General features: G+C 64.6%; 210 protein-coding genes, 5 tRNA genes, 1 pseudogene and 1 riboswitch (1 of these 217 cut by a window edge). Of the genes and pseudogenes, 119 read left to right on the top strand and 97 right to left on the bottom strand.

Annotated elements, in window-relative coordinates; all coding sequences use genetic code 11:
• The 6 genes from B3098_RS13320 to B3098_RS13295 form a co-directional block, all read left to right on the top strand.
• Window positions 1–324, top strand: partial view of a glutathione S-transferase N-terminal domain-containing protein gene (locus tag B3098_RS13320; protein WP_006388039.1) — the 3' portion only. Its footprint begins 288 nt before the window's first position; the window shows 324 of its 612 coding nt (coding positions 289–612); the start codon falls outside the window, past its left edge; its stop codon occupies window positions 322–324.
• A gap of 13 nt (window positions 325–337) precedes the next feature.
• The gene (locus B3098_RS13315) at window positions 338–790 is read left to right on the top strand and encodes a ClpXP protease specificity-enhancing factor (protein ID WP_175123921.1); all 453 of its coding nucleotides are present in this window, start codon (window positions 338–340) and stop codon (window positions 788–790) included.
• Between the two features lie 68 nt (window positions 791–858).
• Window positions 859–934: transfer RNA gene (locus B3098_RS13310), tRNA-Thr, on the top strand.
• A gap of 322 nt (window positions 935–1256) precedes the next feature.
• Window positions 1257–1826 (top strand): DUF3304 domain-containing protein, encoded by a 570-nt coding sequence (locus B3098_RS13305; RefSeq protein WP_286896858.1) that lies wholly within the window; start codon window positions 1257–1259, stop codon window positions 1824–1826.
• Between the two features lie 89 nt (window positions 1827–1915).
• On the top strand, window positions 1916–2986 hold the full coding sequence (locus tag B3098_RS13300; protein ID WP_286896857.1) for a T6SS phospholipase effector Tle1-like catalytic domain-containing protein: 1071 nt from the start codon (window positions 1916–1918) through the stop codon (window positions 2984–2986).
• The gene (locus B3098_RS13295) at window positions 2950–3729 is read left to right on the top strand and encodes a hypothetical protein (RefSeq protein WP_286896855.1); all 780 of its coding nucleotides are present in this window, start codon (window positions 2950–2952) and stop codon (window positions 3727–3729) included. Before B3098_RS13300 ends, B3098_RS13295 begins: the two co-directional genes overlap by 37 nt.
• Window positions 3730–3830: 101 nt before the next feature.
• Here B3098_RS13295 and B3098_RS13290 read toward each other — a convergent pair whose 3' ends face one another.
• On the bottom strand, window positions 3831–5219 hold the full coding sequence (locus B3098_RS13290) for a GntP family permease (protein WP_191576268.1): 1389 nt from the start codon (window positions 5217–5219) through the stop codon (window positions 3831–3833).
• Between the two features lie 173 nt (window positions 5220–5392).
• Between B3098_RS13290 and B3098_RS13285 the strand changes: the two genes are divergently transcribed.
• The 4 genes from B3098_RS13285 to B3098_RS13270 all read left to right on the top strand — a co-directional run bounded on the left by B3098_RS13285 (window position 5393) and on the right by B3098_RS13270 (window position 8365).
• A tRNA-Asn gene (locus tag B3098_RS13285) sits at window positions 5393–5468 on the top strand.
• A 162-nt stretch (window positions 5469–5630) separates the two neighbouring features.
• Window positions 5631–6542 (top strand): transcriptional regulator GcvA, encoded by a 912-nt coding sequence (gene gcvA, locus B3098_RS13280; protein WP_279971261.1) that lies wholly within the window; start codon window positions 5631–5633, stop codon window positions 6540–6542.
• A 118-nt stretch (window positions 6543–6660) separates the two neighbouring features.
• Entirely contained in the window at window positions 6661–7134 is a 474-nt protein-coding gene (locus B3098_RS13275; protein ID WP_175137053.1) for a RidA family protein, read from the top strand.
• A 34-nt stretch (window positions 7135–7168) separates the two neighbouring features.
• Window positions 7169–8365, top strand: coding sequence for an aminotransferase class V-fold PLP-dependent enzyme (locus tag B3098_RS13270; RefSeq protein ID WP_286896851.1), 1197 nt, complete (start codon window positions 7169–7171; stop codon window positions 8363–8365).
• Window positions 8366–8421: 56 nt separating this feature from the next.
• Here the strand turns inward: B3098_RS13270 and B3098_RS13265 are convergent, their stop codons facing one another.
• Window positions 8422–9330: a DMT family transporter gene (locus tag B3098_RS13265; protein WP_286896849.1), complete on the bottom strand. Its 909-nt coding sequence runs from the start codon at window positions 9328–9330 to the stop codon at window positions 8422–8424.
• A 171-nt stretch (window positions 9331–9501) separates the two neighbouring features.
• Between B3098_RS13265 and B3098_RS13260 the strand changes: the two genes are divergently transcribed.
• The 8 genes from B3098_RS13260 to B3098_RS13225 all read left to right on the top strand — a co-directional run bounded on the left by B3098_RS13260 (window position 9502) and on the right by B3098_RS13225 (window position 20279).
• Window positions 9502–10392, top strand: a complete 891-nt coding sequence (locus tag B3098_RS13260; protein WP_279971265.1) for a helix-turn-helix domain-containing protein — start codon at window positions 9502–9504, stop codon at window positions 10390–10392.
• Between the two features lie 97 nt (window positions 10393–10489).
• Complete coding sequence (locus B3098_RS13255) at window positions 10490–11935, top strand: DUF2868 domain-containing protein (RefSeq protein WP_286896846.1); 1446 nt, start codon at window positions 10490–10492, stop codon at window positions 11933–11935.
• Window positions 11928–13316 (top strand): GTPase/DUF3482 domain-containing protein, encoded by a 1389-nt coding sequence (locus B3098_RS13250; protein WP_286896844.1) that lies wholly within the window; start codon window positions 11928–11930, stop codon window positions 13314–13316. The genes B3098_RS13255 and B3098_RS13250 overlap by 8 nt, the downstream gene beginning before the upstream one ends.
• 355 nt (window positions 13317–13671) lie before the next feature.
• Window positions 13672–15279, top strand: a complete 1608-nt coding sequence (locus tag B3098_RS13245) for an ABC transporter substrate-binding protein (protein ID WP_175123932.1) — start codon at window positions 13672–13674, stop codon at window positions 15277–15279.
• Window positions 15280–15398: 119 nt separating this feature from the next.
• A complete protein-coding gene (locus B3098_RS13240; RefSeq protein WP_056565682.1) occupies window positions 15399–16370 on the top strand; it encodes an ABC transporter permease in 972 nt (323 codons plus the stop codon).
• Window positions 16371–16381: 11 nt separating this feature from the next.
• Entirely contained in the window at window positions 16382–17308 is a 927-nt protein-coding gene (locus B3098_RS13235; RefSeq protein ID WP_175137046.1) for an ABC transporter permease, read from the top strand.
• Window positions 17309–17315: 7 nt separating this feature from the next.
• Window positions 17316–19043: a dipeptide ABC transporter ATP-binding protein gene (locus tag B3098_RS13230; protein ID WP_286896840.1), complete on the top strand. Its 1728-nt coding sequence runs from the start codon at window positions 17316–17318 to the stop codon at window positions 19041–19043.
• Window positions 19044–19070: 27 nt separating this feature from the next.
• Entirely contained in the window at window positions 19071–20279 is a 1209-nt protein-coding gene (locus B3098_RS13225; RefSeq protein WP_286896837.1) for a metal-dependent hydrolase family protein, read from the top strand.
• A 3-nt stretch (window positions 20280–20282) separates the two neighbouring features.
• Here the strand turns inward: B3098_RS13225 and B3098_RS13220 are convergent, their stop codons facing one another.
• Together B3098_RS13220 and B3098_RS13215 are read right to left on the bottom strand one after the other, a co-directional pair.
• Window positions 20283–21734, bottom strand: coding sequence for a YdgA family protein (locus tag B3098_RS13220; protein WP_286896835.1), 1452 nt, complete (start codon window positions 21732–21734; stop codon window positions 20283–20285).
• Window positions 21735–21867: 133 nt separating this feature from the next.
• The gene (locus B3098_RS13215) at window positions 21868–23340 is read right to left on the bottom strand and encodes a YdgA family protein (protein WP_286896833.1); all 1473 of its coding nucleotides are present in this window, start codon (window positions 23338–23340) and stop codon (window positions 21868–21870) included.
• Window positions 23341–23644: 304 nt separating this feature from the next.
• On the opposite strand from B3098_RS13215, the gene B3098_RS13210 reads away from it, so the two are divergent.
• The 4 genes from B3098_RS13210 to B3098_RS13195 all read left to right on the top strand — a co-directional run bounded on the left by B3098_RS13210 (window position 23645) and on the right by B3098_RS13195 (window position 28287).
• A complete protein-coding gene (locus B3098_RS13210; protein ID WP_191576253.1) occupies window positions 23645–25183 on the top strand; it encodes a DEAD/DEAH box helicase in 1539 nt (512 codons plus the stop codon).
• 44 nt (window positions 25184–25227) lie between these two features.
• The gene (locus tag B3098_RS13205; protein ID WP_175123938.1) at window positions 25228–25857 is read left to right on the top strand and encodes a LysE family translocator; all 630 of its coding nucleotides are present in this window, start codon (window positions 25228–25230) and stop codon (window positions 25855–25857) included.
• 110 nt (window positions 25858–25967) lie between these two features.
• On the top strand, window positions 25968–27575 hold the full coding sequence (locus tag B3098_RS13200; protein ID WP_056565700.1) for a peptide chain release factor 3: 1608 nt from the start codon (window positions 25968–25970) through the stop codon (window positions 27573–27575).
• Window positions 27576–27612: 37 nt separating this feature from the next.
• Window positions 27613–28287: a hypothetical protein gene (locus B3098_RS13195; RefSeq protein ID WP_056565702.1), complete on the top strand. Its 675-nt coding sequence runs from the start codon at window positions 27613–27615 to the stop codon at window positions 28285–28287.
• A gap of 101 nt (window positions 28288–28388) precedes the next feature.
• On the opposite strand, the gene bfr is transcribed toward B3098_RS13195, so the two are convergent.
• Entirely contained in the window at window positions 28389–28865 is a 477-nt protein-coding gene (gene bfr / locus B3098_RS13190; RefSeq protein WP_056327755.1) for a bacterioferritin, read from the bottom strand.
• A gap of 376 nt (window positions 28866–29241) precedes the next feature.
• A complete protein-coding gene (locus tag B3098_RS13185) occupies window positions 29242–30153 on the bottom strand; it encodes a DMT family transporter (protein ID WP_286896825.1) in 912 nt (303 codons plus the stop codon).
• Window positions 30154–30287: 134 nt separating this feature from the next.
• On the opposite strand from B3098_RS13185, the gene B3098_RS13180 reads away from it, so the two are divergent.
• On the top strand, window positions 30288–31151 hold the full coding sequence (locus B3098_RS13180) for a LysR substrate-binding domain-containing protein (protein WP_279971282.1): 864 nt from the start codon (window positions 30288–30290) through the stop codon (window positions 31149–31151).
• Window positions 31152–31180: 29 nt separating this feature from the next.
• Here the strand turns inward: B3098_RS13180 and B3098_RS13175 are convergent, their stop codons facing one another.
• Window positions 31181–31459, bottom strand: coding sequence for a (2Fe-2S)-binding protein (locus B3098_RS13175; RefSeq protein ID WP_056327752.1), 279 nt, complete (start codon window positions 31457–31459; stop codon window positions 31181–31183).
• Window positions 31460–31579: 120 nt separating this feature from the next.
• Window positions 31580–33031, bottom strand: a complete 1452-nt coding sequence (rpoN, locus tag B3098_RS13170; RefSeq protein WP_286896818.1) for an RNA polymerase factor sigma-54 — start codon at window positions 33029–33031, stop codon at window positions 31580–31582.
• Here rpoN and B3098_RS13165 point away from each other — a divergent pair.
• Together B3098_RS13165 and leuA are read left to right on the top strand one after the other, a co-directional pair.
• Complete coding sequence (locus B3098_RS13165) at window positions 33030–33668, top strand: hypothetical protein (RefSeq protein WP_286896816.1); 639 nt, start codon at window positions 33030–33032, stop codon at window positions 33666–33668. The genes rpoN and B3098_RS13165 overlap by 2 nt on opposite strands.
• Before the next feature lie 444 nt (window positions 33669–34112).
• Complete coding sequence (leuA, locus tag B3098_RS13160; RefSeq protein ID WP_286896813.1) at window positions 34113–35822, top strand: 2-isopropylmalate synthase; 1710 nt, start codon at window positions 34113–34115, stop codon at window positions 35820–35822.
• 88 nt (window positions 35823–35910) lie between these two features.
• Here the strand turns inward: leuA and B3098_RS13155 are convergent, their stop codons facing one another.
• A complete protein-coding gene (locus B3098_RS13155; RefSeq protein WP_286896811.1) occupies window positions 35911–37239 on the bottom strand; it encodes an amidase in 1329 nt (442 codons plus the stop codon).
• A 319-nt stretch (window positions 37240–37558) separates the two neighbouring features.
• On the opposite strand from B3098_RS13155, the gene B3098_RS13150 reads away from it, so the two are divergent.
• The 6 genes from B3098_RS13150 to B3098_RS13125 all read left to right on the top strand — a co-directional run bounded on the left by B3098_RS13150 (window position 37559) and on the right by B3098_RS13125 (window position 43597).
• Window positions 37559–38572 carry a LacI family DNA-binding transcriptional regulator gene (locus tag B3098_RS13150; RefSeq protein ID WP_175123944.1) on the top strand — a complete coding sequence of 338 codons (1014 nt, stop codon included), beginning with the start codon at window positions 37559–37561 and terminating at the stop codon, window positions 38570–38572.
• A 37-nt stretch (window positions 38573–38609) separates the two neighbouring features.
• Entirely contained in the window at window positions 38610–39407 is a 798-nt protein-coding gene (locus B3098_RS13145) for a phosphodiesterase (RefSeq protein WP_286896808.1), read from the top strand.
• A 115-nt stretch (window positions 39408–39522) separates the two neighbouring features.
• Entirely contained in the window at window positions 39523–40578 is a 1056-nt protein-coding gene (locus B3098_RS13140; RefSeq protein ID WP_286896805.1) for an ABC transporter ATP-binding protein, read from the top strand.
• Window positions 40579–40612: 34 nt separating this feature from the next.
• Window positions 40613–41908, top strand: a complete 1296-nt coding sequence (locus B3098_RS13135) for an ABC transporter substrate-binding protein (RefSeq protein ID WP_175137035.1) — start codon at window positions 40613–40615, stop codon at window positions 41906–41908.
• A gap of 16 nt (window positions 41909–41924) precedes the next feature.
• Window positions 41925–42800: a carbohydrate ABC transporter permease gene (locus tag B3098_RS13130; protein ID WP_175137034.1), complete on the top strand. Its 876-nt coding sequence runs from the start codon at window positions 41925–41927 to the stop codon at window positions 42798–42800.
• The gene (locus B3098_RS13125; RefSeq protein ID WP_076518055.1) at window positions 42797–43597 is read left to right on the top strand and encodes a carbohydrate ABC transporter permease; all 801 of its coding nucleotides are present in this window, start codon (window positions 42797–42799) and stop codon (window positions 43595–43597) included. The genes B3098_RS13130 and B3098_RS13125 overlap by 4 nt, the downstream gene beginning before the upstream one ends.
• A gap of 78 nt (window positions 43598–43675) precedes the next feature.
• Here B3098_RS13125 and B3098_RS13120 read toward each other — a convergent pair whose 3' ends face one another.
• Window positions 43676–43993, bottom strand: coding sequence for a hypothetical protein (locus tag B3098_RS13120; RefSeq protein WP_191576244.1), 318 nt, complete (start codon window positions 43991–43993; stop codon window positions 43676–43678).
• 83 nt (window positions 43994–44076) lie between these two features.
• Window positions 44077–44424 carry a DUF1840 domain-containing protein gene (locus tag B3098_RS13115; protein ID WP_286896797.1) on the bottom strand — a complete coding sequence of 116 codons (348 nt, stop codon included), beginning with the start codon at window positions 44422–44424 and terminating at the stop codon, window positions 44077–44079.
• A gap of 270 nt (window positions 44425–44694) precedes the next feature.
• On the opposite strand from B3098_RS13115, the gene argS reads away from it, so the two are divergent.
• The 5 genes from argS (at window position 44695) to B3098_RS13090 (ending at window position 50135) form a co-directional block, all read left to right on the top strand.
• Window positions 44695–46380 (top strand): arginine--tRNA ligase, encoded by a 1686-nt coding sequence (gene argS / locus B3098_RS13110; protein WP_175137032.1) that lies wholly within the window; start codon window positions 44695–44697, stop codon window positions 46378–46380.
• Between the two features lie 9 nt (window positions 46381–46389).
• Window positions 46390–47106, top strand: coding sequence for an SPOR domain-containing protein (locus tag B3098_RS13105; RefSeq protein ID WP_239215037.1), 717 nt, complete (start codon window positions 46390–46392; stop codon window positions 47104–47106).
• A gap of 79 nt (window positions 47107–47185) precedes the next feature.
• Entirely contained in the window at window positions 47186–47818 is a 633-nt protein-coding gene (locus B3098_RS13100) for a thiol:disulfide interchange protein DsbA/DsbL (protein ID WP_056565750.1), read from the top strand.
• A gap of 161 nt (window positions 47819–47979) precedes the next feature.
• Window positions 47980–49191, top strand: a complete 1212-nt coding sequence (locus B3098_RS13095) for an ABC transporter substrate-binding protein (protein ID WP_279971298.1) — start codon at window positions 47980–47982, stop codon at window positions 49189–49191.
• Entirely contained in the window at window positions 49170–50135 is a 966-nt protein-coding gene (locus B3098_RS13090) for an alpha/beta fold hydrolase (protein ID WP_286896791.1), read from the top strand. Before B3098_RS13095 ends, B3098_RS13090 begins: the two co-directional genes overlap by 22 nt.
• Window positions 50136–50227: 92 nt before the next feature.
• Here the strand turns inward: B3098_RS13090 and metC (B3098_RS13085) are convergent, their stop codons facing one another.
• Together metC (B3098_RS13085) and B3098_RS13080 are read right to left on the bottom strand one after the other, a co-directional pair.
• Window positions 50228–51421 (bottom strand): cystathionine beta-lyase, encoded by a 1194-nt coding sequence (gene metC, locus B3098_RS13085; protein WP_175185539.1) that lies wholly within the window; start codon window positions 51419–51421, stop codon window positions 50228–50230.
• 58 nt (window positions 51422–51479) lie between these two features.
• Window positions 51480–52199, bottom strand: a complete 720-nt coding sequence (locus B3098_RS13080) for a nitroreductase (RefSeq protein WP_286896788.1) — start codon at window positions 52197–52199, stop codon at window positions 51480–51482.
• A gap of 183 nt (window positions 52200–52382) precedes the next feature.
• Here B3098_RS13080 and B3098_RS13075 point away from each other — a divergent pair, with 183 nt between their 5' ends.
• Window positions 52383–53009, top strand: coding sequence for a LysE family translocator (locus B3098_RS13075; protein WP_175123954.1), 627 nt, complete (start codon window positions 52383–52385; stop codon window positions 53007–53009).
• A gap of 63 nt (window positions 53010–53072) precedes the next feature.
• On the opposite strand, the gene B3098_RS13070 is transcribed toward B3098_RS13075, so the two are convergent.
• On the bottom strand, window positions 53073–54140 hold the full coding sequence (locus tag B3098_RS13070) for an MBL fold metallo-hydrolase (protein ID WP_286896786.1): 1068 nt from the start codon (window positions 54138–54140) through the stop codon (window positions 53073–53075).
• 73 nt (window positions 54141–54213) lie between these two features.
• Here B3098_RS13070 and B3098_RS13065 point away from each other — a divergent pair, with 73 nt between their 5' ends.
• Together B3098_RS13065 and B3098_RS13060 are read left to right on the top strand one after the other, a co-directional pair.
• Window positions 54214–54594 carry a MerR family transcriptional regulator gene (locus B3098_RS13065; RefSeq protein WP_175123956.1) on the top strand — a complete coding sequence of 127 codons (381 nt, stop codon included), beginning with the start codon at window positions 54214–54216 and terminating at the stop codon, window positions 54592–54594.
• A gap of 5 nt (window positions 54595–54599) precedes the next feature.
• Window positions 54600–54932: a YnfA family protein gene (locus B3098_RS13060; protein WP_175123957.1), complete on the top strand. Its 333-nt coding sequence runs from the start codon at window positions 54600–54602 to the stop codon at window positions 54930–54932.
• Window positions 54933–55088: 156 nt separating this feature from the next.
• Here the strand turns inward: B3098_RS13060 and B3098_RS13055 are convergent, their stop codons facing one another.
• Together B3098_RS13055 and B3098_RS13050 are read right to left on the bottom strand one after the other, a co-directional pair.
• Entirely contained in the window at window positions 55089–56060 is a 972-nt protein-coding gene (locus B3098_RS13055; RefSeq protein ID WP_286896783.1) for a Bug family tripartite tricarboxylate transporter substrate binding protein, read from the bottom strand.
• 57 nt (window positions 56061–56117) lie between these two features.
• Window positions 56118–57293, bottom strand: coding sequence for a M20 aminoacylase family protein (locus B3098_RS13050; protein ID WP_286896780.1), 1176 nt, complete (start codon window positions 57291–57293; stop codon window positions 56118–56120).
• A 249-nt stretch (window positions 57294–57542) separates the two neighbouring features.
• On the opposite strand from B3098_RS13050, the gene B3098_RS13045 reads away from it, so the two are divergent.
• Genes B3098_RS13045 through B3098_RS13035 form a run of 3 tightly spaced genes read left to right on the top strand, consistent with a single transcriptional unit; the run spans window position 57543 to window position 61865 of the window.
• A complete protein-coding gene (locus B3098_RS13045) occupies window positions 57543–58721 on the top strand; it encodes an isovaleryl-CoA dehydrogenase (RefSeq protein WP_056327730.1) in 1179 nt (392 codons plus the stop codon).
• 22 nt (window positions 58722–58743) lie between these two features.
• Window positions 58744–60648 carry a bifunctional isocitrate dehydrogenase kinase/phosphatase gene (aceK, locus tag B3098_RS13040; protein WP_286896773.1) on the top strand — a complete coding sequence of 635 codons (1905 nt, stop codon included), beginning with the start codon at window positions 58744–58746 and terminating at the stop codon, window positions 60646–60648.
• A 35-nt stretch (window positions 60649–60683) separates the two neighbouring features.
• Window positions 60684–61865, top strand: a complete 1182-nt coding sequence (locus B3098_RS13035; RefSeq protein ID WP_175137022.1) for an acetyl-CoA C-acetyltransferase — start codon at window positions 60684–60686, stop codon at window positions 61863–61865.
• A 38-nt stretch (window positions 61866–61903) separates the two neighbouring features.
• Here B3098_RS13035 and B3098_RS13030 read toward each other — a convergent pair whose 3' ends face one another.
• Window positions 61904–62065, bottom strand: coding sequence for a hypothetical protein (locus B3098_RS13030; protein WP_286896770.1), 162 nt, complete (start codon window positions 62063–62065; stop codon window positions 61904–61906).
• Window positions 62066–62095: 30 nt separating this feature from the next.
• Between B3098_RS13030 and B3098_RS13025 the strand changes: the two genes are divergently transcribed.
• The 3 genes from B3098_RS13025 to B3098_RS13015 all read left to right on the top strand — a co-directional run bounded on the left by B3098_RS13025 (window position 62096) and on the right by B3098_RS13015 (window position 67313).
• Window positions 62096–63703 carry a carboxyl transferase domain-containing protein gene (locus B3098_RS13025; protein ID WP_286896768.1) on the top strand — a complete coding sequence of 536 codons (1608 nt, stop codon included), beginning with the start codon at window positions 62096–62098 and terminating at the stop codon, window positions 63701–63703.
• Between the two features lie 74 nt (window positions 63704–63777).
• The gene (locus B3098_RS13020) at window positions 63778–65802 is read left to right on the top strand and encodes an acetyl/propionyl/methylcrotonyl-CoA carboxylase subunit alpha (protein ID WP_286896766.1); all 2025 of its coding nucleotides are present in this window, start codon (window positions 63778–63780) and stop codon (window positions 65800–65802) included.
• 275 nt (window positions 65803–66077) lie between these two features.
• A complete protein-coding gene (locus B3098_RS13015) occupies window positions 66078–67313 on the top strand; it encodes an MFS transporter (RefSeq protein ID WP_286896763.1) in 1236 nt (411 codons plus the stop codon).
• 59 nt (window positions 67314–67372) lie between these two features.
• Here B3098_RS13015 and B3098_RS13010 read toward each other — a convergent pair whose 3' ends face one another.
• From B3098_RS13010 to B3098_RS12990, 5 genes are all read right to left on the bottom strand, one after another.
• Window positions 67373–67654, bottom strand: coding sequence for a BrnA antitoxin family protein (locus B3098_RS13010; RefSeq protein WP_180099801.1), 282 nt, complete (start codon window positions 67652–67654; stop codon window positions 67373–67375).
• Window positions 67638–67958 (bottom strand): transcriptional regulator, encoded by a 321-nt coding sequence (locus B3098_RS13005; protein WP_286896757.1) that lies wholly within the window; start codon window positions 67956–67958, stop codon window positions 67638–67640. Before B3098_RS13005 ends, B3098_RS13010 begins: the two co-directional genes overlap by 17 nt.
• Window positions 67942–68139, bottom strand: a complete 198-nt coding sequence (locus B3098_RS13000; protein ID WP_286896754.1) for a hypothetical protein — start codon at window positions 68137–68139, stop codon at window positions 67942–67944. Before B3098_RS13000 ends, B3098_RS13005 begins: the two co-directional genes overlap by 17 nt.
• A gap of 212 nt (window positions 68140–68351) precedes the next feature.
• On the bottom strand, window positions 68352–68780 hold the full coding sequence (locus B3098_RS12995) for a bleomycin resistance protein (protein ID WP_286896752.1): 429 nt from the start codon (window positions 68778–68780) through the stop codon (window positions 68352–68354).
• 80 nt (window positions 68781–68860) lie between these two features.
• Window positions 68861–69937: a hypothetical protein gene (locus tag B3098_RS12990; protein ID WP_286896749.1), complete on the bottom strand. Its 1077-nt coding sequence runs from the start codon at window positions 69935–69937 to the stop codon at window positions 68861–68863.
• 277 nt (window positions 69938–70214) lie between these two features.
• On the opposite strand from B3098_RS12990, the gene B3098_RS12985 reads away from it, so the two are divergent.
• Window positions 70215–70589 carry a glutaredoxin family protein gene (locus B3098_RS12985; RefSeq protein ID WP_286896746.1) on the top strand — a complete coding sequence of 125 codons (375 nt, stop codon included), beginning with the start codon at window positions 70215–70217 and terminating at the stop codon, window positions 70587–70589.
• Window positions 70590–70658: 69 nt separating this feature from the next.
• On the opposite strand, the gene B3098_RS12980 is transcribed toward B3098_RS12985, so the two are convergent.
• Window positions 70659–72863: a TonB-dependent siderophore receptor gene (locus B3098_RS12980; RefSeq protein ID WP_286896744.1), complete on the bottom strand. Its 2205-nt coding sequence runs from the start codon at window positions 72861–72863 to the stop codon at window positions 70659–70661.
• A complete protein-coding gene (locus B3098_RS12975) occupies window positions 72853–73284 on the bottom strand; it encodes a sigma factor (protein WP_286896741.1) in 432 nt (143 codons plus the stop codon). Before B3098_RS12975 ends, B3098_RS12980 begins: the two co-directional genes overlap by 11 nt.
• 162 nt (window positions 73285–73446) lie before the next feature.
• On the opposite strand from B3098_RS12975, the gene B3098_RS12970 reads away from it, so the two are divergent.
• Window positions 73447–73896, top strand: a complete 450-nt coding sequence (locus B3098_RS12970) for a hypothetical protein (protein WP_286896738.1) — start codon at window positions 73447–73449, stop codon at window positions 73894–73896.
• 7 nt (window positions 73897–73903) lie between these two features.
• Here B3098_RS12970 and B3098_RS12965 read toward each other — a convergent pair whose 3' ends face one another.
• From B3098_RS12965 to B3098_RS12930, 8 genes are all read right to left on the bottom strand, one after another.
• Window positions 73904–74269 (bottom strand): carboxymuconolactone decarboxylase family protein, encoded by a 366-nt coding sequence (locus B3098_RS12965; protein WP_199778222.1) that lies wholly within the window; start codon window positions 74267–74269, stop codon window positions 73904–73906.
• 10 nt (window positions 74270–74279) lie between these two features.
• Window positions 74280–75908 (bottom strand): GMC family oxidoreductase, encoded by a 1629-nt coding sequence (locus B3098_RS12960; RefSeq protein ID WP_286896733.1) that lies wholly within the window; start codon window positions 75906–75908, stop codon window positions 74280–74282.
• A gap of 2 nt (window positions 75909–75910) precedes the next feature.
• On the bottom strand, window positions 75911–77602 hold the full coding sequence (locus B3098_RS12955; RefSeq protein ID WP_286896730.1) for a thiamine pyrophosphate-binding protein: 1692 nt from the start codon (window positions 77600–77602) through the stop codon (window positions 75911–75913).
• Window positions 77603–77621: 19 nt separating this feature from the next.
• The gene (locus B3098_RS12950) at window positions 77622–78659 is read right to left on the bottom strand and encodes a tripartite tricarboxylate transporter substrate-binding protein (RefSeq protein WP_105236864.1); all 1038 of its coding nucleotides are present in this window, start codon (window positions 78657–78659) and stop codon (window positions 77622–77624) included.
• 44 nt (window positions 78660–78703) lie between these two features.
• Window positions 78704–79357: a GntR family transcriptional regulator gene (locus B3098_RS12945; protein ID WP_191576220.1), complete on the bottom strand. Its 654-nt coding sequence runs from the start codon at window positions 79355–79357 to the stop codon at window positions 78704–78706.
• Window positions 79358–79478: 121 nt separating this feature from the next.
• On the bottom strand, window positions 79479–81449 hold the full coding sequence (locus tag B3098_RS12940) for a hypothetical protein (RefSeq protein ID WP_286896727.1): 1971 nt from the start codon (window positions 81447–81449) through the stop codon (window positions 79479–79481).
• A gap of 542 nt (window positions 81450–81991) precedes the next feature.
• Entirely contained in the window at window positions 81992–82552 is a 561-nt protein-coding gene (locus B3098_RS12935; RefSeq protein ID WP_286896726.1) for a cytochrome b, read from the bottom strand.
• 2 nt (window positions 82553–82554) lie between these two features.
• Complete coding sequence (locus B3098_RS12930) at window positions 82555–83589, bottom strand: catalase family peroxidase (protein WP_313065505.1); 1035 nt, start codon at window positions 83587–83589, stop codon at window positions 82555–82557.
• Window positions 83590–83976: 387 nt separating this feature from the next.
• Here B3098_RS12930 and B3098_RS12925 point away from each other — a divergent pair, with 387 nt between their 5' ends.
• The gene (locus tag B3098_RS12925) at window positions 83977–84492 is read left to right on the top strand and encodes a sigma-70 family RNA polymerase sigma factor (RefSeq protein ID WP_286897096.1); all 516 of its coding nucleotides are present in this window, start codon (window positions 83977–83979) and stop codon (window positions 84490–84492) included.
• A complete protein-coding gene (locus tag B3098_RS12920; protein ID WP_286896725.1) occupies window positions 84489–85226 on the top strand; it encodes an anti-sigma factor family protein in 738 nt (245 codons plus the stop codon). Before B3098_RS12925 ends, B3098_RS12920 begins: the two co-directional genes overlap by 4 nt.
• Before the next feature lie 100 nt (window positions 85227–85326).
• Here B3098_RS12920 and B3098_RS12915 read toward each other — a convergent pair whose 3' ends face one another.
• A complete protein-coding gene (locus tag B3098_RS12915) occupies window positions 85327–85659 on the bottom strand; it encodes a hypothetical protein (RefSeq protein WP_286896722.1) in 333 nt (110 codons plus the stop codon).
• A 516-nt stretch (window positions 85660–86175) separates the two neighbouring features.
• Here B3098_RS12915 and B3098_RS12910 point away from each other — a divergent pair.
• On the top strand, window positions 86176–87816 hold the full coding sequence (locus B3098_RS12910) for a TIGR04141 family sporadically distributed protein (protein ID WP_286896720.1): 1641 nt from the start codon (window positions 86176–86178) through the stop codon (window positions 87814–87816).
• Between the two features lie 45 nt (window positions 87817–87861).
• Here the strand turns inward: B3098_RS12910 and B3098_RS12905 are convergent, their stop codons facing one another.
• From B3098_RS12905 to B3098_RS12875, 7 genes are all read right to left on the bottom strand, one after another.
• Window positions 87862–88440: a hypothetical protein gene (locus B3098_RS12905; RefSeq protein ID WP_286896718.1), complete on the bottom strand. Its 579-nt coding sequence runs from the start codon at window positions 88438–88440 to the stop codon at window positions 87862–87864.
• Window positions 88441–88729: 289 nt separating this feature from the next.
• On the bottom strand, window positions 88730–89458 hold the full coding sequence (locus B3098_RS12900; protein ID WP_286896716.1) for a hypothetical protein: 729 nt from the start codon (window positions 89456–89458) through the stop codon (window positions 88730–88732).
• Between the two features lie 63 nt (window positions 89459–89521).
• Window positions 89522–89836, bottom strand: a complete 315-nt coding sequence (locus tag B3098_RS12895) for a helix-turn-helix domain-containing protein (RefSeq protein ID WP_286896714.1) — start codon at window positions 89834–89836, stop codon at window positions 89522–89524.
• On the bottom strand, window positions 89833–90171 hold the full coding sequence (locus tag B3098_RS12890) for a toxin (RefSeq protein ID WP_286896713.1): 339 nt from the start codon (window positions 90169–90171) through the stop codon (window positions 89833–89835). The genes B3098_RS12895 and B3098_RS12890 overlap by 4 nt, the downstream gene beginning before the upstream one ends.
• Window positions 90172–90441: 270 nt before the next feature.
• Window positions 90442–91062, bottom strand: coding sequence for a class I SAM-dependent DNA methyltransferase (locus B3098_RS12885; RefSeq protein WP_286896711.1), 621 nt, complete (start codon window positions 91060–91062; stop codon window positions 90442–90444).
• A gap of 49 nt (window positions 91063–91111) precedes the next feature.
• Entirely contained in the window at window positions 91112–91438 is a 327-nt protein-coding gene (locus B3098_RS12880; RefSeq protein ID WP_286896709.1) for a hypothetical protein, read from the bottom strand.
• A 122-nt stretch (window positions 91439–91560) separates the two neighbouring features.
• Window positions 91561–92754 (bottom strand): acetylornithine transaminase, encoded by a 1194-nt coding sequence (locus tag B3098_RS12875; RefSeq protein WP_286896707.1) that lies wholly within the window; start codon window positions 92752–92754, stop codon window positions 91561–91563.
• A gap of 228 nt (window positions 92755–92982) precedes the next feature.
• Here B3098_RS12875 and B3098_RS12870 point away from each other — a divergent pair, with 228 nt between their 5' ends.
• The 10 genes from B3098_RS12870 (at window position 92983) to B3098_RS12825 (ending at window position 99790) form a co-directional block, all read left to right on the top strand.
• Entirely contained in the window at window positions 92983–93948 is a 966-nt protein-coding gene (locus tag B3098_RS12870) for a Bug family tripartite tricarboxylate transporter substrate binding protein (protein WP_286896706.1), read from the top strand.
• 199 nt (window positions 93949–94147) lie between these two features.
• The gene (locus tag B3098_RS12865) at window positions 94148–94921 is read left to right on the top strand and encodes an SDR family oxidoreductase (protein ID WP_279971351.1); all 774 of its coding nucleotides are present in this window, start codon (window positions 94148–94150) and stop codon (window positions 94919–94921) included.
• Between the two features lie 22 nt (window positions 94922–94943).
• Window positions 94944–95207, top strand: coding sequence for a hypothetical protein (locus B3098_RS12860; protein ID WP_286896704.1), 264 nt, complete (start codon window positions 94944–94946; stop codon window positions 95205–95207).
• 127 nt (window positions 95208–95334) lie between these two features.
• Entirely contained in the window at window positions 95335–96243 is a 909-nt protein-coding gene (locus B3098_RS12855; RefSeq protein WP_286896703.1) for a LysR family transcriptional regulator, read from the top strand.
• 198 nt (window positions 96244–96441) lie between these two features.
• The gene (locus B3098_RS12850) at window positions 96442–97224 is read left to right on the top strand and encodes a transporter substrate-binding domain-containing protein (protein ID WP_286896702.1); all 783 of its coding nucleotides are present in this window, start codon (window positions 96442–96444) and stop codon (window positions 97222–97224) included.
• Window positions 97225–97241: 17 nt separating this feature from the next.
• Entirely contained in the window at window positions 97242–97910 is a 669-nt protein-coding gene (locus B3098_RS12845) for an amino acid ABC transporter permease (RefSeq protein ID WP_279971357.1), read from the top strand.
• Window positions 97907–98563, top strand: coding sequence for an amino acid ABC transporter permease (locus B3098_RS12840; protein WP_191578344.1), 657 nt, complete (start codon window positions 97907–97909; stop codon window positions 98561–98563). The genes B3098_RS12845 and B3098_RS12840 overlap by 4 nt, the downstream gene beginning before the upstream one ends.
• On the top strand, window positions 98544–99287 hold the full coding sequence (locus B3098_RS12835; protein WP_286896696.1) for an amino acid ABC transporter ATP-binding protein: 744 nt from the start codon (window positions 98544–98546) through the stop codon (window positions 99285–99287). The genes B3098_RS12840 and B3098_RS12835 overlap by 20 nt, the downstream gene beginning before the upstream one ends.
• A gap of 136 nt (window positions 99288–99423) precedes the next feature.
• Window positions 99424–99606 carry a CsbD family protein gene (locus B3098_RS12830; RefSeq protein WP_286896693.1) on the top strand — a complete coding sequence of 61 codons (183 nt, stop codon included), beginning with the start codon at window positions 99424–99426 and terminating at the stop codon, window positions 99604–99606.
• Between the two features lie 55 nt (window positions 99607–99661).
• Window positions 99662–99790, top strand: a complete 129-nt coding sequence (locus B3098_RS12825; RefSeq protein ID WP_279971362.1) for an entericidin A/B family lipoprotein — start codon at window positions 99662–99664, stop codon at window positions 99788–99790.
• A 57-nt stretch (window positions 99791–99847) separates the two neighbouring features.
• Here the strand turns inward: B3098_RS12825 and B3098_RS12820 are convergent, their stop codons facing one another.
• On the bottom strand, window positions 99848–100987 hold the full coding sequence (locus B3098_RS12820; protein ID WP_286896691.1) for a DSD1 family PLP-dependent enzyme: 1140 nt from the start codon (window positions 100985–100987) through the stop codon (window positions 99848–99850).
• 265 nt (window positions 100988–101252) lie between these two features.
• Between B3098_RS12820 and B3098_RS12815 the strand changes: the two genes are divergently transcribed.
• The 4 genes from B3098_RS12815 to gluQRS all read left to right on the top strand — a co-directional run bounded on the left by B3098_RS12815 (window position 101253) and on the right by gluQRS (window position 105993).
• Complete coding sequence (locus tag B3098_RS12815; protein ID WP_286896688.1) at window positions 101253–102212, top strand: TAXI family TRAP transporter solute-binding subunit; 960 nt, start codon at window positions 101253–101255, stop codon at window positions 102210–102212.
• A 104-nt stretch (window positions 102213–102316) separates the two neighbouring features.
• Window positions 102317–104341, top strand: coding sequence for a TRAP transporter permease (locus B3098_RS12810; RefSeq protein ID WP_175136991.1), 2025 nt, complete (start codon window positions 102317–102319; stop codon window positions 104339–104341).
• A 238-nt stretch (window positions 104342–104579) separates the two neighbouring features.
• Window positions 104580–105038, top strand: coding sequence for a DUF494 family protein (locus B3098_RS12805; RefSeq protein WP_056565848.1), 459 nt, complete (start codon window positions 104580–104582; stop codon window positions 105036–105038).
• Between the two features lie 76 nt (window positions 105039–105114).
• Complete coding sequence (gene gluQRS / locus B3098_RS12800) at window positions 105115–105993, top strand: tRNA glutamyl-Q(34) synthetase GluQRS (RefSeq protein ID WP_286896683.1); 879 nt, start codon at window positions 105115–105117, stop codon at window positions 105991–105993.
• A gap of 92 nt (window positions 105994–106085) precedes the next feature.
• On the opposite strand, the gene B3098_RS12795 is transcribed toward gluQRS, so the two are convergent.
• Window positions 106086–108710 carry a GDYXXLXY domain-containing protein gene (locus B3098_RS12795; RefSeq protein WP_286896681.1) on the bottom strand — a complete coding sequence of 875 codons (2625 nt, stop codon included), beginning with the start codon at window positions 108708–108710 and terminating at the stop codon, window positions 106086–106088.
• Window positions 108711–108772: 62 nt separating this feature from the next.
• Between B3098_RS12795 and B3098_RS12790 the strand changes: the two genes are divergently transcribed.
• The 5 genes from B3098_RS12790 (at window position 108773) to B3098_RS12770 (ending at window position 115021) form a co-directional block, all read left to right on the top strand.
• Window positions 108773–111412 carry a DNA topoisomerase III gene (locus B3098_RS12790; RefSeq protein WP_286896679.1) on the top strand — a complete coding sequence of 880 codons (2640 nt, stop codon included), beginning with the start codon at window positions 108773–108775 and terminating at the stop codon, window positions 111410–111412.
• A gap of 118 nt (window positions 111413–111530) precedes the next feature.
• On the top strand, window positions 111531–112589 hold the full coding sequence (locus B3098_RS12785) for an ABC transporter substrate-binding protein (RefSeq protein ID WP_239216321.1): 1059 nt from the start codon (window positions 111531–111533) through the stop codon (window positions 112587–112589).
• On the top strand, window positions 112589–113359 hold the full coding sequence (locus B3098_RS12780) for an ABC transporter ATP-binding protein (RefSeq protein WP_286896675.1): 771 nt from the start codon (window positions 112589–112591) through the stop codon (window positions 113357–113359). The genes B3098_RS12785 and B3098_RS12780 overlap by 1 nt, the downstream gene beginning before the upstream one ends.
• A 13-nt stretch (window positions 113360–113372) precedes the next feature.
• Complete coding sequence (locus B3098_RS12775; RefSeq protein ID WP_191578354.1) at window positions 113373–114227, top strand: ABC transporter permease; 855 nt, start codon at window positions 113373–113375, stop codon at window positions 114225–114227.
• A 14-nt stretch (window positions 114228–114241) separates the two neighbouring features.
• Window positions 114242–115021, top strand: coding sequence for an SDR family oxidoreductase (locus tag B3098_RS12770; RefSeq protein ID WP_175136986.1), 780 nt, complete (start codon window positions 114242–114244; stop codon window positions 115019–115021).
• A 55-nt stretch (window positions 115022–115076) separates the two neighbouring features.
• On the opposite strand, the gene ilvB is transcribed toward B3098_RS12770, so the two are convergent.
• Window positions 115077–116897 carry a biosynthetic-type acetolactate synthase large subunit gene (gene ilvB / locus B3098_RS12765; protein WP_286896670.1) on the bottom strand — a complete coding sequence of 607 codons (1821 nt, stop codon included), beginning with the start codon at window positions 116895–116897 and terminating at the stop codon, window positions 115077–115079.
• A 93-nt stretch (window positions 116898–116990) separates the two neighbouring features.
• On the opposite strand from ilvB, the gene B3098_RS12760 reads away from it, so the two are divergent.
• Window positions 116991–117473 carry an Lrp/AsnC family transcriptional regulator gene (locus B3098_RS12760; protein WP_218342436.1) on the top strand — a complete coding sequence of 161 codons (483 nt, stop codon included), beginning with the start codon at window positions 116991–116993 and terminating at the stop codon, window positions 117471–117473.
• 94 nt (window positions 117474–117567) lie between these two features.
• Here B3098_RS12760 and B3098_RS12755 read toward each other — a convergent pair whose 3' ends face one another.
• The gene (locus B3098_RS12755) at window positions 117568–118488 is read right to left on the bottom strand and encodes a bestrophin family protein (protein ID WP_175136983.1); all 921 of its coding nucleotides are present in this window, start codon (window positions 118486–118488) and stop codon (window positions 117568–117570) included.
• 107 nt (window positions 118489–118595) lie between these two features.
• On the opposite strand from B3098_RS12755, the gene B3098_RS12750 reads away from it, so the two are divergent.
• From B3098_RS12750 to B3098_RS12740, 3 genes are all read left to right on the top strand, one after another.
• A complete protein-coding gene (locus B3098_RS12750; RefSeq protein ID WP_218342437.1) occupies window positions 118596–119186 on the top strand; it encodes an SET domain-containing protein in 591 nt (196 codons plus the stop codon).
• Window positions 119187–119296: 110 nt separating this feature from the next.
• Window positions 119297–119447: riboswitch (FMN riboswitch) on the top strand.
• Window positions 119448–119560: 113 nt separating this feature from the next.
• On the top strand, window positions 119561–120280 hold the full coding sequence (gene ribB / locus B3098_RS12745) for a 3,4-dihydroxy-2-butanone-4-phosphate synthase (RefSeq protein ID WP_286896662.1): 720 nt from the start codon (window positions 119561–119563) through the stop codon (window positions 120278–120280).
• 255 nt (window positions 120281–120535) lie between these two features.
• Window positions 120536–121285, top strand: coding sequence for a TetR/AcrR family transcriptional regulator (locus B3098_RS12740; protein WP_349677752.1), 750 nt, complete (start codon window positions 120536–120538; stop codon window positions 121283–121285).
• Window positions 121286–121294: 9 nt separating this feature from the next.
• On the opposite strand, the gene B3098_RS12735 is transcribed toward B3098_RS12740, so the two are convergent.
• The 6 genes from B3098_RS12735 to B3098_RS12710 all read right to left on the bottom strand — a co-directional run bounded on the left by B3098_RS12735 (window position 121295) and on the right by B3098_RS12710 (window position 125782).
• Window positions 121295–121798: a nucleoside 2-deoxyribosyltransferase gene (locus B3098_RS12735; protein ID WP_175125832.1), complete on the bottom strand. Its 504-nt coding sequence runs from the start codon at window positions 121796–121798 to the stop codon at window positions 121295–121297.
• Window positions 121799–121803: 5 nt separating this feature from the next.
• On the bottom strand, window positions 121804–122373 hold the full coding sequence (locus B3098_RS12730; protein ID WP_279971382.1) for a flavin reductase family protein: 570 nt from the start codon (window positions 122371–122373) through the stop codon (window positions 121804–121806).
• Entirely contained in the window at window positions 122374–122832 is a 459-nt protein-coding gene (locus B3098_RS12725) for a nuclear transport factor 2 family protein (protein WP_175125834.1), read from the bottom strand.
• 63 nt (window positions 122833–122895) lie between these two features.
• Window positions 122896–123507 (bottom strand): NAD(P)-dependent oxidoreductase, encoded by a 612-nt coding sequence (locus B3098_RS12720; RefSeq protein ID WP_175136981.1) that lies wholly within the window; start codon window positions 123505–123507, stop codon window positions 122896–122898.
• Between the two features lie 259 nt (window positions 123508–123766).
• On the bottom strand, window positions 123767–124693 hold the full coding sequence (gene panE, locus B3098_RS12715) for a 2-dehydropantoate 2-reductase (RefSeq protein ID WP_286896657.1): 927 nt from the start codon (window positions 124691–124693) through the stop codon (window positions 123767–123769).
• 174 nt (window positions 124694–124867) lie between these two features.
• On the bottom strand, window positions 124868–125782 hold the full coding sequence (locus B3098_RS12710) for a DedA family protein/thiosulfate sulfurtransferase GlpE (RefSeq protein ID WP_286896655.1): 915 nt from the start codon (window positions 125780–125782) through the stop codon (window positions 124868–124870).
• Between the two features lie 462 nt (window positions 125783–126244).
• On the opposite strand from B3098_RS12710, the gene B3098_RS12705 reads away from it, so the two are divergent.
• The 5 genes from B3098_RS12705 (at window position 126245) to B3098_RS12685 (ending at window position 132224) form a co-directional block, all read left to right on the top strand.
• On the top strand, window positions 126245–127276 hold the full coding sequence (locus B3098_RS12705; RefSeq protein WP_175125838.1) for a BMP family protein: 1032 nt from the start codon (window positions 126245–126247) through the stop codon (window positions 127274–127276).
• Window positions 127273–128802, top strand: coding sequence for an ABC transporter ATP-binding protein (locus B3098_RS12700; protein ID WP_286896654.1), 1530 nt, complete (start codon window positions 127273–127275; stop codon window positions 128800–128802). Before B3098_RS12705 ends, B3098_RS12700 begins: the two co-directional genes overlap by 4 nt.
• Window positions 128803–128847: 45 nt before the next feature.
• Window positions 128848–129921 (top strand): ABC transporter permease, encoded by a 1074-nt coding sequence (locus B3098_RS12695; RefSeq protein WP_286896651.1) that lies wholly within the window; start codon window positions 128848–128850, stop codon window positions 129919–129921.
• A 10-nt stretch (window positions 129922–129931) separates the two neighbouring features.
• On the top strand, window positions 129932–130882 hold the full coding sequence (locus B3098_RS12690) for an ABC transporter permease (protein WP_056565907.1): 951 nt from the start codon (window positions 129932–129934) through the stop codon (window positions 130880–130882).
• A 61-nt stretch (window positions 130883–130943) separates the two neighbouring features.
• On the top strand, window positions 130944–132224 hold the full coding sequence (locus B3098_RS12685; RefSeq protein WP_286896646.1) for an amidohydrolase family protein: 1281 nt from the start codon (window positions 130944–130946) through the stop codon (window positions 132222–132224).
• Here the strand turns inward: B3098_RS12685 and B3098_RS12680 are convergent.
• From B3098_RS12680 to B3098_RS12640, 9 genes are read right to left on the bottom strand one after another with little or no spacing between them, the layout of a single operon-like run.
• Window positions 132199–132585, bottom strand: a complete 387-nt coding sequence (locus tag B3098_RS12680) for a RidA family protein (RefSeq protein WP_286896643.1) — start codon at window positions 132583–132585, stop codon at window positions 132199–132201. The two genes, B3098_RS12685 and B3098_RS12680, sit on opposite strands and share 26 nt — an antisense overlap.
• Window positions 132582–133745 carry an NAD(P)/FAD-dependent oxidoreductase gene (locus tag B3098_RS12675; RefSeq protein WP_286896639.1) on the bottom strand — a complete coding sequence of 388 codons (1164 nt, stop codon included), beginning with the start codon at window positions 133743–133745 and terminating at the stop codon, window positions 132582–132584. The genes B3098_RS12680 and B3098_RS12675 overlap by 4 nt, the downstream gene beginning before the upstream one ends.
• 12 nt (window positions 133746–133757) lie before the next feature.
• Entirely contained in the window at window positions 133758–135200 is a 1443-nt protein-coding gene (locus B3098_RS12670) for an NAD(P)/FAD-dependent oxidoreductase (protein ID WP_286896636.1), read from the bottom strand.
• Entirely contained in the window at window positions 135197–135505 is a 309-nt protein-coding gene (locus tag B3098_RS12665; RefSeq protein ID WP_286896634.1) for a (2Fe-2S)-binding protein, read from the bottom strand. The genes B3098_RS12670 and B3098_RS12665 overlap by 4 nt, the downstream gene beginning before the upstream one ends.
• The gene (locus tag B3098_RS12660; RefSeq protein WP_218342445.1) at window positions 135489–136646 is read right to left on the bottom strand and encodes an NAD(P)/FAD-dependent oxidoreductase; all 1158 of its coding nucleotides are present in this window, start codon (window positions 136644–136646) and stop codon (window positions 135489–135491) included. The genes B3098_RS12665 and B3098_RS12660 overlap by 17 nt, the downstream gene beginning before the upstream one ends.
• On the bottom strand, window positions 136646–137446 hold the full coding sequence (locus B3098_RS12655) for an ABC transporter permease (protein WP_105236818.1): 801 nt from the start codon (window positions 137444–137446) through the stop codon (window positions 136646–136648). The genes B3098_RS12660 and B3098_RS12655 overlap by 1 nt, the downstream gene beginning before the upstream one ends.
• Before the next feature lies 1 nt (window position 137447).
• Entirely contained in the window at window positions 137448–138314 is an 867-nt protein-coding gene (locus tag B3098_RS12650; protein ID WP_286896631.1) for an ABC transporter permease, read from the bottom strand.
• Complete coding sequence (locus B3098_RS12645; protein ID WP_191578371.1) at window positions 138311–139378, bottom strand: ABC transporter ATP-binding protein; 1068 nt, start codon at window positions 139376–139378, stop codon at window positions 138311–138313. Before B3098_RS12645 ends, B3098_RS12650 begins: the two co-directional genes overlap by 4 nt.
• Window positions 139379–139425: 47 nt before the next feature.
• Window positions 139426–140457 carry an ABC transporter substrate-binding protein gene (locus B3098_RS12640; RefSeq protein ID WP_056565933.1) on the bottom strand — a complete coding sequence of 344 codons (1032 nt, stop codon included), beginning with the start codon at window positions 140455–140457 and terminating at the stop codon, window positions 139426–139428.
• Window positions 140458–140642: 185 nt separating this feature from the next.
• Here B3098_RS12640 and B3098_RS12635 point away from each other — a divergent pair, with 185 nt between their 5' ends.
• Window positions 140643–141446, top strand: a complete 804-nt coding sequence (locus B3098_RS12635; protein ID WP_286896627.1) for a GntR family transcriptional regulator — start codon at window positions 140643–140645, stop codon at window positions 141444–141446.
• A gap of 13 nt (window positions 141447–141459) precedes the next feature.
• Here the strand turns inward: B3098_RS12635 and B3098_RS12630 are convergent, their stop codons facing one another.
• Genes B3098_RS12630 through B3098_RS12620 form a run of 3 tightly spaced genes read right to left on the bottom strand, consistent with a single transcriptional unit; the run spans window position 141460 to window position 146238 of the window.
• Window positions 141460–143184, bottom strand: coding sequence for a hydantoinase B/oxoprolinase family protein (locus B3098_RS12630; RefSeq protein ID WP_286896624.1), 1725 nt, complete (start codon window positions 143182–143184; stop codon window positions 141460–141462).
• Window positions 143171–145234: a hydantoinase/oxoprolinase family protein gene (locus tag B3098_RS12625; protein WP_286896621.1), complete on the bottom strand. Its 2064-nt coding sequence runs from the start codon at window positions 145232–145234 to the stop codon at window positions 143171–143173. Before B3098_RS12625 ends, B3098_RS12630 begins: the two co-directional genes overlap by 14 nt.
• A 23-nt stretch (window positions 145235–145257) precedes the next feature.
• A complete protein-coding gene (locus tag B3098_RS12620; protein WP_279971414.1) occupies window positions 145258–146238 on the bottom strand; it encodes a Bug family tripartite tricarboxylate transporter substrate binding protein in 981 nt (326 codons plus the stop codon).
• A gap of 159 nt (window positions 146239–146397) precedes the next feature.
• Here B3098_RS12620 and B3098_RS12615 point away from each other — a divergent pair, with 159 nt between their 5' ends.
• The gene (locus tag B3098_RS12615; RefSeq protein ID WP_286896618.1) at window positions 146398–147294 is read left to right on the top strand and encodes a LysR family transcriptional regulator; all 897 of its coding nucleotides are present in this window, start codon (window positions 146398–146400) and stop codon (window positions 147292–147294) included.
• 16 nt (window positions 147295–147310) lie between these two features.
• Here the strand turns inward: B3098_RS12615 and B3098_RS12610 are convergent, their stop codons facing one another.
• The 9 genes from B3098_RS12610 to B3098_RS12570 form a co-directional block, all read right to left on the bottom strand.
• Window positions 147311–148144, bottom strand: a complete 834-nt coding sequence (locus tag B3098_RS12610; RefSeq protein ID WP_286896616.1) for an AraC family transcriptional regulator — start codon at window positions 148142–148144, stop codon at window positions 147311–147313.
• Between the two features lie 448 nt (window positions 148145–148592).
• Window positions 148593–149528: a 2-hydroxyacid dehydrogenase gene (locus B3098_RS12605; protein ID WP_286896613.1), complete on the bottom strand. Its 936-nt coding sequence runs from the start codon at window positions 149526–149528 to the stop codon at window positions 148593–148595.
• A gap of 121 nt (window positions 149529–149649) precedes the next feature.
• Window positions 149650–150720 (bottom strand): ABC transporter substrate-binding protein, encoded by a 1071-nt coding sequence (locus B3098_RS12600; RefSeq protein ID WP_279971421.1) that lies wholly within the window; start codon window positions 150718–150720, stop codon window positions 149650–149652.
• Window positions 150717–151889, bottom strand: coding sequence for an NAD(P)/FAD-dependent oxidoreductase (locus B3098_RS12595; RefSeq protein WP_286897093.1), 1173 nt, complete (start codon window positions 151887–151889; stop codon window positions 150717–150719). Before B3098_RS12595 ends, B3098_RS12600 begins: the two co-directional genes overlap by 4 nt.
• The gene (locus B3098_RS12590) at window positions 151886–153268 is read right to left on the bottom strand and encodes an NAD(P)/FAD-dependent oxidoreductase (RefSeq protein ID WP_286896608.1); all 1383 of its coding nucleotides are present in this window, start codon (window positions 153266–153268) and stop codon (window positions 151886–151888) included. Before B3098_RS12590 ends, B3098_RS12595 begins: the two co-directional genes overlap by 4 nt.
• Complete coding sequence (locus B3098_RS12585; RefSeq protein ID WP_286896605.1) at window positions 153265–153633, bottom strand: (2Fe-2S)-binding protein; 369 nt, start codon at window positions 153631–153633, stop codon at window positions 153265–153267. The genes B3098_RS12590 and B3098_RS12585 overlap by 4 nt, the downstream gene beginning before the upstream one ends.
• Window positions 153634–153670: 37 nt before the next feature.
• Window positions 153671–154465, bottom strand: coding sequence for an ABC transporter permease (locus tag B3098_RS12580; protein ID WP_062839314.1), 795 nt, complete (start codon window positions 154463–154465; stop codon window positions 153671–153673).
• Window positions 154466–154484: 19 nt separating this feature from the next.
• Window positions 154485–155375 (bottom strand): ABC transporter permease, encoded by an 891-nt coding sequence (locus B3098_RS12575; RefSeq protein WP_286896601.1) that lies wholly within the window; start codon window positions 155373–155375, stop codon window positions 154485–154487.
• 1 nt (window position 155376) lies between these two features.
• Entirely contained in the window at window positions 155377–156447 is a 1071-nt protein-coding gene (locus tag B3098_RS12570; RefSeq protein ID WP_286896599.1) for an ABC transporter ATP-binding protein, read from the bottom strand.
• 210 nt (window positions 156448–156657) lie between these two features.
• Here B3098_RS12570 and B3098_RS12565 point away from each other — a divergent pair, with 210 nt between their 5' ends.
• Window positions 156658–157500: an IclR family transcriptional regulator gene (locus tag B3098_RS12565; protein ID WP_279971430.1), complete on the top strand. Its 843-nt coding sequence runs from the start codon at window positions 156658–156660 to the stop codon at window positions 157498–157500.
• An 80-nt stretch (window positions 157501–157580) separates the two neighbouring features.
• Here the strand turns inward: B3098_RS12565 and B3098_RS12560 are convergent, their stop codons facing one another.
• Window positions 157581–158744: an alpha-hydroxy acid oxidase gene (locus B3098_RS12560; RefSeq protein WP_105236807.1), complete on the bottom strand. Its 1164-nt coding sequence runs from the start codon at window positions 158742–158744 to the stop codon at window positions 157581–157583.
• 208 nt (window positions 158745–158952) lie between these two features.
• Entirely contained in the window at window positions 158953–159849 is an 897-nt protein-coding gene (locus B3098_RS12555) for a phytanoyl-CoA dioxygenase family protein (RefSeq protein WP_175124848.1), read from the bottom strand.
• A gap of 164 nt (window positions 159850–160013) precedes the next feature.
• Here B3098_RS12555 and B3098_RS12550 point away from each other — a divergent pair, with 164 nt between their 5' ends.
• A complete protein-coding gene (locus tag B3098_RS12550; RefSeq protein ID WP_279971435.1) occupies window positions 160014–160310 on the top strand; it encodes an acylphosphatase in 297 nt (98 codons plus the stop codon).
• A 72-nt stretch (window positions 160311–160382) separates the two neighbouring features.
• Here B3098_RS12550 and B3098_RS12545 read toward each other — a convergent pair whose 3' ends face one another.
• The 6 genes from B3098_RS12545 to B3098_RS12520 all read right to left on the bottom strand — a co-directional run bounded on the left by B3098_RS12545 (window position 160383) and on the right by B3098_RS12520 (window position 165649).
• The gene (locus B3098_RS12545; protein ID WP_175124847.1) at window positions 160383–161291 is read right to left on the bottom strand and encodes an EamA family transporter; all 909 of its coding nucleotides are present in this window, start codon (window positions 161289–161291) and stop codon (window positions 160383–160385) included.
• A 40-nt stretch (window positions 161292–161331) separates the two neighbouring features.
• Window positions 161332–162390, bottom strand: coding sequence for a threonine aldolase family protein (locus B3098_RS12540; protein WP_286896593.1), 1059 nt, complete (start codon window positions 162388–162390; stop codon window positions 161332–161334).
• A gap of 5 nt (window positions 162391–162395) precedes the next feature.
• Window positions 162396–163130, bottom strand: coding sequence for an amino acid ABC transporter ATP-binding protein (locus B3098_RS12535; protein WP_056565987.1), 735 nt, complete (start codon window positions 163128–163130; stop codon window positions 162396–162398).
• A gap of 64 nt (window positions 163131–163194) precedes the next feature.
• Window positions 163195–163884, bottom strand: a complete 690-nt coding sequence (locus B3098_RS12530) for an amino acid ABC transporter permease (protein WP_286896590.1) — start codon at window positions 163882–163884, stop codon at window positions 163195–163197.
• Between the two features lies 1 nt (window position 163885).
• The gene (locus B3098_RS12525) at window positions 163886–164650 is read right to left on the bottom strand and encodes an amino acid ABC transporter permease (RefSeq protein WP_175124845.1); all 765 of its coding nucleotides are present in this window, start codon (window positions 164648–164650) and stop codon (window positions 163886–163888) included.
• 87 nt (window positions 164651–164737) lie between these two features.
• Complete coding sequence (locus B3098_RS12520; protein WP_286896586.1) at window positions 164738–165649, bottom strand: amino acid ABC transporter substrate-binding protein; 912 nt, start codon at window positions 165647–165649, stop codon at window positions 164738–164740.
• A gap of 171 nt (window positions 165650–165820) precedes the next feature.
• On the opposite strand from B3098_RS12520, the gene B3098_RS12515 reads away from it, so the two are divergent.
• A complete protein-coding gene (locus B3098_RS12515) occupies window positions 165821–166753 on the top strand; it encodes a LysR substrate-binding domain-containing protein (protein WP_175136960.1) in 933 nt (310 codons plus the stop codon).
• Window positions 166754–166807: 54 nt separating this feature from the next.
• Here the strand turns inward: B3098_RS12515 and B3098_RS12510 are convergent, their stop codons facing one another.
• Window positions 166808–167089: a hypothetical protein gene (locus tag B3098_RS12510; protein ID WP_279971445.1), complete on the bottom strand. Its 282-nt coding sequence runs from the start codon at window positions 167087–167089 to the stop codon at window positions 166808–166810.
• Between the two features lie 384 nt (window positions 167090–167473).
• Between B3098_RS12510 and B3098_RS12505 the strand changes: the two genes are divergently transcribed.
• The 5 genes and pseudogenes from B3098_RS12505 (at window position 167474) to B3098_RS29040 (ending at window position 171430) form a co-directional block, all read left to right on the top strand.
• Window positions 167474–167821, top strand: a complete 348-nt coding sequence (locus tag B3098_RS12505) for a hypothetical protein (protein WP_286896583.1) — start codon at window positions 167474–167476, stop codon at window positions 167819–167821.
• A gap of 11 nt (window positions 167822–167832) precedes the next feature.
• A pseudogene (locus B3098_RS12500) lies at window positions 167833–169007 on the top strand (PDDEXK nuclease domain-containing protein).
• Complete coding sequence (locus tag B3098_RS12495) at window positions 169004–169354, top strand: DUF1829 domain-containing protein (RefSeq protein WP_286896580.1); 351 nt, start codon at window positions 169004–169006, stop codon at window positions 169352–169354. Before B3098_RS12500 ends, B3098_RS12495 begins: the two are co-directional and overlap by 4 nt.
• Window positions 169355–169364: 10 nt before the next feature.
• A complete protein-coding gene (locus B3098_RS29045) occupies window positions 169365–170366 on the top strand; it encodes a TOTE conflict system archaeo-eukaryotic primase domain-containing protein (RefSeq protein ID WP_349677750.1) in 1002 nt (333 codons plus the stop codon).
• Between the two features lie 107 nt (window positions 170367–170473).
• Window positions 170474–171430, top strand: coding sequence for a DEAD/DEAH box helicase (locus B3098_RS29040; protein WP_349677755.1), 957 nt, complete (start codon window positions 170474–170476; stop codon window positions 171428–171430).
• A gap of 315 nt (window positions 171431–171745) precedes the next feature.
• Here B3098_RS29040 and gyrB read toward each other — a convergent pair whose 3' ends face one another.
• The 3 genes from gyrB to dnaA form a co-directional block, all read right to left on the bottom strand.
• Window positions 171746–174193: a DNA topoisomerase (ATP-hydrolyzing) subunit B gene (gene gyrB / locus B3098_RS12485; RefSeq protein WP_286896578.1), complete on the bottom strand. Its 2448-nt coding sequence runs from the start codon at window positions 174191–174193 to the stop codon at window positions 171746–171748.
• Between the two features lie 96 nt (window positions 174194–174289).
• Window positions 174290–175399, bottom strand: coding sequence for a DNA polymerase III subunit beta (gene dnaN, locus B3098_RS12480; RefSeq protein WP_175124835.1), 1110 nt, complete (start codon window positions 175397–175399; stop codon window positions 174290–174292).
• 2 nt (window positions 175400–175401) lie between these two features.
• A complete protein-coding gene (gene dnaA, locus B3098_RS12475; protein ID WP_175136956.1) occupies window positions 175402–176862 on the bottom strand; it encodes a chromosomal replication initiator protein DnaA in 1461 nt (486 codons plus the stop codon).
• A gap of 437 nt (window positions 176863–177299) precedes the next feature.
• Between dnaA and rpmH the strand changes: the two genes are divergently transcribed.
• From rpmH to B3098_RS12450, 5 genes are all read left to right on the top strand, one after another.
• Window positions 177300–177434, top strand: a complete 135-nt coding sequence (gene rpmH, locus B3098_RS12470; protein ID WP_006228069.1) for a 50S ribosomal protein L34 — start codon at window positions 177300–177302, stop codon at window positions 177432–177434.
• Window positions 177435–177541: 107 nt separating this feature from the next.
• On the top strand, window positions 177542–177913 hold the full coding sequence (locus B3098_RS12465; protein WP_286897090.1) for a ribonuclease P protein component: 372 nt from the start codon (window positions 177542–177544) through the stop codon (window positions 177911–177913).
• Entirely contained in the window at window positions 177910–178182 is a 273-nt protein-coding gene (yidD, locus tag B3098_RS12460; protein WP_175124832.1) for a membrane protein insertion efficiency factor YidD, read from the top strand. Before B3098_RS12465 ends, yidD begins: the two co-directional genes overlap by 4 nt.
• A 48-nt stretch (window positions 178183–178230) precedes the next feature.
• Window positions 178231–179907, top strand: a complete 1677-nt coding sequence (gene yidC / locus B3098_RS12455) for a membrane protein insertase YidC (RefSeq protein WP_279971454.1) — start codon at window positions 178231–178233, stop codon at window positions 179905–179907.
• Window positions 179908–180190: 283 nt separating this feature from the next.
• Window positions 180191–181636 (top strand): catalase, encoded by a 1446-nt coding sequence (locus B3098_RS12450; RefSeq protein WP_175124830.1) that lies wholly within the window; start codon window positions 180191–180193, stop codon window positions 181634–181636.
• Window positions 181637–181773: 137 nt separating this feature from the next.
• Here B3098_RS12450 and B3098_RS12445 read toward each other — a convergent pair whose 3' ends face one another.
• The 10 genes from B3098_RS12445 to B3098_RS12400 all read right to left on the bottom strand — a co-directional run bounded on the left by B3098_RS12445 (window position 181774) and on the right by B3098_RS12400 (window position 192507).
• Window positions 181774–182652, bottom strand: coding sequence for an ABC transporter permease (locus B3098_RS12445; protein WP_286896562.1), 879 nt, complete (start codon window positions 182650–182652; stop codon window positions 181774–181776).
• An 11-nt stretch (window positions 182653–182663) separates the two neighbouring features.
• Window positions 182664–183494 carry an ABC transporter ATP-binding protein gene (locus B3098_RS12440; protein WP_286896561.1) on the bottom strand — a complete coding sequence of 277 codons (831 nt, stop codon included), beginning with the start codon at window positions 183492–183494 and terminating at the stop codon, window positions 182664–182666.
• 1 nt (window position 183495) lies between these two features.
• The gene (locus B3098_RS12435; protein WP_286896559.1) at window positions 183496–184539 is read right to left on the bottom strand and encodes an ABC transporter substrate-binding protein; all 1044 of its coding nucleotides are present in this window, start codon (window positions 184537–184539) and stop codon (window positions 183496–183498) included.
• A 43-nt stretch (window positions 184540–184582) separates the two neighbouring features.
• Window positions 184583–185485, bottom strand: a complete 903-nt coding sequence (locus tag B3098_RS12430; RefSeq protein WP_286896556.1) for a TauD/TfdA dioxygenase family protein — start codon at window positions 185483–185485, stop codon at window positions 184583–184585.
• Window positions 185486–185663: 178 nt separating this feature from the next.
• Window positions 185664–186863, bottom strand: coding sequence for a M20 aminoacylase family protein (locus B3098_RS12425; RefSeq protein WP_286896554.1), 1200 nt, complete (start codon window positions 186861–186863; stop codon window positions 185664–185666).
• Window positions 186864–186974: 111 nt separating this feature from the next.
• The gene (locus tag B3098_RS12420; RefSeq protein WP_279971464.1) at window positions 186975–187991 is read right to left on the bottom strand and encodes an ABC transporter ATP-binding protein; all 1017 of its coding nucleotides are present in this window, start codon (window positions 187989–187991) and stop codon (window positions 186975–186977) included.
• Window positions 187988–188998: an ABC transporter ATP-binding protein gene (locus B3098_RS12415; RefSeq protein ID WP_239215845.1), complete on the bottom strand. Its 1011-nt coding sequence runs from the start codon at window positions 188996–188998 to the stop codon at window positions 187988–187990. The genes B3098_RS12420 and B3098_RS12415 overlap by 4 nt, the downstream gene beginning before the upstream one ends.
• 11 nt (window positions 188999–189009) lie before the next feature.
• Window positions 189010–189930 carry an ABC transporter permease gene (locus B3098_RS12410; protein ID WP_191578403.1) on the bottom strand — a complete coding sequence of 307 codons (921 nt, stop codon included), beginning with the start codon at window positions 189928–189930 and terminating at the stop codon, window positions 189010–189012.
• Window positions 189927–190901, bottom strand: coding sequence for an ABC transporter permease (locus tag B3098_RS12405; protein ID WP_076518271.1), 975 nt, complete (start codon window positions 190899–190901; stop codon window positions 189927–189929). Before B3098_RS12405 ends, B3098_RS12410 begins: the two co-directional genes overlap by 4 nt.
• A gap of 19 nt (window positions 190902–190920) precedes the next feature.
• Window positions 190921–192507, bottom strand: a complete 1587-nt coding sequence (locus tag B3098_RS12400) for an ABC transporter substrate-binding protein (RefSeq protein WP_218342480.1) — start codon at window positions 192505–192507, stop codon at window positions 190921–190923.
• A 116-nt stretch (window positions 192508–192623) separates the two neighbouring features.
• Here B3098_RS12400 and mnmE point away from each other — a divergent pair, with 116 nt between their 5' ends.
• Together mnmE and B3098_RS12390 are read left to right on the top strand one after the other, a co-directional pair.
• Entirely contained in the window at window positions 192624–193976 is a 1353-nt protein-coding gene (gene mnmE / locus B3098_RS12395) for a tRNA uridine-5-carboxymethylaminomethyl(34) synthesis GTPase MnmE (RefSeq protein WP_286896549.1), read from the top strand.
• A 235-nt stretch (window positions 193977–194211) separates the two neighbouring features.
• Window positions 194212–195294 (top strand): beta family protein, encoded by a 1083-nt coding sequence (locus B3098_RS12390; protein WP_175136948.1) that lies wholly within the window; start codon window positions 194212–194214, stop codon window positions 195292–195294.
• On the opposite strand, the gene B3098_RS12385 is transcribed toward B3098_RS12390, so the two are convergent.
• Window positions 195289–195960, bottom strand: coding sequence for a sce7726 family protein (locus tag B3098_RS12385; protein ID WP_286896546.1), 672 nt, complete (start codon window positions 195958–195960; stop codon window positions 195289–195291). The genes B3098_RS12390 and B3098_RS12385 overlap by 6 nt on opposite strands.
• 352 nt (window positions 195961–196312) lie before the next feature.
• Between B3098_RS12385 and B3098_RS12380 the strand changes: the two genes are divergently transcribed.
• The gene (locus B3098_RS12380; protein WP_286896544.1) at window positions 196313–196786 is read left to right on the top strand and encodes a GNAT family N-acetyltransferase; all 474 of its coding nucleotides are present in this window, start codon (window positions 196313–196315) and stop codon (window positions 196784–196786) included.
• A 55-nt stretch (window positions 196787–196841) separates the two neighbouring features.
• Here the strand turns inward: B3098_RS12380 and B3098_RS12375 are convergent, their stop codons facing one another.
• Window positions 196842–198221 (bottom strand): ClcB-like voltage-gated chloride channel protein, encoded by a 1380-nt coding sequence (locus tag B3098_RS12375; protein ID WP_286896543.1) that lies wholly within the window; start codon window positions 198219–198221, stop codon window positions 196842–196844.
• A gap of 489 nt (window positions 198222–198710) precedes the next feature.
• On the opposite strand from B3098_RS12375, the gene B3098_RS12370 reads away from it, so the two are divergent.
• The 5 genes from B3098_RS12370 to B3098_RS12350 all read left to right on the top strand — a co-directional run bounded on the left by B3098_RS12370 (window position 198711) and on the right by B3098_RS12350 (window position 204054).
• On the top strand, window positions 198711–199388 hold the full coding sequence (locus B3098_RS12370; protein ID WP_056566075.1) for a response regulator: 678 nt from the start codon (window positions 198711–198713) through the stop codon (window positions 199386–199388).
• Complete coding sequence (locus tag B3098_RS12365) at window positions 199378–200862, top strand: sensor histidine kinase (RefSeq protein ID WP_414631277.1); 1485 nt, start codon at window positions 199378–199380, stop codon at window positions 200860–200862. Before B3098_RS12370 ends, B3098_RS12365 begins: the two co-directional genes overlap by 11 nt.
• Window positions 200863–201013: 151 nt before the next feature.
• On the top strand, window positions 201014–201979 hold the full coding sequence (locus B3098_RS12360) for a Bug family tripartite tricarboxylate transporter substrate binding protein (RefSeq protein ID WP_239215877.1): 966 nt from the start codon (window positions 201014–201016) through the stop codon (window positions 201977–201979).
• A gap of 114 nt (window positions 201980–202093) precedes the next feature.
• Window positions 202094–202531, top strand: a complete 438-nt coding sequence (locus B3098_RS12355) for a tripartite tricarboxylate transporter TctB family protein (RefSeq protein WP_286896540.1) — start codon at window positions 202094–202096, stop codon at window positions 202529–202531.
• Entirely contained in the window at window positions 202528–204054 is a 1527-nt protein-coding gene (locus B3098_RS12350) for a tripartite tricarboxylate transporter permease (RefSeq protein ID WP_239215837.1), read from the top strand. Before B3098_RS12355 ends, B3098_RS12350 begins: the two co-directional genes overlap by 4 nt.
• Before the next feature lie 154 nt (window positions 204055–204208).
• Here the strand turns inward: B3098_RS12350 and B3098_RS12345 are convergent, their stop codons facing one another.
• Window positions 204209–205375: a pyridoxal phosphate-dependent aminotransferase gene (locus B3098_RS12345; protein ID WP_286896537.1), complete on the bottom strand. Its 1167-nt coding sequence runs from the start codon at window positions 205373–205375 to the stop codon at window positions 204209–204211.
• Between the two features lie 111 nt (window positions 205376–205486).
• Between B3098_RS12345 and B3098_RS12340 the strand changes: the two genes are divergently transcribed.
• The 8 genes from B3098_RS12340 to B3098_RS12305 all read left to right on the top strand — a co-directional run bounded on the left by B3098_RS12340 (window position 205487) and on the right by B3098_RS12305 (window position 216503).
• Window positions 205487–206512, top strand: coding sequence for an AbrB family transcriptional regulator (locus B3098_RS12340; protein ID WP_286897085.1), 1026 nt, complete (start codon window positions 205487–205489; stop codon window positions 206510–206512).
• 233 nt (window positions 206513–206745) lie between these two features.
• A complete protein-coding gene (locus B3098_RS12335; protein ID WP_056566091.1) occupies window positions 206746–206952 on the top strand; it encodes a cold-shock protein in 207 nt (68 codons plus the stop codon).
• Between the two features lie 3357 nt (window positions 206953–210309).
• A complete protein-coding gene (mnmG, locus tag B3098_RS12330) occupies window positions 210310–212229 on the top strand; it encodes a tRNA uridine-5-carboxymethylaminomethyl(34) synthesis enzyme MnmG (RefSeq protein ID WP_175124864.1) in 1920 nt (639 codons plus the stop codon).
• Window positions 212226–212915 carry a 16S rRNA (guanine(527)-N(7))-methyltransferase RsmG gene (rsmG, locus tag B3098_RS12325; protein ID WP_286896532.1) on the top strand — a complete coding sequence of 230 codons (690 nt, stop codon included), beginning with the start codon at window positions 212226–212228 and terminating at the stop codon, window positions 212913–212915. The genes mnmG and rsmG overlap by 4 nt, the downstream gene beginning before the upstream one ends.
• Window positions 212912–213712 carry a ParA family protein gene (locus B3098_RS12320; protein ID WP_105241282.1) on the top strand — a complete coding sequence of 267 codons (801 nt, stop codon included), beginning with the start codon at window positions 212912–212914 and terminating at the stop codon, window positions 213710–213712. The genes rsmG and B3098_RS12320 overlap by 4 nt, the downstream gene beginning before the upstream one ends.
• Before the next feature lie 9 nt (window positions 213713–213721).
• Window positions 213722–214543 (top strand): GNAT family N-acetyltransferase, encoded by an 822-nt coding sequence (locus B3098_RS12315; protein ID WP_286896529.1) that lies wholly within the window; start codon window positions 213722–213724, stop codon window positions 214541–214543.
• A gap of 45 nt (window positions 214544–214588) precedes the next feature.
• Window positions 214589–215506: a ParB/RepB/Spo0J family partition protein gene (locus tag B3098_RS12310; protein ID WP_062839279.1), complete on the top strand. Its 918-nt coding sequence runs from the start codon at window positions 214589–214591 to the stop codon at window positions 215504–215506.
• Window positions 215499–216503 carry an asparaginase gene (locus B3098_RS12305; RefSeq protein ID WP_286896523.1) on the top strand — a complete coding sequence of 335 codons (1005 nt, stop codon included), beginning with the start codon at window positions 215499–215501 and terminating at the stop codon, window positions 216501–216503. The genes B3098_RS12310 and B3098_RS12305 overlap by 8 nt, the downstream gene beginning before the upstream one ends.
• Before the next feature lie 17 nt (window positions 216504–216520).
• Here the strand turns inward: B3098_RS12305 and B3098_RS12300 are convergent, their stop codons facing one another.
• The gene (locus B3098_RS12300) at window positions 216521–217396 is read right to left on the bottom strand and encodes a LysR substrate-binding domain-containing protein (protein ID WP_286896520.1); all 876 of its coding nucleotides are present in this window, start codon (window positions 217394–217396) and stop codon (window positions 216521–216523) included.
• Window positions 217397–217535: 139 nt separating this feature from the next.
• On the opposite strand from B3098_RS12300, the gene B3098_RS12295 reads away from it, so the two are divergent.
• From B3098_RS12295 to B3098_RS12250, 10 genes are all read left to right on the top strand, one after another.
• A complete protein-coding gene (locus tag B3098_RS12295) occupies window positions 217536–218123 on the top strand; it encodes a cysteine dioxygenase family protein (RefSeq protein WP_175124804.1) in 588 nt (195 codons plus the stop codon).
• 2 nt (window positions 218124–218125) lie between these two features.
• Window positions 218126–219319, top strand: a complete 1194-nt coding sequence (gene metC, locus B3098_RS12290) for a cystathionine beta-lyase (RefSeq protein WP_286896517.1) — start codon at window positions 218126–218128, stop codon at window positions 219317–219319.
• The gene (locus B3098_RS12285) at window positions 219319–220923 is read left to right on the top strand and encodes a rhodanese-like domain-containing protein (protein WP_286897082.1); all 1605 of its coding nucleotides are present in this window, start codon (window positions 219319–219321) and stop codon (window positions 220921–220923) included. The genes metC (B3098_RS12290) and B3098_RS12285 overlap by 1 nt, the downstream gene beginning before the upstream one ends.
• A 155-nt stretch (window positions 220924–221078) precedes the next feature.
• Window positions 221079–222080, top strand: a complete 1002-nt coding sequence (locus B3098_RS12280) for a Bug family tripartite tricarboxylate transporter substrate binding protein (protein WP_286896497.1) — start codon at window positions 221079–221081, stop codon at window positions 222078–222080.
• A 172-nt stretch (window positions 222081–222252) separates the two neighbouring features.
• Window positions 222253–223638 carry a glutamine synthetase family protein gene (locus B3098_RS12275; RefSeq protein ID WP_286896495.1) on the top strand — a complete coding sequence of 462 codons (1386 nt, stop codon included), beginning with the start codon at window positions 222253–222255 and terminating at the stop codon, window positions 223636–223638.
• A gap of 25 nt (window positions 223639–223663) precedes the next feature.
• On the top strand, window positions 223664–225070 hold the full coding sequence (locus B3098_RS12270; RefSeq protein WP_286896494.1) for an aldehyde dehydrogenase family protein: 1407 nt from the start codon (window positions 223664–223666) through the stop codon (window positions 225068–225070).
• A gap of 24 nt (window positions 225071–225094) precedes the next feature.
• A complete protein-coding gene (locus tag B3098_RS12265) occupies window positions 225095–226258 on the top strand; it encodes an iron-containing alcohol dehydrogenase (protein ID WP_286896491.1) in 1164 nt (387 codons plus the stop codon).
• A gap of 113 nt (window positions 226259–226371) precedes the next feature.
• Window positions 226372–226458: transfer RNA gene (locus B3098_RS12260), tRNA-Tyr, on the top strand.
• Between the two features lie 146 nt (window positions 226459–226604).
• Window positions 226605–226678 (top strand) — tRNA-Gly (locus B3098_RS12255).
• A 12-nt stretch (window positions 226679–226690) separates the two neighbouring features.
• A tRNA-Thr gene (locus tag B3098_RS12250) sits at window positions 226691–226765 on the top strand.
• The last annotated feature ends 75 nt before the right edge of the window (window positions 226766–226840 follow it).

Here is a 226840-nt window from a genome sequence, read left to right as displayed (position 1 = left end):
TTCGAGAAGGAACTGTTCGTTCACGTCTCGACGCTGGAAGACCGCAGCGCCAAGCCCGACGAAAAGAAGCTCGCCAACGCTCGCCAGAACATCCGCGACCGCCTGGCCCAGCTGGCCCCGATGCTGCTCAAGAACAAGTACATGCTGGGCGAGGAATTCTCCATGCTCGACGTGGCCGTTGCTCCGCTGCTCTGGCGCCTGGACCACTACGGCATCGAACTGCCCAAGAATGCGGCTCCGCTGCAAAAGTACGCCGAACGCATCTTCTCGCGCCCGGCCTACATCGAAGCGCTGACGCCTTCGGAAAAAGTGATGCGTCGTTAAGGCTGGCTGTGTAATGGGTGAAACTTCGACCAAACCGTATCTGATCCGCGCGCTGCACGAATGGTGCACCGATAACGGCTACACGCCGTACATCACCGTGCAGGTCGACGAGCACACCATGGTGCCCGTCGCCCACGTGCGCGACGGCCAGATCACGCTGAACGTGGGCACGCTGGCCACCAACCGCCTGGTGCTGGGCAACGAATTTATCGAATTCCAGGCCCGCTTCAGCGGCGTGACCGAAAACGTCTACGTCCCCGTGGGCGCCGTCAGCGCCATCTATGCGCGCGAAACCGGCGCCGGCATGGGCTTCGAGGTACAGCCCTACGAGCCGCCCGAGGCAGGCGCCCAAGGCGCCACGCCGAACCCCGCCGCCCCCGAGGGCTCGGACGCCAATCCCGCCTCCGGCGACGATGACGGCGACGACGACGAACCCAAGCGCCCGCGCCTGACCATCGTCAAATAACGACCCCACAAGAGGGGCTGCATTTTTTTCATTACAATGCAGTCCCTGCGCGTGCCCCGGCACGCATCGCCGGTGTAGCTCAGTTGGTAGAGCAGCTCACTTGTAATGAGAAGGTCGAGGGTTCGATTCCTTTCACCGGCACCAAAAATCTCCACCAGATTCATCTGGCGCAGTACACGAAACCCGCATCCAAACTGGCGATGCGGGTTTTTCTTGCCTGTGAGAATCGACCGTCAGATTGCGCCGGGAGACGGCACATTTGACCGCGTGCGGCGGACACTGCGGCCTGTGACTTTCATGCCACGGCAACCGCGCAATCGTTGAAGCCCGATTGACGCGGCTCCGGGACATCTGCGCCGGACTCCATGATCGTGGTCGGATCGGCCGCACAAATAATAGAAATCCTATTTACCGACCTTGAGCATGGCGTCTACAAGTGGGTCGCGGAAACACCCGTCCAGGGGCAATGCAATTCACCTCTCGTCAGAACCAACAACGCGTCGGCATGAAAGTTTTCCCTCTTGTTTTTCTTGCACTCGCCTTGCTCGTGGTCCAGCTGACTAGCTGTGACGGTCGGCGGGCCAAGCAGGACAACGTGGGCACGTCCATGACCGGAATCGATCATTTGCCGGATCACGTGAGCGTGCAGAACTTTTGGGTCAATGGCGCCAGCGGACATCAAGCAGGCACCGGTGGCCGCATCGTCTGCTGCACGACCTTGCCGCGGAAATGGCATCCCGATCTAACGGTGGTGGTGAGCTGGAATGTCACTAACTGGCGAGATTGTGGCGGACAAAGCTACGAACGACGCGTGGCAGTGGACCCCTACGAAAAGGTGGGGCATATGTTTGTTCACTTCCTGGCAGATGGAAGCGTTCGTGTCGTTTCAGCAAACGTAGGTCCTGGTTACCCTGGCAACGGCTACCCCGGACCGAATGACTTGATTCCTAACAAGGACCCCTGGGATGTCTACGGCAGCTATCGCGAACGCTGTTCGTGGGCAGGCGGCCCGGTCATGATGGAAAGAGCGCAGTGAATAAACTCCTTCGAGCCCATCCCGTCGGCCCTACGCCGAGTATCCAGCCGTCGTTTCCACAATGCCTTCCCGCCACGGAGAACTGCGAGGTGGACCTACAGATCGGCGTATTCTTTGACGGGACGGGCAACAACCAATACTGGGACGATGCGAACGAATGCGCGCCAGGCCTTGTTCCCGGGACAACCCAACTCATGGCGCGCAAAGACTCCAATGTGGCTCGGCTTTTTCGGGCCTATCCCGAAAAATTTACGGAGGGGAAACGTGCTGTCTACGTCCCTGGAGTTGGTACCCCCTTCGCGGAGATTGGAGAAGCCAACTATGCCGCTTTTGGACCGTCGAGCGGCCAGGGCGGTGATGGACGCATCAACTTTGGCTTGCTGAGCGTGCTGGATTTTATTCATCGTGCGATCAGCGGCAATAGATTTCGCTACGCAGACGAAGTCATCATGGCGCTATGCCGCAACGGCAAGCGCGTTTATTTCGAGCGCACAGACACCTATTCCCCTCTGGAGGGAGGCGTTCAGGATGTGCAGGCGCTGGATGCGGTGGGCATGCGTACCGAGGGGGGCTTGCTGTGCTTTGGAGACGGTGCTCGCCCGCACGCAGAGGCGTTTTACCGGCGTGAGGTCCAGGCGTTGGCAGACAGGATCGCCAGGACAGTCAAGCCCAAGCTGATCAGTATTTCGCTGGACGTCTTCGGATTTTCCCGAGGTGCTGCCCAGGCCCGCGTGTTCTGCAATTGGTTGCGCGCGCTGATGGACGGGGATCGCTTGTGCGGCGTACAGACGGAGATTCGGTTTGTCGGCCTGTTCGACACGGTGGCCTCAATCGGCATTCCGGCCAGCGCCGGTGGCGATGGGCATTTCGCTTGGGCCACGCCCGACGCACTAGCAGTGCCGGCCAACGTGCAATGCGTGCATTATGTGGCCATGCACGAGAATCGCACCCCGTTTCCGCTGGACAGCATACGCAGCCCCGATGGCAGCCTTGCACGCAGGCACAAGGAATACGCGGTGCCTGGTGTGCATTCCGATGTGGGAGGCGGCTATCTGCCCGGAAGTCAGGGGCGCGGTCCCAGCGGACGATACGACGACATGCTGTCGCAGATTCCGTTGAACTCATGTACGACGCCGCACGCATGGCGCAAGTTCCGCTGAACAAGAAGTTGGCGGAAGACATCGGCTATGACCCCTTCGCCATTCACCCGGATGTACGCAACGCCTACGACGCCTTCATGCAAGCGGTTCCAGCGGAAGCGACCGCCAGCCATTGGCTGATTTCCTACCTCGCGTGGCGTTATCAGGTGCGAAACGTCTTTTCAACCAAACTAACCTGGGTGGCCCGCGCGAAGAAAGCCTTCCCCCACGACTTTCAGGACTTGGAAGGCGCCAACCAGACGCTACTGAAGGACATCTCCGCCCTGGACGGGATGACCGAAGAGGAGAGTGAGTACCTCAAACGTGCGGCCATGGTGAGCCCGTTGGCGTATGGCGGCGATGCCGTGACGAAAACTTCGCGCCGATTGGTGCTGGCCGACGAAGCCGGGGACGTACTGGAGCGCATCAAGGCACATCCGACGTTGGCGACTCCCGAGAATCCGGAGCACTTGACGCCGCAAGCCTATTTGTTTGCCAACTACTTGCATGATTCCTACGCGGGCTTCCGTCCGCTCGATCAACCGCTTAGCCGCCTTGGCGGTGCAGATCCCGTGCCCGGCAAGTGGGAACTCCAAGGCTATCTGCGCTACCGTCGCATCTATCGAGGCACAGGCAAACCCGTGACCCAGGCGCCACCCACCGAACAACAGCGCCAGGAAGCGGAGCACCGCGAGTACGAAGCGACGAGGCGCGCGCTGCAGAACAGCATCGATATGAAGAAGCTGTTCAGTCTGCCACGGTGATCAATGCCGGGAACCGGGCAGATCGGCATTCTTTTACTACGCGCCCGCATAGGTAATGAGAAGGCGGCGCGCGCCCGCTGCGCCTCTGCCCCCGGCCCTCGTCATCCCAGCGCCGGCAACAAATTAAACAGCAGCACCATCACCAACCCCACCACCGACACGATCGACTGCACGACCGAGATCGTCTTCGTGGCTTCGCCCATCGTCATGCCGAACGATTCCTTCACCATCCAGAAACCGGCGTGATTCGCATAGTTGAAGAACAGCGAGCCGCAGCCAATCGACAGCGCTAGCAGCGGCAGGTTCAGGTTGGGGTCCGCGCCGGCAAGCGGCGCCAGCAGCCCAGCGGCGCCCACGATGCCGACGGTGGCCGAGCCAGTCGACACCGACAGCAGCATGGCGATCAGCCAGCCCAGGATCAGCGGCGGGAATGCAAATTGGTGCGTCAGGTGCACGATGGCGTCGCCCACCTTGGCGTTCGTCAGGACCTGTTGGAAGGCGCCGCCGCCGGCGATGATCAGCATGATGCCGGCAATGGGCTTCAAGCTTTGGCCCAGCGCGCCGCGCAGCTTTTCCGGGTCGCCGCCGCGCATGAAGACCAGTGTCACGGCCGCGAACAGCACGCCCAGCAGCATGGCGACGACGGGGTTGCCCAGAAAGCCAGCCACGTGCGTCACGCTGGAGTCCTTGGGCAGCAGCATTTCGGCCACGGCATGGACCAGCATCAGCAAGGCCGGCAGCAGTGCCGCCAGCACGCCCAGGCCGACGCTGGGCGCATTCTGGCCCGCGGGGCTGTCGGTGGAGGCGGTGAACTGTTCAAGCAGCGCCTCGTCCGGCCGCGTCGTCATACGCGGGGCGATGAACGCGCCATACAGCGGTCCGCCGAAGATCATGGCCGGCAGGGCCGCGATGAAGCCGTAGATCATGGTCGGGCCGACCGTGGTCTTGAGCGTGGCGATGGCCGTCAGCGGGCCGGGATGCGGCGGCACCATGCCGTGCATGGCGGCCAGGGCCGAAATCACCGGCACGCCGACGTAGACATAGGCCGAACCTTTGAAGCGCGCCTGGCTTTCCAGCTTGCGCGCCACGCTGAAGATCAGCGGCAGCATCACCACCAGACCCACTTCAAAGAACATGGGGATGCCGATCACGAAGGCCACCAGCGTCATGGCCCAGGGAATCAGGCGCGGGGAGGTGTGGCGCAGGATTGCATTGGCCAGGCGCTCGGTCGTGCCGGAGTCCGCGAGGATCTTGCCCAGCATCGCGCCCAGCGCGATCACCACGCCCACGGCGCCCAGCGTCTTGCCGGCGCCGTCGGTCAGGCTTTTGACGATGGCGCCCGGGGCCATGCCCGTTGCAAAGCCGACGCCGATCGACACGATCAAGAGCGCCAGCAGCGGATGCATGCGTATCCGCGAGACGATCAGTGCGACCAGGACCAGAACACTCACCAGCGCGGTGAGCAGCAATTGAATGTCGAACGAAGACATATGAGAACCCAGAAACATCGAGAGAGGTCGCGAGCCCTCTGCGCGCCATCATACGGGATCGGGTTGACGGCAAGCTTGAAAAAAAGGGCCGGTTTCGGCTGCCGAAACGCGCTTTTTCGGCCCCGCTTTGCATTCTTCCGTTTTTTTGTGCATAATTCGCCCCCTCTACCTGTTCCCCGATAGCTCAGTCGGTAGAGCGACGGACTGTTAATCCGCAGGTCGCTGGTTCGAGCCCAGCTCGGGGAGCCAAGAATTTGCAGTACCGCAGTACCCTTAAAAAAGCCCGCAACTTGTTTGCGGGCTTTTTGCATTGGGGCGCGGCGGCTTGCGCGGGATGGCGCACGAGTTGCCAACCCGCGCGCATCGCGTAGCATCACCCGGATCTGCCGCACCTTCCATCCCCGCACAACAATGCGTTCCTCGCGATCCCTGCCGCCTCTGGTCTCCCTGCGCGCCTTCGAGGCCGCCGCGCGGCGCTTGAGCTTTTCGCAGGCCGGAGAAGAGCTCTTCGTCACGCAGAGCGCGATCAGCCATCACATCCAGCGGCTGGAAAAGGAACTGGGCGTGGCGCTCTTTGAGCGGCGCACCCGCGCCGTTGCGCTGACCGACGCGGGCCAGGCCTATTACGCCCAAGTGCACGCGGCATTCGAGCTGCTGCGCCAGGGCACCGACGAACTGCGCGCACCAGAGCCCGCGCGCCATACGCTGCGGATCGGCTTGCTGGCGTCGTTCGCCACGCGCTGGCTGGCGACGCGCCTGCCCGCCTTTGCCGCCGCGCATCCCCACATCGATCTGCAGTTGCAGCCCGACATCGCGCTGGCGGATGTGGCGGGCGGCGAGGTCGACGCCGCGATCCGCTATGGTCGCGGTGGCTGGCCCGGCGTGCGCAGCACGTTGTTGATGACGGAACGCCTGTCGGTCGTGTGCGCGCCCGCGCTGGTGGCGGGCAGGAAGCGGCCGAAAACGCCTGCAGACCTGCTGCGCCACCCGCTGCTGGTCTCGCACGCGCGGCAGCAGTTCGAATGGGACGCCTGGGCCCGCCGGTACGGGCTGGATCTGGGCGCCGCGCGCACGGTGCGCCTGCACGACTACAACATCGTCGTCGAGGCCGCGCTTGCAGGGCAGGGCCTGGCGATGGGCCGGGAACGGCTGATCGGCGCGCACCTGGCGAGCGGCGCGCTGGTCGAGGCGCTGCCCGGTGCGGTGCTGGAAGATCCGCGCATCGGCTGGTGGTTCGTCACGCCGCGCGGCGCATTCAGCGAACCCGTCCAGGCGTTGCACGACTGGCTGGCGCAGACCGCGGCCCAATCCACGGGTGTCTGACACGTATTAGTTTTACTCATACGTACCTGGCAAGAATTGATTGGTCATGCCGCGCCGCGGCCGATAGCATCGGGGAAGCGTCAAGACGCGCTTTCCCTTTCTTCATAGGTGATCCGATATGACCCAAAGCATTTCCGCCCGCGTTGCCGAACTTGGCCTGGTCCTGGAAGCGGCCGCCGCGCCGGCCGCCAACTACGTGCCCTTCGTCCAGGAAGGCAACCTGCTCTATATCTCTGGCCAGATCTCGCGCAAGGACGGCAAGGCGGCCTATCTGGGCCAATTGGGCCATCAGGTGTCGGACGCCGACGGCGTCGAGGCGGCGCGGGCCAGCGCATTGGGCATCCTGTCGCAGATTGCCGCCGCCACGGGCGACCGCCTGGATCGCGTGGCGCGCGTCGTCAAGCTGGGCGTGTTCGTTGCCAGCGCGCCGGACTTCAATCGTCAGAGCGCCATCGCCAATGGCGCTTCGGACCTGATGGTCGAGGTGTTCGGCGACGCGGGCCGCCATGCCCGCAGCGCCGTCGGCGTCGCCGCCTTGCCGCAAGGCGTGTCGGTGGAAGTCGAGGCCGTGATCGCGCTGACCCCGGCCTGATGCCGGCCGACTGAAAGCCACAACAGGAATCGCCATGACCGCCCCCCTGACCCCGAGCGCCGTCCAGGCGCTGCGCGCCCTCGCGCCCGGCGCGCAAAGCACGGTGCACTTCAATCACGCCGGCGCGTCGCTGCCGTCAGAAGCCACGCTGCTGGCCATTCATGCGCATCTGAAGCGCGAAGCGGCGCAGGGGCCGATGGAAGCGGGCGTGGCGGCGCGCGACCTCATCGAAGCGGCCCGCACGCTGGCCGCGCAGCTCTTCAATGCGCAGATCGAGGAGATCGCGCTGACAGGCGGCAACTCGCCGGGTTGGGGCGCCGCGTTTGCGGCGCTGCCGGCGTGGCGGCCCGGTGATCGCATTCTGGTCGGCCGCCACGAATGGGGCGGCAACCTGGCCGCCATGCGCCTGATTGCGCAGCGCGCGGGCGCGACGCTGGAAACGATCCCGTCGGACGACAGCGGCTGCGTGGATGCAGAGGCGCTGGAAGCCATGCTGGACGACCGGGTGCGGCTGATCGCGCTGACCTGGTTGCCCGCCAACGGCGGCCTCATCAACCCCGCCGCCGCCATCGGACGCGTGGCGCGCAAGCATGGCATTCCGTACTTTGTGGACGGCGCGCAGGCGGTGGGTCAGTTTTCCATCGACGTGCGCGAGGTCGGCTGCGACGTGCTGAGCGGCGCCGGCCGCAAGGCCTTGCGCGGACCGCGCGGCACGGGCTTGCTGTACGTGCGGCGCGACTTCCTGGATCGGCTCACGCCCGCCTTCGTGGACACGCATTCCGCGCCGCTGGGCGCTGACGGCGAGCCCACGTTGCGCGCCGACGCCGCGCGTCTGGAATCCGCGGAGAACTCGCTGGCGCTGCGCTGCGGCCTTGCCAATGCCCTGCGCGAAGCACTGGATGTGGGCCTGGACACGATCCGCGCGACCATCGACGCCAACGCCCAGGCACTGCGCGCCGAACTGGCGGCCATTCCCGGCGTGTCGGTGCTGGACCAGGGCCGCGACAAATCCGGGCTGGTCGCCTTCAACCTCGCCGGACACGACGCGGCCGACGTGCAACGCGCGCTGGCCGCGCAGGGCATCACCATCGGCAGCAACGGCGTGCCCTACACCCCGCTGGACATGCAGGCCCGCGGCCTGGACCGGGTCGCACGCGCATCGGTGAGCTATCTGACGAGCGGCAACGAGGTCGACCGGCTGCTGGAAGCCTTGCGCAAGCTGGCCTCATAACGGGTACTGGATCGAGCCGCCCGCGCATGACTGCGCGGCGGCGCCTCCGGCCCGCATTACGCGATCCTGCCCGCCACGCCCGCCCGCTTCGAAAACGGCGACCATTTCGTGAACACGAGCAGGTTGCCCAGCATCACCAGCGCCAGGCCGGCGAACGCGTAGGGCGTCCAGCGGTAGCCTTCGACGACGGTCGATATGCTCAGCGCCAAGACCGGAAACAGCACCGTGCAGTAAGCGGCCCGCGCCGGCCCCATGCGGCCGACCAGCGTCAGATAGGCGGTAAAACCCACGACGGATCCCAACACCGCCAGATAGAGCAACGCGCCCACATAGGCCGGCGAGGAATCGAAGCCGAACGGCAGTCCGGCAACCACGCAGCCCGCCAGAAGAATCGCCGCGCCATAAAGCATGCTGTACGCATTGCCCGTCAGCGGCCGGATGCCGGCGCGCTGCTGCAGGGACGACAGCATGTTGCCCGTGGAAAAGCAGAGCGTGCCGAGCAGCGCAAAGCCCAGCCCCAGCAGCGTCTCGTGACTGGCCTCCTGGCCCGCCAGTTCCGGCCAGAACAGCAGTACCAGGCCGCAGAATCCCAGCGCGCCGGCCACCATGATGCGCGGCGAGATGCGGGTGCCGAACCAGATCCGCGCGTTAAGCGCGTTCCACAGCGTGGCAGCCGAAAACACGACTGACACCAGGCCGCTCGGAATCCATTGCGTGGCCGAATAGAAGCACAGGAAGTTCAGGCAGAACAGGCACAGGCCCTGACCCACGCACAGCCAGTGGCCGCGCCGGTCCAGCTTCTGCAGCTTGCGCATCGCGAGCAGCGTCACGAACAGCAGCAGCCCCGCCAGCGCGAAACGGTAGAAGATCGACACGGGAATGGCCACCACGCCAAGCTGCAGCTTGATGGCGATCCAGGTGGTGCCCCAGATCAGGACGGTGAGCAGATACAGGAAAAGATTCATGATGCGAGGGGCGCGGTCAAGCAGCCCTGAGAGCCGATTCGGACACCGGCGGCCACCTGGCGCACCGGGCGTCCAGTGTGCGCCCCCGAGCCACGCCGCAATTGCCGTTTCTTGCGCTTTTGTCCGGATCGGGCGCGTCACGCGCGCGCGAACGCAGTAGCATTCCTTCCCATGGGCAACACCGCTACGGCCCCGGCCGATTTCTCCGTATTCCGCACGCTGTCGCGCTCGACCGCGACGCTGCAGCGCGCCACGTCGCTGGGCGAGGGCATGGCGATCTCGCAGTGGTCGCGCACCGCCCGCGAAACGCTGGGCTACGAAACGCCCGGCCACCACACGCTGTCGCTATACCTGCACGGCGGCGACCGGTCGTTTCGCGTGGGCCAGGACTCGCTGCATGGCGGTGCGGGCAAATTCTGCGTGCTGCCCGCCGAGCACCATTCCCGCTGGAGCATGAACGACAACGTGCGCTTCCTGCACCTGTACATCGCTCCGCAGCGGCTGGCGCGCGAAGCCGTCATGCGGCTGGACTGCGAACCGCGCACCCTCGAACTGCGCGACCGCACCTACATCCAGGACGACTCGCTCATCGACGTCTGCCGCCGCCTGCTGGATGCGGACTGGAACGAACCCGCCGACCGGCTGGCCGCCAGCAGCGCGGCCGAGACCGTGCTGCACCATCTGCTGATGCAGGGCGTGGCGCGCAAAACGCCGCAACCGGCGCGCGGCGGCCTGGCGCCGGGCGTGCGCCGCCGCGTGATGGACTACGTGGACGCGCATCTGGCCGATCCGCTGACGCTCGACGAGCTGGCTGGCGTCGCCGCGCTGTCCACGTATCACTTCGCCCGCATGTTCCACGCCTCATTCGGCGAGCCGCCCCACGGTTGGGTACGGGGCAGGCGTCTGGCCCGCGCCCAACACCTGCTGGCGGCCGGCAAGGGCGACCTCGCCAGCATTGCGCAGGCCTGCGGCTTTGGCAGCGCCAGCCACCTGGCCCGCGTCTTCCGGGACGCCATCGGCGTCACGCCGGGCCAGTACCGCAGTGCGCACGCCCGTCACTGACACCGCCCATCCGGCATCATGCCGGCCGCAGCGCGCGGTCTACAATGGCGCATCGCCCTAGCGGCTCACCCGGCCACCTCCCGCCTGCTCCGACGCGATGCCGCTTCCGACCTCTCGCGATACTTCCCCCCTCATCGACAGCGCAGGTCAGCGCCCCTTGCGCGCGCACTGGCTGGCCGAACTCATCCGGTTGCGCGAAACGCACTGGGGGCCGCTCGAAGACGCGCAGGCGGTGCGCCAGGTGCGCCAACTCGATGCCGACCTGCCGTCGCGCATCCTGGCCCGCGCCGCGCTGCTGGCGCAACGCGAAAACCTCAATCCCCTCGTCGACGCCTGGCGCCGCAGCGCCACGGCCATGCTGGCCGCCCTGTTTGTGCTGGCGCTGGTTTCCGGCGCCGCGGCTGCCATGGGCGCGCTGGGCGATGGCACGCGGCCCGTCAACGTGCTGTGGGCCGTGGGTGCCCTGCTGGGGCTGCATGCGCTGACCTTCCTGCTGTGGCTGGCTAGCTTTCTGCTGCGGCCCGGGGCCGTAACCGGCTTTGGGCGGCTGTGGCTCTGGGCCACGCGCAAACTGGCGCGCGGACCCGATGGCGCGCTGGTGCCGCAGGCCTTCCTGAATATGCTGTCACGCGCCGGCGCCTTGCGCGGCCTGTTCGGCAGCATCAGCCATCTGCTGTGGCTGACCGCGCTGTGCGCCGCGCTCGTGACGCTGCTGGCCGTGCTGTCCACCGCCAGCTACCGCTTCATCTGGGCCACCACGTTGCTCGCGCCCGACACCTTCGTCTGGCTGACGCAGGTCATCGGCTGGCTGCCCGCGCATCTGGGCTTTCCCATGCCCGACGCCGAAACGATCCGCGCCAGCGACGGCACGCAGGTCCTGCCGGCCGGCGCGCAGGCGCAATGGTCGCTCTGGCTGATCGGTGTGCTCGTGGTCTACGGCATCGTGCCGCGCCTGATCGCTGGCGCGCTGTGCGTCGCCGCCACGCTGCGCGCGCTGCGTCGCGTGCGCATCGATCCCGCGCTGGCAGGTTTCTCGCCCCTGCGCGACCGGCTTGAACCGCCCGCGCTGTCCACCGGCATCGACCGCCCCGTCGATCCGCTGCACGAACCGCGGGTGCGTGCCCCGGCGCTGGACGGCCTGGGCGGGCAGCCCGTGCTGCTGGCGCTTGAGCTGCCCGCGGACCTGACCTGGCCGCCCGCGGATGTGCCCAGCACCATCCGCCAGGCCGGCAACCTGGATACGCGCGAAGAACGCAACCGCGTGCTCGATGCGCTGGCCCAATCGGCGGCCTCGCGTCTTTTGATTGCCTGCGACGCACGCCAGACGCCCGACCGGGGCACGCTGTCGCTGGTGGCGGACCTGTCGGCCCACGCGGGACAGACGCGCGTCTGGCTGATCACGCCGCGCGCCGGCGACGACACGTCTGCCGAAACCCGCGCCGGCCTCTGGCGCGACCGCCTGCTGGCGCTGGGCCTGCCCGCCGACGCCATCCTGCAGGCGCCCAGTGCACCGCTCACCTGGCTGGAGTCCGGTCATGGCTGACCCGCTCATCAAGATCGCCCTCGTCGGTCACACCAACACCGGCAAGACATCGCTCTTGCGCACGCTGACCCGCGACACGACGTTTGGTGAAGTGGCCGACCGCCCCGGCACCACGCGTCACGTCGAAGGCGCACGCCTGCGCCTGGGCGGGCGGCCCGTGCTGGAATGGTTCGACACGCCCGGCATGGAAGACAGCATCGCCCTGCTGGAATACCTGGAACGGCTGGACCGCCCCGGCGAAAGGCTGGACGGCCCGGCGCGCATCCGGCGTTTCCTGGACACGCCCGAAGCGCACGGCCGCTACGAACAGGAGGCGCGCGTCCTGACCAAGATGCTCGATTGCGATGCCGCGTTGTACGTCATCGACGCCCGCGATCCGGTGCTGGGCAAGCATCGCGATGAACTCGCCATCCTGGCCGCGTGCGGCCGGCCCCTGCTGCCGGTCCTCAACTTCGTCAACGCACCCGCGCACCGCGCCGACGAATGGCGCGATGCCATGGCACGACTGGGCCTGCACGCCGTGGTGGAGTTCGATACCGTCGCGCCGCCGCTTGATGGCGAACAGCAGTTGTACGCCAAACTCGGCGTGCTGCTGGATCGCCACGCCGGCGCGCTGGCCCGGCTGTCGGACAGCCTGGCCGCCCAGCGCCGCGAACGCCACGCCGCCGCCTACGAGCTGGTCGCGGACCTGCTCATCGACGTGGCTGCGCTGCACCTGTCGAGCCCAAGCGATGAAGCCGCGCTGGCCGCCGCGTCCAACCAGCTACGCGATCAGGTGCGCCAGCGCGAACAGACCTGCGTCAACGCGCTGCTCGCGCTGTACAACTTCCGCGCCACCGATTACACCGACGACGCGTTGCCCCTGCAAGGCGAACGCTGGGGCATGGATCTCTTTCATCCGCAGGCGCTCAAGGACATGGGCGTGCAGGTCGGCATGGGCGCGGCCGCAGGCGCCATGGCCGGCGCCGCCGTGGACCTGATGAGCGCGGGCCTGAGCCTGGGCACCGGCATGCTGATCGGCGCGGCCGCGGGCGGCTTGTGGCAAGGCGTCGAAAAGCTGGGCAAGCGCGTCGCGGGCAAGCTGCGCGGCTATCGCGAGATCAGCGTCGACGATGCCGTGCTGCGCCTGCTCGCCTTGCGCCAACGGCAGCTGATCGAGGCACTGGAGCGCCGTGGCCACGCGGCCCGCGATCCATTGCGCCTGGACCTTCCCGCCGATGATGCATGGCGCAAGGGCCCGTTGCCCGACGCGTTGAAGGAAGCGCGCAGCCGACCCGAATGGTCGGCCCTGGGTAAACACTATGAAGACAGCGACCGCCGCAAGCGCATGCTGCACGAATTGGCGAAAACCCTAGCATCCACGCCGCTCCCGGCCGAATGACCGGCGGCCCGCTTGCCCCGCAGGACGCACCATTCACGGCATCCGGCAAGCGCGTGATAACCCCAATCCAAAGCAATTGACGCTTAAACGAATGCGTCGATAAGATTCGATCTGCATCGGCGCGGGTCCGTCCCCGTCATGCCAATCACAAGGGGTCGGTCTATCGTGAAGTCGAAGTCCTGCGCAGTGATTACCGGCATCGCCAACCACGGCCTGCGCGCAGTTCGCGCCGCGCGCCGCCCGGCCCCCATCCTTCCATCGTCGTAAGCAGCAACGCCATGCCCCGGATCCCCTTGGGGCCGGGGCCCTGTCACTTCTGTCGCGCGATCCGCGCACCACACGGAGCATGAGGGCTATGCGTACTTTTCCCCACTTCAAGCAGGCGGCGCTGGCCGCTGCCGTGGCCGCCTCGCTGGCCTTCAGCGCCGGCGCAGCCGCCAAAACGCTGCACTGGTCGTATCAGGGCGACGCCACGTCGATGGATCCGATGGCCCTGAACGAGACCTTCACGCTGGGTTTCCAGGGCAACATCTACGAAACGCTGGCCGGCTACGACGGCAATCTGAAACTCACGCCGCTGCTCGCGGAAAGCTGGGAGAACCCCGAGCCCACCAAATGGGTCTTCAAGCTGCGCAAGGATGTGAAGTTCCATGACGGTTCGCCGTTCACCGCCGACGACGTGATCTTCTCGTGGAAGCGCAGCCTGACGCCCGGCTCGGACATGAAGGGCTACGGCGCCAAGGCCAGCGACATCAAGAAGGTGGACGACTACACCATCGAAGTCACCACCCCCACGCCCAACCCCATCCTGCCTCGCGAATGGGTGTTCCTGTACATCATGAGCAAGAACTGGGCGGAAAAGAACAAGACCACCGAGGCCACCAACGTCAAGGGCGACAACCAGGGCAACTACGCCAACCTGCACGCCAACGGCACCGGCCCGTTCATGCTGACCGAGCGCCAGCCCGACGTGAAGACGGTGCTCAAGCGCTACGGCGGCTACTGGAACAAGAACATCAAGACCAACATCGACGAGGTCGTCTTCCAGCCGATCACGCAGGAAGCCACGCGCGTGGCCGCGCTGATCTCCGGAGAGATGGACGTCGTGCAGCCCGTGCCGGTGCAGGACTGGAAGCGCCTGGAAGACGCCAAGGGCGTCAAGCCGCTGACCGCGCCCGAAGCCCGCGCCATCTTCATCGGCATGGACCAGGACCGCGACGAGCTGCTGTTCTCCGACGTGAAGGGCAAGAACCCGTTCAAGGATGTGCGCGTGCGCGAGGCCGTCGTGCTGGCCGTGGACACCAAGGCCATCAACGAGAAGATCATGCGCGGCGCGGCCAAGCCGCTGGGCTCGCTGATCGCCACGTCCATCAACGGCTACGACGAGTCGTTCGGCGCGCCGTACAAGCCGGATCCCGAACGCGCCAAGAAGCTCCTGGCCGAAGCCGGGTATCCCAAGGGCTTCACCGTGACGATGGACTGCCCGAACGACCGCTACGTCAACGACGAAAAGGTCTGCCAGGCCGTGGCCGGCATGCTGGCGCGCGTGGGCATCAAGATCAACCTGCTGGCGCAGACCAAGTCCAAGTACTTCGGCAAGATCCTGCTGCAGGCCGGCAACCAGACCAGCATGTACATGCTGGGTTGGACGCCCAGCTCCACCGATGCGCACAACACGCTGCTGAACCTGACCTCGTGCCGCGACGCCAAGACGGCCGCCGGCCAGTTCAACCTGGGCGGCTACTGCAACAAGAAAGTGGACGAGCTGACCAACAAGATCGGCGTCGAAACCGATCAGGCCAAGCGCAACGCGATGATCAAGGAAGCTTTCGGCATCGTGCGCAGCGACTTCGGCTACCTGCCGCTGCATCAACAACCCATGTCGTGGGGCGTGAAGGAAAACGTCACCGTCACCCAGCGCGCCGACGACGTGCTGGACCTGCGCGACGTCGTGCTGCCGTAAGCGGCGCGTGATGCAACCCCGGGCGGCGCACGCCGCCCGGACGCGCCCGGCCCAGCCCCCATTTCCGCGCGGCGCGCGGAACGCGGCCCGGCGCCGTCCGAACCAGAGGGCTTCCTGACATGCTTTCCTTTATTGCGCAGCGGCTGTTTCAGTCGGTGCTCGTGATGTTGACGGTGGCGCTGATTGCGTTCTCCATGTTCCGCTACGTGGGCGACCCGGTCGCCAGCATGGTGGGCCAGGACACGACGCCCGAACAGCGCGCCCAGTTGCGCGAACAGCTCGGCCTGGATGATCCCTTCGTCGTGCAGTACGCGCATTTCGTCATCAATGCAGTGCAGGGCGACTTCGGCATGTCGTACCGGCACCGCCGCCCGGTCAGCGACCTGCTCGAAGAGCGCATGCCGGCCACGCTGGAACTGTCGTTCGTGTCCGCCGTCATGGCGCTGGCGCTCGGCATTCCCATGGGCATCTACACCGCGCTCAAGCGCCACGGCGTGCTGTCCAAGGCCTTTATGGCGATTTCGCTGGCGGGCATCTCGCTGCCCACGTTCCTGATCGGCATCCTGCTCATTCTGTTCTTCGGCGTGCAGCTGCGATGGCTGCCCAGCTTCGGGCGCGGCGATGTCGTCAGCCTGGGATGGTGGACAACGGGCTTTCTCACCAAATCCGGATGGCTGGCGCTCATCATGCCCGCCATCACGCTGGCGCTCTTTCAGATGACGCTCATCATGCGTTTGGTGCGCGCTGAGATGCTGGAAGTGCTGCGTGCCGACTTCATCAAATTTGCTCGGGCGCGTGGGTTGCCAGAGCGGCTGATCAATTTCCGGCACGCACTCAAGAACACGATGGTGCCCGTCATCACGATCACGGGGCTGCAGTTGGGTTCCATCATCGCCTTCGCCATCATCACCGAGACGGTGTTTCAGTGGCCGGGCATGGGTCTCCTGTTCATCCAGGCCATCAGCATGGTGGACATCCCGGTCATGGCCGCGTATCTGGTTTTGATTGCCTTCATGTTCGTGGTGATCAACCTGGTCGTTGACCTGCTGTACTTCGCCGTGGACCCGCGTCTGCGCGTGCAGAGCAAATAAAGGAATAACGCATGATTGCTCGCATCGCTCCCTTCTTCACGCGCGCCGCCGACAGCGACCTGTGGCACAGCTTCAAACGCTCGCCCGGCGCCATCATCGCCGCGGTAGTCACGCTGGTCATCGTGCTGGGCGCGCTGTTCGCGCCGCTCGTGGCGCCGCACAATCCATTCGATCTCGCGTCCTTAAGCATCATGGACGCCAACACGCCTCCGGCCTGGGAAGAGGGCGGCAGCCCCGACTTCCTCTTGGGCACGGACGACCAGGGCCGCGACATCCTGTCGGCCGTCATGTACGGCTCGCGCGTGTCGCTGCTGGTCGGCTTTGCCTCGGTGCTGTTCTCGATGGTGCTCGGCGTGACGCTTGGCCTCATCAGCGGCTATGCGGGCGGGCGTGTCGACAGCTTCATCATGCGCATCGCCGACGTGCAGCTCTCGTTTCCGGCGATCCTGGTCGCGCTGCTGATCGACGGCGTGGCGCGCGGACTGTTGCCGCGCGACATGCACGACCAGCTTGCGCTCTACGTGCTGATCTTCGCCATCGGGATCTCCGGCTGGGTACAGTACGCGCGCACGGTGCGCGGCTCGACGCTGGTCGAACGCAACAAGGAATACGTGCAGGCGGCCAAGCTGATCGGCATCGGCCCCATCACGATCCTGCGCCGCCACATCCTGCCCAACGTCATGGGGCCGGTGCTGGTCATCGCCACCATTCATCTGGCAATCGCCATCATCACCGAGGCCACGCTGTCGTTCCTGGGCGTGGGCGTGCCGCCCACCGCGCCGTCGCTGGGCACGCTGATCCGCATCGGCAACAGTTATCTGTTTTCGGGCATGTGGTGGATCTCGATCTTCCCCGGCATCGCGCTGGTGGCGCTGGTGCTGTCAGTCAACCTGCTGGGCGACTGGCTGCGCGACGCGCTCAACCCCAAGCTGCGCTGAGGACGCCATGGCCCTGCTGAACATTGATGACATCCGGATCGAATTTCCCAGCCGCCGCGGCACGCTGGTGGCAGTGGACGGCGTTTCCCTGTCGCTGGAAAAAGGCGAGATCCTGGGCGTGGTGGGCGAATCCGGTGCGGGCAAGTCCACCATCGGCAACGCGGTCATTGGCCTGCTTGAAGCGCCGGGACGGCTGGCCGGCGGATCGGTGCTGCTGAACGGCGAACGCATCGACACGCTGACGCCCGCACAGAAACGCAAAGTGCGCGGCCGACGCATCGGCATGATCTTCCAGGATCCGTTGACCTCGCTCGACCCGCTGCAGACCGTCGAAAGCCAGCTGGTGGAAACGATGCTGGTGCATTTGGAGCTGACGCACGACGCCGCGAAGAAGCGCGCCGTGCAGCTGCTGGCGCAGGTCGGCATCGACCAGCCTGAGCTGCGCGTGCAGCAGTATCCCCACCAGTTCTCCGGCGGCATGCGGCAACGCGTGGTGATTGCGCTGGCGCTGTGCTGCGAGCCTGAAGTCATCATCGCCGACGAACCCACCACCGCGCTCGACGTTTCGATCCAGGCGCAGATCCTGGACCTGCTCAAGAAACTGTGCCGCGAAGAACAGGTCGGCATGATCATCATCACGCACGACATGGGCGTGATCGCGGATGTGACGGACCGCGTGGCGGTGCTGTATCGCGGCAAGCTGGTCGAGCAGGGCCCCACGGCCAAGATTCTTGGCGACCCCGACCACGCCTACACGCGCAGCCTGATCTCGGCCGTGCCGCGTCCGGACATCAAGCTCAAGCGCTTTCCGCTGGTGACCTATATCGAATCCGTGCGCACGCCTGCGCAGCCGCTGGACCTGGCCACGCACTGGCTGGGCCAGCGCCGCGACTTCGGCAAGCGAACGGAAGGCCCGCTGGTGCAGGTGCGCGACCTGTCCATGCGCTTTGTGCTCAAGAGCGCCTTCTTCAAGCGCAACCAGCGCACGCTGGACGCGGTCAAGCGCGTGAATCTGTCCATCGGCGAAGGCGAGGTCTTCGGTCTGGTCGGCGAATCCGGCTCGGGCAAGTCGACCGTGGCGCGGCTGATATCCGGGCTGTACACGCCCAGCGAGGGTTCGGTCACGTTCGGCGGCACCGATCTCACGGCGCTCAAGGGCGAGAAGGAACTCAACCCGTTCCGGCGGCAGATCCAGATGATCTTCCAGGATCCGTTCTCGTCGCTGAACCCGCGCATGCGCGTGCTGGACATCGTGGCCGAGCCCATCCGCTTCCACAAGCTTGCCGCCAGCGAAGCCGAGACGCGCCGCATCGTGGCCGACCTGCTGGACGTGGTGGGCCTCGCGGACCGCGCCGCGGAACGCTTTCCGCACGAGTTCTCCGGCGGTCAGCGGCAGCGCATCTGCATCGCACGGGCGCTGGCCACGCGGCCGCGTTTTCTGATCTGCGACGAGCCCACGTCGGCGCTGGACGTCTCCATCCAGGCACAGATCCTGAACCTGCTGAAAGACCTGCAGGAAGAGCTTGGCCTGACCATGCTGTTCATCAGCCACGACCTGCCGGTGATCCGGCAGATGTGCGATCGCGTCGGCGTGATGCGCCACGGCGAACTGCTGGAAGTCGCTGAGACCGAAACCCTGTTCGAACACCCGCAGCATCCCTACAGCCAACATCTGCTCGGTTTGATGCCTCGTCTGCAATCCATGTCCCGCGAAGGGCTGGACGTGGTGGGTTGAGACCGCGCGCCAACGGAGTCCACTGACATGAGCGAGTCACGGCAAACCCTCTTCATCGGCGGCAAGGTTTTCGACGGGGAGGGGCAGACACTGCCCAACCACGGCGTGCTGGTCGAGGGCGCACGCGTGGCCCGCGTGGCGCCTGCGGGCGAATTCTCAGGCTACGCGGGTGCAAGGGTGGACACCCCGGGCATGACGCTCATGCCCAGCCTGGCGGATTGCCACGTGCACCTGGTCTACACGGGCGGCGCCGACCCCAACGCCCAATTGAGCAAGCAGGGCCCCGCGCAGATCACGCTGACCGCGCTGGAGAACGCGCAGGCCAGCCTGCGCGGCGGCGTCACGGCGCTGCGCGACTGCGGCGGCAAGGACTATCTGGAATTCGGCGTGCGCGACGCCATCGCGCACGGCGTGTTTCCCGGTCCCACGATCAAGGCGTCGGGCCGCATCATCTGCATGACGGGCGGCCACGGCAACCGCATCGGCCGCGTGGCCGACGGATGCGAGGAAGTGGTCAAGGCCGTGCGCGAACAGGTCCACGCGGGCTGCGATCTGGTCAAGATCATGGCCACGGGCGGCGTCATGACGCCGGGCGTCAGCCCAATGGATGCGCACTACAGCTTCGACGAAATGAAGGCGGGCGTGCACGAGGCCAAGCGCTTTCGGAAAAGCACCGCCAGCCATGCGCAGGGCACGCAAGGCATCCTGAACGCGGTGCGCGCCGGCATCGATTCGATCGAGCACGGCATCTTCATGGACGACGACTGCCTGCGCGAAATGCTGGAAGCCGAAACGTACCTGGTGCCGACCATCGCCGCCGTGCGCAACATCATCGCCAACGCCGACAACGGCATTCCCGCCTACGCGGTGGAAAAGGCCCGCGCGGTGGAGCAGCGCCATCGCGAGTCGTTCCAGATGTACTACAAGGCCGGCGGGCGCATCGCGCTGGGCACCGACGCGGGCACGCCGTTCAACCTGCATGGCGAGAACGCCATGGAACTGGCCTACATGGTGGAGTTCGGCATGACGCCGGTGGACGCGTTGATCGCCGGCACGTCACGTGGCCATGATTTGATGGGCATGACCGATCACGGCGTGATTGCAGAGGGCAAGGTGGCCGACCTGCTGCTGGTGCAGGGCGACCCCGCCGAAGACATCATGAAGGCCGCCGACAAGCGTTTTCACGTCGCCGTGCTGCGCAACGGCGAACTTGCGGCGGGAGCTTTGCCGTTCTGACCCTCAGGGCGCCGGCGCGGCGCCTGGCGAATTGCGCATGAACATCTGGCCCAGGAACATCTCGACGGGGATGCGCTTGCCGTTGATGTCGACTTGACCATCGCGGTAGTCCGCCTCGAACTGGATCACGCCGTCCTCGATACGGGCCCAGGTCGTTGCGGCGATCAGGCCGCGCAGCCCTGCGGCTTCCCGCTCGGCCGCCGACCGGGCCGCCTCACGCGTGGCGCCCTTCAGTTCCGCCCGCGCCGCGATCACGTCGGCCAGGTTTTCCGGCGACAGCTTCAGCCGCACGCTCAGGTTGCGCACGACTTCCTTGGCGACGGCGATGGGGTCGTGTTTCCAGAATGACGGCGAATCCAGGCCGATATCCAGGCTGAGCGTCGATGTGCCATGCGCCGTATCGACCTGCAGCGTCGACAGCGTGAAGCTGGGACGGGCTAGAAGAAATTTCAACATTTGCGACGCAGCAAGCATCCCCTCGCCCGAAAGGGGATCGGCCTTTTTCGCGTTCAACGGCGTGCTTGTGGTGGCGTCCTGAAACGCCTTGAGCGCCGCCACGTCCATGTCCTTGCCGCTCGCCGCCATCCGCAGCTTGGCCACATGCAAGTGGCGCACGCTGATACTGCCGACATCGAGCGTCATTTTGCCGGCCATGCGCTCACGTGTCCCTTCCGAACCCAGCGTCAGCGCAATGTCCTTCAGGCCCAGCGGCAGCTTGTCCATATCGGACGCCCATTGCTTGACCGTCAACGTCGAGCTGCTCGTGGAGGACGCCGCGGTACCGGACAATTCATGCGACACCGCCAGATCATCCAGGGTCAGCGTGTTGGGATTGCCCCTGATCACTTCGGTCAGCGAGGCCTTGTTGACGGCGAGTGACACCGTGTCGTGCGTGCCGTCGCCGGCATGTTTGACCTGCATCTGCAAGCCCGAGAAGTCGAACGTGATCGGAGCGTCGGCATACTTCACCGGCGCCAGCGCCAGATCGCCGGAAAAGTCGCGGTCATACGCGATCAGGAAATTTGCCGTCACCGGCGCCGATCCTCCCGCCGCCGCGAACCAGGCGGCTGCGTCGGGCGTCTCGGTCATGTGCAGCCGGCCCGCCGCCATCACGGGCGCGATGTCGCCTGACGAAAGCCGCGAGGCGGGAAACGGACCGTGCTCGATCTTGCTCATGAACGCGAATGCCTTCTCGGCCGGCTTGCGGCCAGACTGCAACGTCACCTTCACTCCGAACCGCGCATCGGACGAAAACACGCCGCGTTCGAACGATTGCAGTTCGAGCGTCACGGGCACGCCCAGCTTTGCACTCAGGCGCTGCGCCTCTGCATTCAACGCCTGCACGTCCTGCGCCAGCCGGGCTTCGATCTGCTTGCCGGTGTACCACGCGGTGCCGACCCACGCCGCAGCCACCACCGCCACCACCACGCCACCCGCCACGATCCGCTTGTTCATGATGCCTCTGTCCGTTTGAGATACGCCGTGATTGCCGCAAGGGCCGATCATAAAGAAAAACGGGCTGTCGCAAGGACAGCCCGTCGCAGGCGACGCCGAGAAGATCGCGGCGTGCCAATCGTGTTGCGGCAGCTTAGCGCATGCCGCCCAGCACGCCACCCATCGCCATCATCAGGAACTGCTGCAGCGGCATCTTCTTGCCGTTGAAGTCGACCTGGCCGTCGGCGTAGTTCAGGTAGGAGACGATGTTGTTGTTTTCGATCTTGCCCAGGCCCATTGCCGTGGCCATGGTGCCGACCATTTCAACCTGGCCCTTGGCGGTCTGCGCGGCCTGTTCGGCCGCCACACCGCGCATTTGCGGTTCGATGGCCATCAGGTCCGCCAGGTTGCCCTTGGACAGCACGAGCTTGGCATCCAGCTTCTTCAGGGCCTGCAACGCCATGTCGGACGCGTCGCCTTCCAGCGCGGCGGGCTTGACCAGCGCCACGTCCAGGTTGAACGTCGACGTACCGTTGGCGGTGCGCACTTCCAGCGGCGCGACGGCCAGCGTCGGGTTGCCGGCCAGCAGTTGCTCGACGTTGGTCTGGATCGCAGCCTTTTCTTCGTCCGTGAATTGCGGCGTCTGCTCTTCGCCCTTGCTTTGCAGCATGCGGCGCGAGGCGGCCTCATAGATGTCGTTCAGCGACTTCAGCGCCTTGGAGTCCATGTTCTGCGCGTCGATGACCAGCTTCAGGCCGGCCATGTCCTTGGCCTGCACGTTGATCATGCCGAAGTCGACGGCCATCTTGGCGCCCATGGCCGCACCGTTCTCGGTCATGTCCACGGCGATCGACGTGTCCTTGAGCTGGACGGGCGGCTTTTCGCGCGACGTGATCGTCCAGTCCTTGAGCGTCACCTTCTGGCTGCCCACGTACATCTCATTGGCGGCCGGCTTCAGGTCGCTGGTCAGGGTGATGCCCTTGACCGCCATGGCGGTGATGTCGCTGGTGTCGGACGGGCCCGACAGCTCCAGGCTGTCGACGGCCACGTCGAAGATGCCGCGCTTGGTGGAAGTGGCGTAATCAAAATCGCCCTTCATGCCCGAGAACACAAGCTTGGTGGTGTCCTTGGCGACTTCGACCGGGGCCATGTTGAACGTGCCGGTGATGTCCTTGCCGTAGCTGACGCTGTAGTGGCCCGACAGCGGCACGGCGCCCTTGGCGGCGGCGAACCATTCGTTGACGGTGGGCGTCTCTTCCAGCGCGAAGTCGCTGGCCACCATGGCCGGCATGAACTTGCCCGACTTCAGGTTGGAGAACGGCAGGGGGCCGTGGCTCAGGTGCTCGATGAAGACCACGTCGCGCTCTTGCGCGGGCTTGCCTTCAGCGGCGGGCGTGGTGAACTTGATGCGGTAGCGGGACGTCGAGGTGAAGACGCCGCGGTCGAACGAGACCAGCTCGGCGACGGCATTGATGCCCCACTTGTCAGCGATCTTCTTGAGCTCGACGTTCGAGTCCTCGATGGCCTGCTTGACGAAGGCTTCGGCCTTTTGGCCCGTGTACCAAGCCGTGCCGGTCCAGACCGCGCCCAGCGCGACGACGATGCCAACCAATGCCGATTTCTTCATTGCATCCCTTTTATTTTGAATAGATGAAAGCCGACGGATTATAGGGAGGGCCGACTAGGGAAAACACTTATTTTGTTCTAATTTAATTCAAAATATTTCTGAATGATTCTATAAAGGCCTTTTAAGCGCTTGCTGCGCCGCCACATCAGCTACAATCCGTTCCGTGCGCCAAGCCAATCTGCGCACGTCCGCTCGGCCCTTCGCCGCCAAGCTTCGCCCTGATGGGCGCTTCCCCTTTTCTCCTTATTCGACCGCCTGGATTGGAGTCTCTCAAATAGAGCGACAGGCTGCCGCTGGAGCTGTTTTGACTACCACTTCCCCTTTCGCCGACCTCGGGCTGGCTGATTCGCTGTTGCGCGCCATTGCCGACACCGGCTACACCGCGCCCACGCCCATTCAAGCCCAGGCCATTCCGCAAGTGCTGAAAGGCGGCGACCTGCTCGCAGCCGCCCAGACCGGCACCGGCAAGACCGCCGGTTTTACCCTGCCGATCCTGCACCTGCTGTCGCAGAAAAAGCCCGAGGCCCGCAAGCCCGGCCGCCCGCGTTGCCTGATCCTGACCCCGACGCGTGAACTGACCGCGCAGGTCGCCGAATCGGTGCAAACCTATGGCAAGTACACCTCGCTGACGTCCATGGTGATGTTCGGCGGCGTCAATATCAACCCCCAGATCTCCGCGCTGCGCAAGCCGCTGGACATCCTGGTCGCCACGCCGGGCCGCCTGCTGGACCATTGCGGCCAGAAGACGGTGGACCTGTCGGGCGTCGAAATCCTGGTGCTGGACGAAGCCGATCGCATGCTGGACATGGGCTTCATCCGCGACATCCGCAAGATTCTCGCGCTGCTGCCCAAGCAACGCCAGAACCTGCTGTTCTCGGCCACGTTCTCCGACGAGATCCGCACCCTGGCGCGCGGCGTGCTGAACAATCCGGGCGAAGTCTCGGTCACCCCGCGCAACACCGCCACCGAGCTGGTCACGCAGACCGTGCACATCGTCGAGCAACACCACAAGCGCGACCTGATCAGCCACATCATCCGTGAAAGCGGCTGGCACCAAGTGCTGGTCTTCACGCGCACCAAGCACGGCGCCAACCGCCTGGCCGAAAAGCTCGTGAAGGACGGCCTGACCGCCGCCGCCATCCACGGCAACAAGAGCCAGTCGGCCCGCACGCGCGCGCTGGCCGGCTTCAAGGACAGCAGCGTGACCGTGCTGGTCGCCACCGACATCGCCGCCCGAGGCCTGGACATCGACCAGTTGCCGCAGGTCGTGAACTTCGAGCTGCCCAACGTGCCGGAAGACTACGTCCACCGCATCGGCCGCACGGGCCGCGCGGGCGCCACCGGCGCCGCGGTCTCGCTGGTCGACAACAGCGAAATCAAGCTGCTCAAGGACATCGAGCGCCTCATCAAGAAGACGATCGAACGCAAGCCCGTGGAAGGCTGGACGCCGCCCGCCACCAGCGCAGCCGCCTTCGAACGCCAGGAACGCGACGAAGACTCGCGCAGCATGCGCGGCGGTCCTCGTAATGGCGGCCGCGGCGGCAACGGCGGCTCGGGCCGCTCCTCGCGTCCTGCCCAAGGCCAGCCGCGCGCAGCGGCCGGTGGCCGTGCGCCCGCGCCGGCCCGCGCCGGCGAAGGCCGTGGCAACGGCGGTTCGCGCGATGGCAAGCCCGCCGACCGTCCGGCTCACGCCGGCCGCAACGAGGGCCGTCCGCAACAGAATCGCCGTCCCGAAGGGTCGTCGCGTCCGGCCGGCAATGCTGGTTCGGGCCGCCCGGCCGAAGGACGCGCCGGCCAAGGGCGCCCCAGCGGCGCGCCGCGTGCCGCGTTGCTGAGCAAGTAATATCTCCCGCAACCCCACACTGCGATCCAAGGACCCGCGCCATCATGCCCTTATCCACCTGGTTGACGTTCTTCCTGGCCTCCTGGGCCATTTCGTTCTCACCGGGCGCCGGCGCCATCTCGGCCATGTCGTCCGGCCTGAAATACGGCTTTGCGCGCGGCTACTGGAACACGGCAGGCCTGATCCTGGGCATCCTGTTCCAGTTCGTCGTGGTCGCCGTGGGGTTGGGCGCTGTGCTGGCGACGTCGGAAATGGCGTTCAACGTGGTCAAGTACCTGGGCGTCGCCTACCTGATCTACCTGGGCGTGCGCCAGATCCGCACGGATGCCGCGCCGGTCGCGGTGGATGCCGGCGATCCGCGTCAGGCGTCCATTCGTGACCTGGTCCTGCGCGGGTTCCTGATCAACACCATGAACCCCAAGGGCACCGTGTTCCTGCTGGCCGTGGTGCCGCAGTTCGTGGATCCGGCGCTGTCGCTGACGCCGCAGTACGCGGCCTTGGCGGCCACGCTGGCGTTCACCGACCTGGTGGCGATGGGCGTGTACACGCTGCTGGCGGCGCGCGTATTGCGCCTCTTGCGCGACGCCAAGCACATCCGCTGGATGAACCGCACCTTCGGGTCGCTCTTCATCCTGGCCGGCGTGTTCCTGGCAACCTTCCGCCGCCACAACTGAATAAAAAAGCGTGGGGCACGGGCCGGCAACGGCGCGTGCCCCACATGTTTTCGTGCATGACACCGGACCGCACCGGCCTGAAAAGCGGCGTTAAGTAGAATCCTCCGATCATGAGCATTTCCAACGAAGTCGCACGGCGCCGTACGTTCGCCATCATTTCCCACCCTGACGCGGGCAAGACCACGCTGACGGAAAAACTGCTGCTGTTCGCAGGCGCCATTCAGATCGCCGGCAGCGTCAAGGCGCGCAAGGCGTCGCGCCATGCCTCGTCCGACTGGATGGAAATCGAAAAGCAGCGCGGCATTTCCGTGGCGTCCTCGGTGATGCAGATGGAATACCGCGACTGCGTCATCAACCTGCTCGACACCCCGGGCCACCAGGACTTCTCCGAAGACACGTATCGCGTGCTGACGGCGGTGGACGCCGCGCTGATGGTGATTGACGCGGCCAACGGCGTCGAGCCGCAGACCATCCGCCTCCTGCAGGTCTGCCGCGCGCGCAACACGCCGATCATCACGTTCATCAACAAGATGGACCGCGAAGTGCGCGAGCCGCTGGAACTGCTGTCCGAAATCGAAGGCCACCTGGGCATGGACGCCGTGCCGTTCTCGTGGCCGGTGGGCATGGGCAAGTCGTTCGGCGGCGTGTTCGACATCCGCCGCGACCGCATGCGCGTGTTCCGTCCCGGCCAGGAGCGCCGTTCCGACAACGACGACTTCATCGAAGGCCTGACCAACCCCGAGATCGCCAAGCGCTTCGGCGGGGCGTTCGACCAGGCCAGCGGCGAGATCGAGCTCATCAACGAAGCCGCTCCCGCCTTCGACCGCGACCAGTTCCTGGCCGGCAAGCAGACGCCCGTGTTCTTCGGTTCGGCCATCAACAACTTCGGCGTGCAGGAAGTGCTGGACGCCTTGGTCGACCAGGCGCCGCCCCCGGGCGCACGCATGGCGCTGCAACGCGAAGTGAAGCCCGAAGAGCCCAAGTTCACCGGCGTGGTGTTCAAGGTGCAGGCCAACATGGACCCCGCCCACCGCGACCGCGTCGCCTTCGTGCGCGTGAGCTCCGGCCGCTTCGAGCGCGGCATGCGCCTGAAGGTCGCGCGCACCAACAAGGAAATGCGCCCCAACAACGTGGTGTCCTTCCTGTCGCAACGCCGCGAACTGCTGGACGAAGCCTATGCGGGCGACGTCATCGGCATTCCGAACCACGGCGTGCTGCAACTGGGCGACGTGCTGACCGAAGGCGAGACCCTGCAGTTCACCGGCCTGCCGTTCTTCGCGCCGGAACTGTTCCAGGCGGTCGAAGTGAAAGACCCGCTGCGCACGAAGCAATTGCGCACGGGCCTCACCCAATTGGGCGAGGAAGGGGCCATTCAGGTGTTCCGGCCCGAAGTCGCTGGCGGCTCGCTGCTGCTGGGCGCGGTCGGGCAGCTGCAGTTCGAAGTGGTCGCGCACCGCCTGAAGACCGAGTACGGCGTGGATGCCCGGATGCTGCCTTCGCGCTACACAATGGCACGTTGGATTACGTCTGAAAACCCCAAGGCGCTGCGCAAGTTCATGGATGCCAATGCCGCCCATATCGCCTATGATGTCGTCGATGCTGCGGCGTTTTTGATCGGTTCTCCCGCGCAGTTGCGCGTCGCCGAGGAACTGTATCCCGATGTGAAATTCCACGCCATGCGGGAGCACGGCGGCAAGGTTTTCGGAGACAAGGCGTAGACCCGTTCGGGTTCCGCACGGCAGATTGAGGGTAGCAATGTCTTGGCGTTTTTTATTCGCAACGCTCCTTATCGCGCTCGGCGCGTCGGCATGGGGCGGAATTCAACTGGGTGACTGGCTGGTGGCGCATGCGCCGGCGGCCGCGCCCGCTCCTGGGCAGGACGCAGCCGCGTCCCAGCAGCCCGTGCTGGACGCCAATGGCCGTCCGTATGTGGCGCAGCCGCCGCAGCCGCGCATCGACGGCACGTTGGGCGTGCCCGACAAGCCGTCCGATCGCGAATGGCAGGTCAACACGGTGTCGCTGTTCGACACCGTCAGCGATCCCGCCGTCCAGATCTCGCGTGAACGCATCAGCCCCGAACAGGCGCGCGAAATCGCCGCCTCGTCTCAGGTGCCGCTGCCGTCGGGCAATTCCGACGTCAGCACGATGGACCTGCTGGTGCCCGGCACGTCGACAGCCATCAACGGCGGCGTAGCCGCTGGCGGCAGCTACGGCACGCCGCAGATGGTGCAGGCGCCCCCGCCGCCGCCCAACACGGCGCCGGCAGCCGGCGCGCAAGGCTGGCAGGACGCGCTGCGGCGTGAACTGGCCCAATGCGCTACGCAAGGCTTCTTCGAACGCCCCTCATGTTCCTGGAACGCGCGCAACAAGTACTGCGCGCCGAACCGCGCCTGGGGCACGATGGCCGAATGCCCGGCCCGTCCGCAGTAAGACGTCTGCAATAAAGACGTCACCTCGACAACTCCACACGCAGTTTCACGGCAAGAAAAATGGCGCCCCGCGGGGCGCCATTTCTTTTGCTGCCAGCAGCCTTATTCAGGCACGGACATCTGGCTTTGCAGGTAGTTCTGGATGCCGACCTTGTCGATCAGGTCGATCTGGGTTTCCAGATAGTCGATGTGCTCTTCGGTGTCGTCCAGGATGTCCTGGAACAGATCGCGCGACACGTAGTCCCGCACCGATTCGCAATACGCAATGGCTTCCTTGACGGTCGCCTGAGCGGCCGTTTCCAGCTTCAGATCACAGGCCAGCAGTTCCGGCACGTCTTCGCCGATCAGCAGCTTGTGCAGGTCTTGCAGATTGGGCAGGCCGTCCAGCATGAAGATGCGGGCGATCAGACGATCGGCATGCTTCATTTCGCCGATGGATTCTTCGTACTCGTGCTTGCCCAGCTTGTCGAAGCCCCAATGGTTCAGCATGCGGGCATGCAGGAAATATTGGTTGATGGCCGTCAGTTCGTTGGTCAGTTGCTTGTTGAGAAACTGGATGACGGTTTTGTCGCCTTTCATGATGGACTCCTTGCAGTCAGGCGCGACGCGAGCGCATCGCGACAAAGGAGCGCACGATGCCGCGCGTACGCAACCCATGCAGACTACCATTGGCCGCAGGGCCGCGCCTAGCCTTGCTCTGCATTTGGTAAACGGCTTTAGGAGCGCAACAAGAAAGCGACAAGCTAATGAGAATGAGTATGTGTGTCTGAGGCCTTGCATGCGTGGCGACGCAACGGCGCGGACTGCAGACGCGAGTCGCGCTGAAATGGCTTCGCGATTGTCCCCATATATGTTGCGCGGCGGCCCCTGCGCCGCGTCATTCTGCGCTGCCAACGCGTCACGCCGGCTCGTTGCATATCAGCAACCGGATGAGGACGCGTTGACCGCCCTCAATTCACGCGGTGCGCCGCGTCGCAAGCCAGATGCCGAATGCGATGGGCACGATGCCCAGCAGGTCCAGCCACGAGACGGGCTCACGAAGCACCACCCAACCGAACAACAGGCCCAGCGGCGGCATCAGAAAATGCAGTGCGCTGGCCGAGGTGGCGCTGGCGCGGCCCAGGATCATGAACCACAGGTAATAACCGCCCATCGACACCGCGACGATCATGTAGGCCATGCTCCAGATCAGGCTGGACGTCAGACGCGCATCGCCGAGGTTTTCCGTGGCCAGGGCGAACGGCAGCAATGCCGCGGCGCCTGCCAGCGACTGTATGCCCGTCGACGTCCACAGACCGGAGGTGGGCTTGAGCATCTTGTAAAACAGGGTGCCGGCCACCAATGCAATCAGGCCCCCGGTCACAAGCAGCGTGCCGTGCAGGTCCTCCTGCATGCCGGTCAGCCGCGATCGCAACACCAGCGCCACGCCCGCCAACCCCAGGCACAGCCCCAGCAGTTTGCGCCAGCTCAGCCGCTCACCCAGCAACGGACCCGCCAGCACGCCGATGAGCAGCGGGTTGGTGCTGATGAGCACAGCGGTGAACGCGGACGACACGGTGGTCATGCCCGACCAGCTCAAGCCCAGGTACAGCGCGTTGTTGAGCGCCCCCAGCAGGACCAGCGCGGCCAGGTCGCGGCCCGAGGGCAGCTTCCAGCGACCGCTGGCCGCCGCCAGGCCCAGCATCAACGCGCCCGCGATCAGGAACCGGATCGTCAGCAGGGTCAGCGGCGGACAGTCGCGCACGGCGATCTTGGCCGCGGCAAACGCCGAACTCCATAGAAAGCAGAACGCGGCGATCGGCAGGAGGCTGATGCCCGGGCTGTCGGATGCGGGCAAGGCAGGGGCAGGGGTCGAAAGGGCCTTCATGGTTGATCCGGCTTCGTAGATCTGCAACCGCATGCGCGGCGGGATGGGAGGCATTCTGCGCGCCGGGCCATCCATTGACAAACTCTTTATTCGGATCGAAAGTATTTGAAATTCGAATGCTTGAAGGCGCCGTCATGCTAGATCTCGATCTCCTGCACAGCTTTGTCTCGGTCGTGGACGCTGGCGGCTTCACCGCCGCGGGCGAACGCGTGCACCGCAGCCAGTCCACCGTCAGCCAACAGATCCGCAAGCTGGAAGAGACGCTGGAATGCCCGCTCTTCCTGCGCGAAGGCCGGCAGGTCCAGCTGACCGAGGAAGGCGAGCGCCTGCTGGGCTATGCACGACGGATGCTGGCGTTATCCACCGAAGTCCGGGAGGCCGTCAGCGGCCGCAAGCGCGTGGACGTGATCCGCCTGGGCATTCCGGACGACTTTGCGGTGGACGCGTTGACTGCCGTCGTCGCCGCCTTCGCCAGAACGAGGCCGGCGGTGCAGCTGTCGGTGCGTTGTGACCTGACGGCGGTCCTGACGCGTAGCGTGGAGCGGGGGGATCTGGACGTGGCGCTGCTCAAGCGCGAACCCGGCGCGGGCACGGCGCTGGCCGCGTGGCCCGAGCGGCTGCACTGGATCGGCAGCGCATCGGTGCAGGCGCCGCTGACGCCGGAGGCGCCCGTACCGCTGGTGGCGTTTCCGCAGGGCTGCATCTACCGCAACCGTGCCATTCATGCGCTGGAGTCCGCCGGACGCCGCTGGCGCATCGCCTACGAAAGCCCGAACCTGTCGGGCGTGCAGGCCGCGCTGGCGGGCGGGTTGGGTATCGCGCTGCTGGAACGCCGCTGCATCGCGGACGGGCACCGGATCCTGGACGTGGGCCTGCCCGCCGTCCCGCCGTCCGAATTGGCGCTATGCGTGGCCGGCAACGCGCGCGAACCGGCACGTCAACTGGCGATGGATATCAGGGAATTTTGCGAGAAGGAAATGACGCGGCTCGCCGCATGAAGGCAGCGAGCCGGAATTGACACCAATGCTCAGGCGATGGCGACCAGCGGAATCGGGAAGCTGCTGTTGGCAGCCGGCGTGTCCGATTCGACGAGGGCGGGAGCATTGACCGGAACTGCGATGGAGCGCACGTCGCACACGCTGGAGCAGCGGCCGCCCGGCAGGTATTCGGCGGCGGTTGCCGCGCAGCAGCCGCAGCACGTGGCCACGCCCAGCTCGAACTGCAGGTCGGAAAGCGTCGTCGCGCCCGCGTCCACGCTGGCGCGGACTTGGCGTTCGGTGATGGCATTACATACGCAAATGTACATGCGAATGATTATCGAAAATTATTTAAGCCCTGGCAAGCCCTGTGAGCAAATAATTTTGCAACCGAAGTGTCACGCAAGCCATTGAAAATAGGGACAATTTGCCGAAGCTTGTCCCTATTTTCAACGCGCGGCGGCTTGCGCCTTGCGCAGCGCGGCCGGGGCAATCCGCAGCGCTTCGCGGTACTTTGCCACCGTCCGGCGGGCGATCACTATCCCCTGATCGGCCAGTTTTTGCATGATCTGGCTGTCCGACAACGGCTTGGCGCGGTTCTCGTCGGCCACCATCTGGCGGATGTAGGTCTGCACCGCCGTCGCCGACGTGGCGTCCCCGCCTTCAGTCGAAACGCCCGTGCCGAAGAAGCGCTTGAGCTCCAACGTGCCAAACGGAGTGAGCATGTACTTCTGCGTCGTGGCGCGTGAAATGGTCGATTCGTGCAAGCCGAGTTCGCCGGCAATGTCTTTCAGGATCAGCGGGCGCATGGCCGCCGGTCCCTGACTGAAAAATGCGGTCTGGCGTTCGACGATGGCCTGCGACACGCGCAGGATGGTGTCGAACCGCTGCTCCACGTTCCGGATCATCCATTTGGCCTGCTGCAATTGGGCTTGCAGCCCGGCGTGCGCCGATTCCTTCTGGTTGCCCAGCATCTGCGCATACAGGCCGTTGATCTGCAAGCGCGGCACCGCGGCGCTGTTGAGCGTGGCCTGCCAGCCACGGCGCGTCTTGCGCACGATGACGTCCGGCACCGCATACTCGGCCGCCGGCACGGTCCATGCCCGTCCGGGGCGGGGCTCCAGGCGCAGGATCAACGCATGCGCCGCGCGGAACGTGGGCTCGTCGCAACCCAGCGCCGCACACAGGCGCGCGGCGTTGCCGGTTGCCAGCAGCGGCAGGTGCTCGGCGCAGATCCGCCGCGCACAGGAGAGCACGGCGGGATCGGCCGCCTCGGGCAGCCGGCTGAGGTCGGGATTGCGCAACTGCAGGTGCAGGCACTCGGCCATGTCGCGCGCGCCGATGCCCACGGGATCGAACGACTGCAGCAGCGATAGCGCCGCGCGCAGCTCGTCCATGTCCGGCTCCATCTCGGCCGGGAGCCAGCCCAGGATCTCGTCCAGCGGCGATCCGAGATAGCCGTTTTCGTCCAGTTCGTCGATCAGCAGGGACGCCAGCGCGGCATCGCGCGGCGCCGCCCGGGTCAGGGCAAGCTGGCCCAGCAGGTGTTCGCGCAAGGTGTCCGGCCGCGCCGCCTCGGGCAGGCTGGTGTCGTCGTCGGGGTACACGCCGCCCGAGCCCGGCATCTCGTCGATGGGCGTCTCGCGCTCGGCCGCCGGCTCGTCGTCCTGCACCGAGGACTCGCGTTCGGACTCCGCGCGCGACTCCGCCTCGGCCGACGACGGCTCGTCCTCCCGGTCCAGCAGGGGATTTTCCGCCAGCACTTGCGAGATTTCCGCTTCAAGGTCGAGCGTCGACAACTGCAGCAACCGGATCGATTGCTGAAGTTGTGGGGTCAGCGTCAGGTGCTGGCCAGGCCGCAGTTCTAAAATTGGACGGGTCATAGGTACAATATTTTGCATGATGAATCTGACTTCGCCCGCAAGCGTTCGCCAGGACTGCCGACTGATCGGCCAGACCCTGCTCAAACTGGCGCTTCCCCGACTCGTTTTGCGCGCGATCGTCATCGCCGTCGCGATCGTTATCTGGTACCTGGTTGCCTCCTGGATACTCGATTTCGGCAAGCGCATGAACTACGACTTCCTGCACACGTTGGGCCAGCCCACTCAGGACATGGCGCAGCGGATCAATCCCTACCTCTGGTGGGTCGTTGCCGGCATCTGGACCCTGATCGTCTTCTTCTCGGTGCGCGCCTGGTTCTACGCCAGTCTGGCCTCGGGCGCCGCGACGCCGGTCGGCACGGATACGCTGGCCGAACTGGCGCCCAATCTGTCCGAAGAATCGCTAGGCGTGCTGCGCTGGACCTGGGGCGACCGGCAGGAACCCTTCACCGTCGGCGACCTGCGCCGCTCGCTGTCGGAATTGCGCCACAACCGCATTGGCAAGATCGACATGGTGGCCGAGCAGGCCCGGATTCTGGAAGCGGGCGCCAACCGTCCCGGCCGCGATCCGCGCGACGACGGCCGGCGTGACGACGTCCGCCGCGACGCGCCGCGCGAACCGCGCTATGTCGAACCCCGCATCGGCCCGGCCCGCTAGGCCGCATCCAGACTGCCAAAAGGCCGCCGCAAGGCGGCCTTACTGTTTCCAAAGGCCCATTCGTCAACTTTCGGAAAAGACCACGATCTGATCCGTCCCTTGCTCTTTCCGTTTGCGCTTCCTGAAAAAGTGTGTTTGACTAGCACCCCATGGCCGCTTACCGCACCCCCCTCGCGATTGCCACCGGACGCTCCGCCGCTCCGGTCGCCGGCCTGCGCGTTCAATCCTCCTTCATCGCGCTATCGCTATTGCTACCGATCGGTTGCCGGGCCTAGTGTCCCCGTGGTAGCTCGGCAGCCACGTTTGCCACACGCGATTTCCCCTTTTTATCTCTGAATCCTGCCGGCCATCCCGGCAAACCCTGGCACAAGACCGTCATCCGGTTGCGATGCCGACGAGCGCAAAACGCGCCGGGATTCACAAGAAACCGATCGAGGTGTAGTGATGATGCTTGCCAACCCCGCCACCAAATACGTCCCCTTCGCGCCCTTTGCCCGCGATTTCTCCGAACGCACCTGGCCCAGCCGCCGCATCACGAAGGCGCCGATCTGGATGAGCACGGACCTGCGCGACGGTAACCAGGCGCTGATCGAGCCGATGAGCGTGGAACGCAAGGTCCGCTTCTTCGAACAGCTCGTGAAGATCGGCTTCAAGGAAATCGAAGTCGGTTTCCCGTCCGCGTCGCAGACCGACTTCGACTTCGTGCGCAAGCTCATCGACGAGAAGCGCATCCCCGATGACGTGACCATCATCGTGCTGACCCAATCGCGCGAAGACCTGATCAGCCGCACCGTGGAAGCCGCCGCGGGCGCCAAGCAGGCCATCGTCCACATGTACAACGCTTGCGCACCGGCCTTCCGCAAGGTCGTGTTCAACATGTCCAAGGACGAGATCAAGAACATCGCCACGACCGGCACGCGCCTCATCAAGCAGTACACGTCGCAGCGTCCCGAAACCAAGTGGAGCTACGAGTACTCGCCCGAAGTCTTCAGCACGACCGAACCCGAATTCGCGCTGGAAGTCTCGAACGCCGTCGCCGATGTCTGGCAACCCACGCCGGACCACAAGATGGTGCTGAACCTGCCCGCCACCATCGAGGCGACCACGCCCAACCTGTACGCCGACCAGATCGAGTGGATGCACAAGAATCTGGCCCGCCGCGACAGCATCGTGCTCAGCGTCCATCCGCACAATGACCGCGGCACCGCCGTGGCCGCCGCCGAGTTTGCCGTGATGGCCGGCGCCGACCGCATCGAAGGCTGCCTCTTCGGCAGCGGCGAGCGCACCGGCAACGTCGACCTCGTCACGTTGGCGCTCAACCTCTACACGCAAGGCGTGCACCCCGGCCTGGACTTCTCGGACATCGACGAAGTGCGCCGTTGCGCCGAATACTGCAACCAGTTGCCGGTCCATCCGCGTCATCCGTACGCGGGCGACTTGGTCTTTACCGCGTTCTCGGGTTCGCACCAGGACGCGATCAAGAAGGGCTTTGCATTGCAAAAGGCCGACGCCGTCTGGGAAGTGCCGTACTTGCCCATCGACCCCGCCGACCTCGACCGCAGCTACGACGCCGTCATCCGCGTGAATAGCCAATCGGGCAAGGGCGGCGTGTCGTACCTGCTCGAGCAGGAACACGGCCTGGTGTTGCCGCGCCGCTTGCAGATCGAATTCAGCCGCGCCATCCAGCGCGTCACCGACGAGACCGGCCGCGAAGTCACCGCCGACGACGTGCACACGATCTTCAACCGCGAATACCTCGAGCAGAAGGCGCCGTGGAAGCTGATCCGCCATCGCATCGACGGCGATCCGTCGGCCGGCGAAGGCCAGCACTTCAGCATCGAAGCCGAACTTGAATTCAACGGCGAACGCCGCATCGTGAGCGGCAAGGGCGACGGCGCGATCTCCGCCTTCGTGGCCGCGCTGGATGTGCCCGTGCGCATCATGGACTACCACGAGCACGCCATCGGCACCGGCACCGGCACGCGCGCCGCGTCCTATGTCGAACTGCGCGTCGGCGAATCCGCCACGGGTTTTGGCGTGGGCATCGACCGCGACATCGTGACGGCCTCGTTCCAGGCCGTGCTGAGCGCCGTGAACCGCCACATCAATTCCGGCGCCGTCACCGCCGAACAGGAAGCCGCCGAAGCCGTGTGATCCACGACCAGGCTTGAAGCCCCCGACAACGGGGCACGAAATGAAGCCCGCCTTATCCGGCGGGCTTTTTCATTGCGGGTGATTGCAATCAGCCGCGCGGCCACATGTCGGACGCGCCGATATCCGGCGCATTCGCGGCCAGCAGCCGCGCATGAATCCATGCGCCGATGGCGAGCAGGCGGTGGTCCTCATATCGCGCGCCAACGAGCTGCAAGCCCACCGGCAGGCCCTGCGGTCCCGTCGCGAATGGCAGGTTCAGGCATGGCAGGCCGAACAGCGTCCAGGCCCGCGAGAATTGCGGATCGCCCGTACCCAGGTCGGCAAACGGCGCTTCGCCGCTGGCGCTGGGGGCAATCAGGACGTCGTATTGGTCGAACCATGTGTCGACCCGCGCGCGCGATTCGGCGGCGCGTTCCAGGTTCTTGATGTGCTGCTCCGCGCTGATCTGCGCGCCGGATTCCAGGATGGCCTGCAGCTTGGGACTGAGCTGCGCGGCATGTTCCACGCGTTCGTACGCCAGGGCCTGCGAGGCCTCGAACGCCATGATGTCCGAATGCAGCTGCACCAGCACGCAATGCTCCGGCGGCAGCGGCACTTCTTCGACCTTGGCGCCCGCGCGCGACAGGATCGCTGCGGCCTGCGCGAAGGCCTCTTTGGTTTCGGGCTGCGCATGGCGCCATTGCAGGCTGCGATACATGCCCACGCGCGGCGCGTCGTGATAGGACAGATCCAGCATGCGTGGATCGCGCATCAGGACAGACGAGAACAGCGCCACGTCTTCCACCGAGCGCGCGAATCCGCCCACCGTATCCAGCGATTCGGCCAGGCTTTTCACGCCGGCGCGGGAGATCCCGCCGAACGTGGGCTTGAAGCCGACCACGCCGCAATAGGACGCGGGCCGGATGATGGAACCCGCGGTCTGCGAACCCAGCGCAAAAGGCACCATGTCGTCGGCCACCGCGGCGGCCGAGCCGCTGGACGAGCCGCCGGGCGTGTAGGCCTCGTTGCGCGGATTGCGCGTGGGGCCGGCCTGGTAGGTGGCGAATTCGGTGGTGACAGTCTTGCCGATGACGATGGCGCCGGCGCCACGGCACAGCGCCACCGAGGCGGCGTCCAGTCCGGGGTGATGGCGGTCGTAGATGGGAGACCCGTAGCGGGTGGGCAGGTCGGCGGTATCGAACAGGTCTTTCACGCCGATGGGCAGGCCGTGCAGCGGACCGCGCAGCGCGCCGCGGTCGAGGGTTTCGGCGTGGTCGAGCGCAACCTGCTTCTGCAGGGCCGTCCAGGCATGGACGGTGTTGTCGCGCTGTTCGATGCGCGCGAAGCAGGCGCGCACCAATTGCACTGCGGTCAATTCACGCCGTTGCAGCTTGCGCGCGGCTTCGACCGCGCCCAGTCTGTTCAAGGCAGTAGACATGATTCTTTCCTCTTTGCCGGTGCCGCGACGAGCGCGGAAAAACATACTGCGCACCCGGTCCCCTTGACCGAGGGTATGCCCGGCGTGGCTGCCTGCCCGTGAAAGCAAGCGTCATGCCCGGCACACCGACCCCGCCGTTGTGCGTATTGCGTCAATTGGGAAAAACACCGAAAGAACGGGTTTTCCGCCGAATAACGCGCTGCGCCATGGCTTTGTGTTGTTGCGTTCGCACCAGCATAGCGCAAACCCGTGCAATACAAAGTTCATATTCCTCAAGTAAAGTGAAATCGTTTTCAGCAAACTTGCAGCGATTCCATCAATGGCTACGCGCCCGTCGCCCCGCTTTTCCATCATCGAAGTGGCTCGCAAGGCGGGGGTTTCGCCGGCGACGGTGTCGCGCGCGTTCAATCAGCCGGAGATCGTGCATCCCGACACGCTGGCGCACATCCGCAACATTGCCAAGCGCGCGGGCTTCCGGCCCAACCGCGTGGGCCGCAGCCTGCGTTCGGGCAGCACGCGCACCATCGGCTTGATCCTGCCCACGCTGTCCAATCCCGTGTTTGCCGAGTGCTTCGAAGGCGCCGAACGCCGCGCCCGTGAGTCGGGCTACAGCGTCATGCTGACCGCCACCGGCTACGACCCCGCGGTCGAATCGGCCGCCGTGCAGGGCCTGATCGATCATCAGGTCGACGGCCTGATCCTGACCGTGGCCGACGTCAGCAAGAGCGCCACGCTGGACGACCTGGACCGCAGCGGCATTCCTTACGTACTGGTCTACAACGAATCCAATGATCATCCGTTTGCTTCGGTCGACAATCGCGCCGCGGCAAGCGACATGGTGGCGCATCTGGCCGCGATGGGGCACAAGCGCATCGCGCTGGTGACCGGCCCGCTGACCGCCTCGGACCGCGCGCGCCGTCGCCTGATGGGCGCGCGCGCCAGCGCCAAGAAGCTGGGCCTCGATGCCATCCAGCACATTTCCATGAGTTCACATACCGGCAGCGACGTGGACGCGCTGAAGGCCGCGCTGCGCGGCAAGCAGGCGCCCACGGCGCTCTTCTGTTCCAACGACCTGCTGGCCACCGCCGTCATCGCCGACCTGGTGGGACTGGGGCTGTCGGTGCCCGCTGACATTTCCGTGTGCGGCTTTGACGGCATGCGCTTTGGCGCGTTGCTGACCCCACCGCTGACCACCGTCGCGCAACCCAGCGACGGCATCGGCCAGACCGCGTGCTCGAACCTGCTGGCGCAGATTCATGGCCAGCCACCGCAATCGAACCGCCTGCCGCATTGCATCGTCGTCGGCGGCACTGCTGCATCCGTGCGCCGCTAAGCCCGCTACCCACCATTCAGACAACTTCCAGACCGCCATGCTCATCGCACAAATCACCGACCTTCACATGCGCACCCCGGGAGACAAGGCCTACGGCATCATCGATCCGGCGGCGTTTCTGGCGCCGGCGGTGCGCGCCCTGAACGCGCTGACGCCGCGCCCCGACTGCGTGCTGATCACCGGCGACCTGACGGACCTGGGCAAGCCCATCGAATATCAGACGCTGCGCGAGCACCTGCAGGCGCTTGAGATTCCGTACTTCCTGCTGCCCGGCAACCACGACGACCGCGCCCAGTTGCGCGCCGCGTTTCCGGACCACGCGTATCTGCAGGACGGCGGACAATTCGTGCAGTACGCCATCGAAACCTATCCGCTGCGCCTGCTGGCGCTGGACACCGTGGTGCCGATGAAGAGCCATGGCGAACTCTGCCAGACGCGCCTGGAATGGCTGGCTGAACGCCTGGCCGAACAGCCCGGCCGGCCCACGCTGGTCCTGATGCACCACCCGCCATTCCTGACCGGCATTGAGCACATGGACGACATCGGCCTGCTGGCCGGCGCACCGGAACTGGAGCGCATCGTCGCCCGCTACCCCAACGTGGAGCGCGTGCTGTGCGGTCACCTGCATCGCACGATTTTCCAACGCTTTGGCGGCACGATCGCATCGACCTGTCCGGGCACCGCGCACCAGCTTGCGCTGGAACTCGGTCCGCGCCCGACACTGCAATACATCATGGAACCGCCCGGCTATCAGCTGCATTGGTGGCAGGGCGGCAACCTGGTCACGCATCACGCCGTCATTGGGGATTACCCCGGCCCGTATCCATTTGGTTGAAACCGGCGCGGGGAACCCGCGCATTGCCACATATCCGTCATGTTTGCGCTGCACAATGAAAAGGTTTTCATAACAGGCAACAATGCGGATCTAACAATTAGATCTTCGAGACAGCATGTCATCCATCGTTCTGGATAACCTCACCAAACAGTACGCCGGCGCGGCGGCGATCCAAGGCGTGAGCTTTACGGTTCCGGCCGGCAGCTTCACCGTTCTGCTGGGTCCGTCCGGTTGCGGCAAGTCGACGACGCTGCGCATGATCGCCGGCCTGGATACGCCCACGTCGGGCACCATCCGCATCGGCGACCGCGACGTCACGCAACTGCCGCCGGCCAAGCGCCGCATCTCGATGGTGTTCCAGTCGTATGCGCTGTTTCCGCACCTGTCGGTGCGCGAGAACATCCTGTTCGGCTTGAAGGTGCGCAAGGAGCCCGCCAAGGATTTCGACCGGCGCTTGAAGCGCGTGGCCGACCTGCTGGGCCTGTCCCACCTGCTGGACCGCAAGCCGTCGCAACTGTCCGGCGGCCAGCAGCAGCGCGTGGCCCTGGGCCGCGCCGTGATTTCCGAAGCGCCGGTCTGCCTGATGGACGAACCCCTTTCCAACCTGGACGCCCAACTGCGCCACGAAATGCGCCGCGAGATCCGCGCATTGCAGCAAAGCCTGGGCATCACCATGGTCTACGTCACCCATGATCAGACCGAAGCCATGAGCATGGCCGATCAGGTGGTGCTGCTGCGCGGCGGCCAGATCGAACAGCACGACACGCCTGATGGCCTGTATGCGCGTCCGGCGAGCGAGTTCGCGGCGCGCTTCATCGGCACGCCGCCCATGAATCTGATCAATCTGACGCAGCAAGCGGGCGCCACGATGATCGCCGGCACGCAGGGTCCCGCCATCGCAAATGCGCCCGCGGGCGCCGTGAAGCTGGGCGTGCGGCCTGAACACATTCGCATCGACGGCGACGGCATCGCGGCCACCGTCGAAAGCGTTGAGTACTTCGGCGCGGACTCCATCGTGGTGTGCCGCATCGGCGACACGGGCGGCGTGGCCGTCCGGGTGGGCGGCCACCTGCGCGCAAGCGCCGGCGAGTCGCTACGCCTGTCCTGGCCGGACGGGCAACAGCATTTCTTCGCCGCCGATTCGGCGGTGATCAACACCGACGGGCGCTAGAAAAAATAGCCCACACACAGGAAAGGAACATCCCATGCGACGCATCGTACTCAAGACCCTGGCCGCCAGCCTGGCCGCCGCCTGCCTGTCTCTGCCTGTGCAGGCGCAGAACAAGCCCGTCGAGGTCGAGTTCTACTACCCGGTCGCCGTCGGCGGCCCGATCACCAAGATCGTCGACGACATGGTGACGGATTTCCAGAAGGAAAATCCCAACATCAAGATCAAGCCGATCTACGCCGGTTCGTATCAGGACTCCATCGCCAAGGCGCTGACCGCGCTCAAGGGCGGCACCCCGCCGCAACTGGCCGTGCTGCTGTCCACCGACATGTTCACGCTGATCGACGAGGACGCCATCGTTTCGATCGACAGCCTGGCCAAGACCGACGCCGACAAGAAGTGGCTGGGTGGCTTCTATGACGCCTTCATGCAGAACAGCCGCACCGGCGGCCACACCTGGGGCGTGCCGTTCCAGCGTTCGACCATCGTCATGTACTACAACAAGGATCTCTTCAAGGCCGCCGGCCTGGATCCCGAAAAGCCGCCCAAGACCTGGGCCGAGCTGGTTGAGTACGGCAAGAAGCTGACCAAGCAGGACGCCTCGGGCAACACGACGCAGTGGGGCATCGAGATCCCGTCGGGCGGCGCGTTCGCGTACTGGCTGTTCCAAGCGCTGACCACACCCAACGGCGCGATCCTGATGAACGAAGCCGGCAACGAGGTCTACCTGGACAAGCCGGCGGTGGTCGAAGCCGCGCAGTTCTGGCGTGACCTGTCGGCCAAGCACAAGATCATGCCGACCGGCACGATCGATTGGGGCACCACGCCCAAGGACTTCCTGGAAAAGAAGGCGGCCATGGTGTGGACCACCACCGGCAACCTGACCAACATCCGCAAGAACGCGGACTTCCCGTTCGGCGTGGCGATGATGCCGCAGCAAAAGCGCGGCGGCAGCCCCACGGGCGGCGGCAACTTCTACATCTTCAAGAGCGGCACGCCGGAGCAGCAGGCCGCAGCGCTGAAGTTCGCGCAATGGGCCACCACGCCCGAGCGCGCGGCCGACTGGAGCATCGCCACGGGCTACGTGGCCGTGACGCCGGCCGCCTGGGAAACCGAGAAGATGAAGAAGTACGCGCAGGAAGTGCCGGCCGCCACGGTCGCGCGCGACCAGCTGGAAGTCAGCGTGGCGGAATTCTCGACGCATGAGAACCAGCGCGTCACCAAGACCCTGAACGACGCCCTGCAGGCGGCGCTGACGGGCTCGAAGACCCCGCAGCAGGCCCTGACCGACGCGCAGCGCGAGTCCGATCGCATACTGCGTTCCTACAAGTAAACCGACCGCACGCACGATGAGCCGCTCTTTGAATGCGCTTTATGGCTGGCTGCTTCTGCTGCCAGCCATCGTGCTGCTCGCCGCCTTCACGCATTACCCGGCGGTGGCGACGCTTTGGCACAGCTTTTTCTCCACCCCAAAGGGCGCGCGCCCGGCCCGCTTCGTCGGGCTGGACAACTACGCGGTCATGCGCGACGACCCCGTGTTCTGGCAGTCGCTGTGGAACAACCTGTGGTTTGCGCTGGGCACCATTCCCACCTCGATCGGCATCGCGCTGATCATGGCGCTATGGGTCAACCGCAATCTCACGGGGCGCGGGTTCCTGCGCATGGCGTACTTCACGCCGACCGTGCTGCCGATGGTGGCAGTCGCCAACATCTGGCTGTTCTTCTACACGCCGCAGTACGGGCTGATCGCGCAGGTGATGGGCTGGTTCGGCGCGCCGGGTCCCAACTGGCTGGGCAACCGCGAGACCGCGCTGCCCGCGCTGATGCTGGTGACCGTCTGGAAAGAGGCCGGCTTTTTCATGATCTTCTATCTGGCGGCGCTGCAGACCGTGTCGCCGTCGCTGCGTGAAGCGGCCATGCTGGAAGGCGCCTCGCGCTGGCAGTACTTCCGCCGCATCCTGTGGCCGCTGCTGATGCCCACCACGCTCTTCGTGCTGATCAATGCGCTGATCAACGCGTTCCGGCTGGTCGACCACGTGGTCGTCATGACACGCGGCGGGCCGGACAACGCGAGCACCTTGCTGCTCTATTACATCTACCAAGTGGGATTCAGCTTCTGGGATACGGCCTATGCCGCCACCCTGACCGTCGTGTTGCTGGTGGTGCTGGCGCTGACCGCGCTGATCAAGTTCCGCTGGCTGGACCGCAGGACGCACTACCAATGAAAGACAAGCTCGATACCCTGGGCGCGTGGGCGCTGGGCCTCTTGTGGATCCTGCCGCTGGCCTACGCGATGTGGGCGGCGTTCCATCCGCCGGCCTACGCCACCCGCTTCGATCTCTTCGCGCCGCTGACGCTGGATAACTTCGTCCGTGCCTGGAATGCAGCGCCGTTTCCGCGCTACTTCCTGAACACGTTCGTGCTGGTCACGATGGTGCTGGCCGCGCAGCTGGTGCTGTCGACGCTGGCGGGCTACGCGTTCGCGCGCTTCGAGTTCCGCGGCCGCGACTTCGTCTTCATGCTGGTGCTGTTGCAGCTGATGATCATGCCCGACGTGCTGCTGGTGGAAAACTACCGGTCGATGAGCCTCTTGGGCGTACGCGACACGGTGTTTGCAATCGGACTGCCGTACTTCGCCTCGGCCTTCGGCATCTTCCTGTTGCGCCAGACCTTCAAGACGGTTCCGCGCGAACTGGAAGAGGCGGCCCGCATGGAAGGCGCGAACGCGCTGCAGGTGCTCTGGAAGGTGTACGTGCCGCTGGCCAAGCCGATCTACGTGGCCTACGGGCTGGTGTCGGTCAGCCACCACTGGAACAACTTCCTGTGGCCGCTGATCATCACCAATTCGGTGGAATCCCGGCCGCTGACGGTGGGCCTGCAGGTCTTCTCGTCCACGGACCAGGGCATCGACTGGTCGGTCATCACTGCCGCGACGCTGATGTCGGCCGCGCCGCTGCTGATCGCGTTCCTGCTGTTCCAGCGCCAGTTCGTGCAGTCGTTCATGCGGGCGGGGATCCGCTAGAACCTGACAAGCTGCCGCGCCGCAACAAAAAACCCCGCCTCGGCGGGGTTCTTTGCGCATGGGGCCACGCGTCGGGGATCAATACCCGACGGTAAGCCCCGGCAGGTCCACCGTGATGCGCGGACGCTCCAGCGCCAGCGCCAGGTGCTCGGCGAACTCCCGGGCTTCCTTTTCGTCAGACGACAGCGTGTCGTAGCCCAGCGCGTCGGCCACGCCCAGCACCTTGTCCAGCAACAGGACCTTGCCGCTGGGCCGCAGCGGCTCGCAGCCCAGGGTTTCCCAGGCGCTGTCAAACCAGTCGCGCGCATCGGCCTGGCGTTGCGGGGAGGTTTCGACGTTCGCGGAAAGGTCCAGCGAACGCCGGGGGTCGAAAACGATGGTGATGTCGCTGCGCATGGAAATAAGGCTCCGTCAAAGGGCGTCAGGCCAACAGGGTAGGCAAAAAACGCCGGACAGATTGTCCGCCCGGCGACATAGTCCTACCAGCCCCGCGAGACTTCCCAGGTGACCTCGGCGCCCGCGGCCTGCGACTGGCGCATCATGACCAGCAGGGGAAAGGCGCGTTCCTTCAGACCCACCGCGCGCGCCATCGGCGCGACGGGCGCCTTGTCCTCGTCGTCCTCGTCCGGGCTTTCGTGGGCATGCTGGTACTCGTCGATCGCGCGTTCGATACCGCTGATGGCCGGTCCAAGCTGCTCCACGGTGAAGACGCCGCGCTCGGGGATCTTGTCGCCGACCGGCTTGCCGGCCGCCTGCAACAGGGCGCCCGCGTGGTCGGTCAGCATCAGGACTTCGGCCACGACCTTGGAGTGAAAAGTGATCAGCATATTCCGGTCTCCTACATTGATTACCTTAGCTCCGTACACTACCCCAACGCCCCCATGATGCCAACTGGCGCCCCCAAATCAACTATGATTCAGGGGTTTCCCGTGACAGCAGGCGCCGCGCCGGGCCCCAGATTTCCGGCACATGCGCGCCGGCTTGCCCGCCGCCGCCGGACAGAACCGCGAGCCAGCCTGCGGGCACGGCGCGGATCGCCGGCAGGCCGCAAGCGCCGTGCCGCCATCGTCACTCACTCAGAACCACGCCAGACGCCCATGCTCCTCGAGCAACAAAAACAGCTTATCTCCCTGATCCAGGCCGCCGTCGCGCAGAGCCTGCCCGACGCCCAGCCCAACGTGCTGCTGGAGCGCCCCAAGGTTGCCGCCCATGGCGACGTCGCCACCAACGTGGCCATGCAGCTGGCCAAGCCGGCCCGCCGCAATCCCCGCGAACTGGCCCAGGGCATCGTCGACGCCGTGATGGCCAATCCCGACGCCGCCGCGCTGGTCGAAAGTGCTGAAGTGGCCGGTCCCGGCTTCATCAACCTGCGCATCACGCCGGCTGCCCGCCAGGCCGTGATCGCCGCGGTGGCTGAGCAGGGTGATGCCTACGGCCGCGCCGCGCGCCTGGGCGAGAAGATTTTGGTCGAATTCGTGTCGGCCAACCCCACCGGTCCGCTGCACGTGGGCCATGCCCGCCAGGCCGCGCTGGGCGACGCGCTGTGCCGTCTGTACGACGCCGTGGGCTGGGACGTCACCCGCGAGTTCTATTACAACGACGCCGGCAACCAGATCCAGAACCTGGCGATCAGCGTGCAGGCCCGCGCCCGCGGCCTGACCACCGATTCCCCCGACTGGCCCGAAGACGGCTACAAGGGCGACTACATCGCCGACATCGCCCGCGACTTCCAGGACGGTAAGACCATCCAGGCGTCCGACGGCGAGCCCGTCACCGCCACCGGCAACATCGACAACCTGGACGACATCCGCGCCTTTGCCGTGGCCTACCTGCGCCGCGAACAAGACCTGGACCTGCAGGCCTTCGGCCTGGCGTTCGACAATTACTACCTGGAAAGCTCGCTCTACACGTCCGGCCGCGTCGAAGCGACGGTCAAGGCGCTGATCGCCGGCGGCCATACCTACGAGGAAGGCGGCGCGCTGTGGCTGCGCACTACCGAACTGGGCACGGGCGACGACAAAGATCGCGTCATGCGCAAAAGCGAGGGCGGCTACACCTATTTCGTGCCGGATGTCGCCTACCACAAGGCCAAGTGGGAACGCGGCTTCCATCGCGCCGTGAACATCCAGGGCAGCGACCACCACGGCACCGTGGCTCGCGTGCGCGCCGGCCTGCAGGCGCTGGAAGAGGGCATCCCGAAGGACTACCCGTCCTACGTGCTGCACAAGATGGTCAAGGTGATGCGCGGCGGCGAAGAGGTCAAGATCTCCAAGCGCGCCGGCAGCTACGTCACCATGCGCGACCTGATCGACTGGGTCGGCCGCGACGCCGTCCGCTACTTCCTGATCCAGCGCCGCGCCGACACGGAATTCGTGTTCGACGTGGATCTGGCCCTGTCCAAGAGCGACGAGAACCCCGTCTATTACATCCAGTACGCCCACGCGCGCATCTGCTCGGTCATCAACAACGCGGGCATGCCCGCCGCCGACGTGGCCCAGGCCGACGCCGCGCTGCTGACGGCGCCGACCGAATTCGCGCTGATGCAGCGCCTGGCCGAGTTCCCGCAAGTGGTGGCGCTGGCCGCCCAGGACCTGTCGCCGCACCACATCGCGTTCTGGCTGCGCGACTGCGCGTCGGACTTCCACGGCTGGTACAACGCCGAACGCGTGCTGGTCGACGACACCGCCGTGAAGCTGGCCCGCCTGCGCCTGGCCGCCACGACCCGCCAGGTGCTGGCCAACGGCCTTGCGCTGTTGGGCGTTTCCGCGCCCGAGCGGATGTAACATCGGTTCATGGCAACCAAGCGCAAATCCACCCGCCGTTCCTCCGGCGAAAGCGGCAGCACCCTGTACGGGGCGCTGGCCGGTCTGCTGATCGGGCTGATCGTCGCCGCCGTCGTCGCGTTCTATGTCACCAAGGCGCCCGTTCCCTTCGTGGACCGGGCCAGCCGCCAGGGCGATACGGGCAAACTGCCCGATCCGCGCTCGGCGCCGGACCCCAACGCCGGCCTGTATGGCCGCGACGGGGCTGCAGGCGCGCCGCCCACCGGTCCCACCGCCACCGCGCCGGCCCCGCTGCCGGGTGCGGGCGCGCCGTCCAAGGGCGATGAAACGCCCGCCAAGCTGGACGACCTGGGCGCGCTGATCGCCACGCTGCCCACCTCCCGGGCGCCGGCTGCTGCGCCGTCGGCGCCCCCCGCCACGGCGTCCGCGCCCACGCCCATCTCCAAGGCCGCCCCCACGGCGACGGCATCCGCCAAGCCGTCTGCACCCGCCGCCAACGGCACGTACTACCTGCAAGCCGGCGCCTTCCGCGGCGAAAACGACGCCGAATCGCTCAAGGCGCGCATCATCCTTTTGGGTCTGCCGGTCGCGGTACAGAAGGCGGAATTGAACGGCAAGCCCATCAACCGCGTCCGGGTCGGTCCGTTTGCCCGCCTGGACGACATGAACCGGGCGCGCGGACGCCTGGGCGAGAACAAGATCGAAACCGCCGTGGTGCGCCAATAGCGCCACGCGGCGGATCGTTTTGCATTGAACTAATCCGGCCCCGGGCCTGTCTGTAGCCTTTTATTCAGGAACCTCACCCATGCTGTCCCCCAAGCTCATCCGCATCCTGGCAGCCGCCGCGCTGACCGCCACGGCGTTCTTCAGCCCGGCCAGCCACGCGCAAGGCGCCCAGCAGTACGTGCCGATCAACCCGCCGCTGCCGTCGGACACCCCGGGCAAGGTCGAGGTCCTGGAATTCTTCGCCTACACCTGCCCGCACTGCGCCGCCATGGAACCCATGGTCGAAGACTGGGCCAAGACCGCGCCGTCCGACGTCGTCTTGAAGCAGGTTCCCATCGCCTTCAACGCCGGCATGAAGCCGCTGCAGCAGCTGTACTACACGCTGCTGGCCCTGGACCGTCCCGACCTGCACCCGAAGGTCTTCACGGCCATCCACGGCGAGCACAAGCGCCTGTTCGACAAGAAGGCCATGGGTGAGTGGATTGCCACCCAGGGCGTGGACCGCGCCAAGTTCGACTCGGTGTTCGATTCGTTCAGTGTGCAGACCCAGGTGCAGCGCGCCAACCAGCTGGCCGAGGCCTATCGCATCGAAGGCACCCCGTCGTTTGCCGTGGGCGGCAAGTTCATGACCTCGCCGGTGATGGCGGGCAACAGCTACGAAGGCGCGCTGAAAGAAGTCAACGCGCTGATTCCGATGGCGCGCGCGAAGTAATCCGCGCAATACCCGCATCGCAAACGCCCCGAGCCCTCCAGGCCGGGGCGTTTTTTTCAGCCTTAATTTTCAACCTTGATTCAGCCGCGCCGCCAAGACGCCGGGCTACACTTTCGCCATAAAAATCGCCGCACGCATGGCATCAAATGGGTGGAAGACAAATGAAGAAGCACTTCTCGCGCAGCAGCGCGGCGCTGGGCCTGTGCCTGTCGCTCGCAACGGGCCTGGCCCACGCCAGCGCCGCCGACGGCGTCAAGATCGGCGTCCTGACAGACATGGCGGGCGTCACTGCCGACGCCACCGGCAAGGGGTCGGTGGAAGCCGCCCGGCTGGCCATCGAGGAAATGGGCGGCACGGTGCTCGGCAAGCCGATCACGCTGGTTTCCGGCGATCACCAGCACCGCCCCGACATCGGCAGCAGCATGGTCCGCAAGTGGTACGACACGGAAGGCGTGGACGTCGTGGTGGACGTGCCCAACTCGTCCGTCGCGCTGGCCGTGCAGGGCATCGCGCGCGAAAAGAAAAAGCTGGTGCTGTTCTCCAGCCCCGGCACCACCGCGCTGACGCAGGCGCAGTGCTCGCCCTACGGCGTGCAATGGACCTACACCACCTACGCGCTGTCGCGCGGCACCGCCACCGCCGTCGTGAAAGAGGGCGGCAAGCGCTGGTTCATCCTGGCGTCCGATTACGCGTTCGGCAAACAGCTTGCCGCTGACACGGAAACGGTCGTCAAGGCCAACGGCGGCGAGATCGCCGGCACCGTCTTTCATCCGCTCAATGCGTCGGACTTCGCGTCCTTCCTGCTGCAGGCGCAGGGTTCCAAAGCGCAGATCATCGCAATCGCCAACGCAGGCGGCGACACCATCTCGGCCATCAAACAGGCCGCGGAATTCGGCATCGGCGGCACGCAGCAACTGGCGGCGATGCTGCTGCTGTTGACCGACGTGCACAGCCTGGGGCTGGCCGCCGCGCAAAAGACCTACCTGACCGTGCCGTCGTATTGGGACATGAACGACGGCACCCGCGCCTTCACCAAGAAGTTCGAGGCGCGCGTGGGCCGTCCGCCCACCTTCCTGCAAGCGGGCGTGTACAGTTCGGTGCGCCATTACCTGCAAGCCGTGAAGGCGGCTGATTCGGTCGATGCGGACGCGGTGATGGCCAAGATGAAGTCCATGCCCATCGACGATCCCTTCAGCCTGAACGCGCACATCCGCGCCGACGGCCTGGTGGTGCGCGACATGATGCTTGCGCAGGTCAAGACGCCCGAGCAGTCGAAGGCGCCCTGGGACTACTACAACATCGTGCGCACCATTCCCGGCGAATCGCTCGCGTGGCCGCTGTCCGACAGCCAATGTCCGCTGGTCAAGCCATGACGCAGGAACTGGCGCTGGCGGACTTCGGCAGCTTTTATGCGGGCGGGCGGCCCGTGCGGATCGAAGGGCAGCCCAAGCGTGATATCGCGTTCACGCAGACGGCGTCGCTGGCCTACGACCCCAACGGCCTCTATCACTTTGAGCAGGCCTACGTGCAGTACTTCATCCCGGCGCGCCTGGCGCATCCGCTGCCCATCGTGCTGCTGCACGGCGGCGGAATGACCGGCGCGATGTGGGAACAGACGCCCGACGGCCGGCCTGGCTGGATGCAGCATTTCCTGCGGCAAGGCCATGCGGTGTATGTGGTGGACAACGTCGAGCGCGGGCGCGCCGGTTGGGCGCCGTTCACGCAGGTCTGGCCCGAGCCGCCCATCATCCGCAACGCCGAGGAAAGCTGGTCGCTGTTCCGCTTCGGCCGTGCCGAGGATTTTGCTGCGCGGCAGGCGTTTGCGGGACAGCGCTTTCCGGTTGGGCATTTTGACGACTTCATCCGCCACGCCGTGCCGCGCTGGCTGGGCAACAACGATGCCGCGTTGCAGGGCTTTTGTGCCGTGCTGGACCGGATCGGGCCCTGCATCGTGCTGGCCCACAGCCACGGCGGCGAAGTGGCCTACCGGGCGCTGCACGCGCGGCCCGATCTGGTGCGCGGGGTGATCGGCATCGAGCCGTCCGGTTTTTCCACCGAGGTCATCGCGCACTGCGTGGCGGACAAGCCGTTTCTGTTCATTTATGGCGACTATCTGGACGCAACGCCACTCTGGAAAAAGCTCACGGCAACAGGCGCCGCCTACGCCGAAGACCTGGCCCGCCATGGCGGGCGGGTGCAGACGTGGCGGCTGGCGGATATGGGCATCGCGGGCAATTCGCACATGCCGATGATGGACGACAACAGCGACGATATCGCCGCGCGCATCGGCGCGTGGATCCGCGACACGGCGGGGTGATCGCGTTCGTCAATGCAACGCGGCGGCCTTGCAGCCGCCGCGTGTGGGTCTTGCGGGCGTAGTCGCACGCCTATTGTGCATTCACTGCGCGATCATTCCTTGACTGCCGCAGCCTGTTCAAACGCCTGCGTCAGATCCGCAATGATGTCCTCGGGCGACTCCAGCCCGATGTGCAGGCGCACGACCGGGTTCTCGCCTTCGCCCCAATAGCCGTGCTTGGACAGATCCTTCGGCGACACGAGCTGCACCAGGCTTTCATAGCCGCCCCACGAGAAGCCGATGCCAAAGAGCGTCAGCGCATCGACAAAGCGGCGCGCGGCGGCCGGGGACAGGGCCAGTTCGGCCGACAGCATGCCGTTCGACCCGGTGCAATCGCGTTTCCACAATTCGTGGCCGGGATCCTTGGGCCAGGCCGGATGGAACAAACGCACGGTCTCGGGACGGGAATCCAGGAACTCGCACACCTGCATCGCGTGGCGCGCATGCTGGGCCATGCGGATGGGCATGGTGCGCACGCCGCGCAGCGCCAGCCACGCGTCGTCGGCGCTGATGGAGTAACCCATCGCATACTGCGTGCGGTTCAGCTTGCGGGCGATGCCTTCGTCGTTGGTGACCACCGCGCCCAGCATCAGGTCCGAGTGTCCGCCCACGTATTTGGTGCCAGCAATGACCGAGACCTGCGCGCCCAGCGTCAGCGGCCGGTAGATGTAGCCGGAACCCCAGGTGTTGTCGGTGGCCAGCACCAGCCCGTGGCGCTGCGCGATGGCGGCCATGGCGCCCATGTCCAGCATCTCGAACAGCAGCGAGCCGGGCGATTCCACGTACAGCAGCTTGGTGTTGGGGCGCACCAGCGCATCGACATCCTCGCTGGCGGCAAAGTACGTGATCTCGATGTTCATGCGCTTGAGCACCGCATCGTCCAGCTCGCGCATCGGGCCGTACACGCTGTCGGAGATCAGCGCATGGTCGCCGGCCGAGCACAGCGCCATCATCACCATCGTCATGGCCGACAGACCCGAGGACGCCAGATAGCAATGCGTGCCGCCTTCCAGTTGCGTGAAGACCTCTTCCAGCGCGGCATGGGTGTCCATGCCCATGCGCCCGTACGTGGACGCGCGGCCGCCAGCCGCCTTGCTGCGCTGCGCGTTTTCCAGCGCGGCGATATTGGCAAAGCGCACCGTGCTGGCCCGCATGGGCGGAAGCGGCACCGGCGCCGTGCCGGTCTCGGGATTGAACGGGGCGGTGCCCGCGTGCTGGAGGACCGTATCGATGTGTTTGGTAGGCATCTTGTAGAGGTGCGTCAAAACCGGGAAAACCAAACCATATCAGGACGCGGCCGGAATTTCAGCCGATCCATTGAACCGTCTCGGACAAATCCGCGCGCCGGGTGCGATAGCTGTTGGCCGGATGCGCTGTGTCTTCGAAGCCGAACGAGATGCCGCACACCACGCGACGGCCGGGCGCGATGCCCAGCACTTCACGCAGCACCTCGGGGTACATCGCTAGCGATGCCTGCGCCACGGTTGCGACGCCGTTGGCCTGGGCGGCGAGCAGGAAGTTGGCGACATAGCCGCCGCAGTCCATCGCGCCGTACTCGCCCAGCGCTTCGTCGGTCGTGATGATCGCGACGTGCGGCGCGTCAAAGAGCGCGAAGTTGCGCATCTCCTGGCGCCGGTAGGCCTCGCGGTCGCCGCGCGGCACGCCGACGGCGCCGTACAGCTGGAAGCCGGATTCGCGGCGGCGGGCCAGGTATTCGTCGCGGTATTCGCGCGGGAACGGAAAGTCGGGCTTGAAGCCTTCAATCTGCGCGCGGCGCTCCAGCGCGTCGCGCAACCGCTTCGTGCCGTCGCCCTCGGTAATTGCCACCTGCCACGGCTGGCAATTGCACCAGGACGCCGTGCGCTGCGCCAGGGTCAGGATGCGTTCGATGGTGGCGCGGGGCACGGGCTGCGGCAGAAAGGCGCGGCAGCTGTGGCGGGAGAGCAGCCAGTCTTCGAGCGCGGCATCGGGTAGGGCGTCGTTGGCGTTATGGGTGTTATTGGCGTTCTGAGCGGCAACGGTCATGATCAGTCTGTCTCCTGTCGTGGTCGGCTTTGCCCTTATCATGCCACTTGCTGTCCGGCGCTGTCCGGGCGACGCTGACCTCGTGCCAATGGCGCAGTGGCTTCAACGCTACGCCGCTGACCAAACGGACGTGTCGCTTCCACCGCCCCGTCGCATCCGCTGCTCCGATACCGAAGAGACTCCATGCTGCCCCTCGACACCCTGATCGCATTCTTTGGCATTGCCGTGCTGCTGGCGCTGACGCCGGGGCCGGACAACCTATTTGTGCTGATGCAGTCCGCCATCTGGGGACGCAAGGCGGGCATGTTCGTGGTGCTGGGGTTGTGCACCGGCTTGCTTGGACACACGGCGGCGGTTGCGGTCGGCCTGGCCGCCGTTTTCGCCGCGTCGCCCGTGGCGTTTACGGTGCTCAAGCTGGCAGGCGCGGCCTATCTGGCGTACTTGGCTTGGCAGATCCTGCGCGCCCCCGTCGAATCTGAAGACGGCAAACGTCCCGAACCCATGCGGCCCGGCGCGTTATATCGCCGCGGCATCGTCATGAACCTCACCAATCCCAAGGTGCTGTTGTTCTTCTTCGCCTTCCTGCCGCAGTTCACGTCTCCACGGCTCGGGCCGGTCGGATTGCAGACCATGCAACTGGGCGCGGTGTTTATCGTGTCGACGCTGTTGGTGTTCGGGGCGATCGCGTTCTTCTCGGGTGCGTTCGGGGAATTGCTGCAGCGTTCGGTCACGGCCAAGCGCTGGTTGAACCGCATCGCCGCGCTGGTGTTCGTGGGGCTGGCGGTCAGGCTGGCAACGGCTTCGCGCTAGACGCCGCGCGCTGCCTCGGGGCACGCGCAGCGGGCACAGGTCACCCGCCGCCATCACCGCCAATCAAACCGCCTTGAACCGCACGATGCCATCGGCATCCTGCGCGCGCGTCAGCTTGCCTTCGAAATACAGCGCATGCAGATGCGCCAGCGCCTCGCCCATCGCGAACGTCAGCTGGTGCAGATCCAGCTTGCGCTTGAACAGCACCGGCACGATGTCGGATGTCGATTGCGGCTTCACGGCACAGGCTTCCAGCACCTCGGCCAGCCGATCCCGGTGATGCTCGTGCTGCTGCGTGATGCGCTCATGCAGCCCCTTGAACGGGCGGCCGTGCGACGGCAGCACCAGCGTGTCGCGGGGCAGGCCGTCATAGCCGTGCAGCGACCGCAGATACAACGGCAGGGGATTGGCGTCGGGTTCGTAATCGAACACGCTGACGTTGGTGGAAATGCGCGGCAGCACCATGTCGCCGGAAATCAGCACGCCCAGGTCAGGCGAGAACAGTGACGCGTGTTCCGGCGCATGGCCGTAGCCCACAATCACACGCCAATCGCGCCCGCCGATGCGCACCTGATCGCCGTCCATGATGCGCGTATAGCGCGACGGCACGGCAGGCACCAAGTTGGGGAAATAGCTGGCGCGCTGGCGGATCTGTTCCTGCGCGTCCGGGTCCGTCAGGCCGTGACGGGCGAAGTGTTCGACCGCCGATTGGCCGCCCGGCCCCGCGCCGGCATCCGTGCGGCGCGACGACCACAGCGACGCCACCATGTAGTCCGTCATCGTCATCCACAGCCGCGCGTTCCAGCGCTCGCACAGCCAGTAGGCCAGACCGATGTGGTCCGGATGCATGTGGGTGACCAGCACGCGCAGCACGGGCAGGCCGTCCAGTTCGTTCTTGAACACGTCTTCCCACAGCGTCTTCACTTCGTCGCGTGAAATGCCGCAGTCGACGACCGTCCAGCCATCCTGGCCGTCGATGTTGTCGCGCAGCAGCCAGAGGTTGATATGATCCAGCGCGAACGGCAGCGGCATCCGGATCCATTTGACGCCCTCCGCCACCGCATGCGCGCGGCCGGCCTCGGGCTGAAAATCGGCCCAGGGATACTGAAGCTTCTGTTCGTTGGGGTTCATTGCCTCTCGCTCCACGCTTGACGATCACGTCAAGTCATCATAATTTACGTTTACGTAAACTGCCACACGTCGCATGTCCCCGTCAACCTGGACCATCTCCGAGCTCGCCCGCGAGTTCGACGTCACGCCCCGCACGATCCGCTTCTACGAAGACCAGGGGATCGTCAGCCCGGCGCGCGAGGGCCGCAACCGCATCTTCGGACCGCGCGACCGCACGCGCCTGAAGCTGGCCCTGCGCGGCAAACGGCTGGGCCTGCAACTGTCCGAGATCCTGACGCTGATCGACATGTACGACGGACCCGGCGACACCGAGGTGCAGTTGCGCCAGTATCTGTCCGTGCTGGAACAGCATCGCGTCACGCTCGAGCAGCAGCGTCGCGACATCGACGATACCCTTCAGGAAATCAGCGAACAGGAACGCCAGTGCCGCGTCCTGTTGGCGCAGAAGCCGTAGTCCGCATGGCTGTTTTTCAAACCATCGGGCTTTTCGTCCTGACCGCCCTGGCCGAGATCATCGGCTGCTATCTGCCCTATCTGTGGCTGCGCAAGGGCCACTCCATCTGGCTGCTTGCGCCCGCCGCGCTGAGCCTGGCGCTGTTCGCGTGGCTGCTGACCCTGCACCCGACGGCATCGGGCCGCGTCTATGCCGCGTATGGCGGCGTCTACATCGGCATGGCGCTGCTTTGGCTGTGGGCGGTGGACGGCGTGCGGCCCAGCGCGAGCGACTGGATCGGCGTGGGCCTGTGCCTGGCCGGCATGCTGGTGATCATGTTCGGGCCGCGCGGGACGTGATCCGGCCTGCCGGACGGGCAAGAAAAAAAGCACGCGTTCCCGTGAAGGGCCGCGCGCTTTGCATTGGTGCCGGTCTTTTGACGCAGGTTGCGTCTCGGCGCATCTCGCGCGGCGGATTGACCGCCGCCACGCTGAGTTGCCACCACAAACCGCCGGTCACTCCGCCTTGATATTGCTTTCCTTGATGATGCGGGCGTTGTTCGTGAACTCGGCCTGCACCTGCTTGGCAAACGCCTCACCCGATGCCGTACCCGGCTGCAGGAACGACTTGGCCAGCAGCTCCTGGAACTCGGCGCTGGCCACGGCCTGGGTCAACGCGGCCTGCAAGGGCTGCGACACCGTCGGCGGCAGATTGGCCGGCGCGAAGATGCCGAAGTTCGAGTAGTACTGCGCCTGCGGCAGTTTCAGCTCGGCCATCGTCGGCACGTCGGGCCACGCGGCCAGACGCTGCGGCGCCATCACCGCCAGCGGCTTGAGCGCGCCGTTGGCAACGTGCGGCAGCACGACGTCGCTGTTGACCACCAGCAGTTCCACCACGCCGCCCAAGCCGTCGGTCAGCGCCTGGCTGTTGCCGCGATACGGCACGTGCAGCATCTTGGTGCCGGTCTGCGCGGTGACCGCCGCCATGCCGATATGCGCGACCGTGCCCTGACCCGGCGTGCCGTAGCGCACGCCTTCGGGATGCGACTTGGCGTATTCCACCAGCCCCGCAAAATCTTTCACCGGCAACGCCTTGGTCGCCACGATGGCCACCGGCGCGACGGCGACGCTGGCCACCGGCGTCAGGTCCTTCATCGGGTCATAGTTGGTCTTGGCCAGATGCGGAAAGATCGTCAGCGGGCTGGTCGAGGCCAGCAGCAGCGTGGTGCCGTCCGGCTGCGCGCGCGCCACGTAATCGGTGCCCACCGAGGCGCCCGCGCCCGGCTTGTTCTCAACGATGACCGTGATGTTGGCTTCCTTGCGCAGCGCATCGCCCAACCGGCGCGCGATCGCATCGGCGCTGCCGCCGGCCGTGTAGGGCACGACCACGGTAACGGGCTTGGCCGGCCAATTCTGCGCCATCGCGCCGTTTGCCATGATTGCCAGGGCCGCCCCCGCGGCCTTGATGAACAACGTCTTCTTTTTCATATCGTCCTGGTGATTTGCGTAGCACTGCGTTGGTGAAACGGACTGCGGTAAAGCACATCAGGCAAGGTAGCGTTGCGCCAGGCGAACCCAGTACGACGCCCCCGCCGGAATCAACGAATCATTGAAGTCATAGCTGGCGTTGTGCAGCATGCACGGGCCCAGGCCATGGCCCGCCATGCGATGCTCGCCGTCGCCATTGCCCAGGAACACGTAGCAGCCCGGCTTTTCCTGCAGCAGGAAGGCAAAGTCTTCCGAGGCCATGGCAGGTTCGATGGTGAGTGCGCGGTCCTCGCCCACGACCTCGCGCATCACGTCCATGCAGAATTCGGTCTCGGCCACGGTGTTGACCAGCGCCGGGTAGCGGCGCTCGAAATACACCTCGGCCTCGCAGCCATGCGCCGCGGCGATGCTGGGCGCGATCTCCTGCATGCGCCGCTCGATCAAATCGACCACGTCGGTGCTGTAGGCGCGCACCGAGCCACCGAGCCACGCGGTATTGGGAATCACGTTGATGACGCTGCCGCCCGCCTGCACCTGCGTGATGGACAGCACCGCCGCATCCAGCGGACACTTGCTGCGCGTCAGGATCGTCTGCAACGACTGGCCGATGGCAAAGAGCGCCGGCACCGGGTCATTGCAGTCCTGCGGCGCGGCCGCATGGCCGCCCTTGCCCTTGACCGTGATCTTGAAGCCGTTCGCTGCCGCCATCATGGGACCTGCACAGACGCCGAAGGCGCCAGCCGGCAGGCCCGGCCAGTTGTGCATGCCAAAGACCGCCTCGCAAGGAAAGCGCGTGAACAGGCCATCCTGGATCATCGCCCGGCCGCCCGCGCCGCCTTCCTCGGCCGGCTGAAAGCACAGGTATACCGTGCCATCGAAGCCGCCCGCTGTCTGCAAATGCTGCGCCGCAGCCAGCAGCATCGCGGTGTGACCGTCATGGCCGCAGCCGTGCATCTTGCCGTCGTGACGCGAGCGGTGCTCGAACTGGTTTTCTTCCTGCATGGGCAGCGCATCCATGTCGGCGCGCAGCATGATGGCCCGGTCCGACGTGCCCCGCTTGATCACGCCGACCACGCCCGTCTTGGCGATGCCCGTATGCGTTTCGATGCCCCAGCCGCGCAGCGTATCGGCCACCACCTTGGCCGTGCGGTGCTCTTCGTAGCAAAGCTCCGGGTGCATATGAATGTCACGGCGCAACGCCACGATGTCGTCCAGATTGGAAAGTTCGAGCACAACTGACTCCGTCGGATATTTCAAAAATTAAAGGGTCATATCAAGTATTGCCCATCATCCCTGTCGCAGCAGTGCGCAACGCGCTAGGGATAACCCTCATCCAATTTACGTTTACGTAAACGTAATATTTGCACTGCATCATTGCGCAGCGCCGGATGAACGGCGCATCATGGATCACCCCCGCGACGGCGGCCAAGACACGTCCGCGCAGGTTCATGAATGTAAGCACCTACTATCACGGAGACACTGATGAATCTTCCCGGCCTGAACTTCGACCTGGGCGAAGACCTGGACATGCTGCGCGACGCCGTACGCAATTTCGCGCAGGCCGAGATCGCGCCGCGCGCCGCAGAAGTCGACCGCAGCGACCAATTCCCCATGGACCTGTGGCGCAAATTCGGTGACCTCGGCGTCCTGGGCATGACCGCCGACGAGGAATACGGCGGCGCCAACATGGGTTACCTGGCCCACATGGTCGTCATGGAAGAAATCTCCCGCGCCAGCGCCTCCATCGGCCTGTCGTACGGCGCGCACTCGAACCTGTGCGTGAACCAGATCAACCGCAACGGCACCGCCGCCCAGAAGGCCAAGTACCTGCCCAAGCTGATCTCCGGCGAACACGTCGGCGCGCTGGCCATGAGCGAACCGGGCGCAGGCTCTGACGTCGTCAGCATGAAGCTGCGCGCCGACAAAAAGGGCGACCGCTACGTGCTGAACGGCACCAAGATGTGGATCACCAACGGCCCGGACGCCGACACGCTCGTCGTCTACGCCAAGACCGATCCCGAAGCCCACCAGCGCGGCATCACCGCCTTCCTGGTCGAAAAGGGTTTCAAGGGCTTTTCCGTGGCGCAGAAGCTGGACAAGCTGGGCATGCGCGGCAGCCACACCGGAGAGCTGGTGTTCCAGGACTGCGAGATCCCCGAGGAAAACGTGCTGGGCCAGGTCAACGGCGGCGTAAAGGTGTTGATGAGCGGCCTGGACTACGAACGCGCCGTGCTGTCCGGCGGACCGCTGGGCATCATGCAGGCCGTGATGGACGTGGTGGTGCCCTACATCCACGACCGCAAGCAGTTCGGCCAGGCCATCGGCGAATTCCAGCTCATCCAGGGCAAGGTCGCGGACCTGTACACGACGCTGCAGGCCAGCCGCGCCTTCTGCTATCAGGTCGGCAAGAACCTGGACAAACTGGGGTCCGACCACGTGCGCCAGGTGCGCAAGGACTGCGCCGCGCTCATCCTGTACACCGCCGAAAAGGCCACCTGGATGGCGGGCGAGGGCGTGCAGATCCTGGGCGGCAACGGCTACATCAACGAATATCCGGTCGGCCGCCTGTGGCGCGACGCCAAGCTGTACGAAATTGGCGCCGGCACCAGCGAGATCCGCCGCATGCTGATCGGCCGCGAACTCTTCAACGAAACCGCCTGACGCCTTATCCACAGCCCGCGCCATGATCCGCACGTCCGACATCCAGCACATCGAGCAGGCGCCCGCCCCGGGCCCCTCGCCGCTGGACGTCGCGCGCCTGATCCTGGCCGGCTTTGACCGGCACTACGCGCTGTTCCGCTATAGCGCCCAGCGTGCCAAGGCGCTGTTTGAATCCGGCGACTGGCACGGCATCCAGCATCTGTCCCGCGAACGCATCGAGTACTACGACATGCGCGTGCGCGAATGCGCGACGCAACTGGAAGGCGTGCTGCGCGGCCGACCAGAGGGCGCGGTTGGCACTACGGTTGGCAATACGGGCAACGGCGCAGAGCATGCCGCCAAGAACGGCAACGGCGCCGCCGCCCCGTCCCTTACCGACGCGCAGACCGCGTACTGGCAGCAGATCAAACAGGAGTTCGTCGGCCTCCTGGGCGAACACCGCCAGCCCGAATGCGCCGAGACCTTCTTCAACTCGGTCTCGTGCCGCCTGCTGCACCGCGACTACTTCCACAACGACTTCCTGTTCGTACGCCCGGCGGTCGCCACCGACTACCTGGACAGCAGCGTGCCGTCGTACCGTGTGTACTACCCGGTGACCGACGGCCTGGAAAAAAGCCTGATCCGCATGGTGGCCGACTTCGGCCTGGCGCTGCCTTTCGAAGACCTGCCGCGCGACACGCGATTGCTGGCCCGCGCCGCGGTGTCCAAGCTGCGCGCGGTCCTGCCGCGCCACGTCGGCCGGCGCATCGCCACCGACTGCCAGCTTCACGCGCTGGGATCGCTGTTCTTTCGCAACAAGGGCGCCTACATCGTCGGCCGCCTGATCAACCAGACCACCGTCTATCCCTTTGCCATCGCGTTGACGCGCAATCCGGCAGGGCAGGTGACGCTGGACGCGCTGCTGCTGGGCGCGGACGACCTGAGCACGCTGTTCAGCTTTACCCGCGCGTATTTCCTGGTCGACATGGAGACGCCCGCGGCAGTGGTCAACTTTCTGTCGAGCCTCTTGCCTCGCAAACCCAAGGCCGAGCTCTACACCATGATCGGCCTGCAAAAGCAGGGCAAGACGCTGTTCTACCGCGACTTCCTGCATCACCTGGCCCACTCGCGCGACGCCTTCGACATCGCCCCCGGCATCAAGGGCATGGTGATGTGCGTGTTCACGCTGCCGTCCTATCCGTACGTGTTCAAGCTCATCAAGGACCGCATCGACAAGGACGGCATGGATCACGCCACCGTGCGGCGCAAGTACCAGATGGTCAAGCTGCACGATCGCGTCGGCCGCATGGCCGACACCTGGGAATATTCACAGGTCGCCCTGCCGCGCGCCCGCTTTGCGCCCGCGCTGCTGGACGAACTGCGCCGGCTGGTGCCCAGCCTTATCGAGGAAACCGGCGACACCGTCGTCATCCGCCATGTCTACATCGAACGCCGGATGACGCCGCTGAACCTGTACCTGCAGCAGGCGCCGGACGCTTTGCTGGACCACGCCGTGCGCGAATACGGGGACGCCATCCGGCAACTGGCCGCGGCCAATATCTTTCCCGGCGACATGCTGTACAAGAATTTCGGCGTCACGCGCCTGGGCCGCGTCGTCTTTTATGACTACGACGAAATCCAGCGCATGACCGAGATGAACTTCCGGCGCATTCCGCCGGCCCCGAACGAAGAAGCGGAGATGGCCTCCGAACCTTGGTACGCCATCGGCCCGAACGACGTCTTCCCCGAGGAATTCGGCCGCTTCCTGCTGGGCGATGCGCGCGTGCGCGGCGCCTTCATGCGTCACCATGCCGACCTCCTGGAACCGGACTGGTGGCAGGCCTGCCGCGCCCATGTGGCGCAAGGCCGGATCGAAGAATTTTTCCCTTACGATAAGGACAGACGCTTGCGTGCAGACCGCCCTTCAAACGGCAACGCGGTGTTGTAACCCAATCGCTGTCCCGACCCTCACAGGAGCAAGTCATGTCAGATCCCATCGTCATCGTTTCCGTCGCCCGCACGCCCATGGGCGGCATGCTGGGCAACTTGTCCGGCTTGGCCGCGCACGAGCTGGGCTCGGTCGCCATCAAGGCCGCCGTCGAACGCGCCGGCATCAAGCCCGAGCAGGTCGACGAAGTCATCATGGGCAACGTGCTGCAAGCCGGCCAAGGCCAGGCGCCCGCTCGCCAGGCCGCGCTGGGCGCCGGGCTGCCGCTGGGCGTGGCGTGCACCACCATCCACAAGGTTTGCGGCTCGGGCCTGAAGGCCGCGATGTTCGGCCATGACCTGCTGGCTTCGGGCAGCGCCGAGATCGTCGTCGCCGGCGGCCAGGAAAGCATGAGCAACGCGCCGTACCTGCTGCTCAAGGGCCGCCAGGGCTACCGCTACGGCCACAACACCGTGTACGACCACATGGCGCTGGACGGCCTGGAAGACGCGTACGACAAGGGCAAGGCCATGGGCGTCTTCGCCGAAGACTGCGCCGCCAAGTACTCGTTCACGCGCGAACAGCAGGATGCGTTCTCGCTGGAATCGCTGCGCCGCGCGCGCGCCGCTTCGGAAGACGGCAGCTTCAAGTGGGAAATCGCCCCCGTCACCGTGGCCGGCCGCAAGGGCGACACCGTGATCGACACCGACGAAGCGCCCACCAAGGCCATGCCGGAAAAGATCCCGACGCTCAAGCCCGCGTTCAAGAAGGACGGCACCGTCACCGCCGCGAACTCGTCGTCGATCTCCGACGGCGCCGCCGCCATGGTGTTGATGCGCGCGTCCACCGCCGAAAAGCTCGGCGTCAAGCCGCTGGCCCGCATCGTCGCGCACTCGCAGCACTCGCAGGAACCCAACTGGTTCACCACCGCCCCCGTCGGCGCGCTGAAGAACCTGTTCAACAAGACCGGCTGGAAGGCCGAGGACGTGGACCTGTACGAGATCAACGAAGCCTTCGCGGTGGTCGCCATGGCCGCAATGACCGACTTCAAGCTCTCGCCTGAAAAGGTCAACATCCACGGCGGCGCCACCGCGCTGGGCCACCCGATCGGCGCCTCCGGCGCACGCTTGGTGGCCACCCTGATCGGCGCCCTGCGCAAGACCGGCGGCAAGCGCGGCGTGGCCACGCTGTGCATCGGCGGCGGCGAAGCCGTCGCGATGGCCATCGAAATGGTCTAAGCAGTTGCCTGCTTGAGACACGGGCTTCGGCCCGTGTCTCAAGCAGGATTTCGCTGCGCCTTTCTGGCATTGCAACCACCGCGACGGGTCGGTCGCGGGCCATGCAGGAAAGGCGCAACGAAATCCTGATTTTCCAAATCGACAAGAATGCCCGGCCCACCGGGCAGCGAGACAACCCGCTCTTTTTCGAGCGCCTTCAAATTCCAATCAAGCAGGACGGGTGGTACCCCATGCCCATCATCGAATCCCGCATCAATCCGCGGTCGCAGGACTACATCGACAACGCCAGCGCCATGCAGGCGCAACTGGACGATCTGAACCAGCAGCTGGCGCAGACGGCCTTGGGCGGCAGCGAATCCGCCCGCGCCAAGCACACCGCGCGCGGCAAGCTCCTGCCGCGCGACCGCGTCGAAAACCTGATCGATCCGGGCACCCCGTTCCTGGAACTGTCGCCCATGGCGGCGCACGGCATGTATGACGGCGACGCGCCCGGCGCGGGCGTCATCACCGGCATCGGCCGCGTGTCCGGCACCGAGTGCGTCATCGTCTGCAACGACGCCACGGTCAAAGGCGGCACCTACTATCCGATGACCGTCAAGAAGCACCTGCGCGCGCAGGAGATCGCCGCGCAGAACAACCTGCCGTGCGTGTATCTGGTGGACTCCGGCGGCGCCAACCTGCCGCAGCAGGACGAAGTCTTTCCCGACCGCGACCACTTCGGCCGCATCTTCTACAACCAGGCGCAGATGTCGGCGCAAGGCATTGCGCAGATCGCCGTGGTGATGGGCTCTTGCACCGCCGGCGGCGCGTATGTGCCCGCCATGAGCGACGAGTCCATCATCGTGCGCAACCAGGGCACCATCTTTCTGGGCGGCCCGCCGCTGGTCAAGGCCGCCACCGGCGAAGAAGTCAGCGCCGAAGACCTGGGCGGCGGCGACGTGCACACGCGCCTGTCGGGCGTGGTCGACCACCTGGCCGCCAACGACATGCACGCGCTGCAACTGGCGCGCAATGCGGTTGCGCGCCTGAACCGCAAGAAGCCGCAGCCGCTGGCCACGATCCCCGTGCGCGAACCGCGCTTCGATCCCAGCGAACTGAACGGCATCATTCCCGCCGACACGCGCAAGCCCTACGACGTGCGCGAAGTCATCGCGCGCATCGTCGACGGCTCCGAGTTCGACGAGTTCAAGTCGCGCTTCGGCCCCACGCTGGTCACCGGTTTTGCGCACATCCACGGCATGCCCGTCGGCATCGTCGCCAACAACGGCATCCTGTTCTCCGAGTCCGCGCAGAAGGGCGCGCACTTCATCGAACTGTGCGCGCAGCGCAAGATCCCGCTGGTCTTCCTGCAGAACATCACCGGCTTCATGGTCGGCCGCAAATACGAAAACGAAGGCATCGCGCGTCACGGCGCCAAGATGGTGACGGCCGTCGCCACCGCCAACGTGCCCAAGTTCACCGTCCTGATCGGCGGATCGTTCGGCGCCGGCAACTACGGCATGTGCGGCCGCGCGTATTCGCCGCGCATGCTCTTCATGTGGCCCAACGCCCGCATCTCGGTCATGGGCGGCGAGCAGGCCGCCAGCGTGCTGGCGACGGTGAAGCGCGACGGCATTGAAGCGCGCGGCGGGCAATGGTCGGCCGATGAAGAGACGGCTTTCAAGGCCCCGATCCGCGAACAGTACGAGCGCGAAGGCCATCCGTACTACGCCACCGCAAGGTTGTGGGACGACGGCATCATCGCGCCCGCCGACACGCGCCGCGTGTTGGGACTGGCGTTGTCTGCGGCGTTGAACACGCCCATTGAAGACACCAAGTTCGGTGTTTTCCGGATGTAGGTCGCACGCATAGGCCGAACCCCACTTCTACGCGCTTCGCGCCCCCTTCCGAACACTTCAGCTTGGATAACGCAATGTTCGATACTGTGCTGATTGCCAACCGCGGCGAAATCGCCTGCCGCGTCGCCGCCACCGCCCGCCGCATGGGCCTGCGCACCGTCGCCGTCTATTCCGACGCGGACGCCAACTCGCGTCACGTCGCCGCCTGCGACCAGGCCGTGTACATCGGCGGCTCAGAGCCGCGCGCCAGCTACCTGCGCGCCGACGCCATTCTGCAGGCCGCGCGCGACACCGGCGCCGGCGCCATCCACCCCGGCTACGGCTTCCTGTCCGAGAACGAAGCCTTCGCCCAGGCCGCGCAAGACGCCGGCATCGCCTTCGTCGGCCCGCCCGCATCGGCCATCGCCGCCATGGGCAGCAAGTCCGCCGCCAAGACCCTCATGGAAAAAGCCGGCGTGCCGCTCGTGCCCGGCTACCACGGCGACAACCAGGACCCGCAGTTCCTCAAATCGCAGGCCGACGGCATCGGCTATCCCGTGCTCATCAAGGCCAGCGCGGGCGGCGGCGGCAAGGGCATGCGCATCGTTGAATCGTCCGGCGCATTTCTTGATGCACTGGCCTCGTGCCAGCGCGAAGCCGCCTCCAGCTTCGGCGACGACCGCGTGCTGATCGAACGCTATCTGCAAAAGCCGCGCCACATCGAAATCCAGGTCTTCGCCGACACGCACGGCAACTGCGTGTACCTCTTTGAGCGCGATTGCTCCGTGCAGCGCCGCCACCAGAAAGTCATCGAAGAAGCGCCCGCCCCCGGCATGACCGAAGAACGCCGCCGCGCCATGGGCGAAGCCGCCGTCGCCGCCGCGCGCGCCGTCGGCTACGTGGGCGCCGGCACGGTGGAATTCATCGCCGAGCCCGACGGCCGCTTCTACTTCATGGAAATGAACACGCGCCTGCAGGTCGAGCACCCGGTCACCGAAATGATCACCGGCCACGACCTCGTCGAATGGCAACTGCGCGTCGCCGCCGGCCAGCCGCTGCCCGCGCGCCAGGAAGACCTGCGCATCAACGGCCACGCTATCGAGGCCCGCATCTACGCCGAGAACCCCGAGAAGGGCTTCCTGCCGTCCATCGGCACGCTCGCCTACCTGGGCCTGCCGCCGCACACCGCGTTTGCCAACGGCGACATCCGCGTCGACGGCGGCGTGCGCATGGGCGACACCATCACCCCGTTCTACGACCCGATGATCGCCAAGCTCATCGTGCATGGCGCCGACCGCGACCAGGCCCGCGCCCGCATGCTGCAAGCGCTGGCGCAGACACAGGCTGTCGGTGTGCAGACCAACGTCGCCTTCCTGGCGCGGCTGATGAAGGACAGCGCCTTTGCGGCCGCTGATCTGGACACCGGCCTCATCGAGCGCCAGCGCGCCACGTTGCTGCCTGACCCGAAGCCCGCCGACGCCGACGCACTGGCCCTTGCCACCGCGGCCGTGTTGGTTCGCCAAGGACTGGCTCAACCGGGCGCGCAAGGCGCGGGCAAAGGCCCCACCGACCCGTGGGACGCGCGCGACGGCTGGCGCTTAGGCGGCCAGTATCGGCGCCAACTGCAATGGACCGACAACGGCGAAACCCGTCACGTCACCGTGGCCCGACAGGGCGGTGCGTGGACGCTGGACACCGGCGACGGCGCGCGGCCCTTCCTGTGGCGCTCGCACGCCAGCGCCAACCCCAACCTGGCCTACGGCCTGCGCATCACCCTGCAAGGCCACGAGAGCGCCGGCACCGTCGTTCTGCATGGCGACCGCGCCTACGTCTTCCGCGAAGACGGCTCGCACGTCCTGGAGCTGTATGACGCGTTGAGGCACTCGCAGGACACGCAGGGCGACCACGGCGCGGGTCTGGCCGCGCCCATGCCCGGCAAGATCATCTCGATCTCGGTCAAGGCGGGCGACAAGGTCGAAAAGGGCCAGCCGCTGCTCGTGATGGAAGCCATGAAGATGGAACACACCATTTCCGCCACCGCGGACGGGACGGTGGGGGAAGTGTTCTATGGGGTAGGCGATCAGGTGACGGAAGGCGCCGAGCTCGTCTCGATCGAGTAACGGCGATTTGAACGTACCCGACGGCTTCCGGCGGTATCGCCGGGAGCCGTTTTGTTTTGCGGCTTCATAAAAATCGCGTAACGCGCCGGCATTCAAGGTCACGTACTGGCTGCGTGCTTGGACGGCCGGCGCATCCTTCTTGCGCGTTGTGACGGATTGCCGCGCGGTTCCGATCATTTCGGCCCCGAAGATCACCTCTTGCGGTCCGCCTCGGTTTAGCTGTCCGTCAGCGCCCCTCGCCTAGAATCGGCGCTTCCCCCCGCGCCACGCCCACCATGTCCGCCGCCGACACGCCCAGTCCGCTTTCCCGTCCGCCGTTCCTGCATTTCCTCTGCGGCCGCGTCGCTGCATCGCTGGCGTTCCAGATCGTCTCCGTCGCCGTGGGCTGGCAGATCTACGCGCTGTCCGGCAGCGCGCTCGACCTGGGCCTCATCGGCCTCGCCCAGTTCCTCCCGATGGCCGCCCTGACGCTCGTCGTCGGCCACGTCGCTGACCGCTACGACCGCCGCAAGATCGTCGCCATCTGCATGGCGCTCGAAGCCCTCGCCACGCTGGTCCTCGCCATCGCCGCGCTGCATGGCGTCGGCGGCAAGACGCTCATCTACGCCACCATCATCATCATGAGCTCGGCCCGCGCCTTCGAAGCGCCGACGCTCTCCACGCTCATCCCCGCCGTCGTCCCCCGCGAGTGGCTACCCCGCGCCACCGCGCTGTCCTCATCCGGCGGCCAGATCGCGCAGATCGCCGGCCCGGCGTTGGGCGGCGTCGGCTACAGCCTCGGAGCAGGGTGGATTTACTGCGTCGCCGCCGCGTTGTATCTGACGGCCTTCATCGCCATTGCCACCCTCGTCATCGAACGCGCACCGCCGCGTAAAGAACCGACGACGTGGCGCACGCTGTTTGGCGGGATCACCTTCATCTTCCAGCGCCGGTTGCTGCTGGGCACGTTGTCGCTGGATCTCTTTGCGGTGCTGCTGGGCGGGGCGACGGCGTTGTTGCCGATCTTTGCGAAAGACATTCTCAATGCAGGTCCGTGGGCGCTTGGTGCTTTGCGTGCGGCGCCTGCGTGCGGTGCGGCGCTGATGTCGTTGACGCTGGCGCGATTGAGCCTCGGTGAAAACGTCGGCCGGCTGCTGTTCGGTTCGCTCATCGTGTTCGGCTTGGCGACCACCGTGTTCGGTCTATCGACGTCGATCCCGCTATCGATCGCCGCGCTGGTCGTTCTCGGCGCGGCCGATGCGGTCAGCGTTGTCGTGCGGTCATCGCTAGTGCAGTTGAATACGCCCGACCACATGCTGGGGCGAGTCAGCGCGGTGAACACCTTGTTTGTCGGGGCGTCGAATCAGCTTGGGGAGTTTGAGTCTGGGCTCACCGCGCAGTTGTTCGGCGCAGTGCCCGCCGTGGTGATCGGCGGGGTGGGGACGATTGCGGTCGCCGCGCTGTGGATGCGGTGGTTTCCGGAGTTGAGGCGGCTTAGGACGTTGAATGGGAATGAGGTGGCGCAGACTTGAGGCAGCGCCCATATTGACTGGACGTCGACGCTGATCGCATGCGAGTGCACGCACGCTTCTCACGTCAATCGATGCGTCTTCAACCAGTCTCTCAACGCGTTGTTGATCCGCGTCTGCCAACCCTGTCCAGTCGCCTTGAAAGCCGACAGGATCTCCTCATCAAGACGAATGGTGGTTGCCGACTTTCGCGTTGCAGCGGTACTGCCTACGGGCCGGCCACGGCGACGCACAATGTCGTCAGGCTTGTGCACGCGAGCGTATTGTCCTTGCGCAGCCTGCTTCGCGCTTCGCAGCAGAGCTGCCTCAAATTCCGCAATCTCGGGATCAGGTTTCTTGGCCATCAAAGCTCTCCTTGAGTTTGGCTAGGAACGAGACAGGAAGATTGTCGAATTTGGCTTTGGCGTACACGATCAAAAGCACCACCTCACCACGGGGCAATCTCAGGTAATAGATCACGCGAGCGCCACCGCGCTTCCCCATACCGCCGCGCGACCACCTCACCTTTCTACAGCCGCCAGAACCGGGGACAACGTCCCCCGCTTCAGGATTCTCCGCGATCCAGTCAACGAATGCCTCGCGTTCCGAATCACTCCACACCTTAGCCGCCCAAACACCAAATTCGCCCGTCTCAATAACGGTTAGCACGATTTAATTGTACTAACAATTTATTGAACAGCGCAAAGCTGGTTGAAGCGCCGCAGCCGACGTATTTGACCTTGGTTCGATACGCGCGGCATCGACCGACCACGCTATGCAGTTTTCGTCCTTCCACTTCGCTGGCCCCTCCGTTTAAACGCGGCAGTGCGAGCTGCGTGTTTTCGATCACTCAGCTTCTCGGATGAGATCAACGCTGCTCGCGAGGAGATTTATTGTGACGAAGCTGATCCGGCCGTTCCACGTGCGGAAGCTGAAATCAGACGAAGAGAAGCAAAAGCAGTCTTTTCGCCGAAAAGACAACTTCCGATTGAATGCGCGAATCTTCGGCTGATCACTTGCCGTCTCAGATGCGGAGGCGGCACCCAATAGGGGGGTTACGCCTCACAACGGGCGATTTTCAATCCAAGCCGAAAAACGCAAAAGGTAGCCATCTGGGTCTTGCACCAAGAACTGCTGCACACCAATCTCGACTGCCCCGCTTCTGTACCATCGCTCCTCCGGCTCCCGGTACAACGGCCAACCGGCATCCCGCAACGTCCTGCACAGTGCGTCGATCGACTTCACCTTGATCTCGAAATTCACGCCACGACCCAACGGTGCTTCAAGCGGTGCCGTGATCCAGCCGTCGTCGCCGCGGACCTCTTCGAGCATGAACTGTGCGTCCTCGCGGTCAAGGAAAACAAACCCCTCCTCTTCGCGTTGATAGACGACCTCGAAGCCGCACAAGTCGATCCAGAATTGCCGACTTCGCGCGAGGTCTTTAACCATCAGCTCAGGGACCATGCGTGCTCGGTACGATTTATCTTCCATCGTCTCTCCTTTTTATTCGGGCCATCGCATCGCCCTTGACTTCAGCGGGCCATGGAAGCCCCCGCCAACTGCGACCCGCGTTACTTCCAGCTTTCCTTGCTCATCTCAAACCGATTTGGCGCCCCAGCCGCCGGCTCAAAGTAATACTTAGGCTCCCGATAAACCAGCTCTTGCAACGCAGCATCCAGCTTCGGCAACTCAAAACTCGCAGCGCTACGCGCCTTCCGAAACTCCTCAATACTGGCCGGCAAGCGCTCCAGCGCCACCGACTCCAGCAAACACACCCATTCTCCAGCCAACACCCCGCACGAATCCTTGACCATGACCGGCTGGTCGTCCGGCATCTTGTACCCGTCCATCAGCACCACATCGCCCGCTTCCAGCGTGATCGTGGCCAACGGCGTGAAGAGCAGTTCCGTGTCAACGCCGGCAACGGGCAACATCTCTGCCTCGCGATTGTGGAACGCGCGCCTGGCCCCTTCCACCCAGCGGTACTCCCTGGCGGCCTCGTTGCAGCCTTCACCAATGCGCAACGTCACCTCGCACCCTGAGCCCAGTCCATCCTCGCTGGGCACAAGCGGCGTCCAGGGTCCTTCCTTCTTGAAGTCGATAGCCATCGTCTCAGTCAGCGTGGCCATGCCGAGGTTTTTCAGATAATCCATCGTTTTCGCGCGCGCCTCGGAGTCCGGCAACGCCGTCCGCGGCTGACGGTACGTAATGCGATTGAGCCGATACTCGCCAGGCCACACCGGAATCACCTGATACGCGAGCGCGCCGCGCGTCGTCTGGAACAATGGACCGGTATCCGAGACATCGAACTTGTGCTTGCCTTGGCCCACGGTCATCGCAAAGCCCTTCTCGGTCTTATGCTGCCAATGCACGAGCGCGCTGTGCTGGCGGGTAAATTGATCCCGCGTGGCCGCATCATCGAAGTTGCGCGGCGGTCCCGCATCGAAATTGACGGTCGGGATCACCACAATCGCCATGTCCTTGCGGGCCTGGTCGAACAGCTCGTCGGTGTTGGCGACGTGCCGTTTCCGCATGGCTGCCGCCTCGGCCTGTAGCGCTTCATCGCTGGGTGACTGTGCCCACGCGGCAAGCGGGGCGAACAGGGCGGACACGCATACAAGGGCAAGCACGCGGCGAGACAGCGTCATCAGTCTTCGTTCCTTTATGAGTTCGGAGGTTGAGCCTATCGGCGCCCGCCGCCCATCAGGCCGAAAAGGGCCCCGGGGCGAAGGCGCCAGGGCATGATATCGCGGTGAGCGTTCAGGAGAAGCGACGCGCCGGTCCGCGTCTTGGCCGCACTGCTGGACGCCTTCCGCCACTTGCGGGCGACGGGTCATGTGCCTCCGTCGTACCCAGGGTTCACAAGCGGCAAAGCAGTCGCACAGAGTAGACTGACACCCTCTCTCACCATTCCGAGTCCCATTCATGCTCGTCAAAGCCCTGCGTGTCGGCCTGGGTCAAATCATTGTCCTGGGCGACGCACTGACCCGTCCGCGTCCGCAGAAGCGCTCGCCGCAAGGCCAGGCCGCCGTCAACGCCGACGCGGCCGCGCTCTCGCTGTATCAATTTCTGGCCTGCCCGTTCTGCGTGAAGACGCGCCGCGCGATGCATCGGCTCAATGTGCCGGTCGCGCTGAAGGATGCCAAGAACGACCCCGAAGCGCGCGCCGCATTGCAGGCGGGCGGCGGCAAGGTGAAGGTGCCTTGCTTGCGTATCGAGGACGCCGATGGCACGCGCTGGATGTACGAGTCCAACGACATCATCGCGTACCTGGAAAAGCGGTTTGCCAACGTCGCCTGACCACGCGAAAAACAAAACGGCCTGCCGAACCATCCGACAGGCCGTTTTCAATTGCGTAAAAAAAGCGCGTCAGAACCTTCCCCGCAGCGTCAGCAGCACGCTGCGGGGCGCGCCGTAGTTGTTGCGGTTTTCCAAATAGCCCGGGTACTCGTAGTAGACCTTGTCGAACAGATTGTTCACGTTCACCGCAGCGGTCCAATGCGAGGTCAGGTCATACGCGACGCGCGCGTTCCACACGCTATACGAAGGACGCCGCACGTTTGAAATCGTGTTCGTCAGTGCGCTCTGCCAATTGACGCCCGCGCCCACGCTCAACCGATTCAAGTCACCCGGCAGACGGTACTCGCTCCACACGCGCAGCATGTGCCGAGGCGTTTCCTCGCTGAAGGTCTGGCCCTCGCGCTCGGGGTCGCTCAGATACTTGTTGCTGTTGAACGTATAGCCCGCGGCCACTTGCAGGCCCGGCGCCAGTTCGCCGCTCATTTCGGCCTCGAAGCCCTGGCTGCGCACCTTGCCCGCCGCGCGCGAGCAATAGCCGCCATTGCAGACCGGTCCGACCTCGTAATCCTGCACCGCGCGATTCTTCTGGTCGATGCGGTAGACGGCGAACGACGTGTTCAGCCTGCCGTCCATCAACTCGCCCTTGATGCCCACCTCATAGTTGGCGCCCACGATCGGCTTGAGGACGCTGCCGTCCAGCGTGGTGGCGGTTTGCGGCTCGAAGATATCCGCATAGCTGGCATAGGCCGACCACTGCGGCGTCAGCGCGTAGACCAAGCCCAGGAACGGCGTGAACTCGGCGCTGGCTTTCGCGGTGCTCACGTCGCTCCACGTTGCCGCCTGCGTCGTGTAGCGGCTTTCAAACCAGCTGAATCGCCCACCAGAGACCAGCGTCAGGTCATCCGTCAGACTGCTGCGCAACTGCGCATAAACGCCTTTCTGCACGTGCGGGTCATAGCGGGACAGCCGCTGCGAGTCCGGAAAGCTCTCGGGCTTGGGCACATGCGGATCCGGATTGAAGACATCCAGCGGCAGGTAGTTCGACGCGTACTCGATCCGATCGCTGGACTTCAGGCGCGACATGCTCACGCCCACCGTCAGGTCCTGCGCCATGCCCCACGTCGTGAAGCGCCCGTTCACATTGGCATCAAAACCAAAGTGCTCGGCGGACTTGTCGTAGTTCCAGGCATTGCGCATCGGTCCCATCAACGTCACCGGGTCCACCGCGCCCGTCGCATCCAGTGCCGACGTCAGACTGCTTTCCTTCACGTACGTGCCCGCGATGTTCAAGCGCCAGTCGCTGTTGAAGCGATGCGTCAGGTCGGCGAAGACCTGCGTCTCGTCGCGGTCCCATTGGTTCCAGTCCGCGCCCAGAAACGTTGAACGCTTCAGGTCCAGCGAACGGCCATCGCTATAGCGCGGCAGACCGCCAAAGAAGGGCGTGGCCCGCACCCGCGACACCAGCACGCCAGCGCCCACCGTCGTGCGCGGCGACACGTCGTAGTCCAGCGCAAAGTACAGGTTGGTGTTGCGTTCCTTCACCACGTCGATGAACGAACCCTTGGTGTCGTAGTCCAGCACCGCACGCGCCCGCAGACTGCCGTCGGCGTTCAGCGCGCCGCCCGCATCCAGCATGCCGCCCACGTGATCCCAAGAGCCCGCGCGCGCTTCCATCAGCACCTGCGTCTCGGCGGTGGGGCGCTTGCGCACCAGGTTGACCGATCCGCCCGGCTGGCCCGCGCCTTCCATCAGGCCTTGCGCACCCCGTAGCACTTCGACGCGATCCAGATACGCCGTGCTGCCCGTGAAACTGTTGCCCACCGCGTAGAAGCTGCGCGACAGGGGCACGCCGTCGTACTGGATGTTCGTGATCTTGAAACCACGCGAATAGAAATTGCGGCCACCGTCGGCCACTTCGCTGATCGTCACGCCCGTCGTGTTCTCCAGCACCTCGCTGATGGTCGACAGATTCTGGTCGTCCATGCGCCGGCGCGTGATCACCGTGACGGACTGCGGAATGTCCTTGACCGCCTCTTCCGTCTTGCCGATGGTCGCCGCCCGGGCCGCATAGGAGTTCGTGTTCTCGGTGGTCGCATTGAAGACGCCCGTCACCAACACCGGCGCCAGCGTGCTGGCCGCGGATTGCGGCTCAGCCTCGATGCGGATGCCGCCATCCACGTTCACCGCGCGATAACCCGTGCCGGACAGCAGCGCGCGCAAACCGTCCGCCACGCCATACTGGCCATTCAGGCACGCCACGCGATCAGCACTCATAGACCAGGCGATAGCCCAGCAGGAAAACCTCGCGCACCTCGGGCTTCAACCGGCCCAGCATCTGCGCGATCTGCTCCAGCGATTCCAGGATCAGCAGGCGCGATTCTTCGGACGGCCAATGCTGTTGGGGATAGGTCTGCAATACCGCAAGGTAATTGCGCTCGATTTCCTGGCGGCGCCAGTGGTCAACCAGAAGACGGTTGGCGATGGTGCGCAGATAGGCGCGCGGCTCGCGCAGGGCGGTTTCGGTCTGGGTGGAGGAATTGGCCGACAGCAGGCGGACAAACGTGTCCTGCGCCAGATCCGCCGCGCGATGCGCGTCACCAAGCTTCAGCCGCAGCCAGCCATGCAGCCAGGAGTGGTGGTCACGGTAAAGCGTCGAGATACCGGCGTCGGGACTGGCGCTGGAGTTGGCTGACATCGGACGGGCTTTGTTAATGGGAATGGTTCCCATTATAGGGGTGAAGGCGGAGCAGCCCGGATTGGATGCCTGTGAGCTTCGGGATGGGTTCTTGGCCTTGGCGGCTGTCGAACTGGCGTGAATCGGATGTTTGAGGCCTAAGATGTCGCCCAAGGAGCGAGTATGACCAACAAGATAACGACACCATCGCTGAAGCATTCCGCCCGCCGCATCGCATTAACGCTATGCGCGACCAGCCTGCTGGCCGCATGCGAACCCTCGCTGCCGCCACCGCCGGCCGGGTCGAAGCTCACCGCTGAAACCATCGCCACGCGCGAGGCGCCGGCTGAACATCAGTTCAAAGGCGTGCTCGCTGGAAAGCCCATTCATCTGCTTGCGCACAACTGCAAGGTGTATCGCGTCGATCCAGCCGAAGGGGAGAATGTGACCTGGACGCTGGTGCTGGAGGGCGATTTCTATCCCCTGCCGACGTCATGCTTGAGTCAATCACTCACGGAAAAAAAGGGCACCGTGACGGCGTTCATCGGGCGGCAGGCGCTCGGGGCAGGTGGGTGCTGCACGGGAACGCCGGAGTATCGAACGAAGGATGGCGTGACGTGGAAGCCGAACTGAAACCGGATCACTCGCCGTCAGTCGGCCATTCCTCCATCAAGATGGGCACTGCAAGGTTGCAGGAATGGATGCCCATGACGGTCGTCAACTGAATCGCTTCCAGAATTTCAGCGCGGGTCGCGCCATGCGCAATCGCATTACGCATATGCCGCCGCACACCCGGTCCATACAGGTGAGTTGTCGCGGCATTGATCGCGATCAGGATCAGCTCTTTGTACTTCTGCGGCAAGGGACCATTACGCTGCGGGACGCTTCTGAATGCCAGATAGGCCTCCATGAACTGGGGATCCAACGCCCGTAACTGGTCCCACAAGGGATTCCAATCGCCCTTGGCAATGTGCTCGTCACAAAGCGGCGTGCTGTCAGGTTTCAATGTTGTCTCCTCAATGACGTGAAGCGTCCGTGAGCATGAAATCAGCCGCCCGTTCTCCGATCATCATCGCCGCCGCATTCGTGTTGGATGAGGCAATCGTCGGCATTACTGAAATATCGGCCACGCGCAGTCCGGCGATGCCATGCACCTGCAAACGGGAATTCACAACGGATTCTTCGGGTTTGCCCATCCGGCACGTGCCGACGGTATGCCAGGCCGTTTGCCCCGACTCCTTGATGTAATCAAGCAGGCCTTCGTCCGTCTCGATCGACGAGCTTGGACGCTCCTCTGAAACGATGACTTCGCGCATGGCGGGCTGGTCCGCGACCTTGCGGATCAGTCGCAGCAGATCGACGGCGCACTGCCTGTCTTGCTCATGCTGAAGGTAGTTGGGCTGGATGGCTGGCGCGACCTTCGGGTCGGCCGACACGCAATGCACATACCCGCGAGAGCGCGGATACAGCATGAACCCGCCAATCGAGAACCCGGAGAACTTGTCGATACCGCCGACGCCTGAACGCGAGTAACGATCCTTGCCGCTGATGTGATAAATGCGGACCATCACATTGGGGTGCGGCAACTCAGGTTTGGTGCGGGTGATCGCGTGCGCCGTCGACGACGTCCCGGCCATCAACCCCTTGCGCGTCAACACATACTGCAGACCCGCCTTCATGCGATAGAACGGACTGCGCATGATGTCGTTGATGGTTTCAGGAATGGAGGTACGGTAGGTGCAACGCACCTGCAAGTGGTCGCTCATGTTCTCGCCCACGGCCGGTAGGTGCCGCACCACAGGAATTCCCAGGTCTTTCAGACGCTGTTGGTCTCCAATGCCGGAAAGCTCCAGCAGTTGGGGCGACTGGACCGCACCGGCGCTCAGCACCACTTCCACGGCTGCATTCGCGATCAGCCGTTGCCCTTCGTGCTCGTATTCGACGCCGGTGCAGCGTCCGCCCTCCACGATGACACGGCGCACGAATGCATGGGTGCGAACCGACAGATTCTTACGGTTTCGCGCCGGCTTCAGATACGCCACGGCTGACGTCTGGCGCCGACCGTTCCGCGCGTTTTGCTCGAGATATCGAACGCCTTCATACGGACCGCCGTTGTAATCCGGCGTGCGTTTGATGCCGGCTTGCAGGCATCCATCGACAAAGGCGTCCGAGATCTTGTCGGGGTCGCGAACGCCACGATCGGTGATCCACACCGGGCCGTCTTTTCCCCGCAAGGCGTTCTCGCCGTACGGATAGGTTTCCATCTTGGCGAAGTAGGGCTGGATATCCACAAAGCGCCAGTGCTCGACGCCCATATGGCTCCAGCTGTCGTACTCCGCCGGATCGCCCCAGACGTAGGCCATGCCATTGAGCGCACTGGACCCACCGAGGACGCGGCCTCGGGGCCAGTACACCTGTTGACCTGCCATGCCGGGTTGCGGCTCCGTGCGAAAAGGCCAGGCGTATTTCTCATTGGTCAGCAGCTTGCCGACACCCAACGGGATATGGATCCACATATTGGCGTCTTCGCCGCCGCCTTCCAGCAGCAATACGCGGTAGCGCCCGGAGGCAGAGAGCCGATTGGCCAGGACGCATCCCGCGGAGCCTGCGCCGACAACGACAAAATCGAACGTTTCTGCAGCCATCGCTACTTTCCAGCCCGGTTCTTGAAGGAGTCCCGGCGAAAGCTGTAGAGCGCATTCGGATCGACCTTCACATCGACCACGGCGGGCTGGCCGCAACGGATCGCTTCCTCGATGGTCTGAGCAAGACTGTTGGCCGAATCGACACGGAACCCTTTGGCGCCCCACAGTTCAGCAAGCTTGTCGAAAGGGGGGTTACGGACATCGGCGCCGATATAGCGCTCTCCGAAGAAGTCTCGCTGATAGGCCTTTTCCGCGCCCCAACACCCGTTGTTCATCACGATGCAGACGGTGTTGATGCCGTGCTCGACCGCGGTGCCGAGTTCGCTGCAGGCCATCCCAAAGCCGCCATCGCCCATCAGGCTCACCACCGTGCGAGACGGATCGCCCAGCTTGGCGCCCAAGCCGCACGCGTACGAGAAGCCCACCAGCCCAAAGTCCAGTGGCGTCAGCAGCGACGGGGTCTGCACGTATCGCAACTGATCCGTTGCCTGCAGGCAAAGCGTGCCCGCGTCCATCGTGTACAACGCATCGTCGGGCATGACCTCCCGCAAGGCGCGATACAGGAAAGCGGGTTGAATGGGATCGCTTGCGTTGCCGGCCGCCGCATCACGGGATGCGAGCAGCGCTTTTCGCTGTTCGGCGAAGGCGCGCATCCACTCCCGAGCGCCCGCCGCGGGCTGATGGCCGCTAAGCGCTGCCAGCAGGTCATTGGTAACGCAACCGGCATCGCCCAGGATGCCGACCGCAACCGGAAAGAAGCGTCCGATGGCCGTGGGTTCCACTTCTATCTGGATGATGTGCGCGTCCGGGTTCAGCGCATCGGCCTGATAGAAAGTGGAGTTGAAGCCCAGCCGCGTCCCAATGGCCAGGATGACATCGGCGCGCTTGACGAGATCCGTTGCGACAGGATTGCCGCGCGGTCCCATCTGTCCTGCATAAACGGCTTCTTCGCACGACACGGCGTCGCCGTGTCCCGGCGACATCGTCACGGGGGCATTCAGTAGTTCCGCCAATCGCACCACGTCCTTGCCATGACGGCCTGCCTTGACGCCGCCCCCCGCAATGATGACCGGACGCTGCGCCTGCCGCAGCAGATGCGCGGCCTGTTCAATCAATGCCTGCGGGCCCGTGAATGCCTGCGGCACGAACACTCGGCCACGCGCCGGAAAATCGGGCGCTTCGAACGTGTTGGCCAGCAGATCGCGCGGCAAGTTCAACAACACCGGTCCCTGACGCGGAGACAACGCCGTGCGGTGCGCTTCCCCGATCATTTCCGGGATCCGGGACGTTTGCGTCAACGTGTAGGTTCGCTTGGTCACCGGCTTGAACAGCGAGTGCTGATCCACCTCCTGGAACGCGTCCCTTTGCGCATGCGCCGACGACAGCAGGCCCGTCAGCGCGATGACCGGCGAGTACGCCGCCTGCGCCTGTGCCAAGCCTGTCACCAGATTGGTCGCGCCCGGCCCGTTCTGGCCCGCCAGGAACACGCCCGCCTTGCCCGTCATGCGCGCATAGCCATCAGCCATGTGCACACCCGTGCGCTCGTCCCGCACGCCTACAAAGCGCACGTCTTTTGCACCATGCAGGCCGTCGAATACTTCCATCCCCGCCGAGCCGATCAAACCCAAAACACATTCCGTGCCTTGCTCGCGCAGAGCTTCGACCACCGCCTGGCCGCCCGTCAAAGTCGTCATTCCGGTTCCCTCTTAAAAATCAGTTGGGGGTGTTCAAGATCTTTCCGTACTTGGAAATCTCTGATGCGATGTACGCGTCGAACTCTTGCAATGTCTTGGAGCGGGACGTCAGGCCCTGACCTTCGAGCCACTGACGAATCTCGGGATCCTTGTTGATCTCTGCAAGATGCGTGGCCAGCGTTTGCTTGACGGCGGGATCGGTCTTCGCGCTCATGATCACGCCATACCAGATGCCGTAATCAAAGCCAGGGGAGACGCTTTCATCCAGCGTTGGGACGTCAGGCGCCAATGGGGATCGCTCTTTGCCGGTGATGGCCAGGGCCTGCAACTTGCCATCGCGCACATACGGCAGCGCCTGCGCAATGCCGGGAAAGGACGTGTCGACCCGCCCGGCGACGACTTCCATCATTCCTTCATGCACCGCCTTGTACGGAATGTGTTCCAGCGGTGCGCCGGATTCGCTGCTGAAGTAGCGTCCCGCCATGTCGGTGGCCGAATTGATCCCTGCCGACCCGTAGCTGTAGGGTGCGGACCGCTTTTTGGCCTTGTCCACAAAGTCCTGTATCGATTTGAACTTCGCGTCGGGATTCACCACCATCAGGATTGGCGTGTCGGCCAATAGCGCCACGCCGGACAGATCCTTCAAGGTGTCGAAGGGCATGTCCTTGAACACAGACGGATTCACCGCATAAGACGATGAGACGAACAGCATCGTGTTCTGCTTGGGGTCTTCTGCCAGCAGCCGCTGCGTGCCGACCATGCCGCCCGCGCCCGGCCGGTTCTCGACCACGATCGGCCGCCCCAACTTCGGGGACAGCTTCTCGGCGTACTTGCGTGCAATGTTGTCGATCATCGCGCCGGCACTGAAGGGCACGATGATTTTCAGAGCGCCATTGCCGGGTACGTCTGCCCGGGCGTTGCCGAACGGCGTCATGGCCAAAGCCGCGAGCGTTAGCACGATGGCGGTGGCGTGTTTGCCTGTTTTTGTCATGTCTCCTCCCCTTGTGGACCAATAAGGAAAGGTCATTCTATAAGCACAATGTTCAAATGTCGACATTTGAGCATTTGTTTTTTCTACTGTTTGGGGGCCTCCTATAGCCCCTACTGCTCTTCGAAAGTCTTCAACGCCGCATCGCGATTCTGGATGGCCAGCCGGTAGTGCAGCTGACTGGCGGTTTCGGCGTCATGGCGAATGATGGCGCTGACCAGTTCGGTCCACGTCGCCAAAGAACGCCTGCGACGTTCTTCCGCCGTGAGCCCCATTCGTACGTAGCGCCCGATACGCAGGGCCAGATCGTCGACGTATCCCACCAGCGTCGGGTTATCGGACATTTCAGCGATCAACGCGATCAGGCGCGCGCTCTGCTCCACGTACTTGTCGGTATCCGAAACCGTAGAAGCCAGCTTTTCCAACAACGCGCTCAGTTGTTTCGCCTTGGCGTCATCGCACTGTTCCGCGGCCAGCCGGGAACACGTCGCCAGCAGCGAGGCACGAATCGCAAACAAATCGTGCAGCTCTTTGGAAGACAACTGCGTTACGCGCGCGCCTTTCTGCGGAAGGATGTTGACCATTCCCCGCATTTCAAGCAACCGCAAGGCCTCGCGGATACTGGCTCGGCTGACGCCAAAGCCTTCTGCGAGCTCGTTTTCGCGAAAGCGATGGCCCGGCCCGAAGTCGCCTTTGGCAATGGCCGAGGCCAATTGACTCGCGATCTGGAGGGGCAACGTCTTGAGCAGGCTGTGAGCGTCGAGCATCGCATGGGGAAGTTGTGAAACGACCGGATATTGTATCGTTCGACACCCGCAAAGGTCCTGCCGACGAGACAGCTGTGCTGCCAGTCCCGCCACTTTCTTTTCACAATCTTTGCCGGCGCGATCACCACCCCCGCACCTGACTCCCCACCACCGGCGTCTTCACCGGCTTGGCCAACCCAAAGAACACCACGAACCCATTCCCGCCACACCGCGTGGACAGTGCCTCGTCCGGGACTTTGGTCAGGCACACCTCGTCCATCAGATCGATATTGTTCGCGGTCCACACATTGCCCGCGGGATCCACCGCGACGCCCGTCAGAAACTGCATGCCCTTGCCCACATAGCCGGTGCCGGCAGGCGATATCGGATCGCCCGTCTTCATGCCCGGCGGGCAGGTCTCGGTCCGCACGCCGCAAAGCTGCGTCAGCGTCTTGCCAAATCCGTTCGCGATCCAGATGTGATCGTTGCCGTCCACCGTGATGCCCCACGGCCCGCTGATGCTGCCTCCGCCATCAAAAGGCGAGCCCGATGGCTGCGTGCCGTCCGGCCGGATCATGCTGACGCTGCCGCCGGGGAACTCCTCGATGATCCGCACCAGCGCAATGAACTTCTTCACCGTCGCATCGCCACCATCCGCGGACGGCATTTCGCTCTGCATCTCGCTGCGCAGCTTCAGGCGCAGCAGGTCCACCTTCTCTTCGATGCCCGGATCGCCCAGCGCATTCGCCACCCACGCGTTGCCCTGGCTGTCGATGGCAATCGCGTGCGGACTGTAGCCGACGGCCAGATGTTCGGCCTTGCCCGGATTGCCAGGTGCAAAGCGTGTGACCGTGTTGTCGTTCGCGTTGGACACCAGAATCCGCCCCTGCAGGTCGACCGCGATATGAAACGGCCCCTTCACCTGGCACGTGCCGTCCACGGGGTTGCCGTCCTGCGTGGCGCACACGATGCGCGCCCGCGACGGATCGCCCTTGGGCATGTGCACGAGCTGGCTCTTGCTGGAGTCCGCCGCCCACACGTCACCCTCGGGCGTCGTGTTGATGCCCTGCATGCCGCCCAGCTTGCCGTCCAACGTGTAGCCGGTCGATGGCGACAGCGGATTGCCATGCTTGTCGAACACCGATATCGCCTTGCCGCCGATGCTCGTCAACCAGACCTTGTCGTCCGCCGCAATCGTGAATCCCCACGCCGCGAAGTCCACGCCGCCGCCCGTATAGCCCGTGGTCATCGGTGAAATCGGCCGGCCGTTTGCCGCCAGCTCGGACAGCGTGCCGCCAATGCCGCCGTACATCGTCGATTGCGAGCCAGCCATCTGATTGTTGGCGGCCCATGCATCGCCTTCGCTATCGATGGCAATGCCGCCCAGGCCATTCAATCCGCCGCCGGCATAACGCAGCGCGAGCGTCCACGCGCCGGGCGCGAAGGCCAGGTACGGGCGAAACGGCACGTCGCGTGCACCAGTGGTCGCGTGCCGGGGGTAGAAATGATCCAGCAAGGCGAACACCTTTGCAGGCTGATTCCAGGGATACCGCGCGATGGATTGCGCTGCGGTCAGCGTATCGGCGGGCGCCGGTCCGCCCGGCGGCGTGGCCGCGTCGAACAGCATTGCGCAGGCGTCGGCCTGCGCGCGGGTAATACATCCGGTCAGCAACGCGCCCAGCGTGTTCAGCGTCGCCAGGGTTGTGGTCTGCGTGCTGTTCAAGGGATCCTGCACAACTGGCCCAAGTCCGCCGGTCTTGAGGTCAACCAGGTTCGGCACATTGCCCGCCGCGATGGTCAGGCCGAGGACATGCCCGCGCATCGCATCGCCTTGCAGGAATTGCGCGCCCGTGTACGCGGAAGCGATGGTGGTCAGTTCGTTGATGGTGACCGAATCGGGCGATGTGCGGCCCAGGGTCGCCATCAGCAGGATCGCCGGATTGTTGCCTTGCGCACCGCCCGCCTTTGGCGTGCCGCCCTTTGCGGTCAGGTAGAGGACACCGTCTTTGGCGTTTGCGGGATCGAAGTCCAGACGAAAGCCGCCATCGTCAGCCGTACTTGCCTGCGCAAGCGAACGCGGCGCGGCGTCGCCCGCCAACCAGAGCGTGACCATCGATCCTGCGATGGGCCCGCCGCCTCCATTCACCCGGCCAGATAGCGCTGTCGCTTGGGCAGCGTTCCCAAGCACCGCGAAAACTAAGGCGTACGCAAGACATGGCAGACGCATGGTCGTCTCCTCGCTAGCTGGCATGGGAAGCCGGTAACGCAGGAAGCCAGCCTACTCGCAGACGCGCGGCGGCGATTCGCCACCATTTTTGCTGGCTAGCGCGTTGAAGATTCTGGGCGCTCGCAGGATATAAGCACGGTTGCGAATGGCACGGCAAAACGCAATTGCGCTAGTGCGTTTGCACTGCACGTTTCGGCGTCGGGTCATCCGCTGGCCGAGGACGCCCGTCGCCGGATGAGCAGTGCCCGCCGCGCCGACGGTCGCCGTTGCGCGACGGAACATGCGGGCCATGACGGAGGCGCCGCATAGCGCACGCCCCGCCTCCGGACGATGATGGCAATTAGCGCCCGTGTGGCGGTCGCTCTGGCGTTGCACCATGCGGATGCCCCACGGCGACCATCCGCCGTGGAAGCAATCTGGCGCAGGGCCTAGGTCGGCTTGGTGCGACCCCGCGTCATCGATTCCAGCACGCCGTCCCGTCGTATCCAGCCATGAAACAGGGCAGCGGCCAGATGCAGCAGCACCGTCGCGAACAGCAGGAAGGCCAGGTAGCGATGCGCGCCCCGCAGCACACTGAACAGCGCCGCATCCGCAGGCGCAATGGGCGGCAACTGCCATCCGCCCGCCACGACCGGATAACCACCCGCCGACACCATCGCCCAGCCGATCAGCGGCATTGCGAACATCAGCGCATACAGCAGGACATGCGATGCCAGCGCTGCATGACGCTGCCAGGCCGGCAGATCCGCCGGCAAGGCAGGCGCGCCCTTGATGATGCGCCTGGCCAGCCGAATGCACACCAGCGCCAGCAATGCCAGGCCCAACGGCTTATGGATCTGCACCAGCCACTGATGCCGCTCGGACACCGACGCCACCATGCCCACGCCGATAAACAGCATCGCGAGTATGCCGGCCGCCATCGACCAATGCAGCACGCGTGCGAACAGGCTGAACGTGGCGGGCGGGCGGCGGTTTTGATTGGGCTGCATGTTCATTGAGCGCGCTCCGGTTGGGTCGAATGGGATGACGCAGCGGGTGCTTTAGGCGGTCCTTCGCCCGTGCGGCGTTCATAAGAAGCGGCATAGGCCGCGGATCGCGCCGCCAGCAGTGGGTCGTCGGACACGGCGATGCCTTGCGGCAACACGGTCGGGTCATAGTTCACGTCGCGGCACGGGCCGTCGCTCTGCGGCGCGCTGCTGGTTATCACCACGGTGCCGGCGTCGACAGTCGGCCGGTCCGCCGGCCACTGCCGGGTGGCATCGCTGGTGGAATCGCCGGGTTGGCCCAGCGTGAGCAGCAGACGCCAGCGCAACGGTCCTTGCGTCAGGCGCCGTTGCAGATCGGATTGCAGATAGTCGGCATCGTGTCCCGGCTGCGCCGCAGGTGCCGCCGCCGCATCCAACGGCGCCAACTGCCAGCGCACCGGCTGCCGCTTTCCATTTCCATCGATCAGGTAGAACGCATTCAGGCCGTAATAGTCTTCGGTGGCGTAACTGGCCGAAGGCTTGGCGGTCTTGGCCCACGCAAGGAACGCCGCAGCTTCAGGATGCGCCGCGAAGAACGCCTGCATGCGCTGCGGATCGGGCTTGCCCGTCTTGGGATCGGGCCGGCCGGCAAGTTGCTGATCGTAGAACGCTTGCGGCGTCGACAGCGGAAACACCGGCATGCTGTTCATGCCGGTTCGCCACTGTTCGCCATTGGCCGACGTGAACATCAAGGCAAAGCTGCGGATCGGGACGCTGGAGTCCGACGCGTAAGGATTGCCGCCGGGCAGGGCCAGCCGTCCCACCACCGGCGTGCTGCCGGGCGCGAACACCGAGGCGGTGGATAAGTCGTGGGCAGCGCCGCTGCTTTCGAAGCGGCCGATGACACAGACGCCTTTGGCATGGTTGCGGCGAAATCCCTCGTGCACGCCGCTGTTGGCTTCCAGGGCGTTCACCACGCGATCTGGGGTCAGGCGCTGAGGGTCGAGCCAGCCGCCAACGTAGGCGAACGCGGCGCCGGAGGCGAGCACGATGGCGCCGATTGCGGTGAGGCGAAGGAGGGTTTGGGGAGTAGCGAGCGGCCGGGGCTTTTGGGGTCGGTCTTCCGAGGGCTGGCCACCTGCTTGCCGTTCACCCGAGGGCTGGCGATTCGGCGGCAGGCGGTCCGGCGGCTGGCTTCCTGGTGGCGTTTGACCCGGCGGCGGGCCGTTGCGATCAGATCCTTGTTGCATAAGGCTCCTTGCCCATGGGGCGATGAATACCCCTGTAGGACGCCGCGCCAGAAAAGTTATTCCGCCATGGAATAAACCCGCCGGGGCGGCGTCTTACTGCATTGACCTGTAAGCTGGCTACGCAGGCCTTCCCAGGAACCCGCCATGATTCAACCGGTCCGCGTGCCGCCCGACGCGCCGGCATCCCCCGACGACGAGATGCCAGCGGAAGAAATCTCCGACGCCGTGCTGCGCCAGCTACTGCCGCGCCTGCGGCGTTTTGCGCTGCGCCTCACGCGCGATGCGGTCGCGGCCGACGACCTGGTGCAATCCACGTTGGAAAGAGCGCTCACCCGCTGGCGCGGCCGCCGTCCGCAAGGCGACGTGCGCGCGTGGCTCTTCACCATCCTGTACCGCCAATTCCTGGACTCCCAACGCCGCTCGCGCCGCTATGCGCGGCTGCTGTCATGGTTTGCCGGCTCCGACGCCGCCGCGCCGTCGGCCGAGCGCGAGGTCATCGCGCGATCTTCCCTGGATGTCTTCGAACGCCTGCCCGAGGCGCAGCGCACGCTGCTGTGGCTCGTCAGCGTGGAAGGCATGAGCTACAAGGCCGTCGCCGATGTTTTGGACGTGCCGCTGGGCACCGTCATGTCGCGCCTGTCCCGCGCGCGGAGTGCCTTGCGTGAATTGCATGAGGGGCAGGCCGGCGAGGCTCGTCTGAGGATATTGAAATGAAAGAACGCGCTATTGATGATCTGACGCGTAATGCGTATGTGGACGGGCAGTTGGATCCGTCGCAATTGCAGGAACTGCAGGCGTATTTGCGGGCGCATCCTGATGAGGCGCAGGAGCTAGAGGCTTGGCGTCGGGATGCGCAGCGGCTGAGGGAAGGGGCTTGCGGGGATGGTTTGCCGGGTAATCCTGCGTTGGATCCTGCTGCGGTGCGCGCGGGGCTAAGAGTTCGCGCGCGGCGGCGGATGGTGATGGTGGCTAGTCTTGTTGTGGCGGTGGCGATTGGCGGCGTCACGGGATGGAGTGCGCGCGATACGGCCTTGGCGAATCGGGTGCTGCCGATGCAGGATGCGATGCAGGCTTATCGGTTGTTTGCGTCAGCGGATGCGCCGCAGCCGGATGTGCGGGCCGATGCTGGGGATTTGCAGGGGTGGTTGGATGCGCATTTTGCGCATGCCGAGCGGTTGCCTAATTTGAGCGATAGCGGGTTTAGGCCTGTTGCTGCGCGTTTGTTGGCTACCGATCAGGGGCCGGCGGCGCTTGTTATTTATGAGAACGCGGGGCAGCGCGCTACGTTTTATATTCGGCCGCCTGGGCCGGGGGGGCAGTTTCTGGCGCAGGGGAGCCGGAGGGATGGCGAGCTGCTGGCGCGGTATTGGTCGGGGCAGGGGTACAACTATGCGTTGGTGACGGCGGGGGATGTGCGCGGTCAGAACATGCAAGTGGGTGAATCGTGAGGCCGCGGAGCGACTAACGCCTCAGATCGCGCAAGTTTTCGTCGAAATCTAACGGCTCGGGCCTGTTGCACATCGCGGCAGGCCCGAGCCGTTTTTGCGCCTACTGAATCGACGCGGGCGCGTCATGCGTCGGATCAGCGCAATCGGCGTCTTGTGCGCACGCTCGTGCCGTTTCCAGCATGGCCTCAGTCATGATGCCCATGTGCTCACACAGTCCTTCCACGCCGCCCAACAACGCGGCAACGGTCCATGCGTCCAGCGGCTGCGCGCCGGTGGCGTCGGGTTCGGAGGCGCTGTTGCCGATAAGGCGGGCGATCGACGCGATGGCATACCGGGCGCGGTCGATGTTGTAGAGGTGAGAGAGCGGAACCAAGCCGTACTCGGGATTGGTGTCGACGGACCAGGGGTTCTCGATGAGGGGGTGGGATCGCATGGACTTCCTCCGACGATATGGAAATCCCGCTGCCCCACTTCCAAATGGGGCGGGCGGGCACAGGACAAGGTTGGAAGACCGGGTCGTCGGAACCGGCGTACGACTAGCGCACCCCTGCCAAGGCCCGCCCATTGGGCGTGCGAAGGCGTGCTGACCAAGAGGTCAACACCGACGAATTTACCGGCTTCCACACCGCGCTACCGTTTGTGGCGGTAGTCGAGGAGTATACGGCGTCCGCGTCAGTCCTCTCATTGAAGATGGATAAATCGGCGTCGCGGGTAACGGGAACGGTTCTTGCCTATTCCGACCACGGACGCATTGCGATTTATCTTAGGTAGACTAATCCGTCGATGTGCAGCCAAACAAAATTAAATCCGACGCGCCACGTATAAGGCACAGCCAATGCTTTGATCAATACCGAAGCTGGCGATCTGTTAAATTCCCATCGGCTGAATGTAGATGTCGGGCACAACGCACTCCGTCCAATTAATTACCTTGGAATCTCAAAAATGACGGATGTTTGAAGCATGGGGAAATGAGATGGCTAAATGCTACCGCCGATTGAACCTGTTTTTGGCAAAACCGTTAGGCGACGGGCAAGTGTTTGCGGACCTCTTGACTGACGCACCTGTTGACACCTATCCAATGGCGGACCGCTTAGGCCTCGACGGAGTCCTTTACGTGAGGAAAAGCGAGCATAAGAGACCGAGCTGGGGTTCTTTGCTCGATGAGATCGCTGGTCGCGATATACCAGATCTCGCAAATCGATCGTGTTCTGCCGCGCTAGTGCTTCGTGTCGACGGCGACATCTTCGCCTTCACCTTTGGCTATGGCCGATATCTGATCGAGCAGTCACTGTTCGTTCAAGACTTTGGCCTGCGGGCAGCGCTAAACACGCTTGATGAGAAATCGTTGCGCAGTGTCGATTTGCACACCCTCGAAGACCAACCTGTTCAGAAGAAGTCTCAGGCTGCTCGCGACTCTGAGCTGGGCGTCTTCGGAATTGATATCTTGCGTGACGTTCTTCGAGCTGTCACCGGCGTTCCCAAAAGAGGAGTTGGTCTTAAGCAGATCGCGGGCGGTGACGCCATGTTCTCCTTCAGTATGACGATGGAAGCCGCAGATTTTCCAGCTTTGGCCCGACGAATCAAGGGCTACTACGACAATGAGGACTACAAAACATCATTCTCGTGGGTGGACAATGTTCGCCGTGTAAAGGATGATACGTCGATAAATTTGCTAAACAGGCAATTGGTTCAAGCCATCTCTGCGCGCAATCCAGAAATTGTGATTACGCTGCCAGAGATTGGCGCTTGGGACACGATTCTGGGCTTCAGCTTTACACGCAATAAAGACAGCATCCACCCCGTCATTAGATCGCTTGACTATATCGACACCATTCCTGATTTGCAGCAACTAACGGTAGAGGGCTTAAAGCGCGATAGGCTTTTCGTCCACAATGTCGATGGCTACATCATCGAACATTCAGTTTATCGCTGCATCTACTTTGAAATCATCGATGGCGACAAGACCAAGATCATCTTCGATGGTAAGTGGTACGAAATCGATGCAGCCTTTATTGGTCGTATCGCCGAGACATTAGACCTAATTCGGATTTCGACCCTTCCATTTCCTGCGGTGGAGGTGTGGGATGAAGACGGGAAATCGAGGATTGAATCCGAGGGCGACTACAACATTCGAGCTGCCGCGACCCATGGCTATTTCCTCATGGACAAAGAACTTGTTAAATCAGACCGCGCCACGTCACCTATAGAACTTTGTGACCTCTTTACTGCAGATAAGCAGTTGGTGCATGTTAAGCATCGAAAAGGCGGGTCGGCGGGATTAAGCCACCTCTTTGCTCAGGGCAACGTGGCCGCCGAAATTATGCTTGGTGACAGAATGTTCCGCCGAAAGGCACGAACTGTTCTGCGCAGGGTAGATCCTGACGCTGGAGATCTTGTGCCTCTGGATAACCTAAGAAGTGCAGACTATGAGATCGTCTTCCTAATCTTGGGTGAGGAAAGTAGAACGCTTAAGCAAAACTTGCCTTTCTTCAGCAAGGTCAACTTGTCGAAAGCGTTCGAAAACCTCACCCAACGAGGATTTCGGGTGTCAATTGCTGGAGCTGCAACGACACCCCGCGTTATCGCCTAGTTGGCGAGTATGCAGAGACGCTCTCGTTGGGGAGTCCCCAGCGGCTCATACATTCGCACGCGCCTTACGCCAATGCTCAAGCAACTCGGTGTTTCCCGAGGCGACTTGAATAAGCATCTGAAGCGTTAGGACTGGGCCGGGGACAATACCCTCCTCATCAATGTCTTTTCCGTCGAAGTCCGGATTTGTCGGTATTTCAACATTGACCACCCACCAAACGCCGATTTTGCGAAGTAGCGCTAGCAGCGAGTCAAATTGGACTTCGTGTGGAGATTCCACCTGACCCGTCACTACACCAAAAAGCTCATGAGCTAGGATATTGCGCGTTTTCTTCAGTTGTTCGAAAAGCGCCAGATCTTCGTCGCTAATGGCATCGTGCTCACGCAACCATTGAAGCGATGCGTAGAGTGGGCTCTTGTTCTTGGACAGAACTTTAGACTGATATTCCGGTTCGACGATAGGGCCGTGTTCACTTAGCCCACTCGTGTAGAAACCACGAAGATCGTCCACGATTGAGTCCTGAAGGATCTCAAAAGCGGTGATAAACATCGTTGCCATGAAAAGAGATGGGCGGACTTCATCGGGATCTAAGAATCGCTCCCATTGGTCGGCAGTATTGCTCATCACGAACTTAGCTCAATGTATCCCGCAGCACTCGCGGTTCGGGTTGTTCAGAATACGCGCGCTTCTAGCAGAAAAAACGCCGCTTCTCCATGCAAGGCCTCGGACGTGCACGTTGCATCGATATCGCACAGAGATCGCGCTTCATCGCTCAGAGATCGCGTCGCCTTTACGACTCGCAAGGCCGTCATCCCACCTGCATATTCACAGCTGAGAGTCGGGTTTGCAGAAATTCGGCCAAATAGGCACATTCCTACGCACATTAGCTACAGAGAAATTCAGATCCGAACAATTAAGCGGCGCGGGCAGCCTGCGCCCGCGCGACCGCATCCGCGAACTGAATAGTTTCCTCCAGTCTCATCAATAGCGGCGCAGTATTCCAAGCGCCGCCGCCAAACCCCGTGGTCGTGTAAATAAGCCCTGTGCGTAGCAGGCTACCCATTAACGACCAAATCTCTGACTCGTCGTAAGTCCCCTTTAGGTCTGCCAGAACCTCCATCTGTAGGCCATGATCGACGGCGTCTCCACCGATCTGCTTTCGACGGATAAAAGCAGCGAGAACTACCATTTCATCGTGACGGAGGGATTCGATCGCTTGAGAGAGATAGAGGAAATCGTCTGGCACGATGGCGCGCGATCCATCACCATAGACGACCAAGCGGGCAAGCAATCGCAGATTCTCGTAAGCCGCGCCGACTGAGGCAGCACGAACATATCGCACGGTCCGGGCAGCTGTGCTTTCAGGGTCAGACTTCAATCGATCCCAAGCATCGGCGCGCTGGATCTCATCAAGGAGCACCTGCTCCGCCTCCTGCGCCTTCCTCTGCAAATGCAAACCAAGCATCTCCTTTGCGAAAGCGGCGAACACGCCAACCAGAGGGTGAGTGGCTCCAGCAACGGCGGCAACTACCGATGCTCCTCTCTCAATATCGGTTGCGGTTGTCTCTTTCAATTTCGCACCTAAGCCAACGGGATCGTCAATGAACCAATTCAATCCAAAACGAAGGAAGGTTCCGGGCAAAACACGCTTCGCCCCGGGGGCAGTCTACGAGATGCACTGGCAGCGTTCGCGATTGCCAGCGCACTAAACGTCCGCCAAACGCTCCACCGTATCCGGAAACCTCTCAACCAGCCGAATCAACAACGCCGCCTGCGCGTTCGGTTTCGCGCGGCCTTGCTCCCAATTCTCCACAGTCCGAGGATTGGTACGCAGGTAGTGCGCAAACACCTGCCTCGACAGCTTCAGCCGCTCTCGCAACGCCAACAGATCTTCTGCAGTCACTTCCGGAGCAGGCTTGAGTTCAACCTTATGCGTGCGCAGCGTCCGCTTGCCTTCCCGCGCCTCCGCTAGCGCCTCAAACCCTTCCGCGATCTCCGAGTACAAGTCTCGCTTCTTCATAGCCTAATCTTCCTCTCATGTTCGAGCATGCCCTTGAGCGCCTGTTTAGCTCCAGCGGACAGATCCTTCATTTCGTCCTTGTCGAACAGCGTAAACAGCCAAAACTGCGACCCGCCGTCCCACCAGTAGTAGATGACTCTCAGACCGCCGCGCTTACCTTTGCCGCGGCGGGGATCGCCATGGCGTAGCTTGCGCAATCCCCCTGTGCCCTCAATGACGTCACCCGCTGCGGGGTGCTTCATCATTGCGTGTTGCAGGTCAAGAAAGGCGTCGTCATCCAGGTACTCGGCCCGATAGCGCGAGAACGCGGGCAATTCTATGAACAGGGCTTTCATCAATGTACGCAAGTTACGTATAAATAGCAACTGCGTTGAGGTTGGCCGCCATGCCTGAAACGGCTGCGTGCTCGCTATGGACATCCTGCAATAACACGCCATGGCTCAAGGCAGCGGCAGTGAGCCGTTCATTGTGGCGAGCCTCTCTTCACTGATGAATTCTGTAGACCCAATATCAGACGACGTAACAGTGCTGCCCCCTCAATTCGTCAGTTTCTGACGCACGCCCCTGCTTGATCCCGATCCAGACCTCGCAACGTTGCCAGCAAGTCAAGCCTTATCCCCAGCTTGTCTTGCCAACCAAACCGTCGCCCCTCCACACCCGGCATCCTCCACCACATGCCGCACCACCTCAAACCCACTCCCCGCCAACAACTCCCGATACTCCGCCCCCTCCAAACTCCCGTGATACAGCTGCCTCCCTTCAAACTCCCCAATCGCCTCACCTAACCCCGGCCCGCTCGTAAACATCAACACCGCCCCCGGCGCAGCCAGCCGCCCGAACTCCCCAAACATCCCCCGCTGATCCTCGGGCGACAAATGAAAAAAGCTATGCCAAGCGATCAACCCATCAAACGGCCCCACAACCGGCATCTTGCGCATATCCCCAGCAACCCACTGATGCTCAGAAAACGCCGCCTTCGCCCGATTCAGTAACGGCACCGACGTATCCACGCCCGTAATCCGACACCCACGCTCAATCAGATACTGAGCAATCGGCACCCCAAACCCGCACCCAATATCCAACACCCGCGGACTCGCCCCCGGCAGCAGCGCCAGAAACGCATCCAGCCACGCACGCTCGATCAGCCCAGTCCCACGCAACCGCACAAACGCGTCGGCATGCTCCCGATAGATCGACACCACGTCATCAGCAGGCGACTTGGACATCTTCAAACTCCCGTAACGGCGACCAAAACCCAGCCCCTTGGCGAGCGAATCAACCGCAAACGCCCGAATCCCCATGGAAGCACTCCCAAGCCTCCGCCTCAATATCCTCAATCACCACTCCATCCTCACCCGCGATGGTGAACTGCTCCTGGCAATCGCCAATACTCGCCGCCCCATCCAACCCCAGCAGCAACGAATACATCGTGTCCCGCAGCGCCAAATCCAAAACGCCACGCACGCCCTCAAGCTGCTCTGCCGACAGCCCCAGCCCCCGCACCTTGGCCGCGACCGCACTCCCACCGTCCGCCGCCATGAACGTCTCCAACAACTCACGCCGCAGCGCATTCCAGTTGCCGACAAATTCCTTCGCGTCCATTCGATTCCCTTAACGAGTCCCAACACGCGGCCGCCTACCCAACCCCAACCGCGATCCAATCAACCCAAAAAAACAGGGGCCGCATAATCGCGGCCCCTGCATTCACTACTTTCTAACTCTCATCAAGCCTTACGCACCTGCGCGATCAGCGCGTCCAGTTGCTTCAGCATCGAATCCACTTCCTCGGCCGTCACATTCAGCGCGGGCATAAAGCGCAGCAAATTCGGACGCGGGGCGTTCAGCAGCAGACCTTCCGGCGCCTGATTACGCGCAGCCTCGACAATCGCCGGACCATCATCACGATCCATCACCAGCGCGCGCAGCAGACCCATGCCGCGTTCGCCCTTCATGCCGTACTTGGCCGAGATGGCCAGCAGGCCTTCGGACAGTTGCTTGGCACGCGCATTGACCGCATCCATGAAGCCCGGCGCGCCCAGCGCGTCGAACACGGCGACGCCGACGGCGGTGGTCAGGGGGTTGCCGTTGTAGGTGCCGCCTTGGTCGCCGTGCTGGAACACGCTGACTTCCTGACGGGCCAGCAGGGCGGCCAGCGGCACGCCGCCGCCGATGCCCTTGGCCAGCGTCATGATGTCGGGGACGACGTCAAAGTGCTGGTAGGCGAACATCTTGCCGGTGCGGCCCATGCCGGTCTGGACTTCGTCGACGATCAGCAGCAGTTGGTTTTCATCGGCCAGCTTGCGCAGGCCTTGCATGAATTCCTTGGTGGCGGGCAGCACGCCGCCTTCGCCTTGGACGGGTTCGAGCATGATGGCGACGGTCTTGTCGTCGATCAGCTTGCGCACGGATTCCAGGTCGTTCAGTTCGGCCTTGGGGAAACCTTCGACCTGCGGGGCGAACATCTTGTCCCAGCCCGGCTTGCCCGAGGCGGACATGGTGGCCAGGGTGCGGCCGTGGAAGCCGTGGTTCATGGTGATGATCTTGTAGGCGCCGTTCTTCTTGACCTGGCCCCACTTGCGCGCGAGCTTGATGGCGCCTTCGTTGGCTTCGCCGCCGCTGTTGGCGAAGAAGACGCGGTCAAAGTCGGACGCGCCGGTCAGGCGCTGGGCCAGCTCGATCGAGGGGATGTTGTAGAACGCCGGCGACGGGTTCATCAGCTTTTGCGACTGTTCGACCAGCGCGCGCTGCATTTCGGGCGCGGAGTGGCCCAGGGTGTTCACCGCCCAGCCCTGCACGAAGTCCAGGTATCGCTTGCCCGCGTGATCCTCCAGCCAGGATCCCTTGCCGCTGACGAACACGAGGTCCGGGCGGGAGGTGATCTCCATGAGGGTGTCGACGTTGAACTGGCTGAATTCCATGGCGGTTCCTGCGGGATGTAAGGACAGGGGATGAGGGAAATTTCGGGGAACTTCCCCGGGGGAAGCGCGAAAAGGCAAATGTAGCACCGACGGGGGGATGCTATCGTGACGCTACCCCTCCGATCTGCCCCGGGCCGGCCTCACAAGGGCTGCCAGCGCGGGCGCTCTATTTTATGCAGGCGATGCGCCCCTCGCGCGCAGTCCGCCGTCGCTTTTTACTGACCAATCATGAAACGTATTCTTTCCAGTCTTGCCGCCGGCCTGGCCTTGGCCGCCGCCATGACGCCCGCCCACGCGGAATATCCCGACCGTCCTATCCGCCTGATCGTGCCGTTCCCGCCGGGGCAGGCGACCGACATATTTGCGCGCGCGCTGGCCGAGAAGCTGGGCGCGGCGGTCAAGCAGCCGATCGTGGTGGAGAACCGCGCGGGTGCGGGCAGCAATATCGGGATGGAGCAGGCGACGCGCGCGGCGCCGGACGGTTACACGCTGGTGATCGCGGGTAGCGCGGCGGCGGTGAATCAGACGCTGTACAAGACCATCAATTACAGCCTGACGAAGGATTTTGCGCCGGTGTCGGGGGTGTTCTCGGTGCCGCTGATGTTTCTGGCGACGCCCGCGTCGGGGATTACGTCGCTGCAGCAGCTGGTAACGCAGGCGCGCGCGAATCCGGGCGAACTGGCGTATGCCAGCGCGGGGATTGGCGGCACGCAGCATTTGTCGGCCGAGATGTTCAAGGCGGCGGCGGATATCGATATTCGCCACATTCCGTACAAGGGCAGCGGTCCGGCGCAGGCGGATTTTCTGGGGCATCAGGTGCCGCTGATGGTGGACTCGGTGACGGCGGGGTTGCCGCATGTGCAGAGCAAGAAGGCGGTGGCGTTGGCGGTGACGACGGCCAAGCGGTTGCCGCAGTTGCCGAATGTGCCGACCGTGGCGGAATCGGGTTATCCGGGGTTTGAGGCGATTGGCTGGGCGGCGGTGTTGGCGCCTAAGGGGACGCCTGCGGAGATTACGAATGCGCTTAGCAAGCAGATCGGGCAGGTGTTGAATACGCCGGAGATGCAGAAGTTCTTCCGGGATCGTGGCGCGGAGCCGATGCCGTTGACGCCTGAGGCGACTGGGACGTTTATTGCCTCGGAAGTGGATAAGTGGGGCAAGGCGGTGAAGCAATCGGGTGCGCAGGTGGATTGAGCGCGGGTTGCGATTGACGTTGCTGGAAGCCGTCCCTGAATTTGGGGCGGCTTTTTTATTGCCGATTACTGGACACCGCCCAGACCGCGCGCCGCGATTGGGTGGTTTTTCTGGATGATCCATCCAGCTTCAGGTGGTTTATCGGGCGCGGGCGCTTGCCTAAGCTCGTAGCTCCATCGACACCTGAAGGAGATTTTCCATGGCGGACCATTCGATCAAAGGCAAGGTCGCGATCATTGCGGGCGGGGCGAAAAATCTGGGCGGGCTGATTGCGCGCGACCTGGCTGAGCAGGGCGCCCGCGCGGTGGCGATCCATTACAACAGTGCGGCGTCCAAGGCCGAAGCCGAGGCGACCGTGGCGGCGGTGCAGGCTGCGGGCGCCAAGGCGGTGGCGTTGCAGGGCGACCTGACGACGGCGGCGGCAATGGAGAAGCTGTTTGCCGATGCGGTGGCGGCGGTGGGCAGGCCCGACATTGCGATCAATACGGTGGGCAAGGTGCTCAAGAAGCCCTTTACCGAGATCAGCGAAGCCGAGTACGACGAGATGACGGCGGTAAATTCCAAGACGGCGTTTTTCTTTCTGCGCGAGGCGGGCCGGCACGTGAATGACAACGGCAAGGTGTGCACGCTGGTGACGTCGTTGCTGGGCGCCTTCACGCCGTTCTACGCGGCCTACGCGGGCACGAAGGCGCCGGTGGAGCATTACACGCGTGCGGCGGCCAAGGAGTTTGGGGCGCGGGGGATTTCGGTGACGGCGGTGGGGCCGGGGCCGATGGATACGCCGTTCTTCTATCCGGCCGAGGGCGACGATGCCGTGGCGTATCACAAGACCGCGGCGGCGCTGTCGCCGTTCAGCAAGACGGGGCTGACGGATATCGAGGACGTGGTGCCGTTCATCCGTCATCTGGTGAGCGACGGCTGGTGGATCACGGGGCAGACCATCCTTATCAACGGCGGCTATACGACCAAGTAGGCGTCAGACCAGGGAGCGCGGCATGCATATGGCAATGGTGATCGGAGGCGGCGCGGTGCTGTTGGGCGTGTTTCTGCTCTTCGGGAAATTGTGGGGCGGCGATGCGGCGGCGCTGGCGGTGGCGGCCAAGGCGTTCATCCCCGTGTGGCTGGTGGTGTCGCTGGTGAACATGTGGGTGGGGGTGACCCATGCCGGGTACACCGTGCGCGAGGAATTGCCGATTCTGGCGATCGTGTTTCTGGTGCCGGCGGCGCTGGCTGCCGTGGCGATCTGGCGCAGCGGCTGACGCGGCCGGATCGGATCCCGATCAGCCCCCAATTGCGGCTATGCTTTTCATGCATTGCGCGCGCCCCCGGCATCGGGACGGCGCGCGCTTCCCGTTGCACCGCCCCCCGCATCGCCACAGGCCGCTCATGGACCGATTCGACCAGTACCGCGTGTTTGCGCAGGTTGCCGAGATGGGCAGTTTCATCAAGGCGGCGCATGCGCTGGACGCGCCCCGCGCGTCGGTGTCCGCCGCCATCCAGCAACTCGAAACCCAGCTTGGCGTGCGGCTGCTGCATCGCACGACCCGGCAGGTGCGGCTGACGGCGGACGGCGAGCAACTGCTGGAACGGGTGCTGCCGCTGCTGGCGGAAGTGGAAGACATCGACCAGCTGTTCCAGGCCAGCGAGCGGCAGGTGTCGGGCCGATTGAGCATCGACGTGCCCAGCCGCGTGGCGCGACGGCTGATCGCGCCGCAGTTGCCGGGCCTGCTGCGCCGGCATCCACGGCTGCAAGTGGTGCTGAGTTCCACCGACCGCGCCATCGATCTGGTGCAGGAAGGCGTGGACTGCGCCGTGCGCATCGGGGCGCTGCATGATAGCAGTCTGGTGGTGCGGCCGCTGGGCAGCATTGCGCTGATCAATTGCGCCAGTCCGGCTTACCTGCGCGAACACGGCGAGCCGATGCAGCCGGAAGATCTGGCCAGCGGACATTGGGCGGTGGGCTATGCGTCGCCGAAGACCGGGCGCGAACTGCCCTGGGAAACCGTGTCGCCCGATGGCGGCGTGCGCCAGGATCCAGTGCGCAGCCGGGTGGTGGTGAATAACGCCGAAAGCTATATCGCCTGCTGCCTGGCGGGGCTGGGGCTGATCCAGATTCCCCGGTTTGACGTGCAGCATCTGCTGAATGCGGGCGAGCTGGTGGAGGTGATGCCGGCCGCGCGCGCTGCGTCCATGCCGGTGTCGCTGCTGTATCCGCACCGCCGCCAGCGCTCGCGGCGGCTGGCGGTGTTCCATGAGTGGTTCGAAGGGTTGATGGCGGGCTACGTGGACGCCTGAATCCAGATGTCCAAACCGGTGCCTGCGCGCCCGCTCGCGGCGCATTCGCCGCACCATCGCGGGGCGTCTGCACGACCTTTGCCCGTCGCCTCCCGGGACACACGCGTGGCACAGACTTTGCTTTGACTCTCTTTGTATACCGACTTGGTGTGCAACGCATTGACCCGGCCGGGCAGTGCGGGCCCTGGAGAGTTCCTCATGAAACGCAGATCCCTGTTGCTGTCCCTTTGCGCCGCCGCCACGCTGCTGGCCGCCCCTGTGTCGCACGCCGACGCGCTGGACGATATCGTCAAGGCGGGCGTCATCAAGATCGCGGTGCCACAGGATTTTCCGCCGTTCGGGTCGGTGGGCTCGGACATGAAGCCGCTGGGTTATGACATCGACACAGCCCAGCTCATCGCCAAGCAGCTGGGCGTGAAGCTGGAACTGGTGCCGGTCACCAGCGCCAACCGCGTGCCGTACCTGCAGACCAAGAAGGTGGACCTGGTGATCTCCAGCATGGGCAAGAATGCCGAGCGCGAGAAGGCCATCGACTTTTCCGACGCCTACGCGCCGTTCTTCAACGGCGTTTTCGGCCCGGCAGACCTGAAGGTGTCGTCCGCCGCAGATCTGGCGGGCAAGACCATCGGCGTGACGCGCGGCGCGGTGGAAGACATCGAGCTGACCAAGATTGCGCCCGAGTCCGCCACGGTCAAGCGGTATGAGGACAACAACGGCACGATCACCTCCTTCCTGTCGGGCCAGGTGCCGATGATCGCGACGGGCAACGTGGTGGCTGCCGCGATCCTGGCGCGCAATCCGCCCAAGAAGCCCGAGACGAAATTCCTGATCAAGAACTCGCCGTGCTACATCGGCCTGAACAAGGACGAACCGAAGCTGCGCGCCCGCGTGAACGACATCCTGGCGGCCGCCAAGCAGGACGGCTCGCTGTCGGCGATATCGCAGAAATGGCTGGGCGCCGCGCTGCCCAAGGATCTGTAGCCTGAGCGGCGGCCGTCATGGCTTACCAGTACGACTTCGCCTCGGTGTTCGAGTACACGCCGGTGCTGCTCAAAGGCATCGGCGTGACGATCGAACTGATTGCGTTCGGCGCGGTGGCGGGCGTGGCGATCGGCATCGCGTGCGCCTGGGTGCGCACGCAGGGGCCAAAGTGGCTACGCGCGCCGGTCACCGCGTATGTCGAGCTGATCCGGAACACGCCGTTTCTGATTCAGCTCTTTTTTGTGTTCTTCGGCCTGCCGTCGCTGGGCATCCAGCTTGGAGAAATGCAGGCGGCTTGCCTGGCGATGGCGCTGAACCTGGGCGCCTACAGCACCGAGATCATCCGCGCCGGCATCGACGCCACGCCACGCGGGCAATACGAGGCGGGCGCCAGCCTGGCGCTGTCGCGCCTGCAGGTGTTTCGGCACGTGGTGCTCAAGCCCGCGTTGATGCGCATCTGGCCGGCGCTATCGTCGCAGATCGTGATCGTGATGCTGGGATCGGCGGTGTGCTCGCAGATCGCGGCCGAGGACCTGACGTTTGCGGCGAACTTCATCCAGTCGCGCAATTTCCGGGCGTTCGAGGTGTATCTGGTGACGACCGGCATCTATCTGGCGCTGGCGGTGCTGCTGCGGCAGATCCTGCGCATGACCGGGCGGCGGCTGTTCCGCAAGGCGGCACGATGATCGAATTTTCTACCTGGGACATCGTGCGCAACCTGTTGCTGGCGGCGCGCTGGACGATCGTCCTGTCTCTTGCAGCCTTTGTGGGCGGCGCACTGATGGGCGTGCTGGCGCTCATGATGCGCACGTCGCGCGTGGCCGCGATGCGGCGCATCAGCTGGGCATACATCGAACTTTTTCAGGGCACGCCGCTGCTGATGCAGTTGTTTCTGGCGTTCTTCGGGCTGTCGCTGATCGGCGTGGAGGTGCCGCCGTGGCTGGCCGCGGGCGCGGCGCTGACGTTGTGGTCGGGCGCGTTTCTAGCGGAGATCTGGCGCGGCTGCGTGGAGGCCGTGCCGAAGGGACAGTGGGAAGCGTCGGCCAGCCTGGCGCTGGGATACGTGCAGCAGATGCGCTACGTGGTGCTGCCGCAGGCGCTGCGCATTGCGGTGGCGCCCACCGTCGGCTTTGCGGTGCAGATCGTCAAGAGCACGGCGCTGACGTCCATCATCGGTTTCACGGAACTGTCGAAGGCGGCCACGGTGATCACCAACGCCACCTTCAGCCCCTTCACCGTCTATGCCTGCGCGGCGCTGATCTATTTTGCGCTGTGCTGGCCCCTGTCGCGCCTCAGCCTCCGGCTGGAAAGGAAGTTGCATGCCCCTCATCGCCCTTGAAGACGTCCGCAAGCGGTTCGGCGACAACGAAGTGTTGAAAGGCGTCACCCTGCGCGTCGATCCCGGCGAGGTCATTGCCATCATCGGCAAGAGCGGCTCGGGCAAGAGCACGCTGCTGCGATGCATCAACGGGCTGGAGCAGATTGACGGCGGCGCCATCATGGTGGCCGATGCGCAGCTGGGCGACGACGAGCTGCGGCTGCGGGCGCTGCGGCTGAAGGTCGGGATGATCTTTCAGCAGTTCAACCTGTTTCCGCACCTGACCGTGGGGCGCAACGTGATGTTGTCGCCCATGGTGGCCAAGCGTGTGCCCGAGCGCGAGGCCGAGGACATGGCCCGCGCGATGCTGACCCGCGTGGGCTTGGCGCACAAGTTCGACGCGTGGCCGGACGAGTTGTCGGGTGGGCAACAGCAGCGCGTGGCGATTGCGCGCGCGCTGGCGATGCAGCCGCTGGCGCTGTTGTGCGACGAGATCACGTCGGCGCTGGATCCGGAGCTGGTCAACGAAGTGCTGGCGGTGGTGCGGGAATTGGCGGCCGACGGGATGACGCTGTTGATGGTGACGCATGAGATGCGTTTTGCGCGGGAGGTCTGCGACCGGGTTGTGTTCATGCATCAGGGCCGGGTCCATGAGATCGGGCCGCCAGAAGAGCTTTTTACCGCATCGGCCACGCCAGAGCTGCGGCAGTTTCTGGGGATGACGGATCTGGCGGCCGACCGGTAAAAATGCACCACCTGACCCGGTGCATGCGCCTCTATCGCGGGATGGGCGCGGTTCCTATATTGGGGTTGTCCGCAGCCGAATCTTGTAGTTTTCTCCGGCGCGGTTTCACGCAACCTGAGCCATAAGGAGCGATGACATGGATAAGGACCGCATCAAGGGCGCCGCCAAGGAAGTGAAGGGCGCCGTGAAGGAAACGGCCGGCAAGGTGACCGGCAGCACCAAGACTGAGGCAGAAGGAAAAATCGAGAAAGCCGAGGGCAAGGTGCAGCGCAATGTGGGTGAGGCCAAGGATCAGGCACGGGACTTGCTGGACAAGTAATCGCGGCTGCCAAGTGGCACCCGCAACGTCCAACGAACGCCCGAAGGAGAAGAAAATGACCAACCGTATTTGGCTTGCGATGCTGCTTGCGATCTCCGCCGTGACCGCCGGCTGCAACACGATGGAAGGTGCCGGCAAGGATATCGAACGTGGCGGGGAGAAGATCCAGAACCAGGCCAAGTAGGCGCTGGCTGCCTGCATCAAAGGGTCGGCACGTTGACGGCGTGCCGGCCTTTTTTCGTTAGCGCGAGAACCCGCGCGCCGCGATTTCCCAGACATCTTCCACCACGCCATTTCGCACAACCACCAGCCCGTCATGCAGGTTGAACGTGGGATCGACGTGCGAGGGCACCAGTCGCAGCACCGCGCCCAGGTCGGGCGCCTGCGCCCCCGCTTCCACGCGCACGACGCCGTGTTCGTCGTTGATGGCGGTGTAGGTCAGCCCGGGTTCGCCGAAGATGGCGGGCGGGCCGCATTCGGCGGTGGTGGACTTCAGGCCCGCATCGAGGATCACGCGGTCGGGCGCCGGCTTGCTCATGACGGTGGCCAGCACGAACAGGCTGTTCTGGAACGCCAGCGGGCCGTCCCATTCATTGGCGCCGTAGTCGCCGTCCATGAAGGCGTATGAACCGGCCTGCAATTCGGTGTAGACGCCGCTGGCTGCATCAAATTCGGCGCTGCCGGTGCCGCCGCCGGTAATGGTGTCGCAGGCGATGCCGCTCTCGCGCAGCAGTTGCGCATAGGACGCGGCGATGCGCGCCGCCTGGCGGCAGACCTCGGCGCGCTCCTCGCGCGTGCGGTAATGCTGCACCGACCCGTGATAGGCCTGCAGCCCGGCGAAGTTGACGCCCGGCAGGTTGCGCGCCTGCTGCGCCAGCGCCAGCACGAGGGCGTCGTCCGACACGCCGCAGCGGCCCTGGCCGACGTCCACTTCCACCAGCACGTCGATCTGCGCGTCCGCCTGCACCATGGCTTGCGACACCTGCGCCAGGTTGTGCGCGTTGTCCACGCACACGCTGACCTTCGCCACGCGCGCAAGCTGCCCCAGCAGCGCCAGCTTGGCGGGGCCGACGACTTCGTTGCTGATGTGGATGTCCTGGATGCCGGCGGCTACAAAGGGCAGGGCTTCGCTGACCTTTTGGCAGCAGATGCCGCGCGCGCCCAGCTCAAGCTGGCGCAGGGCGATCTGCGGACACTTGTGTGCCTTGGCGTGCGGCCGCAGCGCGACGTCGTGGCGGTCGGCCCAGGCCTGCATCGCGCGCAGGTTGGCCTCGAAGGGCGTCAGGTCCAGCACGAGGCTGGGCGTATCGACGCGGGCCAAGGGATCGCCCGGCTGCGCGGGCGGGGGCAGCGCAATGCCGCGTATGACTTCCTGGGACATCCTGATGACTCCGTAGTCTGACTGCTTGAGAGGTAACACGCGCATAACCAAAGCGGGACCACCCATAACCAAACGGGCGATTCACCCCCAGGTAAACGATAGCCCCGTAACCATTGGCTACCAGTGGGCGACATGACAGAATTTCATCATGAAAACGGCCCCCAAGGGGAGGCCCATTTCCGGCTCGGTAACGCTGTCGCGCCGGCGATGACAAGACGACCCACGTCACCCGACAGACCTGTCAACAAGTACCGGAGAAGCTCGCATGAAACTCAAGCACTGGATCACCGCCCTGACCGTCGCGGTCGCCGCTGTCGGCGCCACCAGCTCGGCACAAGCCCAGCAGTTTTTCCGCATCGGCACGGGCGGAACCGCGGGCACGTACTACCCGATCGGCGGCATCATCGGCAACGCGGTGTCGCAACCCGGCAAGCTGATCGCCACGGCGGTTGCCTCCAATGGGTCGGTCGCCAACATCAACGGCATCATGGGCGGCTCGTTTGAAGCCGGCTTCACGCAGTCGGACGTGGCGTTCTGGGCCTATAGCGGCACGGGCACGTTCGAAGGCAAGCCCAAGGCGCAGGACCTGCGCCTGATCTCCACGCTGTATCCGGAAAGCATCCACCTGGTGACGCGCAAGGGTTCGGGCATCAAGGGCGTGGCCGACCTGAAGGGCAAGCGCGTGTCGATGGACGAGCCGGGCTCCGGCACGCTGGTCGACGTGCGCCTGATCCTGGGCGCGTACGGCATGACCGACAAGGACGTGAAGGCCGAATACCTGAAGCCCAACCAGGCGGGCGACAAGCTCAAGGACGGCGGCCTGGACGCGTTCTTCTTCGTGGGCGGCGCGCCGGCCGGCGCCATTGCCGAGCTGGCCTCCACGGGCAACATCGAACTGGTGTCGCTGGTGGGTCCTGAAATCGACGCGCTGCGCGGCAAGCAAGAGTTCTTCACGCCGGACGTCATTGCCGCCAACACCTACCAGAACATTCCCGAGGTCAAGACGATTTCGGTGAACGCGCAGATGGTGACGTCGGCCAAGATCCCCGAGCAGACGGTGTATGAGGTGACCAAGGCGCTGTACAGCGACGCCACGCGCAAGACGCTGGACGCCGGCCACGCCAAGGGCAAGCTGATCACGCGCGAGAATGCGACGAAGGGCGCGGGCATTCCGTTCCATCCGGGCGCCGAGAAGTTCTACAAGGAAATCGGCCTGCTGAAGTAAGGGTAGGCCCCCGAAGCGCCCGCGGCGCCTGACATTCGCGCCGCATCTGAGCAGGGCCGCCGTTGTGCGGCCCTGCTTGTTGAATCATCTTGAGAATCACCGCGATGGAAATCGATCACGAGAAAACCCAGAAGCTGGCGGAAAAGTACGATTCGGAAATCCGCTTCCGGCCGCTGGACAAGACTGCCACGTGGATCGTCTCGGGCCTGCTGGTCAGCCTCTCGATCTTTCATTACTACACCGCCGGCTTCGGCCTGCTGCGCGAGGCGACGCACCGCGGCGTGCACCTGGCCTTCGTGCTGAGCCTGATCTTTTTGGTCTTCGGCTTTTCCAAGTCGCATTACCAGCGCGAACCCAAGTCGACCTGGTATGCGCCGGGCGGCATTCCGCTCTACGACTGGATCATCGCGATCGCGCTGGCATTGTCCGTGCTGTACATCCCGTACATCTTCGAGGATCTGGCGTTCCGCGTGGGCAATCCGCTGCCGCAGGACGTGCTGATGGGCTCGATTCTGCTGATCGGCCTTCTGGAAGCCACGCGGCGCGCGATGGGCTGGCCGCTGCCGATCATCGCGATCGTGTTCATGGCGTACGCGATGTTCGGGCCGTACTTCCCCGGTCTGCTCAAGCACGCGGGCAATACGTGGTCGCAGGTCGTCAATCACATGTATCTGACCAGCCAGGGCGTGTACGGCGTGGCGGTGGGCGTGGTGGCAACCTACGTGTTCCACTTCGTGCTGTTTGGCGTGCTGGCCACCCGCATCGGGCTGGGCCAGTTGTTCCTGGATGTGGCCTCGACCGTGGCGGGGCGCTATGCGGGCGGGCCGGCCAAGGTGTCGGTGTTCGGTTCGGCGATGTTCGGCATGATCTCGGGGTCGTCGGTGGCGAACGCCGTGACGGTGGGGTCGCTGACCATCCCGGCGATGATCCGCGTGGGCTATCCGCGGCACTTCGCCGCGGGCGTGGAAGCCGCCAGCAGCACGGGCGGGCAGATCACGCCACCCATCATGGGCGCGGCCGCGTTTCTGATGATCGAGTTCCTGGGCATTCCGTACCAGCAGATCGCGATCGCGGGCATTTTTCCGGCGTTCCTGTACTTCTTCGGCATGTTCATGCAGGTGCACTTCGAGGCCAAGCGCGAAGGCCTGCGCGGCCTGACCGCCGAGGAAATGCCCAAGCTCAAGCAGTCGTTCAAGATGCGCTGGCCGACGCTGATTCCGCTGGCGATGCTGATCGGCATGCTGGCCAGCGGCCGCACGCCGTATCTGGCGGCCTTCGCGGGCATCACGGGCTGCATCGTGGTGGGCATCCTCAATCCGTACACGCGGCTGCGGTTGCGCGACCTGTACGAAGCCTTCGAAACCGGCGCGAAGTACGCGCTGGCGGTCGGCGCAGCGGCCGGCACGGTGGGCATTGTGATCGGCGTGGTGACGCTGACGGGTGTGGGCTTCAAGATCTCGTACATCGTGATCGCCGCCTCGCAGGCGCTGGCGGCAGGCGCGGCGATCTTCCTGCCCGAGGCGTTGACGGACATGCAGTCGCTGACGCTGATCGCGGCGCTGGTGATGACCGGCATCGTCTGCATCCTGATGGGCTGCGGCGTGCCCACGACCGCCAACTACCTCATCATGGTGGCCGTCGCGGCGCCGACGCTGGTGCAGTTGGGCGTGCAGCCCATTGCGGCGCACTTCTTCGTGTTCTATTTCGGCATCCTGGCGGACATCACGCCCCCGGTGGCGCTGGCCGCATACGCGGCGGCGGGCATGGCGGGCAGCGATCCCTTCAAGACCGGGAACACGGCATTCCGCCTGGGCATCACCAAGCTGATCGTGCCGTTTGTCTTCGTGTTCTCGCCGTCGCTGCTGATTTCGGTGCAGGGGTTCACCTGGTACGAGTTCTTCGTGACCCTGCTTGGCTGCATGGTCGGCCTGGTGTTGTTGTCGGCGGCCTTGTCGCGTTTCATGCTGGTTGGCATGAAGAGCTGGGAGCGGTGGCTGTGCACGATTGGCGCGCTGCTGACCATCATTCCGGGCCTGACCAGCGGCATCATCGGGTTGGTGATCTGCATCCCCGTTTTCATCCGCCAGCTGGCGGGCCTGAAACTGGAGAACGCACCCAAGGTGGCGTAACGCAGGACGCGCAGATCAAAAAAGGGGCGGACCCACGCGGGACCGCCCCTTTTTGCTGAATCAGCCATTTTGTCAGCATTTGGGTGCAAAATAGGCGTCCTTGCGTGCAAGGTGACGTAGTACAACATCCGCCTTTTCCCCGGTTGCCCGGCAAAATAAATCGGCGTAAAGTAAAATTCATGTTTGCTGGTCTGCCGATATGCGGGCCGACTGTGCAAACAGGCACAAACTGCGCCATATGTTCGATATCCTGGTCTATCTGTTCGAGAATTACTACACGCCTCAGGCCTGTCCTGCTGCCGATGTGCTCGCCAAGCGGCTTGCCGCTGCCGGTTTCGAGCACGAGGACATCGACGACGCGCTCGGTTGGCTGTATGGCCTTGCCGAGACCACCGAACGGTGCGTTGACCTGGCCCAGGCGCCCACGTCCGGCACCCGGATCTACACCGATAACGAATACCAACAGCTCGGCACCGAGTCCATCGGCTTCATCGCCTTCCTGGAATCGGCCGGCGTGCTGCCCGCGCCCCTTCGCGAGATCGTCATCGACCGGGGCCTGGCCTCGCCGGAAACGCCCGTGCCGCTCTCCAAGATCAAGATCATTGCCCTCATGGTTCTCTGGAGCCAGGAAGCCGAGATCGACAATCTGGTCCTCGAAGAGCTGCTCGACGAAGAAGGCGGGCGCCTGCTGCATTGAGCACGCGTTCACGCGCCGCACTTTCCAACCCCTCAGCCCGCGCACTTGTGCGGGCTGAAGTCTTGTCTACGTCCCCTTGAATTACGTTGGCCGCTTCGCACCCAGCCCCAGCGGACCGCTGCATGCGGGCTCGCTGGCGACCGCGCTGGCAAGCTGGCTGGACGCGCGGGCGCAACGTGGGCGCTGGCTGCTGCGCATTGAAGACGTGGACACGCCCCGCACGGTGCCGGGCGCCGCGGACGTCATCATGGGGCAGTTGCAGGCGCTGGGGCTTGTCTGGGACGGCGAGATCGTCTGGCAGTCTGAACGCACCGACGCCTACCAGGCGGCGTTTGATGCACTTGCCGCGCGGGGTCTGATCTATGGCTGCGGATGTACACGGCGCGAAATTGCCGATTCGGCGCTGCGCGGCCAGACAGCGCCGGGCGCCGATGGCGAAAGACCTTATCCCGGCACCTGCCGTCACGGACTGCCGGCGGGACGCGAGGCCCGCGCTTGGCGGTTGCGCGTGTCTGAAGGGCTGGAGCGCTTCGAGGATCGCTGGCTCGGCGCGCAGGAGCAAGACGTGGCGCAGGCAGTCGGGGATTTTGCGCTGCGGCGGGCCGACGGGCTGTGGGCGTATCAATTAGCCGTGGTGGTGGACGATGCCGCGCAGGGTGTGACTGACGTGGTGCGCGGCGCCGATCTGCTCAGCTCCACGGCGCGCCAGCGTTTGCTGGGGCGCCTGTTGGGATTGCCGCCACTGCGCTACCTGCACGTGCCGTTGATTCTGGACCCGGTCAGCGGTTTGAAACTGTCGAAGCAGAATGGCGCACCGGCGATCGACACGCGCTCGCCGCTGCCAGCCTTGCAGGCCGCGTGGGCGGCATTGGGATTTACGCCGCTGCCCGCTGCGGATGTCGCGTCATTCCTGCAGGACGCCACCGCGCGCTGGGCCGAGCGGTTTCCCGGCTGACCGGCGGCTCTGCGCGACTGATTGCATCCGCGCGAATCCGGGTCAAACCGGCGTCCACCGGAAACGCCCGGCACACTTAACGCTGCCTCCGTTCACAACGGCTGCAGATCCGCCCCCAGCATCCGCACCAACAACGCTTCGCCGTCGTCGGCCACGCGCAGCTCGCCAAAACGCGCGACTTCATACCGCGCCGCTTCGCCTTCCGGGAAGAACCACGCGTTGGTCACGATGCGCACGCCATTGCCGCGCACGCGATAGCGCAGCGGCACTTCGGTTTCGGCGTGAGGGTGAACATCGGGCTGGATGCGCACGGGCTGCGCCACGCCGCGCGCGTCCGGTGTCAGCATCACGTAGCCGTCGGGCTCGTACCCCATGACGCCGTCCACGTCGGTACGGTCCCCGCCCAGCCGCAAGCGCGTCACTTCGCGCCCGGCCGCGAAATTCAGGGCCATGTAGTCGCCCTGCATGAGCGAACGCGGATCGACCGGGGCAAGCTCAAGAATGACCACCTTGCCCGACGCCAGCAGCTTTTCGCGCTCCCAGATGCCAAAGTTGGCCGCCGCCAGCACCAGCGCCAGACCGCCCAGAATGGCCGCGGTGCGCCAGCGCAGGGCTTGGGACACCGGCGGCATCGGGCGTGCCTGCACGGGCGCCTGCGTGCGCATCAGGCGCGGCACCAGCCACACCGCGGCGCGCAGGACGAACAGCAGGAGCGCCGCGCCGCTGAGCCACAACGCCTTTTGCAGCAGCGGCAGTTCCAACTGGTAGTAATAGACACCCAGGTACGCCAGCAGGCTGGCGGCGCCGAAGATCATGACGCGCGACTGGTTCAGGCCGAACCCCAGCAACAGCCACGTCAGGGCGAATCCGACGCCCGGACTGGGCAGCCAGAACAGCGCCAGCAGCAGCAGACCGATCGGCACGCCCCAGGTGACGCCGCCGGTCAGCAGGCGGCGGCGCGGCCACAGGACGGCCAGCGCCGCAGCCATGGGCAGCAGCGCGCCCGCCACGATCAGGATGGCGGTCCGCGGCGCCAACTGCCAGATGGCGGGCAATTCAATAACCGAAATGCCGCTCGCCAGCCAGACCATGCCCTGCACGGACAGCAGGAAGGCCCACGCCAGCGGCTGCAGCGCATGACCGCGCCGCGCGCCCACGCGGTGGCTGACGGTCAGAATGACGGCGGTCGCCCATGCGCCGATCACGCCGATGGGCAGCCACAGGAAGGTGGCCCGGGTCGCGTCGAAGCGGATCCACGCGTCCATCAGGTCTTCCTGCATGAGGTCGGGCGACAGGCCGCGCCAGATCAGGGCGGCGCTGGCCAGGGCGATCAAGAGGCCGCTGAGGAAACGCAGGATCACGTCGGGGCCCAGCGCGTACACGGCGGCCGCCATCAGAAGCACGAAGAAGCTGGCGCTGGCGAACGACGTCGAACTGGACAGTCCGAAGATGATGAGGATCTGCCCCGTGAAGGCCATCGCCGTGCCGCATTGCCGCCAGAATGGACCGGCATCGCTGCGCAGCACCGCCACGCCCGTGGCGCACAGCACCAGCCCGGCGACCAGCGCGCCGCCTTCGGTGGTGATCAGATTGGAGAACGCGACGAAGAGCAGCAGGAGCAGGGTGGCCAGCCAGGCGGACAAGCCCAGCAGGCACTGCACGTACCAGGGCGGCTCGGCGCGCGGCACGGCGGCGGGGGCCAACTGGGCGACGGGCGCGCTGGAATCGGCGGGGTCCACGGCATTGCCGGCCGATGCGCCGGCGGGTTCGGCGTCTGCGGCGGGCACTGGCACCGGCGCTTCGTTGCTGAGACCACGCAGCCAGCGGGCGGCCACGACGGCCTCGGCCATCAGCAAGGCGGCCAGCGGCAGCGCCGCCCACACGCCGGGCTCCAGCCGCCACAGCCATTCGCCCACGACGCGCAGCGACACGCAGATGACGCCGGCGGCCAGCATGGCCAGGATGACGAGATCGCGTCGGCCGCGCTGATAGTAAAGACCCAGGCCCAGCGTGACGACGACCCACGCAATGCCGTTGTAGGTGCCCAGCCCGCCGACGATGGAGTCGCCGAACATCAGGGCCAGGACCAGCACGCTGATCGCGATGGCGGCAAGAATTCGTGGTCCGAAGACGGTGCTGGCGCGCCAGCGGCGCGCGGCCATTTCCCAGCCAAAGAGCATCAGCAGGTTCAGGACGGCCATGAGCAGACTGGGCAGACCCGGACCCCCAAAGATCATCATCCAGGTGAAGACGCGCTCACCCAGCCACAGCGCGGCCGCAAGATTGAGCACCAACGCCCACAGCAGCCACACCGCCTGGCTGCCCGCGGCAAGCGCCCACGGCAGCAGCAATACTGCCCACCACGCGAACAGTTCCCAGGTATCGGCACCCGTCTGATATGTTTGGCCCAGCAGCGCGAGCAGCGCGCCGAGCAGAATGCCGGCCAGCGCCAGCAGCGCGCCGGGGATGCTGCGCCGCACGCCGGGCCGGGCGCGCAAGCGCAACCCGGTCCACGCGGCGGCCAGCGCGCACACGGCCAGAAGACCCTGCACGCCGGCAAAGCGCTGCATTTTTGTCATGTCCTGCCAGTTGGCGGCAACCCAGCAAACGGCAGCGCTGCCCAGCAGCAAAACCCCTAGCCACAAGGTGCTTCGCGACAAAAATTGACGCCAAGCGTGCAGTTCGGATCCCGCTTTGCTTTCAGTGCCGACTTGCATCTGGCGAATCTCCGATCTTATTATCCGCGCTGATACGGCGGGACTACCGCCACTGGATACACATGAATAAAACGCTGATTATTGCCGAGAAGCCCTCGGTGGCCCTTGATATATCACGCGCCTTGGGAGGCTTTGCGCGCGAGGGCGACTATTTTGAAAGCGAACGTTACGTGCTCGCTTCCAGCATCGGCCATTTGCTCAGCTTGGTCGCGCCCAACGATCCGGTCAAGGGAAAGTGGAGCTTCACGCACCTGCCCGTGATTCCGCCTGCCTTCGAATTGGGCCCGACCGACAAGAAGTCCGCCGAACGCCTTAAGCTGCTTGTCCGCCTGGCCAAGCGCAAGGACGTGGACGCCATCATCAACGCCTGTGACGCGGGACGTGAAGGCGAACTGATCTTCCGCTACATCGTTCAGTACGCGGGCGTGAAGAAGCCGATTCAGCGCCTGTGGCTGCAGTCGATGACCCAGGCCGCCATCCGCGAGGCCTTCGCCAACCTGCGCGACGATACGCAGATGAAGCCGCTGGAAGCCGCGGCGCGCTCGCGTGCCGAAGCCGACTGGCTGGTTGGCATCAACGGCACGCGCGCCATGACCGCCTTCAACAGCAAGGACGGCGGTTTCTTCAAGACGCCGGTCGGACGGGTCCAGACGCCCACGCTGGCCATCGTGGCCGAACGCGAAGAGCGCATCCGCCGCTTCGTGCCGCGCGACTACTGGGAAGTGCGCGCCACCTTCGTCGCGGCCGCTGGCCTGTACGAAGGCCGCTGGATCGACCCGCAGTTCAAGAAAGACGAAAAAGATCCCGAAAAGCGCGAATCGCGCCTGTGGTCGGCCGCCGCCGCGCAAAGCGTGGTCGCCGCCTGCCGCGAGAAGCCGGGCAGCGTGACCGAAGAATCCAAGCCGTCGAGCCAGATGTCGCCGGCCCTGTACGACCTGACGTCGCTGCAGCGCGAGGCCAACGGCCGCTTCGGCTTCTCGGCCAAGACCACGCTGGCGCTGGCGCAGACACTGTACGAACGCCACAAGGCGCTGACCTACCCTCGTACCGATTCGCGCTACCTGCCCGAGGACTACATCAGCACGGTGCAGGAAACCATGCGCGCGCTGGCCAAGGGCGGGTCCAACGCCGTGGGCGGCCTGGCGCGCCATGCCGACACCGTCGTCAGCCAACAGTGGGTCAAGCCGAACCGCCGCATCTTCGACAACAAGAAGGTGTCGGATCACTTTGCCATCATCCCCACGCTGCAGATCCCGCACGACCTGAGCGAAGCCGAAGCCAAGCTCTACGACCTGGTGCTCAAGCGCTTCCTGGCGGTGTTCTTCCCCGCCGCGGAGTACCGCGTCACGACGCGCCTGACCGAAGTGCAGGGGCATCGCTTCCGCACGGACGGCAAGGTGCTGGTCAATCCGGGCTGGCTGACCGTCTACGGCAAGGAAGCCCAGGGCGAGGACGCCAATCTGGTGCCCGTGGCGGACGGCGAGACCGTGCGCACGGAAGAAATCGAAGCCGTCGGCCTGTCGACCAAGCCGCCCGCGCGCTTTAACGAAGGCACGCTGCTGTCGGCCATGGAAGGCGCGGGCAAGCTGGTGGACGACGAGGAACTGCGCGAGGCCATGTCCGAGCGCGGCCTGGGCACCCCGGCCACGCGCGCGGCCATCATCGAAGGCCTGCTCAACGAAAGCTACCTGCGCCGTGAAGGCCGCGACCTGGTGCCCACCGCCAAGGCGCGCCAGCTCATGACGCTGCTGTCGGGCCTGGACGTGGCCGAACTGACCTCGCCCGAGCTCACCGGCGAATGGGAGCACAAGCTCAAGCAGATCGAGCAGGGCGGGCTGGGCCGCGAGGCCTTCATGCGCGAGATCGCGCAGATGACGCAGGTCATCGTCAAGCGCGCCAAGGAATACGAGCGCGACACGGTGCCGGGCGACTACGCCACGCTGACTACGCCGTGCCCCAAATGCGGCGCGGTGGTCAAGGAAAACTACCGCCGCTACGCCTGCACGGCCTGCGACTTTTCCATCGGCAAGCACCCGGGCGGCCGCACGTTCGAACTGCCGGAAGTCGAGGAACTGCTGGCCAAGCGCGAAATCGGTCCGCTGCAAGGCTTCATCAGCAAGATGGGCCGACCGTTCGCCGCCATCCTGCGCATCAGCGACGAATACAAGCTGGAATTCGACTTCGGCCAGAACGACGAGGACGACAACGAAGCCGTGGACTTCTCCGGCCACACGCCGGTGGGCCCATGCCCGAAATGCCAGTCGCGCGTGTTCGAGCACGGCATGAGCTACGTCTGCGAAAAGTCCGTCGGCCCCGAGAAGTCGTGCGATTTCCGGTCGGGCAAGGTCATCCTGCAGCAGGAGATCTCGCGCGAGCAGATGGAAAAGCTGCTGACCAACGGCCGCACCGATCTGCTGGACGGCTTTGTCTCCAGCCGCACGAACCGCAAGTTCAAGGCGTTCCTGGTGCGCCAGCCGGACGGCAAGGTCGGCTTCGAGTTCGAGCCGCGCCCCGAGAAGCCGGGCCGTGCGCGCGCGCCGGCCAAGACGGCGACGAAGACCGCCACCAAGACGGCGGCCAAGACGGCTGCGAAGAAGGCGCCCGCCAAGAAGGCAGCGGCCAAAACGGCCACCAAAACGGCAACCAAGACCGCCGCCAAGAAGGCCGTGAAAAAGGCCGCACCCAAGAAGACCGCGGCGTAATCCGCACCGCGTCGCAAGACCGAACGCCCGGGAAACCGGGCGTTTTCCATTGTTGGGCAGCAATCGCTGGGGTATTGTTGACGCCAAACAGCTGCAACCCAGACACTTCGAGGACGACATGACCCGTAGCTCCGACTTCACCACCCGCCGCCGCGTGCTGGCTGCTGCGTCCGCCTTTGCCGGCATCAGCCTGCTCAATGGGCGCGTCGTTTTCGCGCAGCCCAAGCTGGGCAAGGTCGTGTACGGCCAGGGCAGCATCGACCCCTTTTTCGCGGCCGGTTATGTGGCGCTGAAGAAGGGCTTTTTCGGAGAAGGCGGCCTGGAGGTCGAGTACCTGAATTCGCAAAGCGGTCCGCGCACCAACCAGTTGCTGGCCGCCGGCCAGATCGTGTTCGGCGCCACGGCGGCCACCGCCGCGCCCGCACTGACCATCGCGGGCAAGCCCGCCGCGCTGGTGTTCGGCTTTGACCGCAAGCTGACCTACGCCAACGTGATCGTGCGCCGCGAAGACTTTGAAAGCGGCAAGATCAAGTCGCTAAAGGACCTGGCGGGCAAGCGCGTCGGCGCGACGCAGCCGCAGTCCAGCACGTGGCTGATGGCGCTGTACCTGATGCAGAAGGCCGGCGTGGCCGACAAGGTCGACATCCGCCCGCTGGGCGATCTGGCGACCATGCTGGGCGCGCTCAAGACCGGGTCGGTCGCGGCCAGCATGGCCACCATGTCGATGATGGAACAGGCGCGCCAGGAAGGTTGGGGCGTGCCTATTTTCGACGCCACCACGGAAGCGTCGTGGAACGAGTTCATGGGCGGCGACGTGCCCGGCATCGCGGCGTTGACGCTGCAGGACACCATCCAGAAACGTCCCGAGGTCGTGCAGGCCTTTGTGACCGCCATGGTCAAGGCGCAGGACTTCATCACGGCGAACAGCGCGGCCGCAATTACGGACGTGATCTACGACGATTACCTGAGCGCCTTCCCGCGCCCCGCCATCGAGAAGACGCTGGGCGTCTACAAGGAGACGGTGTTCCTGAAGGACAACATCATCACCGAGGACGCGTACAACCGCATGACGGCCATCATGGGCGACGGCCGCCAGTTCTCGAACGAAGAAATCAAGACCGTGCCCTACGCCAAGTGCGTGAACATGAGCTTCGTGCGCAAGGCCCGGGGCCTTTGATGATTACGCTGGACAAGGTAGGCAAGGCGTACCAGTCGCGCCAGGGCACGACGCACGCCGTCGGCGAGGTCAGCCTGACGATCAACGAAGGCGAATTCGTGTCCATCGTCGGGCCGTCCGGCTGCGGCAAGAGCACGCTGCTGAACATGATCGCGGGCTTTCTGCGTCCCACCACGGGCACCATCAAGGTGGACGGGCGTGTGGTGGATGGACAGGTACCGCCGGCGCTGGGCTACATCTTCCAGAAGGACACGCTGCTGCCGTGGTTCAGCGTCAGGAAGAACGTGGCGCTGGGGCTGAAGTTTCAGGGCGTGCCGGCCGACCGGATCGCCAAGCGTGTCGCCGAGCTGCTGGAACTTGGCCACCTGAGCGCCTTTGCCGACGCCTTTCCGCATCAGTTGTCGGGCGGCATGCGGCGGCGCGTGGCGCTGCTGATGAGCCTGGCCGTCGAGCCGCGCATCCTGCTGCTGGACGAGCCCTTCGGCGCACTGGACACGCACACCAAGACGCACCTGCATCGCGAGCTGATGGAGATCTGGCGCAAGCTGGGCCAGACCATCGTGATGGTCACGCACGACCTGGACGAAGCCATCCTGCTGTCCGATCGCGTGGTGGTACTGTCCGGCCCGCCCAGCCGCGTGCTGCTGGACGAGCGCATCCGGATCCCGCATCCGCGCGACGTCTTCACCCTGCGCGAAACGCCGCAGTTCGTCTCCCACGTGCAAAGCCTCTGGAGCGTGCTGGGCCAGCAGTTCCGCGCCGCCGCCTGAACCGATACGCGTCATGACCTCGATTGATACCGCTGACACCCTGCAGGACCAGCTTCGCCTGGACCGCCGCGCCGCCGTCGCACGCCGCGTGCGCATCACCTTGTGGCAGGTCCTGATCCTTGCCGTCATCCTGGGCTCGTGGGAGACGCTGACGCGCATCCCGTGGTTTGCGCAGAACACGCTGTTCGATCCGTTTTTCATCAGCCAGCCCTCGCGCGTGGCCGTGCGGTTGTGGGAATGGCTGCAGCCCGGGCCGCGTTCAGTCTGGCCGCATTTGTGGCTGACGCTGCAGGCCACGCTTGTCGGATTGGTGGTGGGCGTGGGCAGCGGCTTCGTGGTGGGCATGACGCTCAGCCGCAGCCGCTTTCTGGCCGACGTGTTCAACCCGTTCATCGTGGCGTTCAACTCCATGCCGCGGATCGCGTTCGTGCCGCTCATCACCATGTTCTTCGGGCTCGGGCTGGCATCCAAGGTGGTCACGTCGTGGTTCGTCGTGTTCTTTCTGGTGTTCTTCAACACCTACAAGGGCGGACGCAGCGTGGAACGGGAGCTTGTCGACTTCTGCCGCACACTGGGCGGTTCGCCGCGCCAGATCCTGTGGCGCGTGCGCATTCCGACGGCGGCGGCCTGGACGTTTGCCGCGCTGCCCAATGCCATCAGCTTTGCGCTGATTGGCGTGGTGCTGGCGGAATTCGTGGGCTCGACCACGGGCATGGGCTATCTGATGATCACCGCGCTGGCGACGCTGAACGCCACCGACATGTTCGCGGCGGTGACGCTGCTGTCCATTGTCGGCATCGCGCTGGTTTATTGTGTGACGTGGATTGAACGGCGGCTCTTGCACTGGGCGCCGGAATTCCGGGAATGAGCGAGGCCCGATTGATGAAGACACTTCCGTATCTGCGCAATTTCGACCTGACGGGACAGGTGGCGCTGGTGACCGGCTCGGCACGTGGGCTGGGCTTTTGCATCGCGCGGGCGCTGGCCGGCTGTGGTGCGCGCGTGCTGATCAACGGCCGCAATGTTGAAGCGGTCAACGCGGCGGTGGGTGAGCTGACCGGCGCGGGGCTGGACGCGCATCCGCTGCCGTTTGACGTGAGCAACGACGCGGCGATGGCAGAGGCGTTCGAACGCATCGACAGCGAGCACGAGCGCCTGGACATCCTGGTGAACAACGTGGGCGCGCGCAATCGCAAGACGCTGCGCGACACCAGCCCGGCCGAAATCCGCGAACTGATCGACACGGACCTGGTGGCCGGCATGCTGCTGGCCAAGTTCGCGGCCGAGCGCATGATGCGCCAGGGTGGCGGGCGGCTGATCGCGATCACGTCGGTGGTGGGGGAACTGGCACGCGCGGGCGATGCGGTGTATCCCGCGGCCAAACAGGGCCTGACCGGCATGGTGCGGGCGCTGGCGGCGGAGTTCGGCCCGCACCACATCACCAGCAACGCCATCGCGCCGGGGACGTTTGCCACGGAAACCAACGCGGAGATGGTCGCGGACCCGCAGTTCGGCCCGCGCGTTGCTGCGCGCAATCCGACGGGGCGTTGGGGAGAGCCGGAGGAAATCGCGGGCGCCGCCGTGTTCCTGGCGTCCCCCGCAGCGTCGTATGTGAACGGTCACGTGCTGGTGGTGGACGGCGGGTTGTCTATCCAGTTTTGAAGACGGTGCGGGTGTCAGCGGCTGCAAGCCGTCTAACACCCACTTCGGCAACGTCTCAGGTCGTCTCGTCCTGATACCACACGCCTTCGGCCAGCATCATCTTCTGGTGGCCATGCCCCGCAGGCATCATCGGGAAGCAGTTTTCCTGCGCCGTGACCGCCACGTCCAGGAAGTACGGACCATCATGCGCCAGGCATTCTGCCAGCGCGGCATCCAGCTTGGCGGGGTCATCCACCCGCGCCGCGCCCCAGCCGAAGGCCTTCGCCAGCGCCACGAAATCCGGCAGTGACGCGTTGTAGCTGTGGCTGTAGCGGCCGCCGTGGATCAGTTCCTGCCATTGGCGCACCATGCCCATGTAGCCGTTATTGCACAACACGACCTTGACGGGCGTCTCGTGCTGCATGGCGGTGGACAGTTCCTGGATGTTCATCAGCACCGACGCGTCGCCGCTGACGCAGACCACGGTCTTGTCCGGGTGCGCGACCTGCGCGCCGATGGCGGCGGGCACGCCGTAACCCATGGTGCCGGCGCCGCCGGACGTCAACCAACGGTTCGGCCGGTCAAAGCGCAGATATTGCGCGGCCCACATCTGATGCTGGCCGACGTCCGTGGAGACGATGGCATCGCGATCCGCCAGCGCGGCGTTCAGGCGCGACATCAGGTGCTGGGGCAGGATGGCGTCGGGCGCGGGCGTGAAGCCCAGGCAGTCCTGCGCGCGCCAGGCGTCGATGCGCTTGAACCAGGGCGCCAGACGCGCGGGCTCGAGCGGCGTGTCGCCCAGCTCGGCGCGCAGCGCGCGCACCAGCGGCAGGCAGTCGCCGACCAGCGCCACGTCCACGCGCACGACCTTGTTGATCGAGGCGGGGTCGATGTCGATATGGATCTTGCGGGCGTGCGGGCAGAATTCCGACAGCTTGCCGGTGATGCGGTCGTCAAAGCGCGCGCCGATGCAGACGACGAGATCGGAGTTGTGCATGGCAAGGTTGGCCTCGACCGTGCCGTGCATGCCAAGCATGCCCACGAATTGCGGGTCGGACGCGGGGAACGCGCCCAGGCCCATCAGCGTCAGCGTGCAGGGCGCGCCGGTGTGGTGCACCAGGTCGGTGAACGCCTCGCAGGCCTCGGGGCCGGCGTTCACCAGGCCACCGCCGCCGTAAAAGATGGGCCGCTTGGCCTGCGCGATCAGCGCGGCGGCGCGGCGCACGGCCGACTGCGGCAGCTTGGCCGCCAGCTTGCCGGACTGGCGGCGCGCGCGCAGCGCGGCCAGCTTGTGCTGCGACGGCGCGTCAAGCCCATCGCTGTCGCGCGGCACGGCAAGCTGTACGTCTTTGGGAAAATCCACCAGCACCGGTCCGGGACGGCCCTGGCGCGTCAGTTCAAACGCACGGGCCGTCACGCTGGCCACGTCGTCCACCGCGCGGATCTGGGTGTTCCACTTGGTGACGGAACGCGAGATGCCGATGGCGTCGCATTCCTGGAAGGCGTCGGTGCCGATGGCCGCCGTGGCCACCTGGCCGCTGATGCACAGCACCGGGATCGAATCGCACATGGCATCCAGCAGGCCCGACGTCGTGTTCGCCATGCCGGGGCCGGAGGTCACGAACACCACGCCCGTGCGGCCGGTGGTGCGAGCGTAGCCCTCGGCGGCGTGCACGGCGGCCTGCTCGTGGCGCACCAGCACGTGGCGCAGCCGCGGCTCGGCGTACAGGGCGTCGTACAGGGGCAGGACCGCCCCGCCCGGATACCCGAAGACCGTATCGACACCGTGCGCAATCAGCGTGTCGAGCAGAATTTTCGCCCCGTTTTCAGGGGCGGTTTCGGTGGCGGCCAGGGCGGCGGCGGCGGTGGGGTGCAGGCGATCGTTCATGCTATCCATCTTATTGGTAGATTCGAAGAATTTTTATCTTCTTTTCCACGGATAACGGACGAACGGAGTAAATTCATCTTTGATTTGGAGGAATCAAAGAAAATGAACCTCGACAAGTTCGACTTGGCCATTTTGAAGGTGCTGCAGGACAACGCGCGCGCCAGCCTGAACGACATCGGCGCGGCGGTCGGTTTGTCGTCCACGCCGTGCTGGAACCGCATCAAGCGCATGGAAAGCGCCGGGGTGATTCGCGGTTACACGGTGGACATCGATCCGGCCAGCCTGGGCTTCATGGACACGGTCATCGTCCACGTGACGCTGGAAAGCCACAGCGAAGAGACACTGTACGAATTCGGGCGCGCGCTGGCTCAGATACCGGAGGTGCTGGAGGCGTTTCTGGTGTCGGGCGACTATGACTATTACATCCGCATCGCCGTGCGAGACACCCGCGACTACGAGCGCCTGCTGCGCGAACAGCTCTACCGCATCCCCGGGATCCGGCACAGCAAGTCCTGCTTCGTGCTGCGCCGGTTGAAGGAAACCAAGCTGCCGCTGACGGGGCCGGGGCCTGGGCCGGCGGCGTAGGGCAGCGCCATTGGCATAGGGCAGCGCCAGTCGCGTAGGGGCGGCGCCAGTCGCGATGGGCGGCCCCATCGCCACGGCCGGCATTCCAACGCCCTCAGCGCAGCACGTAATCCACGGGCACCGCCGGCTCCGGCAGCGGCCGCACGCCCAGCCCTTCGAGCAGATCGATCTCGATCACGCGGGCCAGCGCCGACAGCGGCAGGTCGTTTTCGTCCGCGCCGAAGGGATCTTCCAGCTCGTCGCCCAACGCGTCCAGGCCGAAGAACGTATAGGCGACGATGGTCACCGCGAGCGGCGTCAGAAACTCCAGCGTGCCCACCAGACCGAAGGGCAGCAGCAGGCAGAACAGCCATGCGGTGCGATGCAGCAGCAGCGAGTAGGCGAACGGACAGGGCGTGAACTTGATGCGTTCGCAGGCCGCCTGGATCGCGGCGCACTGCGCCACGCGCTGGGTCAGCCCCTGATACAGGATGTCGGTCAGTTCCCCGCGCCGCAGGCAGGCCGCGAGATCCCGGTTGATGGACAAGAGCAGCGCATCGGGCACGTTGCGGCAGCCGGCCAGCGAATCCAGTTCGTCCTGCTGCACCCACGGACGCACGGCCTCGACCATGTCCTGTCCGCGCAGCCGCGCCGCCAGCCCGTAGCCGAAACCGATGCAGCGCCGCACCAGCCGTTCCTGCACCGGATTGGCGGTGCTGGCCGCCAGCAGCACGGCGCTTTCGCGCGCCAGGCTGCGCGCCTGCACGACGAGGTCGCCCCACTGCTTGCGGGCTTCCCACCAGCGGTCATAGCAGACGTTGTTGCGAAAGCCCATGAAGACGGACAGGGCCAGACCGAAGAGCGAGAAGGGCACCGCGGTCAGGTGCGCGGGCGAGAAGAACTGGCGGTGGTACATCCACACCACCACGCAGGAGAGCACCGTGATGACGATGATCCTGCTGAGGATGCGCGGAATGATGGAACCGCGCAGTACAAAGAACAAAGCCAGCGCGGATGGCCGCGGACGGACGATCATGATGAATATCAAGCAAGGGACAAGGCGGCGCCAACTATACGCCTGTCATCGCGCAAAAAAGCCGCCGATATAATTCTGTTTCGTCTCACCGCCACCCTCGAGCCTCAATGACCACCGAAGACACTCCGATCAAGCCCTGGTATGCCGTCCGCCGCTCCAAGCTGCACGGCAACGGCGTCTTCGCCGCCCGCAAGATCCCTGCAGGCACGCGCATCATCGAGTACGGCGGCGCGCGCATCAGCGCCAAGGAAGCCGACCGCCGCCATCCCACGAATCCGGACGATCCCTTCCACACGTTCTTCTTCGCGCTCAGCTCCGGCCGCGTGATCGACGGTGGCGACGAAGGCAACGATGCGCGCTGGATCAACCATTCCTGCCAGCCCAACTGCGAGGCGCAGGAGGGCAAGCACGGCAAGCGCGTCTACATCGTGGCGCTGCAGGACATTCCGCGCGGCACGGAACTGTCTTACGACTACGGTCTGGTCCTGGACGGCCGCATCACGAAGGCGCTGAAGGAAGGCTACAAGTGCCTCTGCGGCACGCCGCCTTGCCGCGGTACGATGCTGGCGCTGCCCAAGAAAAAGGCGAAGAAGGCCGATGCGGACAAGGCCACCAAGACCGATGCAGGCAAGGCCAGGAAAGCCAACGCCGCCAAGACCGCGAAAACTGAAACATCCGAGGCCGCCAAGGCCGCCTGACGGAAAACGGGGCCCGTCGCCCCGTTTCCCAAGACCCCAACCGCAATAAGCATATTCAGCCCCGCGCTGCGGACAGGCGTACAATCGAGCGGTCGTTAACACGACATGCAGTACGTCTTCAGGGCGGGGTGCAATTCCCCACCGGCGGTATGCCATGCAATGTGGCGAGCCCGCGAGCGCCCGGCCAAGCTTTGGCCGGGGTCAGCAGATCTGGTGAGATGCCAGGGCCGACGGTCATAGTCCGGATGAGAGAAGATGTGCCGGCACATACTCGGCTGCGCCGGGCGCGTTTGCGCCTTGCCTGGCCGTATTGCGTTCGGCTGTCGATTAGCCCTGAAACGTTTTTCGCCCCATCCTTTTGCGAGAGCGTTTCAATGTCCAACGTTGCCTTCACCCAGCAGTCCCCCATCCCCAGCCTGGCTTCGCAGCCCTTTGCCGTGCGCCTGTCGCGCGCGTTGCATCATCTGCGCCTGGGCCGTCCCGTCATCCTCATGGACGACTTTGACCGCGAGAACGAAGCGGACCTGATCGTCGCGGCCGACAAGCTGACCGTGCCCGTCATGGCGCAGCTCATCCGCGACGGCAGCGGCATCGTCTGCCTGTGCCTACCCGGCGACACACTGGATCGCCTGGAATTGCCACCGATGGTTCAGCGCAACCAGAGCCGCTTTGCCACGGCCTTCACCGTGTCGATCGAGGCGCGCGAAGGCGTGAGCACCGGCGTGTCCGCCGTCGACCGCGTCACCACCATCCGCGCCGCCATCTCGCCGTCGGCGCAGCCAGACGACATCGTCAGCCCCGGCCACATATTCCCGCTGCGCGCGCAACCGGGCGGCGTGCTGACGCGCCGCGGCCACACCGAAGGGTCGGTGGACCTGGCCGTGCTGGCCGGCATGCGCCCGGCGGGCGTGCTGTGCGAACTGATGAATGCCGACGGCACGATGATGCGCGGCGCGGCGCTGGATCGCTACGCCGCCGAGCACGGGCTGGTGGCGCTGACCATCGCTGAACTGGCCGACCATCTGCAAAAGCTCAAGGACGGCCAAGCCGAAGCGATCGACGACGAAGTGCTGGAGATGGCGGCGACGGTCTGAACGCACTCGTAGAACGCGCCCGCGGCTGCGCTGGCCGCGGGCGGCGTCGACAGGGTGAGTTGTTGAACGAGCATTTGAACGAGTGCGCGCGCCCCGATCGCGGGCATGAGCGGATGGCATAATTCGCGCGAAGCGATGCAGGTCCATGGCCGCCTGGCGGCCGCGGCGCCCGACCACGATTGGCCGGCCTGTCATCGCGTGCCGCCAATTCAATGAGCCATTGCTCACGTTTGATTCTCGCCCTTTGCCTCACTCATGACCGTCATTCCCCAGCCCCGGAAATCACCGCGCCAACTCAGATCGCAGCAAACCGTCGACACCATTCTCCAGGCCACGGCTCAGGTTCTGGCCTCACACGGGTATGCCGGCACCAATACGAATCTGATCGCGGAAACGGCGGGCGTGAGCGTGGGCTCGCTCTACCAATACTTTCCCAACAAGAACGCGCTGATCGCCGCGCTGCATGACCGGCACGACAACCAGATGCTGGACGTGATCGACGACGTGCTGAACGGCAACCCGGCGGCCACGCTGCGCGAGCGCGTGGGCGCGATCGTGCAGGCGATGCTGCACGCGCATCTGCTGGAGCCCGCGCTGCACCGCGTACTGGAAAGGGAGTTTCCGCTGTTCGACCAGCCGCACGAGCACAGCCGCGCGGACCAGGACATCCACCGCCGCATGCGGCATCTGCTGGAGTTGCACCGCGCCGAAGTCGCGCAGCAAGACCGGGATCTGGCGACCTACGTGGTGTTGCGGATCATGGAGTCGCTGGTGCACGCGGCCGCGCTCGAGCCGCCCGCGGGCTTCACGCCCAAGCAGTTGGAAGGCGCGGTGGTCGATGCGGTCATGGGATACCTGGGCGCGTCTGGAAACGCCGCGCCGGGCAAGATGAGCAAGGCAGTCAAAGCTGCCCCGAAGGCGGCCAGGACGGTCAGCGCAGGCAAGCCGGCCAAAGCCATCAAGACAGCCAGCGCCGCCAAAAAGGCGAAGCCGGCGCGCGCTTAGCTGCCGGACTCAGGCGCCGCGCGCCATTCTGGCCAGGCAGTCCGCCGGGCCGCCCGTCACGATGCGCGCGCTGCACGCCAGCATCAGGTTCAGATTCAGCCCGAAGTCCTCGACGGTATGGCCTTGCGCGTCGACCATGCGCGAGGCGCCGTCGTCCGCCGCCGCCCCCACCGCCACCTGATCGATCAGCGTGCCGGCCTGGTTTGTGTAGCCCCACACGGGCTTGCCGCAGGCGATCGCGTAGCCCACTTCAAAAGCCGTGCCCGAATCGGGCTCGGCGCCGCGAAACGGATTCAGGTTTGCCATCACCATGTCGGCCCGACGGATCAGCGCGACGTTCGCGCGGTAGATCCATTCTGCAAGCGCCTGCCCGGCAAGTTCCGGCGGCGCGGCGTTGTCCAGCGGGAACAGGCCCTCGAAACCGTAGGTGGCGCACAAGGTCTTGAGCCGTTCGCCGTGCGCCACGGCATCGGGCAGAAAGACATCGAAACCCGCCAGGTACACACTGCGCATGGCCCTTACTCCGGATCGGCGACGTTGAAGGCTTCGCCGGTGGCGAAGAAGGAGCCGCCGGCCAGGTAGTGCACCGACCGGCGCTCGTCGTCCGGAAAGTGCCAGCGGTTGCCGGAAAACACGTCCGGCGCCGCCCACGCGGCCACGACCTCGCCGATGAAGAGATCGTAGGCCTGCTGGTTGTGCGGTTCGGAAATGACCTTGCATTCCAGCCAGCCCAGGCAACCCTCGATGAGCGGCGCGCCGATCTTGCTGGCGGGAAACGTCGTCAGGCCGCTGGCCTGGAACTTGTCTTCGTCGCGCCCGGATTGCGAACCCACGACCATCGTGGCGCGCGCCTGCGCCCGCGACGGAATGCACAGCGCGAACTCGCCCGACGCTTCGATGAGTTCACGCGTCCAGGTGTTCTTGTCCACCACGACCAGCATCTTGGGCGGACTGAAGTCCAGCGGCATGGCCCACGCCGCGGCCATCACGTTGCGGGCATCGCCGTGCGCGCTGGTGACCAGCACAGTCGGGCCGTGGTTCAGAAGGAGATAGGCGCGGGGCAGGTCTACGGGTTCGATCATGGACACCTAGAACATGCCGTTCTTGTTGGCGGGATTCTCGGGGATTTCCTGGCTGACGTCCCAGTGTTCGACGATCTTGCCGTCCTGGACGCGGAAGATGTCGACCACGGCCTGGCCGCGGTCTTCCGGCGAATCGCGCCACAGGTTGTGGATCATGACGAGGTCGCCCTCGGCGATGACGCGCTTGATCTCGACGATGGCCTGCGGATGCTGCTCGAAGTAGCGCGGGAAAAAGTCGACCATCGGCCCGACGCCGTCCTGCATGTACGGATTGTGCTGCGTGTAGTTCGGGCCGACATACAGGCGGACCGCCTCGTCGACGTCGCGGTCCTGGAACATCATGCGGAAGAACGCGACGGCGATTTCCTTGTTCGATTGCGGCGCGGCGGCAAGCGCCGGCGCAGTTGCCACGCAACTGGCGGCGACCAGCAGGCAGGCGGCCAAGGATTTCCACTTCTTACGCATACAGGACTACTCAGATGACGCCGATTGGCGGCCTGCCAGTTTACAAACAAACGCGTCCGAGGATCAGTATCCGACGGTATAACGGCGGCGCGAATGCTGGGGCGTCTCGATCTCGTCGGCCAGGGCGATCGCGTAGTCTTCCATCGAAATCCAGCTCTTGCCGTCGTCGTCGGCCAGCAGATGGTCGTCGCCCACGCGGAACGTGCCGGTGCGCTCGCCGGGTTCGAACAGGGCCGAGGGCGACAGGAAGGTCCAGTTCAGCACCTTTTCCTGGCGCAGCGTGTCCAGGAACACGACGCCCGCGCGGGCCTCGGGCTTGTAGGCATCGGGGAATTCTGGGGTGTCGATCAGCATCTTGCCGGGTGCGACCAGCAGGCTGCCGGCGCCGCCCACCACCAGCAGACGCGGCACGCCGGCGTTCTTGACGGCGGCCAGCAGCGGCTTGGCGTCGGCGGACACGAAGCGCGTGGCGCTGATGACGGCGTCGTGGCCGGCCAGGATGGGGGTCAGGCCTTCGGGATCGGTGGCGTCGCCCTGGCGGACGGTCAGGCCCGGCTGCTCGTTCACTTCGCCTTGGGTGCGGGCGATGCCCGTCACTTGATGGCCGCGCTTGAGCAATTCGTCTGCCACGCGCGAACCCACGCGCCCGGTAATGCCGATCAATGCGATTTTCATGGTCTTGCTCCTGGAAGGATGGGCCGGGAACAGGCGCCGCACGATTGCGGCGGAACAGGCTCCGGCTCAAGGCAAAGCCATACTATTCGGTCAAATCCGAACGAAAAACCCGTCAAACAGGAAGAGTTCTTTGCAATCCATGCACCAATGCGGTGGATGGCGGCGGGCGGCTGGGGATTGACCGGGCGTGCACGCAGCAGCGGCACGCCCGATCAGTGTGCGCCCGGCGGCCCCGCTTGAACAGGGGCCGCCCCCGCGATCAGCGGGCGGCGCGTTGCGCCTGGTAGACCTGCAGATGCGAATAGGCCACGCGCAGGTAAGTCGCGTCCACGCCCAGCGTGCGGGCACGGCGGACCATGTCGCCGACGATGTGGTCGGCCTCGACGGGCAGGCCCTGGCGCAGGTCGCGGAACATGGAGGCCGTCATGGGCTGGGTGCGGTCCGACAGCAGCTTGCGCACGGTGGCGTCCGCCTCGGGCCGCACGGTGTGACCGGAGGCTGCGGCCACCGACTGCGATTCCTGCAGCAGACCGAGCAGGATGTCGACGCCGTCGTCGGTGGACGCGATCTCGCCGACCGAGCCGCGCATCAGGCAGGTGGCTGCGGCCAGCGTCGTCAGCATGACGTACTTTTCCCAGATGTCCTGATAGATGTTTTCGCTGAGGCGGCTGACGTATTCGCCGCCCGCCAGCGCCTGCTCCAGCGCCACGCAGCGCTCGCTGCGGGTGGGGCCGGCGCGTTCGCCGAACACCAGGTTGGCGTGCTTGCCCAGGTGGACGACTTCGCCTTCGGAGCCGAGCGTGGCGTTGATCTGGCACAGGCCGCCCAGCACGCGATGCGGCTCGAACTCGCGGTCCAGCACGTCGTACTGAAGCACGCCGTTCATGATGGGCAGCACGGCGGTGTCCGGCCCGACGGCGGGGCGGATAGCCTCGATGGCGCTGTCCAGGTCGTAGGCCTTGCAGGACAGCACGACGACGTCATAGCTTTCCTGCAGCGTCTGCTGCGTAACCAGTTTGGGGTGCAGCGTGGCGTCGCCCAGCGGGCTCTGGATGCGCAAACCGTGTTCGCGGATGCGCGCGGCGCGCGGCTCGCGCACCAGGAACGTCACGTCCGCGCCGGCCTGCGCCGCGCGTCCGCCAAAGTATCCGCCGGTGCCACCGGCGCCCAAGAACAACAACCGCATGCCTGTCTCCTGTTGGCTGCCCGCGTCAGGCGCGGGCCAATGCGGGCATTATGCGCCCGGGCCACGCCGCCGCGCACGCGCGACGGCCGATGGATCATGCGCTGGACGCTTCAGGCTTGCGGCTCTACGCGTGGGGCCTGCCCAAGACGCACCAGGCTTGCTGTCCTGGACGCCTCACGCCTGCTGTTCGCGCTCCACCCAGGCCTCGTAGCCGCCGCGCAATGCCCAGATCTTGCGGTAGCCGGCCGCGCGCAGCCGCGAGGCGAGCAGCGCGGCGGACACTTCATTCGGGCACGCGCAATAGACCACGATGTCGGAATCGATCGCGCCGGGATCCAGCGCGGGCAACGGCTGCTTCAGGTCCACGGCCACGGCGCCCGGAATGCGCGCGGCATCGCGCTGCGCCTCGGGCCGCACGTCGAAGACCAGCGCCTCGCGGCCGTCCTGGCGCCATTGCATCAGTTCGTCGACCGATAGCCGTGGAATGACGCGCAGGCTGCGCAGCAGGATCTTGCGCCGCAGAAAGCGCGCCACGATATAGAGCGCCAGCACGGCCGCCAGCACCGCCAGTCCCATCGGGCCGTAGGTGCCCAGGATGTCCAGCACGTCGTTGATGACGCTGTGGAAGAGGCCGCCGAGCAGCAGCGCCGAGCCCACCCAGATCAGCGCGCCAGCCAGGTCATAGAGGAAGAAGCGGCGGTAAGGCGTGTTGGTCAGCCCGGCCATGACGGTGGACAGCGCGCCCGCGCCCGGCAGGAACTTGCACACCAGCAGCGCGCGCACGCCGATGCGCAGGTACAGCCGCTGCGTCTGCCGGATGCACGAGTCCTGCGACAACGACAGCTTGCAGACCACGCCCAGCAGACGCGACCCGTAGCGCCTTCCCGCCCAGTACCACAGGCTGTCGGCGATGAGACACGCGGCCGTGGCGGCCAGCAGCGGCACGAGCCAGCCGGCAGCGCCGGCCAGCGCGCCGGCGGCGATCATCATGGGGTAGGCGGGCACCGGCAGACCGGCTTGCTCGATGAGGACGTTGGCGAACACGAGCCACCCGCCGTACTGTTCGAGCAGCAATTGAATATCTTGCATTGGGGTTTCCAGCTTGCCGCGCGCGGCGCGGGCGCGGCTCATGCGCGCAATTTTAGGCGCGCGGCCTCGCGCTTGGGGCATAGACCCTGCCGTCCGCGCGGCAACACTGCGTTCCATTGCAGTGCGTCGCACGACCCGCCGGTGTCCATCCATCGGGACGCCACGCACCAAACTGGTGCCACGCTTCCCCGCGAGGGTGCCTATAATCCTGCCCGGCCATCAGGTTTCCCCGCCTCGTCGCGGGAACGCCCCGTGGCATACATATTGCTTCGCCAGGACAGGCTGAGAACTCGACCATTTGGCCGGGTGCGCCGCCTGGCGCTCCCATCCGATGACCGATCCCACGCCCCCGTTCACGCACGATCTGCCCGGCACGACCGCCGGCGGCAGCGGCCTCCGTGCGGCGGGCGGCATCCCCCCATCCCTCCATTTCCTGTCCTTCCCCGCGTAGGAGTCACCTGCATGAAATCCCTTTCCCTTTCGTCCGCCGGCGGCATCGCCCGCCGCGGCCTGCTCAAGCTGGCGGCCGCGGCTGCCGGCGCGCTGCTGTTCTCGGGCGCGGCCCTGGCGCAAGCGCCCGCCAAGATCAAGGTCGCCGCCGTCTACACGGTGCCGGTCGAACAGCAATGGGTGTCGCGCATCCACATCGCGCTGTCCGCCGCGCGCGACCGCGGCGAGATCGACTACACGTTCTCGGAAAACGTCACCAACGCCGACTACGAGCGCGTGCTGCGCCAGTACGCCGAGCAGGGCAACAAGCTGATCGTGGGCGAAGCCTTCGCGGTTGAAGCCGCGGCCCGCAAGGTCGCCAAGGACTATCCGCAGACCGCCTTCCTGATGGGTTCGTCGGGCAAGCCGCAGCAGCCCAACTTCTCGGTGTTCGACAACTACATCCAGGAACCGGCCTACCTGACCGGCATGATCGCCGGCGGCATGAGCAAGACCGGCAAGATCGGCCTGGTGGGCGGCTACCCCATCCCCGAGGTGAACCGCCTGATGAACGCGTTCATGGAAGGCGTCAAGGAAGTGAACCCGAAGGCCGAATTCACGGTGACCTTCATCGGCTCGTGGTTCGATCCCCCGAAGGCCAAGGAAGCCGCCTTCGCGATGATCGACAAGGGCGCGGACGTGCTGTACGCCGAGCGCTTTGGCGTGTCGGACGCCGCCAAGGAACGCGGCAAGCTGGCCATCGGCAACGTGATCGACACGCAGCCGCAGTACCCGGAAACGGTGGTGGCCTCGGCGCTGTGGAGCATGATCCCGACCATCGAAGAAGCCCTCAAGCAGGTGAAGGCCGGCGCGTTCAAGGCCGATGACTTCGGCCAGTATTCGCTGATGAAGCACAAGGGCTCGTCGCTCGCGCCGCTGGGCACCTTCGAGCAGAAGATCCCCGCCGACCTGATCGCCAAGGTCCAGGCCAAGGAAAAAGCCATCCTGGACGGCAGCTTCACCGTGAAGGTCAACGACAAAGAACCCAAGTCCTCGGCACGATGAACCAAGCGCCTCTCGCCCTGCAACTGACGGGGATCACCAAACGCTTCGGCAGCCTCACGGCCAACGACGATGTCTCGCTGACGCTGCGCCAGGGCGAAGTGTTGGCCTTGCTGGGCGAGAACGGCGCCGGCAAATCGACCCTGGTGTCGATCCTGTTCGGCCACTATGTGGCCGACGCCGGCAGTATCGAAGTCTTCGGCAAACCTTTGCCCGCCGGCCGGCCCGATGCCGCGCTGGCGGCCGGCGTCGGCATGGTGCATCAGCACTTCACGCTGGCCGACAACCTCACCGTGCTGGACAACATCATGGTGGGCACCGAATCGCTCTGGAAGCTGGCCTCGGGCCGCGGCCCGGCCCGCAAGCGTCTCGTGGAACTCGGTCAACGCTTCGGCCTGGGCGTGGACCCGGACGCGCGCGTCGGCACGCTGTCTGTCGGTGAAAAGCAGCGCGTCGAGATCCTGAAGGCGCTGTATCGCGGCGCCCGCGTGCTGATTCTGGACGAACCGACCGCTGTCCTCACGCCGCAGGAAGTGCAGGATCTGTTCGCCACGCTGCGCGGCTTTGTCGACGGAGGCCTGGCGGTCATCTTCATTTCGCACAAGCTGGACGAAGTGATGGCCGTGTCGCGCCGCGTGGCGGTGCTGCGGCAGGGCAAGCTGGTGGCGGAACGCGACACCGCGGGCACCAATCCCGCGGAACTGGCCGAACTGATGGTGGGCCGCAAGGTGGTCATGCCGCGCGCCGAGGCCGCGACTGCCGCCGAGCAGGCTGCGCCCGTGGTCACCTTGTCCCAGGTCACCGTGCGCGACAGCCGCGATGGCGCGCCGCGCCTGGACAGCCTGGACCTCGTGGTCCACACCCATGAAATCGTGGCCATCGCCGGCGTGGCCGGCAACGGCCAGCAGGCGCTGGTGTCGGTGCTGACCGGCCTGCGCCAGCCCTCGGACGGCACGATCCGGCTGGGACCGGAGCACGCCGCCGCGCCCACCACGCCCGCCGGCTGGACCGCCGCGCGCGTGGGCCGCATTCCGGAAGACCGCCACGGCGAAGGCATGATCGGCGACAGCCCCTTGTGGGAAAACGCCATCGTCGAAGACCTGAAGGACAAGCGCTTTGCGCGCCACGGCCTGATCCGCGCCCGCGCCGGCAAGGCCTACGCGGCCTCGCTGGCCAAGCAGTTCGACGTGCGCGCCGCCTCGCTGGACGTGCGCACGCGCAGCCTGTCGGGCGGCAACATGCAGAAGCTGATCCTGGGCCGCACGCTGGCGCGCGAGCCGCGCTTCATCGTGGCCGATCAACCGACGTGGGGCCTGGACATCGGCGCGGTCGCCTACGTGCGCGAGCAGCTGCTGGCCGCCCGCGCGCGCGGCGCCGGCGTGCTGCTGGTGTCCGAGGACCTGGAAGAGATCTTCGCGCTGGCCGACCGCATCGCCGTGCTGTGCGGCGGCAAGCTGGTCGCGATCAAGCCGGTGGCCGAGTGGACACCCGCCACCGTCGGCCTGGCCATGACGGGAACCCGGGCATGACGGTCTGCACCGTCACGCCTGGCTTTCTTCACTATTGAGCATCACATGAAACTGATCCTGGAACGCCGCCCCGAGCCCAGCCGCCTTGCGCTGGCGCTGGCGCCGATTGCGGCCATCCTCTTCACGCTGGCGGTCTGCACGCTGCTGGTGGCCTGGGCCGGCGCCCCCGTCGGCCGCACCTACGCGCTGCTGTTCGAAGGCGCATTCGGCACGCGCTTCGCGCTGTCAGAAACCCTGACGCGCGCCACGCCGCTGATGCTGACCGGCCTGGCCTGTGCCGTGGCGTTCCGCGCGCGCTTCTACAACATCGGCGCCGAAGGGCAGCTCTATCTGGGCGCGCTGGCGGCGGTGGCCGTGGGCGGCCTGCATGACGGCACGGGCTTTGACCTGCCGGTGCCGGTGCTGTTCGGCGGCATGATGCTGGCGGCCGCGCTGGCCGGCGCCTTGCTGCTGCTGATTCCGGCCATCATGAAAACCCGCCTTGGTGTCGACGAGGTCGTGACCACGCTGCTCGGCAACTTCATCGTGCTGCTGTTCGTGTCGATGATGCTGGACGGCCCGATAAAGGACCCGATGGCGATGGGCTGGCCGCAGTCGGTGGCGCTGAACGGCGACCTGGAACTGGGCAAGCTCATCGAACGCACACGCGCCCACACGGGCCTCTTGTGGGCCGCGGGCCTGGCGCTGGGGCTGTGGCTGCTGAACCGCTACACCGTCTTCGGTTTCCAGATGCGCGCGGTGGGCGCCAACGCCCACGCCTCGCGCTTTCTGGGCCTGCCGGTGAACCGCGTGATGCTCGGCACCGCCATGCTGTCCGGCGCGCTGGCGGGTCTGGCCGGCGCCATTGAAGTGGCGGGCCGCACCAGCTACGTCACGCTGGATATGTCGCCGGGCTACGGCTACACGGGTGTCGTCGTCGCCATGCTGGCCGGCCTGCATCCGCTGGGCGTGATCCTGGCCAGCATCTTCGTGGCCGGCATGCTGGTGGGCGCCGACAGCATGAGCCGCGCCATCGCCGTGCCCAACTACATCGCCGACGTCATCGTCGCCACCTCGTTGCTCGCCATGCTGGTCGCGACGCTATTCGCGCAGTACCGCCTGCGCCGCAACAAAGCTTGAGGAGCACGCCATGGAATGGATGGATCTGATGAGTTCCTCGGCCTTCTGGGTGGCCGTGCTGCGCCTGGCCACGCCGCTGATACTGGGCACGCTGGGCGTGCTGCTGTGCGAGCGCGCCGGCGTGCTGAACCTGGGCATCGAAGGCATCATGGTGGCCGGCGCCTTCACGGGCTGGCTGGTCGTCTACCTGGGCGCGCCGCTGTACGTGGGCGTGCTGGCGGCCGCGCTGGCCGGCGCCGTGTTCGGCCTGCTGCACGCGGTGCTGACGGTGCCGCTGGGCCTGTCGCAGCACGTGTCGGGCCTGGGCGTGACGCTGCTTGCGACCAGCGTGAGTTACTTCGCCTACCGCGTCACGTTCCCCAGCGTGTCCACGCCGCCGACCATCACGCCGTTTGCCGAAATGAAGTTCCTGGACGGGATTCCGCTGATCGGCCCCGTGCTGGCCGGGCAGACCCCGATGACGCTGATCGCGCTGGCCGCGGTGCCGATTCTTGCGTGGGTGCTGAATCGCACCCCCGTGGGACTGGCCGTGCGCATGGTGGGCGAGAACCCCGCCGCCGCCGAAGGCCAGGGTCTGTCCGTGACGCGCCTGCGTATCGGCGCTATCGTGGCCGGATCGGCGCTGATGGGCGTGGCCGGCAGCTTCCTGACGCTGGCCGCGTTCAACGCGTTCTTCTTCAACATGGTCAACGGCCGCGGCTGGGTCTGCGTGGCGCTGGTGGTGTTTGCGTCGTGGCGGCCGGGCAAGGCGCTCTTGGGCGCGCTGATCTTCGCCTTCTTCGATGCGCTGCAGTTGCGTCTGCAGCAGGGCGGCGCGGCGCTGCCGGGCCTGCCCGAACTGCCGTATCAGGTGTACCTGATGCTGCCCTATATCCTGTCCATCCTGGCCCTGGTGTTCATGGCGCGCCGCGCCGCCTACCCGCAGGCCCTGATGAAGCCCTACCGCAAGGGCGAACGGTGATCGCCCCCGAGGCGCTGCGCGACAGGGATGCAGCAACTGAATGTTTTCGCAAGGAATTCGCATGCTCGATCTGATCATCAAGAACTGCACGCTGCCCGACGGCCGCAAGAACATCGACATCGGCGTGGCCGACGGCCGCATCGCCGCGCTGGAACCGGCCCTGAAGGCCGAAGCCGCGCAGACCGTGGACGCCGCCGGCCAGCTGGTGACCTCGCCCTTTGTCGACGCGCACTTCCACATGGATTCCACGCTGTCCTTCGGGCTGCCGCGCGTGAACCAGTCGGGCACGCTGCTCGAAGGCATCGCGCTGTGGGGCGAACTCAAACCCCTGCTGACGCAGGAAGCGCTGGTGGAGCGCGCGCTGGCCTATTGCGATTGGGCCGTGGCGCGCGGGCTGCTCGCGATCCGCTCGCACGTGGATGTCTGTGATCCGCGCCTCCTGGCGACCGAAGCGCTGTTGCACGTGCGCGAGAAGGTCAAACCCTACCTGGACCTGCAACTCGTTGCCTTCCCGCAGGACGGCGTGCTGCGCGCCCCCGGTGCGCTGGACAACCTGAAGCGCGCGCTGGACATGGGCGTGGACGTGGTGGGCGGCATTCCGCACTTCGAACGCACCATGCAGGACGGCGCCGAATCCGTGCGCATCCTGTGCGAACTGGCGGCCGAGCGCGGCCTGCGCGTGGACATGCACTGCGACGAAAGCGACGATCCGCTGTCACGCCACATCGAGACGCTGGCGTATCACACGCAACGCCTGGGCCTGCACGGCCGCGTGACGGGGTCGCACCTGACGTCCATGCACTCGATGGACAACTACTACGTGTCCAAGCTGATCCCGCTGATTCGCGAGGCAGGCGTCTCCGCGATTGCCAATCCGCTCATCAACATCACGCTGCAGGGCCGCCACGACACGTATCCCAAGCGCCGCGGCATGACGCGCGTGCCGGAACTGATGGCGGCGGGCGTGCCGGTCGCCTTCGGCCACGACTGCGTGATGGACCCGTGGTACAGCCTGGGTTCCGGCGACATGCTGGAAGTCGCGCACATGGGCCTGCATGTCGGCCAGATGACGGGCCAGGACGCCATGCGCGCCTGTTTTGAAGCGGTCACCACCACGCCCGCCAGGATTCTTGGCCTGGACGAGACGGGCCTGGAAGTCGGCAAGCGCGCCGACCTGGTGCTGCTGCAGGCGCGCGACCCAGTGGAGGCCTTGCGCCTGCGCGCCACGCGCCTGATGGTGCTGCGCGCCGGCAAGGTGGTGGCGACCACGCCGCCGGCCACCGCCACGCTGAACCTGCCGGGCCGTCCCGGCGAAGTCAGCTTTCAGACGTCGGCCCGCTGACATAAGCCGGCCGCGCGGCGGCCGTCACGATGATCTCCACCAGCAGATCAGGCGAGGCCAGCTTGGCTTCGCACGTGGCGCGGGTGGGCATTGCCTTCGGCAGCGTCCATTCCGCCCACACCGCATTCATGCCGGCAAAGTCGCGCTCGATGTCCTTGAGCCAGATCTGCACCGTCAACAGGCGCGACTTGTCCGTGCCCGCCTGCTTCAGATAGCCGTCGATCTTGGCCAGCACGTCGCGCGTCTGCGCGGCGATGCCGCCTTCCGCATTCGAGGTCACGCCCGCCACATACACGGTGTCGCCGTGAATCACGATGCGGGACAGGCGCTCGTTCGTTTCCTTGCGCACGATATCGTTCATTGGTGTTGCTCCTTGGTGGATGAACCGGATGCCGGGCCGGCATCCGAGAAACGTTCGATCCGGAATGGGGCGATCGGCAGGTCCGTCGCGCCGGTCGTGATCAGGTCGGCCATGATGCGGCCGACGATGGGCCCGAGCTCAAAGCCGTGCGCTGAAAACCCGAACGCGTGAAAGGCCGTCTCGTGCCGGCTGCTGCGGCCGATCACGGGAATCTCGTCGGGCATGGCCGCTTCGATTCCCGCCCAGCCCCGGTTCACGATCGCATCGCGCATGTGCGGAAACAGGTCGACCACCGTGCGCGCGCCTTCGGCCAGCGAGCGGAAATCCAGCTCGGTCCATTCGGCGTCGCGGTCCACCCACGCACGCCGGCCGCCGCCGATCAGCACGGTGCCGTTGGTGCGCTGCTTGAACGACAGCGCGCGGCCGGTGCCCAGCACCACGGGATCCAGAAAGTGGTCCATGCGCAGCGTGACGAGCATCATGGGACTGATGGGCAACAGCGGCACCGGCTCGCCCCATTGCGCGGCGATGCGGTCGGCCCACGCGCCCGCGCAGTTCAACACCTGCGGCGCGGTGTACACGCCGGCATCCGTCTCCACACGCCATTGGCCGTCGTGCCGCGCCACGCTCTGCACGCGCACGCCTTCCAGGAACTGCGCGCCAAGACTAGCGGCCTTCATGCGAAAGGCAAGGGTGGTGCGGTAGGGATCGGCCGCCGCGTCCTCGCGCGCGATCAGGCCGCCTTGCACCGTCGGCGCAATCGCAGGAATCAGGTCCAGCAGGTCTTCGCGACTCATCCACTGCTCGTGGGTATAGCCGTGGTCGGTCATGGTCTTGAGCCGCGCGCGCAGCGTCTCGGCATCCGCCGCGTTCTCGGCCACACGCACCTGCCCGTGCTGCTCGAAGCCGCAGTCGTCGTCCACCAGCTCGCCGATGCGATACCAGAGCTCGCGCGAGGCCAGCGCCAGCGGCACCTCGGCCAGATGGCGCGACAGCGTGCGCACACCGCCCGCGTTGACGCCGGAGGCATGGCGCCCCACATAGTTCTTCTCGATGACCAGCGCGCGCACGCCGGCGCGCGCAAGATGCAGCGCGGCCGAGCTGCCGTGCAGCCCGCCCCCGATGATGATGACTTCAGCCGCCCGCGATTGCACGGTCATGGCGTCCACCCGTCATTTCTTCAGGCGGACGACGGCCTGACGCGAATCGTCGGTCTGCGGCAACGAGGCCAGTTCGCCCAGCGTGAGCGGCTTGGTCGGAAAGCGCAGCCGGTAATAGCCCACTTCCTCGGTCGGCACGCCGCGTTCCTCGGCAATGATCTCGGCCACCGTCAGCCCGCAGAAGCGGCCCTGGCACGGCCCCATGCCACAGCGCAGGAAGGCCTTCATCTGGTTCGGACCGCTGCAGCCCAGCTTGACGGTCTCGCGCACCTGCGCGGCGGTGACTTCCTCGCAGCGGCACACAATGGTGTCGCCGGTGGGGCGCCGGAACGCCTCAGGCGCCTTGTACAGCGTGTCGAAGAACTCGCGCCCGCGCACGGCCCGCGCCAGCGCCTCGCGCGGCGCGGCAGCCTCGCTGTCGCGCTTGCGCGCGTCGATGCGGCCCAGCAGATGCGCGGCCTGCAAGGCAGCCAGCCGGCCACGGTGCTCGGCCGCCACCGCGCCCGCGATGCCCGCGCCGTCGCCAGCCATGCCGATGCCGTCCACCGCCGTCGTGCCCCACTCGTCGACCTCCGGCTCCCAACAGTCCAGCGCGTCGTTCCAGCGATGCGCCACGCCCACGGCGCGCGACAGGTTCACGTTGGGCACCACGCCCTGATGCAGCATCAGCTGATCGGCGGGCAGCGTCTTGGTGACGCCGCCGGCGGTGTAGCGCACGCTTTGCAGCTTGCCGTCGCCCAGCGCTTCCAGCGCCGTCACGCCCTTGACGATGGGCACGGCGGCCTTGACCGCGCGCAGCAGCTTCAGCCCCTTGCCCAGATACGGGGAGCGCAGAAATCCCCAGACCTTGGGCAACGCCTGCCCCATGCGGCCGGGCGGCGTGGTTTCCAGCAGCGCGTCCACCTTCACGCCTGCATTCAGGTATTGCCAGGCCACCAGGTACAGCAGCGGTCCGCAACCGGCCAGCACCGTGCGATCGGACGGCACCACCCCAGAAGACTTCAAGAGGATCTGCGCTGCGCCCGCCGTGATGACGCCCGGCAGCGTCCAGCCCGGAATCGGAAACGGCCGCTCCTGCGCGCCGGTGGCCAGCAGCAGGCGGCGCGCGTGCACGATGCGCGCCTCGCCTCCTACCGAATACGCCACCTCGAAGCCTTCCGCTGATTCGGGCGCCGTGCGCTGCGCCACGGCCCACACCGTCGCGCCCGGCACGTAGCGCGCGCCGGACTGCTGGAACGGCGGCACCAGCGTCGCACCATGCCAGTAGTCTTCGCCCAGGATGCCGCGGTCGGTGACGGGCGTGGTGGTGATGGCGCGGTAGATCTGGCCGCCCGGCGCGGGCTGCTCATCCAGCAGCACCGTGTCCACGCCCAGGTTGGCGGCCAGCGTCGCCGCCGCCAGACCCGCCGGGCCTGCGCCCACCACCAGCAAATCGCATTGCGTCGTGTCGATCATGCCTGCACCTTGCGCGCACCCAACTGGCGCTCGATCTTCATTCCTTCCTGCACGGGCGTCATGCAGCCCTGCTGGTTCGCTTGCCCATCGATGGTGACCAGGCAGTCGTAGCAGACGCCCATCATGCAGTACGGCCCGCGCGGCACCTCGTTGACCGCCGTATCGCGACAGGCCTGCACGCCACCCGCAAACAAGGCCGCAGCGACGCTGTCGCCCTGACGGCAAAGCATCTCGGCCCCATTGACCGTTACCCGCACCGGCGCGCCCTGCGCCTGCCGCTGCGCCTCTTCAAGCCGCTTGAACATGAAACCTCCGGGTCGAGAAGGGCGCCATGTCGTCGGCCAGGCTGCCGGCGGCGATCATGGGCGCCAGATTGAGCGCGTGCGCGGCAGCAAGCGTCACGCCGCTGTGACAGGTGGCGACGAAGGCCCCCGGGCACGTTTCGGATTGCTGATAGATCGGAAAGCCGTCCTTGGACATGACGCGCAGCGCCGCCCAGCTGCGCACCACGCGCACGTCGCGCAGCGCGGGCAGCGTGCGGACCGCGCGGTCGGCCAGCGTGCCGAGGATCGGCAGGCCCACCAGGTTGTCCACATAGCCGGCCTCTTCCTGCGAGTCGCCGATCAGCCAGGTGCCTTCGTCGGTCTGGCGCAGCGTGGACAAGGGGGTTTCCAGCATGCGGCGCGTGCGCTCCAGCACGACGATCTGGCCGCGCTGCGGGCGCACCGGCACGTCCAGTCCCACCTGTTCGCCCAGCTGCTTGTTGGACAGCCCCGAGGCCAGCACCACCTTGTGCGCGCGCACCGTGCCACTGGGGGTGGCGATATCGAACACGCCGTCACGCAGCCGGATGCTCTGCGCCGGACGCTGCGGCAGGTAATCCACGACCCGCTGTGCAAAACTCATGTGCAACGCGCGCAGGAGCTTGAGCGGATTCGCAATGCCGTCCACCGGCGTCCACGTCGCGCCGCGCACTTCCGGGCCGATGCCCGGCACCAGATCCGCGACTTCGGCGCGATCCAGCATCTTCCAGTCGTACTGCGCCATGCCCGGCTGCGCGAGCAGCGTGGTCATGAAGCGCGTGCGCGCCTCGACCTCTTCGTCGCTCAAGAGCGCGTGCAGGCCGCCGCGCTGCTCCAGATGCACGTCGACCCCGGTCTCTTCCTGCAGCAGGGCAGCAAGTTGCGGCCAACCCTTGGCCGAGGTCATGGTCCACACGCCATAGCGCGGCAGCCCCATCCCCTTGCTCTGCACCCACACCAGCCCGAAGTTCCCGCGCGAGGCCCGGTAGGCCACGTCACCCTCGTCCAGCACGGCCACGTGGTCCAGTTCGCGCCGCAGCCCGTAGGCCACGGCCGACCCGACCAACCCGCCCCCGATCACCACCGCATCGTAGATGCCGCGGTGCACGGGCGCGCGCGGCGCCAGTTCTTTCTCGTCCGTCATCAGCGTCCCTTTCCTACAAACAGCTTCTCCAGACCGACGGCGCGGTCCAGGATGAATATGGCAATGATGGTTACGTAGATCAGCACCGCCGACACGGCTGTGACCAGCGGGTCGATGGTGTCTTCGATATGCAGGAAGATGCGCACCGGCAAGGTTGTCGTGGACGGCGAGGCGATGAAGATCGACATCGTCAGCTCATCGAAGCTGGTGATGAACGCGATCACCCAGCCGCTCACCACGCCCGGCAACAGCAGCGGCAGCACCACGCGGCGGAAGGCCGTCCAGTTGGACGCGCCCAGCGATTGCGCCGCCCGCTCCAGCGCCGGGTCGATGCCCGCCGCCGACGCCAGCACCAGCCGCAGCGCGTACGGCATGACCAGGATCACGTGGGCCACCACCAGGCCGAAATACGTGCCGGCCAGGTCCACGGTCGTGAAGAACTTCAGGAACGCCAGGCCCAGCACGACGTGCGGAATCATCAGCGGCGACAGAAAGAACGCCACCAGCGCCTCGCGACCGGGAAAACGGTTGCGCGCGATGGCCAGCGCGCTGGGCACGGCCAGTGCAATGGCAAGCGTGGCCGACAGCGTGCCCAGGCCCAGGCTGAACCAGAACGCATCGACAAAGCGCGGGTTGTCCAGGATGGCGCGGAACCAGCGCAGCGACAGCCCGCCGGACGGCAGCGAGATGAAGCCTTCGGACGTGAACGCCACCGCGCACACCATGACGATGGGCGCCAGGATGAAAAGGATGAACAGCGTGTGGAAGACGAGGCCGATGGGGCCGTTGCGAAATTGCATGTCAGCCTCCGGCCTGGTTGAACACCGCGCCGTAGCGGCGCTCGATGATGCGGTTGGCGGACAGAAGCACCACCACGGTCGCCACCAGCAGCACGACGGCCAGCGCCGCGCCCAGCGGCCAATTCAGCGTGTTCAGGAATTCGTCGTACGCGGCCGTGGCCACGTTCTTCAAGCGGCGTCCGCCGATGATGGCCGGCGTGGCAAAGGAGCTGGCTGCCATCGCGAACACCATGATCGCGCCGGACAGAATGCCGGGCATCACCTGCGGCACGATCACGCGCCGGATCACGGTGAACTGGCTGGCGCCCAGCGACAGCGCGGCGGCCTCGGTCGCGGGATTGATCCGCTGCAGCGATGCCCACACCGCGATCACCATGAACGGCACCAGCACGTGCGTCAGGGCAATGCCCACGCCCAGGTTGCTGTACATGAGGTCGATGGGCGTTGAGATCAGCCCGATGCCCATCAACGCCTTGTTGATCAGACCGGTCGAGCCGAACAGGAGTGCCCAGCCCAGCGTGCGGACCACCACCGAGATCAGCAGCGGCCCCAGCACCACCATCAGGAACAGGCCCTTCCACGGATTGGCCATGCGCGACAGTACGTAGGCTTCGGCCGTGCCCAGCACCAGGCACGCGACCGTCACGGCGGCGGCGACGCCGAACGTGCGCGCGTAGATCTCGTAGTAGTAGCCGTCCGAGAAGATCTCGATGTAGTTCTTCAACGTAAAGGTGGCCTGCATGCCGCCATAGAACTGGAAGTCGAAGAAGCTGATCAGGAACACCAGCGCCATCGGCACCACGAGGAACGTGGCGTACACCACCAGCGCCGGCGCGCTGAGCACCCACGGATTGGTGCGCGCGGTCATGACGCTTTACCTTGCGGCGCAGCGGCCGGATCGACGGTGCACATGTCCTGCGCGCGCCAGCGCAGATGCACGGGCTCGCCTTCGGCCGGCACCGGCACCCCGTCGTTCTGACGGATCACCATGACTTCGCCAACCGACGTTTCCACCTGGCACAGCCAGTGATTGCCCTGGAACACGCGCGTCTTCATGCGGCCGGGCAATGCACAGGCCGCGGGTTCGGAAAACAGGATCTTTTCGGGGCGCACGATCACGGCGCCTTGCGGCACGGGCGCACCTTCCAGACCGATATGCGCCTCGCCGATGCGGGCGCGCATCTCGCCTTCGTACTGCTCGGCCTGCGGGGTGAAGACGTTGGCCTTGCCCAGAAAGCCGCCGACGAAATGGCTGGCGGGGCCTTCGTACGCGGCGAACGGTTCGGCCACCTGTTCGACGCGGCCCTGGTTCATCACGACAATGCGATCCGACAGCGCCAGCGCCTCGGACTGGTCGTGCGTAACGAGGATGGTGGTCGTGCCGACCGTGCGCTGGATGCTGCGCAGTTCAAGCTGCATTTCTTCGCGCAGCTTGGCGTCCAGGTTGGAGAGCGGTTCGTCCAGCAGCAGCACGCTGGGACGGATGACCAGCGCGCGTGCCAGCGCGACACGCTGCTGCTGGCCGCCCGACATCTGCGCCGGATGCCGGTCGGCCAGATGCGACAGGCCCACGAGCTTGAGCGCATCGGCCACACGGGCCAACCGCTCGTCTTTCTTGACGCGTTGCATCTCCAGGCCGAACGACACGTTCTCGGCCGCGGTCATGTGCGGAAAGAGCGCGTAGTTCTGGAACACCATGCCCAGCCCGCGCTTGTTGGCAGGCACCTTGCTGACGTCCTTGCCGTTCAGCACGATGCTGCCGCCGGAGGGCTCGACAAAGCCCGCGATCATCTGCAGCGTGGTGGTCTTGCCGCAGCCGGAAGGCCCCAGCAACGAGATGAACTCGCCTTGCTTCACGGACAGGCTCAGGTTTTCAACGGCAGTGGTGTCGCCGTAGCGTTTGCTCAGGCGGTCCAGCACGAGATAGGTCATGAAAGCTCCCGGTGGGCGGCGCCAGCGCCGCCCTTATGCACACGCAGTCAGCGCTCGATTTCCCGCGTCCAGCGCTTGTTCCAGTCGTCCCGGTTCTGGTTGACGGTGTCCCAGTCGATCACGATGAGATCGGCGGCGCGCTTGCCGATGGGCAGGGGCACGCGGGGATCGTCAGCCACCTTGGCTTTCTTGTTGACCGGACCGTAGCCGTAAGCCGAGGCAAGCTTCTCCTGAACCTCAGGCGACACCAGGTATTCCACGAACGCCTGCGCCTTCGGATTGGCGTTGGACTTGGCGATCGGACACACGGACGAGAGCAGTGCGTAAGCGCCTTCCTGCGGGTAGACGAAGCCGACGGGGAAGCCGGTGTCGGCAAACGCCTTGACGCGGCCGCTGCCCCAGACCGCAATGGTGGCCTGGCCGCTGGAGAAGAGCTCGGTCATCTTGCCGGGCGAGGGCTCATAGACCAGCACGTTGGGACCGACTTCGTTCTTGAACGTGGTGAAACCAGGGTCGATCTTCTTTTCGCCGCCGCCGCCTTCGCGCGCATATTCCACCAGCGTGTGCAGGCCGTAGGTGTTGTTGAGCGGCGGGATGACGAGCTGCTTCTTGTACTTGGGATCCTTCAGGTCCTTCCACGACGTGGGCGGCGCCCATTTCTTCTCGTCGAAGACCTTCTTGTTGTACATGATGCCGGTGGCCACGATGCCGATGGCAACCGCCTTGTCGTCCTTGTAGCGCGCCGTGGTGTAGATGTCGTCGGCGGGCAGGTTCTTGATGGGTTCGCAAAAGCCCAGCGCAATGGCCTGGTACATGGGACCGTCGTCGATGATGGCGACGTCGATCTGCTGGTTGCTCTTTTGCGCCTGCAGGCGCGCGACGGTGTTGGTGGAGTTGCCGGCAACGTAATCCAGCTCGACGCCGTGCTGTTTGGCGAAGGGCGGGAAGATGTCCTTGCGCATGATGTCTTCGAACGAGCCGCCGTAGCCGGCGACCACCAGTTTCTGCTGCGCCTGTGCGTTTGCGCCTAGCCCGGCTGCTACCGCCGCGGCCGCGAGCACTGCAAGTACCTTGCTCATGAGAACCCCCGAATTTTGGAAGAGAACTGCAAGAACCGACTGATTTGTTGCCCGGCGACTTCATGTCCGCCGTACAATTTGTCCGTACATGAATGTCCGGACAAATAATGAATCCGGCAAGACTCCCTTGTCAATCGGTTATTGTCCGGACAAACCCTATAAAACCAATGAAGGAGGCTCCCCTCATGACCCGATCTTCCGAGCGCGCTGCCAGTTCCGGCGGGGAGCGGGAAGCGCGCGGCCGGCCTGGCGCGGCGCTCCCGGCCGACGTGGCGGGCGGACCGCGCTACAAGAGCATTTATCAATCGCTGTCGCAGGACATCAGCTCGGGGCGCTACCCCGTGATGACGCTGCTGCCGACGGAACACGAGCTGTGCGAACAGTTCGGCGCCAGCCGTCACACGATCCGCGAAGCCATCCGCATGCTGACCGTTGCCGGCGTGGTGTCGCGCCGACCGGGCGTGGGCACACGCGTGGAAACGGCGCGCGCCACCACGCGCTTCACGCAGCGCATCTCGCAGTTCCCCGACCTGCTGCAGTACGCCCGCAACGCGGCGCTGCTGGTGCAGGACGTGCGCACCGTCAAGCTCACCAAGCGCCTGGCTGAAACACTGGGCTGCGAACCCGGCCAGCAGTGGCTGCACATCAACTCCATCAAGACACTGGACGATCCCGACGTCGCCGCCGCCTGCACGCTGATCTACGCGGACCCCGCGCATTCCGACGTGCGGGTCGACGTGAAGTCGCGGATCTCGCTGCTGCGCCTGATCGAGGACCACTTCGGTGACCGCATCACCGAGGTCAACCAGGAGTTCTCCGCAACGCCCATCGGCGCGGCAATCGCCAAACAGCTCCTGGTCGACGCCGGCACGCCGGGCTTCGTCATCACGCGCCGCTACTACGGCGATGGCGGCGTGCTGCTGCTTGCCACCATCACCACGTTTCCGCACGACAAGATGAAGTACTCGATGACGCTCAACGTCTGTTGATGCGCAGCGCGGCTCACGCGGACAAACCATAGTCCGCGCGTGCCGTCTCGGCGCTGATCTTGCCGTCCGCCAGATCCTGCGCCACGCGCGCGCGCGGCCGCGCCGAGGGCTCACCATAACCGCCGCCGCCAGGCGTTTCGATGCGCACACTCTCACCGGCTTCGAGCGCAATGTTTGCGGTCTTGGAAAACAGCTCCTCTTGTTGCGGCGTGCCGAAATTGCGGATCAGCCGCGCGCGTCGTCCGTCACGTCCGCCGTCCACGCCCGCCGCCACGCCCACGGTGTGGCTGTCCGACCGGGCCGAGAACACGATGCCCGGTCCCACGGCGCGGATCTGCTTGGCGATGGCCATGCCGCCGCGCGTGCGGCCCGCACCGCCCGAGTCCTGGATCATCGCGTACTCGTCCATCAGCAGCGGATACTCGTTCTCCAACGCTTCCACGGGTAGATTCGACGTGTTGGTCATGTGCACGTGCACCGCGTCCATGCCGTCCGCATCGAAGCGCGCGCCCGCGCCGCCGCCCAGCGTTTCCAGATACACGAAATGGCCCGCGCGTTCGCGCCAGCGGCCCGAGAACACGATGGCGGGGCAGCAGTCGTTACTGGACGCCATCGTCTTTTCGGGCGGCAGCAGGCCGCGGAACGCGCCGAAGATGGCGCCGGCCACTTTCTGTGCGGTGATGGACCGCGCACCCACGGCGGCCGGGTGTTCGGGATTGGTAATGGTGCCCACGGGCGCCGACAACGTGATGGGGTCGAACAACCCCGCATTGGGTGCGAGGTCCGGATCCAGCAGCGCTTTGACCGCGTAGTACACGCAGGCGCGCAACGCGTTGAAGGGCAGGTTCATGGCGCCGCGCGCCTGTTTGCCCGACCCTTCGAAGTCGAAGTGCAGGTTGTCCGCGCTGACGGTCAGCGTCACCTGGATGGGCACCGGGTCGCCACCCATGCCGTCGTCGTCCAGATCGCTGCGGAACGTATAGCTGCCAGCGCGCAGCTCGGCGATGCGGTTCAAGAGGCGTTTGCGCGTGTACGCGATAACGTCGTCCACCGAACGCAGCACCGCCTCCAGTCCCATCTGGCGGATCAGGCCCTGCACCGCAGCCGCGCCGCGGCGGTTGGTGGCCATCTGCACGCGCAGGTCGAGCACGCGCTCTTCCGGATCGCGAGTGTTGGCGCAGATGAGGCGCAGCAGGTCTTCATCGGTCTCACCCGCGCGGGCGATGCGGCAGGCGGGGATGCGGATGCCTTCCTCGAAGATCGATTTCAGGCCACCTGCGATCGAACCGGGCACCGCACCGCCCACGTCGGAATGGTGCGCGATGTTGGCCGCGAAGAAGCGCAACACGCCGTCCCAGAACACCGGCGTGATGATGTTGATGTCGGGCAGGTGGCTGCCGTCCGCCAGGTACGGGTCATTGCAGATATACACATCGCCGTCGCGGATCTGGTCAGCCGGGAACGTGCGCAGAATGGAGCGCATGGCGCCGTCCAGCGAGCCCAGGTGCAGCGGAATCTGCGTGCCCTGCGCGACCAGCCGTCCGGCAGCGTCGAACAGCGCCACCGAGCAGTCCTTACGCTCTTTGATGTTGGTCGAGAACGATGCGCGCACCAACGTGTTGTTCATGTCCTCGGTGATGGACAGCAGGCGGTTGCAGAAGACCTCCATGCCGATGGGATCCGCCAGCGTGGGCGTGGCGTCCGCGGCGCGGGATTGAACGGAATCAGGCTTGGTCATGCGAGCCTCCTTGCAGGCGGATGATCAGGTTGCCGTACTCGTCGACGCTGGCCTCGTGGCCCACGCCCACCACCGTGGTCGAGCTCATTTCCTCGAGCAGCGCGGGTCCCGTGAAGCGCGCGCCGGTCGGCACGCGGTCACGGTCATAGACGGGCGTTTCACGCCAGCCATGCGCCGGACCGAAGTAAGCCTTGCGCTGGCCCCGCGCCGCGTCCTGCAACGTGCCGCCCACGTGTCTTGGCGCAAGGGGCGCCTTCACCACCTGTCCCACGGCCTGCATGCGGCAGTTGATGATCTGCACCTTGCGGTCGTCGACGGTGTAGCCGTATTCCCGCTCATGCGCCTCGGCGAAGCGGCGCGCGAATTCCGCGTAGCCGCCCGCACCGGTGTCGTCCAGGCTGACCTGCACTTCAAAGTTCTGGCCCTCGTAACGCGCGTCGATGGCGCTGTGGCACACGCGCAGCGACGGATCGACGCGTTCGGATGCCAGCCAGTCCTGGGCCTGCGTGCGCAGACCGTCGAAGATCGTGGAGATCGCGGGCCAGCTGTCCGCATCGGCCAGCGAGATCTCGCTTTGCACGAAGTCGAAAGAGATATCGGTGAGCAGGATGCCGCGCGCGCACATCGTGCCCGGCTCCTGCGGCACGATGACGACGGGGATGCCGCATTCCTCGGCCACTTCCACCGCATGCAGCGGGCCTGCGCCGCCGTACGCATACAACGCGAAGCGCGAGAGGTCGTAGCCGCGTTCGGTGGACACCGCACGGATCGCGCGGCTCATGTTGGCCGCTGCGATGCGCAGGATGCCCTCGGCGGCCGCCTCCATGTCCAGCCCCAGCGGTTCGGCGACACGGCTGCGGATGACCTCGCGCGCGGCGTCCGCACACACCGGCATGCGGCCGTTCAACAGGGCCACGGGATTGAGCCGTTGCAGCGCGATTTCTGCGTCCGTGATGGTCGGCTCCTGGCCGCCGCGGCCGTAGCCCACGGGACCGGGCACCGCACCCGCGCTGTGCGGCCCGACCTTCAGCGCACCGGCGTCGTCCAGCCAGGCGATGCTGCCGCCGCCCGCCCCGATGACGTGGATGTCGACCATGGGTGTCTTGACCGGATACCCGGCAACGTGGCGGTGCGACGTGAAGAGCGGACGGCCTTCGCATACCAGCGAGACGTCCGTGCTGGTGCCGCCCACGTCGAACGTCACCAGGTTCAGGCTGCCGATGGCGCGTCCCACGGCGGCGGCGCCGACGACGCCTGCAGCCGGCCCCGACAGGCAGGTGCGGACCGGGTATTGGCGCACGGTGGCGATCGACATCAGGCCGCCGTTGGAATGAATGGTGTGCGGCTCATGGCCGATATCCAGTTCCCGCACGCGGTTCAGGAAGCGTTCCAGATAGCGCGCCATCTTGGGTCCGACCGCGGCGTTGAGCACGGTGGTGGACAGGCGCTCGTATTCGCGGAACTCGGGCAGCACGTCGGACGATTGGCTGATGTAGGCGTCGGGCATTTCTTCCAGCACGATCTGCGCCGCGCGCCGTTCATGCGCGGGGTTGCGGTAGGCGTGCAGGAAGCAGATCGTCACGGCCTCGATGCCGGCCTTGGCAAAGCGGCGCGCGGCATCGCGCACCTGCGCCTCGTCCAGCGCCGTCAGCACATCGCCCGCTGCGTTCACCCGCTCGTCGACTTCGGCGCGGAACTCGCGCGGCACCGCCACGGGCGGTTTGCCGACGCTGTAGTCGTACAGGTGCGGACGCGTCTGGCGGCCGATCTCCAGCACATCGCGAAAGCCGCGCGTGGTGATGAGGCCGACGCGCGCGCCCTTGCGTTCGATGATGAGGTTGGTGGCCACCGTGGTGCCGTGGCCGACATGCGAGACCTGTGATGGCGCGACCCCGTGATCCGCGAGCATCTGGCCGATGCCCGTGGCGATGGCCTCGGAGGGATCGTGCGGCGTGGAAGGCACTTTGTGAAAGTGCACCACGCCGGCGTCCTCGTCGATCATCGTGAAATCGGTAAACGTGCCTCCGACGTCTATCCCTATGCGATACATATCGATTGTTCCAGTAAAGAAGGTCAGTCCAGACGAATGCCGGCCTTCTTCACGACCTGGCACCACTTGTTGATTTCGTCCTTGATCATTGCGCCGAACGCCGGTCCTGCGACGTCCGACACCTGCGCGCCCTGTTGCTCCAGATAGGTCTTCATGGCGGGCGCGTGCAGGGTCTGCACGAGGCCGTCGGTGAGCTTGGTGCGCAGCGGTTCGGGCATGTTGGCGGGCGCCAGCATGCCGAACCACACCATGGCCTCGTAGCCGGGGTAGCCGGATTCGGCGACGGTGGGCACGTCGGGCAACATGGGCGAGCGCTGCGGCGATGTGACGGCCAGGGCCTTGATCTTGCCGTCCTTGATGTAGGGGTACGAGGTCATGACGACGTCCATCATCATGTTGACCTGTCCGCCGACCAGATCGATGAGCGCGGGGCCGGAGCCGCGATAGGGCACGTGCACCATCGATACGCCGGCGGTGGACTTGAAGAGTTCGGCGGCCAGGTGGTTGGACGTGCCTTGGCCGTTGGAGGCGAAGGAGTACTTTTCGGGCTCTTTCTTCAGGAGGGCGACGAACTCCTGCAGATTGGCAGCGGGCACCGACTGATTGACCGACATGACGTTGGGGATGGTGGCGACGACCGTCAGGGGGGTGAAGTCCTTGACGGCGTCGTAGGGCAGCTTGGAATAGACGCAGGGCGCGCTGCCGTGCGTGCTGACCGACCCCATGAGGATGGTGTAGCCGTCGGCGGGCTGGCGCGCGACGAATTCGGTGCCGACGGTGCCGCCTGCGCCGGGGCGGTTTTCAACGATGACGTTGGCGTTCAGGCGCTGGCCGAGGCCTTCGGCGATCTTGCGCGCGACCAGATCGGTGGATCCGCCGGCCGCGAACGGCACGACGATGCGGATGACCTTGTCCGGCCAGGCGGCGCTGGCGGACCCGGCGGCCGCAAAGAGCGCGATACCGGCGGCAATGCGACAGCAACTGCGTAGTAGCCCTGTTTTCATGGCTTGGTTTCCCCTTGTTGATAGAACTTCGTGATGGCCGGATCATGCGTGTCCGACCTTGGTTCGCTGCAACAACGAGGTCATGCTAGGCCTGGCTTGGAAATGACAGCAGTCCTACAGGTTTATATTTGTATAGATGCCATTTATGGACGCGCGGCGATGAAGAACCCGGACCTGAATCTGCTTGTGCATTTCGATGCGCTGATGGCGTGCCGCAATGTGTCGCGCGCGGCGGAGGCGATGAACATCAGCCAGCCGGCGATGAGCGCGGCGATGAACCGGCTTCGTCAGTTGTTCGGCGATCCGCTGCTGGTGCGCGAGGGCGGGGCGTGGCAGCCGACGTTGCGGGCGTTGGAGCTGCACCAGAATTTCAAGCCGCTGCTGGAGGGCTGGCATCGGGCGACGCGCACGCGGGAGGCGTTCGATCCGGCGCATTCGTCGCGCACGTTGTCGTTGTATGCGACCGACTATGTTCAATACACGTTGCTGCCGAAGCTGATTCCACGGTTGGCGGTGGATGCGCCGCATTTCCAGTTGCAGATCGTGCCTGCGCGGCCGCAGCATGGGCTGAGCATGCTGGATACGAATCATGTGGAGCTGATCGCGGGGTATTTCCCTGACCCTGCGCCGGATTTGCGTACGCGTTTTTTGTATCAGGAGCCGGCGGTTTGCATCGTGCGTGAGGGGCATCCTTGTTTGCGCAAACGGTGGAATCTGGACGCTTATTTGAGCTATGGACATCTGGATCTGGCGGCGCACACGCGGTATTTCAGTACGGCGATTGATCGCATCCTGATGGGACAGAACCGGAGCCGCAAGATCGTGGCTACGTTGTCCAGTTATCTGGTTTGTCCGTTCATCGTGGAAGGGTCGGATTTGATTGCGACGATGCCGGGGAGCATTGCGAAGGCGATGGCGGGGAGCGCACGGATCGTGTCGCAAAAGGTGCCGTTGACGCTGCCGCCGATTGCGGTGTCGTTGTACTGGCACGAGCGCTATCAGGACGATCCGGCGCACGCCTGGCTGCGGCAATATCTGGCAGGCGTGCTCGGGTAGCGGGATGCGCTGTCTGCTATTGAAGCGGCAGGCAGATACGGGTCTGCAATTGCGCGGGCGGGGTGGTGCGCGGGTCGTTCAGGTATTGCTCGAACATGGGGAAATTCGCGGGGGCCATGCCGCTGGATGGCAGCCATTCGGCAAAGAGCCAGTCGTAGGGCTTGCGCATTTCGTTGTAGGGGCCGGTGTACGTGAGGATGGCGCAGCGGCCGGCGGGAATTTCGAAGCGTTCGAGTTCCTGGCCGATGTCGGCATCGGGCGCGACGGGCATGCCGGCAAGCGATCGCAACTGGCTTTCGGGGACCTGTTCGGGGTCATCGAAATAGATGCCGTAGCCGATGGTGTCCGGCGTGGCGATGCCGCGGCCGATGGCGAGCATGAAGGCCCTTGAGAAGACGGGGCCGATGTCCTGGTAGCTGCCGCGGTGGGACAGGACGGCCAGGGTGGTTCCAGGGAAGTTCTCGATGACGACGGGGTACATGGTCAGCTCCTTGGGGGTGGAAGACTGGGAGCGGGCGGCGCGATACCGGCCCGGCGGGGTGCCGAAGAGGGCGCCGAAGGCGCGGTTGAAGGCGGCGTCGGATTCGTATCCGGCGCGTTGGGCGATGTCTCTCAATGGGGTTTCGGTGCCGGCCAGGGCGGCGGCCGCGCGGTGCATGCGGATGCGCTGGACGGTGGCGTTGACCGTTTCTCCCATCATGGCGCGGTAGACGCGGTGGAAGTGGTAAGGGGATAGGCAGGCCAGGTCGGCCAGGTGGTGCAGGTCTGGCGGGGCGTCTGGGTTGGCGGCTAGCCAGCGTAGGACGGGGTCCAGGCGTTGGGCGTGTTGGGATCGCGTTGCGGGTTTCAATGGGTTGCTCCTTGGTAGGGGCAATTTAGCTTTTGGGGGTTTGCAGATTTTGCGGATTTTTTGGGCGGCGGGTTGCTTTCTTTTGACGCACGGCGCGGCGGTGGCCTTGGGACGCGGGGCTACGATTGCGGTCCGGAGCCTTCGCTCCGGACTGCCCCTTCGTCATCGTCGTTGTCGCCTCCGGCGACTGCCTTCCGATTCCCTCGGGCGCATCTACACGCCCCGCGCCCCAAGGCCACCGCCACGCCGTGCTCGGGTGATTCGGGTTCCGGCATTGCTGGGGCGAGTTGTTTGCTTGGCGTTCTGGCAAGCGGTGGGAGGTGGCGGAAGGTCTTGCGGGGCCCGCGCCACGGCGGCCGCGCGGGCGGCCTGGTGGCGCTTACACAGTGTCTTGCGGCACGCGTTGGCGCTGCGCGCTTCGCTCTGGATTGCTGTGGGCTGCGAGGTGTCAATAGCCGCGCTGCGGGTCGTAGATGTTGGGTAGGGGCTCGCCGCGCTCATTGGCTGCGATCAGCAGGGCGGTGTGGCGGGCGCGTTCCTTGCGGTCGGGGATCGCGGCGCAGTGGGGGGTTATGGTGATTTTTGGGTGGGTCCACAGCGGGGAGTCTTCTTGCAAGGGTTCTTGCTCGAAGACGTCCAGGATGGCTTGATCCAGATGGCCGCTGTCCAGCGCATCCAGGATGTCCTGGGTGACCATGTGGGCGCCGCGGCCGGCGTTGATGAGGCTGGCGCCTTTTGGAAGCTGGGACAGCGTCGTGCGGTTGAGGATGCCGCGCGTCGTTTCGGTGGCGGGCAGGAGGCAGACGAGGAGGTCGGTGTTGGCGAGAAAGTCGGCGAACTGGTCCTGGCCTGCGTAGGAAGGCATGTCGGGGAGCCGGCTGGCGCCGCGGGACCAGCCGCTGACGGGAAAGCCTGCGCGTGACAGGAGTTGGGCTGAGGCAACGCCCAGATGCCCCAGGCCCATGATGCCGACGCGTACGTCTGCGGCCACGCGGAGGGAGTCGAAAATCTCCCAGTGGCGGCGGGACTGGTTGTCGGTGATGCGTTTGACGTTGCGCGTGATCATCAGGGCGCTGGTGAGCACGTACTCGGCCATCTCGGTCTGCGTGCGCGCGGTGACCATGCGGGCGATGGGCTGGTGGCGCGGCAGGGTGGGGTCGGCGAGGATGTGGTCGACGCCGGCGCCAGCGCTGATGATGAGTTTCAGGTTGGGGAAGGTGGCGAGGCGGCCGGCGTCCGGGGCCCAGACCAGGGCGTAGTCGATGGTGGCAGGGTCGGGGTCTTCGTGCCAGCTGACGACGTCCAGGTCTGGCGCGAAGATGCGGAATTGCGTGCGCCATTCTTCGATCGCCTGGGGGCCGCCGGAATTGATGATGAGGCGCATGCTTGTCCTTGCTGGTGTTGCGGGCGTGTATGCCCGGGCTTAGGCCGAGGGCTTAAACCGGTTGCATAGACCCGGCGCGGCGCGCCTGCGGGTTGTCCACAGGGAGCGCCGCGCGGTGTCGTCAACGTTCGACCGTGCGGTTCCAGCGGGCGTTGAACGCGGGCCGGGCCGCGTTGATCTGGTCCCAGTCCAGAATCTTAGCGTTGGCCATGTAGCCTTGGAAGCGCTTGAGGGACTCGGCGTTGTCGGCGGGGGCCTGGACGTTCTTGTTGGACGGGAAGTGGCCGCCCATTTCCAGCGCCTTGGCCTGGGCCTTGGCGGACAAGAGGTACAGCGCGAGCTTTTGCGCGAGTTCGGGTTCGCTGTTCTTGGCGATGACGCATTCGCCGACCATGAGGATGACGGAGCCTTCCTTGGGCTGGGCGTATTCCACCGGGATGTCGCGCTTCTTCAAGCGGGCGATGGCGGTGGGGGTGAGCGGGAAGATGGCGGCCTCGTCGGACTGGATCATCTCGGCGAGCTTGGCGGAGTTGGGGATGTACTCGAGGACGTTGGGGCCGATGGTTGAGGGCCACTTCTTGAAGCCGGGCTCGTAGTTCTGGTCGTTGCCGCCTTCGATGCGATTGAACATCAGGAAGCCGTGCAGGCCGAAGGTGCTGCCGGAGGCGGACTGGAAGACGACCTTGCCTTTGTACTTGGGGTCGGCCAGGTCGAGCCACGAGGTGGGCGGGGTCCAGCCGTTTTTCTGGAAGAGGCGGGTGTTGTAGCCGAGGCCGGTCATGCCGATGTCGATGCCGGCGGCCATGCGGTCTTTCATCAGGGCGGTGGGATACAGCTCTTTGAGGACAGGGTCGTCGTTGAGCTGTTCGCACAGGCCCATGGAAATGGCGCGGGCCATGATGCCGTCGTCCAGGAACATGACGTGCATCTGGGGCTTGTCTTTGTAGGCCTGGGCCTTGGCGAGGACGTCGGTCGAGGTGCCGGGCACGACGACGATCTTGACGTTGTTGGCCTTTTCAAAGTCCGGGAAGACGTGCTGGGTGAAGGCGCGTTCCATGTCGCCGCCGTTCATGCCGACGTACAACGTTTTCTGCTGCGCCATGGCGCCGGCGGACAGCAATGCCAGCATCGCCGCGCCTAGCAACCGTTTCCCCTTGTTCAGGCGCTGCGCGCCCTGTTTCTTTTGCATCATGGTGACTCCAGCGTTTGCTCACGAAGACGATCAGGCCGGGCCGCGGCGCCGTGAGCGGCGGGCGCGTACCGTTCAATGCGGAAGGCATCGATAGGGATGGAGGATCGGCCGTGCACGACCAGGTCGGCCAGCACTTCGCCGATGGCGGGGCCGATCTGAAAGCCCGCGCCGGACAGGCCGAAGGCGTGAAAGAGGCCGGGCACGGTGGCGCTGGGGCCGAGCACGGGATTGTGGTCGGGCATGTTGCCTTCGACGCCGGTCCAGAAGCGGATGACCTGGGCGCCGCGCAGCACGGGCAGGAGCTTGACGGCGTTGGTCATGAGCGCGCCGAGGTTGGCGCGGCCGGGGCGTGCGTAGTCGGGGTCGGCGGAGACGCCGCGTCCGCCGCCGATGACGCAGTTGCCGCGCGCGACCTGCCGTGCGTAGATGCCGCCGCCCTGCATGCCGAGGCTGACGTTCATGAACAGCGGCAGGGGCTCGGTCACCATCATCAGGGGGTGGATGGACGTTTCGGGAACCGGCTCGCCGAAGCCTTCGGCAAAGCGGCCGGCCCAGGCGCCGGCGCAGTTCAAGAGGTAGCGCGATCGCACTTCGAGCGTGTCGCCGGCGCGCACAATGAAGCGCGTGCCGTCGTGCGTGGCGGAGGTGACGCGCACGCCTTCGCGCACGTCGGCGCCCAGCGCGGCGGCGGCACGTCCGAAGGCGGGGGACACGAGCCGCGGATTGGCGTGGCCGTCCAGCGGGCAGAACGAGCCGCCGACCACGCTTTCGCCCAGCCAGCCGAAGCGCTGGGCGAGCGCGCGGCGGTCCAGGATTTCAAGGTCCATGCCGAAGCCGCGCGTATTGTCGCGGTAGGCTTCGAGCAGCGCCAGATCGGCGTCGGAGGTGGCCAGTTTGAGGTGGCCGGAACGCACGTATTCGCCGTCGATGCCGATCAGCGCGGCCAGTTGGCCCCACAGTTCGTGCGCGCGCCGCGCGAGCGGCAGCTGTTCGATGCCGCGTCCCTGCCGGCGCACGCCGCCGTAGTTGACGCCGCTGGCCTTGGCGCCGCACAGCGCGGCTTCCAGCAGCACGACGGGCACGCCTAGCCGGCGCAGGAAGAGCGCGGCGCTGCCGCCGACGATGCCACCGCCGATGATCGCGACTTCGGTGTCGATGCGTTCCATCAGGCGGCCTTTTTCGCGGGCCGTTCCAGGCAGACGACGCTGACCGGAATGGGCTTGACCGGCGGCTGGTTGCGCAGCCGTCCTACCGCCTGCGGCGCGCAGCCGACGGCATGCGCCAGGACCTCTGCGCCGGCCACGCCGCACATGCGGCCCTGGCAGCGTCCCATGCCGACGCGGGTCAGCGCCTTCAGGCGATTCATCTCTTGCACGCCGTTGTCGCGCGCGGCCTGGCGGATGGTGCCGGCGGTGACTTCCTCGCAGCGGCAGACGACGGTGTCGTCGGCGATGCTGGCCCAGTCCTCGGGAAACGGAAACGCGCGTTCCAGCGCGTCGCGCACGCGGCTGTTTGCCGCGAGTTGCGATTCCAGTATCCGCGCGCGGCGTGCGGCGTGCGGGTGTCCCGTGTCTTCAAGCAGCGCCAGCGCGGCGCGTTCGCCGGCGAGTTCCGCTGCATCGGCCCCGGCAATGCCCGCGCCGTCGCCCGCGACGTAAACGCCCGCCAAGCTGCTGCGTCCGGCGGCGTCGCGCCGTGGGATCCAGTTGCGGTCGCGTTCGTTGAATTCGAAGTCGCAGCCGATCAGGCTGGCGAGCTGGGTTTCGGAACGCAGCGACAGGCCGAAGCCGACAGCGTCGCAGTCCAGCGTATGCGTCCGTCCGTTCCGGGTGTACGACAGGCCCGTGACGCGATCGCCGCCCTGCACGGCGACAGGGCGTACGCCGCTGCGCAGCGGCACGCCGTGCGCGCGCAGCCAGGCCATGTAATAGAGGCCTTTGGCCAGCAGCGCGGGTGCGCGCAACATGCCGGGTAGCGCCGCGACGCGGTCCGCAAATCGCGACGTGTCCAGCACGGCGGCAACCTGTGCGCCGGCCTTGGCGTATTGGTATGCCACCAGATACAGCAATGGGCCCGTGCCAAGGAACGCCACGCGCGATCCGATGGCGCAGCCCTGGTGCTTCAACGCGACCTGCGATCCGCCCAGCGTGTAGACACCGGGCGTCAACCAGCCGGGAAACGGCAGCACGCGGTCGGTCGCCCCGGTCGCAAGAATCAGATGCGTGTAGGGCACCGCCGTGCTGACGCCGTCGCGCAGCACGTCCAGCGTCTTGCCCTCGGCGTTCCAGACCAGGCACCCGGGGCGATATTCGACGCTGCCCTGCAGGTCCTGCATGGTGCGGTGCACGGCGTCAGCCTTGCGGTGTTCAAAGCCGTACAGCGCGGACTTGGGACGCGAGAAGCCGGGCGGCGGCTGGCGGTAGATCTGGCCGCCGGGGCGCAGCCCTTCGTCCAGGATCACGGGCCGCAGGCCCTGCGCGGCGAGCGTCTGGGCCGCGCGGATACCGGCAGGGCCGGCGCCCACGATCACGGGCATGACGATGCTCATGATGCGTCGTCCTCGGGCCAGGCAGCGGCCATCAGCATCCCTGGGGCAGAGGCGGCGGCCAGTGTGCCGGGCGCGGCAGCGGGCGCCAGCGCGGCGCTCTGCAGCCGCATGCCGGGCTCGATGTACGTGGAACAGGCGCGCACACGCTCGCCGGTTTCAAGCTGCACCCAGCAGTCCTGGCACGCGCCCATCATGCAGAAGCCGGCGCGCGGACCACCGCCGAATTCCGAGGTGCGCAGGCGTTCGGCCTGCGTCAGCACGGCGGTCAGGACCGTGTCGCCGGCCAGTGCCGTGCACGTCTGTCCGTCGAAGGTGAAGGTCAACGCGGGCCGGCCGGTTTCGGCCAGGCGTTTCAGGATTGCCATGGCGCGCGCGGCTCCTTTGCGGCTGTCGGCAGTGAATTCATTTCTGGCCCACCAGGACGCGGTCCAGGCCATACACGCGGTCCAGCAGCAGCATCGTCACCGCGGTCAGCGCGATCACCAGCGCCGACACGGCGGCCATCATCGGGTCGATGGATTCCGTGGCGTACATGTACATGCGCACCGGCAGCGTGATGGTCGACGGCGCGGTGATGAACACCGACATCGTCAGTTCGTCGAAGCTGTTGATGAACGCCAGCAGCCAGCCGCCGGACACGCCGGGAATGATGAGCGGCAAGGTGACGGTGAAGAACACCGTCGCACGGCTGGCGCCGAGCGACAGCGCCGCGTGTTCGATGGACCGGTCAAAACCCACCAGCGCGCCGATCACCAGGCGCATCACGTAAGGCGTGATGACGACGACGTGGCTGGCCACCAGCCACGGAAAGCTGCCGGCCATGCCCATCAGCGCAAAGAAGCGCAAGAGCGCCACACCCAGCACCAGATGCGGAATCATCAGCGGCGACAGGAACAGGCCGTTGAGCACGTCGCGCCCCGGAAAGCGGTAGCGCGTGATGGCGATGGCGGCGGGCACCGCCAGGCACACGGCGATGCTGGCCGACAGGAACGCCAACCACAGGCTGTTCTTGAACGCCTGCATGAAGTTGGGATGGTCGAAGACCGCATAAAACCACCGCAGCGAGAAGCTGGTCGTGGGCACGGTCAGCGTCGAATCGGGCGTGAACGCCACCAGGCACACGATGACCAGCGGCGCCAGTACGAACGCCACTACCAGAAAGTTGAACGCCAGCGCGAAAGGACCGTTCTTCTGCATGTTCGATTCCTTGCGCGGCTCAGCCCAGGCTGCGGCGGTAAGAGCGTTCGACGACGCGGTTGTACGCCATCATGACGATCACGTTGACGATCAGCAGCACAATCGCGATCGCCGCGCCCAGCGGCCAGTTCAGCTCGGTCAGGAACTCGTCGTACACGACCGTGGCCACCATCTTTAAGCGCCGTCCGCCCAGCAGCGCGGGGATGGCAAACGAGCTGGCCGACAGGCCGAACACGATGAGGCTGCCGGACAGGATGCCCGGCATGGCCTGCGGCAGTACGATGCGCGAGAGCGTCTGAAAGCGCGAGGCGTTCAGCGACAGCGCGGCGTGCTCGACGGTGGGATCCAGCTTCTGCAGCGATGTCCAGACCGGGATCACCATGAAGGGCAGCATGACGTGCACGAGGCCGATAATGACGGCGGTGGGCGTGTACAGCAGCGATCCCAGGCCCAGCGCGGCGGCCGCCTTGCCCAGCGGCCCGCTTGGGCCCAGCAGCATGCTCCAGCCGAACGCGCGCACCACCAGCGAGATCAGCAGCGGAGACAGCACCACCAACAGGAAGATCGAGCGCCAGGGCTTGCGCATGCGCGACAGAATGTAGGCCTCGGGCGCGCCGATCAGCACGCAGATCAGCGTCGTGACGCCGGCGATCCAGAAGGTGCGCCAGAAGATCTCGATGAAGTAGCCGTCCGTCACCACGGCCAGGTAGTGTTCGAACGTGTGGCCCGGCTGGATGCCGGTGGCGTAATCGAACGGCCGGAAGGACAGGGCAAAGGTCAACGCCAGCGGCGTGAGCACCAGCGTCAGAAACACGAGGGCCAGCGGAATCGATCCCAGGATGGCCAGCATCCCGTCGTTGCGCGGCTTGGGCGGGTTGGCGGCGGCGCCGCGTTGCGTCAGCGTCGCCATATCAGTCCGCCGCCGCGGCAGCAGGCGCGCGCAGCACGCGCAGCACGCCGTCCGCCCAGTCCAGCCCGATCTGTTCGCCGTCGTCATGCGGGCGGCGGCCATCGTTGGGCGTCAGGATGGTCAGCGCCCCCACGGGCGAATCCAGGTCGTACATCCACTGGCTGCCCAGGAAGTAACGCGTGTTGACGACACAGGCGAGTTTGCCCTGGCCAGACGGCACGGGCACCAGCTTTTCCGGGCGCAGCGACAGCTGCACGCTGTCGCCGTGGCGCAGGCCTTCGCCGTCGACCAAAAGGCTCAGTGCGCCGGTCTGCACTTCAGCCTGCGCGCCGCAGCGCGTCACGCGGCCGGGCAGCAGATTGGTCTTGCCGACAAAGCGCGAGATGAACTCGGTCTGCGGATGTTCATACATGCGGTAGGGGGCGTCCACCTGCGTGGCCCGGCCGTCCTGCATGACGACGACGCGATCGCTGATGGACAGGGCCTCGGCCTGATCGTGCGTGACCATGACGGTGGTGGTGCCGATCTTGCGCTGGATGCTGCGCAGCTCGAACTGCATGTCCTCGCGCAGCTTGGCATCCAGGTTGGACAGGGGTTCGTCCAGCAGCAGCACCGGCGGACGGATCACCAGCGCCCGGGCCAGCGCCACGCGTTGCCGCTGGCCGCCCGACAGTTCGCGCGGGAAGCGGTCGGCATGCTTGTCCAGCTTGACCAGGGCCAACGCCTCGCGCACACGGTCCTGCCGTTCGGCGCGTTCGACCTTGCGCATCTTCAGGCCGAAGGCGACATTGTCGGCCACGATCAGGTGCGGGAACAGCGCATAGCTCTGGAACACGATGCCCAGGCCGCGCGTGTTGGGCTTGGCGTGCGTGATGTCGCGGCCGTCCAGCGTGATGGTGCCGCAGGTCACGTCGGCAAAGCCGGCAATCATCTGCAGTGTGGTGGTCTTGCCGCAGCCGGAGGGGCCCAGCAGCGAGACGAACTCGCCCTTGTCGACCGATAGGCAGAAGTCCGAGACGACACGCAGATCGCCGTAGTTCTTGGAGACGTTGTCCAGCCGCAGAAATGCCATGTTCCAAACCCCGTGGCCCGTCCGGGCCCTGCGCCGCCGGGTGGAAAAAGTGCCGCCCAGGCTGCCTAAGTGATGGCGCAGTCTAGGAGCCGCCAAAACCGAGGGTCAATTAGGGTTTTCCGAAGAATCGAATTTTTTATTCGTTATTTCCGGTAGACTGAATTTCTTGATAAAAATACGCCAGACTATTTTGATTATCGGAACCCAAGAATGAAGAAATCAGAAACGCCGGAGGATTCTGCGGGCCAGGGCGTATTGCAGCGGGCCTTTGCCGTGCTGCGCGTGCTGGCCGACGCCAAAGGGGAAAAGCTGCGCCTGACCGATATCGCCGCCCGCACGGGCCAGGCGCAAGCCACGGTGCACCGGGTGCTGCAAGGCCTGATGCAGGAGGGCGTGGTGGAACAGCCGGCTCAAAGCAAGGGCTATCAGCTCAGCGTCGCCTTCTTTTCGCTGGCGGCCGCGGCGGGCAACCATCAGTCCAGCCTGCGCACCCTCTACCGGCCCGCCATGCTGCGTCTGTCCGGCATGCTCAACGACACCATTTTTCTGCTGGTGCGCAGCGGCTTTGATGCGGTCTGCGTCGACCGCGTGGACGGCGCCTTTCCGGTGCGCTCGCATACCGGCGACATCGGGGGCCGCGTGCCGCTGGGCATGGGACAAGGTGGCCTGGTGCTGCTGGCCAGCCTGCCGGAAGCCGAGCGCGAAGAGGTCATGCGCTTCAACATTCCGCGCCTGCATCACCTGGGCTTCGTGGACGAGATCTCGATGCGCGTGCGCATCAAGGAATGCCTTGAACTGCGCTACGCGCGCAGCCAGGGGCAGGGCGTGTTCCCCAACATCGCGGGGCTGGCGGTGCCGGTCTACGATCCCAACGGCGTCACGGTGGCGGCGCTGAGCGTGGCGGCGCCCATCGAACGCATCAGCGATGAACGCCTGCCGCTGATCGTGGAAATGCTGCGCCGCGAGGCCGACGCGGTGGGCGCGCAGATCAATCCTTTCGACCCCGCGCTGCGCAGGCCCAGCCAGTTTCTGGGCACGGGCAACGGGGCGTAGCCGAGGCCCGGTGCGCCGCGTCCGCACAAAAAAAAACCCGGACACGACAAGGTCCGGGCCTTTTCATTGCGGGCAGGCGATCAGGTCGGATACGTGCCCGGCAGCAGGATGCTGCGGTCGCCCGGCTCGATCGTGCGGCGGCCGCACAGCGCCATCGTCGTGTCCATTTCCTTGTACAGGATCTCCAGCGTGCGGGTGACGCCGGCCTGGCCATACGCGCCCAGCCCGTACAGGAAGGCGCGGCCGATCATCGTGCCGCGCGCGCCCAGCGCCACGGCCTTCAGGATGTCCTGGCCGGAGCGGATGCCGCCGTCCATCCACACCTCGATCTTCGAACCCACGGCATCGGCAATTCCCGGCAGGGCCGCGATGGACGACATGGCGCCGTCAAGCTGGCGGCCGCCGTGGTTGCTGACGATGAGCGCGTCGGCGCCGCTGTTGGCGGCGAGCTGCGCGTCCTCGACATCCAGAATGCCCTTGATGATGAGCTTGCCGCCCCAGCGCTGCTTGATCCATTCCACGTCGTCCCAGCTCAGGCGGGGATCGAACTGCTCGGCCGTCCACGACGACAGCGACGACAGGTCGCTCACGCCCTTGGCGTGCCCGACGATGTTGCCGAAGGTGCGGCGCTTGGTGCCCAGCATGCCCATGCACCAGCGCGGCTTGGTCGCCAGGTTGATGAGGTTGCGCAGCGTGGGCTTGGGCGGCGTCGACAGGCCGTTCTTGATGTCCTTGTGGCGCTGGCCCAGGATCTGCAGGTCCAGCGTCAGCACCAGCGCCGAGCAGCCGGCGGCCTTGGCGCGGTCGATCAGGTTGCCCACGAACTCGCGGTCGCGCATGACGTAGAGCTGGAACCAGAAGGGCTTGCCGGTGGCCTGCGCCACGTCTTCCAGCGAGCAGATGCTCATCGTGGACAGCGTGAACGGCACGCCGAAATCGGCGGCGGCCTTGGCGGCCAGGATCTCGCCGTCGGCATGCTGCATGCCGGTCAGGCCCGTGGGCGAAATCGCCAGCGGCATGACCACGTCCTGGCCCACCATGGTGGTGCGCAGCGACCGGCCTTCCATGTTGACCGCCACGCGCTGGCGCAGCTTGATCCGATGAAAGTCGCTTTCATTCGCGCGATAGGTGCCTTCGGTCCAGGCGCCGGAATCGGCGTAGTCGTAGAACATGCGCGGTACGCGCTTCTGCGCGACGACGCGCAAATCTTCGATGCAGGTGATCGTAGAAAGGTTAGCGGTCATGGAGTGTCTGTGGAGTGATAGGGGTGCGCCAGCTGCGACTCATTTTCTTGTGCTTTCGGGCCGCCAGCCGTGGGGCAGCCTTGCCGCCGCGCCAGGCTTGATGACCCGCGCGGCGCCGCCCAGTATACGCGCCGAGGCCGGCAAGCGTCGCTTGCCGGCCCCGTTCGCCCCCCTGCGCAAAGGCTCTATGGCCCCTGCACGCCCAGCCCTAGCGCGGCCACACCTTGCTGACCGCGCGTATCGTTGCCCACGCCACCCAGCGCGGGCTGGTCAGCCGCGCGCCCGGCAGCCGGCGCATCACGTCCACCGCCAACCCGCCACGCTTGTGCCATTGCTTCTTGCGGGTCTGGCTGTCGGTCCAGCGGCCTTCCAGCCACGGGAATTCCCGGCGGCCCGGCTTGTACACCGGCGGCGTGTTGTAGATCAGGATGTACGCCAGCCGCGGCGTCTGCGACGTGTTCGGTCCCGTGAAGTGCAGCGTGCGCGCATCGTGGACAGTGATGCCGCCCGGATCAAGGGGCTCGGCCACCGCCTGTTCGCGCGGGAAATCGCCGCAGCATTCCAGCGGATGCAGCGTCTTGTCGCCGCCCGGGGAACGGTGCTCCAGCACGTCCCACTTGTTCGAGCCCGGCAGGAACTGCATGCAGCCGTTCTCGACGGTGGCCGGCTGCAGCGCCAGCCAGATGCTCAGTTCGTTGTAGACAAAGTCCGGCGACCGGAAGGCTTCGTCCTGGTGCCATGGCGTTTCCGGACCGTGCGGGCCGGGCTTGAGCAACGCGTGCTCGCCATACAGCGCGGCCTGCGGGCCCAGCAGCTGCCGCGCCAGTTCCAGCGTGCGTTCGTGGTACACCGTCTTCAGCAGGCCCGGGGCATAATGTCGCGGATCGTGCAGACTCGGAAACTTCGCGGGCTTGCTCGGGTCGTCGCGGCTGACAAAGTCGTATTGCGCGCCCTCGTTGTAACCCGTCTTATTCGAGAACAAGTCCAGCAGCGTCCTGCGGATGTAGCCGACCTCGTCCTGAGGGCACATGTCCTTCAAGGCCAGGTATCCCTGATCCCTGTAGCGCGCTGTCTCGGCTTCCGACAACAAACTGGTCTCTTCCATAATGGCTTCTCCAAGCTCTGGTAATGGGTATTTCTAAGCTGGCACGTTTTGACATGGGCTCTAACGTATCGCTTCGAAGCCTGCCGGGCCTATAGACCATCCGCCGTAGCCGGTTCCGCCTACGCCAGTCGCGCGTGGCGGCGCATCATCCGAAGGAAAAACCCATGCAAGACCCTAAGCCCGATACCCAGATCGAAACCGTCCACGTCACCGTCAGCGGCACGGTGCAAGGCGTGGGCTACCGGCACGCCACGGTGCGGCGCGCTCACATGCTTGGCGCGAAGGGCTGGGTGCAGAACATGCTGGACGGCACGGTCGAAGCGCTGGTGCAGGGCACGCCCGACCAGGTCGATCACATGCTGGAATGGCTGCGCCGCGGACCGCCGGGCGCGTCGGTGCAGGAAATCATCACGCGCCGGGAGTACACCGATAAGCGTTACATCCGCTTCGAGCAACTTTGAGGGCCGCGGGCCCTCGCCGGCACGCTGTAGGCCGGGCGGACGAGGGCCCGGTAGCGTAAAGGCTGACCGGCGCTAGCGTGTGCGCAACCAGCGGGCGCCGACCTGGTTGATGACCAGCCCGGCCAGCACGCACCCGGCGCCCACCCATTGCAGCGGCTGCAGCCGCTCGCCGAACGCCATCGACGCCGCCCACAGCCCCACCACCGGCACCAGCAACGAGAACGGCGCGACTTTGGCCGCGGGATGGCGCGACAACAACTGCGTCCACAGCGTGTAGGCAACCAGGGTCGCCAGCACCGCCAGGTACAGCACCGACAATGCCTCGCCCCAGCCCATGCCGGTGATCATGCCCACGACCGGTTCCCAGCCGTCGATCAACACGGCCAGCGCCAGGAAGGGCAGCACCGGGGCGGCGCTGCTCCAGGCAATGAACGCGAAGGGGTCGTAGCCGGGCGCCTTGCGGCTGGCCAGCCGCACGATCATGTTGGACACCGCCCACATGAATGCCGCCCCCAGCGTCAGGACAAAGCCCAGCATCGTCATCTGCCCCGGCCCGTCGCCGCGCGCCCCCGCGATGACCGCAAGGCCCATCGCGGCGACGCCCAGTCCGATCCAGTGATGCCGCCGCGCGCGCTCATGCAGCACCGGCGCGGCGAGCAGCAGCGTAAAGAAAGCCTGGGTCTGGATGACAAGCGATGCCATGCCGGCCGGCATGCCGAACTTGAGCGCGGTGAACAGCAGGCCGAACTGGCCCAGCCCCTGGACCAGCCCGTAGGCCGCGACCCAGTGCCACGGCAGCCGCGGCATGCGCACAAAGAGAATGAGCGGGAAGGCCGCCAGCGCGAATCGCAACGCGCCGAGCATCATCGGAGACAAGCCCCGCATGCCGACCTTCATGACGACAAAATTCAGGCCCCAGATGACCACCACCGCGAGGGCGCAGAAATAGTCTTTCCGGGAAAGATGAGTGGGGGTGGACATGGCGGGCATTATCGCATCGCCCACCCCAAAATCGGCTGAATCAGCGCGCGTTCAGCACCGCGGAAAACGCCTTGACGGCCATATCGATATCGTCGTCGCCGATGTGCCGATGCGTGACGCAGCGCAGCCGCGTACGGCCCCACGGACGCGTCAGCACGCCTCGCGCCTGCAGGGCCGCGACCCATTCGGCATTGGTCATGCCGGTGTCGGCGGTCTCGACCTGCACGATGTTGGTTTGCGGCACGGTCGCGGTCAGCGTGGGCGCCAGCGTGTTGATGCCGTCGCTCAACCGGCGCGCCCGCACGTGGTCCTCGCCCAGCCGCGCGCTCATGTGCTGCACGCCTTCCAGGCCCGCGGCGGCCATGATGCCGGATTGGCGCTGCGTGCCGCCCAGCATGCGGCGCAGCGTGCGCGACTTGGCGATCACGGCCTGGCTGCCCGTCAGCACCGCGCCCACCGGCGCGCTCAAGCCCTTGGACAGGCACAGCGACACCGTATCCGTGTATTGCGTGATGTCCATGGCCGGCACGCCCAGCGCCACCGCCGCGTTGAACAGCCGCGCACCATCCAGGTGCACCGGCACGCCGGCTGCGCGCGCCATGCCGTGCACGGCCTGCATGTGGTCCAGCGGCAGCACTGCGCCGCCCGCGTTGTTGTGCGACGTCTCCATCGCCACCAGCGCAGTCTTGAGGCGGTGCCCGCCTGCCATCAGCGCGTCTTCGAGCCGGTTCAGGTCCATCGCGCCTTCGGCGCCGGGCAGGCCTTGGTAGAACAGGCCCGTGAACGTGGCCGCGCCGCGTTCCGACGTGTACATGTGGGCAGTCGCTTCCAGCGCCACCTGTTCGCTGCGCTGCGTTTGCGCCAGCACGGCCAGCAGGTTGGCCATCGTGCAGCTCGGCACGAAGAGGCCCGCCTCCTTGCCCAGGCTGGCCGCGACAGTCGCTTCCAGCTCGCGCACAGTGGGATCGCCGTCCAGGCCGTCATCGCCGATCGGCGCGGTGCGCATGCGCTCGTACATGGCCGCGGTCGGGTGCGTGACCGTATCGCTGCGCAGGTCGACGCGGAGTGGGGGAGGTTCGGCGGGGGTCCGCTGGGTCATGGCTTTCAGTGCTGCAAAATTTTGGAAAGAAACTGGCGCGTGCGCGGGGCACGCTCCTCGACATTGCCGAAGAACTGCTCTTTCTGGCAGTCCTCGACAATCTTGCCGCCGTCCATGAAGATCACACGGTCGGCGACGCGGCGCGCGAATCCCATCTCGTGGGTCACCACCATCATGGTCATGCCTTCGCCCGCCAGGTCGGTCATCACGTCCAGCACCTCGTTGACCATCTCCGGGTCCAGTGCCGACGTGGGCTCATCGAACAGCATCACGACCGGGTCCATCGACAGCGCCCGGGCGATCGCCACGCGCTGCTGCTGGCCGCCCGACAGTTCGCCGGGATGCTTGTCCTTGTGCGCCGACAGGCCCACGCGCTCAAGCAGCGCAAGCGCGCGCTGCCGCGCTTCGTCCTTGCCGCGCTTGAGCACCTTGATCTGCCCCAGGCACAGGTTCTCGGTCACGGACAGGTGCGGGAACAGCTCGAAGTGCTGGAACACCATGCCGGCGACTGCGCGCAGCTTGGGCAGGTTGGTGCGCGGATCGCCCACCGACACGCCGTTGACCACGATCTCGCCTTTCTGAAAGGGCTCGAGCGCATTGACGGTCTTGATCAGCGTGGACTTGCCCGACCCGGACGGGCCGCACACCACCACGACTTCACCGCGGCGCACGGTGGTGGAGCAGTCGTCCAGCACCTGGAAGTCGCCGTACCATTTGCTGACCTGCCGGATCTCGATCATCGGGGGATTGGAAGAGGATTGCATCGTTGAACCTGTGGATAACGTGATTGCTGCGGCAAGCGGCTCAGCGCAGCACCCGCGTACGCTTTTCAAGCTGCTTGACCAGACGCGATGCCGTGAAGCAAATCACGAAATACACCACCGCCACGAAGAGATAGAGTTCGACCAGCCGGCCGTCGCGCTGGCCGATCTTGGACGCGGCGCCCAGGAAGTCGGTGAGCGACAGCACGTACACCAGCGACGTGTCCTGGAACAGGATGATGACGCGCGTCAGCAGCGCTGGCACCATGTTGCGCAGCGCCTGCGGCAGCACGACGTACCGCATGCCTTGCCAGTGATTCAGGCCCAGCGCCATGCTGGCCGATACCTGGCCGCGCGCGATGGACTGGATGCCGGCACGCATGATTTCGCAGAAGTACGCGGCCTCGAACAGCGTGAACGTGATCACCGCCGAGTTGAACGCCCCCACGCGCAGCGGCGTGGGCGAACCCACCACCCACGCGGCGATGTACGGCATCAGAAAGTAGAACCAGAAGATCACCAGCAGCAGCGGGATCGAACGCATGACGCTCACGTAGATGCCCGCCGGCACCGACAGGATCTTGTAGCGCGACAACCGCATCATCGCCAGGATCGTGCCCAGCGCCAGGCCCATCACCGCCGCCAGCACCGTCAGCGTCAGCGTGAAGGTCATGCCGGTCTGGAACAGGTACGGCAGCGAGCCCCAGATCACATCGAAATCGAATTTGCCCATGTCAGCGCCCCAATCCCGCAGGCGACTTCGCGGCCGTGCCGATCAGGCCGGGCACCGCGACTCGGCGCTCGAGCGTGCGCATCCCCAGCACGACGATGCCGTTCAGAATCAGGTAGATCACCGTCGCGGCCGAAAACGCCTCGAAGATGTGAAAGCTGAATTCCGCCATGGATCGCGCCTGGCCCGTCAATTCCAACAGGCCGATGGTCAGCGCCACCGACGAATACTTGATCGTGCCCATGAACTCCGAGGTCAGCGGCGGCAGCACGATGCGATAGGCCTCGGGCAGGATGATGTAGCGGTAGACCTGGCCCTCGGTCAGTCCCAGCGCGGTCCCCGCCTGAAACTGCCCGCGCGGCAGCGACTGGATGCCGGCGCGCAATTGCTCGGCCACACGCGCCGATCCGTAAAAGCCCAGGCACAGCACCGCGGGCACGAACTGCCCCCACGGCTGCGGCATCTGCTTCATCGCCAGGCCCCAGGCATGGGGCAGCAATTCGGGCAGCACGAAATACCACAGGAACATCTGCACCAGCAGCGGGATGTTGCGGAACAGCTCTACATAGGTCGCGCCGATGGCGTTCATCAGGCGCGACTGCACCGTGCGCATCACGCCCAGCCAGGATCCCAGCAGCAAAGAGAAAACCCAGGCCGTCAATGCCAGCGCGAGCGTCCAGCCCACGCCGATCAGGATCGTTTCCAGGAAGGTGTGCACGCCGTCCGGCGACATCTCCAGGAAGACGCTCCAACTCCAGTTGTAATTCATGCCCTCGCCCTTGATTGCAACGCCGGCCCCGGCCGGCGTCCTTGCTTCATGCGCCGCGGGGACGCGTTGCGCCCCGCGGCATGCGGCTTACTCGTAGGCCTTGGGATCGCCCGAGTCGGTGGGGTTGGCCAGGGCGCGCTTCAGGGCGTCGCTCATGGGGTACTTCAGGTTGATCTGCTTGGGCGGGATCGGCGCGTTGAAATACTTGTCGTACAGCGCCGCAACCTTGCCGGTCTTCATCAGATCCAGCACCGCGTCATCAACCACCTTCTTGAACTTGGGATCGTCCTTGGGCTGCATGATGCCGTAGGGCGCCATTTCCAGGCCCTTCTTGCCGATCACGAAGGCGTCCGGGTTCTTGGACGAGGCCACGGCGCCGTAGGCGATGCCGTCGTCGTTGGCCGAACCCGCGGCGCGGCCCGATTCCACCATCAGGATGGTCTCGGCGGTGTCCTTGGTGGGCGCCATCGAGATGCCCAGGTTGCCCTGCGCATTCAGTTGCGAGATCAGCTTGAACGTCTGGCCGCCGGCCTGCGCCGCGATGGTCTTGCCGCGGAACGAGGACAGGTCATTGGGGTCCACGCCGCCGTCCTTGCGCGCCACCAGCACCACCTGCGCCACGAAGGTCGTGGGCGCGAAGGACACCAGCTTGTGGCGGGCTTCGTTATTGGTGGTGTTGCCGCATTCCAGGTCGATCGTGCCGTTGGCCAGCAGCGGAATGCGCGTGGCCGACGTCGTCGGGTTGTAGCGGACTTCCAGCTTGGGCAGCTTCAGCGCTTCCTGCACGTACTTGGCGACTTCCTGGCAGATCTCGACCGTGTAGCCGATCGGCTTCTGATTGCCGTCCAGATACGCAAACGGCACCGAGGTCTCGGGGTGGCCGATCGTGATGACGCCGGTTTCCCGGATCTTGTCCAGGCGGCTGGGACCTTCGGCATGGGCCGTCGCGGTGGTGCCCAGCAGGGCGGCGGCGACGGAGATCGCGGCAAGTGCTTTCATCTGATTCCCTTGGCGCCGTACGTGCGGCGCGTGTTTATGTTCACGATCGGCGGATCCAGTCTGGCTGGCGACCGCCGCGTCCCGCGATGAGCCCCGCGGCTGGCAAAAAGTATCAACTAGCAGTATGGTTTTATCCAGTTCCAATCAGGTATTCCTCTATACGGATTTGACATGGCCATTACTCGCATGGGCTTGCGGCACATTGAGGCGTTTCGCGCCGTCATGATGACCGGATCCATGACCGCTGCGGCGCGCCGGGTGCATACCTCGCAGCCGCACGTTAGCCGCTTAATTGCGCAATTGGAAGCCATCACCCAGTTTCCATTGTTCGACCGCAATGGCAGCCGGCTGAGCCCGACCCAGGACGGATCGCGCTTTTTTCAGGAGGTCGAAAAGACCTTCATCGGCCTCGCCGGCCTGGAGTCGGCGGCAGCCAGCATCCGCTCGTTCAGCGCCAGCCGCCTGAGTGTGGCGGCCATGCCACGCCTGGCGGGCGGGCTGCTGGCGCGCATCGTGGCCGCCTTCAAGACCGAGTATCCGGACGTTATGGTGTCCATCCACTCGGGCAACGCCAGCGCGGTCCACAACTGGATCAGCTCGGGATTCTGCGATACCGGGCTGGCGATGCTGTCCGGCGAAGCGCCGGGCATCCAGGTCGAGCCGGTGCTCACGATGAGCTGCGTGGCGGTGCTGCCGCGCGGACACCGCCTGACCAAACTGAAGAAGCTCAAGCCCGCCGATTTTGCGGGCGAGCCCTTCATCGCATTTCCCAGCGGCACCCCGCTGCGCGAGAAGATCGACGCCGTGTTCAAGTCCGCCAAGGTCGAACGTCATACGGTGGCCGAAGCGGGATTGGGGTCGTCGGTGTGTGCGCTAGTGGGCGCGGGGCTGGGCGTGGCGCTGATCAACCCGCTGGCCGCGCGCGAGGAATACGAAGCGAACGGCGTGGAAGTCCGTCCGTTCAGCCCGGCGGTGCCGGTCACCGTCGCGCTGCTGTACCCGCCGTATCACACGCGCACGCGCCTGGTCACGGTGTTCTCGCGGTATGCGCATCAGCTGATGCAGGAAGAGATGGGGGATCTGAAGGCGCGGCCGCCGCGGTAGCCGTACGCGGCTGCGAGGCACTTCGATCTGGGTCAGACGCCCACTGATAAGGTGTCAGGCCGACTCTCGGGGCAGCAAAGCCAAAGGCACGCCCTTGCGGGGCTGGCCTTCGATGACTAAGCAGGCGTGTGTGTCGGATGACGCACAAAGTGAAAAGCAGGTCGTTGATGCAAAAGGTCTTTCACTAATTTCGTCATGCGTCGCTAGCTGACGCAAAGCGCTGGCTACCGGCTCAGGCGTGCCGCGAAGGCTGAGCAAGACGATCATGCTGCCGAACGGCCATGGCAGTGCTACCGAGACCCGCTCGGGACCGAAGTCCTTGGCATCGATGGTCATAGCATCAGCGACACCGGCGATAACCTCGGAGATCAGCGGCCGAAACGTGGGTGACTTCCTCTGGAGAAGGTACTCGTTCAGCTTGTTCCTGCGCGACAGGCTGCACCGAAAGTGCCGATGGGCGAACAGGACCAGTCAAGAACTTTCGCTCGCGAAAGTCTGTAGATCGAGAAATCTACAGCCGGCTAGTGGAGCCGGTCTCTGACGTGGTACCGAACGGTGTGAGACCCGGTTCGCCATGTCGTCACGGCGGCGTCTGGATTGATGGCGCGGCCATCCACGCGCTGAACGATCCGAAAGTCGAGCCGCTCATCATCAGCTGCCTGCAGTTGTGCCACACTCATAAAATGAAGAACTTGTACCAAGTCGATCAGGACACCCGAAATGAAGCGCTGCGTCGTCGGCATTCGCCGTCCCAGTGACCCGGAATCGCCTCCGGGCAAAGAAACGCCGACGGTCTGGTTTCCCTCGATGGCCGCGGTGCTGTCTGAGGACAATCAGTCTTTGCTTCGCCTTATCCGCGACCGGCGCCCCAAGTCGTTGACCGAGCAGGCCGAAGGTGAAAACCTGTACTGGCCCAGTTACAACCTGGACATCAACAACCCGCACGCCCGCGCCGGACTGGAGCACGCCGACCCGAAAGACCTGATTGGCGCGATGCCCAGCCACGAGGCAGATGTCATGCGCCTGCTGGGTGAGATCGAGGCCTTGGTCGCCGAGGTGCAGGCATGACAACACCCACCATGCCGCCCCCAAAGCATCAGACCGACTATGTCGCCGTCCATGCCGACATCGTCGCGTTGCTGGAAGCGGCACGCCATGCCGCCGCGCGCAGCGTCAATGCGCTGATGACCGCCTCATATTGGGAAATCGGGCGGCGCATCGTCGAATTGGAACAGGGCGGCAAGGAGCGGGCCGAGTACGGACAGGCCCTGCTCAAGCGTCTATCCATCGACCTGTCCGGACGATTTGGCAAAGGGTTTTCCGAGCGGAATCTCGAGCAAATGCGGCTGTTCTACCTCGCTTGGCCACCGGAGCACATTTCGCAGACAGCGTCTGCGAAATTGCCCCTCATCCAGATTTCGCAGACAACGTCTCGGGAATTGGTATCGCGTACGACGCCCGGCACGCCTCGGCCATCCTTCGACCTGGCGGCGCTGGCGCAAGCCTTTCCGCTGCCGTGGTCGGCCTATGTGCGCCTGCTCTCGGTCAAGAACCTGCAGGCGCGGGCGTTTTATGAGACCGAAACATTGCGTTGCGGCTGGTCGGTGCGCCAGCTTACCGCCAGGTCAACAGCCAGTTTTACGAACGCACCGCCCTGTCGCACAACAAGGCGGCGATGCTGGAAAAGGGGGAAGTGGCCGAACCCGGTGATGCCATCACTCCCGAGCAGGCCATCAAAGATCCCTTCGTGCTGGAGTTTCTCAACCTCAAGGACGAGTATTCCGAGTCCGACCTGGAAGACGCCTTGATTCAGCACCTGGCCGACTTCCTGCTGGAGCTGGGCGACGACTTCGCCTTTGTCGGCCGTCAGCGCCGCCTGCGCCTGGATGACACCTGGTTCCGCGTTGACCTGCTGTTCTTCCACCGCCGACTCAAGTGCCTGCTGATCATCGACCTGAAGATCGGCAAGTTCAGCCATGCCGATGCCGGACAAATGCACCTGTATCTGAACTATGCCCGCGCGCACTGGATGAAGCCGGGCGAGAACCCGCCCGTGGGCCTGATCCTGTGTGCGAGCAAAGGCAGCAACGAGGCGCACTACGCGCTGGAAGGCCTGCCCAACAAGGTGCTGGCTGCCGAGTACCAGACCGTGTTGCCGGATGAGAAGCTGCTGGCCAAGGAACTGGATAAAACACGGCGGGAGTTGGAAGCGCGGCGTATCGTACGCGTTGACGATACGGAGGGCTGCGTATGAAAGCATGGGAGGGGGCGATTGCAATCGCGCAAACTGAGGATTCCGGCCGCTTTGGGTCACACCGCTTCAATAACCACCAGTTCGATTTCGTCGTGCCCAAGTCCAGGGGTGCGCCGGAGCGGATTCTTCGGGTGATCAACAACCCCAACAAAGACAATGCCCAAAGCGCCGCATTCGCTTGGGTAGATACCAAGGATGTTCGACCAGCCGATTCCTTGGCATTCGCCGTCCTCAATGATCATGATCGCAAGGTCAGCGATCCCGTGAAAGAAGCCCTGCTCAGCTACGACATCACTCCGATTATTTGGTCGAAGCGAGAGGGGTTCCGAGAACGGCTGGCGGCATGAAGAACGCCTCATGCCCAAACCAGACCCACTTACCGCTCTCCAGGCGGAGAACGCCCGCCTGATCGCACTGCTCGAAGCCCACGGCATTGAGTGGCGGTTGCCGCAACCTGTCGCAGCGACGGCTCAAGGACCGGCACCATCCCGGCTTTCTACTGCTGAGAAGGTGGCGCTGTTTCGGAGCCGGTTTCGCGGTCGTACGGATGTTTATCCCATTCGATGGGAAAGCAAGACCTCGGGAAAAGCCGGCTACACCCCCGCCTGCGCCAACGAATGGCGAGCCGGCATCTGTGAAAAGCCACGCGTTAAATGCGGCAATTGCAGCAACCGCCTGCTGATCCCGTTGTCCGATGCAGTGATCTACGACCATTTGGCCGGCAAACATACGGTCGGCGTCTATCCACTGCTGGAGGATGACACCTGCCATTTTCTGGCAGTTGATTTTGACGAGGCCGAGTGGCGCGACGACGCGCGAGCCTTCAGTCAGTCTTGTGAAGAGCTGGGAGTGCCGGCCGCGATGGAAGTTTCGAGATCAGGCAACGGCGCGCATGTGTGGGTGTTCTTCGCCAACCGCGTTTCGGCCCGCGATGCCCGACGCCTGGGCACGGCCGTGATCAGCCATGCCTGCTCGCGCACCCGGCAATTGAAGTTGGATTCGTATGACCGCCTTTTTCCCAACCAGGACACGATGCCCAAGGGTGGCTTTGGCAATCTGATCGCCTTACCGCTGCAGAAGCGGCCACGCGAAAGCGGCGGCAGCGTGTTCGTAGATGCAGAGCTGCGGCCATACCCGGACCAATGGGCATTCTTGGCGTCCATTCAACCAATGGCCGCGCACGACATCGATTCGACCATCCTACGGGCCACAGGCGGCGTGCATCCGCTGGATGTCAACTTCATTGATGACGAGGACTTGGCCACACCCTGGAAGCGAGATACCAAGCCAACAAAAAAGCTGGCCGGGAAAATGCCGAAAATCACTGACGGTGACGCTGGCCAACCTCATCTACTTTGAAAAGGCTCAACTGCCGCAGGCCCTGGCCAACCGCCTGATCCGCCTGGCCGCCTGGCAAGACAGTCACTGCCGCCGCGATGATCGCGCGCCGAGGTGTCAACACCTTGGTGCTGGTGCATCGAACCGAATTGCTCAAGCAGTGGCAGGAGCGCCTTCAGGCTTTTCTGGGCGTTGGCAAAGGCATAGTGGGCACCATCGGCGGCGGCAAGGCCAAGCCCACCGGAAAAATTGACATCGCCGTGATGCAATCCGTCTCCCGACAGGGTGAGGTCAATCCGCTGGTCGACAGCTACGGTCAGGTGATCGTGGACGAGTGCCAACACGTCGGCGCAGTTTCGTTCGACGCCATCTTGAAACGGACCAAAGCTAGATTCTTGCTGGGGCTGACAGCGACACCGATCCGTCGCGATGGCCTGCAGCCGATCATCTTCATGCAATGCGGGCCAATTCGATACACCGCAGCCAAACCGGCTGGCGCACCTCATGATCTTGAAGTAGTGCCTCGATCACGATTCACTCGAATTGACCTGCCAACTAATACGGGTATTCAGGATGTATTTCGCCATCTCGCCAACGATCCGGCGCGAACCGAGGCCATTGCGGCAGAAGTCAAAGATGCCTATGAGCAGGGTCGCAAGGTGCTCGTTCTCACAGAACGCACGGAACACCTCGATGCGCTGAGGGCAGCCCTCGGCGATCTGACTCCAGCGCCCTTCGTGTTACACGGCCGTATGTCCAGAAAGCAGCGGACTGCTGTGGTCGCTGACATGGACGGACTGCCGCCCGATGCACCGCGCGTGCTTCTGGCGACCGGGAAATTGGTTGGTGAGGGTTTCGATCATCCGCCGCTCGACACACTGGTGCTGGCGATGCCAGTTTCCTGGAAGGGTACGCTGCAGCAATACGCCGGGCGCTTGCACCGCGAGCATGCCAGCAAGACTGACGTGCGGATCATCGACTTCGTGGACACGGGTCACACTGCGTTGCTGCGAATGTGGGATAAGCGGCAGCGCGGTTACCGAGCGATGGGATATCGAGTGAATAGCGACGAAGCCGTGGCGTGACACCAAAAAATCACAGCCAATATTTTAGATTCATTCGCAAACTCGCAGCGTGCGGCAGCAGTGCCATCCGGACGCCCGTTCTCAGATGGGAACCTAAAACTGAAGGGTGGGCGTCAAGAAAATTTCGGGAATACCTTGATCGATCGCCGGGTTAGTCGCCTTTTGGTCTTACGTGCCTCGAACACTGATTTCTAACGCAAACGCCCGGCATAGCCGGGCGTTCATCTTTATTTGTTGGATTTTTCCATTAACTGCGTCAATGCATTTTCACCAACCTATCGAGATTTTCACTTTCTCTGTCACCCAACAACACGATCAGGCGTCGATATTACCCGCCGACAGCGCGTGCGTTTCGATGAAGTTGCGGCGCGGTTCAACGTCGTCGCCCATCAGCGTGGTGAAGACTTCGTCGGCCGCGATGGCGTCCTCGATCTGCACGCGCAGCAAGCGGCGCACCTTCGGGTCCATCGTGGTTTCCCACAGCTGCTCGGGGTTCATTTCACCCAGACCCTTGTAGCGCTGCTTGGAGATGCTGCGGTCGGCTTCGCTGCGCAGCCATTGCATGGCCTCGCGGAAGTCGGACACCGGCTGCTCCTTGCGCTTGTCGCCTTCGCCGCGGGCGGCCAGCGAGCGCGGACCGACCTTGCCCAGGAAGCTCTTGGCGGCCTTGGACAGGATGGCGTAATCCGAGCCATTGATGAAGTCGGCATCGATGATGCTGACGCGCACGTTGCCGTGGTGCATGCGCTGCACGGACAGGCGATGGCGTTCGGTGGCTTCGTCGAATTGCGGAACGACCTCGACGCCGTTGCCGTTGATGGGATCGCGCATGGCATCGGCCAGCCGCTTGGCGGAGTCCGCGGTGGACTCGGCCGTGTCCAGGTTGATTTCCACGCCTTCGGCCATGGCCGACAGCGCGCCCACGTCGAACACGCGCGACAGGCGGGCGATGACGCCGTCGGCGGCCACGTATTGACGGGCCAGGTCGTTCAGTTCTTCGCCGCGGATGATGTTGCCGCCCGAGATGATCTCGGCGTCCTTCAGGGCGAGCGTCAGCATGAACTGCGCTTCTTCCTGGTCATCCTTCAGATAGCGCTCTTCGCGGCCAACCTTGACCTTGTAGAGCGGCGGCTGCGCAATGTACACGTAGCCGCGCTGCACCAGCTCGGGCATCTGACGGTACAGCAGCGTGAGCAGCAGGGTGCGGATGTGTGCGCCGTCGACGTCCGCGTCAGTCATGATGATGAGGCGGTGGTAACGCAGCTTGTCCACGTTGAAATCGGGACCGATGCTGGTGCCCAGCGCCGTGATCAGCGTGGCGATCTGTTCGCTGGCGATCAGGCGGTCAAAGCGCGCCTTCTCGACGTTCAGCACCTTGCCGCGCAGCGGCAGGATGGCCTGGAACTTGCGGTCGCGGCCTTGCTTGGCCGAGCCGCCTGCGGAGTCACCCTCGACGATGTACAGCTCGCACAGCGCGGGGTCCTTTTCCTGGCAGTCAGCCAGCTTGCCGGGCAGGCCGGCGCCTTCCAGCACGCTCTTGCGGCGCGTCATTTCGCGTGCCTTGCGCGCGGCTTCGCGTGCACGGGCGGCTTCGACGATCTTGTTGCACAGGGCCTTGGCGTCGTTCGGGTGCTCGAGCAGCCAGGTTTCCAGCGTGCGGGCCACGGCTTCTTCAACCGCCGGACGCACTTCGCTGGACACCAGCTTGTCCTTGGTCTGGCTGCTGAACTTGGGCTCGGGCACCTTCACCGACAGCACGCAGGCCAGGCCTTCGCGCATGTCGTCCCCGGACGTCTCGACCTTGGCCTTCTTGGCCAGTTCGTTGTCGGTGATGTACTTGTTGATGATGCGCGTCATCGCGGCGCGCAGGCCGGTCAGGTGCGAACCGCCGTCGCGCTGCGGGATGTTGTTGGTGAAGCACAGCACGCTTTCGCTATAGCTGTCGTTCCACTGCATGGCCACTTCCACGCCGACCGGCACGCCGCCGGCCGACGATTCCGTGGTAACCGAAAACACGTTCGGGTGCAGCACGGTCTTGGCGCGGTTGATGTATTCAACGAAACCCTTCACGCCGCCCGAGAACGCGAAGTTCTCTTCCTTGCCCTGGCGCTGGTCGATCAGGCGGATCTTGACGCCGTTGTTCAGGAACGAGAGCTCGCGCAGGCGCTTGGAGAGGATCTCGTAGTGGTACTCGATGTTGTTGAAGATGATCGGGTCGGCCAGGAAGCGCACTTCGGTGCCGCGCTTGTCGGTCGTGCCGGTCACGGCCAGCGGCGCAACGCGCTCGCCCTGGCGGAATTCCATCTGGTGCACCTGGCCGTTGCGACGGATGGTGAGACGCAGCCATTCGGACAGCGCGTTCACGCAAGACACGCCCACGCCGTGCAGGCCGCCGGACACCTTGTACGAGTTCTGGTCGAACTTGCCGCCGGCGTGCAGTTCGGTCATGACGATTTCCGCCGCGCTGCGGTGGAATTCGTCGTCCTTGTGGATGTCGGTCGGGATGCCGCGGCCGTTGTCCGTGACGGAGATGGAGTTGTCGGTGTGGATCGTGACGACGATGTCGTCGCAATAGCCGGCCAGGGCTTCGTCGATGGCGTTATCGACGACCTCAAACACCATGTGGTGCAGGCCGGTGCCGTCGGACGTGTCGCCGATGTACATGCCGGGGCGCTTGCGCACGGCCTCCAGCCCCTTGAGCATCTTGATCGAGTCAGCGCCGTAGCCGCTGGTCTCGGGAGTGGTGTTCTGCTGATCTGACATGTCTGTATCGATAACGCTTTAAAGAACGGCCTGGCGGCCGGACCGCCCGCGGACCATCGGTCCGCAAGCGGCACAAACCCACGGGGGGAATGCGGATCAGATCCGCATGGGCATGACGACGTACTTGAACTGGTCGTCTTCGGGCAGGGTGATGAGCGCCGACGCGTTGGCATCGGGCATGACCGACCACTGGATGTTGTCGACCTTCACGTTGGACAGCACGTCGAGCAGATAGCCGACGTTAAAGCCCACATCCAGCGCTTCATGGCTGTAGTCGATGTCGATTTCTTCCTGGGCCTCTTCCTGCTCGGCATTCGAGGACGAGATCTTCATCTGGTTCTGCGCCAGTTGCAGGCGCACGCCCTTGAACTTGTCCGTGGTCAGGATGGCGGCGCGCTGCAGGCTGCCCTGAAGCGCTTCGCGGCCGACCAGGAAGTGGCGCGAGTAGTTCGTGGGAATCACGCGCGTGAAATCGGGGAACTTGCCTTCGACCAGCTTGGAGACCAGCTCGACGTCGCCAAAACGGAAACGGATCTGGCCCGGCGCCACGTCGATGGAGACGGTCTCGTCGGAGTCTTCCAGCAGGCGCTGCATTTCCAGCACGGTCTTGCGCGGCACGATGACTTCGTGGCGCTCGGCGATGCCGTCGGCTTCGGTCGAGCAGTGCGCCAGGCGGTGGCCGTCGGTGGCAACCGCGCGCACACGGCCCGGTTCAAACACCAGCAGCATGCCGTTCAGGTAGTAGCGGATGTCCTGCTGGGCCATGGCGAAATGCACCATGTTGAACAGGTGGCGCAGGGTGCGCTGCGGCATGGTCAGCGATACGTCCCACTGCTCGGGCTGGGCCACGGTGGGGAATTCGCTGGCGGCCAGCGTCTGCAACGCAAAGCGGCTCTTGGCGGATTGCACCGACAACTTGTTGCTGGCCAGGGCCAGGCGCACATCGCCGGTATCGGGCAGGGCTTTCAGGATGTCCAGCAGCTTGCGCGCGGCCACCGTGGTGGACTCGTTGTCCTGGCCGACACCAAAGTCGGCGTGCGTGGTGATCTGCACTTCCAGGTCGGTCGCAATGAAGGCAACCTTGTTGCCTTCCTTGCGCATCAGGATGTTCGCAAGAATGGGCAGGGTATGGCGTCTTTCGACGATGCCCGCCACAGTCGACAGCGGTTTCAGCAATGCATCGCGTGTGGTTTGTACGAGTTGCATGTTCATCCTTTTAGAGTTTGTTCCAACACGTGCAGGGTATGGTTGAGCTCCGCTTGCTTGGCGCGGGCATCGGAAATCTTGCGAACGGCGTGCAGCACCGTGGTGTGATCACGGCCGCCGAATAAATCGCCGATTTCCGGCAGGCTTTTCTGGGTCAGCTCCTTGGCCAGGTACATCGCAACCTGGCGCGGCAACGCGATATTGGCCGGCCGGCGTTTCGAGTACATGTCGGCGACCTTGATCTTGTAGAAGTCCGCCACCGTCTTCTGGATGTTTTCCACGGTGATCTGGCCGTTGGACACCGACAGCAGGTCCTTGAGCGCTTCCTTGCAGACATCCACCGTCAGCACGTCGCGGCCGTGGAAGCGCGCGTAGGCCAGGACCTTGCGCAGCGCGCCTTCCAGTTCGCGCACGTTGCTGCGCAGGTGCTTGGCGATGAAGAAGGCCACTTCCTCGGGCATGGGCACGCCTTCGGACTCGGCCTTGCGCAGCAGGATCGCCACGCGCATTTCAAGTTCCGGCGGCTCGATGGCGACCGTGAGGCCCGAGTCAAAACGCGAGATCAGGCGGCTGTCGATGCCCGACAGTTCCTTGGGGTACGTATCGCTGGTGATGATGATCTGCTTGCGCTGCGCGACCATCGCCTCGAACGCGTAGAAGAATTCTTCCTGCGTACGGTTCTTGCCGGAGAAGAACTGGATGTCGTCGATCAGCAGAAGATCGAGCGAATGGTAGTAACGCTTGAAATCGTCGAATGCCTTGCGCTGGTACGCCTTGACCACGTCGGACACGTATTGGTCGGCATGCACGTAGCGCACGCGCACGCCGGTGCCCGCCGCCACCATGGCGTTGCCGATGGCGTGGATCAGGTGGGTCTTGCCCAGGCCGACGCCGCCATACAGAAACAACGGGTTGTACGAGGTGCCGGGATTTTCCGCGACCTGCAACGCCGCCGCGCGCGCGAGCTGGTTGGCCTTACCGGTCACGAAGTTTTCGAACGTGAGGTCGGTGTTCAGGCGCGATCGCTCGTACACGATATTGGCCGCGTCCGCGTTCACGGCCTGCGCAGCGGCGGTCGTGGCGGGCGGGGGCGGGGCGGTCGTCACTGTGACCGTCACGGGCGGCGCGGCGCCGGAAGGGGGCGCAGCGGACGGGTGCGGTTGCTGGACTGGCTGCTGCGCACGCACAGGCGCGACCGGCATACGCGGCGCGGTCCCTTGCGAAGGCAGCTCGAACAGCACCTGCACCGGTCGCTTGAACCACTCCGCGGCCAACGCTTCGATCTGGTGGGAAAAGTTTTTGCGCACCCAATCCAGCTTGAAGCGGTTGGGCGCGGCAACGCGCAGCACCGCCTGCGTTTCGTCGTACGCAAGCGGGACCAGCGGTCGTATCCACGCGCTGATTTGTTGGGGGGGGAGTTCCTGCTCAAGACGACTGACGCAGGTCTGCCAGAATTCTTTCATGTCGCTCTTATTCAAACCTCGATTCTACCTTGCCCGGGCGGGGGTTATCCACAGGGAGGGGCATAAGCGTCTATATGGCGCCCCCTTAACTGTTTGACAAGACAGGGAAAACTTGCTGAAATGGTGGGCTTTTCCGAATTCTGTCTGTCAGAAGGTTTCGCAGAAAGCTTGGCCGGACACGCTCCCGCAAGGGCAAATTGCCAAAAGCGCAATTGCCCCTACAAGAGCAATTTGTCCGGTTTTTAGCTTTGCTGAATAGGTCGCCCGAGATGAAATTCTCGGTACAGAGCCCCGTCTAAGAGTTGTTTTTTGCACTGGATGCAAAACCCATGCAAAACCCGTTGCAAAAACGCTCTCTGGATACCCGCTTCTGCTTAGCGCGACGTGGAACCCTCCGGGCAGGTCCCTTCTGACTTTGTTCTTTTTGTGGATCGTCCATGAAACGCACCTACCAACCTTCCGTTACCCGTCGCAAGCGCACCCATGGCTTTCGCGTGCGCATGAAAACCCGCGCTGGCCGCGCCATCCTGAGCGCCCGCCGCGCCAAGGGCCGCAAGCGTCTGGCCGTCTAAGTCCAGTTTTCCGGTTTTCCGGAAACTGACTTTTGCACGGACCGACCATATTGCAAGATCTCTCGCAATCCTGTTCCGGTTCCGCGCAACCGCCTGATCCGCAGTCCATGCCGCGCTCCACGCTTCCCCCGGAGGCGCGGCTGCATCGCCCCTCCGAGTTTGCCGCCGCCCTTAAAGGCCGGCGTCTTGCCCGAGGGGCATTCTTCATTGTGAGCGCCGCTCCCAATGATCTGCCTCCCGACCAGGACGCCTGTGCTCGTTTGGGGCTCATCATCGCCAAGCGGTTTGCCGCCCACGCCTCCACGCGCAACGCCTTGAAGCGGGTCATCCGCGAAGCGTTCCGCCATCGGCGCCTGGCGCTGCCGGCAAAAGATTACGTCGTGCGCTTGCATAGCAAGGTCGCGCCCGCCACGCTCACTGCGCTGAAACGCGCCGCCCGAGCCGAAGTGGACGCTCACTTTGATCGGATCGCACGATGATCAAGGCACTACTCATTGCCCCGATCCGGTTCTACAGGTTCTTCCTGAGCCCCTGGATCGGCCGGCAGTGCCGTTTTACTCCGACCTGCTCGGCGTACGCGATCGAAGCGATCGAGCGCCACGGTGCATGGCGCGGCTTCTGGCTGGGCGTCCGGCGCATCGGCCGGTGCCACCCCTGGTCGCCCGGTGGCCTGGATCCGGTTCCACCGGCCAAGGGAACCAACGACGCCCGGTGCTGCTCCCACAGCCACCGCATCGAGCACGATTGACGCTAAACTGGCGGGCTTTGCTGGCCCGTATTCACTTCAGTAGGCACCATGGATATCCGACGAACCGTCCTCTGGATGATTTTTTCCTTTTCGCTGTTGCTCCTTTGGAACAACTGGCAAATCCATAACGGCAAGCCGTCGCTGTTCGGGGCCCCGCCCGCGGCCAGCACGAGCGAAACGCCGGCAGCAGCCAACAACGCAACGCCGTCCGTGCCCAGCGCCCCGGCTGCCACCGCTGCCCCGGCCTCCACGGTGCCTGGCGCCGCCACGCCCGTTCCCACGCGCTCCGAAGAAGTCGTCATCACCACCGACGTGCTGCGCCTGACCTTCGACACGATGGGCGCCCAGCTGGTGCGCGCCGAACTGCTGAAGTACCCGGCCACCGGCCAGGCCGACAAGCCCACGGTTCTGCTGGACCGCTCGGCGGGCCTGAACTACGTGGTGCAGACCGGCGTTGTCGGCGCCCCCAGCGGCCAAAGCTTTCCCACGCATCAGACGCCTTTCCGCCTGGTCTCCCAAGAACGCGAACTGACTGGCGACAACCTGGTCGTCACGTTCGAAGGCGAATCCGGCGGCGTGAAGGTCACCAAGACGTTCACCCTGCACCGTGGCCGCTACGACATCGACGTGCGCCATGACCTGGCCAACGTCGGCACCGCCCCCGTCACGCCCTCGCTGTACCTGCAGATCGAGCGCGACGGCAACGACCCGGCCGACACGTCCAGCTTCTATCACACGTTCACGGGCTTTGCCGTCTACTCGGACCAGGACAAGTTCCAGAAGAGCACGTTCAGCGACATCCAGAAGAAGAAGGCCAGCTACATCAAGCAGGCGGACAACGGCTGGATCGCCGTCGTCCAGCACTACTTCGCCACGGCCTGGGTGCCCCCGCAAGGCAAGCCGCGCACCAACGAACTGCTTGAAGTCCAGCCGAACCTGTACGCCGGCCGCAGCATCGAAGCCGTTGGCGACATCGCCCCCGGCGCCGCCGCCCGCGTCGATTCGCACCTGTGGGTCGGTCCGCAAGACCAGAAGGCCATGGCCGCGCTGGCGCCGGGCCTGGAATTGGTGGTCGACTACGGCTGGCTGACCATCATCGCCAAGCCGCTGTTCACCCTGATGACCTGGCTGCATTCCATCCTGGGCAACTGGGGCTGGACGATCGTGGCGCTGACCGTGCTGATCAAGGCCGTGTTCTACCCCCTGGCCGCCGCCAGCTACCGCTCCATGGCCCGCATGAAGCAGGTGGCTCCGCGCCTGCAGGCCCTGAAGGAAAAGTACGGCGACGACAAGCAGAAGCTCAATGCGGCCATGATGGAGATGTACCGCACCGAGAAGATCAACCCGCTGGGCGGCTGCCTGCCGATGCTGGTTCAGATTCCGGTGTTCATCTCGCTGTACTGGGTGCTGTTGGCCAGCGTGGAAATGCGCGGCGCGCCGTGGATCCTGTGGGTGCACGACCTGTCGGTCCGCGATCCGTTCTTCATTCTGCCTGCCATCATGATGGCCACCATGTTCCTGCAGATCAAACTGAACCCGACGCCCCCGGATCCCATCCAGGCCAAGGTCATGATGATCATGCCGCTGGTGTTCGGCGGGATGATGTTCTTCTTCCCGGCCGGCCTGGTGCTGTACTGGTGCGTCAACAACATCCTGTCGATCGCGCAGCAGTGGTCCATCACCCGCGCCATCCAGAAAAAGTCGGAAGCGGCAGCCAACCGCTGATCGCCTTCCCGACACTAGAAACCGGCCTCGCGAGGCCGGTTTTTTTACGCCCGTTGCCAATGAAACGCGGAAGGCACACTCAGCATTTTCTATGCCCATGAGGCATATACATAGGTATTACTTATCGACAAAGCAGGATCAATCAACTTCACACAGTCAACCATGACACCTATGATGGCTCTGAATTTGCCCTCCGGCGTCCCGCCCGCCAGAGTTTTTGCTGCTACGCGCGCGGCCCGCCAAGCGGATCCGCGTCATCCAGAAATGATCTAGGGAGTGTGCCATGACCGACAAAAAGCCTCTGACTACCGCCTCGGGCGCCCCAGTACCGGACAACAACAACACCTTGACCGCCGGCCCCCGCGGCCCGGCCCTGCTGGAAGATTTCTGGCTGATTGAAAAACTTGCCCACTTCGACCGCGAACGCATCCCCGAGCGCGTCGTCCACGCCAAGGGCTCCGGCGCCTACGGCAAGTTCACCGTCACCCACGACATCACCCGCTACACCCGCGCCAACATCTTTTCCAAAGTCGGCAAAGAGACGCCGCTCTTCCTGCGCTTTTCGACCGTCGCCGGCGAACGCGGCGCGGCTGACGCCGAACGCGACGTGCGCGGCTTTGCCATCAAGTTCTACACCGACGAAGGCAACTGGGATCTGGTCGGCAACAACACTCCCGTCTTCTTCATCCGCGACCCGCTGAAGTTCCCCGACTTTATCCACACCCAGAAGCGCGATCCCAAGACCAACCTGCGCAACGCCACCGCGGCGTGGGATTTCTGGTCGCTCAACCCCGAATCGCTGCACCAGGTCACCACGCTGATGAGCGATCGCGGCATCCCCGCCAACCTGCGCCAGCAGCACGGCTTTGGCTCGCACACGTTCAGCTTTATCAACGCCAACAACGAACGCTTCTATGTGAAGTTCCACTTCAAGTCGCAGCAGGGCATCGCCTGTCTGACCGATGAAGAGGCCGCGCAGGTCGTCGCCCACGACCGCGAAAGCTCGCAGCGCGACCTGTTCCAGAACATCGAGGAGGGCAACTTCCCGAAGTGGACGCTGAAGGTGCAGATCATGCCCGAGGCCGAAGCGGCGACGTATCACATCAACCCGTTCGACCTGACCAAGGTCTGGCCGCATGGCGACTACCCGCTGATCGAGGTCGGCGTGCTGGAGCTGAACCGCAACCCCGAAAACTACTTCGCCGAGGTCGAGCAGGCCGCCTTCACGCCGGCAAACGTGGTCCCGGGCATCGGGTTCTCGCCGGACAAGATGCTGCAGGGGCGCCTGTTCTCGTATGGCGACACGCACCGCTATCGCCTGGGCATCAACCATCACCAGATCCCGGTGAATGCGCCCAAGTGCCCGTTCCACAGCTTCCATCGCGACGGGGCTGGCCGGGTGGACGGCAATGCCGGCGCCACGATCAACTACGAGCCCAACAGCGCGGGCGAATGGAAGGAAACGCCCTCGGCGGCCGAACCGCCGCTGGCGCTGGACGGCCAGGCCGCGGCCCGCTGGAACCATCGCGTCGACGACGACTACTACTCGCAGCCGGGCGCCTTGTTCCGCCTGATGACGCCGGCTCAGCAGGAATTGCTGTTCGGCAACATCGGCCGCCACATGGCCAGCGTGCCGGAAGTCATCCAGCGCCGCCAGCTGGATCACTTCCGGAAGGCCGATCCGGCCTATGCCGAAGGCGTCGCCAAGGCGTTGGGGCTGAAGCTGTAAGCGCTACGCACCATCCATGAGAAGGGGGGCGGCATCATGGCCGCCCCCTTTTTCATTCTGATCGCACGAAGGCTGCAACAATCGCCACAACAATCACCGTAATCATCCCGCGGCATCCGCCGCAAACCGCACGCCAATCACCGCTGCATTCCCCAACGCCGCACCGTCAGCCGCTCCAGCGTATCGAACGCCAGGTTTTCCACAAGCAGGCCGATGATGACCACCGCGGCCAGGCCCGCGAACACCCGGTCTGTGTATAACTCGTTGCGGTTCTGAAAGATGTACCAGCCCAGCCCGCCCTTGCCGCTGGACGCGCCAAACACCAGTTCGGCGGCAATCAGCGTGCGCCACGCAAACGCCCAGCCGATCTTCAATCCGGCCAGGATGGCGGGCAGCGCGGCCGGCACCAGAATCTGCAGGACGTAGCGCAACCCGGTCAGCCCGTAATTGCGCCCCGCCATCCGCAGGGTGTCAGACACCCCCAGAAAGCCCGCATACATGTTCAGCGCCAGCGCCCACAGTACGGAGTGGATCAGCACGAACACCAGACTGCCTTCGCCCAGCCCGAACCACAGCAGCGCCAGCGGCAGCAGGGCTATCGCCGGCAGCGGGTTGAACATCGCCGTCAGGGTGGACAGCAGATCACGGCCGAACCGCGTGGACACCGCCAGCGTCGTCAGCACAAAGGCAAGCACGACACCCGCCAGGTAGCCCTGCACCAGCACGCGCATCGACTGTCCGGCGCGCGCCAGCAGCTCGCCGCTGGTCACGCCATCGACAAAGGCCTGGGCGGTCTGCCACGCGCCGGGCAACAGCAGATCGTTGTCGGTATAACGCGCCGCCAGCTCCCACACCCCCGCCAACAGGGCAAGGATCACGCCCTTGCGCAGGGCGGCGTGCTGCCACAGCCGCTCGTGCCACGGCAGCGGCGCCTCGGCGGCCTGCGGGGGCAGGGGCGGCAGGTCGTATTCCACCTCGGGGCGAATGAACGCCGATCCGGCATGGCTGATGCTCATGCGCGCTCCTTTCAGGCCGCCGCGCGCTCAGCTTGAGCCAGCGGGGCGGTTTCGAACAACAGGTCGTGAATGCGGCGCGACGCCGCCTGAAACGCCGCCGAGCCCTGGCTGTGCAGGTCAAAGCCGTGCGCATTCAGTTCGGCGCGCACGCGGCCCGGATGCGGGGACAGCAACAGGATGCGGCTGCCCAGCACCAACGCCTCTTCGATCGAGTGTGTGACGAACAGCAGCGTAAACCGCACGTCGTCCCACAGCGCCATCAGCTCTTCCTGCATGCGACGGCGCGTCAGCGCATCCAGCGCCGCGAACGGCTCGTCCATCAGCAACACGCGCGGCTGCATGGCCAGCGCCCGCGCAATGGCCACGCGCTGCTTCATGCCGCCCGACAGCGTATGCGGATAGGCATCGGCAAAGGCCGCCAGCCCCACCTTGTCCAGGTAATGCATCGCCCGTTCATCGGCCTCGCGCCGGTTGAGCTTGCGCGAGGCCAGCAGCGGAAACGCCACGTTCTGGCGCAGCGTCTTCCAAGGCGGCAACTGGTCGAATTCCTGGAACACCACGATGCGGTCCGGGCCAGGCCCTTGCACGGTCTTGCCGTCGATCGCGATCCGTCCCTCAGTGGGTTCGATGAAGCCCGCAACCGCCTTGAGCAGCGTCGATTTCCCGCAGCCGGACGGCCCGAGCAGAATGAAACGCTCGGCGCCGTGCACGTCAAAACTGACCTGATGCGTCGCGCGCACACGCCGTTCGCGCGTCTTATATTCGATCGACACCTTATCCACAGCCAGCAAAGGCGTGGGCCGTTGAACGTTATCCACAGGGGCGGCGAGGCTCACAGCCATGTCAGCTGCCCTGCGCCGTGACGGGATCGTCGAAGAAATAATCGCGCCAGCTTGCCGGCGCATTCTTGATCGCGCCGACCTTGTGCATGAACTGCGCCAGCGCGAACGTGTTCTGCGGCTGCAGCTTGAACTGCACGTCGGGATTCTTGATGACCTTGATGAGGAAGTCGCGATCCTGCTTGGCGCCGGTGACGCGCAGGTAGATGTCCGCGGCCTTCTCCGGATTGGCGGCGGCAAAACTGGCGGCTTCCTTCAGCGCTTCCTGGAAGGCCTTGTAGGTCTTGGGATTGTCGCGGCGGAATTTCTCGGTAGCGAACAGCACCGTCGACGAACTGGGGCCGCCCAGCACGTCATACGAATTGAGCACGATGCGCGCCTTGGGGTTCTCGGCCAGCTCCTGCTCCTGGAAAGGCGGGTTGCCGAAGTGGCCGGTGATTTCCGTGCCGCCGGCGATGATGGCCGCCGCGGCGTCCGGGTGCGGCAGCGCCACCGAGATCTTGTCCAGCTTGTTGTACTGCGCGTCGCCCCACAGCTTGGCCGACGCCAGCTGCAGCACGCGCGATTGCACCGACACGCCCACGGCGGGCACGGAGATGCGGTCCTTGTCCGTAAAGTCGGCGATCGTCTTCACGTTCGGGTTGTTGGTGACCAGGTAGTACGGAAAGTTGCCCAGCGACGCCACGCCCTTCACGTTCTGCTTGCCGTGCGTGCGATCCCAGATCGTCAAGAGCGGTCCCACGCCCGCCCCCGCGATATCCACAGCCCCCGACAGCAGCGCGTCATTCACCGCCGAGCCGCCGGACAGCTTGGCCCACTCGACCGAGATATCCACACCTTCGGCTTTGCCGTGCTTTTCGATGAGCTGCTGGTCTCGCGCCACGTTCAGCAGCAGATAGACGATGCCGTACTGTTCGGCAATGCGGATGCGCCCTTCGGCCATGGCCGGCGTCGGCGAAGCCAGCGCCAGCACGGCAAGTATCAGCGCGAGGCCCGCGCCCGTGGCGGTCTGGACCAGTCGATCCCGTAGCGTGGAGGTAAAACGCATGGCGTTCCTTGTGGATAAGTGGTTTAAAGCCGACATGCGCCCGTCAGAACGGCACATCGCCTTCGATCGTGGTGCGGTAGAGCTTGCGGCGCAGGTGATCCGGCGTGCCGCCCGCCAGGTGGATCAGCGAGCGGTTGTCCCAGAACACCAGGTCATGCGGCTGCCATTTGTGGCGGTAGATGTGTTCCGGCTGCACGCTGTGGGCGAACAGCTCGGCGAGGAGCGCGCGGCTCTCGTCTTCGGGCAGTCCTTCGATGCGCGTCGTGAAGCCTTCGCTCACGAACAGCGCGCGACGGCCGTTCTCCGGATGCGTGCGCACCACCGGATGCACCACCTCCTGCACCTGCGCAATCTGTTGCGCGCTCAGATTCGGGCGCCAGTTGCCTTCCTTCTGCAGTTGCCCGTATTGGGCCAGGTAGGAATGCACGCCGCGCTTGCCGTCGATCGCGTCTCTCAGCGCCTGCGGCAAGGTGTCGTAGGCCAGGTGCATGTTCGCGAACAGTGTGTCGCCGCCCTCGGCCGGCAGCTCCTGCGCGTGCAACAGCGACCCCAGGCTGGGCAGTTCCTTGTACGAGATGTCCGAGTGCCAGTACTTGCCCGCGTCGCCCAGCCCGATAGGCTTGCCGTCTTCCAGAATGTTCGAGACGGTCAGAATCTCGGGATGGCCCGGCAGGTGGAATTGGTGCAGCACGTGGATCATCAGGCGGCCGAAACGGCGGCTGAAATCGATGTGCTGCTGGGGCGTGATGCGCTGGTCGCGGAACACCAGCAGGTGATGGTCCAGATGCGCCTTGTGCACGCGCGCAAAATCGGCGGGCGCCAGTTCCTGCGACAGGTCCAGGCCGATGATCTCCGCGCCAAGGGGACCGGGCAGGGGGCGCACGTCAAAGGACTGCGGCTGGGGGGCGGCGTGCGCTTCGCGCCGCAAGGCATTGCTCTGGGACATCGATCGCTCCGAATTCGCCTTGCGGCATGGCTGGAACGACCGATTATGGAAACTGCGCCATGTATCTCAAACGAAGATATCGGCGTTTGATCAAAGCTTTACGTCATATAGCAAAAAGCCGCGGGGCGCGCCCGCGGCTTCATGGCCATCCGCATATAAGCAAATAGCGTATTGGTCCTTACTTGGCCGGCATGAAGGCCTCGACCAGCTTTACCCAGTACGTCGCACCCACGGGCAGCAGCGCGTCGTTGAAGTCGTAGTTGGGGTTGTGCAGCTGGCACGGACCCATGCCGTGATACGACTCCATGCGGTGATCGCCGTCGCCGTTGCCCAGGAACAGATACGAGCCCGGCACGGATTCCAGGAAGAACGAAAAGTCCTCCGCGCCCATGAAGGGCGGCATGTCGCGCAGTACGTTTTCCGCGCCAAAGGTGTCTTCGGCAACCTTGGCTGCGAAGGCGGTTTCGTTTTCCCAGTTCACCAGCGGCGGGTACGCGCGCACAAAATCCAGCTCGCCCGTGCCGCCATAGACGTGCGGCAGGGTGGTGGCGATGCGCCGCATGTCGGCTTCGATCTTGTCCAGCGTCTCCACGGAATACGTGCGCACCGTGCCCCGCAGCACGGCCTCGCCGGGAATCACGTTGTAGGCATCGCCCGCGTGAATCTGCGTGATCGACAGCACCGCCTGATCCAGCGGATTCTTGCTGCGCGAGATGACCGTCTGCAGCGCGTGCACCATGTCGGCGGCCACGATGATGGGGTCAACAGACGAATGCGGCTGGGCCGCATGCCCGCCGACACCCTTGATCACGATGTCCCAGCGATTACTTGACGCCATCGTCGGCCCCGACCGGAAGCCGAACTGATTGACCGGCATGCCCGGCATGTTGTGGATGCCGAACACCGCATCGCAGGGAAACTTGTCGAACAGCCCGTCCTGCATCATGGCGCGCGCGCCGGCATTGCCGCCTTCCTCGGCCGGCTGGAAGATGAACACGACCGTGCCGTCGAAATTGCGATGCGTGGACAGATACTGCGCGGCGCCCAGCAGCATCGTCGTGTGCCCGTCATGACCGCAGCCGTGCATGCGCCCGCTGATCGTGGACTTGTGGGCAAACCGGTTGTGTTCCGGCATCGGCAAAGCATCCATATCGGCGCGCAGGCCGATGGTCTTGCCGCCGCTGCCGGCGCGCAAAATGCCCACCACACCGGTTTTCCCCAGCCCCGTGTGGACTTCGAGTCCCCAGCCGCGCAGGCGTTCGGCCACCAGGTTGGACGTGCGCGTTTCCTGGAACGCCAGTTCCGGATGCGCATGGATGTCGCGTCGCAGGGCCGTCAGGTCCCCGTGTACGCGTTCGATTTCGGCAATGGTTTTCATGGCTGTGGATAAGCTGTCTGGATTGAAGGAGGGCGCACGCGCAAATGGCCTGCTGGTCGGGGAATTCTCGCGCCGCCCCGCGTGCCGCGTCCAGCCCTTTTTCGGCGCAGGTCAGGCGGCATCGTTCAAATGGCAGGCGCTGAACTGCCCCGGCGCGATTTCGCGCAGAAGCGGGCGCTCGGCCTTGCAGCGCGGCATGGCATGGGGACACCGCGGGTGAAACGCGCACCCCGTGGGCGGATCCAGCGGCGAGGGCAGCTCGCCCCGGATGGGCTGATACGCACGCCGCCCGGGCACCAGCGTCGGCAGTTCCTTGAGCAGCGCCTGCGTGTACGGATGATTGGCGCGCGCGAACACCGTATCGGTATCGGCCAGCTCGACGATGCGTCCCAAATACATGATCGCCACGCGGTCCGAGATATGGCTAACCACGCTGAGGTTATGGCTGATGAACAGATACGTCAGGTCCAGCTCATCGCGCAGCCGTTCGAACAGATTCAGCACCTGCGCCTGGATCGACACGTCCAGCGCGGCCACGGCCTCGTCGCAGACGATGACCGAAGGCTTCAGCGCCAATGCCCGCGCAATGCCGATGCGCTGACGCTGGCCGCCCGAAAACTGATGGGGATAACGCTGTGCAAAGCTCGGATCAAGCCCCACCTGGCGCATCAAACCGGCCACGTACTCCTGCTTGTCCCGCGACCGGATCAGGCCATGCGCCGCGGGCGCCTCGCCGATGATCTCGCGCACGCGCATGCGCGGATTCAGGGACGCGTACGGATCCTGGAAGATCATCTGCACGCCCAGCTCGTAGGCGCGCCGCTCCGGCCCCTTCATGGTTTGCACGGGCTTGCCCTGATAATCCACCTGCCCGGCGGTCGGCGGCAGGATGCCCGACACGATGCGGCCCAGCGTGGATTTTCCACAGCCTGATTCACCGACGATGCCAATCACCTCGCCCGGTCTGACCGCCAAGTCCACGCCAGCCACGGCATGCACCACCTGCGTCTTCAGTCCCGCGCCCAGCAGGTTGGCGATGCGGCCGGCCAGATCCACCGGCTGCACGAAGCGTAGTTCGACGTCGCGCAGGGCGAGGATCGGCGTGGGATTGTTCAGGGCGTCGTTCATATTGCGTCCGGCGCTCCAGCATGCCAGCAGCGCACCCATTGCGCCGGGCGGACTTCGACAGGCGGCGGTTCGACCAGACAGGCGTCCGTCGCGCGCGGACACCGCCCTCGGAATGCACAGCCCTGCGGCAGGTTGAGCAGCGACGGCGTCATGCCGGGAATCGGCACCAGTGGCTTGCCGCGCGACTGCGGCGTCGGGATCGACGCGATCAACCCGTGCGTGTAGGGATGCATCGGGTGGCGGATGACCGCCTCGGTGCTGCCGGTTTCCACGACGCGCCCCGCATACATCACCGACACGCGATCGGCCAGACCCGCCACCACGGCCAGGTCATGCGTGATCCAGATGAGACCGGTCCCCGTTTCGCGGCAGAGTTTCTGCACCTCGAACAGGATCTGGCCTTGAATCGTGACATCCAGCGCCGTCGTGGGCTCGTCCGCAATGATGAGGCGCGGAGAATTCAACAGCGCAATGGCGATGGCCACGCGCTGGCGCATGCCGCCCGACAGCTGATGCGGATACGTCCGCAGTCGCTCTTCGGGCGACGGAATGCCAACCATGGCAAGCGTCTGCAGCGCGCGCTGTCGCGCCGCGTCGCGAGATACCTTCGCATGCGCCTGCACCGCTTCGATCATCTGCGTATCCACGCGCAGCACTGGGTTAAGCGTCATCATCGGGTCCTGGAAGATCATCGCGATCTCCTGTCCCCGCAACTGCCGCCACCGCGCGGGCGTGGCCGCGCGCAGGTCTTCACCGTTGAGCAGCACCTGGCCTTCGACGATGCGGCCGGGTTCATCCAACAGGCCCATCAAGGAAAAACCCGTGATGCTCTTGCCCGATCCGGACTCGCCGACTAGGCCCAGGATTTCGCCCTCGGCCAGCGTCAGGTCCACGCCGTCCACGGCCTTGACCACGCCGTTGCGCGTGAAGAAATGCGTCTTCAGCCCATGCACATCAAGCACCGGGGAACGGTCAGGCAGGGGACGTTGCGCCGCAAGTGTCTGCATCGCTCCCGTCCTCAATTCGCATGCCGCGGGTTGAGCACATCGCGCAGGTGGTCGCCCACCAGGTTGATGGCGATGATGGCCAGCGCCAGCGCAATACCGGGAAAGAACGAAATCCAATACTGGCCCGACAGCAGGTATTCAAAGCCGTTGTAGATCAGCATGCCCAGCGACGGTTCCGTCACCGGCACGCCGACACCCAGGAACGACAGCGTGGCTTCCAGCGCGATCGCGTGCGCCAGGTCGATCGTGGCGATCACGATGAGCGGCGGCATGCAGTTCGGCAGCACGTGCCGGAACAGCACGCGTGACCACGACAGCGACATGCAGCGCGCCGCCTCCACATATTCCTTGCCGCGCTCGACCAGCGCAGCGCCGCGTGCCGCCCGCGCAAAATACGCCCACTGCACGACGATGAGCGCGATGATCACCTTATCCACACCCTTGCCCAGAATCGCCAGCAACATCAGCGCCACCAGGATCGCCGGGAACGACAACTGGATATCCACAACCCGCATCAGCAGGGCATCGATGCGTCCGCCGAAATAGGCGGCAATCAGCCCAACCGTCGCGCCAATGCCGAAGGCGGCCAGCACCGACACGGTAGCCACCATGAGGCTCGTGCGCATGCCGTAGAGAATGGCGGAAAAGAGATCGCGCGCCTGCCCGTCGGTGCCCAGCAGATAGCGCATCGAACCATCCCCGCTTTCGCTGCCCGGCTTGAGCTTCGAATCCATGATGTCCAGGCTGGCCAGATCGTACGGATTCTGCGGCGCGATCCAGGGCGCCAGCAACGCCGCCCCCACGATCACGATCAACATCACCAGCCCCAGCGTGGCGAGCTTGCTGGCGAAGAAATCCGACACGAAGCGGCGCCAGGGCGTCTGCTCTTTCGTCGGAGTCGGGGGCGAGGCAACGGTGGCGGGCGTGTTCATCGGCGGCTATCCAGGCGTACGCGGGGGTCCAGCACCGTGTAGATGATGTCCACCACCAGATTCAACATGACCAGGAAGAACACGATCAGCAGCAGATACGCGACCACCACCGGACGATCCAGGTTGATGATGGAATCGATCAGCAGTTTGCCCATGCCCGGCCACGAAAACACGGTCTCGGTCACGACGGCAAACGCCATCACCTGGCCGAACTCCAAGCCCGCCACCGTCACCACCGGAATCAGGATGTTCTTGAGCAGATGCACGCCCAGCACGCGCTTTTCCGACAAGCCCTTGGCGCGCGCGAACTTGATGTAGTCCATGGGCAGCGCTTCGCGTGTGGCGGCGCGCGTCACGCGGATGATCATCGCGCACTTGGCGAAGGCAATGGTCGCTGCAGGCAACGCCAAGCTAAGCCAGCCATCAAACGTCAGCACACTCAACTGCAGCGAGCCGATGCTGACCGTGTCGCCACGGCCGCCGGCCGGCACCCAGCCCAGCATCACGGCGAACACCATGATGAGCATCAGGCCCACCCAGAAGTTCGGCAACGAGAACCCCAGCACCGAGCCCGTCATGATCGCTCGCGAACCCACTGCTGCAGGTTTCAGACCGGCCAGAATGCCGAGCGGCACGCCGATCAGCACCGACAGCAGCATCGCCACACAGGCCAGCTCCACCGTCGCGGGCATACGTTCCAGGATCAGATGCATGGCCGGCTCGCCGGTCAGGAAACTGTTCCCGAAATCGCCGCGCACGGCCTGGCTCATGAAGATCAGGTACTGCCGCCACAACGGCTGGTCCAGCCCCAGCGACGCGCTGATCGCGGCGCGTTGCGCCTCGGTCGCTTCGGGACTGGCCAGCATCGAGACGGGATCGCCGACCATGTAAATGCCGGCAAAGACCAACGCCGACATGACGAGCATGACGACGATGGTCTGCAGCAGCCTTCTGACTATGGTTGCAAGCACGAGAGATCGCCCGGCGCGCTTACTTCTTCAGCGTTGCGTTCTGCGCCAGCGTGACCTGGTCCGGACGGCCCTGGTAGCGGATGTCGTTCTTCATGGCCCAGACCGACAGTTCGAAATGCACGGGCAGCATGGCGAAGTCATCCATCGCGATATTGCTGGCCGTCGACAGCAGTTCCGCCCGCTTGGCGTCGTCCATCGTGGACGAGGCCTGCTTCACCAGCTCGTCCATCTTGGGATTGGAATAGCGGCTGCGGTTCGTCGTGCCTTGGCCGGCTTCCGGATTGCGCGTCATCAGCAGCGATGTCAGCGCGTTGGACATTTCGCCGCTCGTCACCGACCATCCCGCCAGGTATGCCGAGAACGAATAGCTGTCGCGGTTCTTGAAGAACACCGGGGGCGCCATCGCGTCCACGCTGGTCTTCACGCCAATGCGCGTCCACATCGATGCGATGGCCTGCGCCACCTTCGAATCGTTGACATACCGGCCGGACGGCGAACCCAGCGTGATCGAAAAGCCGTTCGGATAGCCCGCTTCCTTGAGCAGCGCCTTGGCCTTTTCCACATCGGCCTTGGGCGCCTTCGAGTGTTCCTTGCTGGCGCCAAACATCGGATACGGCAGCAGGTTGCCCGCGGGCAGGGCGACACCGCCCATCACGCGTTCGACCAGCGCATCACGGTTGATCGCCAGCGACAAGGCTTCGCGCACGCGCTTGTCCTTCATCGGATTCTTGTCGGTGCCTTGCACGCCGGGCGACGGCTCCGCGTACTGGTCCAGCGCCACGTACACCACGCGCACCGACGGCGTTTCCTCGACAAAGAGCTTCTTGTCGGACTTGAGCTTGGGCAGGTCGTCGGTGGGAGGATCTTCGATCATGTCGACGTCTCCCGCCAACAGCGCGGCCACGCGCGCGGCCGCGTTGCTGATCGGACGGTAGACCACGCGATCCCATTCGGGCTTCTTGCCCCAGTAGTTGTCGTTGCGCGCCAGCACGAATTCCGCGCCGCGCTTCCAGGACACGAACTTGTAGGGTCCGGTTCCGATCAGGCCATCGCCGCTGTTCAATTCGGTCGTCGTCTTGCCTTCCGCAGCCGGGCCCGACGCGGCCTTTTTCGACAGGATGGGCAACTGCGCCAGATTGACCAGCAGGTTCGGCGCGACTTCCTTGGTGGTGATGCGGATGGTCATCGGATCCACCGCTTCGGTCTTGGCGACGGACCCCAGATACAGCGTGAACGGCGACGGGCTGTTCGGCACCTTCGGGACGCGGTCATACGTGAACACGACATCCTCGGCGGTGAACGGCGTGCCATCCGAGAATTTCACGTTCGGCCGCAGCTTGAAAGTCCAGACCTTGCCATCCACGGTCCACGATTCCGCCAGCGAAGGCTGCGGCTTGAGTTGCGCGTCCGTGGCAACGAGCGTATCGAAAATGGTTTGGGAGATCTGCGTGTTCGGGGTCAACGCGTGGTACTGCGGATCCATCGACGAGGGCTCGGTCTTCAACCCGATCACCAGGTCGCGAGCCATGGCTGAACTGTATGTGCCACAGGCCATCACCACCGCGGCAGCGCCGCAGGCCAACACACGCGAAAACCGAGATGCCATCGTGATCTCCCAGAGTTGTTTCGGGTTTTGAACCTCGGGGCCACAGTAACCAGCAAACAACGCGCCGCGCAACAGTTATATTCCCCTATTGTTTAGCCCTGCCTTCTGCCCCTGATATGTCCGCCTACGCCCCCATCGCCGCCATCGCCACCGCCCCCGGAAGAGGCGGCATCGGCGTCGTGCGCATTTCTGGTGCGGACCTGTCCGGATTGGTGCGGCGCCTGTTCCAGCGCGATCTCACACCGCGCCATGCGCACTATCTTCCCTTCAAGACGGTGGAGGGCGAACTGCTGGATGAAGGCATCGCCATCTACTTTCGTGCGCCGCATTCCTACACCGGCGAAGACGTGCTGGAACTGCAGGGCCACGGCGGCCCGGCCGTGCTGCGACGCGTGCTGGATAGCTGTCTGGTCGCCGGCCGAGATCTGGGCGTGCGATTGGCCGAACCCGGCGAGTTCACGCGCCGTGCGTTCCTGAACGACCGCATGGATCTGGCGCAGGCCGAGGCGGTTGCCGACCTGATCGAAGCCTCGTCCGTGGCGGCCGCGCGCGGCGCCATGGCGTCGCTGTCGGGTGAATTTTCGGCACGCGTGAACGACCTGTCCGATCGCATCATTCATCTGCGCATGCTGGTCGAGGCGACCCTGGATTTCCCCGAAGAAGAAATCGACTTCCTGGAAAAGTATCAGGCCCGTCCGACGTTGGACGCGCTGGCGAGCGATCTTTCCGCATTGATTGCGCAGGCGCGGCAGGGCGTCATCCTGCGCGAAGGCCTACATGTGGTGTTGGCCGGCCAGCCCAACGTAGGCAAGTCGAGCCTGCTCAACGCGCTGGCCGGCGACGACATCGCCATCGTCACGCCCATCGCCGGCACCACGCGCGACAAAGTGGTGCAGGAAATCCATATTGATGGCGTGCCGCTGCACATTGTCGACACGGCCGGCCTGCGCGAAACCGAAGACACGGTGGAAAGCATCGGTATCGCCCGCACCTGGCAAGAGATCGAGCGCGCCGACGTCATCCTCCATTTGCAGGATGCGACGCAGCCGGGCGACGAGCTGGACGCGCAGATCACCGCGCGGCTGCCGCCGCGCACGCCGGTGCTGAAGGTGTTCAACAAGGTGGATCTGTTGCCCGAGCCTTTCGTCGCCGGCCCCGGCGAACTGGGCATCTCGGCCAAACGCGGCGCCGGCCTGGATGCGCTTCGCGCGGAGCTGCTGCAAATTGCGGGCTGGAATCCGGGTGCGGAATCGCCTTGGTTGGCGCGCGAACGTCATTTGCATGCGTTGCAGGAGGCGGCGGAGCATCTGGAACTGGCTGCCGCGCATGCCAGCCAGGATGACCGGGTGTTGGACTTGTTTGCCGAGGAACTGCGGTTGGCGCATGACAGCTTGTCGAGCATCACTGGCAAGTTCACCAGCGATGATCTGCTGGGGGAGATTTTCTCCAGTTTTTGTATTGGGAAGTAGCGGTTTCATTGCGTGCACAAAGCCACGTCCTGCCGCAATTCAACGGAAACCTGCAGCCCGACTGAAACCACCTGACGAAGATCAAAACTCGTTGGGCTGGGAGTGTCTATTGTCACTTAGCCGCATCCACGCCACTCTGCGAAATCACCAGTCTGGTTTCCAGCGGCACGGATCGCGCAAGCGTCGCGACGATAGCCACAACAACCCCGAGACCCACCGGAGGAGACCCAGCACGATGGATGTGAACTTCGACGACTACCATTACTTCCCCACCCTCCGGGCACGGCAAGCGGAGCTTAAGGGCTTGGAGATGCTCGATCCTGCCCGCAAAGCGAAAATCATGCCCATCCTGACTTTGGGAAAGTGGCGCAATGCACAGGACTTCGGCAGGGGCGCGGAGAAGGCGCAAGAGGCCATGGGCGGTCTTCCCTATTTTCTCGACCTCACCACCGACGCAACGCACTTACCTGAACAACAGAAAGCTTTGCGCGACCGCACCGGCGCTTTTGGTGCATGGCGAGAGTTTGCAGCCACGTATCCAGGTGCAATCCCCGTCGTTCAGATCAGTTCAGACTCCGGCGTTCGTGACGTCATCAAGCAAGGCCAGCAGATCGAACGAACGTGGGGAAGGGTGGCGTTCCGAATTCGTGACTTCGACGCACAGACGTCAATCGTCGTGAACGCGCTAAGCGCGCTCGACGACGCCAGAAGTGCCATAGTGTTTATTGATTGCCAATACGTACGCGAAGCGATGACCGCTTACACGACGGCATGCATCCACACCATCAACCAAATACGTGCCGAGTTCCCGGAAGTCGTGATATCGGTGTTAGCCACCAGCTTTCCCTCTTCAACAATTCCGTACACGGATGACGATGGAAAAAGCCGAGGATCCATCGGAATCCTCGAGCGCCAGTTGCATGCCCGCATTGGTGGCGACACGGTTGCAGTATATGGTGACCACGGCTCGATTCATTCGGTCGTCTACGACGCTGTGCCGGCGGTAATGAAGATCGTTCCCCGCATCGACTATCCGCGTGAACTAGAGTGGTCATTCGAAAGGCGACCCAGAATCAAAGACCTTGAGGAAGGTTATCGATCAGCGGCGGAGGCGATTCTGGATGCAGACCACGACATTGGCGCCAGGAAAATTTGGGGAGAATCCAAAATCGTCGATACGGCAAAAGGCGATCCATATGCCCGCGCAGCAGGTCCCTGGATTGCGGTCAGGGTCAATATTCACCTCGCCCGACAAATAGATTTTTCCGAGGCCATTGCCAGCGGTGCCATTAGCCACGGTGAAGACGACGACCTATAAAGCGGCGACCTTACGCGGAATCGCGACCGGCGCGGACTGCTGAATGTTCAGCAGGTATTGCGCCATGCGGGAAAGGGGATCGGCGCAATCGGGTCCCCGCAGCATTCCCTTTTTTCGCTCTTGCAGGTTGTGAATTCGTTGCGCCCGCCGCTTCATGTATGACAGCACATACGCACGCACAACCTTCACGGGAACACTGTCGATTGCCTGCACCAGTTCGCCGCGAGTACCAACTGCGCGTATTTCATTCATACGCAAGAGCGCCCGCAACTCGTCGACCGGCAAAAAGCTGACCCAGCTTTTTTTCGAGGATATGCTTCGGGCGCGTGCCCGTCGGACGATGCGCATCGATCCATCATCTTGAGCTTCCCAGATCCCTACGCCACTCGGCGCCACCGCTTCGACACCTGCGAGGTGCTTTGAGGCGCACACGATCGTCACGTGTTCAAAAAGGAGCAAATAGGTTTCCAACTGGCCTACCAAGCGATCGAGCGTGTCGCGGCTGCTTTTGATTTCAAAAACTGCCAGCTTGCCGTTAGCCATCACAAGATCCGCTCGACGCGAAAAGTTATCGAGGAATAGCTCAGAAATGAATGACGCGTCTGCGCCTGCCGGAGAGGAGGCCAACCGCGTTATCAGTGAATTGCGGATCTCTACTTCTGTCATGGCCCTGTATGGTTCGATTGCAAGAAAGAAAGTTCCTTGCGTAGCCCGCGCTAAATTTTACGAATCATAGACTTTCTGGCAAGAGCTATGCGATACGCGGAAGCACTATCTGGGGCAATTTTCGCGTTCTCAACACTCTAACGCGCTGCGTTGGCCGACACCGCTTCTTTCTGTCCTATCCTGCGCAGCACCTGACTTGCAACGGTCGTTAGGTCTGCTCACCACCATCGTTCGCGTTCCGCTATTGGAAAAGCGAACATCACCAGGACGAGACGATCGCGCACGCCGCACTGAATTCCTTTCGGGCTATTCTCGATCACGTCGACCGCGAAAAAGCCTGGATTGTCTCGCCGTGAATAAGAATCCCCTCGCACTTCTTATCCGCGTCGCCCTCGCCGGCGACGTCCCCGCCCTCGAGCGCATCGTCCGCGAGGCCTACTCCCCTTACATCGCTCGCAACGGCGCCACGCCTGGTCCCATGCTGGACGACTATCCGGCACGCGTCGCGCAAGGCGTGGTTCACGTCCTGGAATCGAAAGTCGGCATCGAAGGCCTCATCGTGCTGATTCCAGAATCCGACGACAGTTGCATGCTGCTGGACAACATCGCCGTATCGCCAACCGCGCAAGGCAAAGGCCACGGCCGGACGCTGCTGCAGTGGGCCGAAGACTCCGCGCGCCGCGCCGGCTTTTCACGCATTCGGCTTTACACCCAGGAAGTGATGAGCGAGAACATCGCCATCTACACGCGGCGCGGCTATGTGGAAACGCATCGCGCCACGGAGATTGGACTGAAGCGCGTCTTCATGCAAAAGACCCTTGATTAATGGGCTCTTGCAAAACTCTCAAATATCCAAAGATCCGATTCGAAAAAATGAGCTTTTACTCATAATTTATCGGCCTGCCTTTTCTGGCCATCAAATGCGCGGCGATCCTGTTTTTCGCCAGCGATTTCGCATAGACAGACTCCGGCCGGATGCGCTGCGCAATGACGTACCCCGTCATGCACGCCAGCATCAACGGCAACATGACTTCATAGCCCAACGTCATCTCGAAGATCATCAAGATCGACATCAGCGGCGCATGCGTGGTGGCCGCCAGCAGCGCGCCCATTCCCACGACGGCATAACTGGACACCGCCGACAAACTGCCGGTCGGAAACAGGCCCTGCAGCGCAGTCCCGTACAAGGCGCCCAGCGCCGCCCCCACGAACAAGGTCGGCGTGAAGACTCCGCCTAGAGCGCCGGACCCGACACTGGCCGCCGTAGCCAATGTCTTGAGCAACAGCAGGGCGGCCACCGCCTGCCACGCCCAATCCGTATGCAACATGCTGTTGACCACGCTGTAACCGTTGCCCCACACCGCGGGATCGATCACGGACAGCGCGCCGACAACCAGCCCGCCTACCGCCATCCTCGCCCAGATAGGAAACGGCAACTGGCGAAACGCCGCGCGGGACAAATCCAGGAATCGCAGGAATTGGGGCGCGGCCAGACCTGCAATCAGGCCAAGTCCCAGGTAATTGATCACTTCCCACCCCGACACGAACTCGAAATGCGGCATCTGGAAGACCGCGTCATAGTGCAGCACCTGCCGCGTCACGATGTTGGCGACCACGGAGGCGACGGCCAGCGGCACCAGCGTCGCTGTTGAAATCACGCCGTACACAATCTCTGAAATGAACACCGCGCCGGCAATCGGCGCGTTGTATGCGGCGGTGATGCCCGCCGTCGCGCCGCAGGCCACGAGCAGCCGGAGATGGCGGGGCGGCAAGACCAGATAGCGGCCCGTCAATGATGCACACATTGCCGCCAGTTGCACCATCGGTCCCTCGCGGCCGATCGATGCGCCGGATCCGATCGAAAAAATCGAGGACAGGCTGCGCGCGGCCGTCTGGCGAAAGCCGATGACGCCACGGCCGATCGAGATTGCTTCCATATAGTCGGCTGCCCCCCGCCGGGGCAGCCATCGGATGGCTGCCTGCAGGATCAGGCCGGCGATCGCGCCTCCGGCCGCCGGCATCAGAAACCGCTGCCAGGGGTCCAGCCCACGCGCCAGCGACACCATGCCGTGGGGAACCTCGCCGCCCCCTACCAACAATTGCATCCAGCCAAGCAGTTCGCGAAACACCACAGTTGCCAGCGCACCCAGGGCGCCAATCAACGCGGCCGCACACAACGTCAAGGCTAAATTTTCCGCCAAAAGTCCGCGTTTCAACCGCCTGGCCCAGGCCGGTCGGCGCAGTTTCAAGTCGCTATCCATGGCCGGATTCTACGGCGGATCCTGCTCACTTTTTGTTCAGCGCACCGTCAACAAACCGCCCAGGTCACCCCTCGAATACCCGATTCCGATCACCGCGTAGCGGCCCGTTTTGGGGCGCTGCAAGGGCAAAAATCCGGGTAGGCGAAGGGCGGTTTTCCGGGGTAAAAGGGCGCTTCTCGGGACCCAGTTGCCAAAAATGCCCTGTGGATAACTCCTAAGTGGCGCGCTTGTGCACATGTTGTGGAGGCAAGTTGAACAAGCAGGGGTTTCGGACGCGGTCCAAAATCTTGTCCAACTTCAGCTTTTTTCCCACACAGAGTTCTTGCACAAGCAAAAACGGACGCAAGGCAATGAAAAGAAAGAGGTTTTCAAGGTTAAGGTAGTTATCCACAGCCCTTATTAATCATTAGTCTTTATATAAAGAAAAAAAAAGGAAAAGCCAAACATGCTTTCCCATTCCGCCCATCCACCGCCCCCCGGACTGCGTCCATGCGTATCCTCCTGATCGAAGATGAAGCTGAACTTGCCCGCTGGCTGTCCAGAAGCCTGGCCAGACATGCCGGCTTTGTCGTGGAATGGGCTGATGACGGACTTGTCGCCGAAAGAAGGCTGGCCGTCGAAGATTTCGATGCAGTCATCCTGGATCTCGGACTTCCCGGCATGGATGGCCATACTTTGCTGGCGAAGATTCGCGCGCGGGACGACCGTACGCCGGTGCTGGTCTTGACCGCGCGCGATTCACTGGCCGAGAGAATCGGAACACTTCACGAGGGAGCGGACGATTTCCTGCCGAAACCCTTTGTTGTGGAAGAGTTGGAAGCGCGATTGATTGCGCTGATTCGCCGCAGCCGCGGGCGCGAACATCCGCGCCTCGCGCTGGGAAACCTGGTTTTTGAAACTTCCGCGCAGAAATTCACGGTCAATGGACAGCCTTTGCAGTTATCCCCACGTGAACATGCGGTCCTTCGGGTGCTGATCCAGAAAAGCGGCGAACCCATCAACAAGCAGCAGATCCTGGACCGCATCCTCACGGACGATGCCGACATCAACCTGGAAGCCATCGAGGTCCTGGTTCACCGATTGCGCAAAAAATTGGCGGAAACCGGTGTGCAGATCGTGACCATGCGCGGCATGGGCTACTGCCTGGAGAACCTTGTTGACAACTAGAAGTCCGCAAAACAGCGTTGATTTTTCGGCGAAAAAACGCGCCCGAACGCTGAAAACGCAGTTGCTCTGGTGGCTGATTCCAACCCTCGTCTTCGTGATGATGGGTGCGCTCTGGCTGTCCAACCACCAGCTGCGCAACCAGGTCGACAATGCCTACGACCGGTCTCTCGCTGGCGCGCTTCGCGCGATCGACCACAACATATCCACAGCCAGCGGTGGATTAGCCATGGAGCAGCCCTACCTGATGCTTGAATTTTTCGAGCTGACGGCCAATGGCAGCGTGTTCTACCGGGTGGCAACCGAAGACGGGCTGGCCGAGATCGGCCATCCCGGGCTGCCCCTGCCGGAGCAGCCCCTCGTGTCCGGCGAGCCGCGGTTTTTCTACGCGACCTACCAGGGCCAGCCCGTCCGGGTGGCGGCACTGGCCCGGCCCATGGATCCGCCGCTGTATGCGAACCAGGGCGGCCGGGTGATCGTGCAGGTCGCGGAGGGCCTGGAAAGCCGTCAGGCGTTCCTCCACAAGGTTTTGGTGCGGTCGGTGGAGCGGGACCTTGCCGTGATCCTCATCAGCGTCCTGGTGATCATCCTGGGCGTTTTCATGGCCCTGCGCCCCCTGGAGCGGCTGCGTCAGGAAGTTAAAGGCCGCTCTGCAGACGATTTAAGCCCCGTCAGCGCGTCCGACATGCCGGGGGAGGTCCTACCCCTGGTGGCGGCCGTAAACCTCCATATGGCCCGTTTTGCGGCCTTGGGGAGGGTGCAGGCGCAGTTCCTGGACGACGCGTCGCACCAATTGCGCACGCCCTTGTCCGTTTTGCGGACCCAGACCGCCTATGCCCTGCGCGAAACAGACCCCCAGGAGGTCCGTACAGCCCTTCTGGCGATGCAAGAGGGGTTGGACAGGGCCGTACGCACCACCAACCAGATGCTCGCGCTGGCGCGCGCTAAAGACGCTTCTCTGGCCGAAGGCGGTTTGGCGCCCGAATCAGTGGACCTGGTGGACCTCGCGGACGGGGTGATCCGTACCCAATTACCCAATGCCCGAGGCCGGCAGTTGGACATCGGCCTGGAGGCGGACTGCAGGCCGGTTGTCGTCGGCGGGGCGGAGTGGCTGTTGCGGGAAGCGGTCAGCAACCTGGTCGACAACGCCATCCGCTATGCGTCCGCCGGTGGTGTGGTCACCGTCCGGATCGAGACCGACACAGACCAGGCCCGGCTACTGGTGGAAGACGACGGACCGGGCATGTCGGACGAGGACATCGCCCGGGCGTGCGTCCGCTTCCGGCGAGGCGCGGCAGGCAAGAACACCACCGGGGCCGGCCTGGGCCTGGCGATCGTGGGCACCATCGCCGAAATCCTGGGCGCCCGGCTCGTGCTCGAGAACCGGGTGGGGCAGCCGGGCCTGCGCGCGGCGTTGGTGTTTACCCTGCAAACGGGACCGGATGCTGCGCCGCGTCACGAAATCGGCCGAAATTGAAAGCTTATGGAAAGCTTCGGTTTTGTACGGTTGCGTCCACTGGAGCCGCTGGACGCGATCATTCGCCGTAGCGCCGCTGCCAGCGATACCTAGACCTATAAATCCTGGAGACGCAAGAATGCAGACGACCCTGAAGCTGCGCATCGCAGCCATGGCGGCGCTTGGCGCCATCACCCTGTCCCTCGGCGCGGCCCATGCGGCCGATGAACCCCGCCGCCCGGAGTGCATTGCGCCGGCGCAGCCTGGTGGCGGATTCGACCTGACGTGCCGCCTGGCCACCGAAGGCCTGAAGCAGAGTGGGGCGCTCAAGAGCGCCATGCGCATCGTCTACATGCCGGGCGGGATTGGCGCGGTGGCCTACAACAACATCGTGGCCCAGCATCCGAACGAGCCGGGCACCATCGTTGCGTTCTCCGGCGGCTCGCTGCTCAACCTGGCGCAGGGCAAGTTCGGCAAGTACAACGTCAACGACGTGCGCTGGCTGGCCGCGATCGGCACCGATTACGGCGTGGCCGTGGTGCGCAACGACTCGCCGTACACCGACCTGAAGAGCCTGATGGACGCCTTCAAGCAGGATCCGACCAAGATCGTGCTGGGCGCGGGTGGCACCGTGGGCAGCCAGGACTGGATGAAGGCAGCGCTGACGGCCAAGGCGGCCGGCGTGGACTTCAAGAAGATGCGCTTTGTCGCCTTCGAAGGTGGGGGCGAGGCCGTAACGGCGCTGCGCGGCGGCCATATCCAGGCCTACATGGGCGATGCGGCCGAAGCATTCACGATGCTGGAAGGCGGCGCCCCGATTCGCGTGCTGGCGGTCTTCAACGACCAGCGCCTGCCGGGCAAGCTGGGTTCCGTGCCCACCGCCAAGGAACAGGGCTACGACATCGTCTGGCCGATCATCCGAGGCTTCTACGTGGGCCCCAAGGTGTCTGACGCCGACTACCAGTTCTGGGTGGACGCGTTCAACAAGACGACGGCCGCACCCGAGTTCGAGAAGCTGCGCCAGCAGCAGGGCCTGTTCCCCTTCAACAAGACCGGCCCCGAACTGGACGCCTACGTCAAAAACCAGGTCAAGCAGTACGGCGAACTGGCCGACACCTTCGGCCTGATCAAAAAGTAAGCCGGCCGCAAGGCCCGACCCCCGAACGCGCCCGCCAGGGCACACCTGCCGCCATTTCAGGCCGGCGGCAGGTCCCGCTGCGCCGCGCGATCGGATTTGAACGGAACCTGGACCATGAACGATCGAATTCTGGGCATTGCCGCCCTGGCGCTGGCCGTCTTCATGACGGCGGCCGGCTGGAGCATCGAGGCGCCTTTCGCCTACGAACCTGTCGGGCCACGCGCCTTCCCGCTGCTGCTGGCGCTGATCATCGGCCTGTGCGGGCTGTGGCTCGTCTACAAAGGCGGCCACGCTGTCGAGCGCAACCCTGACGGCGCCAACGGGCGCATCGCGATGATGGTGGTGTTCGTGACCGCCTATGCGTTTCTCTTCCAGTGGCTGGGCTTCATTGTCGCCACGTCGCTCATGACGATCTTCGTGGGCCGCCTGTTTGGCGGCAGTTGGCTCAAGTGCGCGATCGGCGGCGTCGTCATGAGCATTTTCTTTTTCGTGCTGTTCGACAAGGTGCTGGACGTCGTCCTGCCCGGCGGACTGTTGGAGAACCTGATATGAGCGGCATTCTCGATCATCTGTCGATAGGCTTTGGCGTCGCGTTTTCGCTGACGAACCTGCTGGTGGCTGCCATCGGCTCCTTCATCGGAACCATGGTGGGCGTGTTGCCGGGGCTGGGGCCGGTCAATGGCGTGGCGATGTTGATCCCCATCGCCTTCGCCATGAATCTTCCGCCCGAAACGGCGCTGATCCTGCTGGCCGCGGTATATGTGGGCGCGGAGTACGGCGGCCGCATCACCGCGATCCTGCTGAACGTGCCGGGCGAAGCGAGTGCCATCATGACGACGCTGGACGGCTATCCGCTGGCGCGGCAGGGCCTGGCCAACGTGGCGTTGTCCTTGTCTGCATGGTCCGCATTCTTTGGCGCCATCGTGTCGGTGGTGGGCATCATCCTGCTCGCGCCGTTGCTGGCGAAATGGGCGCTCGCATTTGGCCCCGCCGAATACTTCGTGCTCATGATCTTTGCGTTCTGCTGCCTGACCAGCCTGCTCGGCAAGCAGCCGGTCAAGGGCGTGCTGGCGGCGATGATCGGCCTGTCCATTTCGGTGGTGGGCGTGGATTCGAATTCGGGCGTTTACCGCTATACCTTCGAGTCCGTGCATCTGGCTGACGGCATCGATTTTGTCGTGGTCGTCATCGCGTTGTTCGCGGTCAGCGAGATGCTGGAGATGCTTGAGAAGGTGATGGCCGGCCACAGCGTCGAGGTCAAGCCCAGCGGCCGCAAGCTCTTCAACCTGAAGGAGATGGCTTATACGTGGTGGAGCGTGGTGCGCAGTGCGTTCGTAGGCTTCGGCGTGGGGGTGCTGCCCGGCGCAGGCGCCAGCGTGGCTGCGGCGGTCGCGTACTCGCAGGAAAAGCGCATCATCGAAGCCAAGGATCCCGAGGCCAAGTTCGGCAAGGGCGACATGCGTGGACTCGTCGCGCCGGAAGCCGCCGCCACGGCGTCGGCGATCGGTTCCTTCGTTCCGATGCTGACGCTGGGCGTGCCCGGTTCCGGCACCACCGCGGTGATGATGGGTGCGCTGACGCTCTACAACATCACGCCGGGACCGGTCCTGTTCGACACCAAGCCGGAGCTGGTGTGGGGCCTGATCGCATCGTTGTTCGTCGCAAACGTGCTGCTCTTCGTGATGAACGTGCCGCTGGTGCGGTTCTTCTCCAAAGTGCTGTCCGTGCCGGGCTGGCTGATGGTGCCGGGCATCCTGTGCATCAGCTACATCGGCGTCTATGCGATCAACGCGGGCACCTTCGATCTGCTGCTGGTTGCGGGCATTGGCACGCTGGGCTACTTCCTGCGCAAGTTCGGTGTGCCGATGGCGCCGCTCGTGCTGGGTGTCGTGCTGGGCAACATGATGGAACAGAACCTGCGCCGTGCGCTGTCGATGACGGATGGCGACGTTGGCGTGCTGTTCGCAAGCCCCGTGTCGATCGCCCTGTGGGTGGGCGCGGCGGCAGTGGTGATCGTGCCGCAGATTTTGCGCCGTGTGCGCGCCGCAAGAAAGGTTGCCGCTGGGCCGGTCTGATGAAGCGGGTCCGCGCACCGGCCGGTGCGCGGGCTGACGCAATGCGAGGCCGGCAAATGCTTAGGGGCGCCTTTTGGCGCCCCTTTTTTTTAAGCATGTTGAGGTCAATTAGACCGCATTTTCATATATGAGCTTTTACTCAGATATTGAACCGTCAGACCTGCTTCAGACGCTCCAGCGCCGCGTCCAGCGTTGCGTCCTTCTTGGCAAAGCAGAAGCGCACGATCCGATGATTCGATTCAGGCGCGTCGGGCTGGCGATAGAACGCGGACACCGGAATCACGGTCACGCCATGGTTGACGGTCAGGTCGCGCGCGAAATCGGCTTCGTTCTGTTTGGAGATCTGGCTGTAGTCAGCCAGCAGGAAGAACGTGCCGGGACTGGGCAGCGATCGGAATCGCGTCTGCGCCAGGCCTTGCGACAAGCGGTCCCGCTTGGCCTGATAGAACGCCGGCAGATCCAGGTACGGCTTGGGATCACGCATGAATTCCGCCAGCGCAAACTGCATCGGCGACGGCACCGTGAACACCATGAACTGGTGCACCTTGCGCAGCTCGGCGCTCAGTTGGCGCGGTGCGCAGCAATAGCCGATCTTCCATCCGGTGGTGTGATAGGTCTTGCCGAACGACGAGATCACGAACGCATGTTCGGCAAGCAGCGGGCGGCGCGCCACACTGGCATGAGGTTTGCCGTCGAACACGATGTGCTCGTAGACCTCGTCCGAGACAAGCAGCACGCCCGTATCGCGGACGATCGCTTCAAGCGCGTCCAGGTCGCTCTCGTCAAGCACCGCGCCGGTGGGGTTGTGCGGAAAGTTCAGCATCAACAGACGGGTCTTGGACGTGATGGCGTCGCGCACACGCTGCCAGTCGATGCGGTAGTACGGATCGGCTTCTGTGGGCGCGCGCAGCGGCACCGGGACGGCGGTGCCGCCGGCCAGGCGAATCGCCGGCAGGTACGAGTCATAGCAGGGCTCGATCACCACCACTTCGTCGCCGCTGCCCACCGCCGCCAATACCGTGGCCATCAACGCCTCGGTGGCGCCACTGGTCACCGTGATTTCGGTTTCGGGATCGTAGGCATGGCCGTAGAGTTCGCGCGTCTTGGCCGCGATGGCTTCGCGTAGCGGCGCGACGCCCGGCATGTACGGATATTGGTTGTGGCCGTCGGCCATCGCCTTGGTGACCAGCGCACACAGCGCGGGGTCCGGATCGAAGTCAGGAAAGCCCTGGCCCAGGTTGATGGCCTTGTGCTCGATGGCCAGGCGGCTCATCACGGTGAATATGGTGGTGCCGACGTCGGGGAGTTTGGAGCGGATCATGTTGGACGCGAAGTGAACACGGGTAGCCGAGGAAAGTTTTCGTAAGTATCCCACTAACTCATAATTCATTTTTCAAGAGCTTCTAACGCGGATCGGATTGTGGTTCAGAACATGCGGGTGCGAGTGCTGGGCGGGTTTGGTATTGCGCTGGCCGGCGCGTTGCTTGCGGTGTGGGCCCACCTGCCGCTGCCATGGATGTTGGGCGCGCTGCTGTTGACTGCGGCCACACGGATTGCCGGCGTGCGCACTGCGTGTCCGCGGCCGGCGCGCAATGCGGGCCAATGGGTCATCGGCGCATCGCTGGGGCTGTATTTCACGCCACAGGTCATCGGACACATTGGCAGCAACGCGGGCCCCATTGTCGTGGGGATGCTGTTCGCGCTGGCGCTCGCATTTCTGGGCACCGCCATTCTGCGGCGTTTCACGGATGTGGACTTCAAGACGGCGTGGTTCTCATCGGCCATCGGCGGCGCAAGTGAAATGGCCAATCTGGCCGAACGCCATGGCGCGCGGATCGATCGCGTTGCCACTGCGCACAGCGTGCGCGTATTGCTGGTGGTGGTGACGGTGCCCTTCATATTCCAGTGGTGGGGCGTGGCTGGCCTGGATCCCACCGTGCCGGGACCGCGCGACGTGCATGCGCTTGGCCTGGCCGGGTTGGTGGCCCTGACCATTGTGGGCGGCGCCACGTTTACGAAGCTGCGGTTGCCCAATCCCTGGGTGCTTGGGCCCATGCTCGTCGCAATGGTGCTGACCGCGTCCAGCATCGAGCTTTCCGCATTGCCGGACTATGTGCCGAAAGCAGGGCAACTGCTTATCGGCTGGTCACTTGGCGATCGGTACCGGCCAGACTTTTTCCGCGCAGCGCCGCGTTTCATGGCGGCAGTGGCGGGCTTTACGGTGCTGGCATTGGCGCTGGCCTTCGGCGTGGGCGCCTTGCTGTCGTTGTGGTCTGCTGCGCCCATTCCCACCTTGATTCTGGGCACGACGCCGGGCGGTATTGCCGAGATGGCGATCACCGCCAAGGTGTTGCAGCTGGGCGTTCCGGTGGTGACAGCGTTTCACGTCACGCGCATGGTTTTTGTGGTGATCGTGACGGGTCCCATTTATACGGTTTTGGCGCGTCGGCATGGCTAATTCCGCCTGGCGGTACTGCCGTTCCAGTGAAAAAAAAGCGACATTGGGGTAAACAACTATATGACTCGGTAATGCCGGATGAGTATGCTGATTCCGCAGTTGATTCAAGCGCGAGCAGACTCGTTTCTGCCGCTCTGGCGACAAGCGGGAACACTGGTTTTGCACCGATCGTTCAGTTCGCACGGCGTCCTTGATTCATTGCATTTCGATTTAATTACAGGACGCTAGAGAAAATGGCTCAGAAGGGCAAAGTCAAGTGGTTCAACGCTGACAAGGGTTTCGGTTTCATCACGCCGGACGTGGGCGGCACCGATGTGTTCGCACACTTTTCCGCCATCCAGGGTCGCGGCTATCGCAGCCTGAACGAAGGCCAGGAAGTCGAATACGAAGTTAAAGATGGTCCGAAAGGACCTCAAGCGGCCGAAATTCGCCCGCTCTAAATCGGGAAATCCCAATTTCCCGTCAGCCAGGCTAGGCCTGGCTACAACGCCCCAAGACCTTCCGGTCTGGGGCGTTGTTTCATTTGGGCTGCCATTTCGGTTCGTGAAGTGATTTCGCTGCGTCTCTGCAGCGCTCGTTTCTATCTGCTCAGTAACGCTGAACTGCTCGCGTCGCGACGTGCCCTGCAGCCCTCACCCTGGCGTGTATCTTCACACTGTTAGTGTTCACTAACATATCCTCGAGCACTGGATAACTCTGTGGATAATTATTTCCGGACATGAGTTCGCGGGTGATCAGTTATGAAGCAATCGCGCTTCAGTGAATCGGGTTTTGCACAGATTTCTGCATTAATGCAGGCGATGTCTTTTTGCTCCCCGTGAATAGATTCCCTGCTTGCGTCAGGCGTGCTTAGAAGCCGTTTAATCAACGTTTTCATAGGGAAACTCGTCTTTTGTCCGGGTGTTCGCGAGGTTTGTTTACCCGAATCCGAGCGTCTGACATGCGAGTTTGGCGTCGGTCATCGTGCGTAAATTCGTGGTTTGGCGTTTGTTGTTCACAAAGATATCCCCATGCCGGTTATGCACAGAATTACGCCACTCACTATCCAAATTGACGGCCTGCGCCTGTGGATAGAAATGGGGATATCGCCGAAAGGGTGAGGTCGCGGGAACAGGAATTGCGGATGATTCGGCGGCTCGGGTTGACCGGTTGGGCGGGTTGCGCGCTGCGGCGGGCAGTCTAATTTTCGCGTCGGATTTCTCCTTGCGACCTGTCCACAGGTTTCACATGAAGCCATAGGCGCCTCGCCCATATGGATGATGGCGGCGCAGCGGGAGTGCGAGCAAGATTAGCTTCGGGTCAGTGACCATGCCCGACGGCCGCGAACCGATCATTCAATATTGGGGTGGGGATAATTTTGTGAATAAATCACCCCGATGTTCAGGGCCGCGCGATTTGACCGTGCACTCGTGGAAGAGTTCAGCGGTTATTGAACCCCGCTTCCGCAGTGGCCTCAGGTTTCGGTTTTCGGCTTTGTCTTTGATTTCTAACGCGGAATTGCTTTCGTGATTTTGGGTCCGCCGGCAACCAGTTGCCGTCGTGCATCGGTGTGCACCGCATTGCCGTCTTGAGTTCGTTGCCTTCGACGCTGTGGATAAGAGATATCTCTCTGAATAGAGGAATGGGCGAGTTAGGGAAGATACTCGGGTGCCCTGCTTCTCGGGGCTGACAGGTCCGCCTGTGTGATCTTGTGGTGATTCGGTCGCTGCGTCCTGGTCGTTTCGCGGGCTTGCCTGTTGATAAGAATGTGCGTAACCCTGGCTTTGCGCTTCGCTATCCGATTCTTTTCATAGAGTCTTGTCGTTGATAGGCGTCTGTGGATAAACCCGATGTCTGATTGGGAGCATCACAGCCGGATCTGGCCGACGTCCCGAATTTTGGTCGCGTCGCCGAACTCAATGGACGAAGGACTGTTGGCAGCTTGATCTGGTTTGTGGACAACGCTGTGGTTAACACTTCGTCGAAGCACGCGCCGACATGCGAATTTAGAAGCGACCTACCGCCGTTGGTTTGGGCTATCGCTTACAGTTCAGCGAGCCATGAACAAAAAATATGAATTTTCGGGTAGGGGGTAGGTAAGGGGGGAATAAATCGATATTTTTCATCTTTCTTACCTTTTCGCCGCGGTGACGTCAGGTATCGACGATCGGTCGCGACTCAGGTTTTGGGGGGCCTTAAGGGCCGCTATCCGCATGCGGGCTGGCGCCTGCGGCAACTGAGATCCCGACCCAGGCGGTTAAAGCCCGGACCGCTCTGAGGGGTGTTTCACGTGAAACACCGACGCTACTTTTCCTCATGCCCGTCAATGTGTTTCACGTGGAACATCCTCTACGAAGCGAGGACTCGTGGGGCAATCGGCTTTTGGGGTTGTTCATTGGAGCGCAGCGGGCGCTTTATGGCTAACAGTATTGGCGTTCATTTCTGGAAAGGTCAGCAGCTTTGATACGCCCGTGGCTCCAATGAAGAGGCGACGGCTTGCGTGGCTCACCGCCTGACTCGACGTATCCGGGTAGTGATATGCCTTCTCAATGTTGCAGGCCGGGCAGTGTTCCACGTGAAACAGCCTTTCTCCCCCCTCACTTTGCCACGCGTTATCGCACGCATGCCCAGCGCGTTCGCACGATTTAGCGTGTTTATGCGGCGTACATCCCGTCGCGAAACGCTGTCTTCAGAACTCTGCGGACGGCGGGCTGCAGAGCAAACGGCACATTTGACGTTCCGGTGAACTGTTGAACGACGTAGCAGTCGACCTAAGTCGCTGTTTCACGTGAAACATAGAGCGGCCGTCGGCTGCGAGAGCAGGGAACCACAGCCGATGAATGAAGGCAGGGGGGCTAACAGCGTTTCTCCGCGCGCGCTGAGACGTTCCGTTCTCCTCAGTCTAGCCAGTTGGAGTGTTGCTGGCCGGGTTCTGTGCATAAGCGGACCCCTTGCGCTCGGCTTAGCAGGATATGGAATAGGGCAGACAAATGGACTTGGGACGCCCCAAACACAACCTGCTCGCGGGACCAGGGGAGTGATGTGAGTGTTCCGCCCAGAGCCGGACGCACTTGGCAAAGGCCTCTGTCCGATACTCCCGCGTCAGCGATCTCTGATATCCGCAGGGTGGGACGGCGGCGTGTAGCGGGGTCTAACCGCGTGTGCAATGTTCCACGTGAAACTTCGCAGCGACCAGAATTTGGGTACGTGCAAAACTTGCGAGTGTGGTCGAACACGTTTTCCAGAAAGGGCGCGCGGTGGAACTGGACAATTGCTTGGACTAGAGTGCCGGGCCGACTATTGAATGTTCAATTGTTATCGATCATTCAGGTCAGTTGCAGCAGGGAAGGGCGGGCCGAGTCATTCCTCTGGTGCCCCGGGATGTTTCACGTGAAACATCGGCTAGGTCATCCTCATTGGCCTCCGAAGCTCGCGCTTCGCGACACCTACGGCAGCCGAGCTTGCTGGGGCCCCTCCCGACGCCGCCGACATCATCAGAGAGACCACACTCGACTCGCTCCCAATTCAGAGCGCCTCGGTCCAGCTACTCTCGATAGCCGTCGCTGTTCCACGTGAAACGTGTTACCGACTGGAGCCTCGTACTCAGTCGACAAACGACCCAAGTGTTTCACGTGGAACACTCCGATAAACACCGGCAAATGCCGATATTCCTGGCTACCCCACGCCAAGGATCAAATCCCCCCGAGCCACCGCGCTTCAAGCATCACATAAACAACCAGCCCGCATGTTTCACGTGAAACATGCAACCCCTGCCTCTATAATGAGCGCCGATCGCTCTCTTCTTTACCTCCCCCATCATGGACTATCCCCGCGAATTCGATGTCATCGTCGTCGGTGGCGGCCACGCCGGCACCGAGGCGGCACTGGCTGCTGCCCGTACCGGTGCGCAGACGCTGCTGCTCACGCACAACATCGAGACCCTTGGCCAAATGTCTTGCAATCCGTCCATCGGCGGAATTGGCAAGGGTCACCTCGTCAAAGAGGTGGACGCCCTGGGCGGGGCCATGGCTCTGGCAACTGACGAGGCCGGCATCCAGTTCCGCATCCTGAACGGGTCGAAGGGTCCGGCCGTTCGCGCAACGCGGGCGCAGGCTGATCGTGTCCTGTACCGCAAAGCCATCCGCGGACGCCTCGAGAATCAACCAAACCTCTGGTTGTTCCAGCAGGCTGTCGAAGACCTGATGGTGGAGGGTGATCGTGTCGTCGGCGCCGTCACGCAAGTTGGGCTGAAGTTCCGAGCCAAGACGGTAGTGCTGACCGCCGGCACGTTTCTGAATGGCCTGATCCACGTGGGCCTGCAGAACTACTCCGGTGGCCGCGCTGGTGATCCGCCCGCGATTTCGTTGGGCCAGCGCTTGAAGGAACTGCAGCTTCCCCAAGGCCGCCTCAAAACCGGTACGCCGCCGCGCATCGATGGACGCACGATCAACTACGCCATCCTGGAAGAACAGCCCGGCGACTTGGACCCGGTCCCCGTGTTCTCTTACATGGGCAACGTGGCCATGCACCCGCGCCAGCTGCCGTGCTGGATCACCCATACGAACGCGCGCACCCACGACATCATCCGTGGCGGCCTCGATCGCTCGCCGATGTATAGCGGCGTCATCGAGGGCGTGGGTCCTCGCTATTGCCCGTCCATCGAAGACAAGATCCATCGGTTTGCCGACAAGCAGTCGCACCAGGTCTTCCTGGAACCGGAAGGGCTGGACACGCATGAGGTCTATCCCAACGGCGTGTCGACCAGCCTGCCGTTCGATGTGCAGCTGGATCTGATCCATTCGCTGCCCGGTCTTGAGAATGCCCACATCATGCGGCCCGGCTACGCCATCGAATACGACTACTTTGATCCACGTGGACTCAAGAGCACGCTGGAAACCAAGGCCATTGAAGGGCTTTACTTCGCCGGGCAGATCAACGGCACCACCGGCTACGAAGAAGCCGCGGCCCAGGGGCTGCTGGCTGGCGTCAATGCCGCACTGAAGTCTCAGGACCGCGAGCAGTGGACCCCGCGCCGCGACGAAGCGTACCTCGGCGTGCTCGTCGATGATCTGGTCACGCGCGGCGTGACCGAGCCGTACCGCATGTTCACGTCCCGCGCCGAATACCGCCTCAGCCTGCGCGAAGATAATGCCGATCTGCGCCTGACCGAAATCGGCCGCCAGCTCGGTATTGTCGACAATGCGCGGTGGGATGCGTTCAACCGTAAGCGCGACGCGGTTGCCGCCGAAGTCGAGCGCCTTAAGTCGTCGTGGGTCAATCCGCGTCTGCTGCCGGCCGAGGTGGCCGAACCGCTGCTTGGTAAGGCGATTGAACGTGAGTACTCACTAGCCGACCTGTTGAAACGGCCGAACGTGACATACGAAGCCTTGATGGCCGCCCAGAACGCGGACGGCACGTTGCTGGCCGGCCCGGGCGTTGTCGACGACGACGTGCTCTCGGAGCAGGTCGAGATCCAGGTCAAGTACGCCGGCTATATCGCGCGCCAGCAGGACGAAGTGCAAAAGCACATCGCCCATGAACAGCAGCCGATCCCGGCGGACGTCGACTACGACGCCGTTACCAGCCTGTCCTTCGAAGTGCGCCAGAAACTCAAGACGCATCGTCCGGAAACGATCGGCCAGGCCGCCCGCATTTCCGGCGTCACGCCGGCTGCCATTTCGCTCCTGCTCATCCATCTGAAGCGCCTGCATTACGGCTCGCGCAAGCAAGCGGCATGAGCGCGCCCGCCAATCAGGCCGGCATCGACATGGCCGGCCGACTCACTCGCGCATGCGAGCAGCTGGGCGTGACCGCCGATGACGTCGCCATCGCCAAGCTGCTCAATTACCTGGGGCAGATGCAGCGCTGGAATCGCACGTACAACCTGACCGCCATCCGCGATCCGCAGCAGATGCTTGTGCAGCATCTGTTCGATAGCCTTGCGGCCGTAAAGCCCTTTAGCGAGGCGCTGGCTGCGCCCGATGCGCCGGCCAAGGTCTACGACGTCGGCTCGGGCGGCGGGCTGCCTGGCGTCGTTCTGGCCATCATGCGGCCCCAGTGGTCCGTGACCTGCGTTGACGCCGTTGAAAAGAAGACCGCGTTCGTGCGTCAGATGAGCGGCGCGTTGGGTCTGCCCAACCTGCAATCGCAGCATGCGCGCATCGAAACGATCGATCCTGCCGAGTGCAACATCGTGACGTCGCGAGCGTTTGCATCATTGGATGATTTTGCGCAACTCGCGGGTCGCCACGTAGCCAAGAATGGTACCCTCGTCGCCATGAAGGGCAAGCTCCCCGAAGAAGAAATCCAGGCGCTGCACGCGCGCGGGGAATGGCAAGTCGACCATATTCAGCCGCTCCACGTCCCGGAGCTGCAAGCAGAACGCTGCCTGATCTGGATGCGCCGCAGTCAAGGAACCCTATGAAGAACATACCCCCCAGCACATCCGCCCGCGTCTTCTGCATTGCCAATCAAAAGGGCGGAGTGGGCAAGACGACGACCGCCATCAATCTGGCGGCGGGCCTTGCCACGCACAATCAGCGCGTGCTGCTGGTGGACCTGGACCCGCAGGGCAATGCCACGATGGGTAGCGGCATCGACAAGAATTCGCTGGAATCCAACCTGTACCAGGTGCTGATCGGCGAATCCTCCATTGAACAGTCACGCGTGAAGTCGGAGTCCGGCGGTTACGACGTGCTGCCCGCCAACCGTGAACTGTCCGGCGCCGAGATCGATCTGGTGCAGATGGAACAGCGCGAGCGCCAACTGAAGGCCGCCATCGACACCGTCGCGACCCAGTACGACTTCGTGCTCATCGACTGCCCGCCCACGTTGTCCCTGCTTACCCTCAACGGCCTGGCTGCCGCGCACGGCGTCATCATTCCGATGCAGTGCGAATACTTCGCGCTCGAAGGCTTGTCAGATCTGGTCAACACCATCAAGCGCGTGCATCGAAACATCAACGACGACCTGCGCGTCATCGGCTTGCTGCGCGTGATGTTCGACCCGCGCATGACGCTGCAACAGCAGGTGTCCGCGCAACTCGAATCGCACTTCGGCGACAAGGTCTTCAAGACCGTCGTGCCGCGTAACGTGCGCCTGGCCGAAGCACCCAGTTACGGAATGCCGGGCGTTGTGTATGACCGTGCGTCACGCGGCGCGCAGGCCTACATTTCATTCGGCGCCGAAATGATAGAGCGGGTCAGGAAGGACCTGAACTAGCCGTCCCTCATGTCCAACGCCGCGCTCTTTTTTCCGCCGCAGACAGCCCTCTCCACGCCGCGCGCCGACGTGCGCGATGCGCTGCGCGTGCGGCTGGAAGACGCGGCGCTCAATGCCACCGCCGTCGGCGCGCAGGTGATCTATGATGGCTGGCTGGTGCGTTTCGCCCAATCGCCGGCCAAGCGGGTACGCAGCGTCAATGTGCTGGGGTTATCCACACGTCCTTTGGATGAGCGGCTGGCGTATTGTTCATCGTTGTATGCGCGCCAGGGTTTGCCCATGGTGCTGCGCATCACCTCCATCGGCCCCGATTTTTCGCTCGACGCCGACCTGGAGGCCCGCGGTTATATCTACACCGGTGAGACTCGCGTCATGAGCACGCCGCTCGCTCCGCGCGCAAGCGTCAGGAGCGATCTGCATTTCAGCATGGTCGATGCCGAGCGCTTCGCAGCGGCGGTCGGGGCGCTGCGCGGCTCGTCAGCCGCGCACATCGAAGAACATCAGACTCGCCTGCAAGGCCTGGCTGTGGATAAGCAGCCGGTGCTTGCCACCGACGCGGCAGGGCAGGTGGTTGTCGCGGGCATGGCCGTGCGCGAAGGTGACTTGCTCGGCCTGTTCGACATCGTTACCCATCCTGGACATCGGCGCAAAGGCTACGCCGCCGTCCTGATGGAGCATTTGCTGGCCGAAGGAGCCGCCGGCGGCGCCAGGACGGCCTACCTGCAGGTCGAGCCGGAAAACACCGCGGCGCGGACGCTGTACGCCCGCTACGGATTCAAAGACTGTTACGCGTATTGGTACCGCCTGCCCGCCGAGCAGGCGGACACCTGAGCCTGGCGCTCAGGATACAAAGACAGAAGGAAAGAGGATTTAATTATGGCCACCAAGAAACCCAAGGGATTGGGTCGCGGACTGGACGCCTTGCTGGGCGCCGATGCGCCCGCCATCGACAACATCGGCAAGGCTGTCGCCAAGCCCGAGGGTCCGCCGTCCACCCTGCCCATCTCGAAGATGCGCGCCGGCAAGTATCAGCCGCGCACGCGCATGGACGAGGGGGCCCTGGGCGAGCTGGCCGAATCGATTCGCACGCAAGGCATCATGCAGCCGATTCTCGTGCGTGCGCTGGGCGACGCGCCCGGGCATTACGAGATCATCGCAGGTGAACGGCGCTTTCGCGCCGCGCAGCTTGCCGGCCTGAAGGAAGTGCCGGTGCTGGTGCGCGAGGTCGCCGACGAAAACGCGGCCGTCATGGCGCTGATCGAAAACATCCAGCGCGAAGACCTGAATCCGCTGGAAGAAGCGCACGGCGTGCGCCGTCTGCTCGACGAGTTCGGCCTGACGCACGAACAGGCCGCGCAGGCCATTGGCCGGTCGCGCTCCGCCACCAGCAATCTGCTGCGTCTATTGAACCTGGCCGCGCCCGTGCAGACCATGCTGCTGGCCGGCGACGTCGATATGGGCCATGCCCGCGCGCTGCTCGCCGTCGACGCGGCTACGCAGATCCAGCTTGCCAACCTCATCATCGCGCGCCGCCTGTCGGTGCGCGAAGCTGAAAAGCTCGTCGCCAAGACCGCCAAGGAGGCCGAAGCGTCGGCCTCGCCCAAGAAGAAAACCAACGGCGTGTCGCGCGACCTGACGCGTCTCGAAGAAGCACTGTCCGACCACCTGGGCACGCGCGTCGCGCTGAAGGTGGGCGCCAAGGAAAAGGGGCAGATCGTCATCGATTTCCACGGCTGGGAGCACCTGAACTCGCTCCTCGAACGCCAAGGCCTTTCCGGAGCCGTGGATGCCTGAACGCGCATTGCCCGTCATTGCGGTGCTCGCAACGGGCGGCACGATCGCAGGGGCCCAGGCCGACGCCACGTCCGCGGGCTACAAGGCCGGCACGTTTTCCGTAAACGATCTGCTTGGTGCGGTGCCGCAGCTTGCCGGCATCGCCGAAATCCGCGCCGAACAAGTGGCCAACGTCGGCAGCCAGAACATGACGCACGACGTCTGGCGCACACTGGCGCAGCGCGTGGACACGCTTTGCCAGGACCCCTCGGTGGCCGGCATCGTCATCACCCACGGCACGGACACGCTCGAGGAAACCGCGTATTTCCTCAGCCTGGTCAACCGCCATGACAAGGCCGTCGTGTTGGTCGGCGCGATGCGTCCGGCCACGGCGCTTGGCGCCGAAGGCCCGGCCAACCTGTATAACGCGGTGGCGCTGGCGCGTCACCCCGACGCGCGCGGCCGCGGGCCGCTCGTCGTCATGAACGAAGACATCCACTACGCCCGCGAAATCCAGAAGATCGCCAGCGCGGGTCTGTGCGCCTTCTCGTCGCCCAATCGCGGCCGCGCCGGCGTCATGCACGGCGGCGTGCCCAATTTCTATTCGCGCAACGCCACCACGTTCGGCGAGCAAAGCGAGTTTTCACTCGCATTGCTGGAAAAGACCGGCTGGCCGCGTGTCGACATCGTCTACGCGTACGCCAACCTGCAGGCCGATCTGATCGATTTTCTGGCCAGCGCGGCTGACGGCATCGTGCTGGCGGGCGTGGGCGATGGCAACGCCACCGACCTGGCCATCGAAGGCCTGCGCCGCGCGGCGGACGATGGCGTGGCGGTCGTGCGGTCCAGCCGCACCGGCAGCGGGTTCGTGGCGCGCGATGTCGAAGTCGACGACGCCGCCTTGGGTTTTGTCGCGGCGCTCGACCTGAACCCCCAGAAGGCGCGCATCCTGCTGATGCTCGCCCTGACGGTCACGCGCGATCCGGCTGCCCTGCAGCAGATCTTCGACCGTTACTGAACCATGGACCGCGGCGGCTAGGCCGTCGCGGCGCCTTGCTGCGCAAGCCCCAGGTTGGTCCGCAGCATGTCGTACACCTGCCGCGTCAGCGGATTGATGAGATCACGCCTTATCCACAGGAAGTACGTCACATCCGGCAGCGGTGGCAGTCCTTCCTTTTCTCCCAGCACCCGCATCTCCGGCCCCAGCAGTTCCACGCTGCGCGCCGTCACTCCCAGGCCCGCGCGTAGCGCCGCCTTGATCCCCACCAGATTCGGCGCCACGTAGTTCGTGTGCCAGCGCACCTGCGCCTGCTCGAGTGCATTGAGCGCCAGCCGGCGGAAGATGCTGGGCTCGTCCGCCAGCACCAGGGGTACGGGTGAGTGGGCATCGTGCACGTAATCTGCGGACGCCAACCATACCGTCGGCGACGTGCGCAACGCCACGCCCTCGAAGTCCTGGTCAAAGCGCGTCGAGATAGTCAGATCGATTTCACCGGCGCGCAGCGCGTCCATCAGGAAAGGACTGCGATCCACCCGGATCTCCAGTTTCACGCGGGGCGCGACACGCGCGATGTGCGTCAGCAGCGTCGGCAGGATCGTGTCCGCCACGTCCAGCGGTGCACCCAATCGCAGATCGCCTTCCAACGGCCCGGCCTGCAGCGCCCGCAACGCTTCGTCATTGATGGCCAGCATGTGCCGCGCGTATTCGACCAGCCGCCGGCCGTGGGAAGACAGCAGCTTGTTGCGGCCCTGCTTTTCAAATAGGGGCAGGCCGATCATGGACTCGAGCCGCTGCATCTGCTGCGTGATGGCCGACTGCGTCTTGTGCAGCCGGTTGGCGGCTTCCGAGAATGTTTCATGCTGGGCGATTGCCGTCAGCGTGCGCAGCAGGTCAAGGTCAAGGTTCCGCATCAGGGCGTTGAAAACGGGTTCAGGGATAACCCGACACATTAGCAGCCCTAATGGAATGTTCAAGCAATTTAAATTGTTGACGCGTGAACCCGGCGATACAGTGAGTGCAATAACTCATGAAACAAGAGGGAACGTCGACGTGAGCACTGCACATCCTCAACAGGCCGGCATCGATAGCGCGGTCGAAAATATTAAAAAAACTGTAGGAAATAAGGGCCTGAACCGCGACAGCCTGCAATCTGTCCTGGACGAGCTGGTTGCCCTGGCCGGCAACACCGCCTGGTGGGGCGCCGACCGCTATCCGCCGCCTGAAGGCGAGGAACGCCAGGCCCGTTACCTCATCGCCGAGGACGCCGACAAGAGCTACGCGCTCTATCTGAACGTGATGCGCCCCGGCAAGAAGATCGTGCCGCACAACCACACCACCTGGGCGTGTATCGCCGCGGTCGAGGGCGTGGAATACAACTACGTGTACGACCGCATCGACGACGGCTCGCAACCCGGCGTCGGCAAGCTGGAAAAGGTCGACACCGTCGTCGTCGGCCCCGGCAGCGGCATCGCCTTGATGCCCGACGACATCCACGCCGTGGAGATCCAGGGCGACAGCGTTATCCGCCACCTGCACATGTACGGGCGCGCGCTGGAAACTTTGGACCAACGCCTGGGCTTCGATCTGGAGACCGGCACCTGCAAGATCATGCCCATCGGCGTGCAGACGCGGCGCTGATCATGAGCAAACCCTTCCGGTCCGCAACGCGCCTGCTGCGCGCGGGACGTCCTCATCAAGGCTGGGTCAATACCCCGGTCACGCGCGCCAGCACATATGTCTTTGACAGTGTGCAGGCGTGGCGCGATACGCGGGCGCGCCGCGAACAGGAGCGCCTGCCATCCTACGGCGCGCGCGGCACCGACAGCACGCACGCATTGGAAGATGCGCTGATCGAACTGGAAGAGGGCTATCGCGCCAAGCTGTACCCCACGGGGCAGGCCGCGATCGCCACTGTGCTGCTCGCCTATCTTCGCGCGGGCGATCACGTGCTGCTGACCGATGCCGTGTACGAGCCGGTGCGCCGGTTCTGCGCCGAACACCTGACGCGCCTGGGCATCGAATTCACGTACTACCGCCCCGACGGCCAGGGCATCGAGCCGCTGATCCGGCCCAATACCCGCATGATCTACGCCGAGTCGCCCGGGTCCCTGACGTACGAGATGCCGGACCTCACCGAGTTATCCACAACTGCAAAAAAACACGGCTGCTGGCTGGCTGTGGATAACACGTGGGCGTCCGGTTTGCTGCAAAAACCGCTCGCATTGGGCGCCGACATTTCCATCCTGGCCGCCACCAAATACCTCGGCGGCCATGCCGACGTGATGATGGGCGCGGTCATCACCAACGATCGTGCCTGGCGTGCACTGGAACGCGCAACGATCGACTTCGGCCAGACGGTTGGGGCCGACGACGCTTACCTCGTGCTGCGCGGCATGCGCACGCTGCCGTTGCGCATGGCGCAGCACGCCCGCAGCGCGCTGCAGATCTCGCAGTGGTTGCAGGCGCGGCCCGAAGTCTCGCGCGTCTTGAATCCCGCCTTGCCAGGCGATCCCTCCCACGCCATCTGGCGGCGCGATTGCAATGGCGCCAATGGCCTCCTGACGATCGAACTGTCGGACGCCTACACCGAGGCCGATGCCGAAAGGCTTATCGACAGCCTTCAGCTCTTTGGCATCGGCGCATCGTGGGGCGGCTTCGAAAGCCTGGTGATTCCGGTCTTTCTGCAGAACTCGCGATCGCTTCCCGGCTATCAGGCCAGCGGTCCCATGCTGCGCCTGCATATCGGCCTGGAAGATCCTGACGACCTCGTCGCCGACCTGGAACGCGGTCTTGCCGCGCTGACCCAACCCCTTCGCTCCCTCCGAATCTCATGATGCAGTCCTCTCACGACCAACAATCCGTCAGCGTCGATTCGCATACGCTCAAGCAGTGGCTGCACGATGGCGGCGAGATCGCGCTGCTGGACGTGCGCGAACATGGCCAGTATGGCGAGTCCCATCTCTTCTACGCCGCGCCGGTGCCGTACAGCAGGCTCGAAATCGACATCGTGCGTCTTGCGCCGCGTCGTGGCGTGCGCGTTGTCGTCTACGACAACGGCGGCGATGACGACACTGCGGCGCGTGCTGCGCGCGCACTGGCCGCGTTGGGCTACACAAACGTGCACCGATTGGCGGGCGGGCTGGCGCAGTGGCAGCGTGATGGCTACGCGGCATTCGCGGGCGTCAACGTGCCCAGCAAGACCTTCGGCGAACTGGCCGAAGAGGTTTTCCACACCCCCCGCATCGGCGCCCGCGAACTGGCCGAACGTCAACGCCGCGGCGACGACCTGATCGTGCTGGACGGCCGTCCGTTTGCGGAATACCAGAAGATGAGCATCCCGGGCGGCATCTGCTGCCCCAACGGCGAACTGGCGCTGCGCGCTCATACGCTCGCGACGCGGCCGGACACCACCATCGTGATCAACTGCGCCGGCCGCACCCGCAGCATTATCGGCGCGCAGACGCTGATCAATCTTGGCGTTCCCAATCCCGTCTACGCGCTCGAAAACGGCACGCAAGGCTGGTACCTCGAAGATCTGCAGCTCGAACACGGCGCGCGCCGCCGCTATGCCGACGACGTTCCGCAGGACGACGTTCCGGCACTTGTGCAGCGCTCCGCGCAGCTTGCCCGGCGCCATGGCGTGCCGTCTGCAAACGCGGCGCAGGTACAGGCCTGGCTAGGCAATTCCGCGCGTACGACGTTCCTGTGCGATGTGCGCAGCGCCGAGGAATTCGCGCAAGGCTCGCTGCCGGGCGCGCAGCACGCACCGGGCGGTCAGCTTATCCAGGCGACGGACCAGTACATCGCCGTGCGCGGCGCACGGATCGTCGTGTTCGATGCGGAAGGCGTGCGCGCCCCTGTCGTCGCGAGCTGGTTGCGGCAGATGGGCTGGGACGCTTGCACACTTGAAGAAGGCAGCGACGCGTCGCTGCGGAACGACGTGGCCGCGGCGCTGGTGCCGCCAATCACCGTGTTGTCTGACACGCAGCTTGCGGACGCGCTCGCGCACGGCGCGCAGGCGATCGATATCCGCCCCAGCATGCGGTATCGGGCGCGCCACGTCGCCGGCGCGCGCTGGTCGATCCGGCCGCGTCTGGAACGGCTGACCCTGGATCCCGCACGTCCCGTCATCCTGCTGGCCGAGGACGCCGCACTGGCGGCCTGGGCTGCGAACGATCTTCGCGCATTGGGCGTCTCAGACGTCAAGGCGAACACGGGCACGCCCGAAAGGTGGACCGCGCAAGGGATTGCGCTGGAATCCACGCCCGCCGACCCACCCGACAGCGACTGCATCGACTACCTCTTTTTCGTGCATGACCGCCACGACGGCAACAAAGCGGCGGCGCGCCAGTACCTGGCCTGGGAAACCAACCTCGTCAAGCAGATCGACGAGCGGGAACGTGCCACCTACCGGTTCCCCGGGGCTCCGGCCGGCTGACGCCCGCCGCCGCGCCGACACGCGCGGCGATACCCACGCTTCAACCTGATCAGTACGCCCCGGCGGCCTTTGCCGGCGGGGTGCGGACGGTTCATGGCGAACCGGAATGCAAAGGACGGCCGAGAATCCGGCCGCCAACTCAAGGGGAAATCCAGATGAAGCAACACGCATTGCACGCTTGCAAGACCGCCGCCGCCGCGATGGCCGGCTTGTTGTGGAGCGTCACGGCGCACGCGCAGGCGCCAGCGCCGTTGGCGGACTATCCGAAGCAGGCCATCACCGTGGTCTCGCCGTTTCCTCCCGGCGGCGGCAACGACGGCGTCGCGCGTCTGATCGCGCAGGAACTGGGCGCCATCACGGGCCAGAGCGTGGTGGTCGAGAACCGTTCGGGGGCGGGCGGCAACGTCGGCACGGCGCAGGTCTCGCGCGCCAAGCCCGACGGCTACACGCTCGTGATGTCGCAGACCAGCGTCATGGCCGTCAATCCGCGCTTGTACAAGAATGTGGGCTTCGATCCGCTCAAGGACTTCGTGCCGATCTCGCAGATCACCTCGGCGCCGCTCGTGCTCGTGTCGCGCGCGGACGGGCCGTACAAGACGCTGGACGCCTATCTGGCAGCGGCACGCAAGCAGCCGGGCGTCATCACGTATGCCACGCCCGGCAACGGCACGATGAGCCACCTGATGGGCGCGCTGGTTTCCAAGAAGGCCGACGTCAAGCTGGTGCACGTGCCGTACCGCGGCGCCGCGCCCGCCGTGACGGATCTGCTGGGCGGCACTGTTGACATGCTGATCACGTCACCTGCATCGGCCGAGCCTATGGTGGCCGCCGGAAAACTGCAGATCCTCGCCATGAGCCATGGCGACGGCGTCGGCGTGTTCAAGCGCGCACCCACGTTGAAGCAGGCCGGACTTGAAGGCATCACCGCCGACGACTGGTACGGCCTCTTCGCACCCGCCGGCACGCCGCCCGAGCGCGTTGCGTACCTGGCGCAGGCCGTGGACCGCGCCATGAAGTCGCCCGCCGTGATCGCCAAGATCAACAGCGGCGGAAGCCAACCCGTCGGCAGCGCGCCGGACGCCTTCAAGAGCCGGCTGCAGCAGGACACCGCGTACTGGGCCGAAATGGTGAAGACGGCGGGCGTGTCGCTGGACTGAACGCGTTTGCGCACCCTAGGGAAACCACGGGGAGCGGCGTGTGTGTGCAGGGCGAGCCAGCGGGGATGCCGTTCAATTACAGGGCAAGGCACGTTTGCCAACATGTGGCATCGTGACTAGACTGGAAAAACGTGCAGTCCCGCGCAACGCTTCAGCCACAAGGTGAACAAGCATGCACGCACTAGGGGTAGCAACGCTGGAAGACGCAGAGCGGCTGGTCCAATCCAGCCCGCTCTCGCATATCAAGGTGGGCCTGTCCGACGTTGACGGCGTCATGCTGGGCAAGTACCTGCGGCGCGACAAGTTTCTGGGCGCCTTGCGATCCGGCCTCGCGTTTTGCGACGTGGTCCTTGGATGGGACCTCGACGACCAGCTCTACGACAACACTCGCTACACCGGCTGGCACACGGCATACCCCGATGCAAAAATGCGGATCGTGCCGCAGAGCGCGCGGCGGCTCCCTTTGGAGCAAGGCCCCGGCGGCGAGGACATGCTGCTGTTCCTCGCCGAATTCGAAGGCGATGCCGCCGCCATCTGCCCGCGCCGTCTGCTGCACCGCGTGATCGATCGCGCGGCGGACATGGGCTATGACGTCTACGCCGCACTGGAATATGAGTTCTTCATGTTCCGCGAGACACCGCACTCGGTCCGCGCCAAGCACTACCGCAACATGGAGAACTGGACGCCGGGCAATTTCGGATACTCGGTGCTGCGCAGCACAGTCGAGGGAGACTTCTACCGCAAGCTGCTCGACCTGTGCGAACGCATGGACATGCCCATCGAAGGCCTGCACACCGAAACCGGCCCGGGCGTGCTGGAAGCGGCGCTTGCCGTGGACCGGGCGGCGGCCGCGGCCGACAAGGCATTTCTGTTCAAGACCTTCACCAAGGCGCTCGCGCAGCAGAACGGCCTGATGGCCACCTTCATGGCGAAGTGGTCGCACGAGCATCCCGGACAGAGCGGCCATATCCATCTGTCGCTGCGCCACCACGACTCGGATCGATCGGCCTTCTTCGACGAGTCGCAGCCGCATGGCGTCAGCAGCACCCAGGCCGCCTTCATGGCGGGTGTGCAGCACTATCTGCCCGAGTTCACCGCGTTATACGCGCAGACCATCAACAGCTATTCGCGCCTGGTGCCCGGCTACTGGGCCCCGCTGGACGCCACCTGGGGCATGGAAAACAGGACGACGGCGCTGCGGCTCATTCCCGGCAGCGACAAATCGCAGCGCGTCGAAGTGCGCATCGGCTCGGCCGACGCCAATCCCTATCTGGCCCTGGCCGCGGCGCTGGCGTCCGGGTTGCACGGCATCGAACAGGGACTGACGCCCGAGCCCATGGTGCAGGGCAACGCCTACACGCAGGAGTTTCCGGCGCATCTGCATCTGCCCACCACCTTGTGGGAGGCCGCGCAGCGTCTCCGCGCATCTGAAGCGGCGCGTCTGCTGTTTGGCGACGCGTTCGTCGAGCACTATGCCGCGACGCGCGAGTGGGAAGAGCGGCAGTTCCGGCGCCATGTGACCGATTGGGAGTTGGCGCGCTACTTCGAAATCATCTGAACTGTTCATCGCCACCAGGGCCGCCATGACCGACGAACTGATCACCATCAGCCCGATAGACGGACGCGAGGTCGTCCGCCGCGCATATGCCAGCGATGCGCAGATCGCGCAGGCGCTGGCCAACGCACAGGGCGCGCAGCCGGAATGGCACGCGCTCGGCCTCACCGCGCGGGGGCGCATCGTTGAGGCCGCCGTGGCGCATTTCGTGGCGGCCAAGGATGAGATCGCGCGCGCCATCACCATCCAGATGGGCCGCCCGTTGCGCCACACGCCCGGCGAGGTGGACGGCTTCGCGGCCCGGGCGCGTCACATGATCGGCATCGCGGAAACAGCGCTCGCACCCATCGCCGCGCCCGCGCAAGCTGGCTTCACACGTTTCATCAGCCGCGAGCCCATCGGCGTGGCGCTCACCATCGCGCCGTGGAACTATCCCTTGCTGACCGCGGTGAACAGCATCGTGCCCGCGTTGATGGCGGGCAACACCGTCATCCTCAAGCATTCGGACCAGACGCCGCTGTGCGCGGAACTCCTCGATCGCGCGTTTCGAGACGCGGGGGCGCCGAGAGGTGTCTTTCAATACCTGCACGCCAGCCACGACATCACGCAGCGGCTGATCCGCGCTCCCGAGATCGGCCATGTGTCCTTTACCGGCTCGGTGCGGGGAGGGCGCGTCGTCGAGGAAAGTGCGGCGGGCCGCTTCATCGGCGTCGGGCTGGAGCTGGGCGGAAACGATCCGGCCTATGTGCGAGAAGACGCTGACCTTGACGCGGCGGCAGAGTCGTTGGTCGACGGCGCTTTCTTCAATGCCGGCCAGTCCTGTTGCGGCATCCAGCGCATTTACGTGGCGCGCGGCGTGCATGACGCGTTTGTCGAGCGCGCCGTTGCCTTGACGCACCGCTACGTGCTGGGCAATCCGTTGCAGCCGGACACGACGCTTGGTCCCGTTGTGCGTGCCCGCGCGGCGGCAGAGATTCTCGGCGTCATCGAACAGGCGGTCAGTTCAGGTGCGGTAAATCTGATTGATCACTCGCATTTCAAAAATGCGAGTGAAGGCTCATCTGAGAGCAAAAGCTCGTGTTATGTGGCGCCTGCTTTACTGACCCAGGTTGACCATCGGATGCGCATCATGAGCGACGAATGCTTTGGTCCGGTGGTTGGCATCATGCCGGTCGACAGCGACGATCAAGCCATCGCGCTGATGAACGACAGTCCGTATGGATTGACCGCCGCGGCCTATACGCAGGACGAAGCCGCCGCGTTGCGTATCGGCAGGCAGCTGCGCACCGGCACGTTCTTCATGAACCGCTGCGACTACCTCGATCCGGCGCTGGCGTGGACGGGCGTCAAACAATCGGGACGGGGCGTGTCCTTGTCGGCCGTCGGATACGAACAGCTCACGCAGCCCAAGTCTTTTCATCTGCGCAGCCTCTGACGCCGCGCCATCAGGATTCGCATCATGACCGTCCCCGCCGTCAACTGGAACTATCCCACCAACATCAAGGCAGGCCCCGGGCGCATCAAGGAGCTTGCGGGCTATTGCCGCGAGCTTGGCATGACACGCCCATTGCTCGTGACGGATCCGGGGCTCGCTGCGTTGCCCATGGTTCGCGACGCGGTAAGCGCATGCCGCGATGCGGGGCTGAATTGCGCGGTGTTCCACGACATCAAGGGCAATCCGACCGGTCGCAACGTCGATGACGGCGTGGCTGCGTTCAGGCGAGGGCAACATGATGGTGTGATCGCATTCGGCGGCGGCTCCGCGCTTGATGCGGCAAAGGCCATTGCATTGATGGCCGGGCAGGACCGGCCCCTATGGGACTTCGAAGACATCGGCGACAACCACCTGCGCGTCAATGCCGCCGCCATGGCGCCCGTCGTGGCCGTGCCCACCACCGCGGGCACGGGCTCTGAAGTCGGGCGCGCCTCCGTCATCACCGATGAGGCAGCGCAAGTAAAGCGCATCATCTTCCACGCCCGCATGCGGCCGTCCATCGTGATCCTGGACGCCGAACTCACGGTCGGCCTGCCGCCGAAAATCACGGCAGCGACGGGCATGGATGCGCTATCGCACAATCTCGAGGCCTATTGTTCGCCGGTCTTTCATCCCATGGCGGCCGGCATCGCACTCGAAGGCATACGCCTCATCAAGGAGTATCTGCCGCAGGCTGTCGCCGATGGCGCCGACCTGCAGGCGCGTCAGCAGATGCTTACCGCCTCATGTATGGGCGCCACCGCGTTTCAGCGCGGCCTGGGCGCGATGCACGCGCTCGCACATCCGCTTGGCGCGCTGTATGACGCACACCACGGGATGCTCAACGCCATCCTCATGCCTTATGTCTTGAAAGCCAACGAGCATGCGGTCGCGCCGCGTCTCGAATCGCTCGCTCGCTACCTCGGCCTGCCGCAGCAGGGACCCGGGGCGGTGCTTGAGTGGGTGCTGGGGCTGCGCCAAGCAGTCGGCATCCCCCACACGCTGGCGGAAATCGGCTTGGACGATGCCCAGGCCGAGCGGGTAGGGCACATGGCGAGCCAGGATCCGTCCGCCGGAACCAACCCGGTAAATTTCTCCGCCGAAAAATATTCTCAGCTTTTCCGTGCAGCAATTCGCGGAAACCTGTAAGCTTCGCCCCCTCTGCGCGGAAACGCGGCGGAGGTGGAACTGAAATTTTGAATTTTTCATCCGAATGGTTTGACAGCGGATTTGAAAGTGTTCATAATCTCAAGTTCTCCGCTGGAGGGGTGCCCGAGTGGTTAAAGGGGGCAGACTGTAAATCTGTTGGCCTTGCGCCTACGTTGGTTCGAATCCAACCTCCTCCACCAGAGACCCATACCTAAATCCAGGCGCGGTTTGCCTGGATTTGCAATGTAAGGCCCGAAAAACTGGGCGGCCTTCGCAAAGAAGGCGGCAAAGTTTTAAGGGCCTACGTTTCGAAGGGTTGGGAAGCGAGAAGGTGAAAGGGTTTGCCGCGGGTGTAGCTCAATGGTAGAGCAGAAGCCTTCCAAGCTTACGACGAGGGTTCGATTCCCTTCACCCGCTCCAAGATTTTTAAATGCCCATGTGGCTCAGTGGTAGAGCACTCCCTTGGTAAGGGAGAGGTCGCGCGTTCGATCCGCGCCATGGGCACCACAAATTCCAAATTCTTTTCTTCAGTCAGAAGCGCAATCCAGGTCAGGAGTCAGCCATGGCAAAAGGCAAGTTTGA

Source organism: Achromobacter sp. UBA2119 (assembly GCF_002331005.1).
GTDB lineage: Bacteria > Pseudomonadota > Gammaproteobacteria > Burkholderiales > Burkholderiaceae_B > Achromobacter > Achromobacter animicus.
Note: the sequence above shows the minus strand (reverse complement) of the source record. Positions and strands in the feature narration are given on the sequence as shown.

What these genes read in the sequence shown, in the direction of transcription:
- B3098_RS13275 (WP_175137053.1), top strand. Translation starts at nt 6,661, where the DNA reads ATGACCCAAAGCATTTCCGCCCGCGTTGCCGAACTTGGCCTGGTCCTG.
- B3098_RS12520 (WP_286896586.1), bottom strand. Translation starts at nt 165,649, where the DNA reads ATGAAAGCACTTGCCGCGATCTCCGTCGCCGCCGCCCTGCTGGGCACC.
- B3098_RS12590 (WP_286896608.1), bottom strand. Translation starts at nt 153,268, where the DNA reads ATGAGCATCGTCATGCCCGTGATCGTGGGCGCCGGCCCTGCCGGTATC.
- B3098_RS12435 (WP_286896559.1), bottom strand. Translation starts at nt 184,539, where the DNA reads ATGCGTTTTACCTCCACGCTACGGGATCGACTGGTCCAGACCGCCACG.
- B3098_RS13140 (WP_286896805.1), top strand. Translation starts at nt 39,523, where the DNA reads ATGTCATCCATCGTTCTGGATAACCTCACCAAACAGTACGCCGGCGCG.
- B3098_RS12895 (WP_286896714.1), bottom strand. Translation starts at nt 89,836, where the DNA reads ATGAAGAAGCGAGACTTGTACTCGGAGATCGCGGAAGGGTTTGAGGCG.
- B3098_RS12810 (WP_175136991.1), top strand. Translation starts at nt 102,317, where the DNA reads ATGGAAATCGATCACGAGAAAACCCAGAAGCTGGCGGAAAAGTACGAT.
- B3098_RS12545 (WP_175124847.1), bottom strand. Translation starts at nt 161,291, where the DNA reads ATGTCCACCCCCACTCATCTTTCCCGGAAAGACTATTTCTGCGCCCTC.
- B3098_RS12690 (WP_056565907.1), top strand. Translation starts at nt 129,932, where the DNA reads ATGGAATGGATGGATCTGATGAGTTCCTCGGCCTTCTGGGTGGCCGTG.
- gyrB (WP_286896578.1), bottom strand. Translation starts at nt 174,193, where the DNA reads ATGTCAGATCAGCAGAACACCACTCCCGAGACCAGCGGCTACGGCGCT.
- B3098_RS12555 (WP_175124848.1), bottom strand. Translation starts at nt 159,849, where the DNA reads ATGGAAGAGACCAGTTTGTTGTCGGAAGCCGAGACAGCGCGCTACAGG.
- B3098_RS12915 (WP_286896722.1), bottom strand. Translation starts at nt 85,659, where the DNA reads ATGCGATCCCACCCCCTCATCGAGAACCCCTGGTCCGTCGACACCAAT.
- B3098_RS13150 (WP_175123944.1), top strand. Translation starts at nt 37,559, where the DNA reads ATGGCTACGCGCCCGTCGCCCCGCTTTTCCATCATCGAAGTGGCTCGC.
- B3098_RS13125 (WP_076518055.1), top strand. Translation starts at nt 42,797, where the DNA reads ATGAAAGACAAGCTCGATACCCTGGGCGCGTGGGCGCTGGGCCTCTTG.
- B3098_RS13175 (WP_056327752.1), bottom strand. Translation starts at nt 31,459, where the DNA reads ATGTACATTTGCGTATGTAATGCCATCACCGAACGCCAAGTCCGCGCC.
- B3098_RS12615 (WP_286896618.1), top strand. Translation starts at nt 146,398, where the DNA reads ATGAAGAACCCGGACCTGAATCTGCTTGTGCATTTCGATGCGCTGATG.
- B3098_RS12825 (WP_279971362.1), top strand. Translation starts at nt 99,662, where the DNA reads ATGACCAACCGTATTTGGCTTGCGATGCTGCTTGCGATCTCCGCCGTG.
- ilvB (WP_286896670.1), bottom strand. Translation starts at nt 116,897, where the DNA reads ATGGATAGCATGAACGATCGCCTGCACCCCACCGCCGCCGCCGCCCTG.
- B3098_RS12850 (WP_286896702.1), top strand. Translation starts at nt 96,442, where the DNA reads ATGAAACGCAGATCCCTGTTGCTGTCCCTTTGCGCCGCCGCCACGCTG.
- B3098_RS12575 (WP_286896601.1), bottom strand. Translation starts at nt 155,375, where the DNA reads ATGGCGACGCTGACGCAACGCGGCGCCGCCGCCAACCCGCCCAAGCCG.
- B3098_RS13045 (WP_056327730.1), top strand. Translation starts at nt 57,543, where the DNA reads ATGAATCTTCCCGGCCTGAACTTCGACCTGGGCGAAGACCTGGACATG.
- B3098_RS12865 (WP_279971351.1), top strand. Translation starts at nt 94,148, where the DNA reads ATGGCGGACCATTCGATCAAAGGCAAGGTCGCGATCATTGCGGGCGGG.
- B3098_RS13145 (WP_286896808.1), top strand. Translation starts at nt 38,610, where the DNA reads ATGCTCATCGCACAAATCACCGACCTTCACATGCGCACCCCGGGAGAC.
- B3098_RS12315 (WP_286896529.1), top strand. Translation starts at nt 213,722, where the DNA reads ATGTCCAACGCCGCGCTCTTTTTTCCGCCGCAGACAGCCCTCTCCACG.
- B3098_RS12925 (WP_286897096.1), top strand. Translation starts at nt 83,977, where the DNA reads ATGCCAGCGGAAGAAATCTCCGACGCCGTGCTGCGCCAGCTACTGCCG.
- rsmG (WP_286896532.1), top strand. Translation starts at nt 212,226, where the DNA reads ATGAGCGCGCCCGCCAATCAGGCCGGCATCGACATGGCCGGCCGACTC.
- B3098_RS12795 (WP_286896681.1), bottom strand. Translation starts at nt 108,710, where the DNA reads ATGCAAGTCGGCACTGAAAGCAAAGCGGGATCCGAACTGCACGCTTGG.
- B3098_RS13055 (WP_286896783.1), bottom strand. Translation starts at nt 56,060, where the DNA reads ATGAAAAAGAAGACGTTGTTCATCAAGGCCGCGGGGGCGGCCCTGGCA.
- gcvA (WP_279971261.1), top strand. Translation starts at nt 5,631, where the DNA reads ATGCGTTCCTCGCGATCCCTGCCGCCTCTGGTCTCCCTGCGCGCCTTC.
- B3098_RS12905 (WP_286896718.1), bottom strand. Translation starts at nt 88,440, where the DNA reads ATGAGCAATACTGCCGACCAATGGGAGCGATTCTTAGATCCCGATGAA.
- B3098_RS12515 (WP_175136960.1), top strand. Translation starts at nt 165,821, where the DNA reads ATGGCCATTACTCGCATGGGCTTGCGGCACATTGAGGCGTTTCGCGCC.
- B3098_RS12650 (WP_286896631.1), bottom strand. Translation starts at nt 138,314, where the DNA reads ATGACCGCGCGCACCAATCCGTGGGTGCTCAGCGCGCCGGCGCTGGTG.
- B3098_RS13060 (WP_175123957.1), top strand. Translation starts at nt 54,600, where the DNA reads ATGGCTGTTTTTCAAACCATCGGGCTTTTCGTCCTGACCGCCCTGGCC.
- B3098_RS13315 (WP_175123921.1), top strand. Translation starts at nt 338, where the DNA reads ATGGGTGAAACTTCGACCAAACCGTATCTGATCCGCGCGCTGCACGAA.
- B3098_RS12580 (WP_062839314.1), bottom strand. Translation starts at nt 154,465, where the DNA reads ATGCAGAAGAACGGTCCTTTCGCGCTGGCGTTCAACTTTCTGGTAGTG.
- B3098_RS12960 (WP_286896733.1), bottom strand. Translation starts at nt 75,908, where the DNA reads ATGGCTGCAGAAACGTTCGATTTTGTCGTTGTCGGCGCAGGCTCCGCG.
- rpmH (WP_006228069.1), top strand. Translation starts at nt 177,300, where the DNA reads ATGAAACGCACCTACCAACCTTCCGTTACCCGTCGCAAGCGCACCCAT.
- B3098_RS12465 (WP_286897090.1), top strand. Translation starts at nt 177,542, where the DNA reads ATGCCGCGCTCCACGCTTCCCCCGGAGGCGCGGCTGCATCGCCCCTCC.
- B3098_RS13065 (WP_175123956.1), top strand. Translation starts at nt 54,214, where the DNA reads ATGTCCCCGTCAACCTGGACCATCTCCGAGCTCGCCCGCGAGTTCGAC.
- B3098_RS12300 (WP_286896520.1), bottom strand. Translation starts at nt 217,396, where the DNA reads ATGCGGAACCTTGACCTTGACCTGCTGCGCACGCTGACGGCAATCGCC.
- B3098_RS12270 (WP_286896494.1), top strand. Translation starts at nt 223,664, where the DNA reads ATGACCGACGAACTGATCACCATCAGCCCGATAGACGGACGCGAGGTC.
- B3098_RS12425 (WP_286896554.1), bottom strand. Translation starts at nt 186,863, where the DNA reads ATGAAAACCATTGCCGAAATCGAACGCGTACACGGGGACCTGACGGCC.
- B3098_RS12560 (WP_105236807.1), bottom strand. Translation starts at nt 158,744, where the DNA reads ATGACCGCTAACCTTTCTACGATCACCTGCATCGAAGATTTGCGCGTC.
- B3098_RS12410 (WP_191578403.1), bottom strand. Translation starts at nt 189,930, where the DNA reads ATGAACACGCCCGCCACCGTTGCCTCGCCCCCGACTCCGACGAAAGAG.
- B3098_RS12525 (WP_175124845.1), bottom strand. Translation starts at nt 164,650, where the DNA reads ATGAATTACAACTGGAGTTGGAGCGTCTTCCTGGAGATGTCGCCGGAC.
- B3098_RS12920 (WP_286896725.1), top strand. Translation starts at nt 84,489, where the DNA reads ATGAAAGAACGCGCTATTGATGATCTGACGCGTAATGCGTATGTGGAC.
- B3098_RS12695 (WP_286896651.1), top strand. Translation starts at nt 128,848, where the DNA reads ATGAAACTGATCCTGGAACGCCGCCCCGAGCCCAGCCGCCTTGCGCTG.
- B3098_RS13230 (WP_286896840.1), top strand. Translation starts at nt 17,316, where the DNA reads ATGGCCCTGCTGAACATTGATGACATCCGGATCGAATTTCCCAGCCGC.
- B3098_RS12990 (WP_286896749.1), bottom strand. Translation starts at nt 69,937, where the DNA reads ATGACGCTGTCTCGCCGCGTGCTTGCCCTTGTATGCGTGTCCGCCCTG.
- B3098_RS12855 (WP_286896703.1), top strand. Translation starts at nt 95,335, where the DNA reads ATGGACCGATTCGACCAGTACCGCGTGTTTGCGCAGGTTGCCGAGATG.
- B3098_RS12505 (WP_286896583.1), top strand. Translation starts at nt 167,474, where the DNA reads ATGAAGCGCTGCGTCGTCGGCATTCGCCGTCCCAGTGACCCGGAATCG.
- B3098_RS12655 (WP_105236818.1), bottom strand. Translation starts at nt 137,446, where the DNA reads ATGCAATTTCGCAACGGCCCCATCGGCCTCGTCTTCCACACGCTGTTC.
- B3098_RS12620 (WP_279971414.1), bottom strand. Translation starts at nt 146,238, where the DNA reads ATGAAAACAGGGCTACTACGCAGTTGCTGTCGCATTGCCGCCGGTATC.
- B3098_RS12815 (WP_286896688.1), top strand. Translation starts at nt 101,253, where the DNA reads ATGAAACTCAAGCACTGGATCACCGCCCTGACCGTCGCGGTCGCCGCT.
- B3098_RS12880 (WP_286896709.1), bottom strand. Translation starts at nt 91,438, where the DNA reads ATGGACGCGAAGGAATTTGTCGGCAACTGGAATGCGCTGCGGCGTGAG.
- B3098_RS13235 (WP_175137046.1), top strand. Translation starts at nt 16,382, where the DNA reads ATGATTGCTCGCATCGCTCCCTTCTTCACGCGCGCCGCCGACAGCGAC.
- B3098_RS13025 (WP_286896768.1), top strand. Translation starts at nt 62,096, where the DNA reads ATGCCCATCATCGAATCCCGCATCAATCCGCGGTCGCAGGACTACATC.
- B3098_RS12875 (WP_286896707.1), bottom strand. Translation starts at nt 92,754, where the DNA reads ATGGAATTCAGCCAGTTCAACGTCGACACCCTCATGGAGATCACCTCC.
- B3098_RS12890 (WP_286896713.1), bottom strand. Translation starts at nt 90,171, where the DNA reads ATGAAAGCCCTGTTCATAGAATTGCCCGCGTTCTCGCGCTATCGGGCC.
- B3098_RS12530 (WP_286896590.1), bottom strand. Translation starts at nt 163,884, where the DNA reads ATGGGCAAATTCGATTTCGATGTGATCTGGGGCTCGCTGCCGTACCTG.
- B3098_RS12640 (WP_056565933.1), bottom strand. Translation starts at nt 140,457, where the DNA reads ATGAGCAAGGTACTTGCAGTGCTCGCGGCCGCGGCGGTAGCAGCCGGG.
- B3098_RS13155 (WP_286896811.1), bottom strand. Translation starts at nt 37,239, where the DNA reads ATGTCTACTGCCTTGAACAGACTGGGCGCGGTCGAAGCCGCGCGCAAG.
- B3098_RS12860 (WP_286896704.1), top strand. Translation starts at nt 94,944, where the DNA reads ATGCATATGGCAATGGTGATCGGAGGCGGCGCGGTGCTGTTGGGCGTG.
- B3098_RS12805 (WP_056565848.1), top strand. Translation starts at nt 104,580, where the DNA reads ATGTTCGATATCCTGGTCTATCTGTTCGAGAATTACTACACGCCTCAG.
- B3098_RS12740 (WP_349677752.1), top strand. Translation starts at nt 120,536, where the DNA reads ATGACCGTCATTCCCCAGCCCCGGAAATCACCGCGCCAACTCAGATCG.
- B3098_RS12750 (WP_218342437.1), top strand. Translation starts at nt 118,596, where the DNA reads ATGACCACCGAAGACACTCCGATCAAGCCCTGGTATGCCGTCCGCCGC.
- bfr (WP_056327755.1), bottom strand. Translation starts at nt 28,865, where the DNA reads ATGAAAGGCGACAAAACCGTCATCCAGTTTCTCAACAAGCAACTGACC.
- metC (WP_175185539.1), bottom strand. Translation starts at nt 51,421, where the DNA reads ATGCCTACCAAACACATCGATACGGTCCTCCAGCACGCGGGCACCGCC.
- B3098_RS12540 (WP_286896593.1), bottom strand. Translation starts at nt 162,390, where the DNA reads ATGACCCAGCGGACCCCCGCCGAACCTCCCCCACTCCGCGTCGACCTG.
- B3098_RS12945 (WP_191576220.1), bottom strand. Translation starts at nt 79,357, where the DNA reads ATGCTCGACGCTCACAGCCTGCTCAAGACGTTGCCCCTCCAGATCGCG.
- B3098_RS12310 (WP_062839279.1), top strand. Translation starts at nt 214,589, where the DNA reads ATGGCCACCAAGAAACCCAAGGGATTGGGTCGCGGACTGGACGCCTTG.
- B3098_RS12285 (WP_286897082.1), top strand. Translation starts at nt 219,319, where the DNA reads ATGCAGTCCTCTCACGACCAACAATCCGTCAGCGTCGATTCGCATACG.
- B3098_RS13305 (WP_286896858.1), top strand. Translation starts at nt 1,257, where the DNA reads ATGCAATTCACCTCTCGTCAGAACCAACAACGCGTCGGCATGAAAGTT.
- B3098_RS12345 (WP_286896537.1), bottom strand. Translation starts at nt 205,375, where the DNA reads ATGATCCGCTCCAAACTCCCCGACGTCGGCACCACCATATTCACCGTG.
- B3098_RS12995 (WP_286896752.1), bottom strand. Translation starts at nt 68,780, where the DNA reads ATGGAAGATAAATCGTACCGAGCACGCATGGTCCCTGAGCTGATGGTT.
- B3098_RS12975 (WP_286896741.1), bottom strand. Translation starts at nt 73,284, where the DNA reads ATGTCAGCCAACTCCAGCGCCAGTCCCGACGCCGGTATCTCGACGCTT.
- B3098_RS13080 (WP_286896788.1), bottom strand. Translation starts at nt 52,199, where the DNA reads ATGACCGTTGCCGCTCAGAACGCCAATAACACCCATAACGCCAACGAC.
- B3098_RS13075 (WP_175123954.1), top strand. Translation starts at nt 52,383, where the DNA reads ATGCTGCCCCTCGACACCCTGATCGCATTCTTTGGCATTGCCGTGCTG.
- B3098_RS12775 (WP_191578354.1), top strand. Translation starts at nt 113,373, where the DNA reads ATGACCTCGATTGATACCGCTGACACCCTGCAGGACCAGCTTCGCCTG.
- B3098_RS12565 (WP_279971430.1), top strand. Translation starts at nt 156,658, where the DNA reads ATGAAGAAATCAGAAACGCCGGAGGATTCTGCGGGCCAGGGCGTATTG.
- B3098_RS12625 (WP_286896621.1), bottom strand. Translation starts at nt 145,234, where the DNA reads ATGTATCGCATAGGGATAGACGTCGGAGGCACGTTTACCGATTTCACG.
- B3098_RS12755 (WP_175136983.1), bottom strand. Translation starts at nt 118,488, where the DNA reads ATGATCGTCCGTCCGCGGCCATCCGCGCTGGCTTTGTTCTTTGTACTG.
- B3098_RS13015 (WP_286896763.1), top strand. Translation starts at nt 66,078, where the DNA reads ATGTCCGCCGCCGACACGCCCAGTCCGCTTTCCCGTCCGCCGTTCCTG.
- B3098_RS12375 (WP_286896543.1), bottom strand. Translation starts at nt 198,221, where the DNA reads ATGGATAGCGACTTGAAACTGCGCCGACCGGCCTGGGCCAGGCGGTTG.
- B3098_RS13185 (WP_286896825.1), bottom strand. Translation starts at nt 30,153, where the DNA reads ATGAAGGCCCTTTCGACCCCTGCCCCTGCCTTGCCCGCATCCGACAGC.
- B3098_RS12665 (WP_286896634.1), bottom strand. Translation starts at nt 135,505, where the DNA reads ATGTTCAAGCGGCTTGAAGAGGCGCAGCGGCAGGCGCAGGGCGCGCCG.
- B3098_RS13295 (WP_286896855.1), top strand. Translation starts at nt 2,950, where the DNA reads ATGTACGACGCCGCACGCATGGCGCAAGTTCCGCTGAACAAGAAGTTG.
- B3098_RS12820 (WP_286896691.1), bottom strand. Translation starts at nt 100,987, where the DNA reads ATGTCCCAGGAAGTCATACGCGGCATTGCGCTGCCCCCGCCCGCGCAG.
- B3098_RS12720 (WP_175136981.1), bottom strand. Translation starts at nt 123,507, where the DNA reads ATGAAAATCGCATTGATCGGCATTACCGGGCGCGTGGGTTCGCGCGTG.
- B3098_RS13130 (WP_175137034.1), top strand. Translation starts at nt 41,925, where the DNA reads ATGAGCCGCTCTTTGAATGCGCTTTATGGCTGGCTGCTTCTGCTGCCA.
- B3098_RS12790 (WP_286896679.1), top strand. Translation starts at nt 108,773, where the DNA reads ATGAATAAAACGCTGATTATTGCCGAGAAGCCCTCGGTGGCCCTTGAT.
- B3098_RS12385 (WP_286896546.1), bottom strand. Translation starts at nt 195,960, where the DNA reads ATGACAGAAGTAGAGATCCGCAATTCACTGATAACGCGGTTGGCCTCC.
- B3098_RS12570 (WP_286896599.1), bottom strand. Translation starts at nt 156,447, where the DNA reads ATGGCATTTCTGCGGCTGGACAACGTCTCCAAGAACTACGGCGATCTG.
- B3098_RS13220 (WP_286896835.1), bottom strand. Translation starts at nt 21,734, where the DNA reads ATGAACAAGCGGATCGTGGCGGGTGGCGTGGTGGTGGCGGTGGTGGCT.
- leuA (WP_286896813.1), top strand. Translation starts at nt 34,113, where the DNA reads ATGATGCTTGCCAACCCCGCCACCAAATACGTCCCCTTCGCGCCCTTT.
- B3098_RS12835 (WP_286896696.1), top strand. Translation starts at nt 98,544, where the DNA reads ATGCCCCTCATCGCCCTTGAAGACGTCCGCAAGCGGTTCGGCGACAAC.
- B3098_RS13200 (WP_056565700.1), top strand. Translation starts at nt 25,968, where the DNA reads ATGAGCATTTCCAACGAAGTCGCACGGCGCCGTACGTTCGCCATCATT.
- B3098_RS12760 (WP_218342436.1), top strand. Translation starts at nt 116,991, where the DNA reads ATGAACCTCGACAAGTTCGACTTGGCCATTTTGAAGGTGCTGCAGGAC.
- rpoN (WP_286896818.1), bottom strand. Translation starts at nt 33,031, where the DNA reads ATGCAAAATATTGTACCTATGACCCGTCCAATTTTAGAACTGCGGCCT.
- B3098_RS12600 (WP_279971421.1), bottom strand. Translation starts at nt 150,720, where the DNA reads ATGATGCAAAAGAAACAGGGCGCGCAGCGCCTGAACAAGGGGAAACGG.
- B3098_RS12280 (WP_286896497.1), top strand. Translation starts at nt 221,079, where the DNA reads ATGAAGCAACACGCATTGCACGCTTGCAAGACCGCCGCCGCCGCGATG.
- panE (WP_286896657.1), bottom strand. Translation starts at nt 124,693, where the DNA reads ATGCGGTTGTTGTTCTTGGGCGCCGGTGGCACCGGCGGATACTTTGGC.
- B3098_RS12980 (WP_286896744.1), bottom strand. Translation starts at nt 72,863, where the DNA reads ATGAGTGCTGATCGCGTGGCGTGCCTGAATGGCCAGTATGGCGTGGCG.
- B3098_RS13095 (WP_279971298.1), top strand. Translation starts at nt 47,980, where the DNA reads ATGAAGAAGCACTTCTCGCGCAGCAGCGCGGCGCTGGGCCTGTGCCTG.
- B3098_RS12780 (WP_286896675.1), top strand. Translation starts at nt 112,589, where the DNA reads ATGATTACGCTGGACAAGGTAGGCAAGGCGTACCAGTCGCGCCAGGGC.
- dnaN (WP_175124835.1), bottom strand. Translation starts at nt 175,399, where the DNA reads ATGCAACTCGTACAAACCACACGCGATGCATTGCTGAAACCGCTGTCG.
- B3098_RS12735 (WP_175125832.1), bottom strand. Translation starts at nt 121,798, where the DNA reads ATGCGCAGTGTGTACCTGGCGGGTTTCGATGTCTTTCTGCCCGATGCC.
- B3098_RS12360 (WP_239215877.1), top strand. Translation starts at nt 201,014, where the DNA reads ATGGCGGCGCTTGGCGCCATCACCCTGTCCCTCGGCGCGGCCCATGCG.
- B3098_RS12585 (WP_286896605.1), bottom strand. Translation starts at nt 153,633, where the DNA reads ATGGCAATCCTGAAACGCCTGGCCGAAACCGGCCGGCCCGCGTTGACC.
- B3098_RS12845 (WP_279971357.1), top strand. Translation starts at nt 97,242, where the DNA reads ATGGCTTACCAGTACGACTTCGCCTCGGTGTTCGAGTACACGCCGGTG.
- B3098_RS13180 (WP_279971282.1), top strand. Translation starts at nt 30,288, where the DNA reads ATGCTAGATCTCGATCTCCTGCACAGCTTTGTCTCGGTCGTGGACGCT.
- B3098_RS13270 (WP_286896851.1), top strand. Translation starts at nt 7,169, where the DNA reads ATGACCGCCCCCCTGACCCCGAGCGCCGTCCAGGCGCTGCGCGCCCTC.
- B3098_RS13135 (WP_175137035.1), top strand. Translation starts at nt 40,613, where the DNA reads ATGCGACGCATCGTACTCAAGACCCTGGCCGCCAGCCTGGCCGCCGCC.
- B3098_RS12320 (WP_105241282.1), top strand. Translation starts at nt 212,912, where the DNA reads ATGAAGAACATACCCCCCAGCACATCCGCCCGCGTCTTCTGCATTGCC.
- ribB (WP_286896662.1), top strand. Translation starts at nt 119,561, where the DNA reads ATGTCCAACGTTGCCTTCACCCAGCAGTCCCCCATCCCCAGCCTGGCT.
- B3098_RS13020 (WP_286896766.1), top strand. Translation starts at nt 63,778, where the DNA reads ATGTTCGATACTGTGCTGATTGCCAACCGCGGCGAAATCGCCTGCCGC.
- B3098_RS13265 (WP_286896849.1), bottom strand. Translation starts at nt 9,330, where the DNA reads ATGAATCTTTTCCTGTATCTGCTCACCGTCCTGATCTGGGGCACCACC.
- B3098_RS12785 (WP_239216321.1), top strand. Translation starts at nt 111,531, where the DNA reads ATGACCCGTAGCTCCGACTTCACCACCCGCCGCCGCGTGCTGGCTGCT.
- B3098_RS12770 (WP_175136986.1), top strand. Translation starts at nt 114,242, where the DNA reads ATGAAGACACTTCCGTATCTGCGCAATTTCGACCTGACGGGACAGGTG.
- B3098_RS12830 (WP_286896693.1), top strand. Translation starts at nt 99,424, where the DNA reads ATGGATAAGGACCGCATCAAGGGCGCCGCCAAGGAAGTGAAGGGCGCC.
- B3098_RS12350 (WP_239215837.1), top strand. Translation starts at nt 202,528, where the DNA reads ATGAGCGGCATTCTCGATCATCTGTCGATAGGCTTTGGCGTCGCGTTT.
- B3098_RS13010 (WP_180099801.1), bottom strand. Translation starts at nt 67,654, where the DNA reads ATGGCCAAGAAACCTGATCCCGAGATTGCGGAATTTGAGGCAGCTCTG.
- B3098_RS13090 (WP_286896791.1), top strand. Translation starts at nt 49,170, where the DNA reads ATGTCCGCTGGTCAAGCCATGACGCAGGAACTGGCGCTGGCGGACTTC.
- B3098_RS12400 (WP_218342480.1), bottom strand. Translation starts at nt 192,507, where the DNA reads ATGGCATCTCGGTTTTCGCGTGTGTTGGCCTGCGGCGCTGCCGCGGTG.
- mnmG (WP_175124864.1), top strand. Translation starts at nt 210,310, where the DNA reads ATGGACTATCCCCGCGAATTCGATGTCATCGTCGTCGGTGGCGGCCAC.
- B3098_RS12840 (WP_191578344.1), top strand. Translation starts at nt 97,907, where the DNA reads ATGATCGAATTTTCTACCTGGGACATCGTGCGCAACCTGTTGCTGGCG.
- argS (WP_175137032.1), top strand. Translation starts at nt 44,695, where the DNA reads ATGCTCCTCGAGCAACAAAAACAGCTTATCTCCCTGATCCAGGCCGCC.
- B3098_RS12675 (WP_286896639.1), bottom strand. Translation starts at nt 133,745, where the DNA reads ATGACCGTGCAATCGCGGGCGGCTGAAGTCATCATCATCGGGGGCGGG.
- B3098_RS12450 (WP_175124830.1), top strand. Translation starts at nt 180,191, where the DNA reads ATGACCGACAAAAAGCCTCTGACTACCGCCTCGGGCGCCCCAGTACCG.
- B3098_RS12970 (WP_286896738.1), top strand. Translation starts at nt 73,447, where the DNA reads ATGACCAACAAGATAACGACACCATCGCTGAAGCATTCCGCCCGCCGC.
- B3098_RS12535 (WP_056565987.1), bottom strand. Translation starts at nt 163,130, where the DNA reads ATGATCGAGATCCGGCAGGTCAGCAAATGGTACGGCGACTTCCAGGTG.
- B3098_RS12910 (WP_286896720.1), top strand. Translation starts at nt 86,176, where the DNA reads ATGTTTGAAGCATGGGGAAATGAGATGGCTAAATGCTACCGCCGATTG.
- B3098_RS12645 (WP_191578371.1), bottom strand. Translation starts at nt 139,378, where the DNA reads ATGACCTATCTCGTGCTGGACCGCCTGAGCAAACGCTACGGCGACACC.
- B3098_RS12885 (WP_286896711.1), bottom strand. Translation starts at nt 91,062, where the DNA reads ATGTCCAAGTCGCCTGCTGATGACGTGGTGTCGATCTATCGGGAGCAT.
- metC (WP_286896517.1), top strand. Translation starts at nt 218,126, where the DNA reads ATGAGCAAACCCTTCCGGTCCGCAACGCGCCTGCTGCGCGCGGGACGT.
- B3098_RS12335 (WP_056566091.1), top strand. Translation starts at nt 206,746, where the DNA reads ATGGCTCAGAAGGGCAAAGTCAAGTGGTTCAACGCTGACAAGGGTTTC.
- B3098_RS13165 (WP_286896816.1), top strand. Translation starts at nt 33,030, where the DNA reads ATGATGAATCTGACTTCGCCCGCAAGCGTTCGCCAGGACTGCCGACTG.
- B3098_RS12370 (WP_056566075.1), top strand. Translation starts at nt 198,711, where the DNA reads ATGCGTATCCTCCTGATCGAAGATGAAGCTGAACTTGCCCGCTGGCTG.
- B3098_RS13100 (WP_056565750.1), top strand. Translation starts at nt 47,186, where the DNA reads ATGCTGTCCCCCAAGCTCATCCGCATCCTGGCAGCCGCCGCGCTGACC.
- B3098_RS13255 (WP_286896846.1), top strand. Translation starts at nt 10,490, where the DNA reads ATGCCGCTTCCGACCTCTCGCGATACTTCCCCCCTCATCGACAGCGCA.
- B3098_RS12275 (WP_286896495.1), top strand. Translation starts at nt 222,253, where the DNA reads ATGCACGCACTAGGGGTAGCAACGCTGGAAGACGCAGAGCGGCTGGTC.
- B3098_RS12550 (WP_279971435.1), top strand. Translation starts at nt 160,014, where the DNA reads ATGCAAGACCCTAAGCCCGATACCCAGATCGAAACCGTCCACGTCACC.
- B3098_RS12940 (WP_286896727.1), bottom strand. Translation starts at nt 81,449, where the DNA reads ATGGTCACGCTCTGGTTGGCGGGCGACGCCGCGCCGCGTTCGCTTGCG.
- B3098_RS12445 (WP_286896562.1), bottom strand. Translation starts at nt 182,652, where the DNA reads ATGAGCATCAGCCATGCCGGATCGGCGTTCATTCGCCCCGAGGTGGAA.
- B3098_RS12605 (WP_286896613.1), bottom strand. Translation starts at nt 149,528, where the DNA reads ATGCGCCTCATCATCAATTCCGGCGGCCCCCAGGCGATCGAAGAATGG.
- B3098_RS12265 (WP_286896491.1), top strand. Translation starts at nt 225,095, where the DNA reads ATGACCGTCCCCGCCGTCAACTGGAACTATCCCACCAACATCAAGGCA.
- B3098_RS13070 (WP_286896786.1), bottom strand. Translation starts at nt 54,140, where the DNA reads ATGAACCCCAACGAACAGAAGCTTCAGTATCCCTGGGCCGATTTTCAG.
- B3098_RS12510 (WP_279971445.1), bottom strand. Translation starts at nt 167,089, where the DNA reads ATGACCATCGATGCCAAGGACTTCGGTCCCGAGCGGGTCTCGGTAGCA.
- B3098_RS12700 (WP_286896654.1), top strand. Translation starts at nt 127,273, where the DNA reads ATGAACCAAGCGCCTCTCGCCCTGCAACTGACGGGGATCACCAAACGC.
- B3098_RS12340 (WP_286897085.1), top strand. Translation starts at nt 205,487, where the DNA reads ATGCGGGTGCGAGTGCTGGGCGGGTTTGGTATTGCGCTGGCCGGCGCG.
- B3098_RS13195 (WP_056565702.1), top strand. Translation starts at nt 27,613, where the DNA reads ATGTCTTGGCGTTTTTTATTCGCAACGCTCCTTATCGCGCTCGGCGCG.
- B3098_RS13035 (WP_175137022.1), top strand. Translation starts at nt 60,684, where the DNA reads ATGTCAGATCCCATCGTCATCGTTTCCGTCGCCCGCACGCCCATGGGC.
- B3098_RS12430 (WP_286896556.1), bottom strand. Translation starts at nt 185,485, where the DNA reads ATGTCCCAGAGCAATGCCTTGCGGCGCGAAGCGCACGCCGCCCCCCAG.
- B3098_RS12725 (WP_175125834.1), bottom strand. Translation starts at nt 122,832, where the DNA reads ATGCGTAAGAAGTGGAAATCCTTGGCCGCCTGCCTGCTGGTCGCCGCC.
- yidC (WP_279971454.1), top strand. Translation starts at nt 178,231, where the DNA reads ATGGATATCCGACGAACCGTCCTCTGGATGATTTTTTCCTTTTCGCTG.
- B3098_RS13245 (WP_175123932.1), top strand. Translation starts at nt 13,672, where the DNA reads ATGCGTACTTTTCCCCACTTCAAGCAGGCGGCGCTGGCCGCTGCCGTG.
- dnaA (WP_175136956.1), bottom strand. Translation starts at nt 176,862, where the DNA reads ATGAAAGAATTCTGGCAGACCTGCGTCAGTCGTCTTGAGCAGGAACTC.
- B3098_RS12705 (WP_175125838.1), top strand. Translation starts at nt 126,245, where the DNA reads ATGAAATCCCTTTCCCTTTCGTCCGCCGGCGGCATCGCCCGCCGCGGC.
- B3098_RS12935 (WP_286896726.1), bottom strand. Translation starts at nt 82,552, where the DNA reads ATGCAGCCCAATCAAAACCGCCGCCCGCCCGCCACGTTCAGCCTGTTC.
- B3098_RS12355 (WP_286896540.1), top strand. Translation starts at nt 202,094, where the DNA reads ATGAACGATCGAATTCTGGGCATTGCCGCCCTGGCGCTGGCCGTCTTC.
- B3098_RS12415 (WP_239215845.1), bottom strand. Translation starts at nt 188,998, where the DNA reads ATGCAGACACTTGCGGCGCAACGTCCCCTGCCTGACCGTTCCCCGGTG.
- B3098_RS12680 (WP_286896643.1), bottom strand. Translation starts at nt 132,585, where the DNA reads ATGAACGATATCGTGCGCAAGGAAACGAACGAGCGCCTGTCCCGCATC.
- B3098_RS13105 (WP_239215037.1), top strand. Translation starts at nt 46,390, where the DNA reads ATGGCAACCAAGCGCAAATCCACCCGCCGTTCCTCCGGCGAAAGCGGC.
- B3098_RS13290 (WP_191576268.1), bottom strand. Translation starts at nt 5,219, where the DNA reads ATGTCTTCGTTCGACATTCAATTGCTGCTCACCGCGCTGGTGAGTGTT.
- B3098_RS13205 (WP_175123938.1), top strand. Translation starts at nt 25,228, where the DNA reads ATGCCCTTATCCACCTGGTTGACGTTCTTCCTGGCCTCCTGGGCCATT.
- B3098_RS12630 (WP_286896624.1), bottom strand. Translation starts at nt 143,184, where the DNA reads ATGACCAAGCCTGATTCCGTTCAATCCCGCGCCGCGGACGCCACGCCC.
- B3098_RS12710 (WP_286896655.1), bottom strand. Translation starts at nt 125,782, where the DNA reads ATGCAAGATATTCAATTGCTGCTCGAACAGTACGGCGGGTGGCTCGTG.
- B3098_RS12420 (WP_279971464.1), bottom strand. Translation starts at nt 187,991, where the DNA reads ATGAACGACGCCCTGAACAATCCCACGCCGATCCTCGCCCTGCGCGAC.
- B3098_RS12660 (WP_218342445.1), bottom strand. Translation starts at nt 136,646, where the DNA reads ATGACGGACGAGAAAGAACTGGCGCCGCGCGCGCCCGTGCACCGCGGC.
- B3098_RS13250 (WP_286896844.1), top strand. Translation starts at nt 11,928, where the DNA reads ATGGCTGACCCGCTCATCAAGATCGCCCTCGTCGGTCACACCAACACC.
- yidD (WP_175124832.1), top strand. Translation starts at nt 177,910, where the DNA reads ATGATCAAGGCACTACTCATTGCCCCGATCCGGTTCTACAGGTTCTTC.
- B3098_RS13260 (WP_279971265.1), top strand. Translation starts at nt 9,502, where the DNA reads ATGGGCAACACCGCTACGGCCCCGGCCGATTTCTCCGTATTCCGCACG.
- B3098_RS13120 (WP_191576244.1), bottom strand. Translation starts at nt 43,993, where the DNA reads ATGCGCAGCGACATCACCATCGTTTTCGACCCCCGGCGTTCGCTGGAC.
- B3098_RS12670 (WP_286896636.1), bottom strand. Translation starts at nt 135,200, where the DNA reads ATGATCGACACGACGCAATGCGATTTGCTGGTGGTGGGCGCAGGCCCG.
- B3098_RS12440 (WP_286896561.1), bottom strand. Translation starts at nt 183,494, where the DNA reads ATGGCTGTGAGCCTCGCCGCCCCTGTGGATAACGTTCAACGGCCCACG.
- B3098_RS12390 (WP_175136948.1), top strand. Translation starts at nt 194,212, where the DNA reads ATGGATGTGAACTTCGACGACTACCATTACTTCCCCACCCTCCGGGCA.
- B3098_RS13215 (WP_286896833.1), bottom strand. Translation starts at nt 23,340, where the DNA reads ATGAAGAAATCGGCATTGGTTGGCATCGTCGTCGCGCTGGGCGCGGTC.
- B3098_RS13115 (WP_286896797.1), bottom strand. Translation starts at nt 44,424, where the DNA reads ATGCTGATCACTTTTCACTCCAAGGTCGTGGCCGAAGTCCTGATGCTG.
- B3098_RS29045 (WP_349677750.1), top strand. Translation starts at nt 169,365, where the DNA reads ATGCCCAAACCAGACCCACTTACCGCTCTCCAGGCGGAGAACGCCCGC.
- B3098_RS13240 (WP_056565682.1), top strand. Translation starts at nt 15,399, where the DNA reads ATGCTTTCCTTTATTGCGCAGCGGCTGTTTCAGTCGGTGCTCGTGATG.
- mnmE (WP_286896549.1), top strand. Translation starts at nt 192,624, where the DNA reads ATGTCCGCCTACGCCCCCATCGCCGCCATCGCCACCGCCCCCGGAAGA.
- B3098_RS12305 (WP_286896523.1), top strand. Translation starts at nt 215,499, where the DNA reads ATGCCTGAACGCGCATTGCCCGTCATTGCGGTGCTCGCAACGGGCGGC.
- B3098_RS12985 (WP_286896746.1), top strand. Translation starts at nt 70,215, where the DNA reads ATGCTCGTCAAAGCCCTGCGTGTCGGCCTGGGTCAAATCATTGTCCTG.
- B3098_RS12950 (WP_105236864.1), bottom strand. Translation starts at nt 78,659, where the DNA reads ATGTCGACATTTGAACATTGTGCTTATAGAATGACCTTTCCTTATTGG.
- B3098_RS13225 (WP_286896837.1), top strand. Translation starts at nt 19,071, where the DNA reads ATGAGCGAGTCACGGCAAACCCTCTTCATCGGCGGCAAGGTTTTCGAC.
- aceK (WP_286896773.1), top strand. Translation starts at nt 58,744, where the DNA reads ATGATCCGCACGTCCGACATCCAGCACATCGAGCAGGCGCCCGCCCCG.
- B3098_RS12955 (WP_286896730.1), bottom strand. Translation starts at nt 77,602, where the DNA reads ATGACGACTTTGACGGGCGGCCAGGCGGTGGTCGAAGCTCTGCGCGAG.
- B3098_RS12495 (WP_286896580.1), top strand. Translation starts at nt 169,004, where the DNA reads ATGAAAGCATGGGAGGGGGCGATTGCAATCGCGCAAACTGAGGATTCC.
- B3098_RS12685 (WP_286896646.1), top strand. Translation starts at nt 130,944, where the DNA reads ATGCTCGATCTGATCATCAAGAACTGCACGCTGCCCGACGGCCGCAAG.
- B3098_RS12870 (WP_286896706.1), top strand. Translation starts at nt 92,983, where the DNA reads ATGAAACGTATTCTTTCCAGTCTTGCCGCCGGCCTGGCCTTGGCCGCC.
- B3098_RS12635 (WP_286896627.1), top strand. Translation starts at nt 140,643, where the DNA reads ATGACCCGATCTTCCGAGCGCGCTGCCAGTTCCGGCGGGGAGCGGGAA.